This is a genomic window from Streptomyces sp. 11-1-2, from assembly GCF_003595545.1.
Lineage (GTDB): Bacteria > Actinomycetota > Actinomycetes > Streptomycetales > Streptomycetaceae > Streptomyces > Streptomyces hygroscopicus_B.
Genome location: NZ_CP022545.1, coordinates 1 through 230,686, shown reverse-complemented (window position 1 = coordinate 230,686; position 230,686 = coordinate 1). Strand labels below are relative to the sequence as shown.

The 230,686-nt window shown below is 68.9% G+C and carries 195 protein-coding genes and 31 pseudogenes; 127 read left to right on the top strand and 99 right to left on the bottom strand.

Translation table 11 applies throughout. The features are described from left to right. Window positions 1–41: 41 nt before the first annotated feature. Both CGL27_RS01095 and CGL27_RS01090 read left to right on the top strand, forming a co-directional pair. Entirely contained in the window at window positions 42–395 is a 354-nt protein-coding gene (locus CGL27_RS01095) for a nuclear transport factor 2 family protein (RefSeq protein WP_119983829.1), read from the top strand. 196 nt (window positions 396–591) lie between these two features. After that, window positions 592–1,497: a LysR family transcriptional regulator gene (locus tag CGL27_RS01090; protein ID WP_119983828.1), complete on the top strand. Its 906-nt coding sequence runs from the start codon at window positions 592–594 to the stop codon at window positions 1,495–1,497. Window positions 1,498–1,561: 64 nt separating this feature from the next. On the opposite strand, the gene CGL27_RS49745 is transcribed toward CGL27_RS01090, so the two are convergent. Then, window positions 1,562–1,732, bottom strand: a complete 171-nt coding sequence (locus CGL27_RS49745) for a hypothetical protein (protein ID WP_162952833.1) — start codon at window positions 1,730–1,732, stop codon at window positions 1,562–1,564. Window positions 1,733–2,116: 384 nt separating this feature from the next. Between CGL27_RS49745 and CGL27_RS01085 the strand changes: the two genes are divergently transcribed. From CGL27_RS01085 to CGL27_RS01075, 3 genes are read left to right on the top strand one after another with little or no spacing between them, the layout of a single operon-like run. After that, window positions 2,117–2,650, top strand: coding sequence for a hypothetical protein (locus CGL27_RS01085; RefSeq protein ID WP_119983827.1), 534 nt, complete (start codon window positions 2,117–2,119; stop codon window positions 2,648–2,650). A gap of 44 nt (window positions 2,651–2,694) precedes the next feature. Next, window positions 2,695–3,708: a hypothetical protein gene (locus tag CGL27_RS01080; protein WP_205587586.1), complete on the top strand. Its 1,014-nt coding sequence runs from the start codon at window positions 2,695–2,697 to the stop codon at window positions 3,706–3,708. Between the two features lie 19 nt (window positions 3,709–3,727). Then, window positions 3,728–5,062 carry a Dyp-type peroxidase gene (locus tag CGL27_RS01075; RefSeq protein ID WP_205587585.1) on the top strand — a complete coding sequence of 445 codons (1,335 nt, stop codon included), beginning with the start codon at window positions 3,728–3,730 and terminating at the stop codon, window positions 5,060–5,062. A gap of 290 nt (window positions 5,063–5,352) precedes the next feature. Here CGL27_RS01075 and CGL27_RS01065 read toward each other — a convergent pair. Next, window positions 5,353–5,666, bottom strand: a pseudogene (locus CGL27_RS01065) (chlorophyllase); the annotation flags it as partial. After that, window positions 5,663–6,628 carry a glycoside hydrolase family 6 protein gene (locus tag CGL27_RS01060; protein WP_119983825.1) on the bottom strand — a complete coding sequence of 322 codons (966 nt, stop codon included), beginning with the start codon at window positions 6,626–6,628 and terminating at the stop codon, window positions 5,663–5,665. The gene CGL27_RS01060 and the pseudogene CGL27_RS01065, both read right to left, overlap by 4 nt. A gap of 646 nt (window positions 6,629–7,274) precedes the next feature. Here CGL27_RS01060 and CGL27_RS01055 point away from each other — a divergent pair. From CGL27_RS01055 to CGL27_RS51335, 7 genes and pseudogenes are all read left to right on the top strand, one after another. Further along, on the top strand, window positions 7,275–8,291 hold the full coding sequence (locus tag CGL27_RS01055; protein ID WP_240450298.1) for a LacI family DNA-binding transcriptional regulator: 1,017 nt from the start codon (window positions 7,275–7,277) through the stop codon (window positions 8,289–8,291). 224 nt (window positions 8,292–8,515) lie between these two features. Beyond that, entirely contained in the window at window positions 8,516–8,848 is a 333-nt protein-coding gene (locus CGL27_RS51345; RefSeq protein ID WP_240450297.1) for a hypothetical protein, read from the top strand. 32 nt (window positions 8,849–8,880) lie between these two features. Then, window positions 8,881–9,789: an alpha/beta hydrolase gene (locus CGL27_RS01045; protein ID WP_119983824.1), complete on the top strand. Its 909-nt coding sequence runs from the start codon at window positions 8,881–8,883 to the stop codon at window positions 9,787–9,789. 66 nt (window positions 9,790–9,855) lie between these two features. After that, window positions 9,856–10,881, top strand: a complete 1,026-nt coding sequence (locus CGL27_RS01040) for an endo-1,4-beta-xylanase (protein ID WP_078638031.1) — start codon at window positions 9,856–9,858, stop codon at window positions 10,879–10,881. A 213-nt stretch (window positions 10,882–11,094) separates the two neighbouring features. Beyond that, window positions 11,095–12,513, top strand: a complete 1,419-nt coding sequence (locus CGL27_RS01035; RefSeq protein ID WP_119983823.1) for a non-reducing end alpha-L-arabinofuranosidase family hydrolase — start codon at window positions 11,095–11,097, stop codon at window positions 12,511–12,513. Window positions 12,514–12,999: 486 nt separating this feature from the next. Further along, window positions 13,000–13,650, top strand: a pseudogene (locus CGL27_RS51340) (NADP-dependent oxidoreductase); the annotation flags it as partial. Between the two features lie 98 nt (window positions 13,651–13,748). After that, on the top strand, window positions 13,749–14,027 hold the full coding sequence (locus tag CGL27_RS51335; protein WP_240451076.1) for a hypothetical protein: 279 nt from the start codon (window positions 13,749–13,751) through the stop codon (window positions 14,025–14,027). A 272-nt stretch (window positions 14,028–14,299) separates the two neighbouring features. On the opposite strand, the gene CGL27_RS01025 is transcribed toward CGL27_RS51335, so the two are convergent. Then, entirely contained in the window at window positions 14,300–14,653 is a 354-nt protein-coding gene (locus CGL27_RS01025) for a 2-oxoglutarate and iron-dependent oxygenase domain-containing protein (RefSeq protein ID WP_119983822.1), read from the bottom strand. A gap of 92 nt (window positions 14,654–14,745) precedes the next feature. On the opposite strand from CGL27_RS01025, the gene CGL27_RS01020 reads away from it, so the two are divergent. Both CGL27_RS01020 and CGL27_RS01015 read left to right on the top strand, forming a co-directional pair. Next, complete coding sequence (locus CGL27_RS01020) at window positions 14,746–15,261, top strand: helix-turn-helix domain-containing protein (RefSeq protein WP_119983821.1); 516 nt, start codon at window positions 14,746–14,748, stop codon at window positions 15,259–15,261. Beyond that, a complete protein-coding gene (locus CGL27_RS01015; RefSeq protein ID WP_346345720.1) occupies window positions 15,159–15,803 on the top strand; it encodes a transposase in 645 nt (214 codons plus the stop codon). Before CGL27_RS01020 ends, CGL27_RS01015 begins: the two co-directional genes overlap by 103 nt. 185 nt (window positions 15,804–15,988) lie before the next feature. On the opposite strand, the gene CGL27_RS01010 is transcribed toward CGL27_RS01015, so the two are convergent. Further along, the gene (locus CGL27_RS01010) at window positions 15,989–16,186 is read right to left on the bottom strand and encodes a hypothetical protein (RefSeq protein ID WP_119983820.1); all 198 of its coding nucleotides are present in this window, start codon (window positions 16,184–16,186) and stop codon (window positions 15,989–15,991) included. 1,178 nt (window positions 16,187–17,364) lie between these two features. Here CGL27_RS01010 and CGL27_RS01005 point away from each other — a divergent pair. After that, window positions 17,365–18,120, top strand: a pseudogene (locus CGL27_RS01005) (PP2C family protein-serine/threonine phosphatase); the annotation flags it as partial. 114 nt (window positions 18,121–18,234) lie between these two features. Here CGL27_RS01005 and CGL27_RS49740 read toward each other — a convergent pair. Further along, entirely contained in the window at window positions 18,235–18,408 is a 174-nt protein-coding gene (locus CGL27_RS49740) for a hypothetical protein (protein ID WP_205587584.1), read from the bottom strand. Between the two features lie 255 nt (window positions 18,409–18,663). Between CGL27_RS49740 and CGL27_RS01000 the strand changes: the two genes are divergently transcribed. The 9 genes and pseudogenes from CGL27_RS01000 to CGL27_RS51325 form a co-directional block, all read left to right on the top strand. Continuing rightward, window positions 18,664–19,521 (top strand): hypothetical protein, encoded by an 858-nt coding sequence (locus CGL27_RS01000; protein WP_162952832.1) that lies wholly within the window; start codon window positions 18,664–18,666, stop codon window positions 19,519–19,521. Window positions 19,522–19,547: 26 nt separating this feature from the next. Next, on the top strand, window positions 19,548–19,994 hold the full coding sequence (locus tag CGL27_RS53395; protein ID WP_346345718.1) for a hypothetical protein: 447 nt from the start codon (window positions 19,548–19,550) through the stop codon (window positions 19,992–19,994). Further along, window positions 19,991–21,007: an IS3 family transposase gene (locus CGL27_RS00995; RefSeq protein ID WP_346345717.1), complete on the top strand. Its 1,017-nt coding sequence runs from the start codon at window positions 19,991–19,993 to the stop codon at window positions 21,005–21,007. Before CGL27_RS53395 ends, CGL27_RS00995 begins: the two co-directional genes overlap by 4 nt. Window positions 21,008–21,261: 254 nt before the next feature. Then, window positions 21,262–21,423, top strand: a complete 162-nt coding sequence (locus tag CGL27_RS49735; protein ID WP_162952831.1) for a hypothetical protein — start codon at window positions 21,262–21,264, stop codon at window positions 21,421–21,423. 266 nt (window positions 21,424–21,689) lie between these two features. Further along, a complete protein-coding gene (locus CGL27_RS00990; protein WP_119983818.1) occupies window positions 21,690–22,061 on the top strand; it encodes a DUF6247 family protein in 372 nt (123 codons plus the stop codon). Window positions 22,062–22,108: 47 nt separating this feature from the next. Then, the gene (locus CGL27_RS00985) at window positions 22,109–22,342 is read left to right on the top strand and encodes a hypothetical protein (RefSeq protein WP_240450296.1); all 234 of its coding nucleotides are present in this window, start codon (window positions 22,109–22,111) and stop codon (window positions 22,340–22,342) included. Between the two features lie 313 nt (window positions 22,343–22,655). Further along, entirely contained in the window at window positions 22,656–23,096 is a 441-nt protein-coding gene (locus CGL27_RS51330; protein ID WP_240450295.1) for a transposase family protein, read from the top strand. Continuing rightward, window positions 23,054–24,277, top strand: a complete 1,224-nt coding sequence (locus CGL27_RS00980; protein ID WP_240450294.1) for an ISL3 family transposase — start codon at window positions 23,054–23,056, stop codon at window positions 24,275–24,277. The genes CGL27_RS51330 and CGL27_RS00980 overlap by 43 nt, the downstream gene beginning before the upstream one ends. Window positions 24,278–24,657: 380 nt before the next feature. After that, window positions 24,658–25,392, top strand: a pseudogene (locus CGL27_RS51325) (IS5 family transposase); the annotation flags it as partial. Between the two features lie 203 nt (window positions 25,393–25,595). Here CGL27_RS51325 and CGL27_RS00970 read toward each other — a convergent pair. From CGL27_RS00970 to CGL27_RS00955, 4 genes and pseudogenes are all read right to left on the bottom strand, one after another. Continuing rightward, window positions 25,596–26,147: a hypothetical protein gene (locus CGL27_RS00970; protein WP_119983816.1), complete on the bottom strand. Its 552-nt coding sequence runs from the start codon at window positions 26,145–26,147 to the stop codon at window positions 25,596–25,598. Window positions 26,148–26,260: 113 nt separating this feature from the next. Continuing rightward, a pseudogene (locus CGL27_RS51320) lies at window positions 26,261–26,395 on the bottom strand (HAD family hydrolase); the annotation flags it as partial. Window positions 26,396–26,522: 127 nt separating this feature from the next. Then, on the bottom strand, window positions 26,523–26,801 hold the full coding sequence (locus tag CGL27_RS00960) for an HPr family phosphocarrier protein (protein ID WP_119983815.1): 279 nt from the start codon (window positions 26,799–26,801) through the stop codon (window positions 26,523–26,525). Between the two features lie 107 nt (window positions 26,802–26,908). After that, the gene (locus CGL27_RS00955; protein WP_240450293.1) at window positions 26,909–29,005 is read right to left on the bottom strand and encodes a transketolase; all 2,097 of its coding nucleotides are present in this window, start codon (window positions 29,003–29,005) and stop codon (window positions 26,909–26,911) included. Between the two features lie 247 nt (window positions 29,006–29,252). On the opposite strand from CGL27_RS00955, the gene CGL27_RS00950 reads away from it, so the two are divergent. The 4 genes from CGL27_RS00950 (at window position 29,253) to CGL27_RS00935 (ending at window position 32,390) form a co-directional block, all read left to right on the top strand. Further along, window positions 29,253–29,981 carry a GntR family transcriptional regulator gene (locus tag CGL27_RS00950; protein ID WP_162952830.1) on the top strand — a complete coding sequence of 243 codons (729 nt, stop codon included), beginning with the start codon at window positions 29,253–29,255 and terminating at the stop codon, window positions 29,979–29,981. 39 nt (window positions 29,982–30,020) lie between these two features. Next, window positions 30,021–30,476 carry a PTS sugar transporter subunit IIA gene (locus CGL27_RS00945; RefSeq protein WP_119983813.1) on the top strand — a complete coding sequence of 152 codons (456 nt, stop codon included), beginning with the start codon at window positions 30,021–30,023 and terminating at the stop codon, window positions 30,474–30,476. Beyond that, on the top strand, window positions 30,473–30,754 hold the full coding sequence (locus CGL27_RS00940; protein ID WP_078638023.1) for a PTS sugar transporter subunit IIB: 282 nt from the start codon (window positions 30,473–30,475) through the stop codon (window positions 30,752–30,754). Before CGL27_RS00945 ends, CGL27_RS00940 begins: the two co-directional genes overlap by 4 nt. 241 nt (window positions 30,755–30,995) lie before the next feature. Beyond that, the gene (locus tag CGL27_RS00935) at window positions 30,996–32,390 is read left to right on the top strand and encodes a PTS ascorbate transporter subunit IIC (protein WP_119983812.1); all 1,395 of its coding nucleotides are present in this window, start codon (window positions 30,996–30,998) and stop codon (window positions 32,388–32,390) included. 932 nt (window positions 32,391–33,322) lie between these two features. Here the strand turns inward: CGL27_RS00935 and CGL27_RS00925 are convergent. The 5 genes from CGL27_RS00925 to CGL27_RS00905 form a co-directional block, all read right to left on the bottom strand. Then, window positions 33,323–33,814 (bottom strand): hypothetical protein, encoded by a 492-nt coding sequence (locus CGL27_RS00925; protein WP_119983811.1) that lies wholly within the window; start codon window positions 33,812–33,814, stop codon window positions 33,323–33,325. 196 nt (window positions 33,815–34,010) lie between these two features. Then, window positions 34,011–34,391 (bottom strand): AMP-binding protein, encoded by a 381-nt coding sequence (locus CGL27_RS00920; RefSeq protein WP_240450930.1) that lies wholly within the window; start codon window positions 34,389–34,391, stop codon window positions 34,011–34,013. 177 nt (window positions 34,392–34,568) lie between these two features. Then, window positions 34,569–35,150 (bottom strand): hypothetical protein, encoded by a 582-nt coding sequence (locus CGL27_RS00915; protein ID WP_119983809.1) that lies wholly within the window; start codon window positions 35,148–35,150, stop codon window positions 34,569–34,571. Between the two features lie 33 nt (window positions 35,151–35,183). Beyond that, window positions 35,184–36,710, bottom strand: coding sequence for an ISL3 family transposase (locus tag CGL27_RS00910; RefSeq protein ID WP_276147920.1), 1,527 nt, complete (start codon window positions 36,708–36,710; stop codon window positions 35,184–35,186). Between the two features lie 315 nt (window positions 36,711–37,025). Next, the gene (locus CGL27_RS00905) at window positions 37,026–37,421 is read right to left on the bottom strand and encodes a GNAT family N-acetyltransferase (RefSeq protein WP_078646715.1); all 396 of its coding nucleotides are present in this window, start codon (window positions 37,419–37,421) and stop codon (window positions 37,026–37,028) included. Between the two features lie 488 nt (window positions 37,422–37,909). On the opposite strand from CGL27_RS00905, the gene CGL27_RS53390 reads away from it, so the two are divergent. After that, window positions 37,910–38,077, top strand: a complete 168-nt coding sequence (locus CGL27_RS53390) for a hypothetical protein (RefSeq protein WP_162952793.1) — start codon at window positions 37,910–37,912, stop codon at window positions 38,075–38,077. A 94-nt stretch (window positions 38,078–38,171) separates the two neighbouring features. Here CGL27_RS53390 and CGL27_RS50635 read toward each other — a convergent pair. The 4 genes and pseudogenes from CGL27_RS50635 to CGL27_RS00880 form a co-directional block, all read right to left on the bottom strand. Further along, window positions 38,172–38,925, bottom strand: a pseudogene (locus CGL27_RS50635) (TnsA-like heteromeric transposase endonuclease subunit); the annotation flags it as partial. A gap of 150 nt (window positions 38,926–39,075) precedes the next feature. Next, the gene (locus CGL27_RS00890) at window positions 39,076–39,915 is read right to left on the bottom strand and encodes a helicase associated domain-containing protein (protein WP_119983808.1); all 840 of its coding nucleotides are present in this window, start codon (window positions 39,913–39,915) and stop codon (window positions 39,076–39,078) included. Between the two features lie 85 nt (window positions 39,916–40,000). Continuing rightward, on the bottom strand, window positions 40,001–40,210 hold the full coding sequence (locus tag CGL27_RS00885) for an integrase core domain-containing protein (protein ID WP_119983807.1): 210 nt from the start codon (window positions 40,208–40,210) through the stop codon (window positions 40,001–40,003). 153 nt (window positions 40,211–40,363) lie between these two features. Next, entirely contained in the window at window positions 40,364–42,517 is a 2,154-nt protein-coding gene (locus CGL27_RS00880) for a glycogen debranching N-terminal domain-containing protein (protein WP_205587582.1), read from the bottom strand. A gap of 133 nt (window positions 42,518–42,650) precedes the next feature. On the opposite strand from CGL27_RS00880, the gene CGL27_RS00875 reads away from it, so the two are divergent. The 4 genes from CGL27_RS00875 (at window position 42,651) to CGL27_RS00860 (ending at window position 47,221) form a co-directional block, all read left to right on the top strand. Beyond that, window positions 42,651–43,715: a LacI family DNA-binding transcriptional regulator gene (locus CGL27_RS00875; protein ID WP_119983805.1), complete on the top strand. Its 1,065-nt coding sequence runs from the start codon at window positions 42,651–42,653 to the stop codon at window positions 43,713–43,715. Between the two features lie 138 nt (window positions 43,716–43,853). Beyond that, entirely contained in the window at window positions 43,854–45,098 is a 1,245-nt protein-coding gene (locus tag CGL27_RS00870; protein ID WP_205587581.1) for an extracellular solute-binding protein, read from the top strand. 6 nt (window positions 45,099–45,104) lie between these two features. Beyond that, entirely contained in the window at window positions 45,105–46,322 is a 1,218-nt protein-coding gene (locus CGL27_RS00865) for a sugar ABC transporter permease (protein WP_240450292.1), read from the top strand. Then, window positions 46,319–47,221, top strand: coding sequence for a carbohydrate ABC transporter permease (locus tag CGL27_RS00860; RefSeq protein WP_119983803.1), 903 nt, complete (start codon window positions 46,319–46,321; stop codon window positions 47,219–47,221). The genes CGL27_RS00865 and CGL27_RS00860 overlap by 4 nt, the downstream gene beginning before the upstream one ends. A gap of 57 nt (window positions 47,222–47,278) precedes the next feature. Here the strand turns inward: CGL27_RS00860 and CGL27_RS53385 are convergent. Beyond that, window positions 47,279–47,404 (bottom strand): annotated as a pseudogene (locus CGL27_RS53385) (isomerase); the annotation flags it as partial. On the opposite strand from CGL27_RS53385, the gene CGL27_RS50630 reads away from it, so the two are divergent. Further along, window positions 47,391–47,765, top strand: a complete 375-nt coding sequence (locus CGL27_RS50630; protein ID WP_205587580.1) for a hypothetical protein — start codon at window positions 47,391–47,393, stop codon at window positions 47,763–47,765. The pseudogene CGL27_RS53385 and the gene CGL27_RS50630 sit on opposite strands and share 14 nt — an antisense overlap. A 612-nt stretch (window positions 47,766–48,377) precedes the next feature. Here the strand turns inward: CGL27_RS50630 and CGL27_RS51310 are convergent. Further along, window positions 48,378–48,563: pseudogene (locus tag CGL27_RS51310) on the bottom strand (translocation protein TolB); the annotation flags it as partial. Window positions 48,564–48,876: 313 nt separating this feature from the next. Here CGL27_RS51310 and CGL27_RS50620 point away from each other — a divergent pair. Next, on the top strand, window positions 48,877–49,311 hold the full coding sequence (locus CGL27_RS50620) for a hypothetical protein (RefSeq protein ID WP_205587578.1): 435 nt from the start codon (window positions 48,877–48,879) through the stop codon (window positions 49,309–49,311). Here the strand turns inward: CGL27_RS50620 and CGL27_RS00835 are convergent. Next, the gene (locus tag CGL27_RS00835) at window positions 49,300–50,559 is read right to left on the bottom strand and encodes a YncE family protein (protein ID WP_119983802.1); all 1,260 of its coding nucleotides are present in this window, start codon (window positions 50,557–50,559) and stop codon (window positions 49,300–49,302) included. The genes CGL27_RS50620 and CGL27_RS00835 overlap by 12 nt on opposite strands. 345 nt (window positions 50,560–50,904) lie before the next feature. On the opposite strand from CGL27_RS00835, the gene CGL27_RS53015 reads away from it, so the two are divergent. Then, window positions 50,905–51,039 (top strand): hypothetical protein, encoded by a 135-nt coding sequence (locus CGL27_RS53015; RefSeq protein WP_276147800.1) that lies wholly within the window; start codon window positions 50,905–50,907, stop codon window positions 51,037–51,039. Here the strand turns inward: CGL27_RS53015 and CGL27_RS00830 are convergent. The 5 genes and pseudogenes from CGL27_RS00830 to CGL27_RS00810 form a co-directional block, all read right to left on the bottom strand. Further along, complete coding sequence (locus CGL27_RS00830; protein ID WP_205587577.1) at window positions 51,036–52,229, bottom strand: right-handed parallel beta-helix repeat-containing protein; 1,194 nt, start codon at window positions 52,227–52,229, stop codon at window positions 51,036–51,038. The genes CGL27_RS53015 and CGL27_RS00830 overlap by 4 nt on opposite strands. Before the next feature lie 249 nt (window positions 52,230–52,478). Continuing rightward, window positions 52,479–53,189 (bottom strand): IPT/TIG domain-containing protein, encoded by a 711-nt coding sequence (locus CGL27_RS53380; protein WP_346345719.1) that lies wholly within the window; start codon window positions 53,187–53,189, stop codon window positions 52,479–52,481. Beyond that, window positions 53,104–53,365 (bottom strand): annotated as a pseudogene (locus tag CGL27_RS51305) (hypothetical protein); the annotation flags it as partial. The gene CGL27_RS53380 and the pseudogene CGL27_RS51305, both read right to left, overlap by 86 nt. 417 nt (window positions 53,366–53,782) lie before the next feature. Beyond that, window positions 53,783–53,935: pseudogene (locus CGL27_RS00815) on the bottom strand (IS5/IS1182 family transposase); the annotation flags it as partial. A 244-nt stretch (window positions 53,936–54,179) separates the two neighbouring features. Then, on the bottom strand, window positions 54,180–54,737 hold the full coding sequence (locus CGL27_RS00810; RefSeq protein WP_119983800.1) for a TetR/AcrR family transcriptional regulator: 558 nt from the start codon (window positions 54,735–54,737) through the stop codon (window positions 54,180–54,182). A gap of 167 nt (window positions 54,738–54,904) precedes the next feature. On the opposite strand from CGL27_RS00810, the gene CGL27_RS49720 reads away from it, so the two are divergent. Continuing rightward, complete coding sequence (locus tag CGL27_RS49720; protein ID WP_162952792.1) at window positions 54,905–55,324, top strand: hypothetical protein; 420 nt, start codon at window positions 54,905–54,907, stop codon at window positions 55,322–55,324. Window positions 55,325–55,498: 174 nt separating this feature from the next. Here the strand turns inward: CGL27_RS49720 and CGL27_RS00805 are convergent. Next, window positions 55,499–55,813: pseudogene (locus CGL27_RS00805) on the bottom strand (transposase); the annotation flags it as partial. A gap of 17 nt (window positions 55,814–55,830) precedes the next feature. After that, a complete protein-coding gene (locus CGL27_RS00800; RefSeq protein WP_119983799.1) occupies window positions 55,831–56,346 on the bottom strand; it encodes a helix-turn-helix domain-containing protein in 516 nt (171 codons plus the stop codon). A gap of 59 nt (window positions 56,347–56,405) precedes the next feature. On the opposite strand from CGL27_RS00800, the gene CGL27_RS00795 reads away from it, so the two are divergent. From CGL27_RS00795 to CGL27_RS00785, 3 genes and pseudogenes are all read left to right on the top strand, one after another. Next, a complete protein-coding gene (locus CGL27_RS00795) occupies window positions 56,406–56,798 on the top strand; it encodes an MFS transporter (RefSeq protein WP_162952828.1) in 393 nt (130 codons plus the stop codon). A gap of 292 nt (window positions 56,799–57,090) precedes the next feature. Beyond that, window positions 57,091–58,032: pseudogene (locus CGL27_RS00790) on the top strand (transposase); the annotation flags it as partial. Window positions 58,033–58,138: 106 nt separating this feature from the next. Beyond that, window positions 58,139–58,657, top strand: a pseudogene (locus CGL27_RS00785) (class I SAM-dependent methyltransferase); the annotation flags it as partial. Between the two features lie 54 nt (window positions 58,658–58,711). Here CGL27_RS00785 and CGL27_RS00780 read toward each other — a convergent pair. Next, the gene (locus tag CGL27_RS00780; RefSeq protein WP_119983798.1) at window positions 58,712–59,614 is read right to left on the bottom strand and encodes a LysR substrate-binding domain-containing protein; all 903 of its coding nucleotides are present in this window, start codon (window positions 59,612–59,614) and stop codon (window positions 58,712–58,714) included. 107 nt (window positions 59,615–59,721) lie between these two features. Between CGL27_RS00780 and kdgD the strand changes: the two genes are divergently transcribed. From kdgD to CGL27_RS00745, 7 genes are all read left to right on the top strand, one after another. Then, window positions 59,722–60,648 (top strand): 5-dehydro-4-deoxyglucarate dehydratase, encoded by a 927-nt coding sequence (gene kdgD / locus CGL27_RS00775; RefSeq protein ID WP_119983797.1) that lies wholly within the window; start codon window positions 59,722–59,724, stop codon window positions 60,646–60,648. A gap of 34 nt (window positions 60,649–60,682) precedes the next feature. Then, window positions 60,683–62,305, top strand: coding sequence for an aldehyde dehydrogenase (NADP(+)) (locus CGL27_RS00770; RefSeq protein ID WP_205587575.1), 1,623 nt, complete (start codon window positions 60,683–60,685; stop codon window positions 62,303–62,305). A gap of 256 nt (window positions 62,306–62,561) precedes the next feature. Then, window positions 62,562–63,422, top strand: a complete 861-nt coding sequence (locus tag CGL27_RS00765) for an ABC transporter permease (protein ID WP_205587574.1) — start codon at window positions 62,562–62,564, stop codon at window positions 63,420–63,422. A gap of 21 nt (window positions 63,423–63,443) precedes the next feature. Beyond that, on the top strand, window positions 63,444–64,469 hold the full coding sequence (locus CGL27_RS00760) for an ABC transporter substrate-binding protein (protein WP_119983794.1): 1,026 nt from the start codon (window positions 63,444–63,446) through the stop codon (window positions 64,467–64,469). Between the two features lie 19 nt (window positions 64,470–64,488). Continuing rightward, entirely contained in the window at window positions 64,489–65,268 is a 780-nt protein-coding gene (locus tag CGL27_RS00755) for an ABC transporter ATP-binding protein (RefSeq protein ID WP_119983793.1), read from the top strand. Window positions 65,269–65,322: 54 nt separating this feature from the next. After that, on the top strand, window positions 65,323–66,972 hold the full coding sequence (locus tag CGL27_RS00750) for a M24 family metallopeptidase (RefSeq protein ID WP_119983792.1): 1,650 nt from the start codon (window positions 65,323–65,325) through the stop codon (window positions 66,970–66,972). A 106-nt stretch (window positions 66,973–67,078) separates the two neighbouring features. Next, window positions 67,079–67,540: a RidA family protein gene (locus CGL27_RS00745; protein WP_119983791.1), complete on the top strand. Its 462-nt coding sequence runs from the start codon at window positions 67,079–67,081 to the stop codon at window positions 67,538–67,540. Window positions 67,541–67,591: 51 nt separating this feature from the next. Here the strand turns inward: CGL27_RS00745 and CGL27_RS00740 are convergent. From CGL27_RS00740 to CGL27_RS00720, 5 genes and pseudogenes are all read right to left on the bottom strand, one after another. After that, a pseudogene (locus CGL27_RS00740) lies at window positions 67,592–67,783 on the bottom strand (IS5/IS1182 family transposase); the annotation flags it as partial. Between the two features lie 94 nt (window positions 67,784–67,877). Further along, window positions 67,878–68,294, bottom strand: a complete 417-nt coding sequence (locus CGL27_RS00735; protein WP_119983790.1) for a nuclear transport factor 2 family protein — start codon at window positions 68,292–68,294, stop codon at window positions 67,878–67,880. Between the two features lie 109 nt (window positions 68,295–68,403). After that, window positions 68,404–68,700: pseudogene (locus tag CGL27_RS00730) on the bottom strand (FMN-binding glutamate synthase family protein); the annotation flags it as partial. A 46-nt stretch (window positions 68,701–68,746) separates the two neighbouring features. Further along, window positions 68,747–69,813: pseudogene (locus CGL27_RS00725) on the bottom strand (integrase core domain-containing protein). Window positions 69,814–69,893: 80 nt separating this feature from the next. Then, window positions 69,894–70,487: pseudogene (locus CGL27_RS00720) on the bottom strand (sigma factor-like helix-turn-helix DNA-binding protein); the annotation flags it as partial. Window positions 70,488–70,543: 56 nt separating this feature from the next. On the opposite strand from CGL27_RS00720, the gene CGL27_RS00715 reads away from it, so the two are divergent. Further along, window positions 70,544–71,209, top strand: coding sequence for a nitroreductase (locus CGL27_RS00715; RefSeq protein WP_119983789.1), 666 nt, complete (start codon window positions 70,544–70,546; stop codon window positions 71,207–71,209). A gap of 124 nt (window positions 71,210–71,333) precedes the next feature. Here CGL27_RS00715 and CGL27_RS00710 read toward each other — a convergent pair whose 3' ends face one another. The 8 genes from CGL27_RS00710 to CGL27_RS00675 all read right to left on the bottom strand — a co-directional run bounded on the left by CGL27_RS00710 (window position 71,334) and on the right by CGL27_RS00675 (window position 81,027). Next, the gene (locus CGL27_RS00710) at window positions 71,334–71,552 is read right to left on the bottom strand and encodes a hypothetical protein (protein WP_119983788.1); all 219 of its coding nucleotides are present in this window, start codon (window positions 71,550–71,552) and stop codon (window positions 71,334–71,336) included. A 77-nt stretch (window positions 71,553–71,629) separates the two neighbouring features. Further along, window positions 71,630–72,613: a hydroxymethylglutaryl-CoA lyase gene (locus tag CGL27_RS00705; protein WP_119983787.1), complete on the bottom strand. Its 984-nt coding sequence runs from the start codon at window positions 72,611–72,613 to the stop codon at window positions 71,630–71,632. Window positions 72,614–72,727: 114 nt separating this feature from the next. After that, window positions 72,728–73,525: an enoyl-CoA hydratase/isomerase family protein gene (locus CGL27_RS00700; RefSeq protein ID WP_119983786.1), complete on the bottom strand. Its 798-nt coding sequence runs from the start codon at window positions 73,523–73,525 to the stop codon at window positions 72,728–72,730. A gap of 1 nt (window position 73,526) precedes the next feature. Continuing rightward, window positions 73,527–74,789 carry a CoA transferase gene (locus CGL27_RS00695; RefSeq protein WP_205587573.1) on the bottom strand — a complete coding sequence of 421 codons (1,263 nt, stop codon included), beginning with the start codon at window positions 74,787–74,789 and terminating at the stop codon, window positions 73,527–73,529. Window positions 74,790–74,825: 36 nt separating this feature from the next. After that, a complete protein-coding gene (locus CGL27_RS00690; RefSeq protein WP_119983785.1) occupies window positions 74,826–76,982 on the bottom strand; it encodes a hydantoinase B/oxoprolinase family protein in 2,157 nt (718 codons plus the stop codon). Window positions 76,983–77,010: 28 nt separating this feature from the next. Further along, entirely contained in the window at window positions 77,011–79,071 is a 2,061-nt protein-coding gene (locus tag CGL27_RS00685) for a hydantoinase/oxoprolinase family protein (RefSeq protein WP_119983784.1), read from the bottom strand. A 50-nt stretch (window positions 79,072–79,121) separates the two neighbouring features. After that, window positions 79,122–80,396 carry a hydroxymethylglutaryl-CoA reductase, degradative gene (locus CGL27_RS00680; RefSeq protein ID WP_119983783.1) on the bottom strand — a complete coding sequence of 425 codons (1,275 nt, stop codon included), beginning with the start codon at window positions 80,394–80,396 and terminating at the stop codon, window positions 79,122–79,124. A 124-nt stretch (window positions 80,397–80,520) separates the two neighbouring features. After that, window positions 80,521–81,027, bottom strand: coding sequence for an ATP-binding protein (locus CGL27_RS00675; protein WP_159037638.1), 507 nt, complete (start codon window positions 81,025–81,027; stop codon window positions 80,521–80,523). A 236-nt stretch (window positions 81,028–81,263) separates the two neighbouring features. On the opposite strand from CGL27_RS00675, the gene CGL27_RS00670 reads away from it, so the two are divergent. Then, a complete protein-coding gene (locus CGL27_RS00670) occupies window positions 81,264–83,240 on the top strand; it encodes a helix-turn-helix domain-containing protein (RefSeq protein ID WP_119983782.1) in 1,977 nt (658 codons plus the stop codon). A 191-nt stretch (window positions 83,241–83,431) separates the two neighbouring features. On the opposite strand, the gene CGL27_RS00665 is transcribed toward CGL27_RS00670, so the two are convergent. After that, window positions 83,432–84,283, bottom strand: a complete 852-nt coding sequence (locus tag CGL27_RS00665; protein WP_240450291.1) for a transposase — start codon at window positions 84,281–84,283, stop codon at window positions 83,432–83,434. Here CGL27_RS00665 and CGL27_RS49715 point away from each other — a divergent pair. The 4 genes and pseudogenes from CGL27_RS49715 to CGL27_RS00650 form a co-directional block, all read left to right on the top strand. Then, window positions 84,275–84,607, top strand: coding sequence for a phosphate/phosphite/phosphonate ABC transporter substrate-binding protein (locus tag CGL27_RS49715; RefSeq protein WP_162952827.1), 333 nt, complete (start codon window positions 84,275–84,277; stop codon window positions 84,605–84,607). The two genes, CGL27_RS00665 and CGL27_RS49715, sit on opposite strands and share 9 nt — an antisense overlap. Window positions 84,608–84,727: 120 nt before the next feature. Continuing rightward, window positions 84,728–85,096, top strand: a complete 369-nt coding sequence (locus tag CGL27_RS00660) for a hypothetical protein (RefSeq protein ID WP_119983781.1) — start codon at window positions 84,728–84,730, stop codon at window positions 85,094–85,096. Next, the gene (locus CGL27_RS00655) at window positions 85,096–85,404 is read left to right on the top strand and encodes a hypothetical protein (RefSeq protein ID WP_162952826.1); all 309 of its coding nucleotides are present in this window, start codon (window positions 85,096–85,098) and stop codon (window positions 85,402–85,404) included. Before CGL27_RS00660 ends, CGL27_RS00655 begins: the two co-directional genes overlap by 1 nt. 531 nt (window positions 85,405–85,935) lie before the next feature. Beyond that, a pseudogene (locus CGL27_RS00650) lies at window positions 85,936–86,782 on the top strand (MFS transporter); the annotation flags it as partial. A 209-nt stretch (window positions 86,783–86,991) separates the two neighbouring features. Here CGL27_RS00650 and CGL27_RS00645 read toward each other — a convergent pair. Further along, on the bottom strand, window positions 86,992–88,350 hold the full coding sequence (locus CGL27_RS00645; RefSeq protein ID WP_119983779.1) for an MFS transporter: 1,359 nt from the start codon (window positions 88,348–88,350) through the stop codon (window positions 86,992–86,994). 46 nt (window positions 88,351–88,396) lie between these two features. Next, on the bottom strand, window positions 88,397–88,708 hold the full coding sequence (locus tag CGL27_RS00640) for a putative quinol monooxygenase (RefSeq protein ID WP_119983778.1): 312 nt from the start codon (window positions 88,706–88,708) through the stop codon (window positions 88,397–88,399). Between the two features lie 173 nt (window positions 88,709–88,881). Here CGL27_RS00640 and CGL27_RS00635 point away from each other — a divergent pair, with 173 nt between their 5' ends. The 5 genes from CGL27_RS00635 to npdG all read left to right on the top strand — a co-directional run bounded on the left by CGL27_RS00635 (window position 88,882) and on the right by npdG (window position 93,794). Next, window positions 88,882–89,700: a GntR family transcriptional regulator gene (locus CGL27_RS00635; RefSeq protein ID WP_119983777.1), complete on the top strand. Its 819-nt coding sequence runs from the start codon at window positions 88,882–88,884 to the stop codon at window positions 89,698–89,700. Then, a complete protein-coding gene (locus CGL27_RS00630) occupies window positions 89,697–90,758 on the top strand; it encodes an LLM class flavin-dependent oxidoreductase (protein ID WP_205587572.1) in 1,062 nt (353 codons plus the stop codon). Before CGL27_RS00635 ends, CGL27_RS00630 begins: the two co-directional genes overlap by 4 nt. A gap of 48 nt (window positions 90,759–90,806) precedes the next feature. After that, window positions 90,807–91,532, top strand: a complete 726-nt coding sequence (locus tag CGL27_RS00625; protein WP_119983776.1) for a transglutaminase family protein — start codon at window positions 90,807–90,809, stop codon at window positions 91,530–91,532. Between the two features lie 95 nt (window positions 91,533–91,627). Then, window positions 91,628–93,037 (top strand): NAD-dependent succinate-semialdehyde dehydrogenase, encoded by a 1,410-nt coding sequence (locus tag CGL27_RS00620; RefSeq protein ID WP_119983775.1) that lies wholly within the window; start codon window positions 91,628–91,630, stop codon window positions 93,035–93,037. Window positions 93,038–93,080: 43 nt separating this feature from the next. Continuing rightward, window positions 93,081–93,794, top strand: a complete 714-nt coding sequence (gene npdG, locus CGL27_RS00615; protein ID WP_119983774.1) for an NADPH-dependent F420 reductase — start codon at window positions 93,081–93,083, stop codon at window positions 93,792–93,794. Window positions 93,795–94,330: 536 nt separating this feature from the next. Here the strand turns inward: npdG and CGL27_RS00610 are convergent. Then, the gene (locus tag CGL27_RS00610) at window positions 94,331–95,731 is read right to left on the bottom strand and encodes an IS701 family transposase (protein ID WP_240450290.1); all 1,401 of its coding nucleotides are present in this window, start codon (window positions 95,729–95,731) and stop codon (window positions 94,331–94,333) included. Window positions 95,732–95,987: 256 nt separating this feature from the next. On the opposite strand from CGL27_RS00610, the gene CGL27_RS00605 reads away from it, so the two are divergent. Then, the gene (locus tag CGL27_RS00605; protein WP_162952825.1) at window positions 95,988–96,263 is read left to right on the top strand and encodes an MFS transporter; all 276 of its coding nucleotides are present in this window, start codon (window positions 95,988–95,990) and stop codon (window positions 96,261–96,263) included. A gap of 270 nt (window positions 96,264–96,533) precedes the next feature. Here CGL27_RS00605 and CGL27_RS00600 read toward each other — a convergent pair whose 3' ends face one another. Further along, complete coding sequence (locus CGL27_RS00600) at window positions 96,534–97,721, bottom strand: IS701 family transposase (RefSeq protein ID WP_119994180.1); 1,188 nt, start codon at window positions 97,719–97,721, stop codon at window positions 96,534–96,536. A 205-nt stretch (window positions 97,722–97,926) separates the two neighbouring features. Here CGL27_RS00600 and CGL27_RS51300 point away from each other — a divergent pair. The 3 genes and pseudogenes from CGL27_RS51300 to CGL27_RS00585 all read left to right on the top strand — a co-directional run. Further along, window positions 97,927–98,244: pseudogene (locus CGL27_RS51300) on the top strand (GNAT family N-acetyltransferase); the annotation flags it as partial. A gap of 319 nt (window positions 98,245–98,563) precedes the next feature. After that, entirely contained in the window at window positions 98,564–98,866 is a 303-nt protein-coding gene (locus CGL27_RS49710; protein WP_162952824.1) for a hypothetical protein, read from the top strand. Then, window positions 98,863–99,576 (top strand): hypothetical protein, encoded by a 714-nt coding sequence (locus tag CGL27_RS00585; RefSeq protein WP_119983770.1) that lies wholly within the window; start codon window positions 98,863–98,865, stop codon window positions 99,574–99,576. The genes CGL27_RS49710 and CGL27_RS00585 overlap by 4 nt, the downstream gene beginning before the upstream one ends. An 88-nt stretch (window positions 99,577–99,664) precedes the next feature. Here CGL27_RS00585 and CGL27_RS00580 read toward each other — a convergent pair whose 3' ends face one another. The 7 genes from CGL27_RS00580 to CGL27_RS00550 form a co-directional block, all read right to left on the bottom strand. Next, complete coding sequence (locus CGL27_RS00580; RefSeq protein WP_119983769.1) at window positions 99,665–100,333, bottom strand: VOC family protein; 669 nt, start codon at window positions 100,331–100,333, stop codon at window positions 99,665–99,667. 15 nt (window positions 100,334–100,348) lie between these two features. Beyond that, entirely contained in the window at window positions 100,349–101,707 is a 1,359-nt protein-coding gene (locus tag CGL27_RS00575; RefSeq protein WP_119983768.1) for an MFS transporter, read from the bottom strand. A 164-nt stretch (window positions 101,708–101,871) separates the two neighbouring features. Beyond that, window positions 101,872–102,747, bottom strand: a complete 876-nt coding sequence (locus tag CGL27_RS00570; RefSeq protein ID WP_240450289.1) for an amidohydrolase family protein — start codon at window positions 102,745–102,747, stop codon at window positions 101,872–101,874. A 94-nt stretch (window positions 102,748–102,841) separates the two neighbouring features. Continuing rightward, a complete protein-coding gene (locus CGL27_RS00565; protein WP_119983767.1) occupies window positions 102,842–103,312 on the bottom strand; it encodes a hypothetical protein in 471 nt (156 codons plus the stop codon). A 57-nt stretch (window positions 103,313–103,369) separates the two neighbouring features. After that, entirely contained in the window at window positions 103,370–104,560 is a 1,191-nt protein-coding gene (locus tag CGL27_RS00560; RefSeq protein ID WP_119983766.1) for an FAD binding domain-containing protein, read from the bottom strand. 2 nt (window positions 104,561–104,562) lie between these two features. After that, entirely contained in the window at window positions 104,563–105,957 is a 1,395-nt protein-coding gene (locus CGL27_RS00555) for an MFS transporter (RefSeq protein WP_240450288.1), read from the bottom strand. A gap of 110 nt (window positions 105,958–106,067) precedes the next feature. Next, window positions 106,068–107,570, bottom strand: coding sequence for an aldehyde dehydrogenase (locus tag CGL27_RS00550; RefSeq protein ID WP_240450287.1), 1,503 nt, complete (start codon window positions 107,568–107,570; stop codon window positions 106,068–106,070). Between the two features lie 318 nt (window positions 107,571–107,888). Here CGL27_RS00550 and CGL27_RS00545 point away from each other — a divergent pair, with 318 nt between their 5' ends. From CGL27_RS00545 to CGL27_RS00525, 5 genes and pseudogenes are all read left to right on the top strand, one after another. Then, window positions 107,889–109,655, top strand: a complete 1,767-nt coding sequence (locus CGL27_RS00545) for a GAF domain-containing protein (RefSeq protein ID WP_240450286.1) — start codon at window positions 107,889–107,891, stop codon at window positions 109,653–109,655. Between the two features lie 261 nt (window positions 109,656–109,916). Next, window positions 109,917–110,030 (top strand): annotated as a pseudogene (locus tag CGL27_RS51295) (bile acid:sodium symporter); the annotation flags it as partial. Between the two features lie 344 nt (window positions 110,031–110,374). Next, window positions 110,375–110,733 (top strand): annotated as a pseudogene (locus CGL27_RS00535) (hypothetical protein). After that, window positions 110,730–111,028, top strand: a pseudogene (locus CGL27_RS00530) (hypothetical protein); the annotation flags it as partial. The pseudogenes CGL27_RS00535 and CGL27_RS00530, both read left to right, overlap by 4 nt. Before the next feature lie 96 nt (window positions 111,029–111,124). Beyond that, a pseudogene (locus tag CGL27_RS00525) lies at window positions 111,125–112,231 on the top strand (IS630 family transposase). A 35-nt stretch (window positions 112,232–112,266) separates the two neighbouring features. On the opposite strand, the gene CGL27_RS00520 reads toward CGL27_RS00525, so the two are convergent. From CGL27_RS00520 to CGL27_RS00510, 3 genes are all read right to left on the bottom strand, one after another. Then, window positions 112,267–113,079 carry a DUF1868 domain-containing protein gene (locus CGL27_RS00520; protein WP_276147919.1) on the bottom strand — a complete coding sequence of 271 codons (813 nt, stop codon included), beginning with the start codon at window positions 113,077–113,079 and terminating at the stop codon, window positions 112,267–112,269. A 135-nt stretch (window positions 113,080–113,214) separates the two neighbouring features. Continuing rightward, a complete protein-coding gene (locus CGL27_RS00515; RefSeq protein WP_119983763.1) occupies window positions 113,215–113,625 on the bottom strand; it encodes a hypothetical protein in 411 nt (136 codons plus the stop codon). A 46-nt stretch (window positions 113,626–113,671) separates the two neighbouring features. Beyond that, on the bottom strand, window positions 113,672–113,851 hold the full coding sequence (locus CGL27_RS00510) for an acetolactate decarboxylase (protein ID WP_119983762.1): 180 nt from the start codon (window positions 113,849–113,851) through the stop codon (window positions 113,672–113,674). A 161-nt stretch (window positions 113,852–114,012) separates the two neighbouring features. Here CGL27_RS00510 and CGL27_RS00505 point away from each other — a divergent pair, with 161 nt between their 5' ends. From CGL27_RS00505 to CGL27_RS00485, 5 genes are all read left to right on the top strand, one after another. Further along, the gene (locus CGL27_RS00505) at window positions 114,013–116,325 is read left to right on the top strand and encodes a xanthine dehydrogenase family protein molybdopterin-binding subunit (protein WP_205587571.1); all 2,313 of its coding nucleotides are present in this window, start codon (window positions 114,013–114,015) and stop codon (window positions 116,323–116,325) included. Beyond that, window positions 116,322–117,254, top strand: a complete 933-nt coding sequence (locus tag CGL27_RS00500) for an FAD binding domain-containing protein (RefSeq protein WP_119983761.1) — start codon at window positions 116,322–116,324, stop codon at window positions 117,252–117,254. The genes CGL27_RS00505 and CGL27_RS00500 overlap by 4 nt, the downstream gene beginning before the upstream one ends. Then, window positions 117,251–117,733, top strand: a complete 483-nt coding sequence (locus CGL27_RS00495) for a (2Fe-2S)-binding protein (RefSeq protein ID WP_119983760.1) — start codon at window positions 117,251–117,253, stop codon at window positions 117,731–117,733. Before CGL27_RS00500 ends, CGL27_RS00495 begins: the two co-directional genes overlap by 4 nt. Window positions 117,734–117,781: 48 nt before the next feature. Continuing rightward, entirely contained in the window at window positions 117,782–118,771 is a 990-nt protein-coding gene (locus tag CGL27_RS00490) for an amidohydrolase family protein (RefSeq protein ID WP_119983759.1), read from the top strand. Window positions 118,772–118,857: 86 nt separating this feature from the next. After that, complete coding sequence (locus CGL27_RS00485) at window positions 118,858–120,027, top strand: FAD-dependent monooxygenase (protein WP_240450283.1); 1,170 nt, start codon at window positions 118,858–118,860, stop codon at window positions 120,025–120,027. Window positions 120,028–120,915: 888 nt separating this feature from the next. Here CGL27_RS00485 and CGL27_RS00475 read toward each other — a convergent pair. Continuing rightward, window positions 120,916–122,202, bottom strand: coding sequence for a 4-hydroxybenzoate 3-monooxygenase (locus CGL27_RS00475; protein ID WP_119983758.1), 1,287 nt, complete (start codon window positions 122,200–122,202; stop codon window positions 120,916–120,918). 782 nt (window positions 122,203–122,984) lie between these two features. On the opposite strand from CGL27_RS00475, the gene CGL27_RS00470 reads away from it, so the two are divergent. After that, window positions 122,985–124,721 carry a GAF domain-containing protein gene (locus CGL27_RS00470; RefSeq protein WP_240450928.1) on the top strand — a complete coding sequence of 579 codons (1,737 nt, stop codon included), beginning with the start codon at window positions 122,985–122,987 and terminating at the stop codon, window positions 124,719–124,721. 46 nt (window positions 124,722–124,767) lie between these two features. On the opposite strand, the gene CGL27_RS00465 is transcribed toward CGL27_RS00470, so the two are convergent. The 4 genes and pseudogenes from CGL27_RS00465 to CGL27_RS00450 all read right to left on the bottom strand — a co-directional run bounded on the left by CGL27_RS00465 (window position 124,768) and on the right by CGL27_RS00450 (window position 128,655). Beyond that, on the bottom strand, window positions 124,768–125,757 hold the full coding sequence (locus CGL27_RS00465; RefSeq protein ID WP_162952822.1) for a serine hydrolase: 990 nt from the start codon (window positions 125,755–125,757) through the stop codon (window positions 124,768–124,770). An 867-nt stretch (window positions 125,758–126,624) separates the two neighbouring features. Further along, a pseudogene (locus tag CGL27_RS00460) lies at window positions 126,625–126,743 on the bottom strand (leucine zipper domain-containing protein); the annotation flags it as partial. Between the two features lie 20 nt (window positions 126,744–126,763). Further along, on the bottom strand, window positions 126,764–127,660 hold the full coding sequence (gene murQ, locus CGL27_RS00455) for an N-acetylmuramic acid 6-phosphate etherase (RefSeq protein WP_119983756.1): 897 nt from the start codon (window positions 127,658–127,660) through the stop codon (window positions 126,764–126,766). A 47-nt stretch (window positions 127,661–127,707) separates the two neighbouring features. Next, complete coding sequence (locus CGL27_RS00450; protein ID WP_119983755.1) at window positions 127,708–128,655, bottom strand: MurR/RpiR family transcriptional regulator; 948 nt, start codon at window positions 128,653–128,655, stop codon at window positions 127,708–127,710. A 213-nt stretch (window positions 128,656–128,868) separates the two neighbouring features. Between CGL27_RS00450 and CGL27_RS00445 the strand changes: the two genes are divergently transcribed. The 5 genes from CGL27_RS00445 (at window position 128,869) to CGL27_RS00425 (ending at window position 136,915) form a co-directional block, all read left to right on the top strand. Continuing rightward, window positions 128,869–129,870 (top strand): BadF/BadG/BcrA/BcrD ATPase family protein, encoded by a 1,002-nt coding sequence (locus CGL27_RS00445; protein WP_119983754.1) that lies wholly within the window; start codon window positions 128,869–128,871, stop codon window positions 129,868–129,870. Between the two features lie 2 nt (window positions 129,871–129,872). Next, complete coding sequence (locus tag CGL27_RS00440; protein ID WP_119983753.1) at window positions 129,873–131,438, top strand: sodium:solute symporter; 1,566 nt, start codon at window positions 129,873–129,875, stop codon at window positions 131,436–131,438. Between the two features lie 136 nt (window positions 131,439–131,574). Continuing rightward, window positions 131,575–132,744 (top strand): anhydro-N-acetylmuramic acid kinase, encoded by a 1,170-nt coding sequence (locus CGL27_RS00435; RefSeq protein ID WP_119983752.1) that lies wholly within the window; start codon window positions 131,575–131,577, stop codon window positions 132,742–132,744. 24 nt (window positions 132,745–132,768) lie between these two features. After that, on the top strand, window positions 132,769–135,639 hold the full coding sequence (locus tag CGL27_RS00430; protein ID WP_119983751.1) for an FAD-binding and (Fe-S)-binding domain-containing protein: 2,871 nt from the start codon (window positions 132,769–132,771) through the stop codon (window positions 135,637–135,639). 19 nt (window positions 135,640–135,658) lie between these two features. After that, window positions 135,659–136,915 carry a DUF1343 domain-containing protein gene (locus tag CGL27_RS00425; protein WP_119983750.1) on the top strand — a complete coding sequence of 419 codons (1,257 nt, stop codon included), beginning with the start codon at window positions 135,659–135,661 and terminating at the stop codon, window positions 136,913–136,915. Between the two features lie 129 nt (window positions 136,916–137,044). Here CGL27_RS00425 and CGL27_RS00420 read toward each other — a convergent pair whose 3' ends face one another. The 6 genes from CGL27_RS00420 to CGL27_RS00395 form a co-directional block, all read right to left on the bottom strand. Beyond that, on the bottom strand, window positions 137,045–137,368 hold the full coding sequence (locus CGL27_RS00420; RefSeq protein WP_240450282.1) for a helix-turn-helix domain-containing protein: 324 nt from the start codon (window positions 137,366–137,368) through the stop codon (window positions 137,045–137,047). A 172-nt stretch (window positions 137,369–137,540) separates the two neighbouring features. Continuing rightward, the gene (locus CGL27_RS00415) at window positions 137,541–138,623 is read right to left on the bottom strand and encodes an alkaline phosphatase family protein (protein ID WP_162952821.1); all 1,083 of its coding nucleotides are present in this window, start codon (window positions 138,621–138,623) and stop codon (window positions 137,541–137,543) included. Window positions 138,624–138,708: 85 nt separating this feature from the next. Beyond that, on the bottom strand, window positions 138,709–139,677 hold the full coding sequence (locus CGL27_RS00410) for an ABC transporter substrate-binding protein (RefSeq protein ID WP_119983747.1): 969 nt from the start codon (window positions 139,675–139,677) through the stop codon (window positions 138,709–138,711). A 29-nt stretch (window positions 139,678–139,706) separates the two neighbouring features. Further along, entirely contained in the window at window positions 139,707–140,462 is a 756-nt protein-coding gene (locus CGL27_RS00405; RefSeq protein ID WP_119994174.1) for an amino acid ABC transporter ATP-binding protein, read from the bottom strand. 59 nt (window positions 140,463–140,521) lie between these two features. Beyond that, on the bottom strand, window positions 140,522–141,493 hold the full coding sequence (locus CGL27_RS00400) for an amino acid ABC transporter permease (protein WP_119983746.1): 972 nt from the start codon (window positions 141,491–141,493) through the stop codon (window positions 140,522–140,524). Between the two features lie 209 nt (window positions 141,494–141,702). After that, window positions 141,703–142,833, bottom strand: coding sequence for an aminotransferase class I/II-fold pyridoxal phosphate-dependent enzyme (locus CGL27_RS00395; protein WP_162952820.1), 1,131 nt, complete (start codon window positions 142,831–142,833; stop codon window positions 141,703–141,705). Between the two features lie 385 nt (window positions 142,834–143,218). Between CGL27_RS00395 and CGL27_RS00390 the strand changes: the two genes are divergently transcribed. After that, window positions 143,219–144,103 carry a MurR/RpiR family transcriptional regulator gene (locus CGL27_RS00390; RefSeq protein WP_119983744.1) on the top strand — a complete coding sequence of 295 codons (885 nt, stop codon included), beginning with the start codon at window positions 143,219–143,221 and terminating at the stop codon, window positions 144,101–144,103. A 39-nt stretch (window positions 144,104–144,142) separates the two neighbouring features. Next, window positions 144,143–144,790, top strand: coding sequence for an HAD family hydrolase (locus tag CGL27_RS00385; protein WP_119983743.1), 648 nt, complete (start codon window positions 144,143–144,145; stop codon window positions 144,788–144,790). A 186-nt stretch (window positions 144,791–144,976) separates the two neighbouring features. Here CGL27_RS00385 and CGL27_RS00380 read toward each other — a convergent pair whose 3' ends face one another. Then, complete coding sequence (locus tag CGL27_RS00380; protein ID WP_119983742.1) at window positions 144,977–145,228, bottom strand: hypothetical protein; 252 nt, start codon at window positions 145,226–145,228, stop codon at window positions 144,977–144,979. 133 nt (window positions 145,229–145,361) lie between these two features. Continuing rightward, window positions 145,362–146,027 (bottom strand): GntR family transcriptional regulator, encoded by a 666-nt coding sequence (locus CGL27_RS00375; protein WP_205587570.1) that lies wholly within the window; start codon window positions 146,025–146,027, stop codon window positions 145,362–145,364. A 586-nt stretch (window positions 146,028–146,613) separates the two neighbouring features. Between CGL27_RS00375 and CGL27_RS00370 the strand changes: the two genes are divergently transcribed. The 6 genes and pseudogenes from CGL27_RS00370 to ssuE all read left to right on the top strand — a co-directional run bounded on the left by CGL27_RS00370 (window position 146,614) and on the right by ssuE (window position 151,945). Next, window positions 146,614–147,435 (top strand): ABC transporter permease subunit, encoded by an 822-nt coding sequence (locus CGL27_RS00370; protein ID WP_205587569.1) that lies wholly within the window; start codon window positions 146,614–146,616, stop codon window positions 147,433–147,435. Between the two features lie 44 nt (window positions 147,436–147,479). Then, complete coding sequence (locus CGL27_RS00365) at window positions 147,480–148,181, top strand: ABC transporter ATP-binding protein (RefSeq protein ID WP_205587568.1); 702 nt, start codon at window positions 147,480–147,482, stop codon at window positions 148,179–148,181. Between the two features lie 91 nt (window positions 148,182–148,272). After that, window positions 148,273–149,397: an NrtA/SsuA/CpmA family ABC transporter substrate-binding protein gene (locus CGL27_RS00360; RefSeq protein WP_119983739.1), complete on the top strand. Its 1,125-nt coding sequence runs from the start codon at window positions 148,273–148,275 to the stop codon at window positions 149,395–149,397. 58 nt (window positions 149,398–149,455) lie between these two features. After that, a complete protein-coding gene (locus tag CGL27_RS00355) occupies window positions 149,456–150,820 on the top strand; it encodes an LLM class flavin-dependent oxidoreductase (RefSeq protein WP_205587567.1) in 1,365 nt (454 codons plus the stop codon). Between the two features lie 79 nt (window positions 150,821–150,899). Further along, the gene (locus CGL27_RS00350; protein WP_119983738.1) at window positions 150,900–151,361 is read left to right on the top strand and encodes an OsmC family protein; all 462 of its coding nucleotides are present in this window, start codon (window positions 150,900–150,902) and stop codon (window positions 151,359–151,361) included. Between the two features lie 28 nt (window positions 151,362–151,389). After that, a pseudogene (gene ssuE, locus CGL27_RS00345) lies at window positions 151,390–151,945 on the top strand (NADPH-dependent FMN reductase). A gap of 270 nt (window positions 151,946–152,215) precedes the next feature. Here ssuE and CGL27_RS00340 read toward each other — a convergent pair. Together CGL27_RS00340 and CGL27_RS00335 are read right to left on the bottom strand one after the other, a co-directional pair. Beyond that, window positions 152,216–152,512: pseudogene (locus CGL27_RS00340) on the bottom strand (integrase core domain-containing protein); the annotation flags it as partial. Between the two features lie 10 nt (window positions 152,513–152,522). After that, complete coding sequence (locus CGL27_RS00335; RefSeq protein ID WP_119983736.1) at window positions 152,523–153,917, bottom strand: IS30 family transposase; 1,395 nt, start codon at window positions 153,915–153,917, stop codon at window positions 152,523–152,525. A gap of 190 nt (window positions 153,918–154,107) precedes the next feature. Between CGL27_RS00335 and CGL27_RS00330 the strand changes: the two genes are divergently transcribed. Beyond that, a complete protein-coding gene (locus CGL27_RS00330) occupies window positions 154,108–155,292 on the top strand; it encodes an IS701 family transposase (RefSeq protein WP_119983735.1) in 1,185 nt (394 codons plus the stop codon). Between the two features lie 218 nt (window positions 155,293–155,510). Beyond that, window positions 155,511–156,442 (top strand): IS5 family transposase gene (locus CGL27_RS00325; protein ID WP_240450281.1). Its coding sequence is split into 2 segments (ribosomal slippage): window positions 155,511–155,927 and window positions 155,930–156,442, totalling 930 coding nucleotides; the frame shifts between segments, so codons are not numbered across the junction. Between the two features lie 44 nt (window positions 156,443–156,486). On the opposite strand, the gene CGL27_RS00320 is transcribed toward CGL27_RS00325, so the two are convergent. Both CGL27_RS00320 and CGL27_RS00315 read right to left on the bottom strand, forming a co-directional pair. Then, on the bottom strand, window positions 156,487–157,020 hold the full coding sequence (locus tag CGL27_RS00320) for a hypothetical protein (protein WP_119983734.1): 534 nt from the start codon (window positions 157,018–157,020) through the stop codon (window positions 156,487–156,489). Between the two features lie 361 nt (window positions 157,021–157,381). After that, entirely contained in the window at window positions 157,382–158,416 is a 1,035-nt protein-coding gene (locus CGL27_RS00315; RefSeq protein ID WP_162952819.1) for a hypothetical protein, read from the bottom strand. A gap of 323 nt (window positions 158,417–158,739) precedes the next feature. On the opposite strand from CGL27_RS00315, the pseudogene CGL27_RS00310 reads away from it, so the two are divergent. Beyond that, window positions 158,740–159,598: pseudogene (locus CGL27_RS00310) on the top strand (IS5 family transposase). A 186-nt stretch (window positions 159,599–159,784) separates the two neighbouring features. Here CGL27_RS00310 and CGL27_RS00305 read toward each other — a convergent pair. Beyond that, window positions 159,785–160,972, bottom strand: a complete 1,188-nt coding sequence (locus CGL27_RS00305) for an IS701 family transposase (protein ID WP_119994171.1) — start codon at window positions 160,970–160,972, stop codon at window positions 159,785–159,787. A 189-nt stretch (window positions 160,973–161,161) separates the two neighbouring features. Between CGL27_RS00305 and CGL27_RS00300 the strand changes: the two genes are divergently transcribed. The 8 genes from CGL27_RS00300 to CGL27_RS00265 all read left to right on the top strand — a co-directional run bounded on the left by CGL27_RS00300 (window position 161,162) and on the right by CGL27_RS00265 (window position 169,093). After that, window positions 161,162–161,668: a recombinase family protein gene (locus CGL27_RS00300; RefSeq protein WP_119983732.1), complete on the top strand. Its 507-nt coding sequence runs from the start codon at window positions 161,162–161,164 to the stop codon at window positions 161,666–161,668. A gap of 279 nt (window positions 161,669–161,947) precedes the next feature. Beyond that, window positions 161,948–162,286 (top strand): YciI family protein, encoded by a 339-nt coding sequence (locus tag CGL27_RS00295; protein ID WP_119994170.1) that lies wholly within the window; start codon window positions 161,948–161,950, stop codon window positions 162,284–162,286. Beyond that, window positions 162,283–163,500, top strand: coding sequence for a sigma-70 family RNA polymerase sigma factor (locus CGL27_RS00290; RefSeq protein ID WP_119983731.1), 1,218 nt, complete (start codon window positions 162,283–162,285; stop codon window positions 163,498–163,500). Before CGL27_RS00295 ends, CGL27_RS00290 begins: the two co-directional genes overlap by 4 nt. 115 nt (window positions 163,501–163,615) lie before the next feature. Beyond that, window positions 163,616–164,110 (top strand): SRPBCC domain-containing protein, encoded by a 495-nt coding sequence (locus CGL27_RS00285; protein WP_119983730.1) that lies wholly within the window; start codon window positions 163,616–163,618, stop codon window positions 164,108–164,110. A 29-nt stretch (window positions 164,111–164,139) separates the two neighbouring features. Next, complete coding sequence (locus CGL27_RS00280) at window positions 164,140–165,534, top strand: MFS transporter (RefSeq protein ID WP_205587566.1); 1,395 nt, start codon at window positions 164,140–164,142, stop codon at window positions 165,532–165,534. A gap of 4 nt (window positions 165,535–165,538) precedes the next feature. Beyond that, a complete protein-coding gene (locus CGL27_RS00275; RefSeq protein ID WP_162952818.1) occupies window positions 165,539–165,829 on the top strand; it encodes a hypothetical protein in 291 nt (96 codons plus the stop codon). 56 nt (window positions 165,830–165,885) lie between these two features. Continuing rightward, entirely contained in the window at window positions 165,886–167,775 is a 1,890-nt protein-coding gene (locus tag CGL27_RS00270) for a DUF4158 domain-containing protein (RefSeq protein ID WP_119983728.1), read from the top strand. After that, window positions 167,756–169,093: an NADH-quinone oxidoreductase subunit D gene (locus CGL27_RS00265; protein ID WP_119983727.1), complete on the top strand. Its 1,338-nt coding sequence runs from the start codon at window positions 167,756–167,758 to the stop codon at window positions 169,091–169,093. The genes CGL27_RS00270 and CGL27_RS00265 overlap by 20 nt, the downstream gene beginning before the upstream one ends. A gap of 371 nt (window positions 169,094–169,464) precedes the next feature. On the opposite strand, the pseudogene CGL27_RS00260 reads toward CGL27_RS00265, so the two are convergent. Then, window positions 169,465–169,876 (bottom strand): annotated as a pseudogene (locus tag CGL27_RS00260) ((2Fe-2S) ferredoxin domain-containing protein). Beyond that, a pseudogene (locus CGL27_RS00255) lies at window positions 169,873–170,241 on the bottom strand (heavy metal translocating P-type ATPase); the annotation flags it as partial. The pseudogenes CGL27_RS00255 and CGL27_RS00260, both read right to left, overlap by 4 nt. Between CGL27_RS00255 and CGL27_RS00250 the strand changes: the two are divergent. From CGL27_RS00250 to CGL27_RS00220, 6 genes are all read left to right on the top strand, one after another. Further along, window positions 170,216–170,632, top strand: coding sequence for a hypothetical protein (locus CGL27_RS00250; protein ID WP_162952791.1), 417 nt, complete (start codon window positions 170,216–170,218; stop codon window positions 170,630–170,632). The pseudogene CGL27_RS00255 and the gene CGL27_RS00250 overlap by 26 nt on opposite strands. A gap of 217 nt (window positions 170,633–170,849) precedes the next feature. After that, window positions 170,850–172,973, top strand: coding sequence for a helix-turn-helix domain-containing protein (locus CGL27_RS00245; RefSeq protein ID WP_119983725.1), 2,124 nt, complete (start codon window positions 170,850–170,852; stop codon window positions 172,971–172,973). 4 nt (window positions 172,974–172,977) lie between these two features. Next, a complete protein-coding gene (locus CGL27_RS00240; protein WP_119983724.1) occupies window positions 172,978–173,535 on the top strand; it encodes an XRE family transcriptional regulator in 558 nt (185 codons plus the stop codon). Window positions 173,536–173,549: 14 nt separating this feature from the next. After that, entirely contained in the window at window positions 173,550–174,056 is a 507-nt protein-coding gene (locus CGL27_RS00235) for a hypothetical protein (protein ID WP_119983723.1), read from the top strand. 1,538 nt (window positions 174,057–175,594) lie between these two features. Further along, window positions 175,595–175,849 (top strand): hypothetical protein, encoded by a 255-nt coding sequence (locus CGL27_RS00225; protein WP_119983721.1) that lies wholly within the window; start codon window positions 175,595–175,597, stop codon window positions 175,847–175,849. A 469-nt stretch (window positions 175,850–176,318) separates the two neighbouring features. Further along, the gene (locus CGL27_RS00220) at window positions 176,319–177,734 is read left to right on the top strand and encodes a hypothetical protein (protein ID WP_119983720.1); all 1,416 of its coding nucleotides are present in this window, start codon (window positions 176,319–176,321) and stop codon (window positions 177,732–177,734) included. A 117-nt stretch (window positions 177,735–177,851) separates the two neighbouring features. Here CGL27_RS00220 and aroA read toward each other — a convergent pair whose 3' ends face one another. Beyond that, window positions 177,852–179,168, bottom strand: coding sequence for a 3-phosphoshikimate 1-carboxyvinyltransferase (gene aroA / locus CGL27_RS00215; protein ID WP_119983719.1), 1,317 nt, complete (start codon window positions 179,166–179,168; stop codon window positions 177,852–177,854). A gap of 100 nt (window positions 179,169–179,268) precedes the next feature. Next, window positions 179,269–179,397: a hypothetical protein gene (locus CGL27_RS53010; protein ID WP_276147799.1), complete on the bottom strand. Its 129-nt coding sequence runs from the start codon at window positions 179,395–179,397 to the stop codon at window positions 179,269–179,271. 357 nt (window positions 179,398–179,754) lie between these two features. Here CGL27_RS53010 and CGL27_RS00210 point away from each other — a divergent pair, with 357 nt between their 5' ends. The 11 genes from CGL27_RS00210 (at window position 179,755) to CGL27_RS00165 (ending at window position 191,240) form a co-directional block, all read left to right on the top strand. Continuing rightward, entirely contained in the window at window positions 179,755–181,272 is a 1,518-nt protein-coding gene (locus tag CGL27_RS00210) for an alkaline phosphatase family protein (RefSeq protein ID WP_119983718.1), read from the top strand. Between the two features lie 337 nt (window positions 181,273–181,609). Next, window positions 181,610–182,788: a PLP-dependent aminotransferase family protein gene (locus CGL27_RS00205; RefSeq protein ID WP_119983717.1), complete on the top strand. Its 1,179-nt coding sequence runs from the start codon at window positions 181,610–181,612 to the stop codon at window positions 182,786–182,788. A gap of 20 nt (window positions 182,789–182,808) precedes the next feature. Continuing rightward, complete coding sequence (locus CGL27_RS00200; protein WP_119983716.1) at window positions 182,809–183,651, top strand: phytanoyl-CoA dioxygenase family protein; 843 nt, start codon at window positions 182,809–182,811, stop codon at window positions 183,649–183,651. Next, window positions 183,648–184,688 carry a succinylglutamate desuccinylase/aspartoacylase family protein gene (locus CGL27_RS00195; protein WP_119983715.1) on the top strand — a complete coding sequence of 347 codons (1,041 nt, stop codon included), beginning with the start codon at window positions 183,648–183,650 and terminating at the stop codon, window positions 184,686–184,688. The genes CGL27_RS00200 and CGL27_RS00195 overlap by 4 nt, the downstream gene beginning before the upstream one ends. Window position 184,689: 1 nt before the next feature. Further along, entirely contained in the window at window positions 184,690–185,790 is a 1,101-nt protein-coding gene (locus CGL27_RS00190) for an ABC transporter ATP-binding protein (RefSeq protein WP_119983714.1), read from the top strand. Next, window positions 185,787–186,701, top strand: coding sequence for a sugar ABC transporter permease (locus CGL27_RS00185; protein WP_119983713.1), 915 nt, complete (start codon window positions 185,787–185,789; stop codon window positions 186,699–186,701). Before CGL27_RS00190 ends, CGL27_RS00185 begins: the two co-directional genes overlap by 4 nt. Continuing rightward, window positions 186,698–187,513, top strand: coding sequence for a carbohydrate ABC transporter permease (locus CGL27_RS00180; RefSeq protein WP_162952817.1), 816 nt, complete (start codon window positions 186,698–186,700; stop codon window positions 187,511–187,513). Before CGL27_RS00185 ends, CGL27_RS00180 begins: the two co-directional genes overlap by 4 nt. A 41-nt stretch (window positions 187,514–187,554) precedes the next feature. Beyond that, window positions 187,555–188,820, top strand: coding sequence for an ABC transporter substrate-binding protein (locus tag CGL27_RS00175; RefSeq protein ID WP_162952816.1), 1,266 nt, complete (start codon window positions 187,555–187,557; stop codon window positions 188,818–188,820). A gap of 128 nt (window positions 188,821–188,948) precedes the next feature. After that, window positions 188,949–189,296, top strand: coding sequence for a hypothetical protein (locus tag CGL27_RS49705; protein WP_162952815.1), 348 nt, complete (start codon window positions 188,949–188,951; stop codon window positions 189,294–189,296). A 1-nt stretch (window position 189,297) separates the two neighbouring features. Further along, a complete protein-coding gene (locus tag CGL27_RS00170; protein WP_162952814.1) occupies window positions 189,298–189,915 on the top strand; it encodes a hypothetical protein in 618 nt (205 codons plus the stop codon). Window positions 189,916–190,385: 470 nt separating this feature from the next. Further along, window positions 190,386–191,240 carry an FAD-dependent oxidoreductase gene (locus CGL27_RS00165; RefSeq protein WP_205587565.1) on the top strand — a complete coding sequence of 285 codons (855 nt, stop codon included), beginning with the start codon at window positions 190,386–190,388 and terminating at the stop codon, window positions 191,238–191,240. Between the two features lie 170 nt (window positions 191,241–191,410). On the opposite strand, the gene CGL27_RS00160 is transcribed toward CGL27_RS00165, so the two are convergent. The 4 genes from CGL27_RS00160 to CGL27_RS00145 all read right to left on the bottom strand — a co-directional run bounded on the left by CGL27_RS00160 (window position 191,411) and on the right by CGL27_RS00145 (window position 197,111). Further along, entirely contained in the window at window positions 191,411–193,837 is a 2,427-nt protein-coding gene (locus CGL27_RS00160; RefSeq protein ID WP_240450280.1) for a glycoside hydrolase family 3 C-terminal domain-containing protein, read from the bottom strand. A 99-nt stretch (window positions 193,838–193,936) separates the two neighbouring features. Then, a complete protein-coding gene (locus CGL27_RS00155; protein WP_119983708.1) occupies window positions 193,937–194,749 on the bottom strand; it encodes a carbohydrate ABC transporter permease in 813 nt (270 codons plus the stop codon). After that, window positions 194,749–195,735 (bottom strand): sugar ABC transporter permease, encoded by a 987-nt coding sequence (locus CGL27_RS00150; RefSeq protein ID WP_119983707.1) that lies wholly within the window; start codon window positions 195,733–195,735, stop codon window positions 194,749–194,751. Before CGL27_RS00150 ends, CGL27_RS00155 begins: the two co-directional genes overlap by 1 nt. Window positions 195,736–195,737: 2 nt before the next feature. After that, window positions 195,738–197,111: an extracellular solute-binding protein gene (locus CGL27_RS00145; protein ID WP_162952813.1), complete on the bottom strand. Its 1,374-nt coding sequence runs from the start codon at window positions 197,109–197,111 to the stop codon at window positions 195,738–195,740. A 138-nt stretch (window positions 197,112–197,249) separates the two neighbouring features. Between CGL27_RS00145 and CGL27_RS00140 the strand changes: the two genes are divergently transcribed. Next, the gene (locus tag CGL27_RS00140; RefSeq protein ID WP_119983705.1) at window positions 197,250–197,993 is read left to right on the top strand and encodes a GntR family transcriptional regulator; all 744 of its coding nucleotides are present in this window, start codon (window positions 197,250–197,252) and stop codon (window positions 197,991–197,993) included. 30 nt (window positions 197,994–198,023) lie between these two features. Here CGL27_RS00140 and CGL27_RS00135 read toward each other — a convergent pair whose 3' ends face one another. From CGL27_RS00135 to CGL27_RS00120, 4 genes are all read right to left on the bottom strand, one after another. Continuing rightward, window positions 198,024–199,073, bottom strand: coding sequence for a BadF/BadG/BcrA/BcrD ATPase family protein (locus CGL27_RS00135; RefSeq protein WP_162952812.1), 1,050 nt, complete (start codon window positions 199,071–199,073; stop codon window positions 198,024–198,026). Then, window positions 199,070–200,371: a glycoside hydrolase gene (locus tag CGL27_RS00130; protein WP_119983704.1), complete on the bottom strand. Its 1,302-nt coding sequence runs from the start codon at window positions 200,369–200,371 to the stop codon at window positions 199,070–199,072. Before CGL27_RS00130 ends, CGL27_RS00135 begins: the two co-directional genes overlap by 4 nt. Window positions 200,372–200,427: 56 nt before the next feature. Next, complete coding sequence (locus CGL27_RS00125; RefSeq protein WP_119983703.1) at window positions 200,428–201,252, bottom strand: 6-phosphogluconolactonase; 825 nt, start codon at window positions 201,250–201,252, stop codon at window positions 200,428–200,430. A 384-nt stretch (window positions 201,253–201,636) separates the two neighbouring features. Beyond that, window positions 201,637–202,824 carry an IS701 family transposase gene (locus CGL27_RS00120; RefSeq protein WP_119994167.1) on the bottom strand — a complete coding sequence of 396 codons (1,188 nt, stop codon included), beginning with the start codon at window positions 202,822–202,824 and terminating at the stop codon, window positions 201,637–201,639. A gap of 184 nt (window positions 202,825–203,008) precedes the next feature. Here CGL27_RS00120 and CGL27_RS53375 point away from each other — a divergent pair, with 184 nt between their 5' ends. The 3 genes and pseudogenes from CGL27_RS53375 to CGL27_RS51290 all read left to right on the top strand — a co-directional run. Then, a complete protein-coding gene (locus tag CGL27_RS53375; protein WP_346345718.1) occupies window positions 203,009–203,455 on the top strand; it encodes a hypothetical protein in 447 nt (148 codons plus the stop codon). Beyond that, complete coding sequence (locus tag CGL27_RS00115) at window positions 203,452–204,468, top strand: IS3 family transposase (RefSeq protein ID WP_346345717.1); 1,017 nt, start codon at window positions 203,452–203,454, stop codon at window positions 204,466–204,468. Before CGL27_RS53375 ends, CGL27_RS00115 begins: the two co-directional genes overlap by 4 nt. Before the next feature lie 701 nt (window positions 204,469–205,169). Beyond that, window positions 205,170–205,337: pseudogene (locus CGL27_RS51290) on the top strand (ISL3 family transposase); the annotation flags it as partial. 11 nt (window positions 205,338–205,348) lie between these two features. Here the strand turns inward: CGL27_RS51290 and CGL27_RS00105 are convergent. The 9 genes and pseudogenes from CGL27_RS00105 to CGL27_RS00065 all read right to left on the bottom strand — a co-directional run bounded on the left by CGL27_RS00105 (window position 205,349) and on the right by CGL27_RS00065 (window position 218,898). After that, window positions 205,349–206,794 (bottom strand): annotated as a pseudogene (locus tag CGL27_RS00105) (NF041680 family putative transposase). A gap of 398 nt (window positions 206,795–207,192) precedes the next feature. After that, window positions 207,193–208,371, bottom strand: coding sequence for a Wadjet anti-phage system protein JetD domain-containing protein (locus CGL27_RS00100; protein ID WP_119983702.1), 1,179 nt, complete (start codon window positions 208,369–208,371; stop codon window positions 207,193–207,195). Next, window positions 208,368–211,802: an ATP-binding protein gene (locus CGL27_RS00095; protein WP_119983701.1), complete on the bottom strand. Its 3,435-nt coding sequence runs from the start codon at window positions 211,800–211,802 to the stop codon at window positions 208,368–208,370. The genes CGL27_RS00100 and CGL27_RS00095 overlap by 4 nt, the downstream gene beginning before the upstream one ends. Further along, a complete protein-coding gene (locus CGL27_RS00090) occupies window positions 211,799–212,389 on the bottom strand; it encodes a DUF4194 domain-containing protein (RefSeq protein ID WP_119983700.1) in 591 nt (196 codons plus the stop codon). Before CGL27_RS00090 ends, CGL27_RS00095 begins: the two co-directional genes overlap by 4 nt. Beyond that, the gene (locus tag CGL27_RS00085) at window positions 212,386–213,855 is read right to left on the bottom strand and encodes a DUF3375 domain-containing protein (protein ID WP_119983699.1); all 1,470 of its coding nucleotides are present in this window, start codon (window positions 213,853–213,855) and stop codon (window positions 212,386–212,388) included. The genes CGL27_RS00090 and CGL27_RS00085 overlap by 4 nt, the downstream gene beginning before the upstream one ends. A 153-nt stretch (window positions 213,856–214,008) precedes the next feature. Further along, window positions 214,009–215,370: an AAA family ATPase gene (locus CGL27_RS00080; RefSeq protein ID WP_119983698.1), complete on the bottom strand. Its 1,362-nt coding sequence runs from the start codon at window positions 215,368–215,370 to the stop codon at window positions 214,009–214,011. After that, window positions 215,360–216,868 carry a hypothetical protein gene (locus CGL27_RS00075; RefSeq protein ID WP_119983697.1) on the bottom strand — a complete coding sequence of 503 codons (1,509 nt, stop codon included), beginning with the start codon at window positions 216,866–216,868 and terminating at the stop codon, window positions 215,360–215,362. The genes CGL27_RS00080 and CGL27_RS00075 overlap by 11 nt, the downstream gene beginning before the upstream one ends. Further along, complete coding sequence (locus CGL27_RS00070; RefSeq protein WP_119983696.1) at window positions 216,865–218,004, bottom strand: hypothetical protein; 1,140 nt, start codon at window positions 218,002–218,004, stop codon at window positions 216,865–216,867. Before CGL27_RS00070 ends, CGL27_RS00075 begins: the two co-directional genes overlap by 4 nt. A gap of 48 nt (window positions 218,005–218,052) precedes the next feature. Further along, entirely contained in the window at window positions 218,053–218,898 is an 846-nt protein-coding gene (locus CGL27_RS00065; protein WP_119983695.1) for a hypothetical protein, read from the bottom strand. A gap of 133 nt (window positions 218,899–219,031) precedes the next feature. On the opposite strand from CGL27_RS00065, the gene CGL27_RS00060 reads away from it, so the two are divergent. The 6 genes from CGL27_RS00060 to CGL27_RS00035 all read left to right on the top strand — a co-directional run bounded on the left by CGL27_RS00060 (window position 219,032) and on the right by CGL27_RS00035 (window position 227,890). Continuing rightward, window positions 219,032–220,354, top strand: coding sequence for an exonuclease SbcCD subunit D (locus CGL27_RS00060; protein ID WP_119983694.1), 1,323 nt, complete (start codon window positions 219,032–219,034; stop codon window positions 220,352–220,354). Next, the gene (locus CGL27_RS00055; RefSeq protein ID WP_119983693.1) at window positions 220,351–223,527 is read left to right on the top strand and encodes an SMC family ATPase; all 3,177 of its coding nucleotides are present in this window, start codon (window positions 220,351–220,353) and stop codon (window positions 223,525–223,527) included. The genes CGL27_RS00060 and CGL27_RS00055 overlap by 4 nt, the downstream gene beginning before the upstream one ends. A gap of 152 nt (window positions 223,528–223,679) precedes the next feature. Continuing rightward, window positions 223,680–225,794: a helix-turn-helix transcriptional regulator gene (locus tag CGL27_RS00050; protein WP_119983692.1), complete on the top strand. Its 2,115-nt coding sequence runs from the start codon at window positions 223,680–223,682 to the stop codon at window positions 225,792–225,794. 51 nt (window positions 225,795–225,845) lie between these two features. Then, window positions 225,846–226,226, top strand: a complete 381-nt coding sequence (locus CGL27_RS00045; RefSeq protein ID WP_119983691.1) for a hypothetical protein — start codon at window positions 225,846–225,848, stop codon at window positions 226,224–226,226. Window positions 226,227–226,229: 3 nt separating this feature from the next. Continuing rightward, complete coding sequence (locus CGL27_RS00040; RefSeq protein WP_119983690.1) at window positions 226,230–226,787, top strand: XRE family transcriptional regulator; 558 nt, start codon at window positions 226,230–226,232, stop codon at window positions 226,785–226,787. 56 nt (window positions 226,788–226,843) lie between these two features. Continuing rightward, the gene (locus tag CGL27_RS00035) at window positions 226,844–227,890 is read left to right on the top strand and encodes a hypothetical protein (protein ID WP_162952811.1); all 1,047 of its coding nucleotides are present in this window, start codon (window positions 226,844–226,846) and stop codon (window positions 227,888–227,890) included. Window positions 227,891–228,422: 532 nt separating this feature from the next. Here the strand turns inward: CGL27_RS00035 and CGL27_RS49700 are convergent. Then, window positions 228,423–228,917 (bottom strand): hypothetical protein, encoded by a 495-nt coding sequence (locus CGL27_RS49700; RefSeq protein ID WP_162952809.1) that lies wholly within the window; start codon window positions 228,915–228,917, stop codon window positions 228,423–228,425. A 97-nt stretch (window positions 228,918–229,014) separates the two neighbouring features. On the opposite strand from CGL27_RS49700, the gene CGL27_RS00020 reads away from it, so the two are divergent. From CGL27_RS00020 to CGL27_RS00010, 3 genes are all read left to right on the top strand, one after another. After that, a complete protein-coding gene (locus tag CGL27_RS00020; protein WP_205587564.1) occupies window positions 229,015–229,212 on the top strand; it encodes a hypothetical protein in 198 nt (65 codons plus the stop codon). Between the two features lie 90 nt (window positions 229,213–229,302). Beyond that, window positions 229,303–229,917, top strand: coding sequence for a hypothetical protein (locus CGL27_RS00015; RefSeq protein WP_119983687.1), 615 nt, complete (start codon window positions 229,303–229,305; stop codon window positions 229,915–229,917). After that, entirely contained in the window at window positions 229,914–230,108 is a 195-nt protein-coding gene (locus CGL27_RS00010; RefSeq protein ID WP_119983686.1) for a hypothetical protein, read from the top strand. Before CGL27_RS00015 ends, CGL27_RS00010 begins: the two co-directional genes overlap by 4 nt. 96 nt (window positions 230,109–230,204) lie before the next feature. Here CGL27_RS00010 and CGL27_RS00005 read toward each other — a convergent pair. Then, the coding region (locus CGL27_RS00005; RefSeq protein WP_119983685.1) for a hypothetical protein at window positions 230,205–230,686 on the bottom strand (482 nt) is incomplete at its 5' end.

The window sequence follows — 230,686 nt, the reverse complement described above, 5'->3', positions numbered from 1 at the left end:
CCGTGTCACCTTTGTCCCGCCGATGAAAGGATTCGCACGAGATGGAACGCACCCCCGAAGAGACATTTGAGGCTCATGTCAACGCATTGAGCTCAGGGGACCTCGACGCCATCGCCGCCAATTTCGCCCCGGACGCCGTGTTCATCACTCCATCCGGGATCCTGCGTGGCCGCGACGGTGTGAAGCAGGGCATCGGGGCGGTCCTCACCGACCTCCCGAACGCCCAGTGGAACCCGAGGAACCCGAAGTTCGCCGATGACGTCCTGTTCGTGGAATGGGCCGCCACCGCCAACACCACCCATGTGGACGACGGCGTGGACACCTTCGTCTTCCGCGACGGCCTCATCCACGCCCAGACCGTGCGCTACACCCTGCTCACCAACACCGCCCCCTGACACACCTCCGGCACCGTCCGAGGGGAGCACGCGGTCCGTTCAGCGGGTGGCCGGTGACATCGGGACGGTCTCGGACGGTGGTCGGCTTGCGCAGTAAGGTGATCAGGAGACCTGTGGATTCTTCTCCACGGGTTCTTCCTCATCTCACGGGAGGGTCTTCCTCCCCCTGGTAACGCTCTCTGAGAAGTGCGGTCCCGTGCCGAACCTTGATCTGTTGTTGACGTTTCTGGAGATTTATCGGACCGGGTCGCTGTCCGCGGCGGCGCAACGTCTCGGTGTGACGCAACCAGCGGTCACCGGACAGCTCGCGCGCCTGGAGCAGCAGATCGGCGAGCCGCTGTTCGTGCGCTCCCGCAAGGGGGTCGCTCCCACCCAGCGGGCAGCCGCTCTGGCTTCCCGCGTCGGCCTTCACGTGGACGAGCTTCGCGACGCCCTCGACTCCACCGACGTTTCACCCGCGCTGCGGGGCACGGTGCGAGTCGGAGGGGCGGCCGAAGTGATGAGCTTGCGGGTCCTGCCCGCGCTGTGTCCACTGACCCGTCGGGGACTGTGCGTCCACGCGACGCTGGGGCTGGCCAACGATCTGTTGTCCCTGCTGGTCTCCGGGCGGCTCGACCTCGTCGTCTCGGCGGTGCGCCCCACCGATGAGGCGCTGCTGGCGGTGCCACTGATCGACGAGGAATTCGTGCTTGTCGCGCCGCCCGCAGTGGCTCACACGGTGGACCCGGAGCGGCTCAAGGCCGACCCGGCGGAGGCGCTGGCGCATATCCCCGTGATCGGATACGCCGAGGAGCTGCCCATCCTGCGCCGCTATTGGCGCACCGAGTTCGGTCGCCGACCGCCCAACCCTGTCACGATGATCGTGTCGGATCTGCGGGCCGTCCTGGCCGCGGTGGCCGCGGGAGCCGGGATCTCTGTTCTGCCGCGCTACATCGCCGCCCCGGCCCTCGCAGCGGGGGACGTGGTGCAACTGCACCAGCCCGAGATCGCGCCACTCAACACGCTTTATCTGGCCACCCGGCGCGGGGCCCCCGCCAATCCAGCCCTCACGGTGTTGCGCGACCACCTCCAGCGTGCCGCACAAGAGTGGAACGAACTGTGATTGTCGCTCGTACCGTCCGGATACGCCGAGGAGCCGGCCGGCCCGGGTTGGTGTCCGCACGCGATCAGCAGGGCCGGTTGAGGAAGCCCTCCACGTGCTTGAGTCGGTGTGGCAGAGTTCCGCGCAACTGCTCGGTGGCGCGGGGTAGGGTCGCGGAGGTGACGGCCATCTCGCTGACGAGCATCTGGTGGGACGCGTCCTGGACGATGGTGACTCGTTCGTAGCGGCGCTCCATGAAGGCGTTCAGCGAGGCATCGACCTGTCGGTCGGGTACGTCGAGTTCCTCGTGAAGGGAGTCTTTTAGTCGCCTTGTGGTCTTTCAGTCCCTTTTTAGTTGTATTTCGATGCTGTCGAACTTTCCCGATATGTCATCACCGGGAAGATGGCAGACATTCAGACCTTCTTCGCTCTCCAAGGCCCCTTGGTTGATTCAGCGTGCTTCCGAGGGTGACGCAAGCCAGGGTAGAGGGCTCCCCGGCACGGGGATGGCCACGAAGCAGCCGCCCGCGCCGGCCAGTCAAGGTGTTTCAGCTCCTTGCTGCTCACGAGGCAGATGGACGTGATACGTGGGACTATGAGGGGGATTGCCCCCGGTCGGCAGGTGGTGGGAGGAGCGGACATGGAGATCAAGCCACAGGCGGCCGTCATCCCCAAAGACACCGACCAACTCGAGCAGGGGAAATACGGCCCCGTTTATCCGAGAACACCGGCGTGTTACGGGTTCACCATCGTCGCGAAGGTCAAGCCGGGCCGGGCCGACGCGATACGTGAGCACGGCTATACCTTGGCCAAGGCTTTGGAGGAAGATCCATATCTTCTCGCACCGCTGAAGTTGCACTACCTGCGCTGGGTGCTCTTCGACGACGATACGCGCTTCATGTATCAGGGGATCTTCGACACGGATTTCGACAAGTACACCGAGGACGCCGTCGCGCTTTTCAGCGAGGCGGGGGTGAACACGGCCTTCGAGAACCTCGAAGGGTTCCCCGAGGACTGGCGGACCAACCCTGAGGCGTTCGTCAGGTTTGTGCGTGAACACCATTGTCCGAGCTTCATCGAGTACGGGGAGTACCCGTATGTGACCGCTGATGAGATCAAGAAGGCTCTGCGGATCAAGGATGCTCTGTCGGAGATGCTCGACCAGCTGCAGTGAGAGCGGGCTGCCGCGCGCTTGTCCCGCTGCGGATCGGAGACGAGATGAGCGACGCCAGGACCGCGCGCACCTACAACCAGAACCACGTCCCGCGCGAATACACTCCTGGTCGGCGACGGGTGAGCATCTACGTCTCGTGGAGCTATCCGGCCGAGGCGGGCAGAAATCCGGCCGGGCTGGACAACCGGTTCTCCACGATGACGGAGGTCAGGCGGGTGGCGTGGCCTGCCTACGAGGACCCGAAGTGGTCGGACCCGTTTCAGTTCCAGCAAGGCATCGCCGGATCATTGGAATTGTTCTTCTGGGCCTGGGTGCCGTTCCAGCAGTTCGTCGAGGAGGTCACCGGCCACCCCGTCCCGGTGTATCAGCGCATCGACCAGGCCGGTTTCCGGACCCCGCTCGACGAACGCGTGCTGGCCGACACCGACACCCTGTTCGTGTTCGGACTGGACCACATGGTCACCGGGCAGGCGGCCCAGCCAGAGGAGATCGAGGCACTGCGGGCTTTCCTCGGCCGAGAGGACGCCTGTCTGGTCCTGGGGCCTCACCATGACGTCGGGGCGTCGGACGATCTGGCCGTGCGGGACCTGGAGTACCACCATCACGGCGATCCCTTGGTCCCTCGCCAGCAGCGGTTCGCCACGTACGTGCGGGGCTTGATGCAGGGCCTCGGGGTGCCGGTCGAGAACCGCTACGGACTGCGGCCCGCGGTGCGGGAGAAGAACAAGATCGCCCCGCTGTCCACAGTCGGGGACCTGGACGCGAAAGGGTGGCTGGAAGGGGTGACGAACTTCAACTTCCATATGCACCTGCCGCATTACGCCGTGACGACGGACGAGCCGGATGTCATCCACGTGCTGGCCAGGCAGCCGATCGACACCTCCAGACCGCATCCGTTCACCGAGGCCGGAAACACCGAGTTCAACATGTTCCTGTGGATGCCTCCGAGCGGTGAGCGGGCCGGCGATGTGCTGCTGGCGGACTCCACGATCTTCAGTTCGCTGTTCGGCGGCGACGAGAGCCTGCGGAACTTCTGGCGGAACCTCGTCTCGAAGTAGTGGCGCAGGGAGGCGAACCGTGAGCGGACCTACGCAAGTCGCGTTGGAACTCGACGATATTCAGCGCGGGGTCCTCAGCCCCCGCCCGACCCCTTACGCGGCGACGTACCTTGTGTTCCGCCTCGATGACCGGACAGGCGGGCGGGAGTTGATGCGGCGCGCGAGCACGGTGGTGACCTCTGCCGCCGACTCGGTCAGCCCCCTGGGGGACACCTGGGTCAGCGTCGCGGTCACCTGCCACGGCCTGGAGGCGCTGGGTGTGCCGCGCGCATCACTGGACACGTTCGCCTGGGAGTTCCGGCAGGGGATGGCCGCCCGGGCCAAAGCGCTGAGCGATGTCGGCGAGAGCAGCCCCGGGAACTGGGAGGCCCCACTGGGCACGCCGGATGTCCACGTGGTGGTCGCGGCGGTCGCGCCTGACACCCCGCGGTTGGAGGCGGCCCTCGACCGGGCCCGCCCCGCGTACGACCGCCTCCGCGGTGTGACCGCGATCTGGCGGCAGGACTGTCACGCGCTGCCCACCGAGACCGAGCATTTCGGCTATCGCGACGGCGTCAGCCATCCGGCCGTCGAAGGAAGTGGCATCCCCGGGTCGAACCAGCTTGAGGTGCCGTTGAAGGCCGGGGAGTTCGTGCTCGGCTACCGGGACGAGATCGGCGGTATCCAGACCCCGCGGCCGCAGGTGCTGGGACGCAACGGCAGCTACGCGGTCTTCCGTAAACTCCACCAGGATGTCGCCGCGTTCCGACGCTACCTGCGGGAGAACACCACTGGTTGCGAAGACGAGGAACTGCTGGCGGCCAAGATCATGGGACGCTGGCGCAGCGGAGCTCCCCTGGCGCTCTGCCCGCAGCACGACGACCCCGCCCTCGGTGCCGACCCGCACCGCCGCAACACCTTCCTATACGGGCGAGACGATCCGGCGGGATTCATCACGCCCGGGGGCTGCCACATCCGCCGGGCCAACCCCCGCGATGCCTCGGTGGCGGGAGAGGTGCGACTGCACCGCATGATCAGACGAGGGGCCGTCTACGGTCCACCGCTGCCCGAGGGAGTTCTGGAGGACGACGGGGCCGACCGCGGCCTGATGTTCGCGTTCATCGGAGCCCACCTCGGGCGGCAGTTCGAGTTCGTCCAGTCGGAATGGATGAACGACGGCGTCTTCTTCGGCGCGGGCAACGCCAAAGACCCCGTCACCGGATCCCACGACGGCGACACGGGCTTCACCATTCCCCGGCGGCCGGTGCGACGGCGTCTTACCCCTCTGCCGCGGTTCGCCGTCACCCGCGGCGGCGAGTACTGCTTCCTGCCGGGCCTCAGCGCCCTGCGCTGGCTCGGCGATCTCCAGGACTGACAGAACGGCGACGCGCGCCATGACGGCCCTGTCGCTCCAGGAGAAGCGGGGTGGTGGTTGGGACCGCCGCGCGATCGCGAGTTGATGGCGGAGCATCAGGATCTCTGCGTCTTTCGCTGCACTCGAGCGAGCGAACAGGGCAAGCCATCGGAAGGTCCGGTAGGCGAGCAGGTAGATCAGCCGTATCACCACGACCGGCATGCTGCCTGAGAACGGCTTGCGGCCTGCTGAGCTTTGACAGATCCAAACCAGCAGGTCATCCCGGGTGACATGATTCCCGGCACCCACAGGGTCATGTCCTCGGCGCGCGAGCGCCAGAAGAAGGGCGCTCCGGGGCGTCGGCGACCAGGCGGCTCAGGGTCCTGGAGGGGAGGTGGGTGGGCTGGATGACGACGAATCCGTGGGCGGCCCAGAAGTTGACCAGCGGCGCGTAGCCGTTCAGCGAGGAGAGGTTGTTCGAGGGGCCTTGACCGTGGGAGAGCAGGATGACGGGCAGGCCAGTGCCGGTCTCGGGTGCGGAGACGCGTACTTGGAGGTCCACGGGACGTCCGGGTACGGGACAGCAAGCGGGCGCAATGGCATGAACCAGACCGTGGTGGATCAGTAGCCGTAGATCATCTTGTAGGCGGCCTCGGGGAGGAACTCGCCGGCCGAGGAGCCGGCTCCGACGCCGCAGTTGCCGTCGGACTCGCCCGGGGTCTTGATCCACAAGAGCATCTCGGCGCCTCCGCCCATCTGGGTGGGGGTGCCGATGCGGCGGCCCGAGGGGTTGCACCACTGGCCGTTGGAGCCGTTGCCGTTGCGGCTGGTGTCCACGACGAACGGCTTGGTGTAGCCGTAGCGGGCGTTGAGTTCGCTGTTGACGGCGTTGCCGTAGGCGGTGTTCTCGACCGTGGTGAAGTAGTTGGAAACGTTGAGGGAGAAGCCGTGGGCCTGTCGAAGACCGGCTTCGTGGAGGCGCCGGGCCATGGCCGCCGGGTCCGCCCAGCCCGGGTTGCCGGCGTCGAGGTAGACCCAGGTGTTGGGGGCCTGCCGGTTGAACTGGGCGAGGGCGCCGGTGAGCATGCCCTCGCGTTCGTCGATCTGAGCCTGGGTCATGCAACCGTAGTCCCCGAGAGAGTCCGGTTCGAGGATCACGACAGCCGGGCGGTTGGCGATCCCGCCGGCGAACTGGGCGATCCAGGTCGCGTAGGCGGACGGCGAAGCGGCCCCGCCCGCGGAGTGTCCGCCGCAGTAGTCGCGGTTGTATATGTTGTAGGCGACGAGGATGGGTAGTTTATCGCCATTGTTCGCGGCGCCCACGTATGCGCCGGTGGCGGTGCCGATGGTGCCGCTCCAGGAACCGAACCAGCGGGCCATCGGGGTATTGGCGATGAAGGCGTTGATCGCGGGCGCCCGGCCGTCGCCGGGGTTGGCGGCGGCCCACCTCTTCGCGCTGGAGTCGGGGTCCACGTAGAACCCGTTGGTCATGGTGGTCGGGTCGGCCGCGTGGGCGGACGGTGCGATGGCGAGCGCCAGCGGCAGAGCGAAGAACGCTGCCACCAGGGCGCGGAGTCTGTGGCGCATGACTGTACCTCGATTTCCTGACAGGGATGCGTCGCCCGCTCTCGGTCACGAGCGAGCGACGTGCTGAGGAAGTGCGGTGGTACGAGGCCCGCTTGTGCCGGCGACTCCCTGGTGCAGGCGACAGGGCCGAAGGTTGGCGGCGAGTATTGGGAGCACTCCTAATGGGAGCGCTCCCAATGGCGCTGAGAGTACTTGGGGCGTGGGAGGTATCGTGTTGTGGGCTGGTGAAACTGTCAAGGGTCGACGTAACAACTCGCCCTTCACGGGGCGAGGGCAAGGCTCTGCGGCCTCAAAATTGGAAGCGCTCCCAACCCTCCGGTCCCTGACGGACCCGTACTCGTCCTCCGTCGCCCGCCGGGCCGGTGGCAGCGGAATGAGCCAGGGTGAGACGCGTCCCGTCCGATCGAGAGGGAAGAGCACATGGCTCATGGCAGAAGACGCGACGCGATCTGGGGCCGCCATCGATTTCCCGACCTGGCTTGTTCGGCCGGCAGAAGGCGGTGCAACTTCACGAGGGGCCGCGAGTGTCAGAATGACGGCTCGCAGGCGGTGTTGAACGTGTGGGTGGCGTACGTGACCCGGCGGGCGGCGAGTCCGTCGGGAGCGGGGAAGAGTGGTCGTGGTGGACAGTCGTGGGGGAGCGTCGGTGGACAGCGGGAAGGCCGCGCGGAGTGGCGGGCCGACGTCGGTGAAGATCGCGCACATAGCCGAGTTGGCGGGTGTGTCGGTGCCCACGGTGTCGCGGGTGCTCAACGGCCGGCCAGGGGTGTCCGACGAGACCCGGGCCCGGGTCGAGGAACTGATCAACGAGTACGGATACCGCAAGTCCTCGGACAACAAGCAGAGGTTCGTGGAGCTGATCTTCCGCGAGCTGGAGAGCATGTGGGTGGGGGAGATCATCCGCGGTGTCGAGGAGGCGGCCCGCAGGAACCACGCGGGCGTCGTGGTCTCCAAGTTCGGCCTGCACGACGCCGACGCCTCGGTCGACGACACCGTGGGGCGACGCCCGCTGTGTGTCCTGTCCGTGTTCCAACTCCCTGAAGCGGAACGGGAGCGATTCAAGGCGAAAGGCATCCCTTACGTCGTCTTCGATCCGGTCGACGACGTTCCCGACGGCGTGCCCTATGTCGGTGCCACCAACTTCAAGGGGGGCCAGTCCGCGACGCGCCACGCGCTGTCCCTCGGGCACCGGCGCATCGCGATGATCGACGGTCCCGATCACGCGTTCTGCCTGGCCCGGGCGGCGGGCTACCGGTCCGCTCTCGAGGCGGCCGGACTGCCCGTGGACCCGGATCTGACGGTCCGTGCCCAACTCACGCGGGAGGGCGGCCAGATCGCGGCCCGCACCCTGCTCGGCAGGCCCCAACGGCCCACCGCGATCGTCACCGCGAACGACATGCAGGCGTTGGGCGTCTATCAGGCGGCCCGCGAGGCCGGGCTTCGTGTCCCGGAGGACCTGAGCGTGGTCGGTTTCGACGACATGCCGGTCGCTGTCTGGGCGGATCCGCCGTTGACGACGGTGCATCAGCCCTTGAGTGAAATGGGCGCTGCCGCAACGGAGTTGGCCCTCGCGCTGGGCCGCGGCGAGAGGGTTCCGCAGCTCGGTCTGGAGGTCGCCACGGAACTCGTGGTCCGCCAGAGCACGGCACCGCCGAGGAGCTGAGCGCGGCTCTGCCGACACGTCGGGTGCGGCATGCGGCGTGCGGCGAGAAATTTTCACGCAAGAGTTTCTGTTCCCAGGTTGAAAATCTTGCGCACACAGGATTGACCGAGCTCCGTCAAGCGCCTCATCATTCCTACGTCCGAAGGTCCGGTCGCCGTTCGAGATATCGACCAGACTTCGTGCTTCACCGCATGTGCACCAGATGAGCCGCTATGGAGTCGCCCATGCCCTTGTTACATCGCCATGCCTATGTGGCCCTGCTCATCGCCCCGTTGGCGGCGTGCTCGGCCGTGCCCGCGAAGGGAGCGACACCGGCGGGCACCCGCCAGCAGGACCTGCCGGGCAGTTTCCGCTGGTCGTCCACGGGATCGGTGATCTCACTCCAGCAGGACGGCAGCGCCATCGGCAGCGACGGCAACCGCAACGACCAGACCATGACCGTTGACCCCTGTCGGCTCCAACTCCTCTACCAGGGCCGCAACCCCAACTCCAGCGGCGAGTACTCGCAGTCGCCCTACCGGCTCGGCCTGGCCACCCAGACCAACCCCACCTGCTGAGACCTCCCTGTCCCCCACGCAAGGAGTTACACATGTCGACCAGTCGACGCACCTTCCTCGGCCTGACCGCGGCCGCGACAGCGGGCCTGAGCATTCCCCTGCTCGGCTCGGCACCGGCTTCCGCCTCAGGCGCCGAACCGGCCGCGCCCGCCGGACAGTTCGCCGTCGGTGTACGCCAGTTCAACTGGAGCCGCGGCGCCCGCTCGCTGTTCACCAAGGTCTTCTACCCCACCCCCGGAGCCCCCGGCGGCGCCCCCATACCGAACGCCCCTCTCGCCGACGGTGTCTTCCCCGTCGCCGAGTGGAGCCACGGCATGTACGGCAACTCCGACTCGTACGCCTCGCAGACCCACGCGATAGCCTCCGCCGGCTTTATCTGCCCCGCCCCCTCGTTCTCCGACAACACCAATCTCGGCTCCGTGTACGGAGGCGAATGGTCGAGGGACGTCTCCGAGGTCATCACCCGGACCCTGGCGCTCAACGGGAGCACGGGCGGCCCCTTCGCCGGGCACATCGACACCGCAGCCGGCGTCGGCGTCTCCGGGCACTCGATGGGCGGCATGACCACCCACGGCCTGGTGACCGCCTGGCCCGACGACCGCATCACCGCCGCGGTCCCGGTCGCCTGCGTGGACATGGGCACCCCCGCCGCCTCGGTCCGTGCGGGCGTGCTTTTCATCCACGGCGACAAGGACCCGACCTGCGACTACGCCCTGGCCCGGCGAGCGTATGAGGAACTGCCCGCACTCAAGGCATTTCTCACCCACCTCGGCGCGGACCACGCCGCATATCTGAACCCGGGGTTCCCCACCTTCGACCGGACCCAGAACACCCTCGTGGACTGGTTCCGGTGGCGGCTGTACCACGACACGGCTGCCCGCGACCGTCTCCCGGCCGATGCCACCGGCGCCGGTACCCGCTGGGAATCCGCCCTCTCCTGACGGCCGCGGGCCGGACGAATTCCAGGCCCTGCACCGCCACCCACCCCTATCAGAACGGGATCCGCAATGACCGACAGATCCTCCCGAAGGCGTACCCCGCGACGCGCCCGGACGGCGATCGGCGCCGCGGCGACCGGCGTCACGGCGGCAGCGGCCGTCCTGGCGTTCTCACCCACCGCTCATGCCGCCGACACCCTCGGCGGTGCGGCCGCCCAGAAGGGCCGGTACTTCGGCGCCGCGGTCGCACCCCACCTCGGTGAGACGGACTACGAGTCCACGCTCAACCGGGAGTTCTCCAGCGTCGTCGCCGAGAACGCGATGAAGTGGGACGCCACCGAGCCGAGCCCGAATCAGTTCAACTTCAGCGGCGGCGACCAACTCGTCAACTACGCCCAGCAGCGCGGCAAATGGGTACGCGGCCACACCCTGGTCTGGCACGCCCAACAGCCCGGCTGGGTACAGGGATTGGCCGGCGACTCCCTGCGCCAGGCCATGCGCAACCACATCAGCAAGGTCGCCGCCCACTACGCGGGCAAGATTGACTCCTGGGACGTGGTCAACGAGGCGTTCGAATGGGACGGCGGCCGCCGCCAGTCCAACCTCCAGCAGCAGCTCGGCAACGGCTGGATAGAGGACGCCTTCCGCACCGCGAAGTCAGCCGACCCCAAGGCCAAGCTCTGCTACAACGATTACGGCACCGACGGCATCAACGCCAAGAGCGACGCCATCTACCGGATGGTCCAGGACTTCCGCGCCCGCGGCGTCCCGATCGATTGTGTCGGCTTCCAGAGCCACCTGGCCTCGAACTCCGACCTCGGCACCTATCGGCAGAACCTCCAGCGCTTCGCCGACCTCGGCGTGAACGTGCAGATCACCGAGCTCGACGTCGGCGGCTCCGGATCGGCGCAGGCCAATGTGTACCGGCAGGTCGCCCAGGCGTGCGTGGCCGTCGCCCGCTGCAACGGCATCACCGTGTGGGGCGTCACCGACAAGTACTCCTGGCGCGCCCAGGAAACCCCGCTGCTCTTCAACGGCAGCTACCAGAAGAAGGAGGCGTACGGCGCGGTCCTCGCGGTACTGAACAGCGCCTGAATTCGGCCGGGGCCCGGCGGTCGTTTCGCCGGGCCCCGCATCGGGACTGTCATGATCCTGGGCCCTTCGAGATCCAGGCCGGTGGCGAAGGCCCTTCACGGGCAGGGGTCGTCCGGTCCCCAGGCACCACTATGAACCGCGCACCACATCGGCAGTCCGGGCAGCCTCTGACGGGCCATCCGGAACCGCGTACTCAAGGATGACGAGGTACCCATGCGCAGACGAAGTATCAGCCCCAGACATCTGTCCGGGGTGTTCGCCGCTGCGGTTGCGACCCTCCTCTTGTTGGCGTCGACGCTCGTCGCCAACCCGGCTCAGGCTGCCACCAGCGGTGCCCTGCGCGGTGGGGGTTCCGGCCGGTGTCTCGACGTACCGAACGCCAACCAGACCGACGGCACGTCCCTACAGCTCTGGGACTGCTCGAGCGGGACCAACCAACAGTGGACACGCACGGATAGCAGTCAGTTGACCGTGTTCGGCAACAAGTGTCTGGATGTCCCGGGCCACGCCACGACGGCCGGTACCCGGGTGCAGATCTGGACCTGTAGCGGCGGTGCCAACCAGGAGTGGCGAGTCAACTCCGACGGCACGATCGTCGGCGTGGAGTCCGGGCTCTGCCTGGACGTCTCGGGTGCCGGCCCGGTCAACGGCACGGCGGTGCAGATCCGGACGTGCAATGGCGGCAGCAACCAGAAGTGGACCGGCCTGTCCGGGACTCCGGGCGACACGTGCGCTCTTCCCTCCGCGTACCGGTGGACGTCGACAGGTGTGCTGGCGCAGCCGGCGAACGGGTGGGTCTCACTGAAGGACTTCACCAACGTCGTGTACAACGGCAAGCACCTGGTCTACGCCTCGAACGTTTCGGGATCTTCGTACGGCTCGATGGCGTTCGGCCCCTTCACGAACTGGTCGGACATGGCGTCGGCCGGCCAGACCGGCATGAGCCAGTCCGCGGTGGCGCCCACGCTGTTCTACTTCGCGCCCAAGAACATCTGGGTACTGGCGTATCAGTGGGGCGCCTGGCCCTTCATCTACCGCACGTCGAGCGACCCCACCAACCCCAACGGGTGGTCCTCGCCGCAGCCGCTGTTCACCGGCAGCATCCCCGACTCCGGCACCGGCCCGATCGACCAGACCCTGATCGCCGACGGCCAGAACATGTACCTGTTCTTCGCCGGTGACAACGGCAAGATCTACCGGGCGAGCATGCCGATCGGGAACTTCCCGGGCAACTTCGGCTCCTCCTACACGACGGTCATGAGCGACACGCAGAACAACCTGTTCGAGGCGCCGCAGGTCTACAAGGTCAAGGACCAGAACCAGTACCTGATGATCGTTGAGGCGATCGGTGCGAATGGGCGCTACTTCCGCTCGTTCACGGCCTCCAGCCTGAGCGGTTCGTGGACCCCGCAGGCCAGCAGCGAAAGCAACCCCTTCGCGGGCAAGGCCAACAGCGGTGCCACCTGGACCAACGACATCAGCCACGGTGACCTGGTCCGCAACAACCCCGACCAGACCATGACCATCGACCCCTGCAACCTACAGTTCCTCTACCAGGGCAAGTCCCCCAACGCGGGCGGCCCCTACGACCAACTGCCCTGGCGGCCGGGCATCCTTACTTTGCAGCGCTGACCTGCCTGATCCACGATGATCGCGATCTGGTGCGGTCCACCGGTGCTCAGAGGCACGGTTGCCGGGGGTCGGTTGTTCTTCTGTGCTGGTCGAGGTCAAGTGGCACCCCGGCCCTGCAAGGGCCGGGGTCGGAAGGGTGGTGGCCAAAACGCCGACGGTGCCGCTGAGACCCGCACGCCGCTCTTCGGCCGGACGTGACGACCGGTGAGAGTCGACGTGGCGCAGCAGCCGTCATACCCCGGCCACCGGCGGACTGCTGCGGAACCTGTGCGCGATCATCGCTTGGACGGGGGCCTGCGCCGACCATAAAGGCACGCTGTCCTATTGCGCGCGATCAAACCAAACTGATATTGGTTCAGTGTTGAGCGGCGACAGCGAGAAGACCGTGAATCCCGGAGTGGTGTTGATGAACCAAGGCTCCTGCCATCTCAGCGGCATCGCACAACCTGGACTACGCCTCATGCTGCCCGTCACGGTGGTACCGGCATGATGCGGACTGGACGGGAGATCCGGGTCAGGGCATACCCGGCCGGCAGCGTCAGCCCGGATGACTTCGAGTTGGTCGAGGTCCCCGTGCCCCGGCCCGGGCCGGGGCAGGTGCTCGTACGCAACACGTGGACATCGGTGGATCCAGGCCTTCGGCTGCGGCTACGTCCCGACGCCCCCTCCGGCTATTTCGCCGCCTTCCCACTCGGACGCCCCATGGACGGCATCATGACCGTGGGGGAGGTGGTGGAGTCCCGGGCCGAGGGCTTCGCCCCGGGTGACATCGTGTGGCACGCCCAGGGCTGGCGCGACTATGCGGTGGTGGACGCGGGTGCCGAGCAGCTCAGCGGCCTCGGCACCCTGACACACCTGGATGTCGACGAGTGCGAGCCGCAGTGGTATCTCGGCCCGCTGGGCGGTATGGGATTGACGGCCTACGCGGGCCTGCACGTCGTTGACGCGCTACGAGGTGGGGAGACGGTCTGGGTCTCGGCCGCCGCGGGGGCAGTGGGCAGCTTGGCCGTGCAGATCGCACGGCTCATGGGTAATCGGGTAGTGGCCAGCGCGGGCACCGATGACAAGGTCGACTGGCTGCGGGACCGCCTGGGCGCGGACGCCTTCAACTACCGGGTGGAAAGCATCGAGGCGAGGCTGGGCGACATCGCGCCCGACGGAATCGACGTCTATTTCGACTCGGTCGGGGGACCCACCTCGAGGCTGCCCTGTCACACCTGCGGAGGGGTGGGCGCGTGGCGATGTGTGGCTCGATCTCGGAGTACGAGTCCGGCTCGGCCGGGCCACGGAATCTGTTCCTCGCGGTGTCCAAGGACCTGCCCCTTCGCGGGTTCCGCGGGAGCAGCAACCTGCATCTCATGGGGCAGATGCAGCGCCAGATGGCCGGGTGGCTCCGCGACGGCGAGATGGAGCATCGCGAGACGGTGTTCGCGGGCTTGGAGTCGGCTCCGCAAGCGCTGACGGAACTGATCGCCGGCCGAACGACCGGAAAGACACTCGTCCGCCTCAGCTGACCCGATCCCCCTCGGCGATGCACAGGCGAGCCGCTGTGGACGCACTTCCGGGACCACCCGCATTACGCCGACGTCATCGACGCCTTCCGCACCGGGAGTGCTGGAGTCGGCGCTGAACGCGCCGGAATTCTCAGGGACTTCGGACGCGGTCAGCAGCGCGCCGATCGCGGCGGTGACGCTGGTGCGCGTCACGGTCACGCCTTGCCCCGGCCGAGCGCGCCGAGCGTCGCCACATCCGCTTTTGAGCCGCACACGAGCGGACTCATCCGCGCTCACGGTCCGGTGGCGGCCGACACGGGGGTCTGTTCGCGCAGGCACCAGGCGAGTGCGGCCGGCCATGGGCCGTAGCCGTCTTCGGGGGTGATGTGGCCGGCGGCGGGGAGGACGTCGCAGTCCAGGTTGAGCGCGGCGCTCCACGCGCGTGGGTTGGCGGGCGCGTATGGATCGGTCGCCGAGACGACCACATGCGGTCCATGACCGACGATGACGAAGAACCCGGAATTCACGCGTGCCTGGTCGATTGCCTCGGCGATCGCGACGCGTCCCTGATCCGTGCCCTTTGAAGACAAGTCGATGACGGGTACGAAACCACAAGCAGCGGTGGCGGCTACCTGGTTACCTTGCATGACCAATCTCTCCTCTTCGGTTGCTTCTCGACCTACTGAGTTTTTCGTTAGTTCTGTGGGTGCAGGGGCTTCGGCGGTGTGAGCATGTTGGTGTGTCTTCCGAGTCGCAGGCCGTTGTTTCCGACGTCTCCGTTCTGCCGCTGACGCGGCCGCAGTTGGCCGAGGCCCGGCGCATGCGCGCGGTCGAGTTGTTCGAGCAAGGACGTTCTTCATCCGTGGTTGCACGGATGGTGGGGATCCACCCCGAGAGCGTGCGCCGGTGGAAACGCCTGTGGGAGCAGGGTGGGGTTGAGGCACTGCGGCGGCGTCCGGCCACCGGGCGGCCGCCCAAGCTGGATGACGCGCAAGTGGAGCTGTTTCGGACCGCGTTGGAGCAGGGCGCTCAGGCGCACGGGTTCGAGGCGGATCTGTGGACCTTGGAACGGGTCGGCGTGGTGGTTGAGCGGGTGACCGGGGTGAAGCTGGCCCGGGCATCCGTGTGGCGCCTGCTTACCGGGCGGCTGGGGTGGAGTCTGCGGCGGCCCATGCGTCAGGCCGTCGAGCGGGACGAGTCCGAGATCGCCCGGTGGGTCGCCCAGGAGTGGCCACGCATCAAAAGGGGGTGGTGAAGAAACGTGCCTGGATTGTGTTCTTCGATGAATCGGGTGTATCGCTGCTGCCCCGGGTTCGCCGCACCTGCGCACCCCGCGGGCGCACTCCCACGCTGCGGCACCGGCTGAACTGGAAACGAGCCGGGATGGCCGCCGCGCTGGGCTACCACGCCGCTGACCTTGGACGTGGCCCGCGGCTGTGCTTCCACCTCAAGCCGGGCAGCTATGACACCACTTTCTTGATCGAAGTGTTGGAACACGTCAAGACCTTCTACGCCGGCGAGTCGGTGGTGTTGGTGTGGGACGGACTGTCGGCCCGCTGGAGTCGGAGCATGCGGGCCTGGGCGGCCGAGCAGGACTGGCTGAGCTTGAGCGGCTGCCGGCCTACGCACCCGAACTCAACCCAGTGGAACTGCTGTGGTCGGCCATCAGGGCCCGCGAGCTGGCCAACCTCGCCGGCGACCACCTCGCCGATGTCGCCGACGCGGCCGAACGCGGCATCCACCGGATCTGCTCCAACGAACAACTCCCGTGGTCCTTCCTCACTCACACCGGATTGACAATTCATCCTGAACCACCACGGAACTAACGAAAACCTCAGTAGTTCGACGTTTCGAGAGTGCTGGCAGTGGGCCGGGGTGGAGGCGCGGCGGGCGTATGCGACCGAGCAGAACCGCCGCTGTTTCCGCGCGAACCTGAACGGCGCGGACGCGGTTGCCGCCGTGACGAAGGCCGCTCCACAGCCTCACCGGTTGATCGCAGAGAGAGCTGCAAGGCACAGGGTGAGGCAGGCTGCGAAGGTGACGCCGCCGCGGGTGAAGGCTGCTGGGATCGTCGCACCGTCCCAGCGGGCCAGGACGAAGGATATGGCCGCGGTGATGGTGGAGAACAAGGCTGCCACGGCCAGGACGAGGAGTAAGAAGGCTGGGGATGTGTGGTCCATGAGTGCACCGCCTGGATCGTGTTGTCGGTGAGGATGACCACGATTCCTGGGCAGAGCTTGCGGGCGGTCCGGTTGGATGGTTCTTCGGTGACAACGAGGGGTTGTCCGCCGAACAACTGAAGGGGGAAGGCACGTGGGTGGCGGGAGGAACCGACACGGGGCGACCGTGGGCACCGCCGCGGGGGTCGTGCACCGAGATCAATCAGCTCGTTGAGCTGGTGCGGTCCTGGATCGACGAGTCATCGGTTCCGGTGAGCCAGCTGCACCAGCGGCTCACACCGGAGCATTTCGTTGCCCGGGCTGTGCCCGAGCTGCGTCGGCTGCGTGACCTGCTGGCCGGTGACGGGCTGGAGTGGGACGTGGTCGAGGCCGTGGCCGACGTGTGCTTTCCGGACGACTCCAGCGACCGGTGTACGCCGCGCCTGGAGGCGGCAAGAGCGTTATGGGACCGGGCACAGACCAGTCCCACACCGCTCGCCGGGGCGCAGGAGCTGGCGCTCGCCAGGGAGCTGCTGGCGGCCAAGGACCGCACGATCGAGATCTACCAGGAGATGCAGCGGCTCCAGACGGCCTACGAGGCGAGCGAACGGGGCCGGTACCAGGTGCTGCAGATCGCCACCCTGCTCTTCGCCATGGCCGGCCAGGCCCAGGCACAGGTCACGGAACTGAAGCGCCGGGCCGACGCTCTGAAGCCGCTGTCGGACCGGCATCCGCAGGAGCACACGGCACTGGAACTGCGTCTTTCCCGGGCGCAGCGGCAGCAGGCGGAACTGAGCGAGCAGCTGTCCCGTGCCGAACAAGAACGGGAGACCGCCCAGCGGGTTGCCGACCATGCCGCCCGCCGCATCCAGATCCTGGAAGACGAGCTTGCCGAACTGCGCTTCCGGATGGGGCATGATGACCCGGCTCCGCCGGAGAATCCGGCCCAGCAGTCACCTCAGCCCAGCCTCGGTGCCACCGGCCACGACGATGCGGTCCTCGATGAGGAACACGCGGCCGTTCAGCAAGCGGCTGACGACCTGGGTTACCAGGTGCCTTCCCCTCCAGCCGCTGGCACTTTCGGGATGAGGACCGTCCCCGGACAAATACACCGTGCGGCCGAACCACGCGCTTCCTCCCGGGCGGAGCAGCCCCAGAGCGCCGCGCGATTGTCCGGGACAATCGCGAACAACTGGCGGCAGTTGCGCAGCCGCATCAGCCGACCGTGGCGGCGCGGCGGCTGGATGCGCGTCGATATACGTGAACCCATCCGGAGGCATAGCAAGCTGCCCAATCTGCCGGGCGGCTGGCACCGTGAGATGTCGTTCCGCCCGGCGCCCGGCCAGTCCTACTCCGGTGACTTCGTCGTCGCCGCTCGCACGAACCATGGCCGCATGTTTGAAGTGGCGCTGACGGACGTCTCCGGCAAGGGCATAGAAGCGGGCTCCCGCGCCCTCCTTCTGTCCGGCGCTTTCGGCGGCTTGCTGGGCTCCCTTGAACCTCCCGCGTTCCTTCCCGCGGCGAACAGTTATTGCCTGCGACAGGACTGGGACGAGGGCTTCGCGACCTCGATCCATCTCGCCCTGGACCTGGTTTCGGGCGACTACGAACTCTTCTCCGCCGGCCATCTGCCCGGCCTCCAGTACAGCGCGGGCAGGGACCGCTGGGAGGAGAAGGCCGCAGACGGCCCTCTCCTCGGGGTCTACGACGGTGCCCAGTTCAACCCGGTCCAGGGCTCGCTCCGCCCCGGTGATGTTCTGATGCTCTACACAAACGGCCTGGTCGAGACTCCGGGGCGCGACATCACCGAGGGCATCGACCGTCTCACCGGTGAGGCTGACCGCTACATAGCCGACAACGGGATTCACGGCGCATCCTGGCACCTCATCGAGGCGGTGGCGCAGGACGTCAACGACGACAGGGCCCACCTTCTGATCAGCCGCGACAGGGAGTGAACCACGTCGCCGGGAGACAGCGCGCGTTCCGGCACTGTGCCGGGCCCGTGCCGAACGCACCCAGCTGGCCAGCAGGCTGGATGCGGAGCTTTCGAGGAGGGACTGGGGCTTCGGTCAGAAAGGCACAATCCGGGTGAGGACCACGTCGTGGGTGTCCCGGTTGATGCGGTACTCGGCGATGCCGCGCCCGCCGGGGATCAGGACTTCTCGCCAGCCATCATCGCCCTCCAGCGGTGTGCTGCCCTTCAGCCACGGGCCCTCGGCGGTGGACACCGTCAGGGCGACCACACATGCTCGACACCTACGCCTTAGGAACCTCCCGGCGCGCTGAGCCCTTGGCGTGCCGGGAGCACGCCACCGCGTAGACCAGGCCGAGGTCGGCGGAGGGGACGGGGAGGCGGCCGCTCGTATCGGTCGCAAGCGCTTCGGCGCGATCCAGTCTCCCGGGCGGGCGGTACGGAGTAGGTTCATCGCTCCGGGCTCGGACTGGGAGGGGACAGGGTGGGGTTGCTGCGTTTTCCTGATCTGGAGGATCTTGGGCGGTTGAGCGGGGTGGAGTGGGAGACGCTGCGTTCGTTGAACCGAGCGTGTGTGGATCTGGAGCAGGAGTGGGAGGCGGCTCGCGTCCAGGCCGGCCGTGCCATGACGCGGTTGGAGGTTGCCGAGGGTTACACGGCGGACCGCGAGTTTCGGTACCACGTGGCGGCCGTGGACGCGGCGTGCGAGCCCGCTGCCCAGTACGAGCGGCGGATCAGCGAGATCACCTGGCGGTACGCGAGCGCGAGTGTGCTGCTCGGTATCACGGTTCTGGACCGGCTCGTTTCCGGCCGGCCCCCACTGAACCGGAGCGTGGTGAAGCAGCTCGCATCCACCGAGCCCACCCTCGGCCAGTTGCGGGAGGCGTTCTCCATCCCATCGAGTCGGCTGCGTGCGGCCCGCGATGCCAAGGAGCAGCAGTACGGCGAGGAGCAGCGCGAACTGCTGCTGGCGGGCTTGGAGGGGGCCTACTACAACGTCATGCACCAGGAAGTCGACGGCCGGCGCAGAAGCAGGGAGGAAGCCGACGGGTGTCGGCTGACCGTGGTCTCCGAAGAGGGCATGGACCCGTTCTGGGACCACCTGTTGCAGCCCGTCCTGCATCTGGCCGAGTCGTTGCCGTACGAGATCTCCTGCTCGCTTCCGTACCTGGGTGCCTACCGGCACGTTGTCCCTCGGGAGTCCGACGCGCCGGTAGGCCATCGGCCGGGCGCAGGAAGAGAGGTCACCGGACTACGGACCGTGCTGGAGTGCTCCACATCCGCCACGGCGCTGCGTCAGGGACCCGACGCTGGTGCGGGCCCGGCGTGCCCTCCCTGTCAGACTCTCGTGAGACATGAGGACAATCGAGTCTTCTGTTGTTAGTAGGGCGAGAACAGGATCTTTCGAGCGTGACGCTGAGCAATGCCGATCTCCTGGCCGGTGTGGCCGATGATGAGGTCGTGGGCAAGAAGAAGCGCGGTCCCCGCGCGGGCGGGCCGAAGCGGCGGACCTTCACCGCGGAGTACAAGCTGCGGATCGTGGAGGAGTACGAGCGGCTGACCGAGCCGGGCGCGAAGGGCGCGCTTCTGCGCCGTGAGGGGTTGTACCACTCGCACATCATCGACTGGAGGACCGCCCGGGACGCGGGCGCACTGGATGCGCTGGCCGCCAGGCCGTCCGGACCGACGGGCAAGAGCGCGGCCGAGAAGGAAGCCGAGCGGCTGCGGGGGGAGAACGAGAAGCTGGCCGCAGAGCTGGCCAAGTCCCAGAAGGCGCTGGCCATCCTGGGAAAAGCACACGAGCTCTTGGAACTGCTCTCCGAGAGCGAGGACTCCGAGCCCAAGCGGAGGAAGTGATCACCGAGGCGTTCGCCGCCCTGGAGTCGGTCGTCGGGATCAAGCCGGCCTGCGAGCTGACCGGCCGCTCGCGGGCCACCGTCTACCGGCAGCGCCACCCCAAGCCCCGCGTGGCCGGGCCGCGCCGGCCGCCGGCAACGCACCCGGCGGCCCTGTCCGAGCTGGAACAGGCACGGGTACTGAGCGTGCTGCGCTCGCAGCGGTTCGTGGACAAGTCCCCCGCGCAGATCTGGGCCACCCTGCTGGACGAGGGCACCTACCTGTGCTCGGTGTCCACGATGTACCGGCTGCTGCGTGAGCACGGTGAGGTCCGCGAGCGCCGCGCGCAGGCCGCCCACCCGCCCAGGACCAAGCCCGAGCTGGTGGCCACCGGCCCGAGCCAGGTGTGGACCTGGGACGCCACCAAGCTCAAGGGCCCCGACCGCGGGATGTACTACGACCTGTTCGTGATGCTCGACATCTACTCCCGCAAAGCGGTCCACTGGCTCGTCGTGCCGCGCGAATCGGCCGCACTGGCCAAGGAGTTCATCGAAGACGCCTTCCGCGCCAACGGCGGGGTCGTCCCGGACGTGGTCCACGCCGACCGGGGCACCTCGATGACCTCCAAGCCAGTCGCCCAGCTGCTCGTCGATCTGAACATCGTCCGCTCGCACTCACGGCCACGCGTGTCCAATGACAATCCGTACTCGGAAGCAAACTTCAAGACCCTGAAGTACTGCCCGGTCTTCCCCGACCGGTTCGGCTCACTGGCCGACGCCCGCGCCTTCTGCCAGCGGTTTTTCACCTACTACAACACCGTCCACCGGCACTCCGGCATCGGACTGCACACCCCCGCATCCGTCCACGACGGCACCGCAGTCACGATCCGAGCCCGGCGGGCCGACGTCCTGGCCGACGCCTACGCCACCAACCCGCACCGGTTCCGCCGAAGACCGACGCCACCCCGCCTCCCGAAGGCGGCCTGGATCAACCAACCCGCCAAGGAGAAGCATCAGGAAGAACCCGCAGCCTGACGTGTCTCACCGAAATTGACAGGCACCGGTGGATCCTCCATCTGTGCCCCGCTCATACCGAGGGGCTTGCCTCGTGGCCCGGTGCATGCACGGACGCCCCTGAGCTCGCACTGGAATGCGGAACGGTCATCGAATACCGCACCACCGAACAGCTTCTGCAATCCCACGCTGACCTGTGGCTCACCAGATTGACGGGCCTGCGGCCCGGAATCCCCAAGAGAACCTGGGCTGATCTTCTTGCGCACGCGCACCAGGTGCTGAGCGCCCGTCTCGAAGGTTCTGACACCGGCGAAGACAGCCCACTGGCGAGCGTGGTGACGATGGTGGACATGGCGCGCCGGAATGCGACCGAAGGCAACCTCCAGCAGGCCACAGTCCCCCTCAGCTACGCCGAGACGCTCGCCCTCCGGCTGTGACGCCTGAACGGCGCGATGCTCGACACCTTCCAGCGCGCCACCTGCGTCTGGGCCCCCTCCATCCGTGTCGGACCTTGGTGCGCCGGAAGCCCTCCGGCGCGGGCCCGCCGGGTTCGACGCCTGGCGAGCGCGATATCGTGGAGGGCCTGATGTCTGCTCGTATCCCTGGCCTGACAGGGAGGGGCGCCCCGCGTGCCCAAGGGCCCCATAGCTACCAAGCCGCGGATGGTCGCGGCTCCAGTGAGCACGACACGGAGCGAGGCAGCATGAGCGAGGCAGTAGCCGACGGAAACGGCGCCCTGATCCCGCAGCCCAAGGCGACCGCGGAGGAGCTGCGTGCCGCGTTGGTGCGGATCGCGCCGAGCCAGGCGGCCGCATTCGACGCCAACCGGACGAAGGCGATGACGGCCGCTCGTGAGCATGTGGACGCGGCGCCGATGCGGCGGTTCCTGCGACAGTGGGCGTTGACCGTGGCGATCGAGCGCCACCCCGCCCGCGCAGCACGCCTGCGCGAGCTGGAGGCACGCGCCGCGCAAGTGGAGGACCTGACGGAGGCCCGCGCCATCGCCACCGAGGTGTCCGCCATCCAGACCGAGGCGGCAGACGAGGCGGGTATCGACCGGCGGGCTGGCGGGTGACCGGCGAGAGTGGATGGCGGTGGGAGTACGAGCCCGGCTTCGAGCACGTGGCGAAGGGACTGCCTGAACGCGTCGTCGCTGAAGTGGAGAGGCTCGCCGGACAGCTCGTCGACCTGGCCGAGATGGGGATCGACGTCACGGACATCGGAGAAGGCCCGCGTCCAGGGGTCGCCGACGGCGTGCGGCGCCTTCCCCTCCTCGAGGACGGTTTCATGCTGGCGCTGCCCCGCTTACAGCTGATCGCCATCACGTACAGCTGCCCGCCGTTCGCAGACCTGTAGCTCCCTCCAAGCGCCGTAACTCATCGGTCCGGCTCAACGAGGTGAAGGGGCTGCGTCCGCCGGACAGTGGCGGACGCGACACCGACGCAGAATGCGTCCGGTTCCTATTTTCCCACGTCCAGGATGGGCCGGTGATGGCGGAACGGGTGTTCCGCCCCGGTAATTCTCCCCTGGCTAGGGCGGCTTCTATCGGGGTCTGGCACAAGTTCTGCGCGCTGGCTACGCCTTGTAGTTGTTGATCTCTCTCTGGACAGTGCGGAACTCGCCTTGAAATCGCTCCTCGTGCGGGTGGTGCGGCTGACATTCGGTGGCCGTGAACGAGGTGTTGTACCGGCTGCAGGAGTTGCTGTTCCCGTCGATCCCGGGTGTGGCGGTCGTGGCGATGCGCACGGACGGCGAGGCACTACTCATAGAGGCCCGGTGCACGCCGTCCGGGGCTGCCTGCCCGGACTGCACCCAGTGGACGGAGCGGGTTCACAGCTCCTACCTTCGGTTTCCGGCAGACCTGCCCACTTCCGGTCGGAGAGTCCAACTCGCGTTGAGGGTTCGGCGGTTCCTCTGCACGGCCGAAGCATGCAGGCGCCGGACGTTCGCCGAGCAGGTCCCGGGACTGACCCGCCGCCATGGCCGGGTCACCGAGCGGCTGCGGCAGGCCATGGGCGCGATCGGTCTGGCCCTCGCCGGCCGGGCCGGCGCCCGCCTCGCCCACTCATGGGAATTGCCACCAGCCGCACCACGCTGCTGCGTCGCGTGATGGACCTGCCCGACCCGACCACCCCAGAGCCGCGAGCCGTCGGCGTGGACGACTTCGCCCTGCTGCGCGGCCACGTCTACGGAACCGTCGTGATCGACGCCGAGACCCACCAGGTCCTCGACCTGCTGCCCGACCGCGACGCAGCCACCCTGGCCCCTTGGCTCCAGGCCCATCCCGGCATCCAGGTCATCTGCCGCGACCGCTCCGGCGCCTACGCTGAGGCAGCCGCCACCGCCGCACCCCAGGCCCTCCAGGTCGCCGACCGCTTTCACCTTTGGCAGAACCTCGCCGCCGCGGTCGAAAAGACCGTCGCCGCCCACCGCACCTGCCTGCGCGATCTGCCCCCGGCCAGCCCAGAACCGGAGCCCGCCTGGGAGACGCCCGCCGAAGCGACATCCGATCAGGACAACGAAAAGGCGGATCCGACCGGCAGATTCGCCGAGCGGGCCCGCGCCCACCACGCCCTCGTCCATGAACTCCTCGACCAGGGCATGGGCATCCGCCACATCGCCCGCCACCTGAGCTGGGGACGCCACACCGTCCAGCGGTACGCCCGCGCCGCCCGCTGGCAGGACATGGTCAAGGGCCGCAAGCGCCAACTCCCCAGCAAACTCGACCCGTTCAAGCCCTACCTGGCCCAACGCTGGGCCGAAGCCGACGGAAAGGTGACGATCCTCGACCTCTACCGCGAAATCACAGGCCGCGGCTTCCGCGGCCACTACTCCACCGTCCGCGACTGGGCCCGGCGCGACCTGCCCCGGCCAGAAGGCGTCACGCTCGCTCCGCCACCACCGTCGGTGCGGCAGGTGACCGGCTGGCTCACCCGGCACCCGGCCACCCTCACCGAGGAGGAGAAACTGCACCGCAAAGTCATCCTCGATCGCTGCCCCGAGCTTGCGTCCGCGGCTGAGCTGACCAGCTCGTTCGCAGAGATGCTCACCACACTCAGCGGTACCCGCCTGCCCGAGTGGATCAACGAGGCCGCGGCGGCCAACCTTGCTGGCATCAGCAGCTTCGCCGTCGGCCTGCACAGCGACTTCGACGCGGTAACCGCCGGGCTGACCACCGACTGGAACTCCGGCCCAGTCGAAGGAACAGTCAATCGGATCAAGATGCTCAAACGGCAGATGTTCGGCCGTGCCTGCTTCCCGCTACTTCGGAAACGCGTCCTCCTTGCGTGACGCTGTGTGGTCGGCTGCGGCCTTGCGTCAAGGCTCAGCGCAAGGCGTGACGGCCGGTGGGCTGTTCACGCCACGTGTTCTCCAGACGGAGTCCGTAGAGGCGGCAAGCACAGGTGCAGCACGGACGTCTCCTCCCCAGTCTCCATGTCGGGGCTCGCAGGCTGGCATTATGAGGGCCTCAGTCGGGAGAGGGGGACCCGGTGCGGGTAAGGCTTTCCATAGGCGGAGCCACGACAGAGGAGGAACTCCGCTCGCTGCACGCATGGCTGCTGGCCGACTCCCGGGCGCGACGATACGCTGAGAAGCTGTTCTCTTTTCGATCTTGAGCGGTGGCAGTCGAACGCGGGTTCTCGGTCGGGTGATCCTGCCGTGGCCAGAGCATGAGGAAGGGGCCTCCTGAACAGCTCGTGGGTGTCGAATCCATAGAGCATCAGGAGGCCCCGGTGCCGCAGTCTTCCGTGTCGATGGCCAGGCAGTCCAACTCGGCCGCTCCAACGTGTGATTGCCTCGCGCACGTGTACGGCAACGCGGCTGACCGGCCCGAGCGGCAGCGCCGGTACCCGTCGGACATGACGGACGTGGAGTGGGCTGAGGTCCGGCCGCTGCTGCCGACGCCGGGCTGGATGCGCGGGCGGGGCGGCCGGCCGGAGGGATACTGCCACCGCGCGGTGCTGGACGCGATCCGCTATCTCGTGGACAACGGCGTCAAGTGGCGGGCGATGCCCGCCGACTTCCCGCCGTGGGACCGGGTATACGCATTCTTCCGCCGCTGGCGCGACCACGCCCTGGTCAAGGAGTTCCATGACCGCCTGCGCGGCCAGGTCCGCGAGCGGCTGGGCCGGGACGCGGAGCCGACGGCCGGCGTGATCGACTCGCAGTCCATCAAGGCGGACGCCGTCGTCGGCGCCGACAGCCGCGGCTTTGACGGCGGCAAACAGATCAACGGCCGTAAGCGGCACGTCGTGGTCGACACCCTCGGCCTGCTGCTGGGCGTCATGGTCACCAGCGCGGATGTCGGCGACCGCGCCGCCGCCCAGGTCCTGCTGCACCACGTCACCGACGCGCACCACCTGCTGGCTCTGGTCTGGGCCGACGGCGGCTACACCGGAAGCCTCGTCGAATACTGCCTGGCCACGCTCGCCCTGGTTCCTGGCGATCGTCAAACGCAGCGACGACATGCGCGGCTTCGTGGTGCTGCCCAAGCGGTGGACCGTCGAGTGCCTCTTCGCCCACCTGATGCGCACCTGCCGTCTGGCGCGCGACTTCGAACGCCGCGCCACCAGCGCCGAGGCGATGATCTACTGGTCGATGACCCTGCTCATGATTCGCCGCCTGGCCCGCTCACGCCGCGGGCGAGCGTGAACCGGCCCGATGCCGGCTCGGCCAGCCAGCCGCGCGCGACCAGGCGTTTCGCCTTCGACCGCAGCGCCTCCACCCGCGCCGGCACCACGTCCATGCCGAACAGAGCGGCCATCTCCTGGCAGGTCATCGGCCCCTGCCCGAGCCGGGCCCGGTCCGCGAGCGTCTTGAGGATGCGCTGGTAGTTCGCCGACAACGCCGACCACGCAAGCCCTTCACGCCACACCGGCACCTGCGCCTTCACCTTCGCCGCTTCCGGCGTTGACGATGCCTCCTCGGCCTGCCCGTCGGCGGTCGGTGCTGTCCGGTCGGCCTGGTCGTGGCCATGCTCGGTCTCGTCTGCCGGGGCAAGCACCTCGCCCACCCGCGAGCGAGCGATGGCCCATTCCTTCCAGTCCCGCTCGGCCAAGGCCAGTTCAGCCTGGACGCGGTCGGCCTCCTCCCGCAGTTCGTCCACGCGACGGCGAGCGACGAGCTCGCGCTGTTCCAGCAGCCCCACGACCGACGGCATCCATGGCCTCCACAGCAACGGCGACACGACAGACCACCACTCCCACAGAACCACCGCCCCTATGCCCGACCAGCGAAAACGTCATCCTCAAGCCCGGAAAGACAACAGCTTCTAAGGGGCCAGCCGACTTCTGCGGCCATCTCCGCCACGACCGCGGGACCTATGCGTTCGGTGTCCACCAGTACTCCGTCGCAATCAAAGATGACGAGTCGGGTGTCGCGCAGGGCACGGCGCGGGCGCGTGTTCACGATGACCTCACTTCGCAGAGGGATGCCGGGGCGCCGCGATGGCGGCGCCCCGCTCTGCCGCTGGCAGCGGCAGAGCGGGTACTGGGGCATGAGCCCGGGCGGCCGTCGCCGGTGTCGGTTCCGGGTGTCATCCCTCTTCCCGGGCGTCGTGGTCGAGGGTGAGCAGGACCGCCAGCTCCTCCAGGGCCGCCTCCGCGCCGTCTCCCTCGGCAGCCAGTATCACCGAGTCGCCGTTGCCGGCTCCCAGCGCCAGTACGGACAGGAGACTGCGCGCGTCGACGGGGTTCCGGCCGTCGCGGGCGATGGTCACCTGGACCGGCTGCCTGGCGGCGGTTTGGGCGAACACGGTCGCTGGCCGGGCGTGCAGCCCGCTGCGGGAACCGATGGTGAGGACACGCTGGGGCATCGTGGGTGCTCCTTTGTCTGAGAGCTGGAGGGAGTCGGACTGTCGGGCGTGGCCGCGGGCGCCGCGCGGGCCGCCCCTGCCGTTCGGGTCTGGAGGGCCGGCGGTGTTCAGGACCGTGCGGCCGCGAGAGAAGCCAAGGCAGCGGCCACGACGCCGCGTTCCGTCATGCCGACCGATGCCATCGCCTGCGCCGGGGGCGCGGAGGTGCCGAAGCCGTCGACGGTCACGGTGCGGCCGTGCTCGCCCAGCAGGTCGTGCCAGCCGAACGCACACCCGGCCTCGACGACGACGCGAGCACGGATGGATGGCGGGAGCACTGCGTCACGGTAGGCAGTGTTCTGTTCGCTGAACCATTCCTTGCACGGAACGGAGACGACCCTCGCCGCCACGTCCCGCTGCGCGAGCGCTTCCGCGGCCTTCAGGGCGAGTGGTACCTCACTGCCGCTGGCCATGAGTACCACGTCTGCGGCGCCGTCGGTGTCAGCCACCACATAGGCACCGCGGGCCACACCCTCTCGCACTTGGTCAACCGGCGTCTGCAGCACGGGCAGCGCCTGACGAGCCAGCGCCAGCCCGACGGGCCCCGGGCGGCCAAGTGCGCTCAGCCAGGCGGCCGCGGTTTCCGTGGCATCGGCCGGGCGGACCACCGACAGCCCCGGCATGGCCCGCAGTGCGGCGAGGTGTTCCACCGGCTGATGGGTGGGGCCATCCGCGCCGAGGGCCACGGAGTCATGCGTCCAGACATGGAGCACCTGGAGGTTCATGAGGGCGGCCAGTCGCAGGGAGGGCCGCTGGTAGTCGCTGAAGACCAGGAAGGTGCCGGCGAACGGGGTGTCGTAGCCGACGAGGGAGATGCCGTTCATGGCGGCGGCCATCGCGTGTTCGCGCACGCCCCAGTGGACGTTGCGGCCGCTCAGGCCCCGTCCGCCGTCCTCGTCGGCCGGAAGGAACGAACCACCGGACGCGATGGTCGTGCGGTTGCTGTCGCCGAGGTCGGCCGAGCCACCCCACAGCCGCGGCAGCGTCTCGGCCAGCGACTGGATGACCTTCCCTGAGGCGTCCCGCGGTGCGACCGGGGTACCGGGCTCGAACGTCGGGAGCGCATCGGCGACGGCGGCGGTGTCGACGGGCCGTATGGCATGTGCGCGGGCCTGCGCACGCTCAGGGTGGGCCGCCGTCCATTTCGCGAGTGCCGTGTCCCAGGCGCGGTGCAGTTCAGCTCCCCGGTCGACGGCACGCCTGGTGTGCCGCACAACCCCCGCCGGCACGGTGAATGGCTCGTCGGTGACGCCCAATTGGGCCTTGACCGCGGCGGCTTCAACCGGTCCCAGTGGAGCGCCGTGCGCGGCGGCGGTGTTGACCGCGTTCGGGGCGGGGAAGGCTATCTGCGACTTCAGTGCGATGAGGCTGGGCTGACCGGTGTGTGCGCGGGCGCTGCTCAGGGCCGTGTCGAGCGCGTCGGTGTCGATGTCACCGTCGGCGGCCAGGCCCACGGTCTGCACGAACCAGCCTTGGGCGGCGAAGCGGCCGACCGTGTCCTCACGGGTCGTCAGGTCGGTTGAACCCTCGATCTGGATGCTGTTGTCGTCCCAGATCACCACCAGGTTGTCCAGACGGTGGCGCCCGGCCAGGGCCCCGGCTTCGTAGGAGATTCCCTCCTGGAGGTCGCCGTCGGAGCACAGCACCCATACGGTGCGGGCGGGAACCCCGTCTGCGGCCGCATCTGCCCCGGTCAGCCGCCCCCGGTCCCGTTTCAGGGCCATGGCCATGCCGACCGCGGTGGCGACGCCCTGGCCCAGCGGTCCGGTCGTGGTTTCCACACCGGTGGTGTGCCCGTACTCGGGGTGTCCCGGGGTCAGGGATCCGAACTGCCGGAAGCGCCGCAGGTCCTCCAGTTCGACCCCGTAGCCGGTGAGGTGGAGCTGCGTGTACTGCAGGATGCTCGCGTGCCCGCACGAGAGCACGAACCGGTCGCGTCCCTCCCATGAGGCGTCCGCGGGATCGTGCCGTATGTGGCGCTGGAACAGCAGGTGAGCCACGGGAGCCAGCGCCAGCGCCGTGCCCGGATGGCCGGAGCCGGCCGACTCGACCGCGTCCACGGCCAGGGCTCGCGCCACGGCGATGGCCCGCTCGTCCGCCTCGTCGAGCACCTTCCTGGCCCGGCTGGGGGAGGGCGTGGCCGTCTGCTCTGTTGCGAAGGTCACAGAGACTCCTTGGATAGATCATGACGTCATGATGACTTCGGAAACGTAGCCGATCTCTCCGTGTAAGCACCAGGGATGCTTTGGGGGCGGAACCTCACAGCTCAGCCAAAGGGCACGGGGAGGGGATCCGCCCCATGGCTGCCGACCAGTCCACGTATTTCGCTTCGGTTGCGGCTATTGACGCGTTCAGCAGCCTGTAGTCATCATGACGTCTCGACGACGCATGAACTCGATGAGGAGATCACAGATGGCGGGGCACAAGTACGCGCAAGTGCGCGACCACCTCCTGCGCCGCATCCGCGACCTCCCCGTAGGCGGACAGCTGCCCGCCGAGAGCGTGCTGTGCGCGGAGTACGAAGTGAGCCGCATCACGCTGCGTCGTGCCGTGGACGAGCTGGTCCAGGACGGATATCTCGTGCGCGAGCACGGCCGTGGCACCTTCGTGACCCACCCGCGCTACAACCTGAAGCACCGCGAGCGGTTCGTGAACGAGGTGACCGGCTTCCACACCCAGCTGGCCCGCCAGGGTCACACCGTCACCTCCGAGGTGGTCGCCCAGGAGCGCATGCGGGCCGGGGCGCGGCTGGCGGACGCGCTCGACATCAGCCGGGCCGCATCGGTCATCCGGCTGGAGCGAGTGCGACGGGTCAGCGGAGTGGTGCACCATCTGGCCGAGTCATATGTGGAGGAGGAGCGGTTCCCGGATGTCCTGACCACCGACTTCACCTCCACGTCGCTCTACGTCTATCTCCGCGCGCACCACGATGTGCTGCTCGCGCGCAACGAGATCGTCGTCGGCCTGCACATGTGCAACGAGCGCGAGGCGGCCCTGCTGGGCGTGGCCGATGGGTCTCCGCTGCTGCTGGCCACCTCATCTGTCTTCGAACCGGGCGGGAAACCGGTCATCCACGGCACATCGAAATTCCTCCCCGAGACCGCGGAACTCTCCTTCGACATCGTCGCCGACGTCGAGTAGCGATTCCGGGCGGCCTTGAGAACAACCCTGTAGGTGCACATGCTGAGTGATCTTTTGACCTATGAGAAGATACGTTTCTCCACAGACAAGCTGAGCTGGCGGGAAGCCGTGACCCAGGTCGCCCGGCCACTCCTCGACGCGGGTGACATCACCCCCGGCTACGTCCAGGCCATGCTGGAGTCGATCGCGTCCGGCGGAACGTACATCGATCTGGGCCACGGCATCGCCCTGGCCCACGCCCGGCCCGAGAACGGGGCCGTGCGCACCGCCATCTCGATGCTGCGGCTGGCGGAGCCCGCCCCGCTGCTCGACCAGGCGGAGCACGCGGTCGATCTCTACTTCTGCTTCGCGGCCGTCGACGCCGACGCTCACATGAGTGCCATGGCCTCCCTCGCCCGCATCCTGTCGGACGCCCAGACCCGTCAAGCGCTGCGCGACGCGGCCTCAGCCCCCGATGTCATCACGTTGATCACTCAGTTCGAGGAGTCCCGATGAAGTTCCTGGCCATGTGCAGCACCGGCCTCGGCAGCAGTTTCATGGTGCGCATGAACATCGAGACCATCGTCGGTGAGCTGGGGCTCTCGGCCGTCACGGTCGAGCACTCCGACATCAGCTCCGCCGGACCGGACAGCGCCGACGTGTTCTTCGTGGCGAAGGACCTGGAGGACGCCGCTCAGGGACTGGGCGACGTGGTCGTCCTGAACAGCATCATCGACATGGACGAACTGCGCGAAGCGGTGAAGGCCGCCGCCGCCCGGCACGGGCTCCTCTGACCCGGGCCCCACCCGTTCGTCCCGGGGCGGCGCGGCCCGACGCGGCGGCAGCGCCCGCCACACCACCCGTCGGGCAGCCGCCGCCCCGTGCGCCCTTGGCCCGCCGCCCTCGACGCCCCCACCCCACTGTCGATCCGGGTACGCCACCAGTCAGTCCGGCCGTGCGTCCTCCCGCCGCCCAGCCCGGCACCCACCATCTCCGCAGCCACGGCCTCGTCGTGCCCGAAGAGAGGCGTTGTCAGTGAACAGCGTTCTGCAGAACCTTCTCGATGTCTTCCGTGAACCATCCGTCATCGTCGGCTTGATCGCTCTCCTGGGCCTCCTGCTGCAACGCAAGTCCCTCTCCGACACCGTCAAGGGGACGACCAAGGCGTTCGTCGGCTTCCTCGTCCTCGCGGCGGGCGCCGGAGTGGTTTCAGATGCCCTCACTCCCTTCGGCGAGATGTTCCAGCACGCCTTCGGTGTCCAGGGCGTCGTGCCCAACAACGAGGCCATCGTCGGCAAGGTGCTCACCCACTACGGCTCCCAGGCCGCGCTGATCTTCTTCTTCGGCATGGTGGTGAACGTGCTCCTGGCGCGGTTCACCAGGTTCAAGTTCATCTACATGTCCGGGCATGTGGCCCTGTACCTGGCGGCCATGATCGCCGTGATTCTCATCGCCAACGGCTTCAGCTCGTGGCAGGCCGTCCTCTGGGGCGCCCTCGCCCAGGGGTTGATCACCACTCTCTCGCCCGCGCTCGTCCAGCCCTGGATGCGCAAGGCCACCAAGAATGACAATGTCGCGCTCGGCCACACCGGCAACTTCGGCATCGCCACCAGTGGTCTGGTCGGCAAGCTCTTTGGCAACCCCGAGAAGTCCACGGAAGACCTGAAGATTCCCAAAGGGCTTGGCTTCCTGCGGGACACCACCGTTGTCATCGCCAGTTCCATGGGCGTGATCTATCTGCTCGTCACCCTGGTGGCCGGGTCCGGCTATGTCGAGGACAAGCTGAGCAATGGCCAGTGGTATCTGCTGTGGGCCGTGATGCAGGCCGGTAAGTTCGCCGCCGGCGTGTTCATCATCCTGGCCGGTGTCCGCGTGGTCCTGGCCGAGATCATTCCCGCCTTCAAGGGCATCTCTGAGAAGCTGGTTCCCAACGCCCGGCCCGCGCTCGACGTCCCGATCGTCTTCACCTTCGCCCCGAACGCCGTGCTGATCGGCTTCCTGTCCAGCTTCGTCGGTGGACTCATCGGCATGGGAATCCTCGTCGCAGTTGGGGGGACGATCATCATCCCCGGCATCGTGGCCCACTTCATGACCGGCGCCGCGTCCGGTGTCCTCGGCAACGCGACGGGCGGACGACGTGGCGCGGTGCTCGGCGCCATGGTCAACGGACTCATGATTACATTCCTTCCGCTTCTGGTCCTGCCCTTCCTCGGTGACGTCGGGCTGCAGAACTCCACCTTTTCCGATGCCGACTTCGGAGTCGCCGGCCTCCTCCTCGGCAGCGCCGTCCATATCAGCCACGTGGCCGTCATCGGACTGATCGTCTGCGCGCTGGCTGCCGTTTTCGCCGGTAGCGCCCTTATCACCCGCCGACAGGCCGCCAAGGAACCCATCACGACCGCCGAGCCCGAGCGGCGACCCACTGCCTGAACTCCCCGCCTCGACGCGGCCCGGTACACCACCGGGCCGCGCTATCGCGCCCGCGGATGGTGGGTGCCAGCCTGGCCAGGGCCTGTCAGCGACTCGGCTTTGGCACGAAAGCGGTGGCGATGCTGCGTGGTCGTCTAGCAGAGCAGGATCCGCTGGCGGAAGAGGGAGAGGTCTGCCAGATACACGGCCCGCACGCTCGACCGCACCCACACCCCTTTGCAGTCCTGACCCCGACGCCACCATCAGAACCAGCTCTTCAACGCCGCGGTCAGGCCCGAAGACAGCGAGACTCGGGTTGTTAAAAGCCGGACAGTGGCGTGAGCCGACGGCGCCGTTCAGGCCCGCTCTGCCTCTGGCCCGTGTCAGCGCGCTCTGCATGCCGACGATGTAAACGAGCGCGTGAGCTCAGCGATCCCGGTAGTCGTGCTTGATTCGCCAGCGGACCTTGGCCAAAGGGCCCCGATCAATGAGCGGAGTGTCGGCCGGCAGGTTGGACATCCAGTAATCGGTCGGTGCCTCGGCGTCGGCAGGCCATTCGATCAGCAGTTAGCAGTCAGGCAGGATCCCGTCCCACCGGCCCTGTTCGGCTGAGGCGGCTGACCGGATAGGGCGCTCGACGGCTGTGCCGGCGGGCCACGCCTGGATGCACCGACGAGGACGATCGTGGTGACCAGGCCAGGCGCAGCCGCCATCTCGTGGCCCGGTCGACTCGACGACTGACTCCAACTCGAGCTGATCCGAAAGAGGCGCCGGGCAACGGCGTGTGACGCCCACGCCCTTGTGATCGCCCAAACTTGACGGCGGCGACTGAAAATCGTGGTTCTGGATCACTTTCAGTTGAGCCAGAACCACGACTCGTGAAGAAGGACGGCCTGCTCGAGGACGATTTTTCGCCGGCGCGGCCCGGTTGAGTCCCGGTGTCTCCCTGCCCGTCAGTCGAAGACGAACGGGCCCGGCGACTGCTTGGTGATCGCGGTGCACCGCACGTTGAACACGGAGAAGGTAAAGCTCAGCGAATCCCCTCCCATGTAGGAGTCCAGGCTGTCGCCCGGGGCCACGATGCCGGTGAGCGCGCCGAACCTGACTGGGGAACCCGCCGGAATGGACGGGTTGGATCCTCCCCTGAAGACAGTCGTTTCCGGTCCGCCGTTCTCCTCCAGCCGCAGTGTGACGTCCATGGTATTCGCAGGGATTGCGACAGATGTGATCATGTCCGGCGCGCCCAGCGTGATCGTCGCCGTCGTCCCGTTCTGGGCTGCGGTGAGGGTCAGGGTTGTGCTGCCCCAGGTACCGCAACTGTAGGCGGCCGTGGCGGTAGTTGGTGACACGGCGGTTGCCGCCGGTGCCGGGGCCGCGGCACCGGCGAGCAGCGCCGCCGAGGCGGCGGTCGTGGCGGCGCGTAATTTCGCCCTCGTACGTCTCATGGGTCGTCCTGTCCGGTGGAGGTCGCTTGGCCTGACGGGGCGTCATGCCGGAACGTAGCTGCCTTATTGACGCGCAGGGATCTCAGGAAGGCAAGCGGCACACCGCCTCTGGACGGGGCGAACTGGACGTCGAAGTAGCGGACGCCGGCCCCGCGGCCGCATCCCGCTCCGCGGGCGGGCTCTCATGGCAGTTCTCCTACCCGTCCCGTGGCGCCCCGTGAGTGTCCAGGACGCCGCGCACGGTGAGCGTGTGAAAAGGCTGGTCGAACCGCTCTGTTTCCGCCTCCAGAGCGAGCATCGCGTCGGCTTCGGAGTCGCCGAGGATGAACTCGATCCGGGATGCGGGGTCCGCGGCCTTGACGGGAACGTAGGCGCAGCCTGCCTTGAGTGTGCCCAGTATCGCCGGGTAGGCGTGTTCGCTCCGGGCGCCGGTCACCGCGACTGTGCCTCCCGAGCTCACGCCGCGCGCGGTGAGGAAGTCCCGTACAGCGTCGGCGTGTTCGTCGAGCTCTCGGTGTGAGTTCGACGAATGCCGCGTCCACCTGGAGTTCCAGCTGAAGAGGGCCGTCCTGAACACCCGCGAGCCCGGCCTGCTGGGCCGAGGCACGATGGTTGTCACCAGGATCGCCAGACAAGGCGCGCCGCGGCGGCCGCCGGTGGCTTTATCGGCAGCAGTAGTGGTTCTGGCTCGCTTTCCGTGACGCGTGCACGTTGGGTGATCTTCGCGGGGAGACCAGTGGGACCGAAGGGGGCCTCAGGTGCAGACGATGGGGCAGCTGCGTCGGATTGAGTGCTGTGCAGCGCGCAGGAACAGTGCGACGTAGAAGGCTGTGTCCAGGTCCTTGGTCCACGGTCCTGTTCGAGTAGTGGCCAGTTCCTTTGCTTGGTGCCTGAACCACGTGCTGAGGTCGAGGTTGTCGCATGTTGCCGGGGTTTCGGCTGGCAGACCGATGGCTGCCGCCAGCTTCTCGGCGAGTGGTAGTACCTGAGGAGCGCCGGCGACCATGGAGTCGTGGTCGTCGGACTCGATGGGCAACCAGATCTCCTCATCGAGCGAGAAGGGCACGAGTACGGTCCAGCCGCAGAGGATCTCCGATTCCTCTCGTGACAGGTGCGTCTGACACAAGGCGAGGAACCCGGTCATGTCGGGGGTCAGCTTTTCCTCGAAAGCTTGTCCTGAGCCAGGTGCGAAGGCCGTCTCTGCGGGGACGTCCTCGTAGGGCGGCAGGCCCCGCCGCCTGAGTTCAGCATCGAGTGCCGAAGCAACTTCACCCCATCCGTTCTCCTCGTCACCGAACCATTCCTCCACGCCGACGCTCACCAGGTAAACACCCATGTGGGGGAAGCTACCGCGCGCATCTGACATCGATCACTGAGCCAACAGGACTCGCTTGCGGAGCAGTGCGAAGCCGGCCCGGCCGAACATCTGGCGCTTGAACATCTTGATCCGGTTGACGTGTCCCTCAACGACGCCGGAGCTCCAGGGCAGGGTGAGACCGGCGATGACCGCGTCGCGGTCTCGGTCGATACCGGCCGCGAGAGTGTGGAGGCTGGGCAGGTCGTCCTGACGGACGGCCTCGAGCCACTGCGGCAGCCGTTCGCCCTGGCGCTCGGTGAGCATCTGGGCGAAAGACCGGACGTGACCGGTCAGGGCATCGAGTTCCGGGCAGTTGGCCAGGACGGCCTTCAGCCGGAGCTGTTCGATCTGAGTCAGCGTCTCGGGCCGGCTGAGGATCCATCTCGTCACCGCACGGGGTGCCGGCGGTTGCGCGGTGACCGGCCGTGGCGAGGTGCGCTTCTCTCGCAGGTAGGCGCTGACCCGGCCGTAGCTGCCTCGATAGCCCAAGGGGACGATCTCTTCCCAGAGCTTCCAGGCGTTGGTGCAGCCCTCGTCCCAGCGTTCGTCCAGGTAGGGCTTGTACTCGTCGAGGACGGAGGTCCTGCTGTGCTGCCACTGGCCTCGAAAGAGGTCTTCTGGCTTCGCAGCGTCGGCGAGGCTTTTGACAGTGCGGTGGGTCATCTGAAGCTGACGCCCGATGGAACGGCGGCTGTGGCCGGCTTCCAGCAGCGCGTGGACCGTGGCGTGCCTGGCTCGGACGCGGTTGGCGAACCGCTCGCTCCGCCATGGAGAGTCCTCCTTCTCCTCGGGCGGCGCCGGTTCATCGGCCTTCCCCTCGGGATCGGGGACCAGGGCGCGAAGGCACTGGCGGTGTTGGGCGACAGCCCGCTTAGCGGCCTCCCCGAGGTTGTGCCACAGATGCCAGCGGTCGGCGACCTGCGTCGCCTGGGGTGCCCCGGCTGTGGCTCCTTCCGCGAAGAACGGTGCGCGGTCCCGGCAAACGATCTCGATGCCGGGTCGCTTCGCGAGCCATGCGGCCAGGCTGGACGCCTTCCGGTCAGGCAGCAGATCCACCGGCCGGCGGGACTCGACGTCGACGAGCGCCGTGCCGTAGACCCGTCCTTTGCGTGTGGCGTACTCATCGACACCAACCACCCGCGGGGTCGGGACATCCGGTTCGGGCAAAGCTTCCAGCAGCCGCAACACCGCGCTGCGGCTGATGGGCACCCCGAAGGCCCGTGCCATCCGGGCGCCGGCCCGGCCGGCGAGGGCGAGACCCACCGCGGCGAGAGTCGACCGCAACCGCTCCGTCCACCGGCTGTGCCGCCGGGTCAGTCCCGGCAGTTGCTCAGCGAACGTCTGCCGAGCACAGGACGACTCTGGACAGAAGAACCGCCGGACTCGCAGTCGGAGGACCACCAGACGTCCGCCACTCGGTACGTCCGCAGGAAACCGCAGGTAAGAGCTGTGCACCTGGGTCGACTCGCTCCCACAGTCCGGGCATGCCGCCCCGGCCGCCGTACTGCAAAGGTCGATGCGTATCGCCTCGTGACTCACGTCCAGCGACAGCACCGACACGTCCGCGATGGACGGTAACAGCAGGCCCTCCAGGCGGGGCGACGTCTCTTCCACGACGCCGCACTGTCGACCACACCAAGATCAGCCCTGGCCATTTTCAGGCAACTTCCCGGAGCCTGATCAGAGCACCAGTCGTCACTCAGCGTGCGCACATCACGGAAAGCGAGTCAGAACCCGTTCTCGGGCTCTGGCTCAAATTGTGTGGTGAAGTCACAATCGGTGACGACCGAGCTGGGTCTGGGGACTGGCGGGGCTTACTGATAGCGCCCCTGGGTGAGGGTTTGGCCCACGGCGTTATAAAGCGATCAGACCGGCTGGCGTCTCCTGGAAGCCGCATGCATCGAAATAGAAAGAGCGCAGGTGTTCCTCGAAGTCGACGTGCAGCCATTCGCACTTCGCGGCGCGGGCTTCGTGGGCCGCGGTCGCGACCAGCGCGGCGCCGACCCCTCTCGACCGGCGATGCTGTGCGACCACCGTGTCCAGGATGAAGGCGTGGACTCCGCCGTCCCAGGCAACGTTGACGAAGCCGATCAACGAGCCGTCTTCACGCGCGCAGACCCAGCCGAGACTGTAGCGCTCAAGTCGCTCTCGCCAGTCAGTCTGAGCGACCGGGTAGCCGAAGCCGTCAGCGTGCAGCGCGTTGAGGGCAGGGTTGTCGAAGTCGCCCCGCCACTCGCACTTGAACGTCACTCCTCGATCATAGTATCCGTCCCTAATCCAGGGACTGGATTAGGGAGCGAGGAGATCCAGCTGCGGCGGTAGTTCGTTCACGGCGCAGCACTGTCGACCACACCGCGTTCCGGCCAGGCGATTTTCGGGCGACGTCAACTCTCGTAGCAGGAAGATCGAAAGTCACGCTGCGTATAGGACCACAGGAAGTGGACCAGAGCCCGTTCTCGCGTACAAAGCCACTGCTACGACCCGCTCGTCGGCATACCCCGTCGGACGACGGCCACATGTCGGCACCGTGCGTTTGTCGACCAGCCCCCACAACCCCTGCTTGCGATACATGCACCGCATCCGCTGCACCGTCGTACGCGTCACCCGGTTGAAGCCGAGCGACGTCATCTCACGTGCCTTCGCGGCCTCCCGCTGCGCAAGCGTCCACCGCTCGGGGTCGTACTCCGGCCGCATCGCCTGCCCTCAGGATGCGGCCACCCGGTCTCGACCTCCCGGATGTGGGGCAGCCACGCCAGCGCGCGCTGCTGGGCCGCCAGCGGAACGGTCTCGAACAGCCCCCACTGCGGCACTGCGTCCGGTGCCCGCGCGCCCACCACTTCAAAGCCCGGATCGGCGAACAACCGCCCCAGCAGCACAGCTTCTTCGGCGCCGCCCTCCTGCAGTAGGTAGCCCTGCTGGCCCTGCAGGGCAACGACCTGCCAGGTCTGCCCTCGGTAGACGATGTGCGCGCCGACCTCTATCACCGGCCGCCGACTCCCGCCGTGAGTGCCGCCCACCGCGCTCAGCCCCTTGCCCGTCCGCAGGCACCGATCGGCAACCCGTCCTCCTCGCCGCCCTCTCCCGCGTTCGCACAGACCAGCGTCCCCTCGTGCAGGGCTCATCAAGCCGCGTCACAAGCTGCCCGGACCACAGCGCGTGACAGACGGTCGGCAGTACCTGCAGGAGATCGCCCACCGACGCTGCACCGTCGGCCAGCGGCCGGGGCTCGGCGAACGCTTCAGCAAGTGCCGCCCACAGCCCGGGCGGGCCCTGATTACGGGGATGGCGGTAGCCGGCCAGCCACCGCAGGTTCGCCGCCATCACCGCCGGGGCGGCTCCAGCCGCCGGTACGACCAGCCCACGCGCGCGCACGCCGCGTCCAGGACCATCCGTGCCCGCTGCGCCCTGTCTCCGCCGGCAGCCGGGCTTGAGGGGCAGTCGGCGAGCAGCCCGGCGCCGTCCGTGTACCGAGCGAAGAGCTGGGGCAGCCATGAGCGCACCCGCCCATCGGCTGGGTCCCGCCACAGCAGGCGTACCGGACGTGCGGACAGACCGGTCACGTCCGGGTGCCGGTCCAGCACCATCAGCTGAGTAAGCATCGCGGCGGACCCGTGCACTACGGTCGTCCAGTGGTCGCCGACCACCACCAACCAGGCCCCCACCGGCGGCCCGGCACCACCGGGAACGCCGACACCGGCGCCAGATCCTCGAACCGCACCGATGCGATCGCCTGCTCCCACGACAGGTGCGCCACGTGCCCATCGACGCTGGCGAAGGCTGCTTCCACGCCTGAACTGTCCTTCCGTACCAACGCTGCCTCAAAGCACGGGCGACGCACACACCGTGCGATAGCCCAACAGCCAATTACGTAGGGGACCCTGTGCGGCGAGCGAACGGTTTCTTCTCACTCGAACGGATGGTTCTCGGCGGCATCGCGATGCCACCTTGAGGCGCGGGCACGCGGCGCCACCCGGGCCCAGGCTGCCTCGGCGGTGATGCCGATAGCGGCGAGCAGGCGCTGCTGGTCGGGATGAAGGGTGTCGTAGAGCGTGCACTGCCGTTTGACCCATTTACCCAATGCGTTCTTCCCCACCGGAAGATCGCCTGCCGCGTCGGTTCGGCGGACGGCGCGCATGCGGTCGCGGGCGCGGTAGTAGTTGCGCTGCCAGTGCAGGTCCCACGGCGGGTTCCACCACGGATCGATCGCGACTAACTCCTGAAGGTGGGGCGAGGGCGGCTCGCCCTGCCTGGCACGCTGCTTGGCACGATTACGCTGGCCGAACAGCCACGCGCCTAACGGGAACCCGTCCTGCTGCACCTCCCGCGGAACGGCCAGGTGCCCGTGAACGGCTGCCCAGACCCGGGCATGCACCAGCACGCGTTCTAACCGGACACGCTGGTCGGGACGCTGCCCAAGCCGTGACCGCCGCACTCCCAACAACCCCAGCGCTGCGACCACAGGAAGGCGTTCAGGCACCACCTCCCCGTCTCCCTGGCTATCGTGCCCCTGGATACGGTGGCGCTGTCCCAGAGCGGTTGCGGCAGCATCCGGACGGCTGGACCGGCTGCCCGGACGTGGTGCGCGTGCACGAACAACAGAGGCGCTAGCCATGTCGGCCGGCACTTCAGCAACGGCTGCCTCAAGCTTCAGAGCCAGTTCGGCAAGGAGATCCTGTTGTGCTGCCCCGAGTGAGTTGTACCGGCGCTGCTGGGTGAGCAGCCACTCCCGCGCCGCCTTGTCCACCCGGGGAAAACACGTCGCGAGCTCCCCACCGCCTATGGCCTGAAGCTGAGCTGCCCCGAGTTTCGTAGAGTCCGGTGATCTTGTTTCAGGCGGACTGCGGGGTTTGCTCCTGGCTCCGCCAGAAGGCTTCCTCGTACTCGGCGGGTGGTACGTAGTCGAGTGCGGAGTGGAGGCGTTCTTCGTTGTACCAGGTGATCCACTGGAAGATCGCCCGCTCGACCTGGTCGACGTCCTTCCAGGGGCCCTGTATCTCGATCAGCTCGGCCTTGAACGTGCCGTTCAGCGCCTCCGTCATCGCGTTGTCAACTGAGCGCAGGCAATCGTGGCACGTGCACCAGCGCCTGCTCCGGCGGCAGCGGCGTTGCCGTGTTTCGCCACGTTGTCCGGGCGACCCGCTTCGGTGCTTCGCCGCCGCGCGAGGTCGTCGCCGAAGCACCGGGACGCCGCGTCAGGCCGAGACCACCGTCAACCCCTCCGGCGCCGTCACGTTCACCGCTCCGTCCGCCGCCAGCGTGATGTCCAGTTGGGCTCCGCCGACCTGGAGCCCCGTCACCGTCAGCGGGGCGTACGCCCCGGCGAAGGCGGGGGCCACCGTGACCGTGCCGCCCGGGACGTCCGCGTCCAGGCCGAGGGCCGAGCGCAGCACCAGGACCGAGGCAGCGGCCGCCCAGGCCTGGGGGCGACACGACGCGGGGTAGGGGGCGGGGTGCGGGCCCGCCGCGGCGCCGTGGCCGGCGAAGAGCTCGGGCAGGCGTCCGGCGAAGCCCGCCGACGCCGTCAGCAGGCCCGCCGCCAGCGGCGCCGCCGCGTCCGGGAAGCCGGCTCTGACCAGGCCGTGCACGGCGATCGCGGTGTCGTGCGGCCAGATGGAACCAATGTGGTAGCCGTACGGGTTGAAGCCCACCGAGTCGCTGCTCAGGGTGCGCAGACCGTGGCCCGAGTCGAGGTCTGGGCCGGTCAACCGGGCCGCCAGCGCCGCGCTCTCCTCCTGGTTCAGCAGGCCCGTCCCGAGAAGGTGGCCGAAGCCGGAGGTGACCGAGTCCACCGGCCGGCCGTCGCGGTCCAGCGCGACCGCCGGGTACGGGCCCTGTGCGTCCTCCACCCAGAAGCGCTTCCGGAAGCGGGTGGCGAGCCCTTCCGCCCATTCCTCCCACGCGTCCGCACCCGGCCGCCCGAAGGCGCGCAGCAGCGCCGCTCCGCCCCGCGCCGCCTCGTACGCGTACGCCTGCACCTCGCACAGCGCGATCGGCGGGTCGGCGAGCCGGCCGTCGCGATGGCGGATGGCGTCGCCGGAGTCCTTCCAGCCCTGGTTGGCCAGGCCCCGTCCGGTCCGGTCGACGTACCTGAGGAAGCCGTCGTCGGCCGCTGCCGCCTGGTCGCGGATCCACGCGAGCGCCGACTCGGTGTGCGGCAGCAGCTGTTCCACCTGCTCGGGGGCCAGGCCCCAGCGCCAGGCGTCATGGAGCAGGGTGATCCACAGGGGGGTCGCGTCGACCGTGCCGTAGTACACCGGCGGGACGGCGAACGTGTCGGTGAAGTTCTGGGTGCCGCGCCGCACTTCGTGCAGGATCTTCCCCGGCTGCTCCTCCGTGGCGGGGTCGGCCACCGCCCCCTGGCGGCGGGCGAGTGTGCGCAGCGTACCGGCCGCGAGTTCGGTGCCGAGCGGGAGCAGCATGCGGGCGGCCCACAACGAGTCGCGGCCGAAGAGGGTCAGAAACCACGGAGCTCCGGCGGCCAGGAACTGATCCGGGCCGTTCGCGCCGTCCGGGTGCCCCTCCGGGGACCGGGGGTCCATCAGGCGCAGCCGGTCCGCGTCGGCGACCGACTGGTCCAGCCACTGGTCGAAGCGCCGGTCCGCGCTGCGCAGGGCCGGGCAGCGCCACGGTACGGCGTCCGCCGGGGCGGCCGGGAACTGGTCGCCGTCCGCGTACGCCGCCGTGCAGCGCAGCGTCGCCGTCCATGAAGCGCCGGGGTCCAGTTCTACGTCGTACGACAGCCGGCCCTCCGGCGCCTCCAGGGCGTCCGGCGCGGGCTCGCCGACCAGGCGTACCGCGAACCCGTCGCGGGACCACACCAGACCGCCGCCCTCGGCGCCTTCCGCGCCTTCGGCCCGCGCCCGCACCGGGTCCAGGAGGTGGCCCGACTTCACCCGCTCCATCGGGGCGAGGTCCGTGCCGGCCGTGACCGTGAGTCGGAAACTGACCCGCTGGGTGGCCGCGTTGGTGACCTCGAAGCTCTCCTCCAACCGCCCGGAGGCGACGGTACGACGGCGGTTCAGGGCGACCGCCGGGTCGGGCGTCACCTCGCCGAGCCCCCGCAGGATCGCCCGGAAGTCCGCCCGGTCGGCTCCCCTGAGCCCGCCGCCGACCGGCGCCAGGGCGATGGACTCCGCCGTGACGGTCAGGTGGGACAGCGCCCTGCCGTCGCCGTGGTAGAAGCCGTCCGCACCCCCGTCGAGCTGTCCGTCCGCGCGCGAGATCACAAAGCTCGGCGCGCACAGCGTGACGACCGCGTCGTGCAGGAACGGCTGCAGTTCCGTGGCCACCGAAGTGGGGGTCGTGACGGGTTCGTTGGTGTCCTGGGCCTTGACAGTGGTGTCCAAAGGAGTAGAACCTCTCAGCATTAGATCGATCCAAAGACACTAATGGCCTCCTCAGAGCGCTGGCAATGCCTTTGGAACGCTCAAATCAAGCTCGTAGAACCATGCTCAGAACCCTCGTACGCCGGAGACCCGTATGCCCCGCTCCACCAGCAGTCCCTCGCCCAAGGGCGGCCCGGTGACCCTCGCCATGGTCGCCCGCCGGGCCGGTGTCTCCCCGCAGACCGTGTCCAACGCGATCAACTCGCCGGACCTGCTGCGCCCCGAGACCCTCGAGCGGGTCCGCGGGGTGATCGATGAGATGGGCTACCGCCCGAGCCGTGCCGCGCAGGCGCTGCGCACCCGTTCCAGCAAGCTGATCGGCTACGGCATCCAGCCCGTTCCGGGTGGCGACACGGCCCCCGTCATGGACCGCTTTCTGCACGCCCTGTCGCAGGCCGCCGACGAGGCGGGCTACCGGATGCTGCTGTTCGCCTGCCCGCCCGGCGGCCCGAGCCTGGAAGGGTACGAGGAACTGCTCGGCCAGCACGACGTCGACGGCTTCGTGCTCAGCAACACCGCCCGCCAGGATCCGCGCCAGGCGTGGCTGGCCAAGCGGGGCGTACCGTTCGTCGGCTTCGGCCGGATGTGGTCGGGGCGGCAGATCGGTGACTGGGCCGACGTCGACGGTGCCTCGGGCACGGACGCCGCCGTGGAGCATCTGGTCGCACTCGGGCACCGCAGGATCGCCTTCCTGGGCTGGCCGCGCGGCTCCGGCGTCGGTGACGACCGTGCCGCGGGCTGGCAGCGGGCCATGCGCCGGCACGGGCTCCCGGCGCGCGGACGGCGCGCGGAGAGCGCGGGGGAAGTCGAGGCCGCCCGCATCGCCGTGAAGCCCTTACTGGACGCGGGTGCCACGGCCGTGGTCGCGGCCAGCGACATGCTGGCGCTCGGCTGCTACCACGCGCTGCGCGAACGGGGCACCACCCCGGGCCGGGACGTCGCCGTGGTCGGCTTCGACGACTCGCCGATCGCCGGGATCCTCTCGCCCTCCCTGTCCACGGTCGCCCAGCCGCTGGAGGCGGTCGGCAGGGAGTGCGTCCGGCTGTTGCTGGCCCGGATGGCCAACCCGGCGGCGCCACCGGAGCGCGTCCTGCTGGAGCCGTCCCTCGTCATCCGCGACAGCACCCCGGCGCCGGGCTCCGACGCACCGGCGTTCTGACGCACCGGCGCCCTGCCACGTTGGCGCCCTGACGCACCGGCGCCGTCGCGTTGGCGCCGTGAGGCGCAGCGCCCCGAACCTCACCTCTCCTCCACTCCCCTCGAGCCGCACGTACCATCCCGAATCCACGGAGGAATCATGGCCCCCCGCACGGCCACCGCCGCCCTCGTCACCTGCGCGGCGCTCCTGGCCGCCACCGGCTGCTCGTCGAGCTTCGGCGGCGACAAGGAAACGCAGCAGGACACCAGCACCACACAGCACCTGAAGGTCCTCATAGCCACCTCGGGCGACGCCGAGACCAAGGCGGTCAAGGAGGCCGCGGCCGCGTACGAGAAGCAGTCCGGCAACAAGGTGACCATCGAAGCCGCCAAGGACATGAACCAGCAGCTGGCTCAGTCCTTCGCCGGGCACAGGCCGCCGGACGTCTTCTACGTCAACTCCGACCAGTTCGCGAACTACGCCAAGGGCGGCTCTCTGTACGCGTACGGCGACAAGATCAAGGACGCGGCCGACTTCGCCGAGCCCCTGCGCACCGCCTTCACCTACGACGGGAAGCTGGTGTGCCTGCCCAAGGACACCTCCACCCTCGCCCTCGCCATCAACACCGACCTGTGGAAGAAGGCGGGGCTGACCGAGAAGGACTACCCCACCTCCTGGGACGAGCTGAGGAAGGTCGCCGGCAAACTCACCGGCGACGGGGTCACCGGCCTGGTCACCAGCGACGAGTACCAGCGACTCGGCGTCTTCATGAAGCAGGCGGGCGGCTGGATCACCGACGCGAAGCAGACGAAGATGACCGCCGACAGCGTGAAGAACGCCGAGGGGCTCGGGTTCGTGCGGTCGCTGCTGCGGTCCGGCTCGCTGAAGTACGCCAAGCAGGTCGACACCAGTTGGGGCGGCGAGGCCCTGGGCAAGGGCAAGGCCGCCATGACCATCGAGGGCAACTGGCTGACCGGCGCCATGAAGCTCGACTACCCGAAGGTGGCTTACAAGGTGGTCCCGCTGCCCGCGGGCCCGGCCGGGAAGGCCACGCTGGCCTTCAGCAACTGCTGGGGCGTGGCCGCCGAGAGCGCCCACCGGTCGGCGGCCGTGGACCTGGTGAAGTACCTCAGCTCCGGTGAGCGGCAGCTGAAGTTCGCCGACGGATTCGGGGTGATGCCCTCGCGCACCAGCGCCCTGGCCGAGTACGCGAAGCGGGAGCCGGACGCCAAGGCCTGGGTCGACGCCAACGCCTACGCGCAGGGCCCGGTGACCGTCGCCGGGTTCGACAAGGTGCTCAGCCAGTTCAACACCGAACTCCAGTCGCTGCGCACCACGGACCCGAAGAAGATCCTCGCCGACCTGCAGCGCAACGGCGAACAGACCCTCGCGAAGAGCGACTGAGCCGCCATGCCCTTCCGCACCACCCACCGCACGGCGCGCCGCATCCCCCGCGGCGCGTCGTCCGATCCCCGCCCGGCCCCCGGGGCCACCGGCGGGGATCCCCGTACGGCCGGCTCGCCGGGCGCACCTGACGCGCCCGGCGGGTCCGGCCCCAAGGTGGCGCCCCGCACCCCGAACACCCCGCCCGCGGGGCGCCGCCGCGGCGAAGGCGCCTGGGGCTGGCTGTTCGTCAGCCCCATGGTGCTGATCCTCGGCCTGTTCCTGGTGCTGCCGATCCTGATGGCCCTGTGGGTCAGCCTGCTGCACTGGGACGGGCAGTCCAACCCGTTCAGCGGGCAGGCGAAGTTCGTGGGCCTGGACAACTACCGGGCGCTGCTCACCGAGGACGGCCTCGACCGCACCCTCTTCGCGACCTCGCTGCGCAACAACGTCTACTACGTGGCGCTGACCGTGCCGCTGCAGACCGGGCTGGCGCTGGTGCTGGCGCTGATCGTCAACCAGCGGCTGCTGCGCGCGCGGGGCGCCCTGCGCACCACGTTCTTCTTCCCGTCGGTCACCAGCTCGATCGCGGTCTCCACCGTCTTCCTCTTCCTCTTCCAGGGCAGTGGCGCCGTCAACACACTGCTGTCCTGGATCGGAGTGAAGGGCCCGAACTGGTTCGCCGACTCGCGTGGGGTGCTCTCGACGCTGCTCGGCGGTCTGGGGATCGTCGACCCCGACCACCCCACGGGTGTGCTGGCCGATCACTCCTTCATGGGGCTTTCCTGGTATGAGTGGCTGTCCGGTCCGTCCGTCGCGATGTGCACGATCATTCTGCTGGCCGTGTGGACGACCTCCGGCACCTTCATGCTGATCTTCCTCGCGGCCCTTCAGGACATCCCGCGCGAGCTGGAGGAGGCGGCCGCCATCGAGGGCGTGAACCGCCGCCAGATGCTGCGCCACGTCACGCTGCCCGCGCTGCGGCCGGTGCTCTTCCTCGTCCTCACCCTGGGCACGATCGCCACCTGGCAGGTCTTCGACCAGGTGTATGTGATGGGCCAGGGCGCTCCGGGCAACACGACGCTGACGCCGGCCTTCCTGTCGTACTCGACGGCCTTCGACGACGCCGACTTCGGGCAGGGCGCGGCCATCGCCTTCATCCTGCTCACGCTGATCCTGATCATCACCGCCCTGCAGCGCTGGGCGCTGCGGGAGCGCGGCCCCCGCCCCGGGAGGAATCGATGAACGCCCAGGCCAAGGCCGCCGCCCCGGCGCGGGGGCGCCCGGTGCTCGGCCGGTTCCCACTGCCGCTGCGGGCGCTGGGATACGCACTGGTGGTGGGGGCCGGACTGGTGTACCTGCTGCCGTTCGCGCTCCAGCTGGTGTCCGGGTTCAAGACTGACCCGGACGCCGCGGCGCATCCCCTCGGACTGGTGCCCACCACCCCGACGACCGCCGCCTACCAGCGGCTGTTCGGGCTGAGCCAGGCCGGGGACGGGGTGCCGTTCCTGCGCTGGCTGGGCAACTCGACCCTGGTCGCGGTCCTGGTCACCGCCGGGCGGGTGCTGTTCGACTCGATGGCGGGGTACGCGCTGGCGCGGCTGCGCTTCCCGGGCCGCTCGCTGCTGTTCGGCTTCGTCCTCGGGGTGATGGCGGTGCCCGGGGTGGCGCTGCTGATCCCGAAGTTCCTGGTGCTGAACACGTTCGGGCTGTTCGACACCTACACCGGCATGGTCCTTCCGCTGATGGTGGACGCGGCCGGGATCTTCATCATGAAGCAGTTCTTCGAGTCGGTCCCCCGGGAGGTCGAGGAGGCCGCGCGGGTGGACGGCGCCGGGGTGATCCGGACCTTCTGGTCGGTGGTGCTGCCGATGGCCCGGCCCGCGCTGATCACCCTGACGATCCTGTCGTTCCAGGGCTCGTGGAACGAGTTCACCCACTTCCTGGTGGCCACGCAGTCCGGCGAGTACGAGACGCTGACGACCGGGCTCGCGCGGTTCGCCTCGGGCGGACTGGGCGGCGGTACGCAGTACCCGCTGAAGCTGGCGGCGGCCCTGCTGGCGACCCTGCCGGTCGCGGCGCTGTTCTTCTGCTTCCAGCGCTACTTCGTGCAGGGGGCGAACTCGGGGGCGGTCAAGGAATAGCTTCCCCTGCTCGCGACCTGCCCGATCCCGTGCCTGGCGTTCGGCCCGGCGGAGACGTCATCCCGTCAGATCGCCCTCCCGCTCGTTCACCGCCGAGTAGTGCCGCAGCTTCTCCTCGTCGACGCGCACCGCCAGGCCCGGGCCCCGCGGGACGGCGAGGCGGCCGTCGATGAGCGGGATCGGGCTGGCCGCTACGGCGCTGGCCGCCAGCCGCGAGCTGCGGCTGGCCCGCCCGGTCCTGGACGACCTGCGGCCGCGCACCGGCCACGTGGCCCACTTCTCGGTACCCGACGGCGCCGTGGCGGTTCACGTGACGCAGTCGGAGCCGTCGTCCGCGTACCATATGCCGCCGACCGCGGGCGGCGACGTCCCGCTGTACCGCTCGGCGGTGGGGTGGGCGATGTTGTCGGCCCTGCCGTCGCCGGCGGCGGAGCTCCTGGGCAGCGAGCCGCTCCCGGCCCGTACGTCACGGACGGTGCGGGACCCGGGGGCCGTGCTCGCGGCTCTGCCCCGCCGTGCGCGAGCGCGGCTATGGGGCCGATGACGCATGCGCGGAGCAGGACGTCCGCGCCATCGCGGCCCCGGTGCTGGGGCCGGGCGGCCGGGCCGCCGGTGCGGTCGGCATCGTCGGGCTGACGTTCAGGCTGGACGAGGGGGGCGTGGCGGTGCTGGGGCCGATGGTGCCAGCCGCCGCCGGTACGGGCCCCTACCCCGACCTGATCCTCACCGCGGTCATCAGCCTCGGGATCGACGCGGTGCAGCGTGTGCTCGTCGCCGGCGACACGGCCAACGACCTGCTCGCCGGCACGCGCTCCGGAGCCGGACACGTCAGACGAGCCGGTCACCGTGACCGACACCTGGTGACCCCGCCGAGCGGCGGCCGGACGGCCTGCCGCCCGTCATCACCGGCCGGCCGGCGGACGAGGCCGATACCGGCGCCGCGCTGGTGTCCCAGCCTCTCCCCGCCACTGGGCCAGCTTGTGCTGGGTCCACCGGGTGCCACGGTGGTCCTCGCCGAGTACCCGCACCGTGCCGGCCAGCAGCTGCTCGTACGCTTCCATGGCCCCGGCCACATCACCGGCCTCCGCCCGTATGTCGGCCAGGGTGAGCCGGGTGACCAGCGCGACGTCGTGGTCGGCGCCCCACACCCGCACCCGCTCCGCCGCGAACGGGCGATCACCCGGCTGGTGAACCCGGCGGGCAGCCGTACGCCGTTGGCGTCCGGCGAACCGAGCGCCCCGTACGGGCCGGCGCCCGGCTGCGCCGGTGCGGCGTACGCGGCGCCGCGCCACAGGGTTCCGCCGAAAGCTGCCGAGGAGCCGCCGATGACGACGGCGCGCAGGAGGGTGCGACGTTTTACGCCGGCTCCAAGGAGTGCAGTGACCGTTTCCCGCCGCCGGCCGACGGCGGGGTCCCACGGCCCTGAACCTAAAGAGGTATCCCATAGGCGGAATTGACAGGGCCTGGACACCACATGACGCGGGTGTGGATCCTCGCGCTCCGACCGGACGCCGCCCCTTGGGGCTGTCCATCGCCGTCGTCGGCCTGCTCGCTCTCTGGTGGTCCACCGCACACTGGGGCGACGCCATCACGGTGTGGAAGCTGACGCCGTCCCTGCTCGTGACCGGAGTCGGCTCCGGACTGCGGTTCGCCCCTTGTCCGACGTCATCCTCGGCGACGCCACCAGCGAAGAGACCGGCACCGGAGCGGGCGTGCTCAACGCCGCCCAGCAGTTCGCCAACGCCGTCGGCGCCGCCGCGCTCGGCACCGTGTTCTTCGCCCACGTCGGACAGCCCTCCACCCCGTCCTACTTCGCCGCCGCCCAACTGGTGTTCTGTGTCTGCCGCGGGTCCACGTCCTGGCGCTGTCGCTGGTCCGGCTCCTGCCCAAGCACTCCCAGCAAGCCCGCTCACCAACTCCTGTCGGGCGTCCTGATCGGCCTGGTCCGGCACCCCCTGCCCTCGACGGCCGAACGGCGAGTGGAATGCGGCGCCCAGGAGCCGCACGGCCCGGCGGGGGCCGTATTGCGCATCGGCCCCCGCCGGGCCACGGGCGCGCCGCGCCGCTCCGACGAACCGCTAGGAGGCTGACGGTCCGGTCCAGCCGGCCGCCACATGGCCGATGCGCACCCGCTGCGGGTGGTCGCCGACCGACACGGACGCGGTCTTCTCGCCCGTCGTGAAGTCGATGGCGGTGACGCGGTCGGCACCGCTCTCGGAGACGATGCAGGAGGTGCCGTCGCCGCTCACCGTCGCCCAGTACGGCTTCGAGGTCGGTACCAGGGGGCCTTCCTGGAGCGATTCGCGGTCGACGACGGTCGCGTAGTCGTCCATCGTCCCGGCCACACACAGTTTCTCGCCGTCGGGGCTCATCGACAGGCCGTGGTGGCGGGAGTCGTTGACCCAGGTGGTGCGGTCCTCGCTGGTCGCCGGGTTCTTCGGGAGGGTTTTCGCGCGGGTGATCTTGTCTTTGGCCACGTCGTACTCCAGGAACCCGTTGAAGAAGGAGACCTGGAAGTAGAGCTTGGACTCATCCGGGGTGAAGGCGACGGGCCGGACGGCTTCGGACAGGTCCTTGCGGCCGAAGGCGTCGAGCCGTTCGCGCATGTCGATGACCTTGATCTGCCGATAGGTGTTCGCGTCGACCACGGTGATGTGCCGGTCGCCCTTCGTCCAGTCCATCGACGGATCGTCCAGGTCGGTGTTGACCTCGCCGATCGACATGTTCCAGAGGTACTTGCCGCCGTCGGTGAAGACGTTCTCGTGGGGCTTGTCACCGGCGGAGAACGAGCCGAGCTGCTTCCCCGTCTCGATGTCGAGGACATGCACCGTGTTCGACGTCGAAGCCGACACCGCGACGCGTGCGCCGTCGGGGGAGACGGCCATGTGGTCCGCGCGGAATCCCGACACGGGGAAGCGCCACTCGATTTTGCCGGTCGCGACGTCGATGGAGACCACGTCGGCGAAGCTGGGCCGGGAGACGACGATGGCGGAGCCGTCCGGGGTCGAGTACATGTCGTCCACGAACTGGTCGTGCCCTTCACCTGGCCCCAGCCGGATCCCCAGGAAGAAGGCGAGCTTGATGGGGTTGAGGTAGATCTCGGTGAGCCGCTGGTCCTTGTCCGGTATGACGTTGATGCGGCCGATCCTGGACAGGTCGCCAGTGGATTTGATGACGTCGGCGGTGCCGTCCCAGTTGTTGCCCACGAACATCACTTCCCGCAGGCCGGCCGCCTTTGACTGTGCGGAGCTCACCGCCGTGGAGCCGGTCAGGGCCAGCGTCACGGCGGCGGTCAGGGAGAGGAGCATTCGGGTGGAGCCACGGTGCTCGGGGGCCATGATTACTCCATGGGAGGTGGGGGTCTGTCATCGTCGGGGCGCCACCTACCGGAAAGTAATGAAGGCGGATACCTCTCACAAGAGTTCCGACGGCAAAAAATGACAGGCCCTCAACTTCACGGCCGACACGGACGGTTCGGACCCAGGGGAGCGCGATACCGGTGATCCCGTCCGCCCGTCCGCCCGTCCGCCCGTCCGCCCGTCCGCCCGTCCGCCCGTCCGCCCGTCCGCCCGTCCGCCCGTCCGCCCGTCCGCCCGTCCGCCCGTCCGCCCGTCCGCCCGTCCGCCCGTCCGCCCGTCCGCCACCCGGCCCGGTGGCACGGCGCCGGGGCCCGCCCCGGCGCCGTGCCCGCCACGCTGTCCCCCGCCGCCCGCCGCGCCTTCGCCCTGTACCGGGGCTTCATACGCGCGGGCAGCGGCATGATCCGCCATGACCTCCCGCGGGCCATCGCGAAGAAGGTGGCCATCGCTGGGGGCTAGCCGCCGAAGCTTACGCGGAGGCTGCCGTCCGTGGCGAAGGACCACTTCAGTGCGCCGGTGTAGGACGAGCACCGGGGCCCGTTCGTCCCGGACCAGAACTGGTTCGAACTGTCCGCGTCACCGATGATGCGGTCCTTCGTCCCGCTGCTGCCGCCGCGGCAGGACACATTGTCCCGGAACACCGACGTGCCGCCGTCGAACGAGAAGTTGCGCTCCCCGTTGTCGATGCCGACGTTGCCCGACACCGACATATGGCCGGGGTTGCTGTTGTAGGTGAACCCGTGCTTGCCGTTGTGGTAGGCGATGCTGCGGCGGATGACGTGGTCGACGGCGATGTCCGAGCCGCCCAGCTTGTAGCCGTTGCGGTCGCCGTTGGAGTTCTGGGTGCCGTCCGAGAGGGTGCCGTTGCCGTAGGAGAGAGAGTCCTCGATGGTCACCGGGCCGATGGGGCCGGTGTCCTTCTTGGTGTAGAGGTCCCAGCCGTCGTCGATGTTGTTGTGGGACACGTCGTAGCGGAACACGTTTCCGGAGCCGACCGTGAGCTTCGCGGCGAACCCATCGGCGTCCTCGCCGTCGGAATCGGCGTTGTCGTGTGACTCCGAGCTCACCACGAGGTTGTTCGACGGCCACTGGTTCTGCGGGGTGCTGGAGGCGATGCGGGAGATCTGGAGCCCGGAGTCACGGTTGAAGCGGGTCACGGTGCGCTCGATGACGTTGTTGCTGCCGCCGACGAAGATCCCGTTGTCACCGGCGCGTTCGACGGTGATGTCGGCCAGGTGCCAGAACGATCCGTTGAGGGCGAGCCCGCGGTTCGCCGTATCCTCGCTCATGGCCGAGAAGTTCAGCACCGGGGTCTCCCCGGGGTAGGCGACCAGTTCCTTGCGGGCGCTCGACGTGCCGTTGTTGCCCGGCGCGATGGTGACCGTCTGCGAGAGGTTGTAGGTTCCGCCGCGCACGTAGATCGTGCCGCCCGCGGTGACGCGGGTGATCGCCGAGGCGAGTGTGGTCGGAGAGGACTCCGTCCCGGGGGCGTCGGCACTGCCCTTGGGCGACACGAACAAGTCGTCCGCGTCGAAGGACGCGGACTGTGCCCGCGAGACGGGCGGATGGACGGCGAGCAGGCCCGTCGACGCGACAACGGCCGCCGCCGCGACGGCGAGGGCGCGGGGGAGTGTCCGAGAGTGCTTCATGGCGCTGAAACCTCCTGATGTGGGGGGCTGCCGTGGAGACAACAGGCAGCGCATGAGAGCGATTGCTGAAGCCTCCGCATCATCAAAGACCTGGGCTAGGCGGCTCCGATGAGTGACGATGCGTCATGCGAGTCGGGAAGCTAGCAAGCGCTTGCGGTGGTGTCAACGCCCCGCGTTCCCCCGCCCGCGCCTTCCATGGCTCCTGCGCGCAAGGTGGTGACGGGCCCTTCCTGGTTTGTCATGTACGGATTACAGTACGGGCAGTGGGAGCGCTCCCAGGCGCGCTCCGATCCTCATCACCGGCCGAAGGATCGCCATGACCCCCACGCCACACCGCGCCCTGGCCGCCGCCGCGGTGGCCGTGGCGGTGGCGGTGGCGCTGTCGGTGAAGGTGACGGTGTCGACGTTGACGAGGCCGGTTCCGTTGATGGTGATCTCGTCTTCTGCCGTGCCCGAGGTCGGAGCCGTCGAGGTGATGGTCGGTGCGAGGTAGTAGTCGATCGACGTGGTGCCCGAGCGGCTGGTTCCGCCGGCGGTGGTGATGGTCACCGGCTGGGCGGACACGGTGCCGACCTGGCCCGGGTTGGCCGGTGCGGTGAAGGTGACCTGGCTGGGCCGGCTGGGGGTGACCGCGACGTTGCCCACCCTGACCTGGGTTCCCGTCAGGAAGTTGGCGCCGAGCAGCGTCACCGGGCCGCCGGTGGCGGCCGGGAGGCAGGTGAGGCTCAGGCCCGTGGTCGTCGGTGGGGCGATGACGAAGAACGGCAGGGCGTTGCTGGTGGCGCCGGTGGCCCGTGCTGCTGGGCTGGTTCGCCGACTCCGCCGACTCCGCCGACCCGGACGCCGGGCTGCTGGGCTTCCGCAAAGTTTCGGACAGCAACGTACGCTGGACAGCCGCCTTCCGGGCCACACCGGACGCGAGGACCTCCAGATGTCGCAGCGCGCCGGACGGGTCGGCATGCCCCAGGGCTTCCAGCCGCCGGCCCGCCGCCTGCGAGGTCAACCGGGCCGCTCCGGTCTCCAGCCGTGCCACCGCGTCCAGCAGGGGCCGGTAGAACAGCTTCTCGTGCATCCGCCGCACCGGGTCTACTACGTCTTCCCCACGAATACCTCACCTCAGGTAGTGGTTCTGCCCTCGCAGCAGAGAACCTGGCAGATCGCCGGAGCGGCCCTGGGGGCCCTGCTGGTGCTCTTCCTTCTTGTGCGGCTCGTGTCGTAGCAGGCCATATCCGAGGACGCGGTCGGCCACGAGTCCAAGCAGCCAGGACGCCCCAGGTGACCACGTTGGTGTCCTGGGGCCGACGAGTCAGAACGATGGTCGTGAACAGGGCGCGAAGGTCGTCGGCACCGTCCAGTCGTGCCGCTTCCCGGATTTCGGTGGGGACGGCCGCGACCGGGGCAGGATGACCTGGATCTCCTGCCCGCTACGTGATGGAAGGAACACCCCAACTTCCCTCTCAAATAAAAGTGTTGGCCGCTTCCGCCCAGCAGTGCCACTTCACCCCGAGCACTGGCGTAACCACACCGTCGTCGGCGACGCGGACCGCCTGGGGGCCGTCCATGATGCGGCGCAGGTCGTGCTCGGGTGGACGGCCGATGTCCAGTCCTCTTCCTCTCCGTTCGGCTCGCCAGGCCGACAAAGCGGGTTCCAGCAGTTCCCAGCGGGCATCGGAGAGATCACTGGGATATCGGCGGTCTCGCGTCATGTTTCGGTAGTACCGGCAGGCGCGGTCCGTCTCCAGGGCGCAAAGGTAGTTATGCGGGGGCGCCTTGGGATCAGACAGGGGCGAACCGGCTGAAACGGGCCGACGCATAACCTCACCTGTCACATGAACCACGGAAAGCACCTCCTGTCCCTGCACTCCCAAACCAACTCGGCCATCAAAGTGCCACCAAACAACCTCGCCGGGACAAAATGCTCTTTTAGAGGCTGTTTCTCAACCTCCGCGGTCAGTGTGCGGTCTCCAACACGGCCTGCGCCGCCTGGCGGGCGTGAAGCGCGGCGTCAGTGTTCCCCGTGAACGTGGCGATTGCCATTGCTCCGTCGAACAGCACCGCCAGCTGCGCGCCGACTTGGTCGGGGTGAGTGGCGCCAGCCTGCCGGGACAGGTCGGTGAAGAGTTCCAGCAGCCGCTGCTTGTGGTTTTGGACTACGTCCACCACCGCGGGTGCTGCGGCGCCCGCTTCGCCGAAGGCGCCGGCGAAGACACACCCGTGGAACCCGGGCTGATGGAACCAATCGTGGAGGAAGTCGAAGATGGCAAGGACATTTTCGGCCGGGTCGGTGTTCCGTTGTGCGTAGGAGTGGATGGCCTCGCGGGCGATCTTGTCGCGCTGCTTGAGACAGGCTGCCAGCAGGTCGTCCTTGGAGCGGAACATGCGGTAGAGCTGTCGCAGCGGCACCCCCGAGACGTCCCGGATGTGCTCCATCGTCACCGCGTGGACGCCATGGCTGTAGAACAGCTCATCGGCCACATTGATCACGTGTGAGAATCCGTCTTCTCGCATGGCTGGTTCCCCCCTTCGGAATGCCTGGCTCACAGCCTATTCTCAACCGAGAAGCATGCTTCTCACGGGAGAATCACGATTCTCCTGAAAGATCAGAGGACAAGAAGGTCATTCGCAGGCTGGACGGGGGAGAAGATCACATGAGATTTCGATGGGGAGTCCTGGCCGTGGCAGCGGTATCCCTGGTGGGGTTCGCGGCCGGGCCGGCGAGCGCGGCCGAACACGTAATCGGCTGCACCAAGGACTACGACAACTGGCAATGCGAGGGCAGCTACCACCAGGTCGACAATGGCCCCAACTATCTGTGGACCTCGGGCTGGAGGGGCAACCTTGACGGACCGAGCGTGTCAGCGACCTTCCAGCCATCCGGCGAGATCCTGGAGGTGTTCGACCGGTTCAACAACGATCACAAGGCCGTGGCGTACCTGTGGATAGACGGCGAAAAACAGAAGCCGTACTTCAGCAACGACCCCAACGGCAAGACGTGGAACTTGCACTTCGCCGAAGGTCTCGAGGTGATGCTGCAGGTCTGCACCTCGAAATATGACAACGCTGTATGCACCAAGCGGGTCACCCGAACGACATAGGGCGCGCCTTCGCTCGGCAGAGCGCCCCCACCCCGGCCCCGAGTTCTCAGTGGTGGGGGCCAATGATCGAGCCGGAGAGCCGCAGCAGGACGCATGTGGCGCCGCAAGGCTGCGCACTGGGTTGAGTTCGGGTGCGTAGGCCGGCAGCCGCTCCAGCGTCAGCCAGTCCTGCTCGGCCGCCCAGGCCCGCATGCTCCGACTCCTGTGGGCCGACAGTCCGTCCCACACCAACACCACCGACTCGCCGGCGTAGAAGGTCTTGACGTGTTCCAACACTTCGATCAAGGAAGTGGTGTCATAGCTGCCCGGCTTGAGGTGGAAGCACAGCCGCGGGCCACGTTCAACGTCAGCGGCGTGGTAGCCCAGCGCGGCGGCCATCCCGGCTCGTTTCCAGTTCAGCCGGTGCCGCAGCGTGGGAGTGCGCCCGCGGGGTGCGCAGGTGCGGCGAACCCGGGGCAGCAGCGATACACCCGATTCATCGAAGAACACAATCCAGGCACGTTTCTTCACCGCCCCCTTTTGATGCGTGGCCACTCCTGGGCGACCCACCGGGCGATCTCGGACTCGTCCCGCTCGACGGCCTGACGCATGGGCCGCCGCAGACTCCACCCCAGCCGCCCGGTAAGCAGGCGCCACACGGATGCCCGGGCCAGCTTCACCCCGGTCACCCGCTCAACCACCACGCCGACCCGTTCCAAGGTCCACAGATCCGCCTCGAACCCGTGCGCCTGAGCGCCCTGCTCCAACGCGGTCCGAACCAGCTCCACTTGGGCGTCATCCAGCTTGGGCGGCCGCCCGGTGGCCGGACGCCGCCGCAGTGCCTCAACCCCACCCTGCTCCCACAGGCGTTTCCACCGGCGCACGCTCTCGGGGTGGATCCCCACCATCCGTGCAACCACGGATGAAGAACGTCCTTGCTCGAACAACTCGACCGCGCGCATGCGCCGGGCCTCGGCCAACTGCGGCCGCGTCAGCGGCAGAACGGAGACGTCGGAAACAACGGCCTGCGACTCGGAAGACACACCAACATGCTCACACCGCCGAAGCCCCTGCACCCACAGAACTAACGAAAAACTCAGTAGTGACGCGTTCCGTAGGAAGCCCACAAGTCGACACCTATGGCCCGGTATTGCTGGCCCGACTGTCGGTCGGGGTGGAAGCGGTCGGGTTGCTCCTGGTCGCGACGGAGCCAGGAACGGTGCCAGTGCTCGCCGGAGTGGCGATCACCGGTGTCGGCCTCGGAACGATCTATCCCGCGACCAGCGCGCTCACGCTTCAACGCGCCAACGCTCGACTGCCCGGGACCGCGATGGGGTCGATGACCTCGCTGTGGGACCTGGGGATCCTCGTCGCCGGTCCGGTCAGCGGGCTGCTCGCGGGTCGGCTCGGGTATCCGACAGCGTTTGCTGTCGCCGCCGGTATCTCCGCTACGGCCTTGCTGCTCACTACGAGCTTGCAGCCGTCTCCACAATAATCACGACCTACGGCATCGCCACCACCCACACCAACAGCACCCCAGACGCCATGTTGGACGCCCACCACACCGCACACCCCATACGGGACAACCTCTAGTACTCCAGTCGCAGATCGCTATTCCCGCTGGTCAGGAGCGTGTCTGTGAGTGTACTCGCCTGACGTGCTGTCAGACGCTGCGAGTTCGTGACTTCGGGTGCGGCGGCGGTAGTGGCAGCGGCGGGCGATGGCCTGGTGCCGGCGTCGCCAGCAGGACAAGCTCATCGCGTGGCCGGTGTGCTGAAGGTCCGCCGGCTGCGGCCACCGGCGCACAGCTGCTGGTGCGGCTCAAGGGAACCCGGACACCCGCCCGCTGGGCGCTACTGCCGGACGGGTCGTTCCTGACCAGGATCAACGGGACCCGGCTGAGGGTCATCGACGCGCACATCGGGGTGACGACTGCCAAAGGGCTGCGGCTGGAAGGCCACTACCGGCTGGCCACCACGCTGACCGATCACCGCCGCTACCCCGCCGCCGAGCTGGTGGAGCTCTACCACGAGCGATGGGAGATCGAATCGGCGTTCTACTCGCTCCGCCACACTTTGCAGTGCGGCCTGGTACTGCGCTCCCAGGACGCGGCCGGGATCCAGCAGGAGCTATGGGCTCATCTGACCGTCTACCAGGCACTGCGCCGGGCGATGGTCGAGGCCGTCGAGACGCTTCCCGGCACGGATCCGGACCGGGCTTCCTTCACCGTCGCCCTGGAGACCGCCAAGGAACAGCTCATCACCGCGGCCGATGTGCTGCCAGACGTCGGACCAGGGCGCATCACATCGGCCCTGCTGCAGGATCTACTCCCACCCCGCCAGGCCCGCGTCAACCCGCGCCGCGTCAAGTGCCCAATCTCCCGCTACGCCGCCCCGCCCGACCAGGCCCAAGTCCTCGGGGCCTCCAGGATCACCAGCATCGCCGTCACCGTGCACTCGGCCGCCGACAGCGGCTCTGACGGGCGTCGCGACCGCACGCTGCAACTCCTGCGCGCCAACCCTCTCCGCACCTGGCGCGCATGCGAAATCGCCCTCGGTATCGGGCTGGACGACGCTCGAGGACTACGCGCGGAACTGGGGCGCTGGGTCCGCGAAGGAATCCTTCGCCGCACCGGGCGAGGCATCTACACCCTCGAACCCGAGTGGATCACACCCGACCTCCGCCACCCCTCGGTCCCGCCCCATTTGACAACCGCGGATCGGCCTTAACTCCGTGGTCTTGGGGTATTTACGGGGTGCTGCCATGGTGCTGGTGGTTCTCCTTCGCCAGGACCGTAACCCCTGGCACGAGGGACTCCACAAATCTCGGTACAGCTCAATTGCCTTCGCGCAGCGTGGGGCGCGGGCCGTCGGCCTCGATTTCTCCGCGGCATCTGTGACGACGGCGACTGGCATCGCGGCGCGTGCGGGCTTTGACGTGAGGTATGTACAGGCCAATGCGTACGACGCCGTGGAGGCTCTCGGCGGGCGGCGGTTCGACGTCGTCTACACCGGCAAGGGCGCCCTGTGCTACCTCCCCGACCTGGACCGCTGGGCTGGTGTCGTCGCCGAACTGCTGCGTCCCGGCGGCCGTTTGTACGTTGTGGAGTTCCACCCGCTCCTGAACTCGATGGGCCCCAAGCCCGCCCCCGGAGAGGGACCCGAACCCCTGCTGAGGCATGACTACTTGGGTGGCAGCGGCCCCGTACACCGCGACGCGACACGCACCTACACCGATGGCCCGGCCGTCGAGGGAGCCACCGACAGCTTTGAGTGGATGCACGGGCTGGGTGAGGTCGTCAATGCCCTGATCAGAGCCGGTCTGGACATCCGACGGCTGCGCGAAAGTCCTGACAGAGCCCGGTATGCCCCACCACCGGCGTCGATCGCTGCCCAGCGAACGCAGCTGTCAGGAGAAGCCTCGGCCGGCCAGGTCGATCACCAGATCCCGGACGGCGTGCAGGGCTGGGCTGTCGTCGTTCGCCCGCCAGGCGGCGACGAGTTCGACTGGTTCGCCCTCGACCCCGGTTACCGGGCGCAGCACGACGCCGTCCAGCCCGAGTGTCTCGGCTGCCCGGGGAACTAGCGCGAGCCCCAACCCGGCTCGCACCAGCGCCAGGATCGTGTGCACCTGGCTGAGGTGGTGTACGTACCGGGGAGCGATCCCGGCACCGCGGAAGACGCCGACCAGCACCTCGTAGAAGTAGCGGGCCTCGGCCGGTGAGTACATGACGAACGGCTCGCCGTCGAGGTCGCGCACGTGCGGCACCCGGTCCGGCGCGGCCAGCGGGTGCCCGGCCGGGATCGCGGCCAGCAAGGCCTCCCGGTGCAGCGGGCGGTGCTCGAGCCCGGTGCCGGGGACCGGGGGACGGACGAGGCCCAGGTCCAGTTCCCCGGAGTGCAGCTCCTCCATCTGTGTTGCGGACACCCGTTCGCGCAGCACCAGATCGACGCTCGGCAGTCGGGTGTGAATGCGGCCGACGATGGCGTCGAGCACCGAGTGCGCCGACGACGCGGTGAAACCCAGTGCCACTGTCCCTATCTCGCCTGCAGGTACCCGGCGCACCGACAGCGCCGCCTGCTCGGACAGCCCGACAATGCGCCGGGCGTCGCTCAGGAACGCTCGTCCGGCCGCGGTGAGCTGGACGGAGCGACCGATCCGGTCGAACAGTTCGACGTCCAGCTCTCGCTCCAGTAGCTGGATCCGCCGGGACAGCGGGGGCTGGGTCATCGACAGCCGTTCCGCCGCGCGGCCGTAGTGCAGTGTCTCGGCGACCGCGACGAAGCTTTCAAGCTGGCTCAGCGTAAACATCGATCCATTATAGGTATCGGTTGATCCCAAAGAAGTGTTGGACGTGCATCGTTTTGGTTCCTATGGTTCTCGCAGTCGCCGTCCTGCACCCCCGAGAGGAAACGTTAATGCGCGCCTTTACCCCGACCGAGCTTGCCGAGCGCCTCGGCTCCGGGCTGCTGTCGTTTCCCGTCACCCACTTCTCCCGTGACCTGGCGTTCGACGAGCCTGCCTACCGGGAGAACATCGTCCGCCTGGGCCAGTACGAGATCGCCGGTCTGTTCGCTGCCGGCGGGACGGGGGAGTTCTTCTCCTTGACCCCGCAGGAAGTCGGCACCGTGGTCCGAGCCGCTGTCGGCAGCGCGCCCAAGGGCACCCCGATCCTCGCCCCGGCCGGACACGGCACCGCGCAAGCGGTCGAGATGGCCCGCGATGCCGAGGCGGCGGGCGCCGACGGCCTGCTGCTGTTCCCGCCCTACCTCACCGAGGCATCCGCGGACGGCCTCACCGCTCATGTGCGCGCGGTCTGCGAATCCACTTCTCTGGGCGTGGTGCTCTACAGTCGCGCGAATGCCGTGTACACATCGGACACCGTGGCCACCCTCGCTGACACCTGCCCGAATCTGATCGGATTCAAGGATGGTGTCGGTGATCTGGAGGCGATCACGCGGATCCACTCGCGTCTCGGCGACCGCTTGGTCTACATCGGCGGGCTGCCGACGGCGGAGACGTTCGCGCTGCCATACCTGGAGTTGGGTGTCACGACCTACAGTTCGGCGATCTTCAACTTCCTGCCCGAGTTCGCCCTGACCTTCTACAGCGCGGTGCGAGCAGAGGACCGGGCGAAGGTGCGCCGGCTGCTCGACGATGTCGTGCTGCCTTACACCGCGATACGTGACCGTAAGGCGGGCTACGCGGTGAGCATCGTCAAGGCTGGCCTGGATCTGGTCGAACATCCGGCCGGTCCGGTGCGGCCGCCGCTGACCGATCTGGATGATTCCGAACGTGAACTGCTGGCCGATGTCATCGAGGCGTCGCGTACTGCCATCGTCTGACGCCACCGATCCGATGAAGCGCAAGGAGCCACTCGTGTCCCCTCTTCCCCAGACCGGCCCTACCGGCGTCATGGTCATCGGAGGCGAAACCGTCATCGGCACGGGTGAGGAGATTCGGTCCGTCGATCCCCGTACCGGCGCGACTCTCGATCCTGGCTACCGGGCGGCGTCGGTCGAGCACGTTGAGCGGGCTTGCGCTCTGGCGAAGCGGGTATTTCCGACTTTTCGGGCGACCGATGCTGGGCGGCGTGCCGAGTTCCTCGAGCGCATCGCCGATCTGCTCGACGAGCGTCGGGATTCGCTGGTTGAGTGCGCCCACACGGAGACCGCGCTGCCTCGTCCGCGCCTCACCGGCGAAGTCGGTCGCACCAGCGGTCAGCTGCGCCTGTTCGCCGCGGAGCTGCGAGCCGGCACCTGGCAGGGTGCTCGCATCGATCCGGCACGGCTCGACCGCGAACCGCTCCCGCGCGCCGATATCCGGCAGCGCCGGATCGCGCTCGGTCCGGTCGCGGTGTTCGGCGCGAGCAACTTCCCACTGGCCTTCTCCACCGCCGGGGGCGACACGGCAGCGGCGCTGGCCGCCGGCTGCCCGGTGGTTGTCAAGGCGCATCAGGCGCATCTGGGTACCGCGGAGCTGGTGGCGCGGACGATCGCCGAGGCAGCGGCTGACGCGGGTATGCCCGAGGGGGTGTTTTCCCAGCTCGTCGGCGGTGGGACCGAGGTAGGTGCCCGACTCGTCAGAGATCCGAGGATTCGTGCCGTGGGTTTCACCGGGTCCCGCGAAGGCGGGCTGGCGATCGCGGCCATGGCAGCGGATCGGCCGGTGCCGATCCCGGTGTACGCGGAGATGAGCAGCATCAATCCAGTGCTGCTGCTACCCGCCGTGCTCGAATCCCGCGGCGCCGAGCTGGGCGCCGCGTTCGCCGGATCGCTGACGCTCGGCGCGGGCCAGTTCTGCACCAACCCTGGTCTGGTGCTTGCCATCGAAGGACCGGGCCTCGACGCGTTCACGAGGGCCGCGGCCGACGCCGTCGCCGCCGACGCCGGAGCCACCATGCTCACCACGGGCATCGCCGACCACTACGCCGCCGCCGGTGACGCCCTCGAGGCCCGGGACGGCGTCGATGAGTTCGCCCGCGGCAGCCAGCCCGACAGTGCGGCTTGTGGCCGCGCCCGGCTGCTGACCGTCGACGGTGCTCGGTTCGCCGCCGATCCGTCGCTACAGTCCGAGGTCTTCGGTGCGACATCGTTGCTCGTCCGATGCGTGGACACCGCCGAGCTGACCGCTGCGGTGGAGACGTTGGAAGGTCAGCTCACCGCGACCGTGCACGCGGATGAGGCCGATCATCTACTCGCCGCGAAGCTGCTGCCGCTCTTGGAGGAGCGAGCGGGCCGTATCCTGTTCGACGGCTGGCCCACCGGGGTCGAGGTCGGACATGCGATGGTGCACGGTGGACCGTTCCCGGCCACGACAGACCCTCGAAGTACTTCCGTCGGAACGCTCGCGATCGAGCGTTTCCTGCGGCCCGTAGCCTATCAGGACGTGCCGACCGCGCTGTTGCCTGCTGAGGTTCGTGACGAAAATCCGCTTGGTGTGTGGCGCCGACTCGACGGTGAACCCAGTCGAGACGCGCTCGCCGTCGACAGCGCCGATTGACCGGTCGGCCGGGTGAGGCGATATCCACCTGGCCAAGGTCCGGCCCCGCCGGCCATGCCCGCGACTGCCCAGTGGCAACCCTTCCAATGTTGTGAGGACGTAATGACACCGCGATGGCTCTCGCCGCCCCTCTCGTCGCGCCGGATCCCGGCTGCGTCGCCGCTCCCCGCCACAGGCTCCTGTTGGCGCCCGTACCCCCACCCGGTAGCCGCGGCCCTGTCCGCACACGGCGCGCCCTTCGACGGGGGGTTCCGCCATGGCCTCTCCTGAAGTCAGTGAAGTCAGCTCGGACGGCCTGCGTCAGTCCCCGCCCGAGGCAGCGCTCGGTGGACCGGCGACACCCAAGTCGAAAATGTTCCGCCGTGACTCGATTGCGGTTGGTGCGAAGGCGGCCGCGGGAATCGTCGGGCTCTTCGTCGTGTGGCAGCTGGTGGTGACCATCTTCACCCCGCCGGAATACCTGGCCGTCGGGCCGATCTCGGCCTTCGCCGAGCTGATCAAGCGCCCCGACTACTTCGCGAGCAACACCTGGGTCACGTTGCAGGAGGCGCTTGCCGGGTTCGCGCTCGGCACCGCGCTCGGGATTCTGTGTGGCGCTGTGCTGCATTACTCGCCGACCGTGCGCAGTTTCCTCTACCCCGCGCTCATCGCGATCGACACCATCCCCAAGGTGGCGCTCGCGCCGTTGTTCATCGTGTGGTTCGGGTTCGGCTTCGAGTCGAAGGCGTTCGTCGCGATGGCCATCGCGTTCTTCCCCCTGGTGATCAACACCTATGACGGCCTGAGTTCGGTACCCCACGAACTGCAAGAACTCGCGCGGATCAATAAGGCGTCGCCGTGGAAGAAGATGACGAAGATCGATTTCATCTACGCGATCCCATCGATCTTCTCCGGAGCGAAGATCTCCATCTCGCTCGCTGTGGGTGGGGCGGTCGTCGGTGAGTTCATCGCCGGCTCGAAGGGGTTGGGGTATGTCATCCTCCTCGCCAACAGCCAGGTCGACCTCCCGTCGATGTTCGCGGCCTTCATCGTGCTCGCCGCCATCGCCCTGGCGTTGTTCTTCATCGTCGACTTCGCGGGACGAAAGTTGGTCCCGTGGAAGAACCACGCAAAGTGACCGCGGGGATCGGAGACTCGAATGCGTAACTCGATCCGCAGGATCGCCGCGATCGTCGGGGCGGTGCTCCTCATGTCCGTGTCGGGCTGCGCGAGCAGCGGCGGGAAGAATTCGATGACCCTCATGCTCGACGTGGGGTACCTGCCGAAGCACGCTCTGTTCATCTCGGCTGTCGAGCGGGGCTTCTTCAAGGCGGAAGGTCTCGACCTCACGGTCATGCCGGGGTCTGGTTCGACCAACACGGTCACCTCCGTCGTCACCGGCAAGGTCGACGCCGGCTGGGCGGACTTCGGCGCCACGGTCACCGCCCAGGGCAGGGGCGTCAAGGTCAAGCAGGTCAACCTCCTCCAGGCCAGGTCCGCCTACGCGGTCGTCGGGCTCGCGGGCACCGGAATCAAGGGGTGGTCCGACCTCCGGGGCAAGACGGTCGCCACCGAGGGCGGTGGTGCGATGGCCGCGATGTGGCCGTTCGCGATGCACAAGCTGGGGCTCAAGGAGGGCGATGTCAACGTCGTCTCCGCCGCGAGCGCATCGAAGATCCCCGGCCTGCTGGCCGGTCAGTGGGACGCCAACCTCGCCCTGTACGTCTCCGACCAGCCGGCCATTGACGCACTCGGCCGGAAGGCATTCGTGCTGAAGTGGTCCGACCTCGGCATCGACCTCTACGGCAACGGGATCGTCGTCTCCGACGAGAAGCTCAAAAACGATCCCGAGCAGGTGCGGCGGTTCAACCGGGCGATGCAGAAGGGCTACCTGTGGGCGTGCCAGCACCCGGCCAACGCCGCGAAGGATTTCCAGAAAGAGGTCTCGGGCTACGAGGCCAAGACCATCACCCTCGCGATCCGTGCGCAGTGCGGACTCAACTGGGGCACCGGTAAGTCGGCGAACCAGTTCGGTGTCATGGACGACGCCGGCGCCCAGAAGACAATCGACGTCGCCCGCCGGTTCCTCGGCCTGAACCCGGGGAGCAACCTCACGCCCAAGGACGTGTACAGCAACTCCTATCTCGAGCCGCTGCACTCCAACCAGACCATCAAGGCGCCGTGACGGCCGGACGGAGAGTCACATGAACAACGAGTACGCCATCTCGGTCAACAACGTGGGAAAGACCTACCGATCCCGGGACGGCCAAGGCAACACGGTGCTCAAGGGGCTGGACTTCCATGTAAAGCCGGGACAGTTCGTCTCGATCGTCGGACAGTCCGGCAGCGGGAAGACCACACTACTCAAGACGATCTCCGGCCTCCAGGAGCCCACCGAGGGCGAAATCCTGGTCAAGGGGCGGCCGATCCGCGACGGGATCGAGGACATCGCGATGGTGTTCCAGAGCCCCGTGCTCTTGCCGTGGCGCAACAACATCGACAACGTGCTCCTGCCCCTGGAGTTCCGCGGCACCCGCACCGACGAGTCCCGCCGCTATGCCCAGGAACTGCTCGAGATGGTGGGGCTGGGCGGCAAGGCCAAGCACTACTCCTACGAGCTCAGCGGCGGGATGCAGCAACGGGTGGCCATCTGCCGTGCGCTGGTCTCCCGCCCCGAGCTGCTGCTCATGGACGAGCCCTTCGGTGCGCTCGACGCCATGACCCGCGATTCGATGAACTTCGAGATCCAGCGCATCTGGCAGACCACGGGGTGCAGCGTCCTGTTCGTGACCCACAGCATCTCCGAGGCGGTCTGGCTCGGCGACCGGGTGGTCGTCGTCGGTGACCGCCCCGGCCGGATCGTCGCCGACATCGCGATCGACTTCCCGCGGCCGAGGGGCAAGGAGCACCGGTTCTCCCCGGCTTTCTCCGACTATACAACGGAAATCGAATCCCACATCGGAGTCGTGACCGGAATCAGCTGACCGCCGCCGGCCCGGACGCGACACCGAAATCGACATCATAGGAGCACCGCACCCATGCTGAGCCTCACCGCAGACGCCTCGCAGGTCGAAGCAACCTACGGACTCAACGCACGCAAGAGCCTCCTGTTCTCCGCGATCCGCCTCGATTCCTACCCGCTCGTCGCACCGTTGATCGCACAGACCGACAAGGGCCAGTACCTGCTCGTGCGCCAACAGGAGCAGGGCAACGCCCTCTCCGCCGGGGTCCCGAAGGACCAGATCAAGTTCTACGCTCCCTGGGTCACGATCGACCCCCGAATCGTCGCCGACACTCCCGCCTCGGCGTCCCTGACGAGTCTGGTGCAGGAACTCGCCGACGGCGCTGCGGTGAGCCTCGCCGCCGACGTCGTCTACAACCACTACCGCGCGCTGTCCGGCTCCGTCGAACTCGTCGTCGCCGACCAGGACCCCACCCCCGTCACCGCTTACGAGCTCGACATCGAGGAGGTCTTGACGAGGTTCGCGGCGTGGCGCGAGACGGGCGTCCGCACCGCGCGGCGGCTCATCGAGAACGTCGAACACCTCTCCGGCCTGGCGGAGGAGTTCACCGCCGATGAGGACAGCCGGTTCTCGGCGCTGAAAACGCTCGCCGGGGACCGCTCTCTCGACGCGCTGCTCCTCGCCGCGCCCCCCAACTTCACCGAGGCGACCGGGTTCGCGCAGCCGGATGGCGCGGTCGGTCTGTGGCTGGCCGGTGCGGACAAGCTGATCGTGCTGGCGCCCGAGGGAGCCTCCGGGGTCTCCGGGGCGGCCGTCGGCCAGTTCCCGTCCATCGGCGCCGCCGTCGGGGCTCTGGCCGGCGGCGTACGGACCGGGGTCGAGGACGAGTGGATCACCGTCGGCCTGGCCCGCGAACTCGAGCGCGAGGGAGCGGAACTGGTTCCGGTCTCGGCGGACCTCGGCCACTGGCGGGACATCCGCGACCACGAGGACCTCGCCTTCCAGGTCGTCGCCGCCCGGGCGAGCGTGTTCGCCATCGAGGAGGCGCTGGCCTGGGCGGAGGCGGGCCTCGGCGCCGGCCGCTCGTTCACCGAACTCGACATCAACGCGGTGTACCTCCAGAAGATCGCCGAGTTCCGCACGGTGAACGAGATCCCCTTCGGCATCGAGCCCTACTTCACCAACCTCCACTCGTCCAACCGGATGCTCTTCCCCGGCCCACCGGTCGACTACCCGATCAACGACGAGACGACGTGCATCCAGCTCGACGCCGGAGTGCGCATCGTGTTCGACGGGGTCAACGTCGCCACCTCCGACATGGCCCGCTCGCTGCCCCGCACCGCGGCCGCGAAGGAGGCGTACACCTTCTTCTTCGACGTGGTGCGTGAGGGCATCATCGGGCAGCTCAAGCCCGGTGTGGTGTGCGAGGACGTACATGAGGGGACCTTGCGCTACCTGGCGCCGCACCTGGACCGAATGGTCCAGATCGGGATGCTCGGGACGGACGTCGACTTCAATACGGAGTACCGCAAGCGCAACGTCGGCCATCTCATGGGTAAGCAGGAGTCATTCGCCAACGAGCTCCGGCCCGGCTACAAGCACGTCCTCGAGGCCGGCTCGTACGGCGCCGCCGAGATCCCCTGGCGCTATGAGAACGCGGCGATCGGCACCGAGGATCTCTGGTACATCGGACGCGACCGTACCTACATCCTGAGCAAGCGATGACGGCTGAACGGCCCAAGAGCCACATCGTTCGCAGAGAGCCGGTCCAGCGTGCCGCACAGAACGCGCGATCGTGTCGCTTGTCCGACTTCTTGAACTGGGATGCAACATGACTGATGTGCAGGAGCGCCTCAAGGCGCTGTCCATCGAGCTTCCGGTGCTCGGTGCGCCCCGCTACGCGTACGAGGCGACCGTCCGGTGGGGCGAACTGCTTTACGTGTCCGGCCAAATCTCACGGACCGCCTCAGGCGAGACCCTACAGGGCTGCTTGGGAGACAACGCCACCTTGGCCGACGGAGTGACCGCCGCGAGAACCGCCGCGCTCAACCTCCTGGCGCGCATAAACGACGCGGTCGGCCTCGACAATGTGCAGCAGATACTGAAGCTCAATGCCTGGGCCACGAGTTCAGCCACCTTCGTGGACCAGCCGTCGGTGATCGACGGGGCTTCGCGGCTGTTGCTCGACGTCCTGGGCGACGCGGGTCGTCACACTCGAACCGCCTTGCCGGCCCATGTGCTGCCGCAAGGCGCGCTGGTGGAACTCGACGCCACGATCGCCATCCGCGGCTAGGAAACGCATTTGGTTGTGATCAAGGACCGGCCCGTGGGAGGTCCTTGATCCGATCATCGAGGCGCGGAGATGGAGGCCGGCCAGGTAGCTCCCCGGGTCTTGCCGTAGCGGGTGGCGATGCCTCGCCCGGTGTTCCGTTCCTTGTAGAGCTCGGTGTCGTGGCTCATGGGCCTGCCGCCCCCTGCTGCCCTTCTTCTTCCGGCTGGTGACCTGCTCCTTCTTCTCCGGGATGACCGCCTTGACGCGGTGTTTCGGGTGTCCAGAGGGCGCGTTTACCGGCGGGTGCGGGCAGGTCCATGGTGAAGGGCCGAGGAGGTCCTCACCCATCACCTGAGCTTCAGCTCGTGAGTGCCTCGTGAGGGAAGGATGAGGTGATAACGCGGCTGGCGAACTTCCAGCTGCCTGCGACTCGGACGTAGAGATCGTTGTATTTGACGTGGGCACGGGCATAACTGCCGTCGGTCTTGACGATCTCAACGAGACAGTGGACGCTGCCTTCACCGTGGTCGCCGTCGATGCTGGTGATCAGGTGGTTGAACATCATATGGACGACATTTGTGGAGTTGGCCATGAGGTTGTCACGGAAGAAGGTACGGATCGCCTCGCGGCCTTCGAACAAGCCGAAGCCGGTCTCAGTCTCGTCCAGGATGCCGTCCTCGGCCCAGCAGCCGACAGACTCGTCGAGGCGCCCGCTGTCGAAAGCGACCGCGTAGCGACTGTTGAGGTCCTGGATCTCGGCACGGTCATCACTCATGCATGAATCGTACGTTGGCGATCATCAGGGCGGTCCAGCAGCGCCCGGCGCAGCTTCGCCCACACCGGCGCTACCGACCAGTGGGACCCGGCTACCTACCGGCAATTCGTCACGCGTCAGCCGGCTGGCTTGTGGAGAGGAGAGGGGTTGGTTTGGAGGTGAGCAGTGCGGTGATCTCCTGGGCGAGCTCTGGGCCGAGTTCTCCCCAGCCGTCCTTGTAGCCGTAGAAGCTCGCCAAGGTGCGGGCGTCGTAGTCGCCGTTCATGATCTCGATGTCGGTGGTGGTGATGAGCGACGGGTGGGCGACGCCGACGGCTCCCGAGACCTTCAGCAGCTCCTTACGCAGGGTGCGCAGGTAGACAGCGGCTCGGGTGGCCTTCGAGGGCGGGTCGATGCCGCGCGCCAGCCTGTGCCGCTCGAAAAGTCATCGCTGCACGTCATGCCGTATATCTCTACTCGTTGATGAGGCCGCCGAGGATCCGGATGCGCTCGACTCTGTGGGTGTGGAGGTCATCCGCCGCGGCGGGTTGTTTGTGAGCGTTGGGTGGTGGCTGGTTGCGGGCCTGGTGGGGTCGGTGTTCGTGGTAGTGCCGTTCGTAGGCCGCGAGGACATGGCGGGCGTGGGCGTCGTTCATGATGAGGATGTGGTCGAGGGCTTCGCGTCGGATGCTGCCGATGATGCGTTCGCAGTGCGCGTTCATGCGGGGAGCCTGTGGCGCACTTGTGAGGATCTCCATCTCCTCGGCCTGGAAGACGGCGTCGAAGGCCTCGCCGTACTTGCCATCGCGGTCGCGCAGCAAGAAGCGCCGGGATTCGATGCGTATTGCCAGGTCGGCGGTGAGATTCCGCGCTTGCTGCACCGCCCAGTCGTGTGTCGGGTGGGCGGTGACCCCGGTGATGTGCAGTCGCTGGGTGCCGTGTTCGGGGAACACCAGCGCGTACAACCGTCTGCCGGGGGCGGTGTCGATGTGGAAGAAGTCTGCCGCGATGATGCCCTCGGCTTGCGTGGTCAGGAACTCGCGCCAGGTGGGGCCTGAGCGACGTGGCGCGGGGTCGATGCCGGCCGCGTGGAGGATCTCCCAGACCGTCGAGGCGGCGATTTGGTGTCCGAGTCGGGTCAACTCCCCTTGGATCCGTCGGTGTCCCCACCGCGGATTCTCCCGGGCCAGCCGCATAACGAGCGTCCTGATCGCTACCGGGGTGGGTGGTCGTCCCGCGCGTCGGCGCGTGGTGTAGTCCCACTTCGCGGCGACGAACCTGCGGTGCCAGGCAAGCAAGGTGCCGGGGTGACAGGGAAGATCTCGCGCCAGTGGCGCCGGGGTATCAGCCCGGACAGCGCTGCGAACCAGAACCGGTCGGTGGGCTCATAGCGGACCGGTCCGGCCAACTGGCGGCGCAGGAGCGCGTTCTCGTGTAGCAGCACCAGCAGCTCCGCCTCCTTCGCCGTCCCGCGACGCAGGAGCACCGATGGAACAGTCAGCAGCTTCCGGGTCACCTTGTACAGCAAGGACACGATCACGGAGGACATGATCCCAGCGGACTGACCGCATCCCGTTCTCCCTGCGGCGATGATTTTTCGAGCGGCAACTCGGCGGCTGATTAGCCGCCGAGAGTTATGACTTCGTCGAGGACGGCCAGATCAAGTTGCTGAAGTCGGCTCGGGTCGGCGATGAGTTCGTACCCGGTGATCCTCTCGCGGGCGGTCGTGACGGTAAGGGCGAGCCGCAGTCGTCCGTACGGCGCGACCGCGATCCCCACGGCGCCGTCGATAAGTACCACCTCCGCGACGTGCGAGTTCCGTCCGAAGACGACGATCTCCTCCGCCACGGCCTGGGCACCACGCACCTCGACCGGCCTGCCCTCTGGAAGGGCCGCGCGGTCCGCACGCCGTACGACGTCGGGCGCCAGTACCGCGAGGACCGCGTCGATGTCGCCCGCTCGCGCCGCTGCCAGGAACGCCTCGATCACGAGCCGCTGCCGGGCGAGCTCCGCGCCGGGGACGGCGGGGGCGCCCCGTACCTTGCGCCGGGCCCGGCTCGCGAGCTGCTTCGCAGCGGCGAGGGAGCGGTCCACGACGGGGGCGATCTCGTAGAACGGCACGGCAAACATGTCGTGCAGCACGAACGCGACACGCTCGGCGGGGCCCAGCCTGTCCAGCACGACCAGAAGGGCGCGGCCCACCGAGTCGGCCAGAGGGTCCCGACATCAGGTGGCTGGCGGGGCCAGAGTCGATATGCAGGGAGCTTGTCTTGGACGTCTACGAAGCGGTTGCGAGCCGACGGGCGGTGCGCCGGTTCAGCGGGGAGCCCATCCCCCGGGAAACGTTGGAACGTGTGTTGTCCGCCGCAGCCCGATCACCGTCCGGGGCGAACCTCCAGCCCTGGCACGTCTACGTGCTGACTGGCGCGCCGCTGGCGGAGCTGAAGAAACGCACCGCCGAGCGGGTGGCCGCAGGCGACCCCGGGGACGAGCGGGAGTACCGGATGTACCCGCCCGAACTGAAGTCTCCGTACCGGGAGCGCCGATCCGCCGCCGCGGAGCAGCGCTACGCCGCGCTTGGAATCGCACGCGAGGACCGACGGTCGCGTGAGGCGGCCGTTGCCGCGAACTGGGACTGCTTCGGTGCGCCCGCGGCCTTGTTCTGCTACATCGACCGCGACATGGGACCGGCCCAATGGGCTGACCTCGGCATGTACCTGCAGACCATGCTGCTGCTGCTGCGTGCCGAGGGGCTGCACAGCTGCCCTCAGATGGCGTGGTCGGTGTACTGCCGGACCGTCGCGGAGACCGTGTTGCCCCCATCGGGACTGATCCTTTTCTGCGGCGTGTCCATCGGGTTCGAGGCCCCGGTCGCGTGTCACGACCGCATCGACCGGGCCCCGCTCGCCGAGACGGTCACTTTCGTCGAGGGTTAGGGCGTTCCTGCCGTCAGCTCCGGTAGCGGGGCGGGATCGCCGCTCTTCCCGCCCCGCTACCGGTCCGCCGCCTGGGGTCGACCCGCCTGAAGCCCCGGACCTGCGAGCCACGCGTTCCAGCGGCTCATGATGCCGATCCCGCCATGTCTGAGGTGCTGTCGACCGCGTGGCGGGGGCCGGGCATGGTGGCTGGCAGCAGGTCGAGTTGCTTGTCTATGTCGAGGCGGGGAGTGCCGTACGGGTTGATGTTCGACCAGGACAGTGTGGTCAGGCCGCGTCGGTCCTCCTTGGTCCAGGTCGGTTCGGCGGGGACCTGGTGAAGCAGGAGCGTGTTGACGTGCATGAGCGCGGACTGGTGCTGGTGCAGGGCGGGTATCGAGGTCTCGGCGTGCTCTTTGTCCGGGCCGGTGTGCGCTCTGATCAGCGCGGATGAGGATTCTGGTACCTATAGTGTCGGGCGAGGGCGGTGACGACGCGGGAGGGGCTCGGGCGGCCGAGGTGATGGGCCATCCACCGGCTCGTGGCCGCCAGCGCGTTCAGATCGACCCCGGTGTGGATGCCGAGTCCCCGCAACATCCACACCAGGTCCTCCGTGGCGAGGTTGCCGGTGGCGCTGCGGGCGTAGGGGCAGCCTCCGATACCGCCGGCAGAGCTGTCGAACTCGGTGACGCCCGCTGTCAGCGCGGCGTGCACATTGGCGAGGGCCTGGCCGTAGGTGTCGTGGAAGTGAAGGGCGGTCCGCTCCAGGGGGATGCCCAGTCCCCGTACGGTGTCGAGGAGTTCCAGGACATGGCCGGGGGTGCCGGTACCGATGGTGTCTCCCAGGGACAGGGACGTGCAGCCCATGTCGAGGAGCCTGCGGGCGACCGAGGCGACCTTGCGGGGCTCCACATCGCCCTCCCAGGGGTCGCCGAAGCACATCGATACATAGCCGCGTACCGGCAGACCCGCGGCACGGGCCCGGCGCGTGACGGGTTCGAGCATCGCCAGCACTCCCTCCACGTCCCGGGCCAGGTTGTTCTTCGCGAAGGACTCCGTCGCGCTGGCGAAGACGGCGATCTCCCGGGCACCGGCGGCCAGTGCCCGCTCCAGACCCTGGTCGTTGGGAACGAGCACCGGGAGGCGGATGCCATCGAGGGGGCCCACGGCGGTGAGCACCTCGTGTGCGTCGTCGAGTTGGGGTATCCACCGGGGGGAGACGAAGCTGGTGACCTCGATGGTGGTCAGCCCCGCGTCGACGAGCCGCCGGACGAACTCGGCCTTGACGGCGGTGGGGACGCGGACGGCTTCGGCCTGGAGGCCGTCGCGCGGGCCGACCTCGTAGATGCGGACCTGTTCGGGCATGCCCTGCTGAGGAGCGATGCGGGGCAGTGTGTCGGTGGACGAGGTGGTTTCGGATGTCATGGCGTCCCCGTCAGGCGGTGGGAAGGGCGAAGGGGGCGGGCCACGCGGAACGCCGCGGGCGGCGACGGACGTCCGGCGAAGGCGGACGGCGGGCGACGTTCCTGCGTGGAGCCGTTATGCGGGGGGCTTGTTCACGTTCCGGCGGGAGGGGAAGTCGGGCGGACGGCGTTCGGCGAACGCGGCCAGTCCCTCATGGGCGTCCGGGGAGGTGAACGCCCGCTGCCCGTACAGCGCCTCGCTGTGGAATGCCTGGTCCTGCGGGAGGCCCCCGAGACGCAGCACCGACTCCTTGATCGTCTCCAGGGCGGTGCCGCTGCGGGCGGTGAGCCGGTGTGCCCGGTCCATCGCCGCCTCGAGCAACCGTTCGGCCGGTACCACGGCGTTGAGCAGGCCGTACCGCAGGGCGGTGGCCGCGGTGATCCGGTCGCCGAGCAGCATCAGCTCCATGGCCCAGACGTAGGGGATCTGCCGGGTCAGCCGCGTCAGGGTGCCGCCGGCCGGGACGACTCCGACACCGCTTTCGGGGAGCCCGAACTCGGCCGTGTCGGCGGCGATCCGCAGGTCCGTGGAGAGCATGATCTCGAATCCGCCGCCGAGGCAGAGCCCGTTGACCGCCGCGATGACCGGCTTGAACAAGGTGGTGTGTTTCTGGTGGGCCCCGTCCCATCGGGAGATGTCGAACCGCCCTTCGGCGAGCGCGGGGATCGATTCGGTGAGATCGGCGCCGACGCAGAAGGCACGGTGCCCCGCGCCCGTGAGGACCGCGACGCCGATCGACTCGTCGTCGCGGACCTCGTCGAAGGCCGCTCCCAGCTCCTCGTACATCGCCAGGGTCAGTGAGTTCAGTTTCTCCGGCCGGTCGAACCGGATGAGCGCGACCGGTCCGTCACGGTCGAGGGTGATGCCGCTCATCTCAGACCACCCCCGACTCGCGCAGGGCGCGGATGTGTTCCTCGGAGAGGTCCGCGAAGGCGCGCAGCATCTGGTCGGTGTGTTCGCCGACCTGGGGAGCCAGTCCCCGGGGCCGGGCCGGGGTGACGTCGAGTTTGACCGGTGTGCCGACCATGCGCAGTGGTCCGAAGTCCGGGTACTCGACGTCGACGATCATGTCCCGGGCCTGGATCTGGGGATCCGCGATGACCTCCCCGATGTCCTTGATGGCGCTCAGCGGCACGAGGTCGCCGGCGAGTTCCTCCAGTTCGAGCTTGGCGCGATCGGCGAACCACCTGTGCAGCAGCGGCCGTACCCGGCGCTGGTAGACCTCCGGGGTGAACCGCTTGGCCATCGTGTTGATCTCAGGGTCGGCCGCCAGTTCGGGTTCGCCGAACATCTCGCACGTCAACCGCCAGAACTTGTCGGTGTAGCCGCCGAAGAAGACGAAGCCGTCCTTGCACGGATAGAGCTCATAGGGTTTGACGAATGGATGCTCATTGCCGAGGGGAGCCGGTACCTTGCCCTCGACGGTGTGGGAGACGACCGCGTTCTCGGTCAGGCTGAGCACCGAGTCCTGCTGGGAGATGTCCACCAACTGCCCTTCACCGGTGCGCTCGGCGTGCCGCAGCGCGGCGAGCGTGCCGATCACGGCGTAGAGCGTGGCCGACAGGTCGCCGATGATGGTGCCGACCCGGACCGGCGGGCGGTCGGGGAAGCCGTTCATCGACCACAGACCGCCCGTGGCCTGCGCGCTGTTGTCGTACGCGGGCTTGCGCCGGTACGGGCCGGTCTGGCCGTAGCCGGAGATCGCGGTGTAGACCAGCCGCGGATTGACCTTCCGCAGCTCGCGGTAGCCGACGCCCAGCTTGTCCATGGTCCCGCCACGGAAGTTCTCGACCAGGACGTCCGCGCGGCTGACGAGCGTGCGCAGCAGTTCCTTGCCCTCGGGCCGGGACAGGTCCAGGGTCATGCCGAGCTTGTTCCGGTTGTACTGGGCGAAGAACGCGCTGAACGCCTCGCCCTCGGGCGAGGTCAGCAGCGGGGGGAACTCGCGCGCATAGTCCGGGTCTTTCGGATTCTCGATCTTGATGACCGTCGCTCCGAGATCCGCGAGCATCATCGAGCAGAACGGCCCGGCGACCACCCGTGTGATGTCGAGGACCACGACCCCGCGAAGCGCCCCGTGTGCGGGACCGCCCGGCAGGACGGCACCGAGGTCGAACCTGGTGTTGAACTCCGTCACGCGACCACACCTCCTTTTTCGAATACCGCTGTGGAATCAGCCGGTGGTGGCGGCTTCGACCCGGATGCGTGCGTCGAGCAGGGTGCCGCAGCGCGGGCTGTAGAACTCATCGAGGAGCACTCGCTGCCCGTTGTCCCGGGGGCGTACGCGGACGCCGTACTCGCCCAGCCGGTCGGCGGCCACCCGCGTGGTGACGATGGCGTCCTGCCGCCAGTCGTCCTTGGTGCTGATCAGGGCACCGCTGGCCGGGCAGTACCAGCCGTCCGCGGCATGGCGGGGCGCGGATGCCCCGGCGGCGGCGTCGGCGGCGACCGGCGCGGTCGGGTCCCCGCCGATCCGGGCGGCGCGCATCGCCTCGCGTGCGCGCGTCGTCGCGGCGGCGTCCACGGCACCGTCGGCGAGCACCACCCCGTAGACGGCGGATGCCGTGTGGTCGGTGATGTACGCGTCCCGGACGTCCTCGGCGACGCGCCGCGGGTCACGCAGGAGGGGGTCTCCGTACCCGCCGCCACCGGCGATCCACTGGACGAAGACATCGGCGGCCGAGATCCTTACCGAGGACTGGTTGATGGCCAGCAGGTCCCGCACATCGCAGGCGAGGCTGTCGTCGGTGGGCACGGTGCCCGCGGCGAGCAGACCGGCGATGTTGGACCGGCGCAGGATCTCGTGCCCGCTGCCCCCGCCGGGAAGCCCGCCGCCGTATCCGTCGGCGACCACTTGGGCGCTGGGGGCGAACACGGTCTGCGTGGCGGAGGGCGCACCGTGCAGGGTCCAGGCGAACTCCAGTCCCAGACCGCCGCGGTGGGCCCCGTGCCCGGCGCTGGCGATGTTGAGCCGTTTCCACAAGTAGAGGACGGGATAGAGCATCTCGTTCATCTCGACGTCCGGGAGCATGTTGTTGACCTGCGTCATCATCCCGGCGCAGTCCAGACCGTCGGTGTCCGGCTGGGCTCCCGCCCCCATGCCGCCGCCGTCCATGTTGAACAGCACGAAGTACTCGCCGTCGTCCGAGGTGCCGGCCGAGATGCCGCCGGTCCACGAGTCGGCCCACACACCCTGGGTGCGGCCGCGGACGGTCTCGTCCGCGCTGCCCCGGCAGGCGTCGTTCATCAGCTTGGTGACCAGCCGGCTGACGCGGGCGCCGGTCGTCAGATGCCCGTTGCTGATCGGGGCCGGGGGAGTGGGGTTGACGATGGAGCCCGGCTCGGCGATGACCTCGAAGGCGGTCATGACGCCCTCGTTGAACGGCACGTCCCAGGCGAGGATGGGCACGACCGCCGTGGCGACGCTTCCGACGAGGGCTCCGTAACTACAGTTGACGAAGCCGTCGGTCTGCTCGCTGGATCCGGTGAAGTCGAATGTGATCTGCTCGCCCCGCTTGGTCATGGCGCAGGCGACGCGGTACAGCTCGTCGGCATGGCCGTTGTGCTCGGTCCACTCCTCGGCCGTGTACGTTCCGTCGGGGATCTTCGCGACACGGTCACGGACCACCTGCTCCGCCAGCTCGAAGCTGAGCCGGGTGTACTCGCGGAAGTCGTCGAGCCCGAATTCCCCGATCGTGGCGAGAAGCCGCTGGATACCGGTGTTGTTGCTGGCCACCAGGGAGCGCACATCGTTCCAGAACAGCGCGGGCACCCGGACGTTGTTGAGCAGGATGCGCCGCACCCATTCGACGGGCTCGCCCTTTTCGAAGATCTTCACGCCCGGCGGGAGCCGGAGCGCCTCGCTGTAGCAGTCATAGGCCCCGGGGGCGAAGCCGCCCGGCGTCATACCGCCGACGTCGACGAGATGGGCCTGGGACTGCGCCCAGCCGATCAGCTCGTCACCGTGGAAGATCGGTGAGATCACATTCGTGTCCGGCGGGTGGCTCGCACCGGCGGTGTGCGGATCGTTGCAGATGAAGGCGTCACCGGGGGCGAGTGGCTCACCGGCGATCTCCCGGACCAGATTCTGCACGGCGACGCTGCCGGAGCCGATGTGGAACTGGACGTAGTCGGAGTAGGCGTAGATGCGGCCGGTCGGGTCGAACAGCGCGGTGTTGAAGTCGCCGGCCTCGGTGATCACCGGCGAGCCGGACGAGCGGATCATCGCGATGCCCATCTCCTCGACGATGGAGTCCAGACGCATACGGATGACCTCGAGCGTGACGGGGTCGAACCCGGCGGGAAGCCGGCCGGTGGCGGATTCGGTCATGTGGGTCTCCTGGATCGGGCCGTGGCGTTCAGACGGACGGCTGGAGCCGGATGAGGAAGTGGCCGGCGTCGGTCAGCTCCACCGTGGCTCCGGTGGGCACATAGACGGTGGTGTCGGGCTCCTCCAGCAGACACGGGCCCTTCGCCCGCGCCAGCGCGGCGAAGCCGCGGTGCACCTCCACCTCGGTCCGTGCTCCGGTCGCCGGTTCGAGGATGGTGCGGCGCAGCAGCGTATGGGTCTCCCCGTCGGCTTCCACGATCTGCCGGACCTGCTGGACGTCACTGCGGCCGACCGCGCGCACCCGGGAGTTGACCAGCAGGATATCGGTCTCGGTCCAGGCCGTGCCGGCCCCGAACTCGGTCTCGTAGTCGGCGATGAACCGCGCGCGCAGTTCGTCCTTGTCCGCCTCGGTGAAGGTCCCGCCCTTCAGCCGAGTGGTGACCTCGAAGATCTGGCCGACGAACTTCATGTCGGCCTCGCGGAACAGCTCCCGCCGGTCCTCGGGGATGCCCTCGGCGTCGAACCACGCCCGCGCGCGCCGCTCCAGGGCCTGGAACTCGCGGTCCAGGTCGGCGGCCGGCTGCCGCATCGTCCAGGGGCTGGTCCGCACGGCGGAGAAGACGGAATCGGCGTGCATGAGTCCGTAGGCCGAGAACACCGCGGCGTTGCGGGGGATGACGAGTTCGCTCACCCCGATCTCGGCGGCGATGCTCGCGGCGAACAGGCCGCAGGCGCCGCCGAAACCGACGAGGGTGAACTCCCGCGGGTCATGGCCGCGGTTGACGGTGATCTTGCGCAGCGCGTTCGCCATCTGGGAGGTGGCGAGGCGGTACACGCCCTCGGCCGCGGCGTCCTCGGTCAGTCCGAGGGGCTCGGCGACATGTGCGCGCAGTGCCTCGCACGCCAGGTCCTCGTACAGCTCGACGGTCCCGCCGAGGTAGTAGCCGGGGTTGATCAGGCCGAGTACGAGTGCGGCGTCGGTGACCGCCGGGCGGGTTCCGCCCTTGCCGTAGCAGGCGGGACCGGGAGTGGAGCCCGTGCTGTGCGGACCGACCCGGAGCAGGCCACGGCCGTCCACCCAGGCGGCGCTGCCGCCGCCGGCGCCGATCGTCTCGATGTCGACGACGGTCAGACTCGTCGGCAGACCGCCGATCTCGGCCCGCGGGAGCAGCCGGAACTCATCATCCATGATCGCGGCGGCATCCAGGCTGGTGCCGCCCATGTCGGCGGTCAGCACCCGGCGCCTGCCCAGTTGCTGCCCGAGCAGACGGGCGCCGGTGACGCCGCCGACCGGCCCGGAGTTGAACATGGAGATCGGCGCCTTGCTGGTCTCCTCGACCGACAGGAACCCGCCGTGGACCTGCATGATCTGCACACGGGCACGCAGGCCGCGGGCGCGCAGCTCCTCGGCGAGGTGGTCGAAGTGCGAGGCGACGAGCGGTTTGACCGCGGCGTCGAGCGCCGTGGTGACCATGCGTTCGTACTCACGGTAGACCGGCGTCAGGCTGCTGGAGAGGGTGAACGGGACGTCCGGGTGGTTCTCCCGCAGATACCGGCCGATGGCCTGCTCATGGGCGGGGTTGCGGAACGACCACAGCAGACATACGGCGATGGCTTCCGCGCCCGTGGCGAGCGCGGTGTCCACCGCTGCGGCGATGGCCTCCGGCCGCAGCGGCACAAGGACCTCGCCGTGGGCGTCGACGCGTTCGGCGACCTCGATGACGCGGCCGCGCTCGACGATGGTGGGCGGTGGCAGCATTTTATGCGGGTCGCGCTCGTCGGTCCGCGCCGACCGGGCGATCCGCATCGTGTCGCGGAACCCCTGCGTCGTGAGGAGCGCCACCGTGGCGTACTTCTGCTCGTCGACCGCGTTGGTGACGATCGTGTTGCCGAGCACGAACCGGTCGACGGCCGGGTAGAACTCCTCCTCGGACATGCCCGCGCGCTCCTGGAGCACGGCCAGCGCGCCCAGGATGCCGGTGGTGACGTCCTTCGTCGAGAACGCCTTCCCGCGGACCGCGCGGCCGTCGAGGACCGCGACCGCGTCGGTGAATGTGCCACCGACGTCGATACCAACCTGTAGTGCCATGTCTCAGCGTCTCCCTTGGCTCAGATTCGTGCAGGCGGTGAGGCGAGGCATCAGCCCTCGCCGCGCAGCTCGGCGAGGACTTTCTCGGCATGGTCGGCACGCACGGCCCGGTCGGTGATCAGCCGGGCGACCACGAGCGGCAGTTCCTCGGGGGTGGCGCCGGCGGTGACGGCGACATTGCGGGCGTGCAGCGACATATGGCCGCGCTGGATGCCCTCGGTCGCCAGAGCCCGGACCGCGGCGAGATTCTGTGCCAGGCCGACGGCGGTGATGACTTCGCCCAGCTCGCGGGCCGTGGTGACGCCGAGCAGGGCCACAGCGGCCTGCGCGACCGGGTGCACCTTGGTGGCCCCGCCGACCAGGCCGACCGCCATCGGCAGTTCCAGCGCGCCGACCAGGTTGCCGTCGGAGTCCTTCTCGAAGTGCGACAGGGACGTGTACCCACGGTACCGGCCGATCGCGTGCGAGTGGGCGCCGGCTTCGACGGCGCGGGTGTCATTGCCGGTGGCCAGCACGACCGCGATGACGCCGTTCATGATCCCCTTGTTGTGGGTGGCGGCGCGGTACGGGTCCGCCTCGGCCAGAGCGGTGGCGTGCACGATGTCGTCGACCACCCCAGGCCCTCCGAGCGCGTCGGCGTCGAACACCGCACGCGCCCGGCACAGCCGCAGGTCTGCCTTGTTGCTGAGGATCCGCAGCAGCGTGCGCCCCCGGGCGATCTCCCCGACCCGCCCGGCGATCGCCTCGGCCATGGTGTTGACGGCGTTGGCGCCCATCGCGTCGCGTACGTCCACGATCAGGTGCAGCACCACATAGGTGCATCCGGGAGCGTCGACCAGATGCACATCCACATCCCGGACGCCGCCGCCGAACCGGAGGAGCTGAGGGTCCTGTGCGTCGGCCAGCGCGATGAGCTCCTCACGCGCCTCGAGCAGGCGTAGCCGGGCGGTGTGCGGATCGGCGACATCGAGGACCTGGATCTGCGCCCGCATGAGCGCTTCCGTGGTCGAGGTGGTGAATCCCCCGGTGACGCGGGCGATACGGGCGGCGTTGCTGGCCGCGGCGATCACCGATGGCTCCTCGGTGGCCATGGGGATCAGATAGTCGCGGCCGTTGACGGTGAAATTGGTGGCCACGCCCAGCGGGACGCCGAGGACACCTATGGCGTTCTCGACCATGTGGTCGGCCTGCTCAAGGGTGAGGCCGTACTCGGGATCGAGCACCTCCAGACTCTCCGGCTCGACCGCGGCACCGCGCGCGATACGGGCGCGGCGCTCACTGATCGACAGGTCCTTCACACCGGAAAGCCTGCTGTTGACTGCCATGGATCCTCCTGCTTTCGGTGACGAGCTCAAGGGGAGACAGGCCCGGCGGAGCGGGGGGGGAGCAGCGGCATGGCTCCCGGGGGCGTGACGGTCAGGGCGGCGTCGGGCGCCGCGACCGCCCGTTTCACCACCCGGCCGGCGACCGGCGACCGGGCAGGTCCCGCGGATGTCCTCGCTGAGCGGGAAGCGGAATCAGCAGCTCGGCGCGGACGGCCGTGCCCTGCGAGTCCCGCTGAACCCGGCATGTTGTGGCGTAGGCGTGGACCAGGCCCAGCCCCCGCCCATCCACCATCTGGTCGGGCACCCCGGTGCCAGGGCACCGTTCCCGCCAGGTGCCGGCGTCCCTGACCTCGACGGAGGCCGTGGAGCCGTCGACCGTCAGCAGCAGGCTCACCTCGGAGCTTCCGCTGTGCAGCACGCTATTGGTGACCAACTCCGTGGCGATCACGCGCAGTGCGTCGATGGTCTCCTCGGGTGCCCCCCACCGTGTCGCCACGTCGCGGGTGAAGGCCCGCAGAGCGGGAACCGCCCGGGGCTCCACGCCCATGGAGCACATGGCGGACCGCTGCCGGGGCGCGGCCCCGCCGCACCGGCGGCGGTAGGTGGGTTGGAGTAGCTGTTCATCGATCATGATCATGTCCTGCGGTGAAGAGTCCGTCGTCACGCCGGAGAGTCACACTGTGGTCGAGGTGGGCACCGGGCCCTGCGGTACGGCCTGTGAACAGCAGATGTTCATGGGATGACGCCGCTGTCACACCTCAGACTTTAGATACGCCGGGTAACAGCGACCATGTACCATGAGTACACGGTGCAAAGTTTTCAATGGGTGATTCACACAGGGTGGGCAGGGCGGACAGGGTGGTGGACATGGGAGCGCCCCGGGAAACCGAACGGGCGGCACGGCAGGCCGACGTCCCGGTGACCGCTGTCCTGGCCCTGCTCGATCTCGCCGCGAAAGGCCCCCCGGACGAGCCCGACGCCGTGACCGACCTGCTGCTCACCGAGCATCTCGACACCGCCACGGCCACCCAGGTGGGCCGCCGGGTTCGCGAGCTCCAGGGCGCGATGGCCCGGTCGCACCGGCGCGGACAGGAACTGGCCGCTCTGTTCTCCAGCGCACGGGAACTCGCCGAACTGCACGACGTGGATCTGCTGATCACCCGGCTGGTACGGCGCGCCCACGACCTGGCCGGAACCGATGTCACCTATCTGTCCGAGTTCGACGAGACCACCCGTGAGCTGAGGGTCCGCTCCACCGCCGGGGCGGTCGCCCCGTCCTTCCAGAAGCTGAGGGTGCCGCCCCATATCGGTCTGGCCAGCAAGATCGTCGAGTCCCGCGCTCCGCAGTGGACCTCACGCTATGAACAGCTGCGCGATGTGCCCCATGACGACAGCATCGACAACGCCGTCCGCGCGGAGGGCCTCGTCTCCATCGTGGGCGTCCCGCTGATCGCCGGCGGCCGGGTCCTGGGAGTGCTGTTCGCCGCCAATCGCACCGAGCACGCCTTCTCCCCGGAAGAGGTCTCGCTGTTGTCGGCTTTCGCCGACAACGTCGCCGTCGTACTGCAATCGGCCCGTCTGCTCACCCAGGCCCGCGACGCTGCCGCCGAGACACAGCGCGCCTATGACGCGCTGGCCGACCACGTCGAGGCGATGGAACGCGCCGGCCGGGTGCACGAGGAGCTGACCGCCGCGGTTCTGCGCGGAGGCGGCGCCGCGGATGTCGCGCGGACTCTGGGAGCGGCACTGGAGCGGCCCGTGGTCATCCTCGACGAGACCTATGCCGTGCTCGCCGCGTCCGACGACCGGAGCACCGCCTCGGTGATCGACCCGCCCGCCGTCCGGTCGGCGATCACCGACAGCCTGCGCTCCGGACGCTGCACTCCGCTGGACCCGCCGACCGGCGAGTTCCACACCGCGGTCGCCGTGCTGGCCGGAGAAATGATGCTCGGCGGCCTCCTCATCGGTGACGGCACGGTCGAACTCGGAGCGGTGGAACAGCGGACCATCGAGCGCGCCGCACAGATCACCGCGCTCCTCACCCTGAAACAGGACGCGGTCCTCCACGCCGAAGACCATGTGCGCGGTGAGCTTCTCGGTGACCTCGTCAGTCCCGACGCCCGGCGCCGCGCGAGCCTGCCCGCCCGGCTGCGCGCCCGCAGACTGCGCCCGGACGACCTGCGCACCGTCGTCATCACCGTGGTGGCGCCCGAACAGCGCCGTGCCGCGCTGCGGGCCACCCAGACGGCGGCCGCGCCGTCCGGCCTGGCGGGCGAAGTGGACGGCGTCGTCACACTCGTCGTACCGGAAAGCGACCCCCAACGCGCGGCGACCGCCGTCCGCGACCGCCTGTGTGCCGCGACGGGGGTCGGCGAGGTGCTGACCGTGGCCGCGCCCCCCGCGGAGAGCCTCGACGAACTGAGCGCCCGTTTCACGACGGCCCGGGATTGCAGCCGGGTGCTGACCGCCCTCGGCATCGAGGCGGCCGCGGTCGCGGCCGACGCCTACCTGCCGTACACGACCCTGTTCGCCCACGACCCCACCAGCGTGCGGCAGTTCATCGATCGCACCATCGCCCCCGTCCGGCGCTGGGACGCCGAACGGGGGACCGATCTGCTCGCCACCCTCCACCACTTCGTGGACTGCAACGCCAGCCCCGCCCGCACCGCGCGGATGATGGGCGTGCACAGCAACACCGTGCTACAGCGGCTCGACAGGATCACCCAACTGCTCGGCAGCACATGGCGGGACGCGGAGTCGTTCTTCCGCATCTCGGTGGCGGTGCGCCTGCACACCCTGTCGGAAACTCTTCGAAGCTCCTCACATCCGCTCCGGCGTCCCTGACAGGAGCCCATCCAGGCGAGTGGAGCGGAGCGGCGTCAGGAGTAGAAGCGCACGTAGTCGAAGCGTGCGGTCACTCCCTCACCGGCCAGGGAGACGAGACCGATGGAGGGGTCGGAGCCGGCGGGCAGATGCCAGACCTGTGCCGTTCAGAAACTCGTCGTTCCTGGTCAGACACCCCATGACGTTTGAGGTCAAGCGGCATGGGGGTGTGTGTGGTGCGCCCAAGCGGTCACTTCGTCGTAGTGGCTGCGGGTCTTGAGGCATCCGTGGAGGATGCCGACAAACCGGTTTCCGACCTGGCGGAGGGCGGAGTTGTAGCCGGCTCCGCGGGCTCGCTGCTTGTCGTAGTAGCGGCGGGCACCAGGTGAGACCCGCAGGGCTGAGAACGCCTGGCGCTGGAGGGCCTCGGCGAGCCGGTTGTTGCGCACGTAGCGGGCCTGGACGGTGCGGCTCTTGCCGGAGGCCCGGGTGACCGGACTGGTTCCGGCGTAGTTCTTGCGGGCCTTGGCGGATGTGTAGCGGGTGGGGTCGTCTCCGAACTCGGCGAGCACCCGGGCGCCGGTGATCTCTCCGATACCGGGCATGGAGAGGTAGATCTCAGCGTCCGGGTGCGCGAGAAAATGTGCCTTCACCTGATCTTCCATCGCGGCTATCTGCTCGTTGAGGGCGACCAGGAGACGGGCGTGAGCGGTCGTGGTGGCCCCGTAGGCAGCGGCCACCGGCTCGGGCAGCTGCAAGTGCTTCTCGCGCAGCGCGGCCTGGATTGCCCCGGCCTTCTGGTCCCGGTTGTGGCGTCGCGCGCGGGCCAGGACAGCGGTGATCTGGGTGCGGGTCAGTCTTGCCGCCGCCTGCGGGGTGGGCGCCTTGATCAGCAGTTCCAGCGCGTCGGTGCTGGTCAGCTCCAGGCTCGCGTAGGCGTTCAGGGCGGCGGGAAAGTACTCGCGCAGCGTGTTGCGCAGCCGCTGGAAAGTACGGGTGCGCTCCCAGATCAGGGTCGGTCTGGAACTGGAGCTGATCCAGTTCGGGTGTCCCCGGTGGGCCAAGGGCCCACCGGGCAGGACTGGGGCGAACTCCTCCTCGCCGGGGAAGTCGACGTCATCGGGGAGAACTACTGGGGACTGCAGAGCTACCGCGCCATCGGCCAGCCACTGCTCTGCCTCGCCTCAAACACCCACACCTGGAATGAGAAGCTCCTTGTCGCCCCCGGCATCGAGTCGCTCGACGACCTGCGCGCCAAGCGCTTCGCGCTGCGCTCGCCCGGCCCGCAGGCTCTGCTGCCGAAAGTGTGGCTGGCCGACATCGGGCTCGCCCCTTCGGCCGAGGTGCACACCTACTCCGACCAGGAAGTGGGCCGTTGGAGCCACTGAACAAAGGTCGCCGACGGCACCTGTCAGGCGTGCTTCGTCACCAACCTCTATGCCGACTCCGCGCTCGCAGCCGGACTGACCGAACTGCCTTATCCGGAGATCCCGTTCGAAGGTGGGAACGTGACCCTCACCGTCACCGAGCTCCTGGCCTCCACCAGACCTGCGGTGGTCCAGGCGCTTGTGGATGCCACGTTCGACGCCACGGAGACCTTCCGGTCCCAACCATCCACCGTCCTCGACATCATGCGGACCGAGTCCGCTGAACTCCTCGCCACCAACCTCGGCGAACTGGACGACAACCGGCTCGAGGACATCTACCACGTGCTGGCGAGCGAACTCGCGGACAGCCCGATCCCCACACCCGAGGGCATCGGCAACGCCCGGCGCATCCGCCTGGGAACCGCGCCCGAACTGGACGACTACAACCCGGTGATCATGTGGGACCTCAGCTTCGCACGACGCACCCTGGCCCGGAGGGCGAGCGACTGATGCGAGCAGTGGTGATGAGGGAACTCGGCGGGCCCGAAGTGCTGTGCATCGAGGACCGCCCCGCTCCTGCCCCGGCTGACGACGAGGTCGTCGTGGAACTGCGCCACGCCGCTCTCAACTACCACGACATCCTGCTCCGAGAGTCGGGGCTGGGCACGGAACTGCCGCTGGTCATCGGAGTGGACGGTGCGGGCGTGGTCCGTGGCACAGTTGAACCGGGTCCCTCAGCAGCCTCCGCTCCACGACGCCTGCCTACCCGCCGGGGTCGCTACACCGCCGCGGACGGCATCGGCTCCTGCCGCCGGTGAACCCTGCATGGCGCCGGTGCCAGCAGATAGGTAACTCCCGCTCGCGGAGGCAAGGTTGTCCGTCCTGCTGGCCCAATCCCTGCATCCCCGCCCGTCAGCAGTGGCCTCTATACTGCGCCGCCAGGCCGACTCCATTCCCGTGACAGCATCGGCCTGGCGGCGCTCACACGGTGACGCGTCAGACCGGCGCGCGCCCGCGCGCCACCCACTTCCGCCCCGGTCACCGGGTCGGCCAACAAGAACTGGCGCGGTCCCAGTCGGCCATCTTGCGGCGAACCGCCGCGCGCTGCGGACCCGCGACCCTGGATACCCCCTGCGCGGCATGGCGCGGTCTGCATCCCTTGCACGACGGTGCGTCCCGTGGCGCAGCCACACGTGAACATACTCTGAAGGTATCTGGGAAGACTTTTTCGATCTTCGACAATACCGCCGCCGGAATCGACTATGCACGCTGTGCACCCTCCCCAGGCATCCTCCACCGCCCTGACCCACACTCTCCAGCAACGTCGGCTTATCCTGGCGATCTGCTGCATGAGCCTGCTGATCGTCAGCTTGGACAACACCGTGCTGCAGATCGCACTGCCGGCTCTGCAGAAGGACCTTGACACCTCTTTGTCGGGTCTGCAGTGGACCATCGACGCTTACACCCTGGTGCTTGCCTCGCTGTTCATACTGGCCGGGTCCACAGCGGACCGGTTCGGACGACGGCGCGTGTTCATGATCGGCCTGGTTGTCTTCACCGTCGGTTCCGCACTGTGTTCGCCCGCCCCGACACTGGAGATGCTGGTCGTCTTCCGCATGGTGCAGGCCGTCGGCGGGTCAATGCTCATCCCGGTTGCCATGTCGATCATCACCAGCCCCTTCACCGACCGGCGTGAGCGTGCCCGCGCCATCGGTGTCTGGAGTGCGGTCGTGGGCCTGTCCATGGCGGCTGGCCCGCTCGTCGGTGGCCTCCTCGTGGACAGCGCGGGCTGGCACTCGATTTTATGGCTGAACCTGCCCGTGGGCCTGGCGGCACTCGTCCTGACCCGCCGGTTCGTGCCCGAATCACGCGCTTCCGCAGCCCGTCGTCCCGACCCGGCCGGCCAGATCCTGGTCATCGCCCTGCTGGGTGTCCTCACGTACGCGATCATCCAGGCACCCGGCCACGGCTGGACCTCCGCCCCGACTGTGGCCATGACCGGCCTCGCCCTGGCACTTGGTGCCGTGCTGTCCCGCTACGAACTGCGGCGCAGCGATCCGCTCGTCGAGTTGAGGCTCTTTCCGGTCCGCTCCCTTCACCGGCGGCGCCGTGAACGTCCTGAGCGGCTTCGGTGCTCTGAGCGGTTTTCTCTTCCTCACCACCCTCTACCTGCAGACTGTTCGCGGCCTCAGCGCACGCGGTCCGCAGCGACGGCCCGGGCGTGATCCGCGCAGCCCTCGCCGCTCACCAGAGGGCCTTGCTGGAGCATGCGGGTCGGGGCGGCTGCGGGCCTGATGCAGCCCGGCACCAGGGCGAATTGGGTGGGGCTGGCCGGCGGGAGATCTCCGGCTGGCCCCACCGGCTGCCGTTGTGCGGTCGTGGCCGGTGGGGCCCTGGTGGTTGGTTCAGCGGGGGAGTGGTTGTCCCTTGGTCTCCGGCCCGACGAACCAGGTGGTGCCGATGGCGATGAGGTACGGCACGACTCCGACGATGGTGGCCGCGGTGGTGATCCCGCCGAGCAGGCTGATGAGCATTCCGGTGCCGAGGACGACCAGTGCGCCGGCGAGTCGGGCGGAGTTGAACACCGACGAGATCGCAGTGGCCCGTCCTGAGGTGGGGAACAGCTCCGGCATGTAGATGGGCATCCAGGCGAACTGGCCCAGGATGAAGAATCCCGCGGCTGCGGCCACGACCAGTGCCATCTGCGGGGTGTGGACGGCGAAGAAGAAGACCGGGACGATTGCCGCGGAGCCGATGTAGTAGAGGAGCATGGTGGGTTTTCGGCCCCAGCGGTCGGCCAGGTAGCCGAGCAGGAGGTATCCGGGCACGGACGCTGCGTTGAACACCAGGCCGGCGTTGGCGCCCCAGCGGGTGCCCGTCTCGCCTGCCTCCCTGGCGAGTTGGATGGTGTATTGGGGGATCCAGGCCGATACGGCGTACAGGCCGATGACCGATACCACGGTCAGTACCAGCAGCCGCAGCCCGCGGCGGCGCAGGTGGGGTTCGCTGAAGACAGCGGTGAAGGGGGAGCGCAGGAGTTCCCTGTCGGCGGCTGTGGCGGTGCCGGCGTCGTAGGCGGCCTTGGCCTTGAGCCGGCGATCGCGGACGGAGATCCACAGCTCCGGGTCACGGACAGCCCGCCGGACGTAGAGAACGATGAGCGCCGGGAGCGTGCCGACGAGGAAGAGATAGCGCCAGGCGTTGTCGCCGACGGGCTGCAGCAGGAACCAGGCCAGCGCGGCGATGACCGCGCCGACGCCGAAACCCGACTGGAGGAACGCGGCGGCCCGTCCGCGTGAGCGGTTCGGCCAGAGCTCGCCGATCAGGGCGGTGGCGCTGCCCCATTCCGCTCCCAGTCCCATGCCGGTGATGAACCGCAGGACGAGCAGCCACCAGTAGTCGGGCGCGAGAGCGGTCAGGCCTGTGAAGAGCGCGTACCAGAAGATGGAGATGATGAGTGTGCGCCGGCGGCCAAGCCGGTCTGCTGCGAATCCGGCGAGGATCCCGCCGAGCGCCCAGCCGGCGAGGGTCGCCGCGACCAGGCCGCTGACGTAGGCGGGGAGGTCTGCCAGCTGGACGTCGGTGCCCACTGCCGTGACGGCCGCAGGGCCGACCAGGACAAGGGCGTAGGTCTCGAAGCCGTCGAAGGTCCATCCCAGCCAGGACGCGAACAGCGCCCGGCGGCTGCTCTTGTCGATACGGCGCACGGTGGGGGACGGGTCCAGATTTGTGGGGGGCGGCACGTCGTGCTGCAGGTCGGACATGGTGCTCTCCTTTGAGCGGTCGCGCGACGTCATGACGTGCCCGTCATCAGCCGATCACGTTGACCGGGGTGAGGACGGATACGTCGACCGGCTTGGCGAGCAGGTCGGGCAGCTGGGCGCGGTAGGCCTTGTAGTGCGGTGTCGCGCGGTGAGCCTCCAGGGCTGCGGTGTCCTCGTAGCGCTCCAGGAGGACGAAGTCCGAGACCTCTGCCTGGGTGGTGTAGAGATCGTAGGAACGGCAGCCCGGCTCCGACCGGGTCGGGGCGATCATCCCTTCCAGCAGGGTCCGCAGCTGCGGAGCGCGGTCTGCGACCGGGGTGAAGCGGGCGATCACGGTTACATGGTTCTGGTCTGGCACCGGAGGCTCCTTTGGTCCTGGGTGGGGCCACTTGCATCCACCCGTGGTAAGACGTTATAAAACGTCTTATGAAGCGAGTCAAGGGTTCGGCGACCCCGCCGGCCGTGACACCCGAAGGCGGTGGTATCCGCCGGAGTGCGCGGCCAGGTTCAATACGACTTATGACATCTGACATGGGGAACGAACCCCGCTTCGACCTCCCGGCCGACGGAATCCGGATCGAGCGGGGCCGGACATCGGCGACGACGCAGCTGGCCGAGCAGATCAAGGCACTGATCCTCAAGCAGCAACTGCCGCCGGGGACGCGCCTGCCCACGGAACGGGAGCTGATGGCGGAGACCGGCCTGAGCCGTATCACGGTGCGTGCTGCAGTGGGCGCGCTGGAGTCACAGGGCTGGGTGGTGCGCAAGCAGGGGCTGGGCACCTTCGTCTCGGAACCGGTCGACCAAGAGCTGTCCTCCGGCGTGCACACCATCACCGAGGTGCTGCTCGGGCAGGGCGTCACCCCGCACATCGATGTCCTGAGCTTCGGGACCGAACCCGCTCCGCCCCAGGTCGCGCAGCTCCTCGGTGAACCCGAGGTGCTGACGATCCGGCGCCGGTACGGAGACGGAGAGAAACCGGTCGCGCTCGTCACGATCCACCTCCCGACACGGGTGCTGGAGGCGGCCGAGCCGCTGCGCTTCGATAAACCGGTCACCGAGACCACGTACACGATGTGGGAGCAGCGCCTGGGCGTGCGTATCGCAGAGGCCCGGCACCAGATCCATGCAGCCGGCGCCTCCCCGGACGTCGCCGCGGCACTGGAGATCGACGAGTCCGCGCCCGTGCTCGTCCTGGAGCGGGTCAGCTACGGCCACGACGACCGCCCGCTGGAAGTCGTGGTCTTCCACTACCGCCCGGAACGCTACGGATTCACCGTAACGCTTCCCCGCGCCGTCTCGGGCGCCCCGGTCGGCATGACCGACATGACAGAAAGGCGACGTCCATGATCAACGACGATCTCTCCGGCGCAGGCCCCGCCCAGGAGACCGGGCCCCATGTCGGGCTGATCCTGGCCCTGACCATCCGCGGCCTCGCCGTGGGCAACTATCCCGACATGGTCCGCGCCGCGCAGGCGGCCGAGTCCTACGGATTCGACTCCGTGTGGCTGTGCGACCACTTCCTGACCCTCAGCCCTGACGACTACGTCCGCGACGCGGGCATCGCAGCCGGACCCGAGACGGACACCGAAGACCAGCAGAGCAGGCCGTCGTCCGTTCCGCTGCTCGAATGCTGGACCGCCCTGTCGGCCCTGTCCCGCGACACCACCACCGTGCGCCTGGGCACCAGTGTGCTGTGCAACTCCTACCGCTACCCTGCCGTGCTCGCCAAGATGGCCGCCACCCTCGATGTCATCTCCGGCGGCCGACTGGACCTGGGCATGGGAGCGGGCTGGTTCCAGCAGGAGTACGAGGCATACGGCATCCCCTTCCCCTCGACCGGGGACCGGGTCACCGCGCTCGGCGAGTCGCTCCAGGTGATGCGCCAGGTGTGGACCGACCCGCACCCGGCCTTCCACGGCGACTTCTACAGCATCGACGGGGCGGTCTGCGATCCGCCCCCGCTCCAGCAGCCGCATCCGCCCCTGTGGGTGGGCGGCGAGGGGCTGCGGGTCCACCGCATCGCCGCCCGGCACGCCAACGGCGTCAACGTCCGATGGTGGCCCGCCGAGAAGTGCGCGGAGCGCCGCGCGCTCCTGGACCGTGAGTGCGAGGCGATCGGCCGCGACCCCGCATCACTGCAGCTGTCGATCACCACTCTGCTCGCACCGACCGACTCCGCCGCGCAACAGGACGAACTGCGGGTCCGGTTCAAGTCGATCCCGGAGACCGGGCTCATCACCGGAACACCGCAGGAATGCATCGAGCGGATCCGCACCTACCAGGACGCGGGTATCGGCCACTTCCTGTTCACCATCCCCGACGTCGCGGACTCCACCTACCTCGACATCGTCGGGGAACAGATCCTGCCCCACATCAAGCCCGCACGGCACGCACAACCCGCCTGATCCAGCCGCACGACCCGAAACACCAGCGACTCAACGAAGGGCTGATCCGTGACCTCCGAGACCACCACTGCCGACAAGGCGTACCTGCAGCCGACCGCCTACATCGACTCCGACCACCCGATCGTCGTGTCCACCGCACGCGAGCTGACCGACGGCGCCACCACCGACACGGACCGGCTGGGCCGCATTTACCACTACGTCCGTGACATGCCCTACGACATCCTTGCCTCCTTCCGCTATCTCGCCCAGGGCGAATCGGCGGCCAGCGATGTCCTCGCCCACGGCATCGCGTTCTGCATGGGCAAGGCCAGCTCCTTCGTCGCTCTGTCCAGGGCCGCCGGCATCCCCGCCCGCATCGCGTTCCAGGCGCTCGACGCCCCGAAGATGGAATTCCTCTCACCGGAGGTCCGCACCCTGTGGGGTGGACCGGTCGGACGCCCGCTGCCCTGGCACTCGCTCGGCGAAGCCTTCCTCGACGGCCGGTGGATCAAGCTGGACGCGACCATCGACGCGCCCACCGCGACCCGCCTGGGCAAGCCCTACACCGTGACCTACGACGGCCGCACGGACATCCCGACCGTCGAGGGGCCCGTACTGCGGGACAACGGCAGCTACGCCGACTACCCCGCCGCAGTGGCCCAGTGGTACGAGCAGGTCGCCCACGAAGTCCTCGAAGCACTGGACTCGGAAGCCGCACATGCGCGGGTCGCCGGCGACGACGTCCTGTGGAGCGGCCCAGACCCGGAACTGGTCCGCCGAAGTGCCGCTGCCTGAGCCGGCCACACCACGGGCACCCCGGGAGAACGACCGCCGGACCTGCCTGCCCCCCTCGCGGCACCATCACGTCTACCCAGGAAGCGAGACCGACCATGGCCGTCCGCCAGATCAACTCCGTCAACCCGGCCACCGGGGACGTCGTCGCCCGGTTCGACCCACACTCACCGGCAGGCATCGACGCGGCACTTGAGCATGCATCCGTCGCGGCCGGGCAGTGGCGGTCGATGCCGGTGCCAGCGCGCGCCGGACACCTCAAGCGGGCCGCCGCACTGCTGCGCGCCGAACGGGACCGGCTCGCCGCGCTCATCACCGAGGAGATGGGCAAGCCCATCGCCGAAGCGGAAGCCGAGATCGACAAGTCCGCATGGTGCTGCGAGTACTACGCCACACAGGGCCCGGAACAGCTGCTCCACCAGCCCGTGGCGACCGGGGCCGCCCGCAGCCACATCGCGTTCGATCCGCTGGGCCTGGTCCTCGCGGTCATGCCCTGGAACTACCCGCTCTGGCAGGTGTTCCGATTCGCGCCGCCCGCACTGCTGTCAGGCAACGGGATCGTGCTCAAGCATGCCTCGAACGTCCCGCGCTGCGCCCTGGCGATCGCGGACATCTGGAACCGGGCCGGCTGCCCGGCCGGGCTGTTCACCACACTGCTCGTCGGCCCTGACGCGGTACCGGACCTCATCGCCGACCCGCGCATCCACGCCCTGACCCTCACAGGCTCGACCGAAGTGGGCTCCACCGTCGCCGCGATGGCCGCCCGACACCTCAAGCCTCAGGTCCTCGAACTCGGTGGCTCCGACCCCTTCATCGTCCTCGCGGACGCGGACATCCCGGCCGCCGCGGCGGCAGCGGTCAGCGCGCGCATGCTCAACACCGGGCAGAGCTGCATCTCCGCCAAGAGGTTCATCGTCGAGGAAGCAGTCGCCGAGGAGTTCACCGACGCCTTCGCTGCCGGCGTCGCCGCACTGACCGTGGGCGACCCCTTCCGCCGCGACGTGCGGATCGGCCCTCTCGCCCGGTCCAGTCTCCGCGACGACCTCGTTGACCAGGTCCAGCGCAGTACTGCAGCGGGCGCCCGTATCGTCACCGGCGGCACGGTCCTCGACGGCCCTGGCTACTTCTACGTGCCCGCTGTCCTGGACCAGGTCACCCCCACGATGGCCGTCGCGGCGGAGGAGACGTTCGGACCGGTGGCAGCCGTCGTCTCCGCGAAGGACTGCACGCAGGCCGTCGAGATCGCCAACACCACCGAATTCGGGCTCGGCGCCGCGCTCTGGACAACCGACCTCGAACGCGCCGACCGCCTGATCCCCGGTATCGAGGCCGGCGCGGTGTTCGTCAACGGGATCGTCGCCTCCGACCCCCGCCTGCCGTTCGGCGGCATCAAGCGCAGCGGCTACGGGCGCGAGCTGGGCGTCTTCGGACTCCGTCAGTTCACCAACGTCAAGAGTGTGTGGATCGGACCCGCACGCAACGAGCAGCCCTACCCTCTCAGCGAATGACCGGCCCCGCCCCGGTCCGTAAACAGCGAACGAAGGCGATCCCATGACAGGCACTCAACTGGACCTGCCCACCGACGCGAGTACAGACCACGCCAGCACCGTCGCCATCGTCGGCGGCACGGGCGCCCTCGGTCTCGGACTCGCCACCCGGTGGGCCCGCACAGGCATCAGCGTCCGCATCGGGTCCCGGCGCGCAGACGCGGCGAAGACCTGCGCGGACGGACTCCCCGGCGCACTCGGCGGAGACAACACCGCAATGATTGAAGGCGCCGAAGTGGTGGTTGTCACCGTGCCTTTCAGCGCCCACGTCGAAACGATGCGCTCCATCGCGAAAGTCATCCAACCGGGACAACTGCTCATCGACACCACAGCACCCCTCCTGCCCGTCGGCCCCCGAGGCCTGCGCCCGATCGTCCCCTGGGCGGGTTCGGCCGCTGAGCAGGCACAGGCCCTGCTGCCGGACGACGTAGGAGTGGTATCGGCCCTCCAGACGGTCAGTGCCGCCACTCTGCAGGACACCGAACGCCGACTCGACGAGGACGTACTGCTCTGCGGCGACCACAAGGCCGACAAAGCCGTGGCCGCAGCCCTCATCGACCGCATTCCCGGTCTGCGCGCCGTCGACTGCGGCCCGTTGGACATGAGCGGCGTCTGTGAGCGGATCACGGCCCTGTTGATCGGAGTCAACAGGCGCTATAAAACCCACACCGGCATCCGGCTGACCGGACTCCCCGCAACTGCCGCCCCCTCGGCATGAACCGGCCAGAGCCGCGCCCTCCGCACGCTTGCGCACGACGCGACGCGGATACACGCACTCGGCCCCGGCGATGCACGGCCCACGAGACCCGCGCACACGGGCAGGACACCGGCCCTGTACCTCCCATCGGCACCTCGGGCAGGCCGCCCCGCAACCGCACATGAGCCCGATGGCCGCACGTAGCCGGTGCCTCGCCGCGCGGCTCGCTGACCGGCAAACCCTGCTTCTCCACGACCGGAGCCCTTCGCCGGGCTCCGGTCACACCCATGCCCCGCTGCCTGCGTGCGGTCTCGTGCCCTACGGCCACCCAGCGGCAGGGCGGGCCGGTGCGGTGCCCAGCACACATGCATGATCGCGCGGACCACACGGGCAGCGAGCAGATGCATCCAGCACAGCGACCAGGTACGGAAATTCTGGGCCACCTGGTGCGGATTTCCGTTCCTCACCGGCCTGCGGGCGGCGAGGAACGACGCACCGCCTCGCCGTTCCGGCCCCTGTGACGGCCCTCATGACTCACTCACCTTGACCTGATGGTCCTACCGGTAGTTCGTTAAATCCGGCGGTAGAGGTCGATGCCGTGTCCTGTGGTGACCGCGTTGATCAGGGCCTGGAGGTCGGGGGGTGGGTCCTTGTCCGTCCAGGCTTGCCACCATCGGGTGAGGACGATGGCGGGGGTGAGCCAGGAGCGGATGGCGCGTAAGGCCCTGGGCCAACAAGGTTGTTGGGGCTGGTGGGACGGAGCGGGTCCCCCTCTCTGGCCCTTCGTCGGGGCAGGGGTCCGGGGCGGTGGAGTCCAGGGGCCCTGGTGGGGTAAACCATTGGTCCCAGCAGAAGGAGAAGGCGCAGTTGACCAGGGTCTGGTGGCGGCGCATGGCGCGGTCGGAGCGGACTTGGAAGTCGGCCCAGCCGAGTTCGTCCTTGACCTGCTTGTAACTCTGCTCGATCCAGGGCCGCAGGCTGTAGAGGCGGACGATCTCGGCAAGGTCGGCCGGCGGGTGCGGGCTGGCGGCGTGGGGTGCGTCGGGGTGGGGCAGGTTGGTGGCCAGGTACCAGGTGGCCTTCTCCGGCAGGCCGGCTGGGTCGGTGGTGGCCACGACCAGTCGGCAGGGTGAGTCGGGTCCGTAGCCGCCCAGGCGGGCATCGGCGGCCCACCAGGTCTCGGTGTGCCCGTCGCGGAAGTGACGCTCCACGGGCGTCCAGTCGCTGGGACGCCTGGCATCGCGCCAGGTCAGGGCATGGGCGGCTTCGATGGGAGTGTGCGGCTGGTCTGCCGGAGCCCAGGTGCCGCGGTGCGGCTTGAGGGCCACCACGTAGGCCAGGCCGGCCTGGCGCAGTGCGAGGTACCAGGTGTCGCTGACGGAGTAGGCGCAGTCGGCGACCACCGCGCGGCAGCCGAAGCCCGCCTCCTTCCCGCGGGCCGCGAGGGCGGCGGCCAGCTGCGGTTTGGTGCGGAAGGCCGGGTCGGCGCGGCCGCGGGCGAAGTGGTGGGCGGGGGTGTAGGGGGTCGCGTGCAGCGGGTAGTACACACGGCCGTCGGTCCACACCGTGGTCACCGTGACGACACCGTTGTCCGTCTTGCCCAGCCGGCCCAGCCACTGCCTGCCCACGTGTGCGGTGGCTGTGCCGTCCTTACGGTCCCCGGAGTCGTCGATCACGATGACCCCGCCATCGTGCGGAGCCGTCGCCGGCTCCTCGCGCAGCAGCTCAAGCCGTCGGTCGTTGACCTGCTCGGCCTCCCAGGGCGACTCGGACAGGAAGAACTGCAGCCGCTGTACCGCCGGCATCCCCGCACCGGCCACCGGCTCCGCCTCTGCCAGACAGGTGATCGTCTTGTTCCGCTCCCGTGGCGCCAGCAATCCGGTCAGATACTCGCGAAAGCCCCGCCGCTGGGCCAGGCTGAAGAAGAGATCGTCGAACCGAGCCGCGTAGTCCTCCAACGGACCCGGCGCAGGCGGACACGGACGGCGAGCGGTCATCTTCAGCCCCCCAGCAAGACAGTTCACTCCTACCACCGGCCTACGACCAACCCGACCTGCCGTCAACCCACACCACCGCCGGATTTAACGAACTACCGGTAGTGACGCGTTCCGCAGGAAGCCCACAAGTCGACACCTATGGCCCGGTATTGCTGGCCCGACTGTCGGTCGGGGTGGAAGCGGTCGGGTTGCTCCTGGTCGCGACGGAGCCAGGACGGTGCCAGTGCTCGCCGGAGTGGCGATCACCGGTGTCGGCCTCGGAACGATCTATCCCGCGACCAGCGCGCTCACGCTTCAACGCGCCAACGCTCGACTGCCCGGGACCGCGATGGGGTCGATGACCTCGCTGTGGGACCTGGGGATCCTCGTCGCCGGTCCGGTCAGCGGGCTGCTCGCGGGTCGGCTCGGGTATCCGACAGCGTTTGCTGTCGCCGCCGGTATCTCCGCTACGGCCTTGCTGCTCACTACGAGCTTGCAGCCGTCTCCACAATAATCACGACCTACGGCATCGCCACCACCCACACCAACAGCACCCCAGACGCCATGTTGGACGCCCACCACACCGCACACCCCATACGGGACAACCTCTAGTACTCCAGCAGCGTTTCGCTATCTGGCCTGGTCAGGGGTGTCGTCCGGAGTGTAGTGGGCTGGTGGTGTGTCAGGGGCGGTCTTGCCGGAGTGCCCCTCCAACGAGTGGAGTCGTCGCCGGTAGTGGCAGTGGCGGGCGACGAGCTGGCGCCTGCGGCGCCAGCGTGACCAGTTAGCATGTGCGCGCGAAGCGACCGGTCGGGTCGGCGGTTGCCGGTGAGGCGAGGCGCCAGGAGCCGCTGGACTTCTGCCACGGTGAGCGGAGCCAGGGGGCCGGAAGCGTTTCTGCACCCCCCTTTGCTCCCGCGTCGGCCGCCATGACCGCGAGGTAGGCATGGGCAAGCATGGCCAGGGTGATGTGCCGGTACCAGCCGATGTAACGGCGGACCTCGTACTGGTCCAGGCCGCACTCGTTCTTCGCGGCCTGGAAGCACTCCTCGATCTGCCAGCGCATCCCGGCGATCCGCACCAGGTCGGCCACCGCGGCCTCCCGTGGGGCGTAGGCGAGGAAATACGCGATCTGCTCGGGCTTGCTGGGACTGCGGCGGGCCAGTGCCCACCGCCGACGGACGGGAACATCGCCCTGGTAGTCGAACTCGGCCACCGTGGGCAATTCCAGTGCCGCCCAGTGGTAGAGCCGCGGCCCCTTGGCCCCGTCGCCGCACGAGATCGGCTCCCATGCCTCCACGGGAGCCTGAGCGAAGAGGTGGTCGATGCGCGGGCCGAAGACCTGCTGGGACTTGGGCACTGCGAGCACATAGCCGAGACCGGACTGCTCCAGCAGACGGCGGAAGCGTCCCTCTTGCCCGTAGGCGGCGTCCGCGGCCACCCAGGCGAGGGGGAGATCGGAGGCCAGGGCACGCAGTACGAGGCGCTTGGCCAGCTCTCCCTTGGTGGCGAAGCCGCGTTCGTCGGGGACTTTCGCCGCCCGGCAGCGCTCGCGGTCGTCCGTCCACGACCTGGGCAAGTACAGCTCCCGGTCCACCAACGCCCGTCCGGTGCTGGTGGCGTAGGCGGCGAAGACACCGATCTGGCAGTTCTCGGTGCGGCCGGCGGTGCCGGAGTATTGGCGCTGCACTCCGGCCGAGGTGGTGCCCTTCTTGATGAAGCCGGTGTCATCGATGACGAGCACCCCGCCGTCATCGCCGAGGTGCCTGGCGACATATGACTGCAGGTCGTCGCGGACGTCGGCGGCGTTCCAGGTTGCTCCATTCAGCAACCGCTGGAGGCCATCGGGGGTGCGATGCCCGGCGAACTGGGCCAGTTGCCAGCCGTTCTTGCGGCCGACAGGGGCGAGCAGGCCCCGCACATAGTCCCGCATCCGGCGCCGCAGGTCGGCACGGCCAAACCGGTGGCCGATGCAGAGGAAGAGGTCGTCGAGTTCTCGTTCCCAGGCCGCGTCCGCATGTTCGTCGATCACGTTGGGAGGCTGTCCGTATCACAGCCCGGCCATTTCCCCGATCCACTCGTTGGAGGAGCGGTCCGGCAAGACCGCCCCTGACACACCACCAGCCCACTACACTCCGGACGACACTCCTGACCAGGCCAGATAGCGAAACGCTGCTGGAGTACTAGTCGTTAACCGCCGCGATGTGGGTGACTTCATCGGGTATTGCGGGCTCACCGTGGGGCGAGCTTCCGTCGATGAGCCTGAGATCGCGTACGAGTTGTTCCGGCGTGTGCACGGACAGGGCTATGCGACTGAGGCGGCCTCCGCAGTGCTTGACGCCGCGATCACGACTGGGCGGAAGCGACTCTGGGCGACGGTGTGTTCCTGGAATGCGCCGTCGTTTCGCGTCCTCGAAAAGCTTGGCTTCGAGCGTGACCATGTCTCGGCAGATGGCCGTGGCGAACTCGTGTGGCTCACACGCTCCCTGCCGTAAGGGGCACGTTTCAGTCGCTTGAATGCGACCGGACGAGCAGCTCCGGCGGACCGGATCACTGGGAACGAGAAGCGAATCGGACCAGATCAGCTGAGACCGAGACCAGGCCGACCGAGACGGGACAGGGGTGCTGGTTTTCGGTGGTTTCTTCCTGGTGAGTGGCCAGGGCGTCGTTCAGCGGCCCCACCAAGGCGACTTCAACTGGCCCTATCCGGAGGGCGAGTCGGAGGTTCTGAGGGGCGGCGGCGAGGCGAAGTGGCCCCACTTCGGGCCTTGCGGTGGGACAGTGGTTGTGGTCCGCCGAGGGTGGGTGCTGTGGATGTATTTATCCAAGCAGGAGCTGTTTGTCCGTATCCGCCGGGGCAGCTGGCAGATGAAGCTGTCGATCCGGGCGTTGTCGAGGAAGTACATCGTCCACCGGCGTCTGGTGCGCGAGGCGTTGGCCTCGCCGGTGGCGCAGCCGCGTAAGCGGCCGGTGCGGGTCTCGCCGCGGATGGAGCCGTACAAGAAGACGGCCGACGAGTGGCTCCGCGCGGATCTGGAGGCGCCGCGTAAGCAGCGGCACACGGCCAAGCGGCCGTTCGACGGGCCGGGCCAGATGCTCCATGATCCGCAGTCGTGACGACGCCGAAGCAGTTCCTGGTCCGGGCTGCCGCCCGCAACAACGCCGAGTGGTGCGCAGCGATGAGCCGATCGCACGGCTTTACGGGCGAGTTCGGACCACAAGCCTGGGCCGCTCCGGCTCGCACGCCGTTCTACTACCCCGACGCGGTGACGCTGGTGCCGGGCGCCGACCGGGCCGCGCTGGCGGCCCGGATCGACACCGCCGCCCCCGGCGCCTCCGTCAAGGACAGCTTCGCCGACCTCGACCTGACAGAGGCCGGTTTCCAGGTGCTGTTCGAGGCACAGTGGATCCACCGCCCGGCGAGTCCGCCCGCCGCCTCGTCGGATCTTGCCTGGGACGTGGCAGATGACCCGGACACGCTGCGCGCGTGGGCGCTCGCCTGGGACAACGGAGACGGCAACGCGGACCTCTTCCGACCCGAACTGCTCCACGACCCAGCCACCTCCGTGCTCGCCGGACAGTCCGCCGATGGCCGAGTCGTCGCCGGAGCGGTGGCGAGTCGCAGCGACCACGTGATCGGAATCTCCAATGTCTTCGCTCTGGACGGCGGCCCTGACGCAGCCTGGCCGGGCGTACTGGACGCGGTGAACCGGCTGTTCCCCACCCTGCCGGTGGTCGGCTACGAGCAGGGCGACGACCTGGTGGCCGCCATCCGTCATGGCTTCGTCCCCGTGGGTACGCTGCGGATCTGGCTGCACGGCTCGTAGGCGGACCGGCTCAGGGACCGCCCGCCCCCTTCGCGATCCCCATGGGGAAATTGCGGGCGCGGTGTGGGATCCAGTGGACTCACGCACGTCACCGAGGCTCGGTAACCGCCGTGCGGCGGACCACCACCTCACCCTCGTCCGTGGCGACGGCGACCGCGTACAGACCGGGCCGCCCGCCGTTGTACCTCAAGGGAAGGTCGGCGGCGCCATCGCCCAGCCACGCACGCATGTCCGCCTCGGTGCCGCCGACCTCCATCCACATGATTCCCTGGGGCGTGTTCCGCTGCCCGCTGCACGGCTGTGCCGCCGGGTGCTCGGCGAGGTCCTCGATCAGGAACACGTTGGGCACCCCCCGCTGCCAGCAGGGGATCGTCTCGGGAACACGGATAGCGTTGCGCTGCACGCCGTCCGTCCGCTTGCGCAGCGGCTTGTCGATGGTGCTGGTGCCGAAGTGCTCGGCCAGCTTCTCCAGTTCGTCGCGTGAGTCGACCCGCAGGCACCAGCCGATGAACACGTCGCCGCCTTCGATCTGGTCGTAGAACCAGCGGGCGTTGGGGTTGGTCTGCGGCGAGTAGGCGTCGATGACGCTCTCCACCTCGATGTACTGGTCCGGTCCGAGTGGGACGATGCGGTTGGCGATGCCGAGGTGGGGGAACCAGCCCCCTTCGTACTGTCCGAACCCGGTTTCCGCGCAGAGCTGTTCGGTGCCGGCGTAGATGTTGCGGGACCCCAGCGAGATGTGGTCGATCGTGAGCATGGTGTTCGTCCTTCTTCAGTGGGTGGTGACTTTTTCGGCGTCGCCGTGGTGCGGGGTGGGCGTGCGGGAGGTGGTGGTGCGCGGCCGTATCCGGTTGCCGGCCACGGTGACGACGGCACAGCCGATGAGCGAGGCGGCGATGAAGTACAGGCCGCTGTTGTAGTTTCCGGTAGCGTCGCGGAGCCATCCCACGATGTAGGGCGCCAGGAAGCTTCCGATGTTGCCGAGCATCGTGGTGAGGGCGATGCCGACAGACATGGCGACGGGTCCGCGCAGGTGTCCGACCGGGATCTGCCACATAAGGAAGAGAGCGGCGTAGATACCGGACGTGAGCAGGACCGTACCGAGCAGGGTCAGCCACAGGTCGGTGGCGTTGGCGGCCAGCACGGTGCCGGCGGCGGCCAGCAGCGCACCCCAGGCCACGTGCCATACTCGCTCGTTGCGCCGGTCCGAGCTGGACACCCAGAAGATGGCGACGAGTGTCGCGGGGATGTAGACGGCCCCGGAGAGCAGACCCGTCTGGACCACGTTCAGCTTCGTGTGGGCCTGCTGGGCGAAGCCGGCGATGATCAGCGGAAGGAACGCGGTGATGGCGGCGAATCCGACCCATAGGAGGCTGACGCCCGCGGAAAGGGTGATCAGGCGGAGGTCGCGCAGCCGCTGCAGAACGTCGCTGAAACGAATCTTCTGCTTCTCCATGGCGGTCTCGGCCGCGGTGACCTCCAGCAGGGCCGCCCGTTCCGGCTCCGTGAGCCAGGTGGCGGTCGCTGGAGAGTCGGTCAGGAAACGCAGCAGCACCAGACCGATGATGATCGTCGGCGCTCCCTCAAGAAGGAACATCCACCGCCATCCCGCCACGCCCAGTACGCCGTTGGCGTACTGGATGATGGCCGCGGACAGCGGGGTTCCCAGGATCGCGTAGAACGGCAGGCAGACCAGAGCGGTCACCCGGCCGCGCATCCGCGGTGGGAACCAGATCGTCAGATACATCAGCATGCCGGGGAGCATGCCTGCCTCGACGGCGCCCAAGGCGATTCTGATCGCGATGAGGCTGCTCTCGCCCTGGACCAGGCTGGTCAGCACGGCGACGACGCCCCAGCAGATCGTGAGCAGACCGAGCCAGCGCCGTGGCCCCAGCCGGTTGAGTGCCAGGTTGCTGGGGACCTGCAGAGCGATGTATCCGGCCGAGAAGATCCCGGTGGCGAAACCGAAGGCGGAGGCGCTGATGCCGAGGTCGGCATTCATGGTCAGCGCGGCGGTCCCGAGGTTGACCCGGTCGAGGTAACCGGCCGTGTAGAGGAGCAGGACCAGTGGGCCCAGGCGTCTCAGGGCTTTTCTGACGGCCTGGCGTTCGGCCAGGGAGGAGTCTGACATGTGGGTTCCCTTCTCGGAACGGCTGTCTGCCTGTCTCGGCGGGGGAGGGAACGGCGTCGCGTCGTGCCCGTCCCCGCCCGGCGAACGCCGTTCGCCGGGCGGGCACGTATGGGCCGGTCACGGTGGGGAGCCGCAGGTGAGTGAGGTGGGGTGCAGTGGACCCGTCACAGGCCGAGGAACGCCCGCGCGTTGGCGGTGAGCGTTCCGGCATCCGGTCCGTGGTCGGTGGCGAAGCGGACGGGGTCCGGCTGGGCCATGTCGAATGGGTAGTCGCTCCCGCAGACGACACCGCCCTCGGAGGCGTGCGCGGTCAGCAGCCCCATCAGTGCGGGATCGTGGGTGACGCTGTCGAAGAACAGCTCGCCGAAGACCTCGTCCGGCGGCCGGGTCGAGTGGCGGCGCACATCGGCCCGGGTGTGCCAGCCGTGGGTCCACCGGCCGAGCAGCCCCGGTGCGCAACCGCCGCCGTGCACGAAGCAGATCCGCAGCCCCGGCAGCTCTTCCTTGATGCCGCCCAGCAGCAGCGCGGCGACGGCGGTGGCGCTCTCGACGGGGTTACCTATGAGGTTGGGGAGGTAGTGCTCCGACCATTCCGGCCGGGGCAGTTGCATCGGGTGGACGAGCACGGCGAGGTCGAGATCCACGGCGTCGGTGAGGATGTGGCGCAACATGCCCCGGTCCAGGGAGCGGCCGGCGAGCAGCGGCGGTATCGCGATCCCGGCGATGCCGTCGGTCCCGGCCAGCCGCTCCATCTGGGCGCGAGCCTCATCGGAGTCGTCGAGACTCACCATGCCGAGCCCCATGAGCCTGCCGTCGGCATCGGAGACCACGACGGAGAGCGCGTCGTTGAAGGCGGAGACATACGCACCGGCCCCCGGCACACCTCCCACGGGGAACGCGAACGGCGGCGCGGACAGGACCCGCACACCCACCCCCGCGGCGCGCATGTCCTCGAGGATGGCGGGGACGTCACTCATCGCCCGGGTCGGGATGGACAGCGGCATGTCGCCGAGGTGGAGTTGGCCGTCGCGGTCGTGCATGTGCCCGTACGGGGCCCCCGGGGGAGGCCGAACAACTCGGTGGGCAGCCAGTGGGCGTGGACGTCGATGACGCCCTGGGCGAGCGGGGTGCTGATCACGGTCGCGGCTCCTGCCGGGCGTCCGGCCCGTGGCCGTGGATGTCCAGCGGCGCGTTGGCGCTGTCGAGGTGTTCGACGGTGGTGAAGACGAGCTCGGTGCCGCCGACGTTCTCGATGTCGTGTAGGAGGTACTCGCCCGGGCCGAAGGTGAAGTGGCGGGTCTCCCCGGCGTCGTAGGAGACCTCCCGGGTCGTGCCGTCGTGCGTGTGCTGGCGGCTGCGGCCCGCGTTCACCGCGGTCCAGAAGTAGTCCAGGACGTGCCGATGGGCGTGCCAGCGCTCGCCGGGGGCGAGCCGGATCTCCCAGACCCGCACCCGCGGTGTCTGGCTCAGCAGCCGGGAGCCGACCCGGCCGTCGTGGGAGTGCGCCTCGAACTCGGTACGCAGCTCCCGGGTCCATCCGTCGAACCCGGTGGCGACGAGGTCGCCGGCCAGTGGCAGGTCCGCGAGAAAGTTCTCGCTGGTCATTGTGGCTCCTTGTGTGTGGTCGGTGGTGGGTCGGGGGCGCCCGGGTCCGCGGTGGGGTCAGTGCCCGGGACCGTAGAGACCGAACCGCAGGCTCGGATCGCCGGGCGTCCAGGTGTTCGCGAACTGGGACCGCTCGCCCATGGCGACGACCCGCTCCAGCAGCCGGGCACTGAGTTCGAGCTGGACCGGCTCCCACTTGCGCAGGGCGGCGCTGACGTCGCCCTCCGCCTCCCGCAGCGCGGCGACCAGGGCCCAGGCGTCGGCCGCCGCCTTCGCGGTGCCGGCCGCGGCGTGCGGCCGGGCCGCACACGCCGCGTCACCGATCAGTGCCACCCGGCCGTCGGTCATCCGGGACGCGCGCGCATCGGAGACGACCTGGACGTACGGCGCGGCGGTCGAGGTCACGACCTCGGCCGCGGCGGGGGACAGCATCCGCCGCGCGGCGTCCCGCATCTCGTCCACGTAGCGGTCCTGGACCTGGGAGGGGTGGATCGACACCGTGCCGGGAAAGCCGCGCTTGTCGATCAGCATCTCGGACAGCTCGGGGCCCTCGGGCACGTTCCGGTACCAGACGTAGTTCATGAGCCGGTCCTGTGGCCCGGTACCGCCTTCGCCGGGGATCGGGTAAAGCGTGATGTGGGAGTGGGGCACCACGGTGTAGGTGATGGAGTCCTTCAGCAGCTCGCGGGTGCCCTCGGACAGGTCCTTCTCCGGGACCGTTCCGCGCCATCCGATGTAGCCGGAGTAGGTGAGATCCGCGGCCGGATCGAGGCGCCGGCGCCCGATGGAGGTGATTCCGTCGGCGAAGACCACCAGATCCGCCGTCACTTCACGCCCGCTCACGAACCGCACGGTGACGGACCGGTCGTCCTGGTCGAATCCGCAGGCGTACTCGCCCAGATGGTAGTGGTCGGTTCCAAAGTCGCCGAGTAGGGCGCGGTAGAACGTGCCCCATGATGTGTAGCTCCAGGTCCGCCGCTCGCGGTGCACGATCCGGTTGTCGGTGTCCAGGTACTGGACCCAGTCCGTGGAGGTGCTGAGGTTCTCCGGATGCTGGTCACTGCGCTCGGTGAACCAGCGCAGGGTGTCCGGCTGTAGCACGATGCCGCTGCCGCGGCCGTCGAGGGCGGTGGGGGTCCGCTCGAAGACGTCGACCGTGAAGCCCAGGTCGCGCAGGAGGAGGGCGGTGGTCAACCCGCCGATCGACCCGCCGATGACCGCCGCGGTGGCGCCGTCGTACGCGTTCATGTCTACATCTCCTTGCTGGTGATCGGCCTGGTCCGCGGCTGCGCCTGGACCGGGCCGGGGGCAATGGGGTCGCTGGGGAGTTCGGCTCCGCGTGTCTCCGGTGCGAAGGCGAGACCGGCCGCGGCGATCAGTCCGACCGCGGCGACACATGTGGTCGCCAGGCCCAGGTCTCCGTCGAACCACGAGGCGGCGATGACGCTGGCCACCAGCGGGCCGGCCGCGGTGATGATCCGCCCGATGCTGTTGCACAGGGCCATGCCGGTGGCTCGCACACTGGGCGGGAAGAGTTCGGGGCCGTAGACGAAGGTGCCTGACAGGGCCCCGAACAGGCCGAATCCGACGACCGGCAGGGCGAGCAGGAACTCGCCGTAGCCGTGCTGGAAGGGGAAGAGATAGCAGACGCTCACGGCGGAGACGGCGAAGCTGATGGCGAAGGCCTTGCGCCGGCCGAACGCGTCGGCGAGGAATCCCCACGAGGCGTAGCCGAGGATGCCGCCCGCGTTGAACAGCATCGAGGCGACCGCGACATGGCTGTTGGCCGTGTCCGGGGACAGCGCGTCGTCGGCGGCGACCTGGCGGATGATCTGGGGATACCAGGTCGACACGCTCCAGAAGGCGATCAGCGAGCCGGTGGCCAGCGCCGTGCAGATCGCCGTCCGGTTCAGCAGCGGCGCGGCGAGCAGCCGGCGCAGGACGAACCGGTCCGCCTCGGTGACCTGGCCCTGCGACTTCCGTATCCGGCGTGCGGCGATGGCGCCCCGGATCTCCGGGGGCTCGGGAACGTAGCGGCGGATGAACCACACGAGGAGGGCGGGCGCCACCGCGATGCCCATCATCAGCCGCCAGCCGTGGTCGCCGAGCAGCTGGTAGGCGAGCGCGGCGATGAAGAAGCCGGCCGCGTAGCCGGACATCATCACGCCGCAGGCCCGCGCCCGGTAGCGGTTGCGCCATACCTCGGCCACCAGCGCGGCCCCGACCGGGGCCTCGACGCCCGAGCCGAGCCCGGCGACGAACCGGAGGGCGCCGAGTTGCCACCAGGTGTCGGCGAACGCCGCCAGCGCGGTGAACACCGCGTAGGTGACGATGCCGACGGACAGCACTCGGACCCGCCCGAAGTAGTCGGCGAGCATGCCGAACAGGAGCCCGCCGACCGCCCAGCCGGTGAGGAACAGGGCCACGGTCAGGCCGCCGTAGAACCCGATACCGTCGGGGCTCACCCCGATGCCGCTGTGCGGCAGCAGCTCGGTCATGGCCGGGCCGAGGACCAGCGCGTAGAGGCTTCCGGCGAAGCCGTCCAGGGCCCAGCCCATCGTCGTCCCCAGCAGGACGAGCCATTGCATTCGGGTGATCTCCGCGCGCCAGCCGCGAGCGGGCCGGGCGACCTGTGTATTCGACATGGGCGGGTCCTTCGTTGGACGTTGCCGGACGGAAGTCGTCGTGGGAATGAGGGGGAGCCTCTGGAGGTGGGAGAGGGGAGGGGAGGGGGAAAGCGCCGTGGGACAGTCGGTCAGTTGAGACGGCCGGGCTCGGTGCTGCCGTACCAGTCGACGTCGTCGGCGGAGGTGCGCACCACGACGGTCTTGACCCAGGTGAAGTCGTCGAAGGACTCCTGGCCGGCATCCCGTCCGGTGCCGGACTCCTTGATCCCGCCCCACGGGAGCGACGGCTCCAGCCGATGGTGATCGTTGACCCACACCATTCCGGCGGTGATGCGGTCCGCGACGCGGTGACCACGGCCGATGTCACGGGTCCAGACGCCGGCCCCGAGACCGAAGCGGTTGTCGTTGGCCATCGCGACCGCGTCGTCCTCCCCGTCGAAGGGCACGACGACCGCGACCGGTCCGAAGATCTCCTCGCGTGTGACGGTCATGGACATCGTGGCGTCGGCCAGTACGGTGGGCTGCACGTAGTAGCCGGAGCCGAGCTCGGCCGGCAGGTCGGGTATGGCCCCGCCGGCGGTGATCCGGGCGCCCTCCTGTGCACCGGTCGTGATCAGACGCAGGACCTTGTCCCGCTGGACCCTGCTGATCAGCGGTCCCAGCTGGGTCCCCGGCTGCGCCGGGTCGCCGATCCGGATCGCCGACGCCCGTGCGCTCAGCGCCTCGACGAAGGCGTCGTAGCTGCCGCGCTGGACGAGGAACCGCGAACCGGCGACACAGGACTGGCCCGCCGCCACGAAGGCCGCGAACGCCGCCCCCTCGGCGGCGACCAGCGGGTCGATGTCGTCGAAGACGACGATCGGGGTCTTGCCACCGAGCTCCGCGGTGACGCGGGCGAAGCGGGCCGCCGTGGCGACAGCCGCGGCCCGTCCGGCCTCGGTGCCACCGGTCAGCGTGATCTTGGCGATGTCGGGATGCCCGGTCAGCCGTTCGCCCACCTCGCGCCCACCGGTGACGACCATGACGACGTCCTCGGGCAGTCCGGCATCGCGCAGGATGCCGAGCAGAGCCAGTGTGGTCAGCGGCGTCATTTCGGAGGGCTTGATCACTACGGTGTTTCCGGTGGCCAGCGCGGCGGACAGACTGCGCGCGAGGATCAGCAGCGGGTGGTTGAACGGGGTGATGATGCCGCACACGCCGAGCGGTGACCGGCGCTGGTAGGTGAGGTAAGGGCCGTCGCCCGGCAGGACCGCGTCCCGCTGGGCGGCCAGCAGGCCCGCGTTGTAGCGGAACCACTCCGGGACGCGGGCGAGCTGTGCCCTGGTCTCGGTGATGGGACGGCCATTGTTCCGCGTCTCCAGCTGGAACAGCGTCTCGGTGTGTGCCTCGATCGCGTCGGCGAAGCGCAGCAGGTGCCTGGCTCGCTCACTGCGCGGCATGCGTGGCCACGGACCGGAATCGAAGGCCGTCCTCGCCGCCTCCACCGCCTTGTCCACCTCGGCGACCGTGCTGTCCGGGACGGTGCGTATCACCTCGCCGGTGGCCGGGTTGATGATCGCCCTATCGCGGCGAGCGACGCCGTCGGCCGGCGGCGCGGCGGTGTCAGGGCGCTGGGTGTTGGTCTGGTTCATGGGCTGTCCTTATGACGGGCACAGGGCTGCATGACGGGCACAGGGCTGCATGTTTCGGCGCGGCAGGGAAGGGGAGCCGTGTCCGCGCCCCGATGCGGTGGCGTGCGGTCGAGTATGGGGACACGGTTCACGTATCTCTATGTCCGGGGAGATATATTCGAGCTTGATGTATGTCTTCATCGACACTCTCGTCCGTGCCATGCTGAGTACATGTCGACGCCGTCACGGAAAGGTGCGGGCCCTGCCCGGTCGAGCGGAAGCGAGTCGCACGCCGAGCTGCGGCGCTGGCTCGAGGCCGTGCAGGCATTGAGCACCGCGGTGAGTTCCGGACGAAGCCTGCGCGAGGTCCTCGACCTCGTCGCGGACACGGCGCGGTCCTTGCTGGGGTTCGACTTCTGCGGAGTGTTGATCCCCGACGGCTCCGGGCGGAATCTCGTGATCGAGGGATGGAGCGGACTGTCGGCCGAGTACGTGGCGCGCGTCAACTCCGACCGCCCGGTGCGGTTGCTCGGGAACGGTCTTCACCACGCACCGTCGAGTCAGGCATTTCGGTCGGGTGAGGCCGTTGCGGTACGGGACATCGCCCGGGAGCCGCAGTTCACGCCATGGGGCGGGGTCGCGAAGGAGCAGGGTTACCGGTCGATGCTCTCGGTGCCTCTGGTCGCCGGCAGCGAAGTGGTCGGCACGCTCAACAGCTACCACTCTGTCGCCCACGACTTCACCGATCACGAGATCGAGCGGCTCACCTTGCTGGCCAATCACGCCGCGATCGCGCTCACCTCGGCACGGATGGTCGAGGAACTCCAGCAGCTGACCACCTCGCTTCGCGGCCAGCGCGACCTGCTGACGAAATCAGAACGCATCCACGAACGCCTCCTGTCGGTCGCGCTCCGGGCCGGCGGGCTCGACGGCATCGTCATGACGCTGGCGGAACTCGTGTCGCGGCCCGTACTCGTCGAGGACGCGCGGGGCACCGTGCTCGCCCTCACCGGCCCTCTCGCGGAGTTGCCGGGCGCCGACGTCCGAGCGGCGCTGCCACTGGAGGAGGATATGTCCGAGCCGCACATGCTCGGCACCGGCCTGGTCCGCGAGCATGGCGGCCATGTCGCTGCCACCGTTCGGCTGGCTGGTGAGGTGGTCGCCCGGCTGTGGCTGCCGCGCGGTGCTGAGGAGTTCTCAACACTTGACGAACGCGCCCTCGAACACGCCTCGATCGTGGTATCGCTCGAGCTGTTCCGGTTGCGCACCGGAACCGAGGTCGAGCACCGGCTGCGCGGCGAACTGCTCGCCGACATCCTGAGCGGTGCGGTTGCCGAATCCCGCCCGCTGCGGGAGCGCGCCGACCGACTGGGGCACGACTTGTCCCGGCCCCACGCCGCCCTCGTCGGCCAACTCGAGGTGGCGACCGAATCCCGGCGTCCCCGTGCCTACCAGCGAGCGCTGACTCTGGTGTCCGAGCTGGCTGCCACGTACAGACCGAGACCCCTCGTCGCGATGCACCAGGGAGCGATGGTCGCGCTCTGGCCCCTGGACGGGGTCCGTACGGGAGCGGCAGCGGGCGCGACCGGAAAGGCGGAGCCCATGGGCGCCGTCGCCTCCTCGATACGCCGCGCGATGGCTTCGGTTCCGGGCGCCGAGGGAGCAACCGTGGCGGTGTCCGCCACCGAGCGACAGACCGTCCGGCAGGCGTACCGGACTGCCCGCGGAGCACTCAACGTGGCGCTGCGCACGGGGCGTTCCGACATCGTTGTGACGCCGGACGACCTCGGCGTCGCGGGTCTGCTCCTGCAACTCAACGACGCCCGGCAGCTGGTGGCCTTCGCCGACCGTACCTTGGCGGGGGTTCGGGAGCACGATCTGCGGCGTGGCACTCATCTACTGCGGACGCTCCGCGTCTACCTGGACAGTGATCTCAGCAGGACCGAGGCCGCACAGAGGCTCAACGTCCATCCCAATACGGTGAGCCAGCGCCTGCGGCGGATCGAAGTGGTGGCCGACATCGACCTCTCCGCTCCGACAACCATCGTGGAGGTCAGTGCGGCCCTCCTGCTCCTGGATGTCGCCGAGGGCGGACAGCTGGCCTGACCGGGTGCGAAGTAGCCGCATGGTGGAATCGGCTGTCGTCTCCCTGTGTCGTTGCGACACGAATCTCGCTTCGACCAGCAGTGCCCCGTACGTGTGCGTGCCCAGACCTGTTGCCGGACCTGGTGGCCGTCGACGCTCAGGAGCCTCACGGTCGATTGAGCTCCCCAAGCGATGGTTGTGATAAGGAAAAATTCCTTTACTGTGCCGCCACTGCACTGAACAGCACAGGCCGGGCGCCCCTTCCGACGAAGGGCGCCCGGCCTGCCTGGTGCGGAACACGCCCCGTCGGCCGCGCTGGAGGGCGTACGGCACTGGCGGCTGCATCTGCCCGTCCTGGCCCTGACGTTCGTGGCCTTCCCGCTGGTCGCGCTGGCCATGTGGAGAAGGCCGCCACCTTAGACCCCAATGAGCCTGGTCCGGAGGACTGGCCCGCCCACCTGGCTCTGTGGGCGCGGTCGCACCAGCGGCAGGACGGCACCCGGCCGCCGGACGGGGACGTTCTCAAGGACCGGTCTCGCGTACGCCCCCCAGGAAGAGGGGAAGAGGGCCCCGCCTCCATCGTGGACCGCGGCGAGCTCGAAAATCTCAGTCGCATCGCGGGGATGGACAAGGCCCTCCCCAGGTGGAGGACCACCCCAGGCGGAAGACCAACCGATGGGCGTCCTGGCCGGGTGTGGGCCCGGGGCGGCCTGCATCATTCATAATGGCCGCATTCCGCTATGTCTGCCGCCGAGCCGTCACCGTCTGCTGCCGAGGTGCTGCGGCAGCGCTATGCGCGAAGGCTTCCCGAGACGCTCGGCGAGCTGGCCGGGCCGGCGCACGGCTCCGTCCAGTTGCCGCCGCACGCGGCGTGGCCGGGTCTGACGCGATTCGATCTGGACCGCCCGCGGTCGTGGATGAGCATGTACCGCACGGTGTCGGCCGAAGGGCAGTACGATGACCTGATCGCCCTGCTGAACCGGGCCTCCTGATCGACCAGTGGCCCGTCCTGCGCACGCTGATCAGCCGCGCCGTCCGTGACGTATGGGAGGAGGCCTTCCCCGAGCTGGCTTCGGCTTGCCCGGGAGCCGCGGCGTGAACCTCAGCAATCTACACCGTCGGCTCCTCTCCGACGTCCTGGCCATCGGCACCCCCTACCCCCTGGTCATCACCGGCGGGTACGCCGTCCAGGCGCACGGCCTGGTCGACCGGCTCAGCCAGGACCTCGACGTCACCACGGAGAACCCCGCGCCCATGGCGGAGATCACCCGCACTCTCACCGCCGGGCCGGCCGAGCGCGGCTGGCACGTGAGAGAGGTGGGCGTGGACCCGCTCTCGGCCGTCTCGTGGTCACGAATCCCGCCGGCGGTGAGCAGTGCGAGGTCGCCGACCTTTGAAAGTCTCTAGTGCTGTGACCGCATAGGTTCGCCGGGTTGGTGGTCGTGGCGGTTGGATGTGCGGTGACGTCCGATCCGACTGCTGGAGGCGCGGTGGCCGAGTCTGTCCGTGTGCGCAGACTGACCGACCAGGAGGGACAGCGGCTGCAGCAGCTCGTGCGCCGGGGTAGCACCAACTCGGTGCGCTATCGGCGCGCGATGATGCTGCTGGCCTCGGCCGGCGGGAACCGTGTGCCGGTGATCGCCCAGCTGGTGCAGGCGGACGAGGACACCGTGCGCGATGTGATCCACCGGTTCAACGAGATCGGCCTGGCCTGTCTGGACCCTCGGTGGGCGGGAGGCCGTCCCCGCCTGCTCAGTCGTGACGACGAGGACTTCGTCGTCCAGACGGCCACCACCCGCCCCACCAAGCTCGGCCAGCCTTTCACCCACTGGTCGCTGCGCAAACTCGTCGCCTACCTCCGGAAAGTCCACGGCCGGGTGATCCGTATCGGCCGCGAGGCGTTACGCGGCCTGCTCGCCCGCCGGGGTGTCACCTTCCAGCGCACCAAGACATGGAAGGAATCCCCCGACCCCGACCGTGAGACGAAGCTGGAGCGGATCGAGGAGGTCCTTGACCGCTTCCCGGACCGGGTGTTCGCCTTCGACGAGTTCGGCCCGCTCGGGATCCGGCCCACCGCAGGCTCGGGCTGGGCCGAACGGAAGCATCCCTCCCGGGTGCCGGCCACCTATCACCGCACCCACGGGGTGCGCTACTTCCACGGCTGCCACTCGGTCGGCGACGACCGCCTGTGGGGCGTCAACCGCCGCAAGAAAGGTGCCGCGAACACGCTGGCCGCGCTGAAGTCGATCCGCGCCGCCCGGCCCGACGGCGCACCGATCTACGTGATCATGGACAACCTGTCCGCCCACAAGGGCACCGACATCGGTCGCTGGGCGAAGAAGAACAAGGTCGAGTTGTGCTTCACCCCGACCTACGCCTCGTAGGCGAACCCGATCGAGGCGCACTTCGGGCTGAGGCAGTTCACCATCGCCAATTCCAACCACCCCAACCACCCCGTGCAGACCCGGGCCCTGCATGCCTACCTGCGGTGGCGCAATGCCAACGCCCGCCACCGCGACGTCCTGGCCGCCGAACGCCGAGAACGCGCCCGGATCCGCAGCGAGAAGGGCATCCGCTGGGGTGGACGCCCTCTCTGACCCAACCCGGGGAGCCTATGCGGTTACAGCACTAACTAGCTGTCCAGATACATCAACGGGGAGTAAGCGAGCATGTCGTTGAAGACCACGAATTCGAGCCGTCCAAGTTCCACCTGAGGGGCCTGGTCCCGGATGTGTGCCGACCACTCCAGACGCCTGCTCTCGGCGTACGTCGCCAGCCCTTCGCTGTACCTCCGCCACGGATACCCCAGGCTGATGTGGAATTCGAAGGTGTCGAAGTCCGGACGCCGGATCTGCAGCAGCGCTGAGAGCCGCTCGCGGACCGACTTCAGAGCAGCGGCCGTCGCTTCGTCGGCGGGCACCATGGTCAGGCTCAGCCCCTGCTTTTCGAAGGGCCCGGCCAGTTCGGTCGGGCGCATCAGCAGCGGCTGGGGCAGGCCGGTGGAGAAACCCTGGAGCTTGTCGAGGAAGTGCTGGTGCACTTCTTCGATGGTCTGGCCGAGTCGCATGTCCCGGGGCCAGTAGCCGTACTTGCGCTGCGCCGGGTTCTCGTTCGTCCCGTTCAGACACGTCATATGCAGGCTGTTCTTGGGCAGGAGGCAGTGCTGCTTGCCGACGGGGCTGTGGACGATGTCCTGGCGGACCTGGAGCAGCGCCTGATGGAAGCGCGAGTCCTGTGGCACGTGGAACACGGTGGAGTTCCCCGGGTAGCGAAGGGCTTCCCCGTCGAAGTCGAACTTGTTCCCCGGGCCCACGTCAGGGACGAATTCCGACGCCTTGGTGGATTGGGTGGCGGGCGTCGATGCGGCCGCATGCCCGGGAGCGATGAGGGGAAGAGCTGCTGCCGCAGCGGCGCCACCTGACGCAAGGAGCGCCCGGCGAGTCATATGTGAGGACATGTGGAGGACACTGACAGGCCCCGGAATATATATGCCGAATTGTGTATGAAATCTGCGGGACAAATGCTTGGGGGGGGCATTACATTTGCTCCAATGGAGAGGGCAGGATGCCCTATGTGCCCGTTATGCCGTGTTCACTCTTCCCGTCGGGCGGCACCGGGTAGGGGTGCGCGTCGGCTGTCGTGCAGGTGGCGCCGGCTTCCACGAGGCCGGGGACTGCGGTGGCCTCCGCTCGGTGCTGTCGGGGCGGTTTGCCACGGTCAGGTGAGGTGGGGCAGGGCCATCAGGCAGCGGAACGCGGTAACGATCCCGTCCGCCCAGGGCCAGGTTCGGGGGATCGCCCGCGTGCCCGAGGGTGTCCAGTACCCGGCGGCCCCCGCTGACCGCCTCGAACTCCAGGGTGCCGACCAGCTCGAGCATCGGCGCCCGGTCCCGCTTGTAGAAGTGGGCGACGAGCACTTCGTGGTTGTTGCCGTGGTGGGCGGAGACCGCCTCGATGTCGGCGACCTCGTGGGAAGCCCCCTCTTCGCCCATCCCACCTATCCAATCGCCAACCCGGCGAACCTATGCGGTCACAGCACTAGTGGTAACAGGAACCGCCGAGAATCACCATCTCCCCGTCGAGATGGCTGAATGTGCCCACGCCGAAATCACCGTGCCGGAGCAGCTCGCCGATTGTCACGACGCCTTCGCATACGCCGTCGATCAAGGCCCGCGTCGTCGAGGTCTGACAGATCTCGACGGGCGCGCTGCGCGTCATGCATGCGCTTTGTCGTGAATCGTGGCTAAATTTGGGTGTTATCGGGTCTTTGGGCTGTCGCACCTCGCGCTGTGCGGCAGACGCCGCATAAGAACGCCCACATCCTCAGGGGTGACCGCCGGTTGGCCCCGCAGCAATTCGAGCCAGCTAGAGGTGCAGCTGTGTATCAATGGACGCGGCGCGAGGACGAAAGACTGCTCACAGGGAAGGGCCGCTATGTCGCCGATATCGAAGTGCCGGACTGTCTCGACGCTGTGTTCGTGAGAAGTAAGGTCGGCCACGGTGCGCTGCGCGCGGTGGACTGCGGCGCGGCTCGTGAAGTGCCCGGCGTGGTGGGCGCCTGGTCCGCCGCCGACCTCACGGACATGCCCCCGTGCGCCCACTCGGCAGCTACCCTGCAGGACCTGCCTCCGGTTCCGCATACCGTGCTGGCCAAACTGTCCTCGGATGAGGCGGTCGTCGGCCGCGAGTGGCCGGCGCTGGTGAAGGAACGCGTGCGCTATGCGGGCGAGGCGGTCGCGGTGGTCCTGGGGGAGGATCGGTACCGGGCCGAGGACGGGGCCGCCGAGGTCACCTTCCAGGTCGACCCGCTGCCCGCAATGGTGACGCCGTCTGCCGCTGCCGCGGATTCGACCCTGCTCTTCGAGGGACTGAGCAACATCGCCCTGCGGGGAGAGACTGGCAAGCCCATCGAGGACAAGGTGTGGCAGGACGCGGCCGCGGTGGTGGAGGCCCGGTACCGCCAGAACCTCCTGATGCCCACCCCGATGGAATGCAGGACGATCCTCGCCGTCCCGGAGGGCGACCGGCTGACGGTCTGGTCGGGGCACCAGATGCCCCACCGGCTCCGGCGCGAGCTGGCGGCACTGCTGGGCTGGTCGCAAGAGCAGGTACGTGTAGTGGTCCCGGACACCGGCGGCGCGTTCGGGTCGAAGAGCGCGTCCTTCCCGGAGTTCGTCACGGTCGCCTTCCTGGCGGTCAAGCTGCAGCGGCCTGTCCGGTGGATCGAGGACCGCCTGGAATCCATGCTGGTCGCCACGCGAGGCCGCGGCCAGGACCAGCATGCGCGGCTGGCCGCCGACGCTGACGGTCGGCTTCTCGCCTACGAGCTCCATATCGACGCCGATGTCGGTGCCTACCCTCACCTAGGGGTCGGGCTGCCGATGCAGACCGCCTGGATGGCGACCGGCGCCTACCGCACCCCGCAGGTCCATGCGACCGTCCGCTCGATCCTCACCAACACCATGCTCACCTACCCCTACCGGGGTGCCGGGCGGCCGGAGGCGGTGATCGCGCTGGAGCGGTCCATGGACACGATGGCCCGTCGGCTGGGTATTGACCCGGCGGAGCTGCGGCGCCGGAACTTCATTCCGCCCGAGAGCTTCCCGTACACGACCCCCACCGGCCGGACCTACGACAGCGGCGAATACGCACGCGCGCTCGATCTGGCGCTGGAGACTGTCGAGTACGACATGTGGCGGGCCGAACAGGCCCGGCGCCGGACGGACCCGACCGCCAAGCCTCTGGGAATCGGCTTGTCCTGCTATGTCGAGCGCTCCGGCGGTGAACCGGGTGGCCTCCACGAGTTCGGCAGCATCGAGGTCGGCACGGACGGCACGATCACCGCGCGGTGCGGCGCCGCTTCCAGCGGCCAGAGCCACGAGACGGTGTTCCCCGCGCTGGTCGCCAAGACCTTGGGCGTGGATGAACAGCGCGTCCGGCTGATTGAGGGCGACACCGACGAACAGCCCCAGGGCCTGGGCTCCTTCGCCAGCCGAACCGCGCAGGTCGCGGGCGCGATGCTGCAGCATGCCTCCCAACTGGTCATCGAGGAGGCCAAGCAGAGGGCCGCGAACCTGTGGGATCTGCCCCTGGAGCAGGTGGAGTGGTCCGACGGCACGGTACACGCGGCCCAAGACGGTTCGGCCGCCATGGACATCAGCGAGCTGGTCAAGGCCACCGGGCCCCTGCGTGTGGAGGACCGCTTCGAGACGGGGATGGAGTTCCCCTTCGGTACCCACGTGGCGGTGGCCGAGGTCGACCCGGAACTCGGCACCGTGCAACTGCTGAAGGTGGTGACGGTCGACGACTGCGGTGTGGTGCTCAACCCCGACATCGTCCACGCGCAGGCATTCGGGTCCGCTCTGCAGGGCATCGGCCAGGCACTGTACGAGGCCATCCCCTACGGCGACAACGGAGTTCCCCTGCTGGCCAACGGCCTGCTGGACTACCTGCTGCCGACCTATACCGAGTTGCCACCCATCGAGGTCAAGGACACCTGCACGCCGAGCCCGAGCTCTCCGCTGGGCGCCAAGGGCGCCGGCGAGTCGGGCTGCATCGGCCTGCCGGCCGCGGTCGTCAACGCCGTGGTCGACGCACTCCAGCCAGCCGACTGCGACCTGCTGCAGATGCCCCTCACCCCGGATGTGGTGTGGCGAGCGGCCCGAGCCCCGAAGCTGGAGGAGGCCCGGTGAAGCCCGCCGCCTTCGATTACGTCCTACCCCGCACCGTGGCCGAGGCCGTCGACGCTCTGGGGAACGGGGGCCGCAAGACCCAGGTCCTGGCCGGCGGCCAGAGCCTGCTTCTAGAGATGCACCTGGAGCGCATCCGTCCCGACCTGGTCGTCGACATCAACCGCATCCCGGAACTCGACGACATGCAGATCACTGACAACGCCCTGCAGGTCGGCGCCCTCATCAGGCACCACGCCTTCGAGTCCGCGCAGGCCGTGCCAGGTCCGCTCGGCTCGTTGTTCTCCCTCGCTGTCGTCAACATCGCCCACCCGCCCATCCGGTCCCGGGGAACCATGGTGGGCAGCTTCGGCTGGGGACATCCCGCGTCCGAGTGGTGCGCCATCGCCATGGCCCTGGACGCCGACATCCGGCTGCAAGGACCCGAAGGCGCCCGTACCGTCGCGGCACGCGACTACTTCCACGGCCCCCTCAAGACCGCCCGCCGCCCCGGAGAGCTGATCACCTCCGTGCGGTACCCGCTGCTCGCCGAGCACACCGGCGTCGGCTTCATCGAGCACCGACGTACGCACTTCTGTTTTGCCCAGGTAGCCGTGGCGGCCGTCCTCACCGTGCACGACGGAGTGATCAGCGAGGCATGCATCGGACTGGTCAACTGCGCCGACCGGCCGCTGAGGGCGCACGCCGCCGAGCAGGCCCTGACCGGCGTCGGGATCGGACCGCCGACGGACGGGTACCGGCTGCCCGAGGACCATCCGTTCACCCGGGCGGGTCGGATTGCCGCGGAGCAGGACGCCGCACCTCTGGCGGAGCCGTACGCGGACCTCGAATACCGGCGGCATGCCATCGCCGTCGTGGCTGCCAGGACACTGTGCCAGGCGGCGAACGACCACCGGTCTCGCGTCGGCAAGACCAAGGGAGACAGTCAATGAAGATCACCCTCACCGTGAACGGGGAGGAGTTCCCGCTCGACGTGGAACCTCGGCGCATCCTGGCGGACGTGCTGCGGGAGGACTGCCAACTCACCGGTACCCACCTGGGCTGCGAGCACGGTGTGTGTGGCGCCTGCACCGTGCTCGTGGACGGTGAGGCAGCACGCTCCTGCCTGATGCTCGCCGTGCAGTGCGACGGCGGGTCGGTCCGGACCGTGGAGGGACTCACCGGTCCGGACGGCGAGCCCAGCGCGCTGCAGCGTGCCTTTTCCGCCGAACACGCGTTGCAGTGCGGCTTCTGCACACCCGGATTCCTGATGGTGGCCGCCGGGGCGCTGGAGGCCGACTCCACCCTTGCCGATCACCCCGAGCGCGTGGACCATATCGTCGGATCCAACATCTGCCGATGCACCGGCTACGAACCCATCCGTCGCGCGATCATGCGGGCAGCGCAAGAACAACAGCAGGCCACGACCTGACCCCGCCGCACGACGACCCCGCCGTCAGGCGTCGGTTGAGGAGTAGACATGGCTGTAACGGGAAGCGTCCGCGCCGGAATCATCGACGTCCACGCGCACTGGCTGCCTTGGGAATTGCTCTCCCTCCCACCGGGCTCTCCCCTGGGCGGCATGAACGACCGTGACGGAGAGCTGTACCTGGGCGACAACCCGCTGTTCTTCCCCACCGCGGCGATGACCGACATCGACGCGGTCATCACCGACACGCTGAAGGTCGGCCTGGGCGCCCGCGCCGTCTCAGCGCCACCCTTCGCCTTCCCCGTCCACGCGCCGTCAGAGGCGGACGACTACGTCTCGGCCTACAACGACCGGCTCGCGGAAGCTGTCTCATCCTCGGCCGGCACCCTGGTCGGACTCGGACTGACCCGCGTGGACAACGTGGACGCCGCCCGTCGCGAGATGACCCGCTTGACCGCTATGGAGGGCATCGCAGGTGTCGCCGTCCCGCCCTTGATCCAGGGGCAGTCCTACGGCGACGGTGTCATGCGGGAGGTACTGGCTGTCGCCGCCGAAGCGGACCTGGCCGTCCTCGTCCACCCGATGCAGCTGCCACGGCCGGAGTGGAAGGATCACTACCTGGCCAACCTGATCGGCAACCCGGTGGAAACCACGACCGCCGTGGCATCGGTGATCCTCAGCGGAGTCATGGAGGAACTACCGAACCTGCGCATCTGCTTCGTCCACGGCGGGGGCTGCGCACCGTCATTGCTCGGGCGATGGGAACACGGATGGCGGTCACGGGAAGACGTACGCCAGGGGAGCGGCCGCCCGCCGACTGACTCGTTCGCCAAGCTGTACTTCGACACGGTCACCCACGACCCCCAGGTACTGCGGCTGCTGACAGCCCATGCCACACCGGATCGAATCCTGTGCGGGAGCGACTATCCCTTCGACATGGCGCAGCCGGACCCAGTCCGCTTCCTTCTGGATCACGGCCTCGACGCCAGGACGCTCGAAGCGAACGGTCGCGCTTTCCTCGGCATCCACAACCCTGCCTGAGGGCTCTCCCGCTCTCTCCTCGGGCACTCGGTTGCTCGAGGGGAATCCGATTCCGAAGGCCCGCACTCGCGAGGCGGCGGAGGTGTGTGATTCCCGAGATGAATGCCTTCACAGCGCTGGTCATCGGCGGATCCGTCGGCGGCCTGGCGGCGGCGCATGAGCTGCGAGCCGTTGGCGCGGAGGTCGCTGTGTACGAGCGGTCGGTGGGCAAGACGTCCGCCCGCGGCGCCGGCATCGTCATGCAACCGGAGACCGAGGCGCTGCTGAGTCGCCTGGGCGTACCAGCGCGGTCGGTGAGCGTCGAACTGCACGAGCGCCAGCAACTGCGCACGCGTGGCAAAGCCGCGCGCTACGAGGCTCCACAACTCATGACCGCATGGGACACTCTCTACCGTGCGCTGCGAGAACCCCTCGCCGGAATGTGCTACCGCCTGGATAGCACACTCACTCGCGTACACGTGGACGGACACGACGTCACCGCCGAGTTCTCCGACGGGTATACCGCGCGTGGCAACTTCCTGGTGGGCGCCGACGGAATCGGGTCGGCCGCCCGCAAACTGCTCGACTCCGCCACCCGCCCTATGTACGCCGGCTACGTAGCCTGGCGTGGTCTGGAACCCGAATCCGCGCTGCCGGGTGATCTGCTGGACCTTCTCTCGGGCCGCTTCACGTTCTTCACGTCGAGCGGAATGCAAATGCTCTGCTACCTGGTTCCCGGCGACAATGGCGAGCGGGAAGAGGGCTCACGGCGCGTCAACTGGGTCTGGTACGTGAACGTCGCCGAGCCGAACGTGCCGAAACTCCTCACCGGCCGCTCCGGAAGACGCTTCGCACACTTCCTGCCGCCGGGCGAGTTGCTACCGGAAACCGTCGAGCAGGTCGCGCACCAGGCAGACGCCTCGCTTCCACGGGCCTTCGCCGAACTGATTCGCCTGTCGGACGTCTTCATGCAACCGGTGCTCGACCTCCCCTCTCGGCGCATGGTGGCCGACCACGCGGCATTGATCGGCGATGCGGCGGGCACGGTCCGGCCCCACACCGCCTCGGGGACATCCAAGGCGTTCGGTGACGCCGCAGGGCTGGCAACAGCCCTGCGAGGGTGGACCCTGACGCAGCCGCTTCCCGCCGCCGAACTGGAAAACTGGGAGGCGCGGCGCCTCGACCGCCTGCTCAGGTTGTCCGAGATCGGGCTCGAGCTGGCAGAGAGATCCACGTTGGGCGCACGCGCGGGCAGCCAGTTCTTCACATCGGATTGACCCCGAAGACCGCGTCCCGGGAAACAACCTGTTCCAGCGTCCGTGGTTGTTGTCGTTCCGATCTTGAGGGGTGCGCGTCGAACGGGAGTCTCGATCGGGTGATCGCAGCCGGACGCGGGCATGAAGGCAGGGCCTCTTGGTAGCTCGGGGTCGCGAAGCCAATCGAGATCCAGGAGACCCTGTTGCCGCAGTTCTCCGTGCTCGCGCCGGGGGAGTTCAACTCGGCCTCTCCGTCGTGTGAATGCGTCGCCCATCGGTTCGGAAACGCAGCCGATCACCCGGAACGTGTTCGGCGGTATCCACCGGGCATGACGGGCACGGAGTGGGAGACGGCCCGGCCGCTGTGCCGGTGCCGGCCTGGCTGTGCGGCCGGGGCGGACAGCCGGAGGGGTACTGCCACCGCTGCCCGCTGCGTCGTGCGTTGGTCAGATACGTCAACACACCTCCCACAGCCACACCGACCATCGGAATCACGGGGGTCCGCAGCTCTCCTGCCATGCCCGACTACCACCAGCACCTGCTCACCGACCGCTGCCGAGCTTGCGAGGCAGGCGTTCGCCCCAGATGCCAAGCCGATCCAAGATCCACTTTCGGCACACGCCCTAGCACCGCGAGCCGTAGCGAGGAGGATCTGTATGACTCTGTGCGGTCCTTTTGTCTGCTCTATCGCTCTCCGGCGCCCCAGCGGGGAGCTGACAGGCGAAGACACCCGGCGCGCGCAGGGTTGTGCTGCTCGGTCACCCCGGAAGGTGACCGCCACCCTGCTGCACGAGCCGGACGATGTTTTCGATCACGGGTTGCGATCCTCTGCCGCCACGGCCCGCTGCACGCTCATATAGACTGGCACCGACTCCTACCGCTGCCAGCCCACGGAAGGCGAACGCTCGGTCACCAATCGCTGGCCGACGCTTTGCCGCGCGCCGCAGCGGCTCCCGGGCCCGGGCCGTTCTGGGCCCCGGCGTCCGGGACGGGGTTCAGCCCCGTCATGAGTTCCGCGAAGGTGCGGGCGGCGTTGCGGGAGGTGAAGAGGCGGTCGAGTCTGGCGCGGGCCAGTCCTCGCTGGAACGGGCCGGAGTGAGTGTCGTCACCGGCGTCGTGGAGGGTCCGGGTCAGCCAGTGGGAGAACTCCTGGTCGTTCCAGACCCGGCGGAGGCAGCGCTGTGAGTAGGTGTGCAGGCCGGTGTCGTCGTGGTCGTGGACGGAGTCCCGGACGGCGCGGGCGAAGAGATCTGCGTCGTAGAGCGCGAGGTTCATGCCCTTGCCTCCCAAGGGGGAGACGATGTGGGCAGCGTCGCCGACGAGGAAGAGGCGGCCGTACTGCATGGGGTCGTGGACGAGGCTGCGGAGCCGGAAGATCTCGCGGTCGGTGATCGGGCCGGGGACGAGGGCGGGGTCGGCGAGCCGGGTGCGCAGGGCGTCCCAGATGCGGCTGTCGGGCCAGGCGTCGGGATGGTCGTCGGGCGGGCACTGGAGGTAGTAGCGGCTGGCGTGCGGGCCGCGGGCGAAATGGGCGGCGAAGCCGTGCGGACTGACGGCGAGGAGGGGGCGGGCCGGGGGCGGGGCGTCGGCGAGGATGGTGAGCCAGCCGATGCCGTGCTCGAAGGTGTGGGCGGTGAGAGCTCCGTTGGGGACGGCGGCGCGGCTGATGCCATGGTCACCGTCGCAGCCGGCGACGAAGGTGCACGTGATGGCACGGAGAGTGCCGTCGGCGGTGCGGTAGTGGACGGTCGGGCGGTCGCCGGTCAGGTCGTGCAAGGAGATGTCGGCGGCCTCGAAGCGCAGGTCGCCGCCATCGGCGAGGTACACGGCGGTGAGCTTCTGGACCAGCACCTGCTGAGGACAGAGGCGGGCTCGGGGGCCTTCGGAGTCGTCGTCATCGGACACCAAGTGGCTCTCACCATCCACCCGGAATTCCATCAGGCCATCGGACGGGGCGCCACCGAGGACTTGGTCGGCCAGCCCCCAGGAGTCGAACATCCGGACGGCGCGAGTTTCGACAATGCCGGCCCGCTGGCGCTGTGCCACGCGCTCGCGGGTCCGGCGTTCCAGGACCACGCAGTCGATACCGCTGCGCCGCAGAAGGTTTCCGACGGTCAGGCCGGCCGGGCCCGCACCGATCACCACAACGGCCGTGGACTCGGGCGACTCCCGCAACTCCGCAAGCTTTTGTGCCACTTGGCCACCTCCTATGCCAGCCTAGCCAAGTATCCGACATCCGAGCTGCTGAACCGGCAGGCGGTCAGCGCACGCCGCGGTCTGATCGTCTACTGGGGGAGCGGCGAGGTCAGTCTCAGCGGCAGGGCCCGGTCCTCGGTCTCCTGGGGCGACAGACGCGACGGACGACGGACCGCGGCGCGCAAACGGGCGCGCACCATGGCGGGCACGGTGGCGGGCAGTCCTCGGGAATCCCGGACTCCCGTGCGCCGCCGTGAGGGGCGCGCAGTCTTGTCCTTTTCCATGGGCACGAACGCTAGATGCCGGCCCCGCTTCGAGCCCGGGGCCGAACGTCCCTGTCCGGGAGACCGCTGAGGCTCTCTCCGGAGCCGTGATCAGGGCCGAGTGGGCGGTGCCCGAGGGCCGTTCGACCCGGGCGCCGACCGCCGCGGAACGGTGAGGCTTGCCTCTGACCGCCCGGGAGCGCCACGGACCGATGGGTCAGACCGTCCGGCCATGTGTTCCCGTGTCCACAGGCCGTGGCAGGCGCGAGGCACTTCTGGGTCGGTCACCGTCCGGCCGCTCGCCACGTCTGCCCTGACTCCCGGGCGGTCGGACGCACACCGCGCGCCAATCTCGTACGGGGCCCGCTCGGCCAGGTGGCCGCGTTCGAGCCCCTCCGGGACTCCAGGGCTCATCCCCGACCGTCCGCGGAACGTACACGAGGCGGGTGCCGTCGATCCGTGTCCGTGTGTCGGGCATCCTGGTGTCGGTCGGCGCGAGGGAAAAGGGGAGCAGCTGTGGTGGACGAGTGCGGCCAAAAGCCCCGCGAAACCCCGGTGTCCGGGGCCTTGCCCCAGTTGCGGCTGGATGAGCTGCTGGAGGGCCTGCAGCAGCAGGTGGCGCGGGTTCGATCGGCACGCGACCGCATTCACACGCTGCTGGACGCGGTGCTCGCGATCGGCTCCGACTTGGAGCTGGAGGTGGTGCTGCAGCGTATCGTGGAGTCGGCCGTCAGCCTGGTCGACGCGGAGTACGGGGCACTCGGCGTGCTGGGTGAGGAAGGCACGATCAAGCAGTTCCTCACTGTCGGCATCGACGAGGAGACCATCGCGGAAATGGGTCACTACCCGCGCGGTGAGGGCATCCTGGGGCTGCTGATCCGCCACCCGGAGCCGCTGCGCCTGGCCAACCTGGCGCGCCATCCCTCTTCCGTGGGTTTCCCGTCCGGGCACCCGCCGATGACCAGCTTCCTCGGCACCCCGATCAAGGTGCGCGAGCAGGTCTTCGGCAACCTGTACTTGACCGACAAGCAGGGCGCCGCGGAGTTCGACGCCGACGACGAGGCGGTGCTGCGCACCCTGGCCGCGGCGGCCGGTGTGGCGATCGACAACGCTCGGCTGTACGACGACGCCCGCCGTCGGCAGCGGTGGCTGGCGGCGAGCAATGAGCTGACCCGAAGTCTGCTGTCCGGCACCGAACCCGCCGCGGTGCTGGAATCCTTCACCGCCACCCTGCGGGAGATGGCCGGCGCGGACCTGGTCACCCTGGCCATCCCGGTCGGCGAGAGCGGCGAGTTGGTCATCGAGGCCGCCTCCGGAACTCGCACGGAGGACGCGCGCGGTCTGGTACTGGGCGCCGCGACGCTGGCGGCGAAGGTCTTCGCCTCCGGGGAGACCATCACCAGCGACGCGGTCAGCGCCGATCCGCGCGCCACCCGTGGCAGTGCCGCGATCGTGGAGCTGGGCCCCGAGTTCCTCGTCCCCCTCGGTACCCGCGACCATGTGCGGGGCGTGCTGCAGGTGGCCAACGTGCCGGGCGGCCCGGTCTTCGCCGACGCCGTCATCGACATGGTGATCGGGTACGGCAACCAGGCGGCGCTGGCGCTCGAGGTCGCCGAGCACCGGCAGGACGCCGATCGCATGCTGGTCCTCAACGACCGTGACCGGATCGCCCGTGATCTGCACGACCTCGTCATCCAGCGGTTATTCGCCGGGGCGCTGACCTTGCAGTCGACGCTCGGCCACCTCGCCGACCGGCCGCAGGTGGGCGCGCGGGTGCAGCGGGTGGTGGACGACCTGGACGACACCATCAAGGTCATCCGCTCCACCATCTACTCGCTCGGCGAGCAGGATCGGGCCCGGAGCGAAGGGCTGCGAGCCCGGCTGGTGGCGGCCATGGAGAGGGCCGCCGAAGCCCTGGGCTTCGCGCCAGCGCTGCGCATGACCGGCCTGCTGGACACCAACGTCCCCGCCGGTCACGCCGAGCACATGCTGGCCGTGGCCGGCGAGGCACTGTCCAACGCGGCCCGGCACGCCCATGCCACCGCCGTCGACGTCAGCGTGGAGGTCACCGACACGGCGCTGCGGCTGAAAGTGGCGGACGACGGCCACGGCGTCGCCCCGGCCGTCACCCGCCGAAGCGGCCTGGCCAACCTCCGGCAACGCGCCGAGGAGCTGGGCGGCTCGTTCACCCTCCGCCCGAACGAGCCGACCGGCACCGTCGTGGAATGGGCCGCGCCGCTGCACGCCACCCCATGACATCCCGGCCACTTTTCGGGCCGGCCGGGGCCTGCGCCCTTCGGGCTCAGCGCAGTGCGTGGACCACGGAGTCGAGTAGTGCGAAGAGCTCCGGATCTACGTCGACCCCGGGCCGCAGAGCGCTCCACACCACGGTGACGACGCCTTCCGCGGGGTTGATGTAGAGCTTCTGCCCGCCGTGCCTGAGCCCTACGAAGGTCGGGACGGGGCCGCGCGCACCGGCGATCCCGGGCGGGATGGCCCACCACAGGTAGCCGTAGCCGTACGGGGATCCCTCGTACAGGCGGCCGTAGTCGGTGATCCTCGACTCGGGCCGGCCGGCCCGGTCGCGCCATCCCCTCGGCAGGACTCCGTCGCCGCCGGTCAGGATGGACTGCCCGAAACGGCCGTAGTCGCGCAGTGTCGCCTGGATGCAGCTTCCGCCCATCTCCCGGCCCCCGGGCGCGTCGAGTATCCAGTACGCGTCGGCTTCCATTCCGAGGGGGCGCCAGATCTTTTCCGACAGGTAGTGGCTCGCCGTCTTCCCCGTCGCGTTGGCGACGACGGCCGAGAGCACGTAGGCCTCGCCGGTGGAGTAGTTGAATCCGCTGCCCGGTGCCGCCGCCCGCGGGCGGGTCCGCATGAGTTCCATGACCGCGCCCGGCTGCTTGCCGTATATCCCTGTGAACATGCGCGCGATGTCGTTGTCGCCGTAGGGGTCGTTCGCGCCGGCTTCGATCCATGTGACGCCCGAGGTCATCTGGAGCAGCTGCCGGATCGTGTTGTCCTGGTAGGCGCTGCCCTTCAGCTCGGGGACGTACCGCAGGACCGGATCGTCGAGTCCGCCGATCACGCCGTCGGCCAGGGCCGCGCCGATCAAGGTAGAGGTGACGGACTTGGCAATGGACATCGACGTCCACCGCGTCGTTTCGGTGTTGCCCATCGCGTACTGCTCGTGGGCGATGGCGCCGTCCTTGAGCACCAGGAGACCGGCTATCCGGTTCTCGGAGACGAAGCGCTGGACGGTGCGCCTGGTCCCCTGGTAGGTGTAGCGCACGTCGCCCAGCGAAGTCCCGTTGCGCGGGAGCGGGGTGGTTCGGGCCGGGTCCGTGTGGATGGCGCGGGTCGCGAGTCGTTGGCGGTCGACGTGTCGATAGGTCGCGGCCTGGTTCTCCGGGGTGGTGTCGAGGAGGTTCTCGGCGATCGGCTCGGCGTCCGGTGCGAGGCGCGAGCGGCTGGACGTACTCGGGTGCCTCGACCGCGCCTCGCGCCATCCACGCCGAGAGCGCTCACGGCTGCGATCCCCGCCGCGGTGAGCGTGGATCGGCGGCTCAGGACGTGGTGACTGTCGATGGGCCTGAAGGTCATCGCGGCTCTCCCCTCATGATCGAGCCGCATGGCCTCGTCTGTGATGCGGCTCGCGGAACGTCGGAGGCAAGTGTTCATACACATCGCGGATGGGGCCAATGTGCCGTACACACACCGGAACGGTTGAGGTTGTGGCCGCATGGCCTATGGCTGGTGGGGTTGCCGTGCTCCCACGGTCAGCTGCGTGACCGGCGCGATACCGCACGATAGACCCCGAGCGCCGCGGGCGGCCGTGCAACCTCCCACCCATGTCTTGACACCCGCCTCTCCGACACGGCCGATGGCGGAGCACCTGCGCCGACCCGCTCGTGCGCCAGACGGCCCGGGTCGCACTGAGCACCCTGTACCGCAGGTGTCCGACTGGAACAACAACCTCGGCTTCCACGGCTTGACGTCGCGCTGGGGCACCGGCGGCGATTGAGCACCGGACCGGCCCGTACACCGCGCACCGCCGACTCCCGGCCTGGTCCAGGGCGAGCGCCAGTCGGCGCTGCTGGAGCTGGCCGATGTGGTGTTCACGGCGCCTGCGCAGCACCCGTTCCTCCACGCGGGCGGATGTCCGGCGTGGTGAGTGGTGGGGGCGGCTGGAGCGGTGGCTCATGCCCGCTGCCCCGTGGTGGCGGTAGCGGTGGGCCCAGTGGGCGGCGGTGGTGTAGGTGCCGACGTCTGGAACCGGCCACGTTTTTCACCTCAGGTCATGGGCGGCCGATGGCAGTGCGCGTGTCGCCGTGCGCCAGGTTCAGGCGCCGGGCGGCCTCCTCGGCGGTGCAGCGGGCGAGCAGCATGACGATGGCCGTCTTGGCATGTCCGTCGGCAGCTCGCAGCGCCCCGGCGGCGGTGTCGGCATCGGTCCCAGTGGCTTCGACGACGATGCGTCGGGCCCGGTCGACGAGCTTTTCGTTACTGGCCCGGACATCGACCATGAGGTTCCCGTAAACCTTGCCGACCTGCACCATCGACGCGGTCGAGAGCATGTTGCAGACCATCTTCTCGGCGGTGCCGCCTTTGAGTCGGGTCGATCCGGTGAGAACCTCGGGGCCGGTGGGGACCTCGATGGGGATATCGGCGTAGCGGCTGACCACCGTGTCGCGGTTGCAGGCGACCGATACGGTGACGGCGCCCTGGGCGGCGGCGTGCTTCAGGCCACCGACGACGTAGGGAGTACGGCCGCTGGCGGCGAGCCCGACGACCGTGTCGCAGTCGTTCACACCGATCTCCTTGAGGTCGTCGACCGCCCTTGCGGGTTGGTCCTCGGCCCCCTCGACCGCCACGACGAAGGCGCCCGGGCCGCCGGAGAGCAGGCCCACGACCTGCTCAGGGGAGGTGCCGAAGGTCGGGGGGCACTCGACGGCGTCGAGCAGCCCGATGCGGCCGCTGGTGCCGGCGCCAAGGTAGATGAGCCGTCCGCCCCGCCGCAGGGACTCGGAGACCGCCTCGACGGCGGCCCCGATCTGCGGGAGGGCGTCGCGGACGGCGAGGGCGACGCTCTGGTCCTCGGCGTTCATGACCGAGAGCAGTTCGGAGACCGGCATGCGGTCCAGTTCGGTGGTCCGCTCGTTGCGAGCCTCGGTGCCGAGTGTGCTCAGGTCCACGGCGCAGGCGTCCTTTCAAGGGGCGGTGTCGGCTGGGGGAAGGGGGTTCAGCCGTCGGCGGGGGTGTGGCGCTGCGCCTTCGGGCGACGGCGACGCTGGACGGCCCCGTAGGTCTTCTCCAGGGCCGCGGTCGTGGCGTCGAAGGAGCGCTGGGCGACGCCGACGAACAGGCAGTCGATGAGTGCGAGTTGGGCGATGCGGCTGACGGTGGCCCCGGAGCGGAAGGGTGTCTCCCGGGCGCAGGTCGTCAGCACGACCTCCGCGCTCTGCGCGAGGGTGGAGCGCGGAACGTTGGTGAGGGCGATGGTGGTGGCGCCACGTTCGGCGGCGGCCCGGAGGGGCTCGACCGTGTCCTCGGTCTCCCCGGAGTGGGAGATGGCCAGGGCGACGTCGCCGGGCCCGAGGAGGGCCGTAGCGGTCAGGGCGGCGTGCCGGTCGGTCCAGACGAAGGCCAGGTGACCGATGCGGTGTAGTTTCTGGTGCAGGTCCTGGCCGACGAATGCGCTGGCGCCGATACCGAATATGTCGATGCGGCGGGCCCCGGCCACAGCGGTGACCGCGCGGCCCAGCGCCTCGGTGTCGAGCCCGGCCCCGGTGTCCTCCAGAGCACGCACCTCGTTGTAGACGATCTTGCGGACGATGTCGCCGAGTGTGTCTGTGGCGCTGATGTCGGTGCCCGGTACGGGGCGTTGGCCGACGAGCGCGTGCTCGCGGGCCGCGGCGGCGGCCAGGGCGAGGCGCAGTTGCGGGTAGTTGGGGATCCCTATGGCCCGGCAGAAGCGCATCACGGTGGCCATCGATGTGTCGGCCTGCTTGCCGAGCGTGCTGATGGACAGCTCCGACGCCTGAGCCGGGTCGGTCAGGACGATGTCGGCGACCCGCCGTTCCGAAGGGGCCAGGGACGGGAGTGCCGCGCGGATGCGCGCCAGGGTCTCGGCGGGGGAGGTGTCCTCCGCGGGCTGGGCGGCAGTGCGGGGTGTTTCCCGGCGGGCCATGGGTCATTCCCTCCTGAGTGGCTGGGCCACACGCTAACCGCGTGCAGCAGGAACGTCAAAAATTTACGGAATGAAACTCGCAAGGTTAGTTATTGACATGTGGAGGTCGGCCTTCTGATACTCGCTGGACCACGATCCGCGCCGGTCACCGATGCCCCGCCTACCCCGTGACCGCCCGATGCGACGGATCCCCACCGACCGAAGGCACGTCGTATGACAGCAGCAATAGCGGTAGACCTGGGCAAGACCGGCTGCCGTGCCGTTGTATGGGCCGACGGTGCCGGTCCCGCCCGTACCGTCCAGGAGGTGCCAGGAGCTCCTGGGCTCGCCGCCGAGAACGGAGTGGCGACGGCCCGTGCCGCCGTGCGCGCCGCCGTCCTGCCGCTCCTGGACCGGGAGCTCTCGCTCCGGCCTGCCACGGTCTGCGTCGGTGCGGCGGGGGCCGCCGCCGCACCGGAGGCGGCCCGCGCCCTGGCCGTCGCACTTCTGGAGGATCTGCCCGTGAACGAGGTGGCCGTCACCAGCGACGCGGTCACCGCCCACGCGGGCGCCCTGGGCGGTCGCACCGGCGTGGTGCTCGCGATCGGCACCGGTTCCGTCGCCGTCGGCATCGGGGACGACGGGTCGTACGCCCGTGTAGACGGGTGGGGCCCCTGGCTCGGTGACGAGGGCGGCGGCGCCTGGATCGGTGCCGCCGGTCTGCGGGGAGCGCTGCGTGCCCACGACGGACGTGGACCGGACACCGCGTTGCTGGCCGCCGCCGTCGAGCGCTTCGGCGACCCGGACCGGCTGCCCTCGGCCGTCAGCCGGGACGGCAACCAGGCCCGCACCATCGCGTCCTTCGCCCCGGACGTGGCACGGGTGGCCGCCGCGGGTGACACGACGGCGTCCGTGATCGTCCGGGACGCCGCCGGAGCGCTCGCCGAGGCCGTACTCGCCGCCGCCCGCCGAACCGGTGGCGGGGCCCTCGCCGTCACCATCACCGGTGGGCTCACCGGCCTCGGCGAACCGCTCCTCGGTCCGCTGCGGTCGGCCCTCACCGACTCCCCGCGCCCCCTCGAGTTGCGGTCCCCGCTCGGGGATCCGCTGGATGGCGCGGGCCTGCTGGCGCTGAACGCGTCGGCACCCCACGAACCCCACGTCGCCCGTGTGAGGCGGGCGACGCCTATCGTCCCCGCCCTGCCGCCGACATCGTCGGCCGCTGTTGAGGAGTGAGCGTGCGCCAACTCGACCTGGTGGTGGTCGTCGTCTATCTGGTCGCCATCGCGGTGATCGGACTGCGGCTGGCCGGCCGGCAGAAGACGTCGAAGGACTATTTCGTCGGTGAGGGCCACATGCCGTGGTGGACGGTCTCGTTCTCCGTGGTGGCGACCGAGACCAGCGTGCTCACGGTCATCAGCGTGCCCGGCGGTGCTTACAGTGGCCAGGCCTTCGGCAACGTCGAACTTGCCCTGGGCTACGTCATCGGCCGCGTCGTCGTGGCCACCGTGCTCATCCCCCTCTACAAGCGCGGCGGGTTCGTCAGCGCCTACCAGTACCTGGGTGACAGGTTCGGGCTCAAGATGCAGGGGCTCGCCTCGGTGACCTTCGTCTTCACGCGGCTCCTGGCCGAGGGGGTGAGGCTGTTCGCGTCCGCGATCCCGATCAAGCTCCTGCTCGACGAGTTCGGAGTGCACGCCGGCTACCGGGTCATCATCGTCGTCCTCACACTGATCACCGTCGTCTACACCTACCTCGGCGGCATCAAGGCGGTCATCTGGACCGACGCCATCCAGATGGGTCTGTACCTGGGCGGTGCGATCCTCGCCATCGCGGTGCTGTCCAGCCACGTCGGCGGTGCCGGCTTCGCGGACGCCCTGCACACCGGCCGGTTCGATCTGTTCGACACCGACTTCGGGCTCGCCCACATCCTCACCAGCCCGTTCGCCCTGCCGACCGCGATCATCGGCGGTGCCATCTTCGCGATGGCCAGCCACGGCTCCGACCAGCTGATCGTCCAGCGCATCCTGGCCACCCGGACCCTGCGAGACGGCCAGAAGGCCATGATCGCCTCCGGTGTCTTCGTCACCGTCCAGTTCGCCGCGTTCTCCTTGGTCGGCGCCCTACTGTGGTCGTACAACCAGGGCAGGAGCTTCAAGGAGCTGGGCCTGGCCAGCTCCGACAACCTGTACCCGGACTTCATCCTCCACGGCCTGCCCGTGGTGGTCTCCGGCCTGCTCGTGGCCGGAATCCTCGGCGCGGCGATGGGCTCGCTGTCCTCGGCGCTGAACTCGATGTCGAACTCGACGGTCGCCGACATCATCCACAGCTTCTTCCGCAGCGCGCCGTCCGAGGAGTTCCTGCTCAGGCTCGCCCGGGTGATGACACTGGTGTGGGCAGTGCTGATGGCCGTGTTCGCCTGCGCCTTCAGCGCCAGTACCGGCAACGTCTACCTCACGGGCCTGACCATCGCGGGCTACACCTACGGCGCGCTCCTCGGCGCGTTCCTCCTCGGACGGCTCGTCAGACGCGCCAACGAGGTCGACGCCGTCGTGGCCTTCGTGGTGACGGTCGCGGTCATGACCTACATCGTGCGCGAGGTGAAGATCGACGTCACGGTGGCCGGGGCCACCGTGCCCACGGCGATCGCCGCCCAGTGGCTGGTCCCGATCGGTGTGGTGGTCACCCTGGTCGTCGGCGGCCTGATGAGCCTGTTCCACCGCGCCCCCGAGACCGCCGAGGCCCTTGAGGGCGACGGCGGGCCCGGATCCGGCCGTGCGGCGGTGCCCGTCGGCTCGGAGTGATGAGGCACGCAGCCGACCCGGTGCGGGGGCATCGCGGCCCCCGCCCCCTGTACAGCGACAGCCCCTTGGAAGGAGAAGCCATGCAGCAACCGCAGTCGACCCCGCCCGCGCGGCGGAACGTGGGCCAGGAGGCACCGTGCGCGTGATCGGCCTCATGTCGGGCACCTCCTACGACGCCATCGAAGCCGCCGCAGCCGACCTCACCCTGGACGGCGACGTTCTGTGCCTGCGGCCTCTCGGTCATCTCTCCCGGCCCTACCCCGGCGACCTGCGCGACCTGATCGCCGACACCCTCCCGCCGGCGGCGACCACCATCCGGGCCGTCTGCGCACTGGACACCGGCATCGGCCAGGCCTTCGCCGACGCCGCCCGACACGCCCTGCACGAACTGTGCGACGGCACCGCGGACCTGGTGGTCTCGCACGGTCAGACCATGCACCACTGGGTGGAGAACGGCACCGTCCGCGGCACCCTCCAACTCGGCCAGCCGGCCTGGATCGCCGAAGCGACCGGCCTTCCCGTCGTCTGCGACCTGCGCAGCCGGGACGTCGCCGCCGGCGGTCAGGGTGCCCCACTGGTCGCCATGACCGACACACTGCTCCTACGTGCCCTGCCCGGCACCCCCGCCGCACTCAACCTGGGCGGTATCGCCAACATCACCGTCGTCGCCCCCGGCACCGACCCTCTGGCCTTCGACACGGGACCGGCGAACGCCCTTCTGGACTCCGCCGTACGGCACTTCACCGCGGGCGCCGCCGCCTACGACGAGGACGGCCGCAGGGCCGCCGTGGGCCGAGCCGATCCCGACCTGCTCGCCTTCCTGCTGAACGACCCCTACTACCGCAGGCCCGCGCCCAAGAGCACCGGCAAGGAGCACTTCCACCTGCCCTATCTACAAAGGGCCCTCGACGCCGTGCCCACGCCTCGCCCCGAGGACGTCCTGGCCACCCTGACCCGGCTCACCGCCGTCACCGTCGCGGACGCCTGCCGCGCTCACGGGGTCACCGAACTCGTCGTCTCCGGCGGCGGCGCCCGCAACCCGGTGCTGATGCGCATGACCGCCGAGGAACTACCGGGCGTGCCGGTCCGCCCCAGCGACGCACTGGGCCTGCCCGCCGACGCCAAGGAGGCCCTGGCCTTCGCCGTGCTGGGCTTCCTCACCGTCAACGGCCTGCCCGGTACGTTTCCCTCGGGCACCGGAGCCCGCTGCCCAACGCTCCTCGGCAGCATCACGCCCGGCCTGCTGCCGTTGCGCCTGTGCGAACCCGCCGCACAGCCGCCACGCCTGCTGCGCATCACGCACTGACCCCCATCCCGGCATCGAGGACCCATGACCCCCTCCACCACGACCGTCCCCGCGCCGCCTGTCCCGGAAGGGGACGCCCGCCTGGCCCGACTCCTGGCCGCGTGCGTCAGCGACCCGTCCAGGGTGACGACCGATGTGCCGCGCAGGGTCGCGGCTGCCCACGACGCCTCGCCGTACCTGTTCACGCCGCGCGCCGTCGTGCGCGCCGCGTCGGCGGCCGAGGTGGGCGCCCTGATGGCCGGGGCCGGCGCCGCCGGGCTGCCGCTCACACTGCGCTCGGGCGGCACCAGCCTGGCCGGGCAGGCGAGCGGCGACGGCATCCTCGTGGACGTCCGCAGCCACTGGCGCAGCGCGGAGGTCCTCGACGAGGGACTGCGCATCCGGCTGCAACCGGGCCTGACGGTGCGCCAGGCCAATGCGCGGCTCGCCCGGTACGGGCGTCGGCTCGGCCCCGACCCGGCAAGCGAGTCCGCCTGCACCATCGGCGGCCTGGTCGCCAACAACTCCAGCGGCATGAACTGCGGCACGCAGGACAACGCCTACCGCACCATGGAGTCCCTGCGGTTCGTGCTGCCGTCCGGGACCGTGATCGACACCGCGGCCCCCGACGCCGACGAGGCACTGCGCGCCCGCGAGCCCGAACTGCACGCGGGACTCCTGCGGCTGCGCGACCGCATTCGCGCCTCCGCCGTCTCCCGCGCCGTCATCGAGCGGCTGTTCTCGATGAAGAACACCCTGGGCTACGGGCTCAACTCGTTCTTGGACCACAGTAATCCGGCCGACATCCTCGCCCACCTCATGATCGGCAGCGAGGGCACCCTCGCCTTCGTAGGGGAGGCGGTCTTCCGTACCGTCCCCCTGCTGCCGCACACCGCCACCGGCCTGCTGGTACTGCCCGGCCTCGCCGAGGCCACCGACGCCCTGCCGGCGCTGCTGGCCGCCGGCGTCCGCACCGCCGAACTCCTCGACGCCGCATCACTGCGTGTGGCGCAGCGGTCCCCGAATCCGGTCGACGCACTGCACGGTTTGCGCGTGGAGCGGCAGGCGGCCCTGCTGGTCGAGTTCGCCGAGGACAGCGCCGAACTGCTTCAGGAGACGGTGGCGGCCGCGCGGCCGGTCCTGGAGCGCCTGCCCGCCGTCACCGGTACCTCGCTCGTCCGCGACCCGCGCGTCAGAGCCCGGCTCTGGCACCTGCGCAAGGGTCTGTACACCGCGGTCGCGGGTGCGCGCCGTCCCGGAACCACAGCGCTCCTGGAGGACATCGCGGTGCCGATGGAACGGCTGACCCGCACCTGTGAGGGACTTATCGGACTCTTCGACCGGCACGGCTACCAGGACGCGGTGACCTTCGGCCACGCTCGCGACGGCAACCTTCACTTCATGCTCACCCAGGACTTCGACTCCGCCCGGGAGATCGAGCGCTACGCCCGGTTCACCGACAATATGGTCGACCTCGTCCTGGACGCCGGGGGCACGCTGAAGGCCGAGCACGGCACCGGCCGCGCCATGGCCCCCTTCGTCCGCCGCCAGTACGGCGACGAACTGTATGCCATCATGCGTGAGCTGAAGCGGCTGTGCGACCCGCACGGCGTGCTCAACCCGGGCGTGATCCTGGAGGACGATCCGGCCGCCCACCTGCGCAACCTCAAGAGTGTCCCGCAGGTCGATCCCGCACTCGACTCCTGCGTCGAGTGCGGCTACTGCGAGCCCGTCTGCCCCACAGCGGATGCCACCACGACGCCTCGTCAGCGCATCGCCCTCCAGCGGGAGATCGCGCTGGCCACTGTTGCCGGCGACGAGGAACGCCGCCGCGCCCTGGAAACCGACTACACCTACGCGGCTGTCGACAGCTGCGCGGCTGATGGCCTGTGCGTCACAGCCTGCCCGGTCGCCATCGACACCGGCGCGGTCATGAAACGCCTGCGCGCCGAACGCCACGGCGCCGCCGCACAACGCGCCGGGAACGCCGCCGCCCGGCACTGGGCGACCGCGGTCAAGGGCGTACGCGCCGCGCTGAACACCGCCCACGCTCTGCCCGCCCCCGCACTGCGCGCCGCCACCGGTGCGGCCCGCCGGCTCGGGGCGGGGGAACTGGTCCCCGCCTGGGCGGACGACATCCCCCGCGGTGGCCCGGCCCGTCCTGCTCCGCGGCGCCCGGCAGAGCCACGTGCGGTGTTCTTCGCCGCATGCATCGGCAGCGTCTTCGCTCCCGAGGCAGCTCCCGGTGGGGCGGCGGGCTCGGCTGCCGCCTTCCTGCGGTTGTGCGAGCGGGCGGGCGTTCCCATCACCGTGCCCGGTGAGCTGGCCGGACTGTGCTGCGGCACTCCCTGGCAGTCCAAGGGCTACACCACCGGATACCGGACCATGGCCTCCCGCACCCTGGAGGCGCTGTGGGAGGCGAGTGGCCACGGCATGCTCCCCGTGGTCTGCGATGCTTCCTCCTGCACCCACGGCCTGGAGCAACTGCCCGACGCACTCCCGGAATCCGACCGCGCCCGTTTCGCCTCGCTGAAGTTCGTCGACAGCGTCGTCTTCACCGCCGACCACCTGCTCCCCGCCCTGCCCGAACCCCGCCGCCTGCGCACCCTCGCCCTGCACCCCACCTGCTCCACCGTGCACCTGGGCATCGAGAGCGCCTTGCGCACCCTGGCGGCGGCGGTCGGCGACGAGGTCACCGTCCCCGACAACTGGGGCTGCTGTGCCTTCGCCGGGGACCGTGGTCTGCTCCACCCGGAGGTCACAGCGGCCGCCACCGCGGCCCAGGCCGCCGAGATCACAGCCGGAACATACGACGCGTACGCCTCCTGCAACCGCACCTGTGAGATGGGCATGACCCGCGCCACAGGCCACCCCTACCGGCATGTGCTGGAACTCCTCGACGAAGCCACCGCCTGATCCCCACGGAGGTCACACCATGAACTTGTCCCGACGGAATCTGCTGGCCGCCGGCTCCGCCGCGGGGGCCCTGACGGTCACGGGCGCGGCCGCCGCCGCACCGGCCGCCGCGGCTCGGGGCAACGGCCACCGGCTGCGTACCGGCTTCGAACGCCTGGCCGAGGGCGGATACGCACCGCTCCACGGCCAACGTGTCGGCATCGTCACCAACCCGACGGGCGTGACCCGCGACGTACGCCACATCGTCGACGTGATGCATGCGGACGACCACGTGAACCTGGTCGCCGTCTTCGGACCCGAGCACGGTTTCCGCGGAACCGCGCAGGCGGGCGGCTCGGAGGGCCGCTACGACGACCCGGCGACGGGCCTGCCGGTGTACGACACCTATCTCAAAAACGGCCGGCCGCTGGCCGACATCTTCACCGCCTCCGGCGTCGACACCGTGGTGTTCGACATCCAGGACGTGGGCGCGCGCTTCTACACGTACATCTGGACGCTCTACGACTGCATGGAGGCCGCACAGCTCGCGGGCAAGCGCGTCGTGGTCCTGGACCGGCCCAACCCGATGACGGGACGCGGCGCGCTCGGCCCCGTGCTGCACAAGGAGTTCGCGTCGTTCGTCGGCCGGCAGCCCATCGCCCAGGCACACGGCATGACGGTCGCGGAGCTGGCACGGCTCTTCAACGGCGAGTTCCTGCGGACCCCGGTGCACTTGGAGACGGTGCCCATGACCGGATGGCGGCGCTCGGATTTCCATGACGTCTCCGGTCTGCCCTGGGTGCCTCCGAGCCCGAACATGCCGACTCCCGACACCGCCCTCGTCTACTCCGGGACGTGCCTCTTCGAGGGCACCAACCTGTCGGAGGGGCGCGGCACGACCCGTCCCTTCGAACTGCTCGGGGCCGAGGGCATCGACGCCCGGTGGGCCGAGGCCGCGAACGCCCTCGACCTGCCCGGGGTGGAGTTCCGTGAGGCGTACTTCGCCCCCACCTTCTCGAAGTTCCAGGGAACGACGGTGGGCGGCGTGCAGATCCACGTCCACGACCGCGACGTGTACGACCCCATACACACGGGAGTGGCGCTACTGGTGACCGCGAAGCGCGTATGGAGCGACTTCGCCTGGCGGCCCGACTACAGCATCGACCGGCTGACGGGCAGCACGCGGGTCCGCACGATGATCGACGGGGGAGCTGGGGCGGACGAGGTGGCGGCGGCCTGGGGGAGTGAGCTGGCGGCGTTCCGCCGCGTCCGCCGCCACTACCTCCTCTACCGCTGACAGCCCGGCCGACCCGGTCCAGGATCTGGCTGGGCCCCCGAGAAGGGCGCGGCGCAGACGCCGTCGTTGATATGTACTCCTTCACCGTGAGGCTCTGCGCGGCCAGGGCCGGGCGTGCCTCGTCGCCGGTCAAGGATGCGTGCGATGCTCGTCGGGCGGCCAGTGCAGGGCGAACCAGAGTTCCCTGCGGACGCCCGGGTCCCGCAGGTCGACGTCGAGGAGTTCGGCGACCCGAGCGAGGCGGTGGCGCACGGTGTTGCGGTGCACCCGCAGGGCTGCCGCGGCGCGGTCCCAGCTGCCGCGCAGGTTCAGCCAGGTTCGCAGGGTGTCCAGGAGGACCGTGGCGCCCGGTGAGCCGGCCTGGTCCAGCGGGGCGAAGCGGGTCCGGGCGAGCTCTTGGGCGTCGGCGGGCGCGACGATCGCATCAAGGCTGAACGGGTCGGGGGAGTGCACGACGGCGGGGTATCGGCGGCGATCGCGCGCTGCCGGGCGCGCTCGGCCTGGCGGTCGGCTCGTGGCAGGTCGGGGGCGGCCGCGGGCGCGCTGAAGCCGAGGATCCACCCCAGGTCGGCGGCCTGTGCGGGGGCGCTGGGCCGGGTGTCCGGTGCGCTGGGGATCAGCGCTCTCAGACTGAGGCCGTCGATGTACAGGTACGGCGTGCCAAGGGCGGTGCCCAGTGTCGCGAGCTGGGCCGGATCGTCACCGGTCGGCGGTGCCGGTGTGGAGCGTCTGAGGATGTGCCGTCCGTGGACCACGATCCAGTGCTCGCCGCTCGTTCGGCCGGCGGGGCCAGGGCGGGTGCTACCTGGGCGGGGGTGGCCCCGAGCATCAGCCGTACCAGCGCGCCGACGCTGTGGGTGTCGGTGCCCGGGGCGTTGTCGACCAGTTGCACGGCATCGGTGAGCGACGGCGGAATCAGTGACTCGATGTCGGCCACGTCGACCGTGTGCGTCGCGTTCGAGAAGCCGTGGTCGGCCGTCACGATGACGTCGGTGTGCGGTGTCTGCTCACGGACCCGGTCGATCAGCCGACGCAGTCGGCGGTCGATCTCGGAGAGGGCATCGTCCCCGGCCGGGCCATCGACGCCGTTGGCGTGTTGCACGTCGTCCAGCTCGCCCGACCACAGGACGAGGACATCCGGCGCCAGCTCCGGAATGACGTAGTCGACGATCAGGTCGGTTGCCCAGTCCAATTCGGGGAACGGACCGTCCGCGGCCTGGGGGAGACTGCCCGCGAGACGGCGCCGGACACTCTCGGGCCGCGCGTAGAAGGCATCATGACCGAACGGACGCGCGCCTATCGCGGCCCCGTGCCCGTCGACCGCTCCCGGATTGAGCAGCAGTGTGCAGCCGTTCGAACCCGTTCCGACGGCGACGAGCTTGTGCCCGTGGTCGGCGAGGTGTTCACCCAGAGCCGGCACGGGTAGCAGCCGATCACCCCGCAGGGAGCGGAGCAGCTCCACCAGGTGGTCGGGGCGGCCGGTGTCGATGAGGTGTCCGTCGGCCCAGAGGCGGTTGCCCGGAATTCCGGTGACGCCGGGGGGCGCTCCGCTGGCGAGGGACGCCGCGGCGGGGCGGGTCAGCGACGGTGCGACCGAGCGTGCTTGCCGGTACGACACGCCGCGGTGTGCAAGTTGCGTGAGGAACGGCATCTTCCGCACATCGGTCGCCCGTAGTCCGTCGACGACGACGAGGAGCGTGCTCACCATTCCGCGTTCTCCGATCGAGGCTCTGTCCATGAGGGCTGACCCGGGCCTGGGAGGGGTCCGGGTCCGACGTTCCGTGTTCGGGCGCTCACTTTTTCTCGATCGGCAGGCCGGGCGGGTTGAGCCGCGAGGTGCTCACCGCGTCGCTGGTGAGATCCCAGCGCGCCAGGATCTTCCTGTAGACGCCCTTCTTGATCAGGTAGTTGATCGCGTCGTTGAGCGGCTTGCCGAGGCCGTTGTCCTTCTTGGTGGTCGCGGCGATCAGGCCCTCCAGGTTCTTCCCGGCTCCGATGATGTCGCCGACGACCTGGGTCTGGCCGGACGTCCTGGCGTGGTACTGGGCCTCGGGGTTGGGATGGAGATAGGCGTCGATCTGGCCGGACTGGAGGGCCAGGTAGCAAGCCGATTCGTCCTGGTAGTACTTCACGTCGACGGCCTTGCGGCCCGCCTTGACGTTCTGGGCGCTCCAGTCCAGCAGGGCCTTCTCCTCACTGGTCCCGGTGGGCACGGCGATGGTCCTGCCCGCCACGTCCTTGGGGCCGGTGACGTGCCACGTCGCGCCCTTCTTGGCCTCGAACGCCTGCGCGTCCTTGCGGTAGGTGGCCATGTCGTACTTCTGCTTGCGCAGTTCGGTGACGGTGATGTTGGTGACGCCGACGTCGTACTTGCCGCTGTCCAGACCGACGAAGACCTGCTCGAAGGAGACCGGGGTGTAGTGCGCCTTGAGGCCGAACACCGAGGCGATCGCGTACGCCATGTCCGTTTCCACGCCGATGAGGGTCTTGTTGTCCGTGGCGAAGAAGGTGAGCGGTGCGGTGCTCCCCTTGGAGTTGCCGATTTCGAGGGTGCCCCGGGACCGGATGGCCGCGGGCACTTCAGCGGCGATGGAGGCGACCTTGGGTGCCGAGTAGCGGTTCTGGTCGGGGCCGGTGTTGAAGCGCTCCTTGGACGCCGGTCCGGACGCGTCCTTGGTGGGGCCGCCGCAGGCGCTCAGGGTGAGCGCGGCGGCGATGGCCAGGGTGAGAGCGGCGAGCTTGGGGCGGGGGAGTACGGACATGGTGGTCCTGTCTTTCGGAAGAAGTGGGGTCAGAGGACCTTGGAGAGGAAGGTGCGGGTGCGCTCGTGCCGGGGGGAGTCGAGCACGTCGGCCGGTGTCCCCTGCTCGACGATCCGGCCGTCGTCCATGAAGACCACGGTGTCGGCGACCTCACGGGCGAAGCCGATCTCATGGGTGACGACGATCATGGTGGTGCCGGCGCGTGCCAGATCCTTGATCACATCCAGCACCTCGCCGACCAGCTCAGGGTCGAGGGCGGAGGTGGGCTCGTCGAAGAGCAGCACCTTGGGTTCCAGGGCGAGCGCGCGAGCGATGGCGATGCGCTGCTGCTGGCCGCCGGACAGCTGCCCGGGGTAAGCGGTCGCCTTGTCGCGCAGGCCGACCCGCTCCAGCAGCCGCTCGGCGCGCTCCTGGGCCCGGGCACGCGGCACCCCCAGGGCGGAGACGGGTGCCTCGACCAGGTTGTCCTCCACTGTGAGATGCGGGAAGAGATTGAAGTTCTGGAAGACGAAGCCGATGTGGGTGCGCTGACGCAGCACCTCGCGCTCGCGCAGCTCGTGCAGCCTGTCGCCGACCCGCCGGTAGCCGATCAGTTCGCCGTCGATGGAGACGGTGCCGCGCTTGACCTTCTCCAGGTGGTTGATGCAGCGCAGCAGGGTGGACTTGCCGGATCCGGATGGGCCCAGCACAACGGTCACCTCGCCGACGCGGACCTGGAGGTCGACGCCCTTGAGTACCTCGACCAGGCCGTAGTTCTTATGGACGCCGCGTAGGTCGACGACCACCCGGGCGGTTTCGGCCGCGGCCTCGCGGGAACGGCGGCCGGCGGAAGGCGATGTCGTGGTCACCGCGGGGTCCCTTCATCCGCGGCAGCCGCGCGGAGGTTGCGGATGGCGAGGCGCACCCGCTCGACGGGGGTCGGTGGCAGCGCCCGCGTCGTGCCCTTGGCGAAGCGCCGCTCGACGTAGTACTGGAAGATCGAGAGGAGGGTGGTCAGCAGGACGTACCAGGTGGTGGCGACGAGCAGCATGGGCACGATGCGGGAAGTGCGTCCGTAGATGACCTGGACGGTGTAGAAGAGCTCCATGATCGCCATCACGGAGACGATCGAGGTGTTCTTGAACAGCGAGATCAACTGGTTGGCCGCGTTCGGCGCGATGGTCCGCATGGCTTGCGGCAGTACGATGCGCATGAGCTGACGGCGCTTGGGGATCCCCAGCGCGGCGGCGGCCTCCAGCTGACCGTGGCTGACGGACAGCACCCCCGCACGGACGATCTCCGAGGCGAAGGCGGCCTCGTTGACCGAGAGCGCGATGACGGCCGCACTCACCGAGCTGACCAGATTGGTGGTGCTGAAGGAGAAGAACTCCGGACCGAACGGCACCCCGATGCTCAGACGCGAGTACAGGTAGGAGATGTTGAACCAGAAGAGCACCTGCACCAGCAGCGGCACGGAGCGCACGATCCAGACGTAGCCGTAGGCGGTCACCCGCAGCAGGGGGTTGGGGGAGAGCCGCATGAAGGCCAGCACCATGCCGCCCACGAAGCCCGCCAACGCGGCGTAGAAGGTGAGCTCGATGGTCAGCCATACGCCGTGCAGAACGCTCGGGTCGAAGAAGTACTGCCGGAAAGTCGTCCATTCCAGGCCGGGGTTGGTGGCCAGGGCGTGCGCCAACTGCGCCACCAGGACGAGGGCGACGGCCACGGCCACCCATCGGCCGGGGTGCCGGACGGGGACGATCTTGGGGGGTCTGGACTGCCCGGCACCGCTGCCTGGTGGTGCGAGCGCCGCTTTGCCGTCAGTGGCAGCGGTCATGATGACGTCTCCGATTCAGCGGTGAGTTCGGGGAGCTCGCAGGCAGAGGGAGTGGTGGAACACGGTGTGGGCGACCATCGCCTGCTGCCGGCCCAAGCTGCTTGAGGCGGGGGAAGAGCACGTCGAAGCGGCCCTGCCGGTTTCCCGACGCCATGCTGCGGGCCCGTGGCGCTGACGGGATCGGCTCAGTGGATGGTCGGGCGAGCACATCAACCGGCCCAGCCGTCCAGGAGTTCGGCCATGGTCGACAGCCCGCAGCGCAGGTGTTCCTCCGCGATGGCGAAGCTCAGCCGCAGATGCCCGGGAGCCCCGAATGAAGCACCGGGCACCGTGATGACGCCGGAGTCCAGGAGGCGGTCTGCCACGGTGACGTCGTCCGGAGCGAACCCGCGGATGTCGGGGAAGACGTAGAACGCGCCGTCGGGAGGCGTCCGAAACAGCCCGAGAGGTTCCAGCACGACTTGGCACGCCTTCAGCCGGTCGCCGAGGATCGCCCGGAATCCGGCCGTCACATCCGGTCCGGTGAGGGCGGCCAGAGCGGCCGTCTGCGCGATGCGGCTGACGTTCGAGGTGGTGTGGGACTGGACGGCGGCAGCCGCGTCGATGACCTGCTTCGGGCCCGACATCCAGCCCACCCGCCAGCCCGTCATGGCGTAGGACTTGGACACACTGCCGACCGTGATGAGTCGGTCACTCACCCCGGGCTCGACCTGGCCCGGTGCGGGGATGGGCCGGAAGCCGAGATCGACGTAGGTCTCGTCCGAGACGATCCAGACGCCGTGCTTCGCCGCCCACGTGAGGAGTGCGCGCAGCTCCGACGCGTCGTAGACCAGTCCCGTCGGGTTGTTCGGCGAGCACAGCACCATCGCGCGGGTGGACGGGGTCCGAGCCGCCTCCAGGTTGTCCGGGGTGATCTTCAGCTCGCCGGCGGCCGGCTGGACGATCACCGGACTGCCGCCCGCCAGCTGGACCGAGGACGGGAAGGTCACCCAGTACGGCGCTGGTATCAGGACCTCGTCTCCGGGCTCGAGCAGCGCCGTGAACGTGTTGAACAACGCCTGTTTCGCACCATGGGTGACCAGTACGTTGGAGTCGTCGAGGGGTGTCGTGGTCCTTGGGATGAGCCGGTCGGCGATCGCCTGACGCAGGCGGGTTTCGCCGCCGGTCGGCCCGTAGTGATGGTTCTCCGGCCTGCGCGCGGCGTCGATGGCCGCGGTGACGATGTGGGCGGGGGTCGGCAGATCGAGTTCGCCTGCCGAGAAGTCGAAGACTTGGACGCCCTCACGGCGCAGTCTCGCGGCGCGTTGGCGCAAGGCGGCGGTCGGCGACAGGGTGATCACGGGGTTGTTCCTCGTTTCCGGAGTTGATCGGCCGCCTGGAGGCGGCGGACGCAAGGCCCCTGGTGTGCGGGGTCTGAGTGCTGCGCCGATGTCGATGGGCCCGACGGGCCACCTGGAAGCTGTGTGACTCTCCGTGCCCTTGGGGTCACTTCGGGTCGGTGTCGCCGTCCCGTGCGGCTGCTCGGCGCAGGGGCGTTCGAACACCTGCCGACCCGCGTCGGTGGTGTCAGGCTCGGAGTCGGGGGTGGCGCGCGAACCAAGCTGGGGTTACCGAAGGATGAACTATCCAGATACGGTTTGGAAGCCAGGATGGATGATCCATCCTGTGCTAGGGTCCTGCTCGCATCAACAGTCGATCCGTGCATGGCGAGCGAAGTGAGGTTCCGTGGTTGCGGCCAAGTCGTCCCTGGTGAGCGGCGAATTCGTCACGCGTGCCCAAGCCGCGCTGCCCGGCCTGGGCGCGACGGACAAGCGGTTCATCGAGCTGATTCTCAGCGATCCCGAAGCGGTAGTGCGCGGCTCGGTGACCGAGCTCGCCCAGAGGGCCGGCGTCGCACAGTCCTCGGCGGTCCGTGCCTGCCAGCGCATCGGGTACCGGGGCTACCAGGACGTCAAGCTCGCCATCACACGCGACCTCGCCCAGCAGGACGAGCAGGAGCAGGAACTCGCCCACGAAGAGGGAATCGACGGCCGGACACCGGCCGGCGACATCCTCGACCGCGTCCTGCGTCGCAGCGGCAGGGCCCTGGTCGACGCTGCACAGACCGTCGACCCCCAGTCGCTGTCACTCACCATCGACCGCATCGCCGCGGCCGGCCGCGTCCTCGTCGTCGGCAACGGCACCTCCGCGGCGCCGGCCCACGACGCCGCCTACCGGCTCTCCGCACTCGGCCTCGTCGCGATGTTTCCCACCGACGTCATGGCCCAGCACCTGGCCGCACGGCACCTCGACGAGTCCTGTGTATGCCTTGTCGTCAGCCACACCGGTGCAAGCCGCGAGTCGCTGCAGGCCGCGGAGGCGGCGCGGGCGGCAGGCGCCTTCACCGTCGCCATCACCAGCTTCACCAACTCCCCCCTGACCCGCGTCGTGGACGCCGCGCTGATCGCGGGAGGACCCGAATACGGCTTCCGCCTCGAAGCGATGGCCAGCCGTCTCGCCCACCTGGGGATCGTCGACGCACTCTTCGTCGGCATCGCGGTCCGCCGTCCCCAAGCATCGACCAAAGCACTCGACGTGATGGCCGACACCACGATCGAACACTCCCTGTAAAAGGAACACACACAAGTGCCCCACCACGACCACTCCCCAGTGATCGACCTGGCCGTTCTCGACATGGCCGGCACCACCATCGCCGACAACGGCATCGTCGAACGGGCGGTGGACAAAGCCCTGTCGCTCGCAGGTCTCGACGCGATCACCCCGGAAACGCTCCGGCCCTTGCGCGGCATGGCGAAGACAGACATGTTCAACCGTTTGGCCCCCGATCCGTACAAGGCTGCCCAAGCCCACCAGAACTTCGTGGACCTCATGCTCAAGGCCGTGCTGGCCGGTGAGCTGCCCGCCAGAGACGGCGCCGAGGAAGTCCTCGTCGCCTTGCGAGAACGCGGAGTCAAGACCTGTCTCATGACCGGCTTCGACGCCGCGGTCCAGGACGCGCTCCTCGACACGCTCGGTTGGCGCGACCTTGTCGACCTCACCGTTGCCCAGTCCGGAACACTCCGTGGCCGCCCCTACCCCGACCTGATCCTCGCCGCGGTCATCGGCCTCGGGATCGACGCGGTGCAGCGCGTCCTCGTCGCCGGCGACACAGCCAACGACCTGCTCGCCGGCACGCGCTCCGGAGCCGGACACGTCATTGGAGTCCTCGGCGGAGCACACGAGAGGGAGCAGCTCGAGGCCGCACCGCACACCGCCATCGCCGACAACCTGGGAGAAGTGCTTGTGAACTTCGACTGAAGCGTGTCGCAGAAGCCGATCGGGCGGCCCGAGCGAGGCTGAATTCTGCATCCGGACGACAACATGTTCCACGCGGGCGCGGGCCTTGCGGCGCTCAGTGCTGATCCGTAACCGCTCGATGGCGTCCTGCGGGGCCCGGACCGCTGCCCTGATGGCGTCAGCCTGTGCTCCCACGCGGCATCGGCCTCACGCCGCCGCCGAACCCGCGGGACGCTGTTCCAGGGCCCCTCCGTGCTCCGAGCGAACCCGCCGTGCCGTCACCAGCCCGCCGAAGCTGGACGAACCGCCTGCGCCGCCCGGGGAGTTGCCGTTGCCCGCCGCGCCGCCCGTGCCGACGGTGACGGACTCCACCGAGCCGAGGGCGGAGACCTCGAGCAGGCTTTCCGAGTAGCCGCCGCCGCGCCCCGGGCCTGACGATGCACTGGTTGTCCCCAGCATCCGCACCCGCGGAGCCGCCGCTTGCGTCCTGCCCGAGGCCCGCCCACCCGGCCGGCCAGGGGTAATCGCGGGCATGGTCCACTCCCATCGGCGGAGAACGTTCAAACAGCAGGGGCGACAGTCACCGCCTTCACTATGACGTGCCTCGCGCCGACCGGGCCAGCGCGCCGAGGCGCAGGTCACGGGTGCGGCTCTGGTGCGCGATCATGAGGTCGCGCGCGGCGGACGCGTCGCGGTGTCGTACCGCCTCCAGGATCCCGGCGTGCTCCGTGAGGATCTGCTCGAGGTTGTCGGGCAGATCGGTGGCTGAAGAGGTGTGTGCGTCGTACGTCTTCAACTGGGCGTCCAGACGGTCCATCAGTTCGGCGATGGTGGGGTTGTGCCCGGCCTCGCGCAGCGCCACGTGCCACTCGCTGTTGAGGTCCCGCAGTTCGGCGGGATCGGTGGTGTCCGCCGTGCTTTCGTGGACGTGGACGAGCCGGGCGAGGTCGAGCTCCGTCCGTCGCATGGCGGCGGCTTGGGCGATCGTCGACTCAAGGGCGATGCGTGCCTCGCAGATCTGCAGGATCTCCTCCGGGGTACGGGTGCGGACCACGTAGCCGCGAGTCGCCTGTTCGACCAGCCCGTCCTGCTCAAGCCTGATCAGGGCCTCCCGCACCGGGGTGCGCGACACGTTGTACTCGGCGCTCAGAGCCGATGGGATCAGTACGGTCCCCGGTCCCGACTGCCCGTTGACGATGCTCTGCCGGATGCGGGCGTAGTGGCTCATGGTGTGTCCATCGTCCTGTGAAGCGGTCACGTCCTCTTCCCTGTCATCTAGTCCACCACTCGATACAAGTGTATACAGATGTTTGCACGTAAATGCAGCGGCCGTTATGATCCCCACAAGTGCTCCGCAAGGCTCGGAGCGCACGGCAGACGGCCGTCCTCCATGTTCAGGGGAGTTCCAGATGCATCGCGATGCCCAGTCACGGCGGCGTCCTGCCCGCCTGGCCGTCGTGATCGCCTTCCCGTGGCGGACCGAGTTGACGTGCCGTCGGCACATCGACCTCATGCGCAGCTCCAGCGCGCGCTGTCGCTGATCTTGATCACTTCGTAGCTTCACGTCTGGCGAGCCCGGCTCTCACACGTGAGCGTTTCCCCCAGCACGTCGCCTTTGGCTCAGCCCGGGCAATGTGTCCTTCACGCCACCCGCCGCGCGCGGGAACCCTCCCACGGCCTCACGCTCTTTCGGCTCCTGTGTCGACTTCCTGTGCGGGTGAGGACCGAGGCGATCACTCCTGGAAGGGAGACCCATGCCCGAGCGGCAACTGTTCGCAAAAGAAGGGGGTCCGCTCCCTTCCGAGCCGGTGGAGAGTACCGGGTCCGAAGCGGGGCGCGGGCCGGTGCCACCCTCGTCCCGATCCCCTGTCCTGCGCCGGATCGTCAGCCGACTACCTGCCGTCGGTCGTGCGGTCGGCCCCTGGGCCGTACCGCTGCTGGCTCTCGTGATCTGGCAGGTCACGGCTCGGATCGGCGTCCTCTCGCCCTCCGTCCTGCCCGCTCCCGAGGTGGTGGTACAGGCAGGTTCCGATCTCGCCGCCACCGGCGAACTCCAGCGGCACATCCTCGCCAGCCTGTGTCGCATCGCGCAGGGGTTCGGGCTCGGAGCGGTCACCGGCCTCGTGCTCGGGTTTCTGGTGGGCATGTCCAAAATTGCGGACATACTTCTGGACCGCTCACTGCAGATGGTCCGCACCATCCCGCACCTGGCCCTGGTGCCGCTGATGATCGCGTGGTTCGGCATCGGCGAGGAGCCCAAGATTCTTCTCGTGGCGCTGGGCACGTTCTTTCCCATCTACCTGAACACCGTCACCGGTATCCGCGGAGTGGACCCCAAACTGCTCCAGCTCGGCCGCTCATACGGACTGGGGCGATGGGCCCTGGTGCGGGAGATCGCGGTTCCCGGCGCGATGCCCACCATTCTGGCCGGCATCCGCTACTCCCTGGGCGTCGCCTGGATCACGCTCGTGATCGCCGAGACCATCTCGGCCGATGAGGGAATCGGCTACCTCGCCCAGGACGCGCGCCAGATGCTCCGCACCGACCAGATCGTGCTCGCCATCGTGCTGTACGCCTGCGCCGGCCTGCTCGCCGATCTCCTCACCCGGCTCATCGAACGAAGGGTCCTGCGATGGCACCCCAACTACCGCCGCCCGTCCCCGTGACGCGTCCTCAAGCTTCGGCGGGTGCCAGGCTTTCGCTTGACTCAGTGGGTCGGCAGTACGGCGACCGGTGGATTCTGCGGAACCTCGACCTGGAGATCGAGTCCGGCTCCTTCGTCTCCTTCCTCGGCCCCAGCGGCGTGGGCAAGAGCACACTGCTGCGGATCATCGCCGGCCTCGAGCAGCCGAGCACAGGCAGTGTCACCCTCCACGGAAGCGGACCGGGGCCCGTCACAGCCCGCATGATGTTCCAGGAGGACCGCCTGCTGCCCTGGCGCAGCGTCGAGGACAACGTCCGACTGGGCGTCAACGGCCGCAGGCACGAGGCACGTTCGCTGCTGCGGGCCGTGGGCCTGGACGGCCGAGGACGCGCCTGGCCGACCGAACTGTCCGGAGGACAGAAGCAGCGAGTCGCCCTCGCCCGTGCCTTGCTGCACCACCCCGAACTCCTGCTTCTGGACGAGCCGTTCGGTGCCCTGGACGCCATCACCCGGATCAAAATGCAGCAACTCGTGGAACGGCTCTGGCTGGACCAGCCGCGCACCGTCCTGCTCGTCACCCATGACGTGGAGGAAGCGCTCGTGCTCTCCGACCGCGTACTGGTCCTGGCGGCCGGCTCGATCGGACGAGACCTGAGGGTCGACCTTCCCCGCGGGGATCGGCGCGGGCACCCGCGCCTCGTGGCCTGGAAGGAGGAGATCCTCCAGGACCTGCTCGAACCCGCGTCCGCCGGCACCGAAGCCGCCTGAATCAGCCCGGACACCGGCTGCGGACCGACCGTCCCCGGCCCACCCCCGTACCCCTTTATCCGCGTCCCCGCGGAATGCCAAGGACCTCACCATGCCCAGACTCCGCCGTATCACCTCCCGCTCTGCCGCCCCCACGACTCCTGCCGACGGGCTTTCACGCCGTGGACTCCTCGCCCTTGGCGGTCTCGCCGCCCTCACCCCCGCCCTCGCGGCCTGCGGTGCGGACAAGACAGGCGCACCGGAGATCAAGCCGCTCGCGGACGGAGTGCCCCAAAAGCTCCGCTTCGCGGTCATCGGAAGCGGCAAGACCGGCATACCCGCGACCCTCCGCTACAAGATGAACGGCGTGAACCTCGGAAAGGCTCTCGGCGGCACGACCGTCTCCTGGCCGTCGGGGTTCACCGCCTCCCTGCCCGTCATGGAGGCATTCAAGGCCGGAAGCGTCGACTTCTCCTTCGCCACCGCCACCGCCGTCGCCTACGCGGTCGGCGGCGACGTCCCCATCGTGCCGCTCGCCGCCTACCCGCTGCCCGGCACCGAGGTCGAGATCCTCGTGCCGCGCGGATCAGCCGTCCGCGGCGCCGCAGACCTCAAGGGCAAGCGGATCGCCGACCAGAAGGGCACGACCGGCACCTACAGCCTCATCAAGTACCTGGAGACCGCCGGATTGCGGCTGGACGATATCGACTACGTCAACCTGCCCGCCGCGGACGCGGAGTCCGCGTTCGCCAACGGCAAGGTCGACGCCTGGATCAGCTGGCAGCCCGCGATCGGCCTGGCCAAGGCCCGGCACAAGGCGCGCAGCCTGCCCGGCGTCAAGACGTACGACTACAGCTTCTACGTGGCCGGCGAGTCGTTTGTGAAGGACTATCCCGAAGCGGTGGCGAAGACCGTGCGCGCCGTCCGTGACGCGCAGCGCAGCATCAACCGGTCACCCGAGAAGAGCGTCGAGTTCTTCGACCGCATCGGCGGCTTCGGCTCGACGGATGTGGAGCGCGACGTCTACCTGGAGCTGACCCGCAAGAAGCTCCTGTCCGACTCGAACGCCGATGCCCTCGCGGCGGTCGACGGCGAGGCGATCGAGAGCACCCAGGATCTCGCCGACAACTTCCACGCCCTGGGCGTCTACCCGTCCAAGATCGATGTGGCCGGGTTCCTGCGGGACACCCGCTTCGATTCCATCAGGAAGACGGTCGCCGCCGAACTGGGGAAGTGACCTCAGCACCGATCTCGGACAGTCCACGGCCGCGTAACTCTCAGGCAGAAAGACCCCGATGAACAGCTCCCGGAACCACACGAACCACATGCATCTGGCCGCCTTCGTGACCGCGGGGCCCGGTCGGCCCGGCGGCTGGCGCCACCCGGGCGCCGACCGGAACTGGCTGTCCGCGTCCCATTACCAACACATCGGCAGGGTGCTCGAAGAGGGCAAGTTCGACCTGATGTTCTTCGCGGACATCCTGTCCGTACCGGACCGCCTCGGCAACAGCATGGACAGCCAGCTCCGGTACGGATCGCTCGGGTCCCTGCGCCTGGACCCCACCCCCATCCTGGCATCGATCGCGGCCGTCACCGACCACATCGGCCTGGCCGCCACCGTCTCCACCAGTTATCTGGAACCCTTCCCAGTGGCACGTTCGTTCGCCACGACCGATCACATCAGCGGCGGCCGGGCTGCTTGGAACGTGGTCACTTCCTTCCAGGACTCCGAAGCGCGCAACTTCGGCAACGGTCGTCACATCGACCGGGACAAGCGCTACGAGCGGGCCGATGAGTTCCTCGAAGTGGCCTGCAAGCTCTGGGACAGCTGGGAGGACGACGCTCTCGTCCTCGACCCGGACACCCCGCTGTTCGCCGAACCCGAGCGCGTTCGCCACATCGACCATGAGGGGGAGTGGTTCAGTGTCCGGGGCCCGCTCAACGTGGCGCGTCCGCCACAAGGTTACCCGGTGATCATCCAGGCCGGCGCCTCGCCCAAGGGGCGTGACTTCGCGGCCCGTTGGTCGGACGTCATCTTCTGCAGCCACGCCTCGCTCGAGTCGGCCCGTGAGTTCTACGATGACATCAAGGGCCGTGCCGAGCGCCATGGCCGTCGCCCCGAGGACGTCAAGATCCTGCCGATGGCGACCCCCGTCATCGGCCCCACCACCGAGGCGGCACAGCGGTCCGCGGATGAACTGGCCGACCTGGTACCGCCGCTGGCGGGGCTGTCGACTCTGTCCTACCACCTGGACGTCGACCTCTCGGGTCTCCCGCTCGACGAGCCGCTGCCCGATGTGGATGTTCCCGGTGTCCAGGGCCACTACAAGGAGGTCGTGGAGATGACTCGGCGCGAGGGCCTGACGCTGCGGGAACTGGGCAAGCGCTACGGCGGCCGCGTCGAGGGCAGTTTCGTCGGCACCGCTGCCGAGGTCGCCGACGGCATGGAGCGATGGTTCACCGAAGGCGCCTGCGACGGGTTCACCCTGGGTGCCGTCCACACGCCGGGCGCCTTCGAGGACTTCGTTCGTCAGGTGGTGCCGGAACTCCAGCGGCGGGGTGTGTTCCGGACCGAGTACGAAGGCAGGACGCTGCGCGACAACCTGGGCCTGGAGCGCCCTGCGGCCGGAGCGTGGCGCGGCCGCCGGCACGGCGTATGACCCGCTACCGGTGGGGGCGCGATCCCCGAGTCGCGCCCGCCCTGCCTCTCTTCGACGACCAAAGGGAAGACCACGGACGATGACGACAGCAGGCCAGACCACGAGCATCAGCGGCCGAAGCACGGACACCCCGGGCCGGTTCCTGGTGACCGCACGCGGCAACCACTTCGTCTCCGACGCGCGAACCGGGCCGGGGGAGGCGGTCCAGGCGGGGGAGCTGTTGCTGGCATCGCTCGCGTCCTGCTCCCTGAGCAACATCCAACTCCACGCGCAGGAACGGGAATCGGGTCTGACCGGCGGGCAGGCTCAGGTCAGCTACGAACGCGATCCCGAGGACCCCACCCGCTATGCCTGCATCCGCCTCGAACTGCGGCTGAGCGGAGTCACCCAGGAGGAGGCCGAGGCCTTGACCGGGCTCTTCACCGACAGCTGTCCCATCTACAACACGCTGCGGCGGGGCGGGAACGTCCAGATCGCCGTCCGCACCGAAGCGCCTGCCCCCGCCTCCTCCGTTCCCACGGGACGAGCACGGGCGGTGTGACCTCGCGCGCCAACCTGGAGGGTCCTTCATGGCCGCCATTCTGTCCGTCTCGGGAAGCCCGTCCGCCGTCTCACGCACGGCTCATCTGCTTCGCCATGTGACGAGTCGACTCACGCGCCACGGCCACGAGGTGGCCACCTTGGACGTCCGGACGCTGCCGGCCAGCGCGCTTTCTCGGCGCCGACTTCCACCACCCGGCGATCGTCGAGGCGGCGGCCCGGTTCGAGCACGCGGACGGGGTCGTGATCGGCACTCCCGTCTACCAGGCTGCCTACAGCGGTCTGCTGAAGGCCCTGCTCGATCTCCTCCCGCAGTACGCACTCGTCGGCAAGACCGTGTTGCCCCTTGCCACGGGCGGCAGCACCGCCCACGTCCTGGCCATCGACTATGCGTTGCGCCCCGTCCTGAGCTCCATGGGGGCCGCGCACATCGTGCAGGGGCGGTTCACTCTGGACAGGGACATCGCAGTCGGTGACGAGCGCGCCGATATCGATCCGGCGGCGGCCAATGCGCTGGACCGGGTCACCGACGCTTTCTCAATCGCGCTGCCCGGCCCCGCGAACATCCTGGCATCCACGGCATGACGCCCGCGCAGGTCATGGCCTGGGTTATGGTGCCGCGACCATGCTCGACTGCGACGACCAGGGTGACCCGGGGGCCGGTATCCGCGGGGACCTTCTTACCCGACCTTGGAGGTACCACAGCGATGACGCCGGCCGACCCCACAGCTCAGAGCTCCGAAGCGCTCGCCCCGCCACCCGGCTGTCCCGCACATCGAAGCGGCGAGCTCCCACACGGCGGGGACCATGTCAGCCCTCTCAACCGGGGCCCTGACCTCGGATCCTGGACACGGGCTATGCGGCTGGTGTCAGCGTAGTTGGTGTGGGATGGAGGGCGTTCTCGAAAGCGATCGGTGATTGTTGTCCGAGGTGGGAATGTCGGCGTCGGGTATTGTAGTGGTGGAGCCATCGGAACGCGTCGAGCCTGGCCTCGCGCTCATTGGGCCAGCTCTTTCGTCCTTGCAGGGTCTCGCGTTTGAAGGTTGCGTTGAAGGACTCGGCGAGGACGTTGTCCGCGCTGGACCCCACCGCGCTCATGCTCTGCTGGACCCCGGCCGACCTGCAGTTTTCAGCGAAGGCTCTACTTGTATATTGCTCAGATTCAACTGGTCGATGCAACACCGTCTTGTTGGAGCAACTGTAGGTACTTGTTGAATGCTTCGGCGGGTGTCTTCCAGCCGAGTGTCTTTCGTGGTCGGGTGTTCAAGGCGTGAGCGACTGCCTCGATCTCCTCGGCGCTCCAGCGGGACAGGTCGGTGCCCTTGGGGAAGTACTGACGCAGCAGGCCGTTAGTGTTCTCGTTCGTGCCGCGCTGCCAGGGGCTTTGCGGGTCGGCGAAGAAGACGGGGATTCCGGTCTCGACCTTGAACTGGGTATGGGCCGACATCTCCTTGCCGCGGTCCCAGGTCAGCGATCGAGCGAGCTGCGCGGGCAGGGTCGACATCGTTGTGGCCAGCGCGTTCTTCATCGATACTGCGCCGTAGCCGGCCAACGCAGGACCGTTCTTCGTCCGTTGGATCTCGCCGTACCCCTCTTCCCGGGGCAGGTGGACCAGCATGGTGAACCTGGTCGTTCGCTCCACGACGGTGCCGACCGCTGAACGTTCCAGCCCGATGATCAAGTCGCCTTCCCAGTGGCCAGGAACAGCGCGGTCCTCAGCTTCAGCGGGCCGCTCACTCAGGAGCGCTTCGGGCGTGACGTGTGCCCAGGTCTTGCGACGTGAGCGGGCTCGGGGTGCGCGTAGTGCGCGACCGGTGCGTAGACACAAGATGAGCTCGCGCTTGAGCGCGCCCCGACTCTCGATATAGAGCGCCTGGTAGATCGCCTCGTGGCTGATGCGCATGGACTCATCATCGGGGAAGTCGAGCTTGATCCGGTTCGCGATCTGCTCCGGGCTCCACGCCTGCACCCAGGCGCGGTCCTTGCGGTGCGGCTTGTTCCGGCCGGTCCACTTCCCCGTCGTTGGTCCCTCGATGGGGGTCCCGTCGGGGCGGCTGATCTGCCCGGACAACCGTTCTTGGACATAGGCATGCAACCGAGGGTTCGTGACCAGCTTTGCCGTCTTCGGCCGCCGCGCGACCAGGTCGGCCTTCCACTGAGCGACCGACGCCCGGTACTCAACCTTTCCGCTGCGGGTCGCGGCATTGCGTCGCAGCTCGCGCGAGATTGTCCCAGGATGGCGACCGATGGTCCGAGCGATCTCGCGTACGCCTTTGCCCTGGACCTTGAGTAGCGCGATCTCCTCACGTTCACGAAACGACAGGTATCTGCCCGTAGGCGGCGTCGGGTCGAACGGGCGCATCCCGCCACCGTGGCGGAACCACCGGCCGCCAACAGGCTGTGACGCGCTGACAGCAGCCGCGGCCTCCTCGGGCAACAGCCCCTTGGCGATCTCGTCCCAGAACGCCACCTCGACCTCGCGATGAAACGTCGGATGCCCCGGCGACCTCATCGCCGGACGAATCGCGCGATCTGCTGCTTGCTGTCGACGAACCATCCAACACCTCCACGATCACGAGGTGTTGCGACGACCGGTTGAATCCGCCAGAACGCTGTCACCACCCGCAAACGGCGAGGCTAAGGCCGTGCATATACGTGAGGGCCGGCGGTGCAACCGCCGGCCCTCCCAGCTAGTACTGCAACGGTGCTTGCCGTGACTGCTGGCCAGCTCAGTCGTTGGTCCGGTTATGGGTGGGGACCTTGCTGATGTCAGGTTGTGGGCCGGGGAACTGAGTGCGGTGCACGAGCGGTTCGTGCACCGGTTCAACCGGGAGGAGCCACGTCAGTCGGCGCTGGCTTATATGCGGGGGCTGATTGCTCCGCTGGAGCGGAAGAACGGCTGGACGCTCGCGGAAGAAGCCGGGCACACGGGGCCCGACCGCATCCACCGGCTGCTGAACCGGATCGACTGGGACGCCGACGAGGTCCTGGACGACGTACGTGACTACGTCGTCGAACAGCTCGGAGACCGGGAAGCCGTTCTGATCGTCGATGACACCGGCTTCCTCAAGAAGGGCATCCGCTCGGCCGGCGTGCAAAGGCAGTACTCCGGCACCGCCGGACGCACCGAGAACAGCCAGATCGGTGTGTTCCTCGCCTACGCAACGAATCGTGGACGCACGCTGATCGACCGCCGCTTGTATCTGCCCACGTCATGGACGGACGACCGGGAAAGGTGCCGACGGGCCGGCATCGACGACAGCGTCGCCTTCGAGACGAAGGTGACCATGGCCAAGGCGATGATCCGCCGGGCGATCAGGGACAAGATCCCGTTCGGATGGGTGACGGCGGACGCCGCCTACGGCTTCAGCAAGGGCTGGCGCTCCGAGCTGGAACAGGCCGATGTCTTCCACGTCATGGCCACCACCCGGCACGACACCGTCGTCACCCGCTGGTCCATCGACCACCCCGTCCACGACCTGTTCCCCGGCCTCCCACACCAGAAGTGGAAGCGCCGCTCGTGCGGCAAGGGGGCACATGGCCCGCGGATCTATGACTGGGCCCGCGTCGAGGTCCGGCCCTGGCACCGCGATGACCGCCGGCACTGGGTCCTCGCCCGCCGCAGCGTCAGCAGGCCCGAGGAGATCTCCTACTACATCGCCTACTGCCCGGCCGGTACCACTCTGGACGAGCTCATCCGCATCGCGGGCAGCCGATGGGCCGTTGAGGAATGCTTCCAGACCGCGAAGCAGGAATGCGGCCTGGACGACTACCAAGTCCGCCGCTACCCCGGCTGGCACCGCCACATGACCCTGGCCATGGCCGCCCACGCCTGCCTCACCATCCTGCGCGCCCGCGAACTCGACGCCGACAAAGCAGAAACGGATCCTCCCAGCTCATCCACCTCAGCCTCGCCGAGATCCGACGCCTGATCACCCGACTCACAAACCGCCACCCCACCCCGGTCGACCACATCCTGCACTGGTCGACATGGCGCCGCCGACGCCAGCACCAGGCCCGAATCAGTCACCACAAACGACGCGGACACAGCCCCTGAAACTGGCCAGCAGTCACAGCAAGCACCGTTGCAGTACTAGGACTTGTCCGGTCGATCATGTGACTACTCGCCGTCCGGGTCGTTGATGTGGACATGGGGCGGGGTGACTTGAGCGATGCTGAGTGGGAACGGCTGCGGCCGTTCCTGCCGGTCAGCAATAGGCGTTGTGGCCGGTGGAGGGATCACAGGCAGGTGATCGACGGGATTCTGCACCGGGTGCGGACTGGTGTGCAGTGGCGTGACCTGCCGGAACGGTTCGGGCCGTGGAAGACGGTCTATGAACGGCACCGGCTGTGGTCGGCGGACGGGACGTGGGAACGTCTGCTGCAGCAGGTCCAGGCTGCGGCTGACGCGGCGGGTGAGATCGACTGGGACATCTCGGTGGACTCCACCATTGTTCGCGCTCATCAGCACGCGGCCGGCGCCCGGACCGATCCGCCGCCGATCCCGGCATCAAAGGGGGCCGAGCAAGCAGAACACCAGGGCGAAACAGCGTGGCAGAGCCTGCATGCCCGCCTGGTGGAGGTGGTGCAGGAAGTGAGGGCCTGGGCCGCTCGCGGGGCGGGTTCACCAGCAAACTCCACCTGAGCGCCGACGGCCGGTGCCGCCCGCTGTCCCTCATCGTCACACCAGGCCAGCGGGCGGACTGCACCCAGTTCACGAAGGTGCTGGACAAGATCCGCGTTCCTAAGCTCGGCCCGGGCAGGCCCCGCAAGGGGCCTGACAGCCTCGCCGCGGACAAGGCCTATAGCAACGGACCCATCCGCAAGTACCTGCGACGCCGGGGAATCCGGCACACCATCCCGGAGAAGGCTGACACCCAGACCGCCCGCCTGCGCAAAGGCTCACGCGGCGGACGGCCACCCGGCTTCGATGAAGAGCGGTACAAGAAACGCAACACCATCGAACGAGCCATCAACCGACTCAAGCAGCACCGGGCCGTGGCCACCAGATACGACAAGCGCGGCTACGTCTTCCTCGGCACAGCCACCGCAGCAGCACTCGCCATCTGGCTCAGAACATGATCGACCGGACAAGCCCTAGGAACCGCCGAGGGATGCCGTTCAGCTCAGCACATGGTGACAGTGGCCGTCGCATCCGCGATGTGAGCGGTCTGGAACCCGGGCCTCGCTTCGAGTTGCCCGTCCCTGCCTACCCGCACGAGTGTTGCTTGGACACCGCTGGTGCGGAAGGTGTACTCACCGGGGCCCTGGCAGTAGAAGCGGAAGGGCACGGAAGTCACCGCACCGTTCATGGAGACGTCAAGGCCGAACTGCTCCGACTTGATGACTTCATCCCCCTTGCGAATCTCGAACTGACCGGAGATCAGGCACCGGCTCGCGTTCCAGCCGATTGTCTGACCGGCGTAGCACTTCACGTCGGCGGAGCCGTTGGCCCCGCCGTAATCGCCGAGGCAGATCTTCCAGTCCGCAGCAGTCCAATTGTCGGAACTGCGGTTGTCGGTCTTGCTGGAGCATCCCTCGACTGAGAGACGGGAACCGGCGGCCTGGGCGGCAGCGGCGCCTGTCGCGGGTACGAAGAGACCTGCCAGCAGAACGCCGGCCGCAGCGGTCGAAAGCCGCTTTCCTGCGAGGAGTTTCATGCCTCATAGGTAGTGGCTGACGTCGCCTCAACGGGACCCCCGCCGGGACGACGTCACTCGTACGAGCCGCCCACACCACCTCCGGGAATGAAGCCGCAGCTCACCGCGAAGAGACGCGCGCTGGCGCGCGCCGCAAGGGCTCACCCTCGAAGATCACTACCGTTTGCGGATGGTGACAGCGTTCTTACCGGCACCCCGCGTACCGGCGGTCCGCTCTGGCTCTACTGGGCCGTACGGCGGCCGCGCAGGCCGCCGAGCGGGCCCGGCCTCGGGCTGCGGAGCAGCTGCTGGCCGTGTTCAGGGGCGAGGACGTCGTCAATGCGGGATGTGTCGGCGACCCAGGCTGCGGCGGTTGGTCAGGTCAGTGGCATTCGGAGGGAGTACTGGTGCCGTCGTCGAAGACGACAGTCAGGGGCACGGTGCCGCTACGGATGGTGGTCGTGAGATCGTGCGCCAGCCGCCTGTACACGGCGCCCGAGAGGGCCCAGGTGCTGTCATCCTTCCCGTACTTCGCATTCTTGGTCTGGGTGTCACGCATGGCGATCAGCACGCCGATGACGGAACGGCCGGACAGAGTGATCCGCAGCCGCTCGTCTCCTTGCTCGGAAGGGGCGGCCGGGGCACGGAAGTGAGGAATGTCCGCAGCATGTTCCTGGATGAAGTCCCACATGTCGCGGTGGCAGATCAGGTGCACGCTGCCGACGGTGGCCGCGGTGCCGAGCACGTTGTCGTGTTTGGCGAGCGAGCCGCGAACGTTGTCGTTGTCGCTCGACGGGGCGGCATCTGCATCCGGCGCAGGGGATCCGGCGGCAGGTTGTGTATGTGCGTCTGGGTGCGCATCAGCGACTGCGTCGGCGGCGGCCCGTCGCTGAACAGCGTCTTCGGGCCCGGCCTTGGCCTGATGGGGGTCGGGCGGTGGTGCCGCTTCGGTGTTGCCGGTCTCAGCGGTCTCGTTCGTGGAAGTGGTGGTGTCCGGCTCCTGCGGGAAGCTGGTGCCAGAGTGTTCATCTGGGTCTGGCTGCTCCGGCGTCCGGTCATGGGCCGGGCTGTCGACGCTACGAGCAGGCGGGGCGGTGGAGGCGCCAGGCAGACGGGCGAAGAGGTTGTCCACCGTGGTGCGCAGGTCATGGACGACACGCGACAGGTCGGTCACTTCCTGACGCAGTCCAGGAAGCGACTTGTTGATCTCCGAGAGCGAAGTGGAGGCGCTGTTGACGCGGTTGCGTGTTTCCCGATTGTCGGCGTGGAGATCGGATACGGCCCTCCGCTCCCGAACATGTCCCCAGCCGCCAGGTAGGTCTTGATCGCGCTCGGGGATCTTCGCTGAGATGTCGGAATTAGAAGGTTTGGCGACACCCACGCGAAGAACGCCGAGACGGCCAGAAGAACCGGACATCAGGGAATGAAACACCCCGCCGGGCGGTCCGGTCCGGGTGTTGATTGACGACAGGAATTCCCGACAGATAGAACAGGGCTCCGTACAACGAGGAGCGCCCGGTGCGGATCGTCTACTCCCGCTCGTCCACCGCGACCCAGTCACTGCTCCGGCAGCGGCACATCCTCACCGAGGCCGGCCTGCTGGTCCGGACCGAAGGAGTCGCCGAGGGATTCCACCCGGCCGAGGGAGTACTGCTGTTCGAAGACCCGGCGACCACCTCCAAGATCCCCGCACTAGGGTCCGTCTTCAAAGATCATCGGATAGTGGATCATGGCTGGGTGATACGCCGCCATGAACTCACCGATCAGGAGTGGGAGTTACTCGCTCCGCTCATACCGCGGGCCGTGACGGGACGGCCACGTGTCTCGGACCGGCAGGTCATCAACGGGATGGTCTACAAGATCCGGACCGGGATCTCCTGGCGTGACCTGCCGGAGCGCTATGGACCGTGGAAGACGGTGTACACCCGCTTCCGCCGCTACGCCCTGGACGGCGTGTTCACCCGGGCACTGCAGCAGATCCAGGCCCGCGCGGACGCGGCCGGCGACATCGACTGGCTCGTCCAGGTCGACTCCACCATCGTGCGCGCCCACCAGCACGCCGCCGCCACCGGCCGAAAAGGGGGATCCACCGGCCGGACGAACCAGACGATCACGCCCTCGGTCGATCCCGAGGAGGGCTGACTACCAAAATCCACCTCTCCTGTGACGGCAAAGGGCGCCCGCTCGCCATCCTGCTGACACCCGGGCAACGCCACGACAGCATCTGTGCACGGACCCTCCTGGAACGCATCCGCGTCCCGCGCACCGGCTTGGCCGACCCCGCCGCCGGCCCGACCAAGTCATCGCCGACAAGGCCTACAGCTCCCGCGGCTTCCGCGCTTACCTGCGCAAACGCGGAATCGCCCACACCATCCCGGAGAAGACCGACCAACGGCGACACCGCTGTAACCGAGGTAACCGCGGAGGTCGCCCACCGGCGTTCGACCGGCAGATCTACCGACAACGCAACGTGGTCGAGCGCTGCTTCAACCGGCTCAAAGGCTTCCGCGGAATCGCCACCAGATACGACAAGACCGCCACCTCCTACGAAGCAGCGGTCAGCCTCGCGTCATTCCTGCTCTGGGCAAGATCCGTTTGAAGACGGACCCTAGTACTGCAGCAGCGTTTCGCTATCTGGCCTGGTCAGAGGTGTCGTCCGGAGTGTAGTGGGCTGGTGGTGTGTCAGGGGCGGTCTTGCCGGAGTGCCCCTCCAACGAGTGGAGTCGTCGCCGGTAGTGGCAGTGGCGGGCGACGAGCTGGCGCCTGCGGCGCCAGCGTGACCAGTTCAGCATGTGCGCGCGAAGCGACCGGTCGGGTCGGCGGTTGCCGGTGAGGCGAGGCGCCAGGAGCCGCCGGACTTCTGCCACGGTGAGCGGAGCCAGGGGGCCGGAAGCGTTTCTGCACCCCCCTTTGCTCCCGCGTCGGCCGCCATGACCGCGAGGTAGGCATGGGCAAGCATGGCCAGGGTGATGTGCCGGTACCAGCCGATGTAACGGCGGACCTCGTACTGGTCCAGGCCGCACTCGTTCTTCGCGGCCTGGAAGCACTCCTCGATCTGCCGGCGCATCCCGGCGATCCGCACCAGGTCGGCCACCGCGGCCTCCCGTGGGGCGTAGGCGAGGAAATACGCGATCTGCTCGGGCTTGCTGGGATTGCGGCGGGCCAGTGCCCACCGCCGACGGACGGGAACATCGCCCTGGTAGTCGAACTCGGCCACCGTGGGCAATTCCAGTGCCGCCCAGTGGTAGAGCCGCGGCCCCTTGGCCCCGTCGCCGCACGAGATCGGCTCCCATGCCTCCACGGGGGCCTGAGCGAAGAGGTGGTCGATGCGCGGGCCGAAGACCTGCTGGGACTTGGGCACTGCGAGCACATAGCCGAGACCGGACTGCTCCAGCAGACGGCGGAAGCGTCCCTCTTGCCCGTAGGCGGCGTCCGCGGCCACCCAGGCGAGGGGGAGATCGGAGGCCAGGGCACGCAGTACGAGGCGCTTGGCCAGCTCTCCCTTGGTGGCGAAGCCGCGTTCGTCGGGGACTTTCGCCGCCCGGCAGCGCTCGCGGTCGTCCGTCCACGACCTGGGCAAGTACAGCTCCCGGTCCGCCAAAGCCCGTCCGGTGCTGGTGGCGTAGGCGGCGAAGACACCGATCTGGCAGTTCTCGGTGCGGCCGGCGGTGCCGGAGTATTGGCGCTGCACTCCGGCCGAGGTGGTGCCCTTCTTGATGAAGCCGGTGTCATCGATGACGAGCACCCCGCCGTCATCGCCGAGGTGCCTGGCGACATATGACTGCAGGTCGTCGCGGACGTCGGCGGCGTTCCAGGTTGCTCCATTCAGCAACCGCTGGAGGCCATCGGGGGTGCGATGCCCGGCGAACTCGGCCAGTTGCCAGCCGTTCTTGCGGCCGACAGGGGCGAGCAGGCCCCGCACATAGTCCCGCATCCGGCGCCGCAGGTCGGCACGGCCAAACCGGTGGCCGATGCAGAGGAAGAGGTCGTCGAGTTCTCGTTCCCAGGCCGCGTCCGCATGTTCGTCGATCACGTTGGGAGGCTGTCCGTATCACAGCCCGGCCATTTCCCCGATCCACTCGTTGGAGGAGCGGTCCGGCAAGACCGCCCCTGACACACCACCAGCCCACTACACTCCGGACGACACCCCTGACCAGGCCAGATAGCGAAACGCTGCTGGAGTCTAGAACGGCCCGCGTTCGCCAAGGTCGCCTCCGCCGCCCACCCCGGCGACACCCTCACAGTCTCAGAGCTGTTCCGGCTCTGCCGCGACCTGATGGACATCCACGCCGTCCGGGACTGGTGCCAGGCCCGCGGCGTCGTGCTACGAGTCCTGTCCGGGCCGCTGTCCAACTTCCACGACCTGGCCGCCGACGACGCCACCACCGCCCTGATCATCAACGTGATCACCGCCGTCGGGCAGTTCCAGCGCGACCTGCAAAACGAACTAACCGCCGAAGGGATCGCCGCGGCCGAAGCCGAAGGCCGCTACCGCGGCCGGCCACCCGCACTCACCGGAGACCAGCTCGAGGAAGTGCGGGCGGCGTTCCGTGACCAGGGCGCCTCGATCGCGAGTCTCGCGCGCGAGCATGGGGTGAGCCGAGTCGCCGTGCGCACCGCACTGGCCGACCTGCTGCCCGGCCCAAGGACCCCGCCCCCTCAGTCCTGATCGCAGATGGGCCACCCGCATCCGAACGGTGGACGGCGGTAACTCCGCCCGAACCGGCTCGCTATCGTCGTTGGCCGTTCGGTTGCTGCTCACGGGCCTCGACCCTTGGGATCTGGCTCAAAGTCCGTGAAGCGGTCACGGAGCGTGGTCTCATCGCGAGTACTCGGATCAGCCCGGCGCGGGTCTATACGATCAACCGTGATCCCGGTGGGGCGGAGGCCGATCGTTGGCAGAGGTGTGGCGTTCGAGCGGATCAGGCGGGTCGGGCATAGTGGCCTCATGAAGTATGTGTTCCTGATCTGTGACGATGAGAAGGTGTCGCCGACCATGGAGGAGATTGCGGCGGACCCGGCGCATCAGGCGTATGGGGCGGAGGCAGATCGGCGGGGAGCCAGTTTCGTCGGTGGTGCGCGGCTGCGTCCGGTGGCGGATGCGACGACGGTCCGTGTCCGTGATGGGGAGACGCTGGTGTCCGATGGTCCGTTCGCGGAGACGAAGGACTTTATCGGCGGTATTGACATCATCGAGTGCGTCGATCTGGATGAGGCGATCGCGATCGCGGCACGGCACCCCTACGCGAGCCGGGGTTGTGTCGAGGTCCGCCCCGTCTGGGAATGACCGCGCCGGAGGCGGTTCGTGTCGCGGTCGATGCGGCGTATCGGAACGAGTGGGGCCAAGTGGTCGCCACGCTGATCGGGCTGACCGGGAACTGGGACCTGGCGGAGGACTGCGCGCAGGACGCGTTCGCCGCCGCGTTGGCGACGTGGGGGCGTGATGGGATTCCGGATCGTCCGGGGGCGTGGCTGACGACGACGGCACGTCACCGAGCGACCGATCGGCTGCGGCGGGACGCAACGGGGGCGGCGAAGTTGCGGCAGCTTGCTGTGCTGGAGCGGGATCCCGTCGAGCCGACGGCGCAGGAGATTCCGGACGAGCGGTTGCGGCTGATCTTCACGTGCTGCCATCCCGCGCTGCCGTTCCCTGCCCGGGTCGCCCTGACGCTACGGACACTGGCGGGGCTGAGCACGGGTGAGATCGCCAAGGCGTTCCTGACCGCCGAACCGACGATGGCGCAACGCTTGGTCCGCGCCAAGCGCAAGATCGTCGAGGCCGGGATCCCGTACCGGGTTCCACCGGCGGAGCTCCTGCCGCACCGGCTGACCGCCGTCCTCGCGGTGCTGTACCTGATCTTCAACGAGGGCTACGACGAAGAAGACGGGCGCAGGGCGCTGGCCGCTGAGGGCGTCTACCTCGCCCGGACGCTGGTCCGTCTGATGCCGGCCGAGCCTGAGGCGCGCGGCCTGCTGGCGTTGATGTTGCTGCTCGAGGCCCGCCGCGCGAGTCGCACTGACGACGGCGTGCTGGTCACGTTGGAGAACCAGGACCGATCCCAGTGGGATCGCGCGCTGATCGCCGAAGGCCTTACGACGCTCGACGAAGCGCTGGCCATGCGGCGCTCCGGGCCGTACCAGGTGCAGGCCGCGATCGCCGCCTGTCACGCCACGGCGCCCGACGCCGCGGCCACCGACTGGCCGCAGATCGCCGCCCTCTACGCGGAGCTCACGCGGATGGCGCCATCTCCCGTGGTGGAGCTCAACCGCGCCGTGGCGGTCGCGATGGCCGACGGCATCCCCGCCGGACTCGCCCTCGTCGACGAGCTCGCCGAGTCCGGCGAGCTCGATGGCTACTACCTGCTGCCCGCGACACGGGCCGATCTCCTGCGCCGGGACGGCCGCCGCGCCGAGGCCGCGACGTCGTATGAGGAGGCGCTGCGACTGGCGCCGACCGACGCCGAGCGCCGCTATCTGGCGGGTCGTCTTTCCGAGCTCTGACCAGCACAAAGGCCATCGCGGCCGAATTTTTCGAAAGTTCTTCCCGGTCGATGTCGATCCCGGGCGGCCTCCTTCGTCGGTGGGGCGAAACCCACCGAACAGAGGGGCACCAGCAATGTCGGACACCGAGTACCTGACCGCCACCATGACCATCGACCGGACGCCGGAGCAGGTCTTCGAGGCCATCACCAACGTCCGCGGCTGGTGGAGCGAGAACCTCATCGGCCACTCGGCCGCCCTGTACGACGAGTTCGTCTTCACCGACGACAGCGAGTACGCCGGTGAGACCGCCCGAGCCAAGAAGGGCCTCCGTTTCGCAAGGTTCGAAATCACCGAGGTCGTGCCCGGTCAACGGATGGTCTGGCACGTCGTGGACTCCGACAACACCGGCCTCGACGACCGCGGCGAGTGGACCGACACCAGCGTCATCTTCGACATCACCACCGGCGCGCAGGGCACGACGTTGCATTTCACGCACGAAGGCCTCACCGCGGCCGAATCCGCCTGCTTCGAAGCGTGCTCGCGGGCCTGGGCCTTCTTCATCACCGAGAGCCTGCCGCAGCTGATCACCACCGGTGCGGGCCGGCCCATCGCGGGCTACCGCCGGTGAACCGCCACGAGGTGAAGGACACCGAACCCATGTCCGCCATGCAGAGCACCGTGGAGACCACGCGCCAGACGAAGGCGGGCCCGCACCAACGGCTCGTGCTGGTCCTGGCGTGCACCGCCCAGGCGATGGTGGGCCTCGACATCGGCATCGTGAACGTGGCCCTGCCCTCGATCCAGCGAGACCTCGGCGTCAGCCAAGGCAGTCTGCAGTGGGTCGTCGTCGCGTACGGTCTCCTGCTCGGCGGATTCCTCCTCGTCGGTGGCCGGATGACCGACCTGCTGGGGCGGCGTCGCATCCTGCTCGCCGGCCTCGGCTTGTTCACCGCCGCGTCGCTGACGGCGGGCTTGGCACAGCACATCGGCGTGCTGATCGCGGCCCGTGGGCTCCAGGGGCTGGGCGGCGCGCTCATCGCACCGGCGGTCCTGTCGCTGCTGGCCGTCACCTTCCGCGAAGGGCGGGAACGCAACCGGGCTCTCGGCATCGCCGGAGCCGTCGCCGGAGTAGGCGGAACGGTAGGCGTTGTCGCGAGCGGTCTCATCGCCGGCGGCCCGGGCTGGCGGTGGGCGTTCTTCATCAACGTTCCCACCGGCCTCGCGCTCATCGCACTCGCCATCGCCTGCCTCGCGGCCGACGAGCCCCGCGGCCGTTCCGGGCGGCTCAACGTCGCAGGTGCCAGCACGGTGACCGGCGGACTGCTGACATTCGTCTACGCACTCCACCATGCCTCCATCCACGGATGGACCTCCGCCGGCACCCTGGCGTGGTTCATCGCGGCCGCCGTGGTGATGGCCGTGTACGTGTGGTCGGAGAAGCGTTCACCGGCCCCGCTCGTGCCGGCCAGGGCGCTGCGGAACCGCACGCTCGTCGCGGCGAACCTCACCGCGCTGCTCGCGTTCGGCGCGTTCTTCTCGTTCATCTTCCTCGGATCGCTGCTGATGCAGCAGGAACTCGGCTTCTCGCCGACGCGTACTGGTCTGGCGTGGCTGGCCACGACAGCGACCGGGTTCGGGGTCTCGTGGGCTGCCGGCCGCCTCGCGGCCGCCGTGGGTGTCCGCCGCCTGCTGGTCACCGGCCTGATGCTGTTGACCGTCGGAGTGGTGTGGCTCACTCGGGTCCCCGCCGGCGCGGACTACCTCACCGACCTGCTTCCGACGTTCCTGATCGCCGGAGTCGCCGTCGGGATCCTGGGGCCCTCGCTCCAGATCGGCGCGCTGTCCGGTGTCACCGAATCCGAGTCAGGACTCGCATCGGGCTTGATCGAGACAATGCGCGAGATCGGCGCCGCGGCAGGCGTCGCCGCGGTATCAACGGTCCTCGTAGCCGGAACCGGCCTCGACGGTTTCCACACCGCATTCGCCGCTATCGGTATGCTCGCCGGTCTCGGAGCCATCACCGCGGCAACTGGCTTCCGGCGCGGTACCTAACCGGTTGCCGCCCCGGCCTGCGCCCGCACACGCTGGACGCGCGCTCGCCTTCGACCGCCTCGCCTGGGCCACGGCCCGGGCGGGCGACAGCCAGGCCAGCATGCGCGCGCTCGGCGAGGCCGCGGCCGCGCTCGATGTGGCCACCGCCGACGAACCCGCGCTCTTCTACTGGGTCGACTCCGGCGAGCTGCAGGTCATGGAGGCGCGGGTGTACACCGAACTGCGGCGGCCGCTGCGGGCTATCGGCCCTCGGGGAGTATCCGAACGGAAATTAGCGGTAGCGGAGCGATCTTGATTCCGGTTCGGTGACGTGCCTGTTTTGCCTGGTCAGCGGGCTCTACGGTCCTCGGCATGCCTGTTGAGTACCTGTCTGCTGACCAAGAGGCCCGCTACGGCCGATTCGCCACGGAACCCTCTCCCGGGGAGCTGGAACAGTTCTTCCGACTGGACACGAAGGCCCTCGGTCTGGCGCGGGTGAAGCGCCGTCCGGCGACGAGGTTGGGGTGGGCGGTGCAGTGGGGGACGGTGCGGATGCTCGGCACCTTCCTGACCGAGGACCCCACGGCGGTGCCGGCCGCCGCGGTGCGGTTCGTCGCCGAGCAGCTTGGCATCGCCAACGAGCACTTCGCCGAGTACGGGACGCGCGCGCAGACCGCGTACGAGCACGCGTGGGAGATCCGTGACGAGTACGGCTACCGGGACTTCGCCGCGGGCGAGGCGGAGCTGCGGGGGTTCCTGGCGGCGCGGGTGTGGTCGTCGCTGGAGGGGCCGCGCGCTCTGTTCGACCGGGCGGTGGTGTGGCTGGTGAACAACCGGGTGCTGCTGCCCGGCATCACGACGCTGGTCCGGATGGTGGCCGCGGTCCGCCAGGAGGAGAACGACCGGTTGCACGCCGTGCTGTACGAGGCGGTCCTGTCCGACTTGCGCACCGGGATGGTCCGGCTGCTGGAGGTGCCGGAGAGGAAGCGGATCTCGGAGCTGGAGCGGCTGCGGCTGGGCCCGATGCGGGTGTCGGGCAAGGCCATGGAACTGGCTTTGGAACGTGCCCGCGAGGTACACGGCCTGGGCGCCGGCGCGGTCGACGTCGGGCGGGTCCCGGCCGCGCGGATGACCGGGCTGGCCCGGTACGGGCTGTCCTCGAAGGCGCCGACGCTGAAGAAGCTGGAGGTCACGAGGCAGACCGCGACGCTTCTGGCGGCTGTGCGGCACCTGGAGAGTGCGACGGTGGATGACGCGCTCGATCTGCTGCACGCTCTGATGGCCACCAAGCTGCTGGCGAAGGCCGAGCGGATGGGCAACGACGCCAAGCTCAAGGCGCTGCCGCAGCTGAGGAAGGCGGCGAAGAAGGTCGCCGCGGCGGTCGACGTGCTGATGACGACGCCGCCTGCGACCGAGGCGGGCGAGGTGGTCTCCGTGGCGGACGCGTGGTCGGCGATCGAGGCGGTCGTTCCGCGCGAGCAGTTGGCCGCGGCGCTCGCCACGATCGCCGCGGTGGTCCCGGATGGCGACGCGGAGTGGCGGGCCGAACTGGTGGCCCGCTACGGCACGGTGCGCGGGTTCATCCGCCTTCTGGTCGAGGTCATCGACTTCGGCGCGGTCGAGGCCGGCGCCCCGGTGGTGAAGGCGCTTAAGCAGTTGCCGGACCTGATCGGCCGCAAGAAGGTCGGCGCCGAGGAGGTCTCCACGGAGCTGGTGACCGGCTCGTGGCGGCGGCTGGTGTTCGCCGGCCCCAATCTGCCTCACGGCCTGGTGGACAAGGCGGCGTACTCGTTCTGCGTCCTGGAGCACCTGCACCGCTCCCTGCGTCGTCGGGACGTGTTCGCCACCGGGGGCGACCGCTGGGGCGACCCCCGGGCGAAGCTGCTGGCCGGGGAGAAGTGGAGGGCGGCTGAGCCGAGGGTGCTCACCGCGCTCGGGCTGGAGAGCGAGCCAGCCGGGCATCTCGCCGAACTCGCCTCCGCGCTGCACGCCGCGTATGTTCAGGTCGCCGCCGGGCTGCCGGGCAACAGCGCGCTTCAGGTGGTAGGCGGGAAGGAGAGCAGCAGCAGCGCGGTGAGGAGCTGGAAGATCGCGTACAGGGTGCCGGGGGCGGCGTTGTGGGCCAGGTCCAGGACGGGTGGGCATTCCTGCCGAAGATGCGCAATTCTGGATGATGTGTCTGGTCGCGCGCAGCCCGCACACGCGGACGCGATCGGCGACCACAGCGGAGGTTCTACAGCCGATGAGCAGCCCCGAGCATGAACCGGCAGGCGCCCGCGACACCACCGAGGGTCACACCTACACGATCACCGGCGGCGACTGGGACGAGATCTTCTCCGCGGCGGAGAAGGCGGACGACGAGCGGATCATCGTCAACATGGGTCCGCAGCACCCGTCCACGCACGGTGTGCTGCGGCTGATCCTGGAGATCGACGGCGAGACGGTGAAGGAGGCCCGCTGCGGCATCGGCTACCTGCACACCGGCATCGAGAAGAACATGGAGTTCCGCAACTGGGTCCAGGGCACGACGTTCGTGACCCGCATGGACTACCTGATGCCGCTGTTCAACGAGACGGCCTACTGCCTGGCGGTGGAGAAGCTGCTGGGCATCACCGACCACATCCCGGAGCGGGCGAGCGTCATCCGCGTGATGATGATGGAGCTCAACCGGATCTCCTCCCATCTGGTCGCCGTGGCCGCAGGCGGGATGGAGATCGGCTCCACCACGCTGATGGTCTACGGCTTCCGTGACCGCGAGGTCATCCTCGACATCTTCGAGCTGGTCACCGGCCTGCGCATGAACCACGGCTACGTGCGGCCCGGCGGGCTGGCGCAGGACCTGCCGCCCGGCGCGCTGGACGATATCCGTGAGGGCGTGAGGCTGCTGCGCTCGCGGCTGCCCGAGTACGACAAGCTCGCCACCAACAACCCGGTCTTCAAGGCCCGGCTGATGGACGTCGGCTATCTGAACCTGGCGGGCTGCATGGCGCTGGGCGCGACCGGCCCGATCCTGCGGGCCACCGGCCTGCCGCATGACCTGCGCAAGTCGCAGCCGTACTGTGGCTACGAGGGCTACGACTTCGAGGTCGAGACCGCCGACACCTGCGACTCCTACGGGCGGTTCCTGATCCGGCTGCACGAGATGGAGCAGTCGCTGCGGATCGTCGAGCAGTGCCTGGAACAGCTCACGGGCGGCGGCGGCGAGGTAATGGTCGCGGACAAGAAGATCGCGTGGCCGGCCCAGCTGGCGCTCGGCGCGGACGGGCTCGGCAACTCGCTGGACCACATTCGCAAGATCATGGGCGAGTCCATGGAGGCGCTGATCTACCACTTCAAGCTGGTGACGGAGGGCTTCCGCGTCCCGCCGGGGCAGACCTACACGGCGGTCGAGTCCCCCAGGGGCGAGCTGGGCGTGCACGTAGTCTCCGACGGCGGCACGCGCCCCTACCGGGTGCACTTCCGCGACCCGAGCTTCACCAACCTGCAGACGATGGCCGCGATGTGCGAGGGCGGGCAGGTCGCGGACGTCATCGTCGCCGTGGCCGGCATCGACCCGGTGATGGGAGGCGTGGACCGGTGAGAGCCATCGCGTGACCGTGGTTGACTCGTCCGCCCGTTCCCCGACTCCGGCGACGGCTGCGGCGACCCTTGGGCACCCGACCGGCATCACCGGACCTGTGGCCCTCGGCCCCTTCGGGGTGCCTTTAACGAGCGGCGAACCAGGTGACAAGTAACCCGCCAGTAGCCTTCAGATCGAAGGGGCGGGCTTTTGTCCTGTCTGGGGCCGGGGCCCGGGGAACGGAACGGGAAACCGGTGTTGCTGTCAGGAGTTTTGACGGCGGGTCTTTCTGTGCTGGCCAGGACCGTTTCGACCGCCTCTGAGGGGCACGGCCGTGATACGAGAGGGTGCCGACCATCAGAGATGGGCGGCACCCTCGTGAGCGGTTCGGTTCAGTTGTCGAGTGCCTGCCGGATACGGCGGGAGGGGCTGAAGGTGTAGAGGTCGAGGATGTCGGGCGCCTGCGTGAGGCCGGGGCCGCCCGCTTCGATCCAGGCGGTAATGTCCCGCGACGCGTCCGGGTCGTTCACCAGGCCGAGCCAGACAGGGCGTCCACCGGCTTTGCGGCCCTCGGCGGAGGGCTGGATGACGATCACGTTGGCCTGCTCGCAGGCGTCCAGGCAGTCGGTGGGCCGGACGTTGGCCACTCCGGTCAAGGACTTAGCGCAGGTCGGTCAGCTGGGCACGGTGGTTCAGGCCGCGGACTTTGGGGGTGCCGCAGCAGCAGCCCCGGCAGACCGTGACGGTGCAGCGGGACGCCGCCCCCTGTGCGGGGGCGACGGTTTTGGGAGTGCGGCGGCTCACTTGCCGTCCTCGGCTCCGGCTCGCTTCCACGCGGCCTCGCGCAGCAGCCGCAGACCGTTGAGGCCCACGATGACCGTGGAGCCTTCGTGCCCGAGGACACCGAGCGGCAGCGGCAGCGTGAACGCCAGGTCCCAGATGACCAGGCCGGTAATGAACGCTGAGGCGATCACCAGGTTCTGTACGACGAAGCTGCGGGCTCGGCGGGAGAGGGCGACGACGGTGGGGACGGTGGCGAGTTCGTCGCGCATGATCACCGCGTCGGCGGTCTCCAGGGCGAGGTCGGAGCCGGCGCGGCCCATCGCGATGCCGGTGTGGGCGGCGGCCAGCGCGGGGGCGTCGTTGACGCCGTCGCCGATCACCAGGACCGCCTCGACCCACCCCGACCTCGGCGGCCCGTATGCCCTCCGCCGGGCGGCTCCCCACCGCTTCACCCTCACCCCGCGCGCGGACGTGCTCACCGACCAGCAGATGAACTGGCTCCACCCCGCCAAGCACGACGACCGATGGCGCGGGCCGCACAGGCCCCTGCAACGCGACGTCCTCAGCGACCTATACGCCAAGATTTTGTTCCGTGCGTTCTACGACGGGTGCGTCTCCGCGGAGGACCAGGGCTCGACGGAGCGGGCCGCCGCCATCGCCGGGCTGATCGACACCGGACTGCTGATCCTCATCGAGGACGGCAGCGCCGTCCTGTCCGACGACGTCCGGTACGGCCTCCGCGACCTCGACGCCAACGAGACTCCGTCTACCTACTGATAAGGCTCATGGCAGAACCACTGACATCCAGTGGCAGAACCCACTGACGTCCTCGCGGCAGACGACAGCCGACCAGCCATCCGCAAAGTAGAAATCCCGGTCACACGCCGCCTGGCGCCGTCCACACTCCACCATCCAAGCCATCTTGACGGGTTAAAGAAATAGGTTAAACAACAGGGTAAATACTGCTAGGGTTGGGGTGCGAAAGGAGATCGACATGGCAACCGAGGAAGAGCTGTTCGCGTCGGTCGACGCGCTGCTGGAGGAGGAGCCGCAGCTCCCGCCCCCGGCGGAGCGCGCCCGGCTGCGCGAGGCCGCCGGCATCACCCAGGCCCGTCTCGCGACCGCGTTGAAGACGTCGACGCAGACGGTGAAGAACTACGAGAACGGCCGCAGCGAGCCGAAGTCGCCGCGCCTGGAGGCATATCAGCGGCTGCTGCGCGGCTGGGCGGCGAAGTACCCCGCCCACAGCGCCCCCACCGCCCCTGCCCCGGCCGCCGCGCCCCAGCCGGAGGTGCCGGAGACGTTCACCGGCCCGGCCGCCCCCGAGGCCACCGAGCCGGAGACCGCCGCGCCCGTGAAGACCCCGGCCGTCCAGACCACGCACGAGCGTCCCGCCAGCCCGGCCGCAACGTCGCGCCGCCCGGCGGCGAAGAAGACTGTCAAGCCCGCGGCCGACCCGCGGTTCCCGCACGGTCCGCTGGCCGTGCTGGACGGTGACGGCTCCGCGTACGGTGTGGGCGGCATCGTCCTCGATTGCCCGGCGACCACGATCGTGGAGCTGGTGGAGTGGACGCTACGTGAGTCCGGCCTCGGTGCGCCGAAGCTCAACCGGTACGGCAAGGACTCCGATCCGCTGATCGTGCTCACCGCCGCGGCCGCCGTGAAGCTGGGGCTGCCGGAGCGCCTGGAGGGCCACGAGCAGCGCCGTTCCCTGCGCCTCCCGGAGGACCACCCGGTCGTCAAGCAGGTAGCGAAGGCGAAGTGGCAGCTCACACAGCGCGGGTTCGGTCCGTGGGCGCGCATCTACCGCAAGGCCCAGGGCCGCGAGCGGCACTGCGTGCAGCTGGCGATCCTGTCCTGGGACGCCCTCGATGAGCGGTCCTGGCCGGGCGTCTCCGAGATGGAGCCGGCCGACATCGCCCGCGTCCTCGGTGTCTACGCGACCCGGGTCATCACCCCGCGCGGCTCCACGGCCGTCTCCGGGCTGGAGCTGATGACGGCGCTGCGCCCGCCCACGAAGGCCGTGCAGGACCCGGCCACCGGAAACTGGGTGTCCGGCTACAACTCCGGCTCGCTGGGGACTCAGCCGATGGACCCGGCGCCGCCGGAGGCCACCGCCGAACACCCCGTCGTCGTCCAGTCCGGCTGGACCGGCGGCTTCCTCAACGAAGAGGCGTACCAGTGGGTGCGGCCGGTGGACCTGCTCACCGATGAGGAGTGCCTGCTGCCCTTCGCGGTCGGCCTGGACCTCAACACCGCATTCCTCGCTGCCGCAGCCCGCCTGGTCGTCGGCCTGTCCGCCCCGGACCACTTCCACACCCCACAGTTCAACCCGAAGATCCCCGGCTCCTGGCTGGTCGACCTGAGCCACATCGAGCTGGACCCGCGCCTGCCGTCGCCCTTCACACCGACCGGCGAGCGCCCGACCGGTCCGGCCTGGTACCAGACCCACACCGTCGCCTACGCCCAGGAGCTCGGCTACGACGTCCACCCGATCGAGGCGTACCTGCGGCGGGACACCGGCGCGTACCTGGACCCGTGGCACGACCGCCTCAAGAACGCGTACGTCGACACCCTCGCCGACCTCGGCGTCACCCGGGACCTGGACGACCGGCACTTCCTCTCCGCCATGGAGCGCCACAAGGACGTCGACCCTGCCCTGGCGGCCGTCCTCTCCGCCATCAAGGCCACGGTCAAGGGCGGCGTCGGCAAGCTGCGGGAGCGCCCCCAGGGCAAGCACTACAAGGAGGGCGAGCGGTGGCCGGCCCTTCAGCGGCCGACCTGGCGCCCGGACATCCGCGCCGCCGTCATCAGCAAGGCGCGGGTCAACATGCACCGCAAGCTGCTGAACATGTCAAAGATGACGGGCCTGTACCCGCTCGCCGTGCTGTCCGACTGCGTCGTCTACCCAAGCCCTGGCGACAGCCCGCTCGACTTCCTTCCCTATGCCGCCTCGGGCAAGCCGCAGCCCGGCGGCTTCCGCCTCGGACCCACCCCGGGCCTGGCAAAGCTGGAAGGTGTCCAGGAGATGGCCTGGGCGGTCGACCTGATGGAGCAGGGCTACAACCCGGCCCGCCACATCAAGGGCGGCGACGCCGTCCTGGACGAAGGAGAGTAGAGCCATGGGGGAGATCGAGGACGCCCTCGAGCGCGCCGACCGAGAGTCGTTCACCCGGGAGCCGCCCAAGACCCTCCAGGGCCGCATCAACTTCCTGATGAAGCAGCTCAAGAGCGCGAAGGCCGTTGCGACCGAGCTCGGCGTCACCGCCGACTCGGTCAACCGCTACCGGCGCGGCGCACGAAAGAACCCGCCCAAGGACATCGCCGACAAGATCGACGCGGCCGTACGCTCCCGCTGGCAGCCCCAGGTCCGCAAGCGCCGCCGGAAACAGGCCGCCGCCACAACCGGGATCACCGTGGAGACCCGGGCCCGGTTCGGCTACACCGCACCCATCGGCACGACCGACGACGGACGGTTCCGGCGACTGACCGTGCACCTCCCTCCGGAGTACGCGCAGCGCCTGTTCGACGCGCGCGACACCGGGGCCAGCGACCAGGAGATGCGTGGAATCATCGCCGAAGGCTTTAAGGACGTGTATTTCCAGGACGGCGGGGCCCGCGCTATGGGACTCTCGGACGTCGCCATCAACGACATCGACTATTTGGACCTGGACTTCTGAAAGCAGGGAAAGGCGTGAACACGGAATTCCCGGCCATTGACGCCGTCCGCGAGTCCGACCAGCGTCACGAGGCCCGCCCTGCTGATCGCGTACGAGCCTGCATCACCGCGCCGGAGACTGCCCCCACCGACGCCCACGCTGGTGTGTGGCTGGAGGAGGACGGCGGCGTATGGGCCGACTATCCCACCGTGCCGCCGGACGACCACGTACTGCCGCTGGTGTGGGCTGACGATCGTCCCGTCTCCCGAGGTGAGTTGAGAGCACGCGGGTATGTCCTGTCCCGGATCGCTGTCTGCCGCACCGAGCTGGTCTCCAGCTTCGGAACGCCGCAGGTAGACAGGTCCGCGCAGTACGCCTGCGTGTGGCTGATCAACGACGGAGACGTCTGGGCCGACTATCCGACAGCCGACCCCAAGGAGGACCTGGTCCTCCCACTGGTGTGGGCGCGGGAACAGACCGACTCCCGAAACGAACTGGCAGAGCGGGGCTATGTCTTCACCCGCATCGGATGGAGCCTCTGAGCCCCGCAGCCCCCGCCACGCTGGACGTCGTCTGGCTCGGATAGCCACCTGGTGACAACGCCCCGACCCCGGCATTGCAGCTGCCGGGGTCGGGGCGTTTCGCATCGTGCCACGGCCGTATCCACCAAACGCTGCCGGGCAGTCCCTTTCGCCGGGCGGTTGTGCCCGGCAGCAGTTTTCCCCAGCCTGCTTGCCGCTCCATGTCCCCCAGCCCCTTTCAGGAGTCGGCAGCACCGCCCCAGGCAACTTCGAGACAGTTGTTCGATCAGCCCTCGGTGCTTCACTTCCTCTGGCACTGACCCATTACGGCTTGTATGGACCGGCGTGAACCGCGTTTAACTTTAAGAGCTAGCTGGCTGAATGGCACACGCTGCCCGGCCTACCCGAGCCTCAGGCGTGGTCATCGTTGTGGACCCTCCTCAACCACCTGGGCTCTTCTTGGTCTGCAAGCCACTTATGCTAACTACAGCCACCCCGCCAACTGGCTCAAAAGCTCTGGTCCGAGAATGGCCATCGACTGAGCCGTCAATCAATGAAACATTGACGGCTTTCCGGGTGGAATTGTGCTCAACTTGACCAGAAGTAATTTGTAGGCGCAATGTGTCGGCAAGCAGTCTCCCTCGCGGAGAGTCCGCAGTCCAGAGCGCCACCAAATGCACGAGTGGCAACAACACGTGCCAAGTCATCAAGGGCCGCGGGCTGAAGATCGACTCCTGGACCTCGCACGCCTATCAGTTCCCACAGAACGGCCGGACGTGCGACATCGTGGTGACATTCAAGTACAACGTCACCATTGCACATCCGGGTGTGTGGCAGGTTGCCACGTTCAGGGGCTGCAAGGTCGCTCCTTCCCGCGGCTACATCAGATGGGACGCGCACAATGTGGGCCCGGTTACCTTCAGCGGCAGGACCTTCGTGAACGTCTCGTGGACGGATGGTTTCGGAACGACACCCAAGGCAGAGATCAAGAAGTAGGCTTGCGCTGAGGATTCCCGCCTGTCACCGATGAGAGGGCAGAGACATGACCGACCACCAGCGCCTTACTCCAACGGTCGGCTATCCGTCCCGTTGGCGGGTGTACCTACGTCGGTTCGTGCAACTGCCTGGGATCTTTCAACTGACAACTTGGGCCGAGGCCAGCCTGCCTCTCGTCAGAGGGCGTCTGGGGTGGATCTTCGACAGCCCGTCAAAGTGCTCCTGACGCAGCTCTAAGCTGGCGTTTTTGGTACCACAGGCATGATTCCTCAGCTGCGGACCGATGGTGTCTTCTGTCTCCCTTCATCGTGGGGACAGGAGGCGCCATTGCCTCGTTGGGACGCAAAGCGGCCCACCAGGCTGGTTCCCCAGTCGCCGCCGGCACCGAGCCGTCTCGCGTGCGAGATACCGACCCGGCCGCGGCCGCGCTCGACTACGGCCTGTCCCAGCGCGCCCTAATCGCCGTCTCCGGCCGTACAACGACGTCGAGGAGCTAAACCCGCCGACTCGCCGCACTCGCCCACAGCGGCCTCCAGGCCCTCGATGAACCGACGGTACGCGCGGTGGTCCGCCAGGCCGTCCGCGACGTCCGCACCGCCCCGCCTCCGCCGCCCGCCGATCCGCTGGCGGACCCCGCGCTCGCCGCGATGCGCCCCGTCGTCGACGACCTCGCCGCCAGCACGCACCAGCTCGGGGAGCTGATGCTCGAAGTGATGGTCTGCATGGGATTGACAGTTCCTGATCATCACCGAGGTGTCAGTGGAAAATCCGCCTTGAACAGGGGGAAGACGCTGACATCCTCTGCCGACTGGTCGTGACACGAGTGACGAAGGCCGATGTCAACTTCGTGCAGACTGGTATGCACCCCGCTCCGTTCTCGCAGGCCACGAGCCGGGCCCGCACAGGGTGCTGAGCGTGCGCCTGCGCCAAACTCCGCATGATCCCTGTGTCTGCCTGCGCCGGGCCGAGTGCAAACCTTGCAAGGCGATGTCCATGCAGTGAGCCCCGCAGGCGAAGCCCCGGGAGCGTCGCCGGACTGATGTTCAACATGCCGTCACAGGCCGCGTGACCGTCAGCAGTTTGTCTCCGGGCGTGCCGTCGGCCCCGCGCGGCGACGAGCAGACCTGTCGGCCTCGGCGAGCGACGGCTGAGGCGCTGCGCCTGCTGACCCGGCCGGCCGTGAGGGAAAGGCGTCCCGGGCCCGGCCACCCGGCTCTACGGTGTGCCGGGTGAGGGAACAGGGGGATACCGGCGGCTGGCCAGGAGCTGCTGCCAAAGGTCGATGATGTGCTCGCCTCGGCTCTTGAGGCTCAGGGCGAGCCGGGTGTGCGGGCGTTGGCGTTGCTGCAGGATGCGCGCCAGGTGCTCGTCGGTGCGGGCCTTGTGCGGCCGGCGGAGGTCGCGGAGTCGTGTCTGCGAGGCGCGGCGGACGCGCTGCTGAGCCTGCCTGGTGCCCCGGTGGTGGTGGGCCTGAAGTCCGCGGTCTCAGGCCTGCTGGACGCGGTGGATGCTGCCGGCCGCGCCGCGGCTACCCCGCCCCGGGAACCGGCCGGCCCGCCCGCCCCTACGTCCGCTGGCACCCCGGATGCAGTGGCGTGGGAACGGGTGTGCTCGGCGGCGGCAGCGCTGCGCGGGCAGATGGACCGGCCGGGCCAATACCACCGGGGCCGAGCCGCGGGCATCGCCGAGCGGCTGATGGGGGTGAAGCTCGGCGCCGCGCAGGAGGAGGCTCTGGGTGTGTGGGGTGAGGTGTACGGGAAGACGTCGGGCACCCTGCACGGCGCCACCGTCGAGGCCGGTCGCGCGGCCCGGCTGTACGCCGAGGTGCTGGCCGCGGCGCGGGAGTTGTTGGTGCCGCTGCCCGGCCGCGCCGCGAGGGTCCTTAAGCTCACCGCCCTTCACCGTCCGGGCCCGGAGCAGGTGCGGGAGCTCGCCCGGTGGGCCGACCCGCGCGCCACCGCGTTCTTCTTCCGCTCCCGCCCCGCGCCCGCCTGGCTTCCGCTCCTTCAGGAGCACGCGCCGCATCTGCTGCTGCCCGATGGCCCGGCTGGCGGTGTATGGCCGGCCGCGGCGTTCTTCGAGCACCTCGCCGGTACCGACCCGCAGGCGGCCGGTGCGTGGATCGCCGAGTACGCCGAGACCGTCGCGGCCGCGGGCAGGCCGGCGCTGGATGCGGTGCTGCGCCTGGCCGGCCGCGACGCTGCCCTGGTGACGCCGGCGCTGGTGCGTGCCGTGCTCGCCCGGCAGGCCGCCGACCGGCCGGCGGGAAAACCGGTGACTCCGGAGGAGGGGTGGACGCTGCGCCGGGCGGCCGAGTGGGCGTTGGCGGTGCCCCTGCCGGCCCGGGATCGTGACTGGATCCTCACGGTCGAACTCCTGCTCGCCGCCACGGTCGACGCCGAGCACGCCGCCGCCCGCTACCGCCGCGCCGCACCGGCCGAGCACGCCCGCGCCGCCGCGCACCGGTTCGCGACCGCCGTCGCAGCCCGGGAACTCGCCGGCGGCGTCGCGCAGCGCGGTTGCCGGACCGATTCTTCAGGCGCGACCAGGAAGAACAGCGACGGCAGACGCTGCCCGAACACGTCGCTGACACCGTGGCGCAGCCCTCGCGCGACCGTACTTCCCATCTGGGATCTCCTCCATCAACGCTGTTCGGCGATTGTTCATGGAGTGGATCACGCGCATTCTCCAGAGGCCCAATAGATGGAATTGCGCTCGCGATAACCGTTGCTTATCGGGGGGCGTGGAGCCGACTCCTCTCGATCTGCGCGGAAAAGGTAAACGCGAAAGTGGAAAGTGGTGCCCGGTTGACGCCGGATCTCAGGACAGCCATGTGGTGCGAAGGCTTTTCAGTGTGTGGTGGAAGCCGGGAAAGGTCTTCTTCACGCATCCGGGATCGTCCAGGGTGATGCCAGGAGTGCGCAGGCCGGTGATGCTGAAGGCCATGGCGATGCGGTGGTCGCCGCGACAGGCGATGTGTGCCGGGCGGGGCCGCGAGGGGTGGATCTCGATCCAGTCCCGCCCGACCAGGACCGGGATCCCGAGGGCGCGCAGGTTCTCGGCGCAGGCCTCGAGCCGGTCGCATTCCTTGATCCGGGTGTTGTAGACGTCCTCGATGCGGACCGGGCCATCGGCGAAGGGCGCGATGGCGGCCAGCGTGGGCATGGTGTCGGAGATGTCGCGCATGTTCACGGTGATGCCGGCCAGCCGTCCGCCGTCGGCACCGGCGAGGGTCACGTGGTCCTCGGCCAGCGTGACGTGTGCTCCCATCCGGGAGAGCACCTGGGCGAAGCGCAGGTCGCCCTGCAGGCTGTCCGAGCCGAGCCCGGGGATGGTGACGCGGCGCCCGGTGAGCGCGGCCGCCGCCAGGAAGTAGCTGGCGGTGGAGGCGTCCGGCTCGATCGGGTAGCCGGTGGCCAGGTAGGGCTGAGCGGGCACCGTGAAGGTGTCCGCGTCGCGGTGCACACGCACCCCGAAGCGCTCCATCATCGCCATGGTGATGTCCACGTACGGTACGGAGACCAGGTCGCTCACGGTGATGGTGAGCCCTTGCTCGGTGAGCGGCCCGACCAGTAGCAGCGCGGTGAGGAACTGGGAGGACAGTCCGGCGTCCAGGGTGACGTGCCCGCCCCTGATCCCGTCGGCATGGACGGTCAACGGGTGGTGGCCCTCCCGCTCCCGGTGGACGAAGGTGACGCCGAGGTCGCGCAGGGCCCGGGTGAGCGGGCCGAGAGGGCGGCGGCGCATCTGGGCGGACGCGTCGAAGTGGAAGACGCCGTGGCCGGCGGCGGCCAGCACCGGAAGGAACCGCGCGGTGGTGGCGCCGTCGCGGCAGAATACCGACGCCTCCTCGGCCGCCGGTCCCCGCACGCGGCCCTCGACCGTCCACCGGTCCGGCTCGCGGTTCAGCCGGTAGCCGAGCGCGGCGAGGCCCTCCGCGAACCCCATCGAGTCATCCGAGACCAGGGGCCTGTGCAGCACCGTGGTGCCTTGCGCCGCGGCCGCCAGGAACAGCGCGCGGGCGGTGACAGACTTCGAGCCCGGGACGTCCTGGCACGGGAAGCGACCCTCCGCGAGGTGTTCGGCGCTCCCACGCGGTCGATCCTCGCTCAGCGGAATGGAGAGTTCGTCATTCATGCCTTGGGCTGGTCCTTCGCACGGTCGTGGTCTCACTGGCCGACATCGTCTCGCAGGGCGACGAGGCCTTCCTCGGCGCCGTCCCTGGCGGGCAGCTCTTCTACAGGGAGTGTTCGACGGTGGTGTCGGCCATCAGGTCGAGTGCTTTGGTGGATGCTGTGGGGCGGCGGAGCGCGATGCCGATGGAGAGTGCGTCGATGGTCCCCAGGTGGGCGAGGCGGCTCGCCATCGAGTTCGGTGACCGAGCCGCGCACGACCGCTTCGGGGTCTTTGAGGATCAGATGGATGAACACCTTGTCCGTCGCGCCCAGGCCGGGCAGCGAGGCTTGGGCGCGGGTGACGAATTCGCCGCTCACCGGGGACGACTTGGGTGCGACCACCAGACCTCACTTCGCTCGCGATGCATGGGATCGGCTCCCGATACGAGCAGGACGCTAGCACGAGCTGGATAAGTCATCTCGATACTCATGGATAGCTTGGATAGTTCATCCTCCGATAATCCGGACGTGGTTCGCGCGCAATCTTCGCCTCTGAGCCTGGCACCGCCAGTGCGGGCCGGCAGCAGTGCGACCGGCCCCCGAGCTGGATGGCCGCTCGGGACGGCAACGTCCGTCCCGAGCAGGCCCCATCGGTTCCGACGAAGACGAAGGAGAGGACGATTCCCGCCACGCCGCTCACCCTGATCGCGGTCATCGACGGCCTCCGGCCGGCCGCTCTCAGCGCCTCGAACACCCCGTTCCTGTCACGATTGGCCGACGAGGGCTGTTCCTACGACTGCGCGGTCGCCACCTTCCCGGCGTTGACCCGCGCGAACGCCGCCACGCTGGCGACGGGGTGCCACCCCGGCCGCACCGGGATCTTCGGAAACCGGGTGTGGCATCACGCATTGGGACACATCGACACGGCGGACGCCGCAGACGTGCGGCGGTTCCGCGGCGTCGGGGCGATGCCGCAGGCGACCATCGCCGAAAAGCTCGGCAGGTTGGGCCGCGGCGCCACCATCATCGGCAACGGCTCGGCCGGCTGTACCTATCTGCTCAACCCCGGCAGCGATGGCGGGCACGGAGCCAGGATCGCCTCGGTCGGCCCCGAGAGCGAGGTCTACCGCTCCGTTCCCTCCAGCGCCATGGCCGCCCTGGAAGACCTGGGACCGCGACCCGCCTCCGACGACGAGGCGCTGGAATGGGCAGTCGCCGCGGGCGTGGTCTCGATCACGACAGAGGCTCCTGACCTGGTGATCTTCTGGTCCGGGCAACCCGATACCGCCCACCACTACACAGGGCTGACGTCGGCGACCAGCGCCGAGGCGATCCGACGGGTTGACCAGGCCGTACGCACACTCCACGGCGCCGCGCTCGACACGGGGCGGGAGTGCAATCTGATCCTCACAGCCGACCACGGTTTCTGCGAGACGCTCGAGTCAGTGGAGCTGACCGAGACCCTGAACCAGATCGCCGACCGCACCGGTCTGCCATCGAACGGATTCGTGCCCACGTTCAACTGTGGCGCCGTCTTCGGCTACTTCGAGCCGGACACCCCGCTGCCCCTCCGCGCGAGCGTCGCGAGCCAGATCGCCCAAGAGCCGTGGGCGGGCCCGGTGTTCTGCGCGGACGCCTATTGCCCCGATGCCGCATTCCCGCTGTCGCTGGCCGCCGGCGGCGACTCACCGTTCACACCAGACCTGATCATCACCATGCGAACGGACCCGGCTGACCAGGCCGGGCCAACAGACCCGCCGGCTCGTGCCCTGCATGCGCGGGCCTCAGGAACCCGGGCCCTCAGCGGCGTACACGGCACCGTCCACCCAGCCGATATGCGCATCCCGCTGATCCTGCACGGCCCGGCCTTCGCGCCACGCACCCGCCGCGCCCTCCCCGCAGGGCCGGCCGACATCGCTGCCACCGCGTACACGCTCGTCACAGGAGAACTGCTCGACGATGCCGACGGCCGCGTGTTGACCGAGTCGCTGCGCGACGGGGGGCCGGCACCCTCCGCGGTCGAAGAGACCATCCAGCGAGGCGACGCGTGCGTCACCCTGAGCCGGGTCGACGGTCGTTCCTACCTCCTGGGGGGTGTGACGGGCCAACAGAACTGGACGGGTTAACGGAGCTGGACCCGGCGCGAGGGTCCCGCCGATCAGGGCCCTGCCACGCCCCCTGGCCCCGGGCGGTCCGCTGGGCCCGCGCCGGTCGATCCTGGAACCTCTCGCACTGTTCCAGACGCCTCCTGACGGCGCGTTCTCTGTCTTCCCCGACGTCTGACACTTCGACCCCGACCACGTCACGGTGGCGGACTGCCTCCTGGCCTCAGGGGTCATCGCCGTTGCCCGGTGCGTCGTTCGGCGCCCTCGGACATCCGCGGATGAGCTTCGCCGCCGACGACGCACAGCTCCGTCGGGGACTTACGGCCATGGCCACCATCCTCAACGACTGGGACAACTGATGCACTCGAAGCCACAGCCCACGACACCCCCGACGGCCGCCGCGACACGGACTCACGACCACAACCCCGACGACCTGCGCCGCCGTGAGAGCCCCGTCTTCATGAGCGGCAACCTGCCGCCCGACGTTCCGGAGGTGTTCGACGCACGGTACGGGGCCGCCCTCGACGCCGTCCTCACACGGCGCTCGCCATCGCTCCTGATCGGCGCCCACCAGTACCGCGGCTCCGACCGTGATCGGGCCGCCGGTGCCGCGTTCACCGCGCGGCGCCTGGGGACCACGCCGGCCCCGGAGCGGGTCGTCGTCGCCAACGGAACCCAGAGCATCCTCACCCAGTTGCTCTCGGGGCTGGTTCCCCGAGGTGGGGTGCTCGCCGTCGAGGAACTGACCTACCCGACGATCCGCACGTTCGTCTCGATGCTCGGCATCGACCTCGCTCCCGTGGCGATGGACGGCGAGGGGATCGATCCGGAGGCGTTCGAGCACGTCTGCCGGACCCGACGGCCCGCCGCCCTGTACACCATGCCGACGCTGCAGAATCCCACCACCGTCACCATGGGCGCCGACCGCCGCCGCGCGGTCGCCGATGTGTGCCGCCGGCACGGTGTGTCCGTGATCGAGGACGACATCTACAGCCTCCTCCCCGCGGACGCGCCCCGGCCACTGTCGGCGTATCTGCCGGAGCTGTCCTGGTACGTGCTCGGCACCGCCAAGAGCATCGCGGCCGGGCTGAAGGTCGCCTACGTCGTCGCGCCGGACGAGGAGTCCGCCAAGGCCCAATTCTGGCCCGGCGTCCGCAGCACCTACTGGATGGTCGCGCCGATCAACGCGGCTGTGACGACCCGCCTCGTCGAGGACGACGGAGCCACCGCGATCATCGACGCGGTCCGGGCCGAGACCCGCGCTCGCCACGAGCTGGTGACGGCCGCGCTGGACGGGATCGGCCACCGTACGACCCCCGAGTCGCTGCACGTCTGGCTGCCCGTGCCCCCGGGCCGCACCGCCGCGGACCTCGCGGCCGCAGCGCTCGCCGCGGGCGCGTCCATCGGCACCAGCGCCACCTTCTACGTCGGCGCCGACACCGCCCCCGAGGCGGTCCGGTTCGGTGTCGGCGCACCACCCGACCGCGCCGCCCTGCAGCGGGGCCTCAGCGCCATCCGCCATGCCTATCACCGATGATCAGCGAGGAGACCCGGAAGATGCCCAAGATACTCACCGACGCACAGGTCCAGGGGTACCGGACCGACGGCTACGTGTGTCCGATCCGCGCGTTCGACGCCGACGTGGCGGCCGGCTACCGCGACCGGATGGATCGGCTCGAGGCCGACCGCCCCGGCCTGTGGGCGCGCGCCAAGGTCAAGCCCCACCTCCTCATGACGTGGCTCAACGAGCTCATGCGCGAGCCGCGGATTCTCGATGCCGTCGAGGATGTGCTCGGCCCCGACATCCTGGCCTGGGCGACCGGACACTTCGACAAGAAGCCGTACGATCCGGGCTTCCTCGCCTGGCACCAGGACGCCAGCTACTGGGGACTGTCAGAGCCCAGTGTGGTCACCGCGTGGGTGGCACTGACCCCGAGCACCCGGCAGAACGGCTGCATGCGTGTCGTCCCCGGAACCCACACCGAGGGCCAGTTGCGGCACACCGACACCTTCGCCGCCGACAACATGGCCAGCCGTGGCCAGGAGATCCAGGTCGAGGTCGACGAGGCGGCCGCGGTCGATCTCGAACTGCAGCCGGGCGAGTTCTCGCTGCATCACACGATGCTGGTGCACGGCTCCCTGCCGAACACATCGGATGTGCGGCGTTGCGGGATCACCATCCGATACGTCGCCGCCCATGTCCGGCAGACCACCGGCTACCAGGACAGCGCCACGTTGGTCCGCGGCACCGACCGCCACGGGCACTTCCGTCCGGAACCACGGCCGGCGGGTGACTTCGACCCGGCCGCGTCCGCCTTCTACGACGAGGTCGTCGGCGAGGCCCGGCGGCGCAAGGCGGCCATCGCCGCGCAGGCCGGTCCGGCGGGGAGCGAGCGATGACCACCGCGCACACCCGGATCTTTACCGACGTCGACCTGGACGCCGAGGGCGAGTCGCGTGGCTATCTGCGGCTTCCGCTCGCCGTGCACACCACGTCCGACGGCGACGCCGGCTACGGCTACACGGGGATCCCGATCGTGTCGCTGCGCAACGGCGACGGCCCGACCGTGCTGCTCATGGCCGGTAACCACGGCAACGAGTACGAGGGGCAGGTGGTGGTGATGCGGCTGCTGCAGCGGCTGCGGGCCGCCGACCTCACCGGCCGGCTCATCGTCCTGCCTGCCGCCAACGCGCCCGCCGTGGCGGCGGACCAGCGGACCTCCCCGCTCGACGGTGGCAACCTCAACCGCAACTTCCCGGGCCGCCCCGACGGCCAGCCCACGCAGATGATCGCTCACTTCATCGAAAGCCAGATCCTGCCCCGTGTGAGTTACGCCTTCGACCTGCACTCGGGCGGCAAATCGATCGAGTACCTCCCCGTCGCCGTGGTCGCGCGGTCGGACGACCCCGACCGGTTCGCCGCCTCGCTGGACATGTTGAAGGCGTTCGGCATGCCCACATCAATGATCATCGACCATTCCACGGGCGGTGACGCCGCGCTGATCGGCGCCTGCCGGCGCACGGGGGTATTCCACCTGTCCACGGAGCTGGGCGGCGGCGCCTCGGTCGGCCGCGAGCAGGTCCGGCTCGCCGAACACGGCCTGCTGCGGCTGCTGCACCACGTCGGCCTGTTGCGTGCGCCGCTCACCACCGAACCGCCGACCACGACGACGATGCTGCACCGAACATCGGCACACGAGTACATCTACGCCGGTTCCACCGAACGCGGGCTGTTCGAACCGCTGGTGTCCCTGGGGGATTCGGTGCGCCGCGGCCAGGTCGTCGGGCTGATCCGCTTCACCACCGCGCCGTGGAGGGAGCCGGAGCCGGTGGTGTCCACCTGCGACGGCGTCGTCCTCGCACGGCGCGTCCCCGCCCGCACTGGCCTGGGGGACTGCGTGTTCGTGCTGGGCCGACCGTGGGAAGGCGGGGCATGACATGCGGCTGAAGCCACCGGTCGGGACCACCTGCCGGACCGAGCCCACGGCGCACTCGGCGGTCGCCGGGGAAACCGCGGCGCCGACACCGTCGGCGGTGCGGGTGGCCGCGGCCACCAAGCGGTTCGACCGCTCCGAGAACCCCGCCCTCGACGACGTCGACCTCACCGTACCCGCCGGATCCATCACGGTGCTGCTCGGCCCGAGCGGCTGTGGCAAGACCACCCTGCTGCGCTGCATCACCGGTCTCGAGACGCTCACATCGGGCCGGATCGAGATCGGCGACGCCGACGTCACCGATGTCACCGCGGAGGACCGCGGCGTGGCGATGGTCTTCCAGAACTACGCCCTGTACCCGAACAAGACCGTTCTCGACAATATCGAGTTCCCGCTGCGGATGCGGCGGGTGGACCGGGCGACCCGCCGTGAACGCGCCCTGCGGATTGTCCAGTTGATGCGCCTCGACGAGCTACTCGACCGCAAGCCGAGCGAGCTGTCCGGCGGGCAGCGGCAGCGGGTCGGCATCGGTCGTGCCCTGGTCCGCGATCCCGCGGTGCTGGTCATGGACGAGCCCTTTTCGAACCTCGACGCGGCCCTAAGGGATTCCATGCGCAGCGAGCTTGTCACGCTGCAGCGACGCCTCGGCATGACCGTCGTGTTCGTCACCCACGACCAGGTCGAGGCCCTCGCCCTCGCGGACCAGCTTGTCGTCATGCGCGCGGGGCGCATCGAACAGGCGGGACCGCCCGAGGAGGTCTACCGCACCCCGGCGACGACCTTCGTGGCCACCTTCCTCGACGGGATGAACACCTTCGCCGCGGAAGGCCCGTTCGCGGCCTGCTCGACGCCCGGGGCCGCCACTGTCGGCTGCCGGCCGGACCACCTGAGGGTCGGCACGGGCGACGCGGCCGATATCACCTTGCGTGGTCAGGTCCTGATGACCGAGCTGCGCGGGCGCGACCGGCTCATCCACCTCGACATCGGCGGCCAGCGCGCCCGGATGCGGGTACCGGCGGACACCCGGCCGAGCGGGGAGATCACGCTGCATGTGCGGCGATCCGATCTGCACCACTTCACAGCCGACGGGATGCGCCGGTCATGACACCACTGCTCGATGCCTCGGCCCGGCCGCGCCTGCGGACGCCGCGTCGGTATGTGCCGGCGCTGCTGGTGACACCGGCCGCGACCTTCCTCGTGGTCTTCTTCATCGTGCCACTGAGCATGGTGGCGGTACTGACCCTGTTCGACTACCAGCCGCTCACCCGCTCGGTCAGCTTTGTCGGACTGCGGAACTGGCACCGCATCCTGACCTCCCCCGAACTGCGGCAGGCCACCGTCAACACCCTGTTGTACGCCGTGATGACGGTACCGGTGATGGTCGGCGTGAGCCTGCTCGCGGCGCTCGGCATCCACGCCCTGCCACGCTGGGGGGCGCTGTGGCGCACGGTATACTTTCTCCCGACGATCGCGACGATGTCGGCGATGTCGGTGGTGTGGCGCTGGCTGTTCTACCCCGACACAGGTCTGGTCGACGCCACGATCGGACGGCTGGTCGGCGGCACCGACTGGCTGCACTCCACCACGCTCGCGCTGCCGGCCATCGCCATGATCGGTAGCTGGGCGGGCATCGGCTCGTCGATGGTGATGTTCCTCGCCGGCCTGTCCAGTGTGCCGCGGCACCTGCACGAGGCCGGCCGACTGGACGGTGCCGGTCCCTGGCACAGGTTCTGGCACATCACCTGGCCGGCGCTCGGGCCGTCGACCATGTTCGCCCTGATCATCGCCACCCGCGACGCGCTCCGTGTCTTCGACCAGGTACGCGTGATGACCGACGGGGGACCGTTGGGGTCGACCGAGACCCTGGCACATCTGCAATGGCGGTACGGCGTCAGCTATCTCGACATCGGCAGCGGTTCGATCGTCAACACCGTCCTCCTCGGTCTCGTCCTCGTCACCGTTGCCGCGCAGTACCTCGCGGGCGGGCGCCGACTCGAGCGGGCGGGTGCGCGATGAGCGCGACGAAGCGGCGCGGCCGTGGTGTCCACGCGGCGGTAGCGGCCGGTGGTGTGATCATGCTCGGGCCCTTTGTGCTGATGCTGGCGGGCGCGTTCCTCGCGGGCAACCCACTCGGCGGGAATCTGAGCCCGCGATTCACGCTGGACCATTTCCGAGACGCCTGGGCCGCGCTGGACTGGCCGCGGGTGTACGGCACCAGCGTGTTGGTGACCGGGGCGATCTTCATCGGCCAAGTACTCACATCGCTGCCGATCGCGTATGCCTTGGCGCGCTGGGAGTTCCGTGGCCGGAGGCTGACGTTCAAGGGGGTGCTGATCTGCCTGGTCATCCCGCCGCAGGTGACGGCGATCCCGATCTACTTCCTGATGTCGGGCCTCGGTCTGCTCGACAGCTACCTGTCGTTGATCTTGCCGAGCGTCGGCAGCGGGTTCTGCGTCTATCTGTTCCGCCAGTTCATCCTCGCCATCCCGCCGAGTATGTTCGACGCCGCCCGGCTGGACGGGGTCGGGCCGGTAGCGATGCTGTGGCGGGTGGTGTTCCCGCACGTCCGTCCGGCCCTGGTCGCCGCCGGAGTGTTCAGCGTCGTCTCGCACTGGAACGACCTGTACTGGCCGTCGGTCATGCTGACCACCGACCACGTCGCGACCGTCCCGTACGCGGTGGCCGGGGTCTCCGGGCCGGACAGCACAGTGCCGCTGAGCGTGCAACTGGCGGTCGCCGCGCTGGCGGCGCTGCCCCTGTTGGTCTGCTTCGTCCTGGTCCAGAGGCACCTCGTCCGCGGACTCGTCCTCACCGCCGACGGCGAATAGCCATGGCCCACTTTCCGTACCCACGCAAGGACAGCACAGCCATGACCAGCATCGTCTCCCGACGGACACTGCTGCTGGCCGCGAGCGCCGCCGCGGTCACGGCCGGCTGCGGCCGCGAGACACCCGCCACCCTGAGGTTCCTCGCCCCGAGCGGCACCCGCGCGCAGGCCATCGCCGCCACTCTCGGAAAGGACTTCACCCAGCGCACCGGCATCCATCTCGACATCCAACTCAGCGGCGGCGGCGGGAATTGGCAGGACATCGACGGCCGACTCGCCACCGCGTTCGCCGCCGGCACTCCGCCGGCCATGGCGTTGGTGGGGGCGAACGCCGTCCTCACCTATGCCGCGGCAGGCCTGCTGCAACCTTTGGAGCCGCTGATGGCGGAGGGCGGTTTCCGACCGGATGACTACATCGAGCCGTTCCGGCGGATCAATCGCTATGACGGGCGTACCGTCGCCGCCCTCTACAGCCTCGGCGTGATGGTGTTCTCGTACAACGCGGACGCCTTCCGCAAGGCCGGACTCGACCCGGATCGGCCGCCGGCCACCTGGAGCGAGATGCGGTCCGCCGCCACCGCCGTCGTCGGCGAGCGGGCCGCGCGCTACGGGGTGCTGCACTCCTACGACGCCGATTCCAACTGGACGTTCGAGAATTTCATAGGCTGGGCGAGGGGCTCCATGATGGACGGGCGGCGGCAGCGCGTCACCTTCGCCGACCAGCCCGGCGTCGATGTGCTGGCCTACTGGCGCGGTCTGATCGCCGACAAGCTCAGCACACCGACCACCACCCTGGAGATGGACGACGCCTTCCTTCGCGGAGACGCCGCCATGGTCTTCGGCCCGTCGACCAAACCGGTGCGTTATGCCAAGGAGGCGACGTTCGACTGCCGGACGGCCGTGGTCCCCATCCCCGACGGTGGCACCCGGCGGCTGCCACCGGGCGGGGGATCGCTGGTGATCTTCACTAAGGACGAGAGGGAACAGCGGGCCGCCTGGCACGTCATCCAGGCACTCACCAGCGCCGCCGGACAAACCGAGTTGTGCACAAGCACCGGCGAGATACCCGTGAACGTGCGGGCCACCGGCGCGCGGTACCTCGGCCCTGCCATCGACAAGCAACGCTACCGCCGACCTGCCCTCGACTCCGTCCCGGACCTCGCGCAACGCTTCCAGTTTCCCGGCCTGCGGGCCGTACAGATCAACGACCTGCTGAAGGAGAACATCTACGCCGCCCTCACGGGCGCGAAGGAACCACGGCAAGCGCTCAGCGATGCCGCGAGCCGGGCCAAGACCCTCCTCGCCTGAACCGATTCCTGTCCACTCCCCCAGCAAGGAGAGTCCGAACCATGTTGATGGTTCCCTCTGCGGGAAAGCCGCCGACACCCGAGGATGCCGCTTGGACACGACCGGGCAGCGACGCACAGCCTGCCCCGGTGAGAGCCCAAGCCACCCCGGCAACCGCCGTCGTCCACCACGGTGGATGCGAACAGGCCGACACCGTGTCCGATCTCATGGGGCGAGCCGACGACCTCGAACCCAGCGGTGACCACCTGACACCCGCCGATTGTCCCAGCTCCCGGGCGCCCGGACGGGCGGAACACCAACGAGTGCTCACCCCGCTGGCGTGCACCTCACGGCTCGTGTCGCCAGACCGGGCCATCGTGGGCACGGACTGCGGCTGTCGACTCCGGGACGGCGCGCGCATCGCCGGGGCCGGGCGCCGACGTCTGGCCGCAACGGCCCATCCGATGGCCGAGGCCCCGGCCGCGGCGGGGGCGTGATATGCCCGATCGACGCGATATCGACTGGAAGGCAGTGCCGTTCCGGGGACTCACCGATGGGCTGCGGCCCGAACCGGTAGACCTGGCGACGATCGTGGCCGACCTCCCTGACGGGCTGCTGGACCGGCTCGCCGAGCGGGTGGGCCGGCTCGGCTACATCAATGGGTTCCTCGCGGTCGGCTTGCACCATCCCGGCGCGGTCTTGGCGCTGCTGCACATGACAGAGCAGCTCAAGGCCGCGCTGGACCCCGCGTGTGTGCTGGTGGTAGCCCTCGCCACGCACCATGCGCTCGGCAACGAGTACGAGCGTGTCCAGTACCTGGACGCCGCCCGCGAGTCCGGCATGAGCGAGGCGTGGATCGACGCGGCACAGGGCCGCGCCGCCGGTGGCCTCAACCCCACAGAGGAGGCGGTGCGAAGGCTGACACTCGCCGTGGTATTCGCATCACCGCCGGGGCCGGCCCTGGTAATGGCCGGAGAGCACCTCGACGACCGCGCTCTGGTCGCGATCATCCACTTGGCCGCGCGGTTCGTCGCGACCTCGCGGATCAGCCACGCGCTGAGTCTGCAACCCATGACCGGGCACGCCGACGCCGCGAAGGAGACGAGAGCCCAATGACCAATGAGATGGTCTTTGAGAGATGATCTCTGGGGCAAGCTGCTTGGCGACCCGTGGGTTGAGCACGAACTGTCGCGCCAGAAGCACCCGCAGAGCGGCGGCGATCCGGTGGCATGTACACAGGAATGGTGGCATGTACCCAGGAATGCAGACGTCCAGGAGGATCATCTCTGGACACGTGTCGAGAGCGAGAGCCATTGCCGCGTCGTCGGCTTCAAGGTGGTGACCCACTCGGTCCGAGCTTGGCGACCACCCGCATGGCGTCTAGCCCACCGGACAAGTGCAGAACCTCGTCCACCTCCACCACCAGCCAGTCGACAAGCGAGCCGTCATCGTCGGCGGCGAACTGGTCAGCTGGTCCGCAGCCCTTACCCTGCGCGAGGCAGGCTGCACCCCCGCGCTCATGGTCAGCCAGTACCCGAAGGCCGAGTCCTACGGCGCCTTCTACGCCGCAGGCCGCACTGTGCTGCGTGTCCGTCGCCACCCGCAGCCGTGTCACCCAGGTCATCGGCAAGGGCCACTGCCAGGCCGCCGAGATCGCGCACCTCGACACCGGTATGCGACGCACTGTCGAATGCGACACCGTCGTCTTCACCGGCGACTGGATCCCCGACCACGAACTTGTCCGCACCGGCGGCATCACACTCGACGAGGGCGCCCTTGGCCCTCTCGTCGACACCGCACTGCGCACCAGCCGGACCGGTGTCTTCGCCGTCGGCAACCTGCTGCACCCGGTCGACACGGCCGACGTCGCCGCGCTCGACGGAAAGCACGTCGCCCAGCAGGCCATCAACCACCTGCACGGCCAACCGCGGCCGATTCGTCCGTCTCCCCAAGGCGACCGTCAGTCAGGAAGGAGGCGTCATCGCCCTGCCGTACCCTCGCCTGGCCCGCAGCCCCCGGCCGCGCATTCCGCGTTCCCTCGCCCTCCTCGAAGGAATCTCACACACCGGGGCCCCGGCCCGCATCAGTCTGTAGCTGGGGCACCGCGAAGGGCAGGCCGACGGCCGCCGGCAACCGCGCAGGGGCCGGGGTACCACGACGAGATCCGGCGGCAGATCTGGGGCGACCGGCCCCAGCGGGTGGTCCTGGAACAGCCTGACGCCGAGCACATCCTGCGTGAGGTCACAGGCCGTGTCGGCATTGCCGTACTGGACGAGCACCGGGCGCGGAAGCTCTGCCCGCCCGGGGTGCGGGTGCGACGGTTCGTCGAGCCCGTCCCGACTACCACGCTGGTGGTGGCATGGCGGCCGCGGGCGGGGAACGCACCGGTGGACCGGTTCATCGAGCTGTGCCGGGAGCATCTGGGCCCCGCCGGTCGGTGACAGGATGCGGCGGCGACGGTGTGCGGCCCGGGGTGCGGCCATGCGGCCGGTTCCGGGCCTGAGGGGACGCCGTCGCGGTGACAACGGAAGCGGGTCCCCGCCGTCCTTAACAGGTGCCCCGGCCCGGGGGTCAGGTCCCGGGCCGGGGCACGTATGTGGGATGTCCCGGGTCAGACGTTGATCGTCGTCGCCAGGCGGCGGTCCGTGATCGAGCGGCCCACCTCGATCTCGTACGAACCCTTCACCAGAGACCACGTGCTGGTCTTCTCGTCCCATATTTCGAAGGCGCGCCGCGGGAGGCCGATGGTGACCTCGGCGTTCTCGCCGGGCCCGGCCTCGACACCGGCGAAGCCGGCCAGCCAGCGGGCGGGGCGCTCGGCGTCCGGCTCGCTGGGGGAGAGGTAGACCTGGACGACCTCGCGGCCCGCGCGCTCACCGGAGTTGTGGAGGCGGACGGTCACCGTGGTGCCGTTTGACTCGACGGACTCGTAGGCCCAGTCGGTGTAGCCGAGCCCGTGTCCGAAGGCGTAGGCCGGGGTGCGGCCCTCCTTCTCCCAGGCGCGGTAGCCGATGAACACGCCCTCGGAGTAGGGGAGTTCACCGCCCTCCGGGGCCACTTGGACGACCGGGGCATCGTCGAGGGAGCCCCAGGTGGTGGGGAGCCGGCCGCCGGGCTCCTGGGCGCCGGTGAGTACCTCGGCGAGGGCCGAGCCGGCCTCCTGGCCGGGGAACCAGCTCAGCAGCACGGCGGCCGGCTCCTCCCGCCACGGAAGCTCCACCGGGGAGCCGGAGTTGATGATCACGACGGTGCGGGGATTGGCGGCGGCCACGGCGCGGACCAGGTCGTCCTGCCGGCCGGGGAGACGCAGATCGGTGCGGTCGAAGCCCTCCGACTCGACCCGCTCGGTGGTGGCGACGACGACCACGGCGGTGTCGGCGGCGCGGGCGGCCTCGACCGCCTCGGCGATCAGCTCATCGGGGTCGCGCCGCGGCCCCTGGTGGGCGAGGGCGAAGGTGATGTCCTTCATGAGGGCCTCGTCCTCGGACACCGCGACGTCGTGGATGAGGGACACTTCGACGGCTTCCCCGGCGGTGAGCCCGGCCTCGGCGCGCGGTACGGGGGCATCGAAGATCCCCGAGAAGGGGTCGCCGTTGTCGAGGCGCTGGACGTCGTCGTAGTGCGTGGTGCCGTCGACGCTGAGCCGGAACGCGCCGAGCCCCTTGATGCCGAAGGTGTGCGGCCCGGTCTCGCGCGGGGTGAACGTGCCGGTGAGCTCGACGGTGTGGAGGCGCTGGATGGTGACGCCCTTGGGGAGGTCCACACCGGACCAGTGGATCTGTCCGTCGGGGACGCGGCAGGTGCCGATGACGGTGCCGTCGATGTCCCGGCACACGGCGCTGAGCTCGAAGTCCTGGCCGGCGACGGTGAGTTCGGTACCGGGGTCGGCGCCGACGGCGTAGCTGAGGGTGCCCTCGGGGAGAGCGGCGGTAAGGCCGTCGAGCGGGGAGACGATCCTGGAGGGGAAGACCGTGGCGGAGCCGCCACCGAGGACGCGGGCGTCGCGGGCGGCGGCGCCGATCAGTGCCACCGTCCCGGGCTTCAGCGGCAGGGCTTCGCGCTCGTTGCGGAGCAGGACGAAGGAGCGGCGGGCGATCTCGCGTGCCAGGTCCTCGCCGTCGATGAGGTCCGGCAGGTCGGTGACGACGGGGTTGGCGCCCTCCAGGATGCCGACGCGGGCGGCCAGCCGCAGCACATTGCGTACGGCGTCGTCGACCGTGGTCTCCTCGACCCGGCCGTCCCGCACCGCCTGGGCGAGGGCGTCGCCGTAGACCGTCGTCGGGCCGGGCATGGCCACGTCGAGGCCGCCCTCGATGGCGCCCTTCGTCGACCGGGCGGCCGTCCAGTCCGAGACGTTGAAGCCGTCGAAGCCCCACTCGGCGCGCAGGATCTCGTTCACCAGGCGGCGGTGCTCGGTCATCGTCGTGCCGTTGACCGCGTTGTAGGCGGTCATGATGCCCCAGGGGCGGGCTTTCCCGACGATGATCTCGAAGGGAGCCAGGTACAGCTCGCGCAGGGCGCGCTCGGAAATCAGGTTGTTCACGGTGAAGCGGTCGGTCTCGGCGTCGTTGGCGACGAAGTGCTTGACCGTGGTGCCCACGCCGCCGGACTGGACGCCGTTCACATAGCCGGCGCCGATGATGCCGGTCAGGTACGGGTCCTCGCTGTATGCCTCGAAGTGACGGCCGCCGAGCGGGGAGCGGTGCAGGTTGACGGTCGGGGCGAGCAGGACGTGCACGCCCTTGCGGCGGGCCTCCTGGGCGAGCAGGGTGCCTGCGCGGTGGGCCAGGTCCTGGTCCCAGGTCGCGGCGAGCGCGGTCGGGGACGGCAGGGCGATCGACGGGTCGTCGGCGGTCCAGCGCACACCGCGCACCCCGATCGGGCCGTCGGACATGACCAGGGACTTCAGACCGATCTCGGGGAGCGCCGGCAGGGACCACCTGTCCTGCCCGGCCAGGAGCCGGGCCTTCGCGCTCAGATCGAGCCTGGCGAGGGCCGCATCGACGACCGCCTCGCGGGCCCGTTCCGCCTGTGCCACGAGGGCACCTCCTTGTTGAAAACCATTCATCAAGTAACCATTCGCGGTAAAGGGGTAAATTCCTTGGTGTTTCATTACGTTTCGTGGCAGACCGGTGTCTCAGCCCTTGACCGCGCCGGAGAGCATGCCGCGGATGAACTGCCGCTGGCAGAACACGTACAGGCCCACGACCGGGACGGAGAACAGCACCGCCGCCGCCGCAAGCAGGTTGACGTGCACCAGGTAGCGGCCGGAGAAGGCGCCCAGGCCCAGCGTCATCGGTTGGTGAGCCGGATCGGAGACCAGGATCAGGGAGAGGAAGTAGTCGTTCCAGGTCCACATGAAGTTGAGCAGCACAAAGGTGACGATCGCGGGCCGGGAGATCGGCAGATAGATCCGCCACAGCGCGCTCCAGGTGCCGGCGCCGTCCACCTGAGCCGACTCGCCGATGCTGGACGGCACCGTGCGGAAGGCCGCGCGCATCCAGAACGCGCCGAAGCTCACGCCGGTGCCCACATGCGCGAGGATGATGCCCTGGTAGGTGTCGGTCAGTCCCTGCGACTGGAAGTCGTAGTACAGCGGGACGACGATCGCCTCCAGGGGGATCATGATCCCGAAGAGCATCAGCGGAAAGAGCAGCTTTTCCCCCACCACCCCCAGTACTCCGAAGGCATAGCCGCTGAGGATCGCCAGCACGGTCGAGACGGCCACCGCCGTACCGGTGATGATCAGGCTGGACTTCAGATATTGCGTGAGGCCGGCCTGCTGCCAGGCATCGGTGAAGTTGGACCACTGCATATGACCGAAGTCCAGTGTCCCGGTGATCTCGGGGCTCACCGCGACGCCCAGGGTCCAGATCACCGGGAAGAGGACCGCGGCGGCGAGCAGGGTCAGAAAGGCGTAGTTGAAAACCTTTTCCCGCGTGGAGATCATCAGTCGTCACTTTCGGAGAGCTTGACCACGGCCAGCGACACGATCAGCGCGACCACCGCCAGCACCACGCCGATGGCGCAGGCCGCGCCGACGTCCGGATTGCTGAAGGCCCTCTTGTAGAGCACCACGGTGGGGGTGATGGTGGAGGTTCCCGGGCCTCCCTTGGTGGTGAGCCAGACGATGTCGAAGACCCTGATCGCACCGAGCAGGGTGAGGGTCAGCGCCACGGCGAGCTGTCCACGCAGGCCCGGCAGGGTCACCGTGAAGAACTCCCGTACCGGACCCGCCCCGTCCATGCGCGCGGCGTCGTAGAGCTCGTTCGGGATGTTCTGCGCTCCGGCCGCGAACAGCACCATGCACAGCCCGAACGCCCCCCAGGTTCCGGCCAGGCCGAGGGCGGGCAGCGCCCAGGTGAAGTCGCCCAGCCAGCCACGGGTCAGCCCGTCCAGGCCGAAGGCGGTGAGCACGCTGTTGAGGGGCCCGTCCGGGGCGTAGATCTGCTTCCACACCACCGCGACGACGGCCGGGGTGAGCACCTGGGGAAGGAAGATGATCCACCGGTAGACCCCGGCACCGCGCGTGTCCTTGCGTGCGGTCAGTGCCGCACTCGCCATCCCCAGGGTGACCGGCAGGAGGGAGAAGAAGACGATGAAGAACAGGGTGTGGCCGACCGCCTGACGCAGCGTCGGATCCGAGAAGAAGTCGGTGTAGTTCTCCACTCCCGCCCAGGTGGCCGCCGTGATTCCATCCCAGTGGTAGAAGGACAGCCGCACCCCCTGCCCGGCCGGCAGCAGCACCACGCAGGCGTAGATCAGCAGTGCGGGGGCGAGATACATAAGCCCCAGCCAGCGGCGGCGCCGGCGCGAGGACGACCGAGCGCGGTTCGTGCGCCGCGGGGGATGGACGGCTTCGCCGCCCGCGGTCGCGGTGGCGGGCGCGGTCACGGCGACGGCCTCGGAGGCGCGGCTTTCGTTGAGTGTGGCCATGGCTACCTCGCCAGGCCCTTCACAAAGGCGGTGGCATCCTCGTCGGCGGCGGTGACCACTGCTTTCGGCGTGGACTTTCCGGCCAGCGTGTTCTGCATGGCGCGGTTGATGGTGTCCAGCATCGTCGGTGTGGTCCAGTCCAGATAGGGCACGGATGTGCCCTCCGTCGATATCTGCCGGGCAATGGCCACATCATCGCTGAACAGCGGGTCCCCGGCGGGGGCCTTCACATCCGGGTGCAGCAGTGGCATCGTGCCGTGCCGGACGGCGAGTTCGGCCGCCTGCTCACTGGCCGCGAACTGGAGGAAGGCCGCGGCGGCGTCGGCGTGCTTGGACTTCGAGGCGATGGAGAAGTTGGTCGCGGAGGAGGCCGTGGCCACCGGCTTGCCGCCGTCCGCGCGGGGCAGAACGAACGAACCGAAGCCCTTGGATTGCCCCGGTTTGAACGGGAGCGAACCCGAGTAGTTGAAGTGGAACAAGCCCTTTCCATTCACGAAGGACTGGGCAGCGTCGTCCGAGGCGGTCCCGGCGTAGTCCTTGACCAGGTAGCCCTTGTCGGCCCACTGCTTGAAGGCGGACACCGCGTGCGAGAAGCCGGTCTGGGCGATCTTCGCATCGTCGTGCGAGTAGACGAAGTCGGAGATCTTGCTCTGCGCGCCCAAGGCGTCCATCAGTGAGAAGAGCGGCATGGTGATGCCGACCTGGTCCGAGGTGCCCACCGTGACGGGGGCGATGCCGCCCGCCTTGGCCTTGGCGAGAGTGGCCTGGAATTCGGCGTAGCTGTGCGGGACCCTGGCGCCGATCTTCTTGAGCAGGGCCCGGTTGTAGTAGACCTCGATCAGTGAGGCACGGGCGACCGGGGCGCCGAACAGCGAACCGGTGCCCATCTGCTTGCCGTCGGGGCTGAACTCGTGCTCACTCAGGATGGACTGCGGAAACGCCTGCTTCCATCCGTAGGCCTTGGCGTAGTTGTCCAGGTTGAGCACCAGCCCGCCGCGAACGAGGGTTCCCAGCGACTGCCAGCCGTTGTTTGCCGGGACGATGTCCGGGGGGTTGGCGGACTTCAGCTTGAGCGGCAGGGCGGCCATCACCTGGTCCCAGGGCAGCGAGTTCCGCTCGATGGTGATGTTGGGGTACTTCTTCTCGAATGCCTTGACGACGTCCTTCATCCAGGCGTTGTCAGGGTCGCCGGTGAAGTAGTCCAGTACGTGCAACGTGACCTTGCCCATCGCGGCTGGATCGGTGGCGACCGCGCCTGGTTTCGCGGAGTTGTCCGCGCTGTTTCCATTGGTGCCCGGCATACAGCCGGCGAGCAGGCCGGCCGCCAATGGCGCCAGTGCGCCGGCGATCCGTCGAGTTCTGCGGTGCGAGACCACGGTGTCTCCTGTCCTCGATGGGATGTCCCGAAAGCCCGGATGCGGGCGAGCCTAAAACGCAGCAGACCACTTAGTCCAGATGTAGGAACCTGGTTTGTTTACTCCACTCGGCAGACCAGTCTTGGTAACGTAATGGGCATGACGAGCGTGGAGGACACCAAGGCGGGGGCCGCCGTTGCGCAGACCTACCGCCGACTCAGCGACGCGTTGCGCCGCGGGGTCTATGCAGCGGGAAGCCGGTTGCCGGGGGAGCGGGACCTCGCCGCGGATCTCGGAGTCAGCCGCTCCACCCTGCGCCTGGCGCTGGGCCGGCTGGCCGAGGAGAACAGGCTGGAACGCTCCTCGCAGCGCGGCTGGTTCGTCCGCCGTAACGTCGTCGGCGAACCGCCGAGCACCTTGCAGAGCTTCTCCGAGATGGCGCGCGCCCGCGGGCTGCGCCCGCAGTCCGAGGTGCTGCGCCGCCGCGCCCGCCCGGCCACCTTCGAAGAGGCCGAGCAACTCTCCGTCGCTCCCGCCTCCCAGGTCCTCGAACTACGGAGGCTGCGCCGCATGGACGGAGTGCCGGTGTGCGTGGACTCCAGCGTGGTGGTCCTGGCCCTCGCACCCCGGCTGGCCGAGATCGACCTCACCGACCGTTCCCTGTACGAGACTTTGGAGCGGGATTGCGGGCTGCGTATCGCCCGCAGCTCCTACACGGTCCACGCGGCGGCGGCCGACCGGGCCACCGCCGAACTGCTGGACATCGAGCCGGGCGACCCGGTGCTGATCGGCGAGGAGCTGACCTACTCCGACGACGGCTCGCTGGTGCTGACCGGCCGGATGGTCTACCGCAGCGATGCCTACCGCTTCCAGGCCGACCTGTTCCGCCCGGTGCGCCCCTGACACCGACGGCGAGCGCCGGGGCGCCGCGTCTCACGTGGCCAGGAACTCCCGGGGCGGCAGGCTCCCCGTCACCTTCTCCAGCACGGCGTCGGCCACCACCGGGTCCGCCAACGCCACCCCGCCCTCGGCGAGGGCGTCCAGCAGCGCCCCTGCCACCGGTGGCAGGGAGCCGCGGTGCAGCACCGCTCCGGGGATGTGCTCGGGCAGTTCCGCGAACAGCGCATCGGCGACCGGAGAGCCCTCCGCCATCAGGACCGAGCCCGACAGCACGACACTCACCGGCCCTCCCGCCTGCGCCAGTCCGGTGCGCCGCGCGGCCACCCCGGCGTACTGGGCCAGATGGCGTCCTTGCGCCCGGACGATCTCCACGGCCGCCGGATCACCCGCCGCGGCGACCGTCGCGACCACCCGCGCACAACTGGTCCGTTCGCGGCCCGAGGCACGCGCCTCACGGCGGGTCAGCCAGTGGTTGAGGGCCGCCACGGTGGGCTTGCCGTAGTGCGCGAGCAGGGCTTCGGTCAGGGCGGTCGGCCGGCCGAGCCCCAACTCGGCCAGGAACACCGCCCGGAACGCCTCGTTCGCCAGCCCCGTGGCGCCCATGCCGTACTGGCCCCACCAGCCCATGTCCCACAGCTCACCGCCTGGCCCGCGGGCGGCGATCGCCCCCGACGTCCCGCCGGTCACCGAGATGCCGACGCCGCGGGCATCGCCGCACCGGATGGCGGCATAGCCGTCGTTGAGGATGCTGCGCCCGGTCAGGACGCCGGGACAATGACGCGTCAGAGCCGCGTCCCAGTAGCCCTGGTCCTCGGGCCAGTCGACCCCGGCCAGCCGGAAGGCCACACTCCGGACGGCCCGGAGCTCCGCCCCGGCCTGGGCCAGGGCCGCCCGCACCGCCGCCAGCACTTCGGACACGGCCGCCTCGGGGGTCGGCGCCCCGTAGATGTCCCCACACCCCGAACGCCCGGCGCCCACCACCTCACCGGAGGCGGTGGACACCAGGGCCGCGGTCTTGCTGTTGCCCGCGTCCACGCCCAGGTAGAGCGCGGACGCGGGACGTGCCGTCTGAGCCCGCGTCACGGCAGCAGACGCTCCGGCAGCCAGGCCCGCTGCGCCGTGGCCAGCTCGGCGTACAGCGCCTCGGCCACCGGCAGCGAGGGCACCAGCGGATTGGCCGTCATGGCTCGGACGGCGTCCGCGGCGGTGCCCTCCCAGGCCGCCTTGGCGGTGAGGATCTGGTACTCGGCCAACTGCTGGACGATGCCGCGCACCGAGTGCGGCAGCGGCTTCTGCTCCTCGGGGTGGAAGCCCGTGCCGTCCACGGTGCCCCACAGCTCCACGACGGTCGACTCTTCGAATCCGGGCAGCCAGCCGCCGGTGTTGGTGATGTTGAAGGGCAGACGCGCCGGGGCGTCGTTGTAGAACGCGCTGATCGCCTCGATGGCCAGCTCCAGCTCGTGGATCCCGCCGCGCGAGCGGTCCTTCTCCAACTGCGGGGCGTCGGAGGCGGCCTGCTCCCGGTAGTGCTCCCAGTAGTCGGGCAGCGAGTCCAGGATGACCTCGGAGCGGGTCTTGGCGGCCAGCTGCCGCTCGCGCAGGATCTCGTCCTTGAAGTAGTAGTAGTTGAAGTAGTCGGAAGGAATGGACTCCATCGCCACCGCCAGGTGCAGCGCACGCATGCCGTTGCGGTCCTCGGTGGGCTTGTCCTTCAGCGCCTCGTAGCGCTCGCGCAGGATCGGGAAGGCGTCCTGTCCGTCGTAGGTCGCCTCGTTCGACCAGCAGTTGTGGTTGACGCCGGCGAGGTTGGCCTTGAGCTTGTCCGGGTCGAGCCCGGCGGCCTTGGCGACGACCGGCGGGAAGACGATCGGGCCCTCGCAGAAGGAGACGATCGGGATGTCGGTGTAGTCGGAGACCGCCTGGGAGACGATGTTGACCGGATTGGTGTAGTTGAAGATCCGGGCGCGGGGTGCGACGTCGGCCAGATTGGCGCAGACCTCCTTGATGATGTTGATCGAACGCAACGCCATCATCATGCCGCCCGGCCCCTGCGTCTCCTGGCCGATGACCCCGTACTTGAGCGGGATCCGCTCGTCCAGCGCACGGGCCTCGAAGCCGCCGGGACGGTAGCTGCTGAGCACGGCGTCGACGTCGCGCAGGCCCTCGCGCTGGTCGGTCGCGGTGCTGATGGTGATGTCGAGGCCCGCGTTGCGGGCCATCTTCTCGGTGATGGTCCGGACCACATCGAGCCGGTCCTGATCGAGGTCGATCAACACGAACTCGGAGCCGTCGAACTCCTTGCCGTGGTGCATGAAGGAGGCCATGGTCCCCGCTCCACGCGAGGAGCCACCACCGAGGTAGGCAATCTTGACGCGAGCCATCGATCCTCCAGGATCTCTTGGTGATTCAGCTTGGGATTCCGATGTGCGCTGCGGCTTCAGAGCGAGGTGAGTGCCGCTGAGGCGGCCACTGCCGCCTGGTCGAGGTAGAGCCGCGGGCGCGCGCAGTCGGCGAAGACGGTGGCGGGCCAGTCGGCCTCGTACCCTTCCGCCTGGGCGAGCCGCGCCGCCGCCTTGCCCTTGTCGCTGCCGTGGGCCACCATCACCACCCGCTTGGACTGGGTGCGGATGGTGCCGATGCCGACCGTGACCCCGTGGCGGGGAACGTCGTCCAGTCCGCCGAATGTCGGGAAGGTCGCCAGGTTGTCGGTCCTGGTCTGTTCGCCCAGCGGGACCACCCTGGTCCGCGAGTCCGCCGGGCTGCCCGCCGGGTTGAAAGCGATGTGCCCATCGCCCGCCCCGGAGGCCAGCAGGAACAGATCGATCCCGCCGAGCTCCGCGATCCGCCGGTCATAGGCTTCGGGATCGGCCGGATCCGGCCCCCACAGCCGCTCCGGCGCGATCCCCCGCCCAGGCCCCGCCGCGGCGTTCATCCGTCCCACGATCTCCTCTCGCCCGAAGCGAAGGCAGCTGTGGGGCAGTCCGGAGTCGATCGCGCGGTACTCCCGGCCGTGCGAACCCGGTGGCGTGGCCTCGACGTACTCGTCCATCATCACGATGACGACGTGCCCCAGGTCCAGCCGCCGCGCGGCCACCTCGTCCGCCAGCCCCCGGTAGGTGCTGGTGGCACTGCGCCCGCCCGGACACCCGAGCACATACGGCCGCCCGGCTCGCGCGGCATCCTCGATTTCCACGGCGATCTCCGCGGCCAGCTTGCGCCCCAGGGCCTCTGGGCCCGGGAAGACGATCGGCGACACCCGCACAGGAGGAACTCCCTCTCGGTCAACTCTTTCGCAGACCAGTTACGCCACAGACCATACTGTGGTCTGACTGGTATAGGCAATGCTCAAAAGGTGACGACCTGCGGAGCGGCGCAGCGGGAGTCCAGCCCGGTACCCGTCCATGGCCAGGCCGTCTTCTACGACAAGCTCGCCACCCGGGCTGGCACCGGTGATCTGTGACGATGGCCCCTAGTACTGCAGCAGCGTTTCGCTATCTGGCCTGGTCAGGGGTGTCGTCCGGAGTGTAGTGGGCTGGTGGTGTGTCAGGGGCGGTCTTGCCGGAGTGCCCCTCCAACGAGTGGAGTCGTCGCCGGTAGTGGCAGTGGCGGGCGACGAGCTGGCGCCTGCGGCGCCAGCGTGACCAGTTCAGCATGTGCGCGCGAAGCGACCGGTCGGGTCGGCGGTTGCCGGTGAGGCGAGGCGCCAGGAGCCGCCGGACTTCTGCCACGGTGAGCGGAGCCAGGGGGCCGGAAGCGTTTCTGCACCCCCCTTTGCTCCCGCGTCGGCCGCCATGACCGCGAGGTAGGCATGGGCAAGCATGGCCAGGGTGATGTGCCGGTACCAGCCGATGTAACGGCGGACCTCGTACTGGTCCAGGCCGCACTCGTTCTTCGCGGCCTGGAAGCACTCCTCGATCTGCCGGCGCATCCCGGCGATCCGCACCAGGTCGGCCACCGCGGCCTCCCGTGGGGCGTAGGCGAGGAAATACGCGATCTCCTCGGGCTTGCTGGGATTGCGGCGGGCCAGTGCCCACCGCCGACGGACGGGAACCTCGCCCTGGTAGTCGAACTCGGCCACCGTGGGCAATTCCAGTGCCGCCCAGTGGTAGAGCCGCGGCCCCTTGGCCCCGTCGCCGCACGAGATCGGCTCCCATGCCTCCACGGGGGCCTGAGCGAAGAGGTGGTCGATGCGCGGGCCGAAGACCTGCTGGGACTTGGGCACTGCGAGCACATAGCCGAGACCGGACTGCTCCAGCAGACGGCGGAAGCGTCCCTCTTGCCCGTAGGCGGCGTCCGCGGCCACCCAGGCGAGGGGGAGATCGGAGGCCAGGGCACGCAGTACGAGGCGCTTGGCCAGCTCTCCCTTGGTGGCGAAGCCGCGTTCGTCGGGGACTTTCGCCGCCCGGCAGCGCTCGCGGTCGTCCGTCCACGACCTGGGCAAGTACAGCTCCCGGTCCACCAACGCCCGTCCGGTGCTGGTGGCGTAGGCGGCGAAGACACCGATCTGGCAGTTCTCGGTGCGGCCGGCGGTGCCGGAGTATTGGCGCTGCACTCCGGCCGAGGTGGTGCCCTTCTTGATGAAGCCGGTGTCATCGATGACGAGCACCCCGCCGTCATCGCCGAGGTGCCTGGCGACATATGACTGCAGGTCGTCGCGGACGTCGGCGGCGTTCCAGGTTGCTCCATTCAGCAACCGCTGGAGGCCATCGGGGGTGCGATGCCCGGCGAACTCGGCCAGTTGCCAGCCGTTCTTGCGGCCGACAGGGGCGAGCAGGCCCCGCACATAGTCCCGCATCCGGCGCCGCAGGTCGGCACGGCCAAACCGGTGGCCGATGCAGAGGAAGAGGTCGTCGAGTTCTCGTTCCCAGGCCGCGTCCGCATGTTCGTCGATCACGTTGGGAGGCTGTCCGTATCACAGCCCGGCCATTTCCCCGATCCACTCCCTGTCAGACTCTCGTGAGACATGAGGACAATCGAGTCTTCTGTTGTTAGTAGGGCGAGAACAGGATCTTTCGAGCGTGACGCTGAGCAATGCCGATCTCCTGGCCGGTGTGGCCGATGATGAGGTCGTGGGCAAGAAGAAGCGCGGTCCCCGCGCGGGCGGGCCGAAGCGGCGGACCTTCACCGCGGAGTACAAGCTGCGGATCGTGGAGGAGTACGAGCGGCTGACCGAGCCGGGCGCGAAGGGCGCGCTTCTGCGCCGTGAGGGGTTGTACCACTCGCACATCATCGACTGGAGGACCGCCCGGGACGCGGGCGCACTGGATGCGCTGGCCGCCAGGCCGTCCGGACCGACGGGCAAGAGCGCGGCCGAGAAGGAAGCCGAGCGGCTGCGGGGGGAGAACGAGAAGCTGGCCGCAGAGCTGGCCAAGTCCCAGAAGGCGCTGGCCATCCTGGGAAAAGCACACGAGCTCTTGGAACTGCTCTCCGAGAGCGAGGACTCCGAGCCCAAGCGGAGGAAGTGATCACCGAGGCGTTCGCCGCCCTGGAGTCGGTCGTCGGGATCAAGCCGGCCTGCGAGCTGACCGGCCGCTCGCGGGCCACCGTCTACCGGCAGCGCCACCCCAAGCCCCGCGTGGCCGGGCCGCGCCGGCCGCCGGCAACGCACCCGGCGGCCCTGTCCGAGCTGGAACAGGCACGGGTACTGAGCGTGCTGCGCTCGCAGCGGTTCGTGGACAAGTCCCCCGCGCAGATCTGGGCCACCCTGCTGGACGAGGGCACCTACCTGTGCTCGGTGTCCACGATGTACCGGCTGCTGCGTGAGCACGGTGAGGTCCGCGAGCGCCGCGCGCAGGCCGCCCACCCGCCCAGGACCAAGCCCGAGCTGGTGGCCACCGGCCCGAGCCAGGTGTGGACCTGGGACGCCACCAAGCTCAAGGGCCCCGACCGCGGGATGTACTACGACCTGTTCGTGATGCTCGACATCTACTCCCGCAAAGCGGTCCACTGGCTCGTCGTGCCGCGCGAATCGGCCGCACTGGCCAAGGAGTTCATCGAAGACGCCTTCCGCGCCAACGGCGGGGTCGTCCCGGACGTGGTCCACGCCGACCGGGGCACCTCGATGACCTCCAAGCCAGTCGCCCAGCTGCTCGTCGATCTGAACATCGTCCGCTCGCACTCACGGCCACGCGTGTCCAATGACAATCCGTACTCGGAAGCAAACTTCAAGACCCTGAAGTACTGCCCGGTCTTCCCCGACCGGTTCGGCTCACTGGCCGACGCCCGCGCCTTCTGCCAGCGGTTTTTCACCTACTACAACACCGTCCACCGGCACTCCGGCATCGGACTGCACACCCCCGCATCCGTCCACGACGGCACCGCAGTCACGATCCGAGCCCGGCGGGCCGACGTCCTGGCCGACGCCTACGCCACCAACCCGCACCGGTTCCGCCGAAGACCGACGCCACCCCGCCTCCCGAAGGCGGCCTGGATCAACCAACCCGCCAAGGAGAAGCATCAGGAAGAACCCGCAGCCTGACGTGTCTCACCGAAATTGACAGGCACCGACCCGGCCACGCTGCCGCCGAACGCCACCTGGCACTTGTCGACCAACCTGCCCCATCCTGACGTACCGCACACCGCCACCAGCCTCCATCCGCCCAGAGCTACAAACAGTTCAAGGACGAACTGGGCTGCGCCGACTTCCGAGTACGCTCCGATACCGCCATCCGCACCACCAAGCCTTGGTGCATGCACTGCGCTTTCTCCCTCTGCTGGGACCAGTGGTTCGCCTTACCCGGCCCCTTGGACCCTTCTGCGTCGGACCCACGCCCCGACGACCGGCCACCAGAGAGGGGGACCAATCGAACCCCACCTGCCCCAACTGCCCTGTTGGCCCCGGGCCTTACGCTCGGTCCGCTCCCGGCTCACCCCGGCCACCACCCTCAACCGCTGGTGGCGAGCCTGGACGGACAAGGACCCACCCGCCGAGCTCCAGACCCTGATCGACACGGTCACCACCGGACACGGCATCTCTCCACCGCCGTGTCTAACGAACTACCGGTGACTGCTGACGCCTCGAACATGGTCAGTTCGTACTCGATGGGCGTCAACCGGCGGACTGCTGCAGGGACAGGTGACACCTGACCTTGCTTGCTGAGAGGAGGCGGATCTGTAGAGTTAACGGCTCTGTCTTACATTCGGTGGTGACGGAGGGTTGTGGGGGTCGTTGGCCATCGTGTGCGCGATGACAACTCCTTTGTGAGGACGGTGTTTTCGGGTTTGACTCCCCTGACTGTCGAGGAAGTGGTCGACGAAGGAGAGCGGATCTTGGTGCGGGCCCGGACACCGGATGATCCGGTGCCGTGCCCGGACTGTGGGGTGCCGTCCGGCCGCGTCCACGGGTATTAGCTTGGCGTTTATCCTCGGCGGGCTTGGTGTTCCTTGATTGACTCGGCGCGTTTAAGCGTCTTGCCGACGTCGTGGTGCCTGGCCCGGTGTTTGTTCTTCGAGCCTGCAGGCCGTCCCGGGCCCGGCCGGGACGGTTTTGGTGCGGCCGCCGGGCGGGCCGTGGTCGCGCGGACGTTGCGAAACCCCCGGCGCACCCGGGCGGGGGTGAGTCGGCGGGGCTCGGCCGGTCGTTCCCAGGGGCGGCGGAGGTCCTCGGCGAGGGGCCGCGCGAGGCGGAGCTGGGTGTGGGCGGCGAGGATGAGCCAGGTCCACAGGTCGGCGGTGTCCGCGTGGCGGACCTTCGGGGCCGTCCAGCCGAGGGTCTGTTTCATGAGCCGGAAGGTGTGCTCAAGATCGAACCTGCGCAGGAAGGACTGCCACCAGCGCTCCACGTCCGCCGGTGTGGCGGCGGTGGCCGAGCACCACAGCCAGACCGGTTTCGGGTCGCGGTCGCCCGGCAGGCGCTCGATCTGCAGCCGCACCAATGTGCCGTGCAGGATGGGCAGTTACTCTTTCGCGTGGTTCAGCCAGGGGCCCCTGTGGGTGAGCCGGGGATGCATCCGGTCCCAGGCCATCGCCTCGGCCTTGCCGTAGCGGATGGTGTCCGTGACCGTGGTGACCTCGGGTTCGTGCCAGCTGTCGGGCTTGGCGAAGGTCAGGACGCCGCCGTGCCGACGCGGCCGTCCACCCTTCGGCCTAGAGCGGGCAGGGCCGGGGTCACGGAACATAACGCGGTCCGAGCGCAGGCGTCCGACCAGGACTACGGGAAGGTCCGCCAGAGCATGGGAGAGGTAGGCGACGTCGTAGCCGGAGTCCATGACGATCCAGATCTCCGGATCACCCGCCCGCCACTGCTGGGTGTGGACCAACCGGTCGACGACATCGCGTAGTTGGGCAGCGGTGACGGCGGTCGCGTCGTCCGCCGGCCCCAGGCGCACGGCGTCCAGCAACGCGACCCAGGAGGTCCGGCCGGTCTCCAGAGCGGCGACGAAGGAATACGGCCAGCCCGGCACGAACTGATCCCTGCTGCGGGCACCGCGTCCGTAGACGTGGCAGAACAGCCGGTCCGCGCTGGTCGGGGCATCTGGGCGGAGCCAGTTGCTCACGTCCACGGCCAGCACGATCCGCCCGTCGGCCGCCCTCGGCAGCGGCAGGCCCGCCAGCGCGCGCCGCAACCGCGCCGGCTCCAGCCAGCCCCGGTCCAACGCCGCGTACATCGCCCCGTGCCCGCGCCGGTGCTCAACCGCCAGCGACAACTCGACCAGCGTCTTCACCGGCCCGTCCGCACACAGCACTGCGTCCGTGAGCTCGAAGAGCGCATCCGCGCGGGCGTAAAGGCACTCGTAGAACTCGACCCGAAAGCGGGACAAGACGTCGAACGCCTCGCCCGCGGGCGCGTGGACCGGGAGACTCATGGCAGCGGCCGTTCTCTTGTACTTCGTGACTCGACATCTCGAAGCGTGGAGGACGGCCGCCTCCGCTGTCCCGGGAAGAACCGCAGATCAGCAGGTCGGGTGACCTACGAGGTTAAACGCCAAGATTAGAACCCGTTTCAGAACTTGCGACAGGAGCGTTGGCCCGCGCCCGCCGCGCTGACTCTTCCGTCCCGGGCAGGGTGGCCGGGTCCGTCTTCCCGGCACCTGCGCCCTGGGGAGCCGTCGGCACTGGTCCCGGGCGAGCCATTACGCTGGCCGGAACGGTCGTTTCCGGCGTTTTCGCGGAACCGCGGACCGCCCGGCTGGGCGCGGGAGTGGCCTCGCCCTCGACCACGTTCCTGGCCCGCGGCGGTCCGGTGTCCGCAGCCCTCCGGGTGTCACTCCCGGTGCCGCGTCAGAGCCTTTCGCACGGCGGTGATGGCGATGCGCTCCTGTTCCAGGCGCAGGTGCGGGTGGTAGGTGCCGGTGCGCAGGTCGTGGTCGAGGTGGGCTTCTTCGGGGGTGAGGTGTGTCAGGTCGCCGTGGGCTTGTGTCTTTTCCTGGCCCCAGTGGGACTCGTGGGAGAGGAGGGTGTCGCGGTCCATTAGCAGTGACGTGGTGTGCGGGAAGCGTCCTCGGACCTGGTCGAGGATGGCGAAGCCATGGGTGTCAATGTCGCCCCAGTAATAGAGGTCGACGTCGTCGAGCCAGGGCAGGTGACGCAGCAGGGCAGCGGCGTATCCAGAGCCGAGGATGGCGATGGCGTCGGGGACCGGCGGCAGCGAGAGATAGGTGATCTCGTTCTCGAGGACGAAGACGGTGCGCACCCCGGGGGACCAGTCGGCCAGTTCCTTGGCGCGGACGGTGAGTTCGCTGAAGGGCAGGGGAGAGGCGCCGAGGTAGCGCAGGCGGATGTAGATGGGCTTGGTGCGGAAGCCGTAGCGGGAGGCGAGATCATTCTTCGGGGCACCGGCGTTGATGCGGCCCTCGGGGAGGGCGTGGTCGAGGAGACCGGCGAGGATCGCCTTGTGGGTCTCGACGAATTTGGTGTCCACGCCGGGCACGTCGATCTCGCGCAGGTAGACCTGTTCGGCGCTGTGGTCGCGGATCCAGCAGACGGTGCGCACGAGCTGGTGCCAGACCGCGGTGTGCAGGAGGACCTTCATGGGGTGGTCGGCCATCCACCGGGCGAGGCCGGGGTCATGGAGTGCGGTGTGCTCATACAGGGTGTGAAAGCAGTCGACCTGGCCGGTGACGCCCAGCAGTGCCCACAGGGCGGGGCGGGTATCGATCCAGGCCCGGACCGGCACGGTTTGGAAGGGAAGGCCGTTGCGGCCTCCGATGGATCTGGTCTGGAGGCGCAGCTGGGGGTGAAGGCCGGGGGCCCAGGACTGCGCCCAGGCGAGTGCCTGCTCGTAGTGGTGCAGGATATCGCCCGCGGTCGGGCCCTTGAGCGGCACCGCGATGGGTTCGAAGGGGTGTCCGCCTGCGGAGGCAGCGAGGTAGCGGCCGCTGGTCCACTTGCGACGCAGGGTCTCGAGAACGTCCTCGGGGCGGCTCCACGCGGCCGGTGTCATGGCTGCTCCTCCGGCCGCTGGTGGGCCTGCCGGGCCGCTTGCTTGTGGGCGCGGAACTCCTCGATGGTGAGGTTGACCAGGCGGGAGCGGGTCTCGTCGGGCTTGTCGACGTAGCCGACGCGGGTGACGTGGGGCTCAATGACGTGCAGCTTCTGGAGCGGGGTGATGACAAGGAGCTGCAGGCCCAGACGCTGGAACAGGTCGAGGGCGAAGTGGGCGGAGGAGTCGTCTCCGCGTCCGAAGGCCTCGTCGATGGTGACGAAGTGGAAGGTCTTGGCCTTGGCGGTGCTGGGATCGATGCGGAACTGGTAGGCGAGGGAAGCCGCGAGAACGGTGTAGGCGAGCTTTTCCTTCTGGCCGCCTGACTTGCCGCCGGAATCCGGGTGGACCTCGTGCTCGTTGTCGGTGCCGCGGTCGAGCTCGCTGGCGGAGAAGACGAACCAGCGCCGCACGTCGGTGACCCGGGCGGTCCACCCGGCGTCAACCCGGGTGTGGTCGGCGCGGCCCTTGAACCGATCGAGGAGCGCTTTGACCTGGAGGAACTTCTCCTCGGTGTAGGAGTCGCCGGTGTCGTTGGAGAGCGCTTCGCTGCTGCAGGCCCGCAGGTCGTGCTGGAACTCGCGGATCTCCCTGTTCAGCGTGGGGGCGGCGTTCAGCCGAATGTAGCGGCCCGGGTTGTAGTCGATGCCGGCCAGCGAGTCGTTGATCACGTCGATGCGTTCGCGGATCTGCTGCTCCTGGGCGCTGAGCCGGCCCTGGAAGGAGGCGATGTCGCGGATGACATTGGTACGCAGGTAGAGGAGGAACTGCTGCTCGAAGCGGGGCAGGTCCTCGTCGGTGAGATGGTGGTGGAGGGATCTGTAGCCGGCGACGGACTCCATGGAGTTGTCCAGTTCGGTGGTATGGGCCGGGTATTTGCCGCGGAAGGCGGTCATCAGCCCGATCGCCTGGTTGCTTGCCTGGCGCAGGGTGTCGTTGCGTCTGCCGATCGTGCGCTGCAGTTGTGCTTCGGCGTCGCGCTCGGCGCTGTCCAGGTTCTCCAGACGGCTGTCGTTGCTGCCGGCCGCGGGCAGGAACCTGCCCAGGGCCGTCTCGTGCTCCGCCACGGCGTCGAGGTCGCACTTCGCCAGCAGGTTCGTGGTCTTCTGCAGCAGTGTGGTGGTGCCCTCGGTGTCGTGGCGCAGTGCGCCCAGTTCTTCCTGGCCCAGGCCGAAGGTCTCCTCGCTCTGCTTGATGTCGTTCTTGGTCTGCTGGAGCTGCGCGGTGAGCGTGTCCAGGCCTGCCTCGGCCTCCAGTGTGCGTTTTTGCCGCTCGAGCTGTTCGATGTCGGCGACGGTGGCTGGCCAGTCGAGTTCCGCGTAGGCGGTGACGCTGGCCAGGAGGGTGAGGGCGCCGTTGGTTCCGGCGCGGGCCTTTTGCCGCTTCTCGAGTTCGCGGGTGGCGGCGGTGAGGGCGGCGCTCTCGCGGGTGAGGTGGGCGGCGTCGGCGAGGAGGGCGTCGAGCTTGGTCTGGTTGCTCCAGCCCAGCACCCAGTTGCGCCGGTCGTCGATGCGGTGGGTGTCATTCTTCTCGTGGCGGCCTCCGCCGGCCTTGACCAGGCCTTGCCGGGTGACGGCGGGCCGGGTGGCGAGGGTGAAGGTGTCCAGGTCTTCGGCGCACAGGTAGTCGGCGCGCGAGCGCAGCCGTGCGGCGAGCCAGTCGCGGGCCCAGCTGTCAGACTTGAGGTCGAGTTTGCCGGTCAGCAGGGTGCGGTCGTCGGGCAGCGTGGCGCTCGGTGTGTGGGCGGGGACCTGGTAGTAGACGAGCTTGAGTCCCAGGTGACGGCCGTTGACCCAGGACGAGACCGCGTCGTAGTGAGTGTGCGGGACCAGCAGGGACAGGGCGAATCCGCGCAGGACGCGTTCGGCGGCACCGGCCCAATCGGCCTCGTCGTCGCGGACCTGGATCAGCTCGCCGGCGAACGGCAGGATGTCGACGCCAACGCCAATGGCGCCGGCGAGTTCGCGGCGCAGCTCCAGCACCTGGGCGGGGATGCTGGAGCGCTGCTGCTGCAGGCTGGTGATCTCGCGCCGCATCTCGTCAGTCGCGGCGGTGTTGTCGCGGCGCCTGACGGCGAGGCCGTCGAGTTCCTCGCGGTCCTGCCGTTCCTGCTCCCCGGCCCGGGTGCGGGCGGCAGAGACCTGCTCCGTGCGTTCATGGAAGGAGGCGGAGTCGGTGACCGTCTCCATACCTGCTTGCGCGAGCCAGCCGTTGTACTCGGTGGCGCGGTCGCGGCGCCGCTTGCGTTCGCGGCCCAACTCATCGATCCGGCCGGTCAGCAGGATGAGCTTCTCCCCGCCGGCGCCGTCGATGCGGCGCTGCAGGCCGTCGGCCGCGCCGCGCAGCTGTTCCAGCTGCCGCGCGCGGGTGGACTGCAGTACCTCCAGTTCTGTCGTGCGGGCATGCAGCGCCGCGTGGCGCGCGGCGAGGAGACTGTGGCGGTGCTGGGCGAAGAACGCGGGAACGGCGCTGCGGCGCCGTTCCAGGATGCTGAGGTCTTCCTGGAGGGTGTCGTACCGGGTGCACACCTCCACGATCGGCGCCAGGCCTTCGATCATCTGGCGGGCCCGTACCACTTCGCTGTGGCTGGCGGTGAGCGCGTCGAAGTGAGCGACGATCTTGTCGACGGCCGCCTGGGCGTCGAACGGCTCCAGCATTCGCTCGCGGACGAACTCGTCCAGGCTGCCCACGGCCTTCATCGACACCGTCTGGTGGAACAGCTCCAGGGCCTGCTCACCGGGGATGCCCAGACCGCGGCGCAGCGCCTTGCCGTACTGCGTGTATGCGCTGCCGTGGAGGGTGGCACCGCGCTGTTTCAGTTGCCGACGCAGGTCGGTGATGTCGGTGCCGAAGCCGGTGAAGTCGGTGTCAATGGACAGCGGATGCTCGGCGGTGAGGTAGAACCGCTCCGGCTGTCCGGTACTGGTAGGGGAGGTCCAGTAGAAGACCTGCGCGAGTGTGAGATGGGTATCGAGGGCGTAGTTGGTGAAGACGCCCAGGATCACGCTGTAGGAGGTGTGGTCGCGCAGTCCCACAGGGCGGGTACTGCCCGTTGCTTCGACACGTTCGTTCCGGTAGTGGCCCAGGACGTAGGAGCGCAGGTCGCGTTCCTTGGCGTCGGCACCTGCCGCCTTGTTGTAGTCGATCTTGTGAGCGGGCAGGAGCAGTGTCGTGATCGCGTCCACCAGGGTGGACTTGCCCGAGCCCACACCGCCGGTGAGTAGCGCGCTGTGCCCGTCGACGGTGAACGTGCGGGTGGTGCGGTGGAAGGTGCCCCAGTTCAGCACCTCCAGGCGGGCGAGCCGGAATCCTGGGCCGGCGTCGTAGGTGTGTGCCGGGCTGGGCGCCGTCTGGCGGGGGATGAGCGCCGCCGGGCCGGTGGTGAGAGTCATGCGTCGTCCTTGACTGTGGTGGAGACAGCGCTGCGGTAGGTGGCGAGGAGGTCGTTGAAATCGCCCAGAACTTGGGCGTCGACCAGGGCTTTGAGGTGCCGCCGTACCTCGTAGGCCGCGGTCTGCTTCGTCGGGCGCAGCACCTTGAGGTCGACGAGCTTCCTTATGTGGGCGTCGATCTGGTCGACGAGTTGGGCTTCGTTGCCGCGTGGGGGCAGGAAGCCGCGGACCATCTCGACCAGGTCCTCACGGGTCAGCACCAGGCGCGGATCGTCGGAACTGGCGTCGCTGTCCGCCAGCCGCCCGCGCAGCAGGACGAGCATCAGGCTGACGGGGAAGGAGAGCCGGTGGCGGGTGACCAGCCTCGGCACGGCGGTCCCGTCGTCCCGGGCCTCGCTGTCCTGCTGCCGCACATAGGCGTAGCCCTCGGCGCGGTCGACGACGACATCGAGGCCGATCACGGCGAGGTAGTCGCCGATCGCCGCCTGCTGGGCGAGGATCTGCTCCCATACCAGTGGGGCGTCGCCCTGGTAGAGCACACCCGCTTTCAGCAGGTGGACAACGGGGGCGGTGAGGGCATCGCTCATCGCGGGTCGGCCTTTCCGGCGGCCGTGCCGCCCTCATTGCGTACGAACGTCACATGCGGCACCTCGGCCCGGGCGTGGCCCGGTGCCGCCACACGCGGGTAGACCAGGACATCGGTGTTCTCCGGGTCCACGCTCACGTCCAGAGCGGGGTGCTGGATGCGGAAGTAGCCGAGCAGTTCGGCGAGTCCCAGGGTCAGCGGGTGGTTGTCGACGACGGTGGCCAGGGCCGCCTGGCCGTTCGGGCTCGCGGCGACCGCATCCAGGACGTGGCCGGCCAGTTCCACGGTGTCGACGTGGATGCCGACGAACAGCTCCGTGAGGTCCGCCTCGGTGTCGTCGGGCGGCGGGACCGCGGAGGTGTCCAGCTCGACGCGTTCGACCGGCATATACAGCCGCCGCTCCATCGGCAGCGCGATGCCCGCCTGAGGCATTTCCAGCTCCATGCCGGGCAGATCCGCCGTGTCGCCCAGGGCGGTGACGTGACGCTGAACGGAGCGGACCAGCGCCAGCACGCGCTGGTCCTCCGCCCGGCTGCGGTCGGCCAGGAACCGGCGCAGTTGTTCAGTCAGCTGCCGGACGGTGTCCTGGGTGTTCTCGGCCGCCTCCAGCCAGGCGAACGGGATTTTCAGCAGTCTCCGGTCGGTTCTGCCTTCCAGCTGCGGCAACTGGGTTACCTGCTGCAGCAGTTCCCGCAGTTCCTGCTGACGGCGTGGGGAGAGGAGGTAGTCGAAGAACGCCTGGAAGCTCTGCCCCTGGTCGGACTGGGCGATCTCGTCGCGCTCCAGCAGGAAGGCGGCCAGCTGCTCACCCTTGCCGCCTTCCGCGGTGGCCACTTGCCGACGCAGCCGCCGGTCCAGTTCCCGCAGATTCGCCTCCACCTCACGGAAATCCCGCAGGAGTTCGACCGCGGTGCTCTCCACCTGCTGGTAGCGGTCCAGCAGAGCGAGCGGAGAGAGGAGCTCCACCTCTCCGGTGAGCAGCCGGGCGATCTGGGCGTCGAGCGCGTCACGTTCCCGGCGCAGTTCGTCGATGCGCGCCTGCGGGTCGGTCTGCGCCCCGAAGGCCATCTGCCGAAGAAGTGTGACGACGGTGTTCAGGCGGGACTCGGTGCCGATGAACGAGCGTGCCGGCAAATCCCGCACCCAGGCCACGGCCTTCTCCAGGGCCGTGGTCGCATCGAAGTGTGCCTCGTCCTCGCCGGGCGGGTAGTACTTGCGCAGCCAGCCGCTCTTCGTCCACTCCGCCAGGTAGGCGGCGGCGGACCGGGGAAAGGAGCCGGGCTCGCGCTCGTTGAGGAGGTAGAGCTGGTCGTCCAGCCGGGACTCCAGCACACTCTCGGGCACCCCGCGCGCGTTCTCCTCGACGAATACCGTGCCGCAGAAGGACAGCACCAAAGCGGCGTTGTCCGCGCGCAGCAGCACCCATGCCGGATGGCTCGCGAGAGCCGTGACCTGATCGAATTGCATGCAACCCCCCGATCGCACACGTGCGGTTTCCTTATCCGCCCGGGTGGAGCGGATGCGGAAACCTTAAAGATGGGCACTGACAAAAGCCGGAAAATAGAACAATTCTGCGAATTCAGTGGTGCCCGGGCGTCGGGCGGCCGCGCCCGTGCGGGATCAGGCGGCGACGCGGTGCTGGGAGAGCTTGTCCAGCATGATCTGGTTGGCTTCCCAGCCGTCTGGGAACTTGGCGCGCACGGACAGATGCACCGGGTCGGTCGAGGGGTGGCTGTCCAGGAGGTCGGCGATGCCCTCGCGGGCGACGACGATGCACGCCTGCCGGTGGCGGGAGGCGAGCACGCACAGCCGCCCGGCCTCCAGATGGAAGGCCGTGGCGTCCCGGCGGCCGGACAACGGGTGCACGACGATGACGACTTCGAACTCACGGCCCTGCAGCCGGTTCGCGGTGTCCACCGCCACGCCCCGCGCGCCGGGGCTGCCGGTCCGGCCGAGCGCGGCCCGGACCAGGTCAGCTTGGTCGCGGTGGGCGACGCCGATGGCGATGTCACCGGCGTCCAGGCGCCGGCCGCCCGGGTCGCGCTCACAGGTGGCGACCGCTCCGCGCTCCAGCAGCCGGCCGGCGAGGTCGGCGGCGGTCTGGAGGGTCTCGGTGTCGGTTCGCGGGACATGGCGACGGGGCAGTTCGTGCAGGGCCCAGCCGGTGGTGAACGCCTGCACGAGGGTCTCGTCCAGATCCGCGCGGGCGAGCCCGGCGGTGCGGAACTCCAGGGCGCGTGTGTCTTCACCAGTCCCGGCGGTGAAGTGGGTGAACGGGTAGAACGCCCGGGCGATGGTCGGTGCGGCCGAGAGCGGCAGGCGCCAGGACACCGGAAGCCGGTGCACAGGGATGTGCGGGTTGTGCTCCAGCATCACGCTGACACCGTTCTGCGTGGGGTCGTGCGGCAGCCCGATCCAGCGTTCGGTGCCGACGATCGTGAACGGGTCCAGCTGCCCGGGGTCGCCGACGAACAGGCCCCGCTCGAAGCGTTCGACGATCTGCAGCAGCATGTCCGAACGCATCTGGTAGGCCTCGTCCAGGACCGCCCAGCCGAACGTGGCGTCGCGGACGGTGGCCCACTTGGCAGCGGTGGCGACGATGATCCAGCAGCCGGCCAGGTCGGCCAGGGTGCGGCCGACGGTGGTGTTCATCAGGGTGCCCAGGGCCGGAGACGGGGTGTAGCTGGTGGCACTCAACCGTCCGACGGCGATGCCGGGATGCTCCCTGGCCAGGCGCACGACTAGGTCGTCGACCTGGTTGTTGGTCTGGGCGACGATGATCGGGCGCTCGCCGCTGTCGGTGAGTTCCTGGGCGGCGCGGACCACCAGGGTGCTCTTGCCGGCGCCCGGCGGGGAGTCGACGACCACGGCCCTGTGACGCCCGTCGGCCATGTTCGCGAGGATCGCCTCGGTGGCAGCGGCAGCGGCCGTTGCAGGGTCGGACACGGCTGGTACGGGCGTCGTGCTGGTGTCAGTCCTCATTGCCCCACTCCTCTGCGGCGGCGTCCTCGGGTACGGCGGGGTCGGTGCCGACCCCGTCGGCGGCACTGTGTGTCCACGGGGTGGCATCGGAGGCAGGGAACTGCGGTGCCGGGCGCCACCCCGGGTCGGGCAGGTAGGCGATGCACTGGCCCGGCTCCGGGACGGTGCCCTGCTTCGGGACGCGGCCGCGTCCCATGCCGCCAGTGACCTCCACCGTGACCCGTGTGGTGTCGCCGTCGGGGAAAACGGAGACGATCATGGCCTTGTGCCCGGCCGGCATGGACGGGCTGATCAGCTTGGTGTCGGCGGCCAGCCGCACGGGATCCAGGGTGCGGACGGTGACGCGCGGCCGCGGCACCCGCTTGTTCTTGTCCGTGGTGACCGTCCGGCCGGGTTCGGCCTCCACGACCGTCCCGGCGAACGCCTCACCGGCGCTGCGCCGGTCGGCCAGCACGAAACGATCGTCGAACGCCATGTCGGACTCGAATTCGGCCAGCGCGCGCTCCAGCCAGCCCAGCCGCCGGGCCGCGCCGATCGCGGTGTCCCGCTTGCGCTGTGGAAGGCCGCCGGAGTCCCGGTAGTCGGAGTAGTCCGTGAAGGCCTTGCAGTCGCCCTCGAAGCGCTTGCCGGTCCGCGGTGCCTCGGGCACAGAGCGCAGCAGCGATATGGCCTGCCACACCATGCGCCAGGTGGGCTGAATCTGTCCCGCGATCAGTTCCCGTAGTTCGGTCTCGGCGGTGGCCAGCGCGTGCGGGTCGCCGAGCGTGCGGGCCGTGTCGAACTTTCTGATTGCCGGGGCCAGGTCGCGGTTGTCGAACTCGGGGGAGGTCGACGGGCCCGCCGGCGGGCACACGTCCGGGTTCTCCGCATCGGCCATGGCCTGCTCGACGCTCAAGCCCGACGGGGGAGCGATCCAGGCCATCAGGGAGGCGAGGTTCTGGTCCTCGAGCGTGCTCTGGCCGGTCGCCCAGTGCTCGGCGAGCATTGTGGTGACGGGCAGCAGCACGGAGGTGCCGGCCTGTTCGGCCCTGTCGACCAGGAACGTCAGCCACATGCCGAACTCCGGTACGACGTCCGGCACCGCATAGGGACCGGACGTCGCGCGGAAGCGGCACATGCGTCCCAGATCGGCCAGGGCTTTGACGCCGCCGGGGGTGGGCACTAGGATCTGCGGCGCCTCGGTGTACCGGGAACGCTTGCCTTCCCCGCGGCGGTCCTGGCGGAAAGAGTCGATGTAGTCCATCACGATCCGGCCGAGGTCGGCGGCGAACGCGAACCGCTGGTCGCGGTTGCGGGGCTGGGCCACGACCAGCAGGGTCCCGTTCCTCTTGGCGGAGCCGACCATCGCGGCCAGGGGAGCCCCGGCCTCTCCGGCCATGGCCAGCGGGACGATCACCAGCGGCCGGCCCGACAGGTGCCGGTGCCGGAACTCGGTCAGGGGCACCGCCTGCATCGACTCCATCGCCTGCACGTGCGCCAGCGCCGACAGCGTGCTCATGCCGCACCCCCGAGGTCTTCCAGTTCTGCGCGCAGCCGTGCGGCGTGCCGCAGGGCCGCGGCCATCTCCACCTGGTCATCGCTCGGCGTCAGTTCTCCGCGAGCCAGTCCCATGACCATGGTCGTGGTGTCGATGCCGCCGAACTGCTCGCGCACCACCGGCCCGAGGACATCCAGCGAGGCTTCCGCGCGGGCGCGGGAGCGGCAGTAGAACGCCATCTCGCAGTGGTTCAGGCAGTCCGGGCGGTACGTCACGAGGACCTGATCCAGCGCCGCGGTCAGCTCCTCGGCCGGGCGCCGGGGCCGATCTTCCGCGTCCGGGGCGAGGTCGAAGGTGAGGTCATCGGGCAGCAGGTCCACCAGGTCCCCGATGCGCTCGATGCGGGACAGCTGACGGGTCAGAGCGGCCACCTGCTTGCTGGCGTCGACGAACGCCCCGGTCGGCCGGTTGGTAAAGTCCTTCGGCGCGACTAGCACGATCGTATCGGAGACGGCCTCCTCGCCGATGCCGGCCCGCCCGAGCAGGTCGCGCAGCGCGATGATGTACGCGCACGCCTGCGTGGTCGCCGCCCGCACCTGTGCGGAGTTTGCCTGCTCGTCGATGATCGGGAAGCTCTTGATCTCCACGACGTGAAAGCGTCCGTCGATGCGGAGGGCGACCAGGTCCGGCTCCAGGTACGCCTTGTGCCCGCCGATCTGCAGGCACAGCATCGGGTGGTCGAACAAGGTACCGTCGCCCTCGCCCCGGGCGGCCCGCAGCAGCACTTCCTCGGTGCGCTCATGGCGCTCCTTGGAACGGCCGTCGCCGCCGACGTCGTTCAGGTCCTCGTACCCCACCTCCGGCAGCGTCAGCTCCAGGGTCTCGCGCAGGACGCGCAGGAGCTCCGCGCAGCCGTTGTCCTTCACCATCGCCTCGAAGGCGTTGCCGCGGGTGATGGCGAAGGAGGACTGGCCGAAGGACGGGGGATGGCCGACGTGTGTGGCGATCGCGGCCTTGTCGGAGCCGGAGGCGTCCAGCAGGGCCCGCAGTGTGCAGCGCGGATTGTTCTCCAGGGCCGCCAGCGACCTAGCGTTGTAGTCCAGGCGCTTCGCGGATCCGCGCAGTGCGGCGAGGCGGTCGTCGACTGGTGCTTTCACGGTCTCATAGGTCCTTGCGGGGGAGAAAAGGATGCGGGGAGATGGAAATCAGGCACGGGCGGACCGCAGATGCGTGACGCCCCGCAGGGGCGCGCCGAACAACTGCTCGTCGTCCCCGAGGGACTTACGGGCCCGCCGCGCGGCCGCCGCCCGGGTGGCACGGTCGGCGTCCGTATGCACGTCCAGCTCGGCCTGGGCGGCGCCGATCACCTGCTGGGGATCCAGCGCCCCCTCGTGACCGGAGGCGTTCCTCGGCATGGCGTCGGGGATGTTGACGGCAAAGCGCCACAGCAGCCGCAGGGCCTCCGGACTGGGCCCCTCCGCAGCGGACTCGGCGGAGGTATGCACCGCTTCGGCGATGCGGATCGCGCCGGTGAGGTAGTCCACGCGCGGTGACAGCGGGCCGATGACGCGCTGCTCCAGCGTCCAGGTACTGATGGTGATCAGTGCCCGCACCGGTGTCAGCAGGTCGTGTGCCAGTGCCGGGCACAGGTAGTACGGCCGGGCTCCCGGACTGGAACGGTAGGAACGCTCCTCGTCCCGGCGCAGGCTGGAGAGCTTGGACGCGGAGAGCTCTCCCGGGAAGAACGCCTCGTGCACGCCGACGATCAGCTTGGGGGCTGCCGGGGCCCCGAGGAGCATCAGGGCACGGTGGACGTGTTCGCGTGCCGGGAGCTGTGATCCCCGGGCGGCCGGAGCAGCTTCCGGCGCTGGGCGGGGCGGGGCAGCCGCCGGTTCATCGGCGTCGAGGAGGGCGTCCCAGGCCCGCTCGGCGCGGCGCAGCTGCATGCGCAGCTCGCCGGCCCGTTCGGTGTCACCGGCGGCGGCGGCGTCGCGGATCGCGCGGCGCAGGTTGCCGATGCTCTTCTCCAGGGCGTCCAGCGGATCACTCATGCACCAGACGCTACCAGAGTTCCAGAGTTTTCCAGACTTGTTCCTGTGATTCGAGGTACAGTCGGGACACCGAACCTCCGGCCGCGGCAGCGCAACCCGCGCCGCCCCGCAGGCCGTTCCTCTGGAGGCACCCGTGACGGGACGCGTATTCCACACCTCCGACTGGCACCTGGGCCGCCAGATCGGCCGCCATCGACGTGACAGCGAGGTCGACGCCGTCCTGGACGAAATCATCGCCATCGCCGAGGACTACACCCCCGACCTGATCGTGCACAGCGGCGACCTCTTCGACAGCCCCCGGCCCAGCCTGGACGACATGCGCCGCGCGGCCCAGGCACTGCGCCGCCTCGGCACGATCGCGCCCGTGGTCGTCGTCGCCGGCAACCACGACACCACTCACGTCCTGACGTTCCTGGAGTACGTCCTCAACGACATGGGCGCCCGCGACGGAGACCAGACCCGGGTCCGCTTCGCCACCGACGCTCACCCCGACAGACTGCTCCTCGCCGAGTACCCGACCAGGAACGGGGATCTCACCCTGCGCATCGGCGCACTGCCCTACCTGCACCCCAACCGCTTCACCTACGACTTCGCCGACCCCGCCCTGGCCACCGCGACCTACGCCGAACGGATGCGCACCGTCCAAGCCGAGGTCTACCGCCGTCTGACCGCCGACCGAGGCCCCCGGGACGTCCTCGTCTACGCCGCCCACCTGTTCATCGAAGGAGCCCTCCCGTCCTACTCGGAGCGGCGGATCTCCCTGAGCACCGAGTACGCGGCCGCAGCCGCGGACCTGCCCGATGTCGCCTACGGCGCCCTCGGCCACATCCACAAACCCCAACCCGTCGGCCGTTCCGGCTTCCCCGCCTACTACGCCGGCAGCCCCCTGCAGATGGACTTCGGCGAGACCGGCGACACCAAGAGCGTCGTACTCGCCGAGATCGGCCCGGACACCAACCCCCGCATCGAACTCGAACCGCTTACCGCAGGCCGCCGTCTGGTCCGCCTCGAAGGAACCCTGGAACAGATCGCCCACCGCGCCGCCCGCGTGGGGGACGCCTGGGTGAAAGCGGTGGTGAACGTCGACGCCTTCGACCCGTCCCTGCCGGACACCCTCGCCAAGATGCTGCCGCAGGCGACGCTCGTCGACATCGACGAGCGCCGTACCGGCACAGCACACCGCGTGCTGGACCGGCAGACCTCCGCCACCGAACTGCCCGACATCGACGACCTGCTGCACGACTACCTCGCCGACCGCGGCACAGGCGGCCCGGCCCTGGACCGCGCCATGGCCGCCTTCGCCCACCTGCGAGCCGAACCCGACCCCGAGGACCCCGCACCGTGCTGCGAGGAGACGCTGCTGACCGCGGCCATCGCCGGCCAACCCCTCGACACCCTTGACCGCTCCAGCCTGCTGACCGGCATCGACACCACCGACGCGGAGACCACGCGATGAAACCGATGACACTCACCCTCACCGGATTCCGCAGCTACCCCGCCCAGACCACCATCGACTTCACCGGCAAGAGCCTGGTCGCGGTCCTCGGCGACACAGGCGCCGGCAAGAGCAGCCTGCTCGACGCCATCACCTTCGCCCTGTTCCGCAAAAGCTCCTGGGACGCCAAGGAACCCCGGCAGCTCATCGCCGACGGCGCACAGGCCATGAGCGCCGAACTCACCTTCCTGCACGACGGGCAGAACTGGCGTGTCCACCGCACCATGCACGCCACCAACCCGAACGCGGGCCGGCACCACCTGAAAAACCTGGACTCCGGCGAGGAGACCGACGGCGCCACAGCCGTCGACAACCGCATCAAGACGGTGCTGCAGATGAGCTACGACACCTTCCTGCGGGTCGGGCTCCTCCCGCAGGGCAAGTTCGACCAGCTCCTCACCGCCGCTCCCAAGGAGCGCAGCGAACGACTCCGCGAACTGTTCGGTGCCGAATCACTGGAAACAGTCCGCAACCTGGCCGCCCGCCACGGCCGCACCCTCCAGCAACTCCTGGGCGACGCGAACGCCAAACGGGCCCCCATGCCGGACAACCCGAGGGAGACGGCCGCCGCAGCCGGAGCGGCCGCCGACGCGGCCACAGCCCAGGCCGAACGCCTGAACACCGCCGTCGTCCGCATCACCGCACTGCAGGAAGAAGCCTCGCAAGCTCGGGACGCCGCGGCGGCAGCCACCAGCGCCTCCCAGGCCCTGGCAACACGCAAGGTGACCGACGCCGCCACCGTCCTCGACACGCTCGACTCCGAGGCCACCGACCTCGCCGCACGGCGTGACACCCTCAACCGGCGTGCCGAGCAGGCTGCGGCCAGGGAAGAGGAACTCACCGGAGCGATCACCGCGGCAGAGACGCAAGGAGAAGGCCGCGACGTCCTCGCCCAGGCCGCGATGCTCCTGAAGACCCTCGCGGAAACCGCCGAGGAACACCGCGGCGAACGCGACCGGCTGGGTTCCCTCACCACACAACTCGACGACGAACGCGACGCCATCGCCACGGCCGAAACGGAACTGGTCGAACGCGCCGCACACACTCAAGCGACGGCGGAGGCAGCCCGCACCGCCGCCGAGAACAGCAAGCAGACCCGCACGTGCGCCACCGCAGCCCGTACCGCGTGGGACGCGGCACTCTTGGCGGCCCGACACATCGCCGACACCGCGCGCGCCCACGCCACCGCGGTGGGTCGGCAGAAATCCGCCTACGAAGACCTCGGCCCGGCAGAGGTCAAGGCAACCGCGGTCTACGAAGACCTCACCGCGGCCGAGACACACCTTGAGGCGCTCCGGCTGCGGAAGAAGGCCGCTGCGATCGCCACCGAACTGCACCCCGACGACGACTGTCCCGTATGCCGTCGGCAGCTCCCGGCTGACTTCCACCCCGAGCAGGCCGACGCGCATGAGCTGACCGAGGCGAACACGCAACGAGAGCAGGCGAAGACCGCACACGACATAGCCGTCGACCTGCGCGCCGAAGCCCGCGCCGCCGTGGCCATCGCTGACGAAGCGGTACTCGAGCGTGACGACGAGCACAAAAGCGCACAGCAGATGGCGCAGGAGAACACCGAGAAGGCGGTACGAGCCTTCCGGAGCCTCGCGGCCCAGGCCGCCGAAGCAGGCACGGACTTCGACGCCACATCAGCCTCAGCAAGGCTGACCGCAGCCACTACGGCCCTGGCCACCCTCGGCGCCGCACATCCTGAGCAGGACACAGCGGCGATCATCGACGCCATCTCCGCGTGCGAACACACGGCCACCGCACACGCCGAACAGCTGAAGGACGAAGAGCACCGTCGCACCGCCGGGATCGAAGCAGACCGCAAAACACTGGCAGAACGCACGAAAGCACACCACCGCGACACCAAAGACGCATCCGCAGCTCACGTGCGTCACACCCGGGCCGTGGCAAGGACCGCCGCCGACATCGGCATGCTTCCCGCGCGCATCCGGGCGATGCTGCCGCAGGACCCGATCGACGTCGCCACCGCACAGACGGACGCCGCAACCATAGCCGTCACCGCCCGGCAGACCGAACTCCAAGAGCTGCTCGACCAGAGGGAAGTAACCCGAGCGGAGAAGAACGCGGTACTCGCCGACCGGCGCACCCTCGACCACGACACCCGAGCTCACTTTGAACGCCCCCTGGAGAAACTGCGTGACAACCTGGACGCGTGGGCTCAGGCCGCCGTCCAGGCCAGCGCACATCTCGATGAGGCTGACCGGCTAGCGCTGCCAGCAGCTCCCACTCAGCCGACGATCGCCGAGGTCCGCCACTACGCCGCCGCCCTCTCGGCGACGACCTCGGCACTCGGCGACAAACTCACCGAGCGAGCCGCCGCGGCGACAGAAGGCGCAGCCGCCGCCGAAAGCCGTCTCGGCGAGCACGCGGCCGCACTCGCCGACATCGACGGCTTCGACGCGTCGGCCGACCTGACCGCACCCCAGTCACTTCACCCCCTCGTCGCCGCAGCCGGACAGGCAACCAAGGAGGCCGAGGACCAGCGCGGCAAACAGCGAGACGCACAGGACCTGATCAAGCCAGCCGCTGACCTGGACTTCGCCATCACCGCAGGCGAAGCCCGCTACGAAGCCCTCGAGGTACTGCGCCGCGAACTGGTCGACGCCAAGTTTCTGGGCCACCTCACCACGCTGCGAACCCGCGCATTGCTCGGTGTCGCCAGCGACCTGCTCGGACAGATGTCTGACGGCCGATTCGGTTTCGCAGACGACTTCGACATCATCAGCCGCAGCTCCGGGGTCGCCCACCACCCGAATCGCTTGTCAGGAGGGGAGAAGTTCATGGCGTCCCTCGCCTTGGCCCTGGCACTTGCCGAACTGCACTCCCGCAGCGGGCCGACTCTCGGCTCCCTCTTCCTCGACGAGGGCTTCGCCGCCCTCGACACCACCGCCTTGGACCTGGCACTCGAGGTACTGCGCGCCCAGGCCGGCGGTGACCGCCTGGTAACGGTGATCAGCCACCTGCACGCCGTCGCCGAGGCCGTCGACGACGTGCTGTGGGTGGAGCGGACCACCGCCGGCTCATCCGCCCGGTGGCTCACACCGGCTGAGCGAGACGACATGGCCCAGGACAACCTCGCCAGCGGACTGCACTCCCAGGCGCGATAACCACTACAGGGCACACTATCCATCGCCGTCCCCGGGGCCGGGCTTCCTCCTCCCGCTCGATTTCATCCCACACGCATCGATCCGGGTGGGTTAAAAAATGAGTTAAATATCAGGGCAAGCCTGCTAGTGTTTCGAGGCGGAGGTGGAGCCGTATGGCGACCGAGGAAGAGTTGTTCGCGAACATTGACGCACTGCTGGAGGAGGAGCCGCAGCTCCCGCCCCCGGCGGAGCGCGCCCGGCTGCGGGAGGCCGCCGGCATCACCCAGGCCCGTCTCGCGCTTGCGCTCAAGACGTCGACGCAGACGGTGAAGAACTACGAGAACGGCCGCTCCGAGCCCAAGTCACCACGCCTGGAGGCGTACCAGCGGCTGCTGAACGGCTGGGCAGCGAAGTACCCCGCCCACGGCGCCCCCGCCGCCTCGGCTCCGGCCACCGCGCCGCAGCCGAAGGTGCTGGACATGTTCACCAGTTCTGCCGCCCCCGAGACCACCGAGACGAAGACCGCCGCGCCGGTTCAGGCCCCGGCCGTCCAGGCCGCTCCTGATCGTCCGGCCGCGACGTCACGCCGCCCGGCGGCGAAGAAGGCGGCGAAGCCTGCGACCGACCCGAGCTTCCCGCACGGCCCGCTCGCGGTGCTGGACGGCGACGGCTCCGCGTACGGCGTCGACGGGATCGTGCTCGACTGCCCGGCCACCACCGTGCCGCAGCTGGTGGAGTGGACCCTCAAGGAGTCCGGCCTCGGTGCCGCCAAGCTCAACCGGTACGGCAAGGACTCCGATCCGCTGATCGTGCTCACGGCGGCGGCCGCGGTGAAGCTCGGGCTGCCGGAGCGCCTGGAGGGCCACGAGCAGCGCCGCTCCCTGCGCCTGCCGGAGGACCACCCGGTCGTCAAGCAGGTGGGACGCGCGAAGTGGCAGCTCACGCAGCGCGGGTTCGGCCCCTGGGCGCGGATCTACCGCAAGGCGCAGGGACGCGAGCGGCAGTGCGTGCAGTTGGCGATCCTGCCGTGGGACGCCCTCGATGAGCGATCCTGGCCCGGCGCCTCCGAGATGGAGCCGGCCGACATCGCTCGCGTCCTGGGCGTGTACGCCCTGCGGGTCATCACCCCACGCGGCTCCACCGCCGTCTCGGGCCTGGAGCTGATGACGGCGCTGTGCCCGCCGACGAAGCCGGAGCGCGACGCGGAGACCGGCAACTGGATCTCGGGCTACAACCCGGGCTCGCTGGGGACGGAGCCGATGGACCCGGCGCCGCCGGAGGCCACCGCAGAGCACCCCGTCGTGGTGAACTCCGGCTGGACCGGCGGGTTCCTGAACGAGGAGGCGTACCAGTGGGTGCGGTCGGTGGACTCGCTCAGCGATGAGGAGTGCATGCTGCCCTTCGCGGTCGGCCTGGACCTCAACACGGCGTTCCTCGCGGCCGCGGCCCGCCTGGTCGTCGGCCTGTCCGCGCCCGACCACTTCCACGCCCCGAAGTTCAACCCGAAGATCCCCGGGGCCTGGCTGGTCGACCTGAGCGGCATCGAGCTGGACTCGCGCCTGCCCTCGCCGTTCACGCCGGACGGAACCCGTCCGACGGGCCCGGCCTGGTACCAGACGCACACCGTCGCCTACGCCCAGGAGCTCGGCTACGACGTGCACCCGATCGAGGCGTACCTGCGCCGCGAGACCGGCGCGTACCTGGACCCGTGGCACGACCGCCTCAAGACCGCGTACGTCGACACCCTCGCCGACCTCGGCGTCACCCGGGACCTGGACGACCGCCAGTTCCTTGCCGCGATGGAGCAGCACGAGCAGGTCGACCCGGCCCTGGCCGCTGTCCTGTCTGCCATCAAGGCCACGGTGAAGGGCGGCGTCGGCAAGCTCCGTGAGCGTCCGCAGGGTCGCCACTACAAGGAGGGGGAGCGGTGGCCGGCCCTGGAGCGGCCGACCTGGCGCCCCGACATCCGGGCCGCTGTCATCAGCAAGGCCCGGGTCAACATGCACCGCAAGCTGCTGAACATGGCGAAGATGACGGGCCTGTACCCGCTCGCCGTGCTCTCCGACTGCGTCGTCTACCCCAGCCCCGGCGACAGCCCGCTCGCCTTCCTGCCGTACGCGGCCTCGGGCAAGCCGCAGCCCGGCGGCTTCCGCCTCGGGCCCACGCCCGGCCTGGCGAAGCTGGAAGGCGTCCAGTCGATGATGTGGGCAGTCGACCTGATGGAGAAGGGCCTCAATCCTGCCCGACACATCAAGGGCGGCGACGCCGTCCTTGATGACGGCGAGTAAGCCCTGCCACGGCCGCCCAAGCCGCATAACACACCGAAGGAGCCGTACCCGATGACCACCACCGCCTCCCCGAAGTGGCCGCTTCCCTCCACCCCGCCCACGCACGATCCGGTCCTGTTCGCGCGGGCGATGCGAGACATGCGCCTGACCTGGCGCGCCCGCGGTGTCCTCGCCGAACTCGCCACCGGCTACGACCCCGGACAGGAACCCACGATCAACGAACTGACCTCTCTCAGCCGCATCGAGCGCCAGGCCGCCGAGGGTCGTGAGGCCTTCCGCCGGGCGGTCAGCGAGCTGCGCAGTCTCGGCTATCTGAAGCCCGACGTCTCCACGGCCTCCGGTGTGGGCGAGCGCCTGGTAGTGGACTTCGCCCCGGCTGCACATGCCCACCTGATCCCGGACCCGCACGGCGCGCTGATGGATGGGAGCTGACCGGTGGGGGAGATCGAGGACGCCATTGAGCGGGCCGACCGCGAGGCGTTCACCAAGGATCCACCGAAGACCCTCAAGGGCCAGATCGGCTACCTGCTCAAGCAGTTCGGCAGCGCGAAGGCCGTCGCGGCGGAGCTCGGGGTCACTGCCGACTCCGTCAACCGCTACCGGCGCGGCGCCCGCAAGCACGCCCGCGCCGACATCGCCGCGAAGATCGACGACACGGTGAAAGCCCGCTGGCAGCCGCTGGTGCGCAAGCGCCGGCAGCGCCAGGCCGCCGCCTCCGGCGGGATCACCGTGGAGACCCGGGCCCGGTTCGGCTACACCGCGCCGGTCGGCACGACCGACGACGGACGGTTCCGGCGACTCACCGTGCACCTCCCCCCGGAGTACGCGCAGCGTCTGTTCGACGCCCGCGGCGCCGGAGCCAGCGACCAGCAGATGCGCGGAATCATCGCCGAAGGGTTTAAGGACGTCTATTTTCAGGACGGCGGTTCCCGCGCTATGGGACTGTCGGACGTCGAAATCAATGACATTGACTACCTGGATATCGACTACTAATCCGAAGCTATTCCGTGGTGAACTTCAATTACGTGGACGGGAGGGGGAGGGGTGAGGTGCTGAACGTCTGCCGTTCTTACTTCCGGGCCACACAAAACCTTCAGGTGGATCTTTCCCGCAGCTGGATCGCGCCCCCGGCCGAGTCGCTCGACGCCCCGATGCCTCTCGCCGTGGCCACAGTGGAGGCCGGCGTCCTGAATCTCCGCAACCAACTCCGGGAGCTGCAGATGCTTGCTGCCCCTCGAGTGATCTCGGCGGCCGAGGGCCTATACGAGGCCATACGGGCAGCAGCGGACGCACAGTTCGAGCTGCACATGCGGAGTCCCGGCAATGGCGGCCGCCTGTGCGACCTCGACGTCGAAGCGTTCGCTCACCACAGCAGGCGGGTGGACTCGGCTCTTGAGGAGTTCAGCCGGGCTGTTGGAAGACAGACGGTCTCAGCGGGGGGACCTGACAGGGACAAGATGACACGGATCACACGTGCCATCCCGCCGGATGCTTCCTGGATGACCTTCTTGCTGTCGAGACAGCCGCTGCACCGCGTTCCTGCCTGGGCCTCGGCAGGCGTGGATGACGCTCAGGAAGCCCTGCGGCGCGACATCATCGACTTCACCGACCCCGGTCTCGCAAGGCTCCACCAGGATCTTGTCGATGCACTCGACCGCCTGGCCGACGAGTTCGGCGGTACCTTCCCCCCTGAAGACTCGGACACCCTCTCGTACACCGAAGTTCCACCCGAGTGGAAACATACCGACCCCACCCGCTATTACGAGACCCTGCAAGCCCTCTCCCGCGCGCGCGAGAATGTCCTCGACGCCTACAAGAAACTGATGAACGCCATGAGCAGCCAGCCTCCGGAGCCGGACCCGCAGTCGTCGGCAGGGCAGTCCTTCAATATCACTGCCGGCGACAACTCGCCGATCACCATGAACGCGCCCTACGCACAGGCCGCACACGGTGCTACCGCAAACGCTGGCGCGGTCCCGGCCTCGTCTGACACCCCCGGTGGCCCCTGGTTCCGCAGCAACGTGTTCTGGACCGCCGTCTCCGCCATCGGTGCCGTGGCCGCCGCCATGATCGCGTACTTCGCGCTGATCAAGTGATGGGGTGGCTCCGCCGCGGCCACCAGCCGCTGGACCAGTTGGAGAAGGGCGTCCTGGATGACACGGCACCCCTCGCTGGGTTGCTGTGCCATGCGCTCATCATCGGCGGCCACGCATCGTCTCATCCACTACGGCAGTGGGCGCTCGGCGAGCTGAACGGTTACGCCCATACCAACGCGGAGATCCCGGATTACCGGCGCGTGCCTGCTCCGATCCAAGTGGACTCCATATCTCCGGCTTGGCAGAGGAAAGGGGAACGGATCAGTGTCCTCCACCTGCCCGAAATGGCCAGAGACGTGATCAAAGAGGAGGTGCCCATTCCCTGGGGGGCGGGTACCTAGAGAACCTGATCGCACGGACGCCTCCTGACGAACATGTGAAGGTCGACCTGCACGGCGGTGCGGAACTCCGGGTGCTCATGAACGCGAAGTACCGTGAGCGCGGTATCAGCATCGAGGCGTTGTACTGGTCCATCTCCGTGGCTGCTGATCCTCCTGGAAGAGGTCAACGCCACCATGCGGCAACTGGCCCGCTACTGGGACAAGATCCGCGAGTCCGGCGACCCGAAGACCTCCCCGGCGATCGACGCGCTCATGGAGATCCTCTTCATGGCCGCCAGGTCCGCATGCACGTCCTGCTCGTTGCCCAGTCCGCGACCGCCCGCGCCCTCGGTGGCCCGGAGGTCCGCGAACAGTTCGCCATCCGCATCCTGGCCCGCTACAGCATGAACGCCTGGCGCATGCTCGCCCCCGAGATCCACCCCGCCCCAAAGAGCACCAAGCACCCAGGCCGCGCCCAGGTCGTCATCGGCGGCACCGCGCGCGAGACGCAGGTGCTGTTCTTCACCGACGCCGAAGCCCGCGAGTGGGCCACCACCGGCAAGTCGGCAACACCAGCCGGGAAGCGCCCCGCCGTCCCCGCCCAGCCCGCCCCCGCAGAGCTCCAGAAGGCCGCTGACGGCACGCAGACCGCCGCCCCGGACGACCACGCCGACCCCGCCCACCGAACCGGAGACGCCCGCACACACCGCTCTCCCCGCCCTGCAGGACGACGACGCCGACCCGCCCGGCACCAGCGCGGCGACATCGCCGGCGAACCCGGCCCCGGTCGACGACGACCAGGCGGTGGGGCTGCGCGAGGCCCACCAGCACCACCTGCCGGACATCACCATCGCTGCGCTGCGCTACGCCCGCGCCAACGACCGCACCTTCCCCGGCCCGGTCGACAAACGCGGCGCCGAACTCCTCTACCGCGTCGGCGACCTCAAGAAGTGGGCCCGCAACCGGCCTCGCGCCGCCACCGGCACCACAGACCTCGACTGACCGGACCCTGTCCGGTCCGGCCGACACGATCCCCCTCGCCTGGAGAACACCCGGTTCACCAGGCACAGCACAGAAACGGAACACCGCACCATGACGAACACGACCGCGCTCCCGCAGGTGCTGCACTTCACCGACCCCGGCCTGCGCGAGCAGCTGGAGGCGCTGCCCGCCTCGACGGCACTCATCGGCATCGGCACCGACGGAACGGCGATCGCCGTCGACATCGACCACGCGCCGCACATCCTGGTCTGCACTGGCACCGGCGGCGGCACCACGATCCTGCGCACCCTCACCGCCCAGTTCCTCCACCAGGGCGCCCACGCTCTGGTCCTCGACGCCACGCGGATCTCCCACCTGTGGGCGAAGGAGCTGCCGACGGTGACGCACCGCGGCAACGTCGCGGGCATCCACGACGCCTTGGTCGGCCTCGACATCGAGCTGAAGCGCCGCATCGACCTCGACGGCGACCTCGATGACGCGCCGCGCCTGATGGTCGTCTTCGACGAGGCCGACGACACCCTGCGGCACCTCGCCCGCTACTGGGAGACCTTCCGGCAGAAGGACGACCCGAAGAAGTCCCCGGCCATCACCGCGCTCGAGGACGTCCTGCACGAAGGACGCCAGGCCCGCATCCACGTCCTCTACAACGGCCGGGCCTCCGACGGCCGTCTTTCCCCCTCCGCCGCGAGCAGTTCGCCACCGTGATCCTCTCCCGGGTCAGCGCGGGCACCTGGCAGCAGCTCGCCCCGATAGCCGGCCCCGCCCCGAAGCACAGCGCACACCCGGGCCGCGTCCACGTCGTCCAGGACGGCACCGCCCACCAGACGCAGGCGCTGCTCCTGACCGACGCCGAAGCCGCCGACTGGCTCGCCGCCACGGCGGCCGGAGAGATCTGACCCGCGTCCGGACACACCACGGGCCCCCGGAGGAGAAGACGTCCCCGGGGCCCGGTGTATGGAGTCGTGCTGTTCAACGACGCCGCGGCCACACCGTCACGCGGGTGCCGGCTGCGGCACTTCCAGCACCCCGGCGACCTTCCGCGCCAGCTCCGCGACGTGCGGCGGCAGATAGCCGTCCAGCGCGGCCACGTCATCACAGAGCCGAGCCCGCAGCCCGTGCAGACACGCCTCAGTGAACAACCGCTGCTCATCGGCCTCGGCCATCAGCCCTCCTTCCGCATACCCCTGGCCGCACGAAAACTGCCTTCGCGCGTCCTGGTCGTCCTCGGGAGGAAGTGGCGCCCCGAGCATCCCGGCGACTTCGTACCGGTCCGAATCCCTCGGACCGGCCGCCCGGCTGCGCTGCTGCCGGATCTGCAGGTGCGACGCGAGGGTGTCCATGGCCATACCGGTGCGCTGGCAGTAGGCAGCGATCAGCATGGAGGCCATGTCCATCGTGTCGGAGGCGTCCGTGCCACGGATCAGCGTCATCCGCTTCCAGTCGCGTGCGATATCCGGCTCGGTGTAGCGCAGCA

Coding starts and splice junctions, on each gene's coding strand:
- CGL27_RS00210 (WP_119983718.1), top strand. CDS start 179,755: ATGGCCGCTCGGGACGGCAACGTCCGTCCCGAGCAGGCCCCATCGGTT.
- CGL27_RS00350 (WP_119983738.1), top strand. CDS start 150,900: ATGACGACAGCAGGCCAGACCACGAGCATCAGCGGCCGAAGCACGGAC.
- CGL27_RS00315 (WP_162952819.1), bottom strand. CDS start 158,416: ATGTCCGGTTCTTCTGGCCGTCTCGGCGTTCTTCGCGTGGGTGTCGCC.
- CGL27_RS00360 (WP_119983739.1), top strand. CDS start 148,273: ATGCCCAGACTCCGCCGTATCACCTCCCGCTCTGCCGCCCCCACGACT.
- CGL27_RS00865 (WP_240450292.1), top strand. CDS start 45,105: ATGCCCTTCCGCACCACCCACCGCACGGCGCGCCGCATCCCCCGCGGC.
- CGL27_RS00980 (WP_240450294.1), top strand. CDS start 23,054: ATGGGAATTGCCACCAGCCGCACCACGCTGCTGCGTCGCGTGATGGAC.
- CGL27_RS00280 (WP_205587566.1), top strand. CDS start 164,140: ATGTCCGCCATGCAGAGCACCGTGGAGACCACGCGCCAGACGAAGGCG.
- CGL27_RS00075 (WP_119983697.1), bottom strand. CDS start 216,868: ATGAGCACGCTGTCGGCGCTGGCGCACGTGCAGGCGATGGAGTCGATG.
- CGL27_RS00450 (WP_119983755.1), bottom strand. CDS start 128,655: ATGGCCCGCCGGGAAACACCCCGCACTGCCGCCCAGCCCGCGGAGGAC.
- CGL27_RS00205 (WP_119983717.1), top strand. CDS start 181,610: ATGCACTCGAAGCCACAGCCCACGACACCCCCGACGGCCGCCGCGACA.
- CGL27_RS00560 (WP_119983766.1), bottom strand. CDS start 104,560: ATGAACGCGTACGACGGCGCCACCGCGGCGGTCATCGGCGGGTCGATC.
- CGL27_RS00620 (WP_119983775.1), top strand. CDS start 91,628: ATGGCCGTCCGCCAGATCAACTCCGTCAACCCGGCCACCGGGGACGTC.
- CGL27_RS00050 (WP_119983692.1), top strand. CDS start 223,680: ATGGCGACCGAGGAAGAGTTGTTCGCGAACATTGACGCACTGCTGGAG.
- CGL27_RS01060 (WP_119983825.1), bottom strand. CDS start 6,628: ATGCGCCACAGACTCCGCGCCCTGGTGGCAGCGTTCTTCGCTCTGCCG.
- CGL27_RS00155 (WP_119983708.1), bottom strand. CDS start 194,749: ATGATCTCCACGCGGGAAAAGGTTTTCAACTACGCCTTTCTGACCCTG.
- CGL27_RS00065 (WP_119983695.1), bottom strand. CDS start 218,898: ATGAGTGATCCGCTGGACGCCCTGGAGAAGAGCATCGGCAACCTGCGC.
- CGL27_RS50630 (WP_205587580.1), top strand. CDS start 47,391: ATGAGCGGGATCGGGCTGGCCGCTACGGCGCTGGCCGCCAGCCGCGAG.
- CGL27_RS00195 (WP_119983715.1), top strand. CDS start 183,648: ATGACCACCGCGCACACCCGGATCTTTACCGACGTCGACCTGGACGCC.
- CGL27_RS00970 (WP_119983816.1), bottom strand. CDS start 26,147: ATGCCGTCGGTCGTGGGGCTGCTGGAACAGCGCGAGCTCGTCGCTCGC.
- CGL27_RS00810 (WP_119983800.1), bottom strand. CDS start 54,737: ATGCGAGAAGACGGATTCTCACACGTGATCAATGTGGCCGATGAGCTG.
- CGL27_RS00925 (WP_119983811.1), bottom strand. CDS start 33,814: ATGAGACGTACGAGGGCGAAATTACGCGCCGCCACGACCGCCGCCTCG.
- CGL27_RS00090 (WP_119983700.1), bottom strand. CDS start 212,389: ATGAGCGATGCCCTCACCGCCCCCGTTGTCCACCTGCTGAAAGCGGGT.
- CGL27_RS00285 (WP_119983730.1), top strand. CDS start 163,616: ATGTCGGACACCGAGTACCTGACCGCCACCATGACCATCGACCGGACG.
- CGL27_RS00175 (WP_162952816.1), top strand. CDS start 187,555: ATGACCAGCATCGTCTCCCGACGGACACTGCTGCTGGCCGCGAGCGCC.
- CGL27_RS00705 (WP_119983787.1), bottom strand. CDS start 72,613: ATGACATCCGAAACCACCTCGTCCACCGACACACTGCCCCGCATCGCT.
- CGL27_RS00635 (WP_119983777.1), top strand. CDS start 88,882: ATGGGGAACGAACCCCGCTTCGACCTCCCGGCCGACGGAATCCGGATC.
- CGL27_RS51345 (WP_240450297.1), top strand. CDS start 8,516: ATGCCCTTGTTACATCGCCATGCCTATGTGGCCCTGCTCATCGCCCCG.
- CGL27_RS00515 (WP_119983763.1), bottom strand. CDS start 113,625: ATGGGCGAAGAGGGGGCTTCCCACGAGGTCGCCGACATCGAGGCGGTC.
- CGL27_RS00240 (WP_119983724.1), top strand. CDS start 172,978: ATGGGGGAGATCGAGGACGCCCTCGAGCGCGCCGACCGAGAGTCGTTC.
- CGL27_RS00295 (WP_119994170.1), top strand. CDS start 161,948: ATGAAGTATGTGTTCCTGATCTGTGACGATGAGAAGGTGTCGCCGACC.
- CGL27_RS53010 (WP_276147799.1), bottom strand. CDS start 179,397: ATGGCGAGCCGCCTCGCCCACCTGGGGACCATCGACGCACTCTCCATC.
- CGL27_RS00095 (WP_119983701.1), bottom strand. CDS start 211,802: ATGACTCTCACCACCGGCCCGGCGGCGCTCATCCCCCGCCAGACGGCG.
- CGL27_RS00765 (WP_205587574.1), top strand. CDS start 62,562: ATGGCCTCTCCTGAAGTCAGTGAAGTCAGCTCGGACGGCCTGCGTCAG.
- CGL27_RS00685 (WP_119983784.1), bottom strand. CDS start 79,071: ATGGCACTACAGGTTGGTATCGACGTCGGTGGCACATTCACCGACGCG.
- CGL27_RS00015 (WP_119983687.1), top strand. CDS start 229,303: ATGACGAACACGACCGCGCTCCCGCAGGTGCTGCACTTCACCGACCCC.
- CGL27_RS00745 (WP_119983791.1), top strand. CDS start 67,079: ATGACTGATGTGCAGGAGCGCCTCAAGGCGCTGTCCATCGAGCTTCCG.
- CGL27_RS00580 (WP_119983769.1), bottom strand. CDS start 100,333: ATGCTCACGATCGACCACATCTCGCTGGGGTCCCGCAACATCTACGCC.
- CGL27_RS00565 (WP_119983767.1), bottom strand. CDS start 103,312: ATGACCAGCGAGAACTTTCTCGCGGACCTGCCACTGGCCGGCGACCTC.
- CGL27_RS00875 (WP_119983805.1), top strand. CDS start 42,651: ATGCCCCGCTCCACCAGCAGTCCCTCGCCCAAGGGCGGCCCGGTGACC.
- CGL27_RS00330 (WP_119983735.1), top strand. CDS start 154,108: ATGGGTGGGGACCTTGCTGATGTCAGGTTGTGGGCCGGGGAACTGAGT.
- CGL27_RS00780 (WP_119983798.1), bottom strand. CDS start 59,614: ATGTTTACGCTGAGCCAGCTTGAAAGCTTCGTCGCGGTCGCCGAGACA.
- CGL27_RS01010 (WP_119983820.1), bottom strand. CDS start 16,186: ATGGACCACACATCCCCAGCCTTCTTACTCCTCGTCCTGGCCGTGGCA.
- CGL27_RS00960 (WP_119983815.1), bottom strand. CDS start 26,801: ATGCCCCAGCGTGTCCTCACCATCGGTTCCCGCAGCGGGCTGCACGCC.
- CGL27_RS00710 (WP_119983788.1), bottom strand. CDS start 71,552: ATGCACGTCAACACGCTCCTGCTTCACCAGGTCCCCGCCGAACCGACC.
- CGL27_RS00265 (WP_119983727.1), top strand. CDS start 167,756: ATGAGCAGCCCCGAGCATGAACCGGCAGGCGCCCGCGACACCACCGAG.
- CGL27_RS00870 (WP_205587581.1), top strand. CDS start 43,854: ATGGCCCCCCGCACGGCCACCGCCGCCCTCGTCACCTGCGCGGCGCTC.
- npdG (WP_119983774.1), top strand. CDS start 93,081: ATGACAGGCACTCAACTGGACCTGCCCACCGACGCGAGTACAGACCAC.
- CGL27_RS00335 (WP_119983736.1), bottom strand. CDS start 153,917: ATGGTTCGTCGACAGCAAGCAGCAGATCGCGCGATTCGTCCGGCGATG.
- CGL27_RS00415 (WP_162952821.1), bottom strand. CDS start 138,623: ATGGTGAGCACGCTCCTCGTCGTCGTCGACGGACTACGGGCGACCGAT.
- CGL27_RS00380 (WP_119983742.1), bottom strand. CDS start 145,228: ATGCTGGGGACAACCAGTGCATCGTCAGGCCCGGGGCGCGGCGGCGGC.
- CGL27_RS00830 (WP_205587577.1), bottom strand. CDS start 52,229: ATGAAGCACTCTCGGACACTCCCCCGCGCCCTCGCCGTCGCGGCGGCG.
- CGL27_RS00750 (WP_119983792.1), top strand. CDS start 65,323: ATGCTGAGCCTCACCGCAGACGCCTCGCAGGTCGAAGCAACCTACGGA.
- CGL27_RS00185 (WP_119983713.1), top strand. CDS start 185,787: ATGACACCACTGCTCGATGCCTCGGCCCGGCCGCGCCTGCGGACGCCG.
- CGL27_RS00290 (WP_119983731.1), top strand. CDS start 162,283: ATGACCGCGCCGGAGGCGGTTCGTGTCGCGGTCGATGCGGCGTATCGG.
- CGL27_RS00055 (WP_119983693.1), top strand. CDS start 220,351: ATGAAACCGATGACACTCACCCTCACCGGATTCCGCAGCTACCCCGCC.
- CGL27_RS00355 (WP_205587567.1), top strand. CDS start 149,456: ATGAACAGCTCCCGGAACCACACGAACCACATGCATCTGGCCGCCTTC.
- CGL27_RS01025 (WP_119983822.1), bottom strand. CDS start 14,653: ATGCAAGGTAACCAGGTAGCCGCCACCGCTGCTTGTGGTTTCGTACCC.
- CGL27_RS00760 (WP_119983794.1), top strand. CDS start 63,444: ATGCGTAACTCGATCCGCAGGATCGCCGCGATCGTCGGGGCGGTGCTC.
- CGL27_RS00700 (WP_119983786.1), bottom strand. CDS start 73,525: ATGAGCGGCATCACCCTCGACCGTGACGGACCGGTCGCGCTCATCCGG.
- CGL27_RS00430 (WP_119983751.1), top strand. CDS start 132,769: ATGACCCCCTCCACCACGACCGTCCCCGCGCCGCCTGTCCCGGAAGGG.
- CGL27_RS00320 (WP_119983734.1), bottom strand. CDS start 157,020: ATGAAACTCCTCGCAGGAAAGCGGCTTTCGACCGCTGCGGCCGGCGTT.
- CGL27_RS49745 (WP_162952833.1), bottom strand. CDS start 1,732: ATGGAGCGCCGCTACGAACGAGTCACCATCGTCCAGGACGCGTCCCAC.
- CGL27_RS00945 (WP_119983813.1), top strand. CDS start 30,021: ATGCTGAGTGATCTTTTGACCTATGAGAAGATACGTTTCTCCACAGAC.
- CGL27_RS00170 (WP_162952814.1), top strand. CDS start 189,298: ATGCCCGATCGACGCGATATCGACTGGAAGGCAGTGCCGTTCCGGGGA.
- CGL27_RS00180 (WP_162952817.1), top strand. CDS start 186,698: ATGAGCGCGACGAAGCGGCGCGGCCGTGGTGTCCACGCGGCGGTAGCG.
- CGL27_RS00915 (WP_119983809.1), bottom strand. CDS start 35,150: ATGGGTGTTTACCTGGTGAGCGTCGGCGTGGAGGAATGGTTCGGTGAC.
- CGL27_RS00690 (WP_119983785.1), bottom strand. CDS start 76,982: ATGACCGAATCCGCCACCGGCCGGCTTCCCGCCGGGTTCGACCCCGTC.
- CGL27_RS00130 (WP_119983704.1), bottom strand. CDS start 200,371: ATGGCTCGCGTCAAGATTGCCTACCTCGGTGGTGGCTCCTCGCGTGGA.
- aroA (WP_119983719.1), bottom strand. CDS start 179,168: ATGAATGACGAACTCTCCATTCCGCTGAGCGAGGATCGACCGCGTGGG.
- CGL27_RS00200 (WP_119983716.1), top strand. CDS start 182,809: ATGCCCAAGATACTCACCGACGCACAGGTCCAGGGGTACCGGACCGAC.
- CGL27_RS53380 (WP_346345719.1), bottom strand. CDS start 53,189: ATGCCGACCCGTCCGGCGCGCTGCGACATCTGGAGGTCCTCGCGTCCG.
- CGL27_RS00150 (WP_119983707.1), bottom strand. CDS start 195,735: ATGGCCACACTCAACGAAAGCCGCGCCTCCGAGGCCGTCGCCGTGACC.
- CGL27_RS00100 (WP_119983702.1), bottom strand. CDS start 208,371: ATGACACCGGCCGCGTGGAGCCGCCCCGAGGACGTTCTCGAGACCCTG.
- CGL27_RS00575 (WP_119983768.1), bottom strand. CDS start 101,707: ATGTCAGACTCCTCCCTGGCCGAACGCCAGGCCGTCAGAAAAGCCCTG.
- CGL27_RS00510 (WP_119983762.1), bottom strand. CDS start 113,851: ATGACGCGCAGCGCGCCCGTCGAGATCTGTCAGACCTCGACGACGCGG.
- CGL27_RS00735 (WP_119983790.1), bottom strand. CDS start 68,294: ATGAGTGATGACCGTGCCGAGATCCAGGACCTCAACAGTCGCTACGCG.
- CGL27_RS00490 (WP_119983759.1), top strand. CDS start 117,782: ATGGCTGTAACGGGAAGCGTCCGCGCCGGAATCATCGACGTCCACGCG.
- CGL27_RS00140 (WP_119983705.1), top strand. CDS start 197,250: ATGACGAGCGTGGAGGACACCAAGGCGGGGGCCGCCGTTGCGCAGACC.
- CGL27_RS00080 (WP_119983698.1), bottom strand. CDS start 215,370: ATGAGGACTGACACCAGCACGACGCCCGTACCAGCCGTGTCCGACCCT.
- CGL27_RS49710 (WP_162952824.1), top strand. CDS start 98,564: ATGTATTTATCCAAGCAGGAGCTGTTTGTCCGTATCCGCCGGGGCAGC.
- CGL27_RS00860 (WP_119983803.1), top strand. CDS start 46,319: ATGAACGCCCAGGCCAAGGCCGCCGCCCCGGCGCGGGGGCGCCCGGTG.
- CGL27_RS00675 (WP_159037638.1), bottom strand. CDS start 81,027: ATGATCGATGAACAGCTACTCCAACCCACCTACCGCCGCCGGTGCGGC.
- CGL27_RS00950 (WP_162952830.1), top strand. CDS start 29,253: ATGGCGGGGCACAAGTACGCGCAAGTGCGCGACCACCTCCTGCGCCGC.
- CGL27_RS00520 (WP_276147919.1), bottom strand. CDS start 113,079: ATGACTCGCCGGGCGCTCCTTGCGTCAGGTGGCGCCGCTGCGGCAGCA.
- CGL27_RS00835 (WP_119983802.1), bottom strand. CDS start 50,559: ATGGCCCCCGAGCACCGTGGCTCCACCCGAATGCTCCTCTCCCTGACC.
- CGL27_RS00655 (WP_162952826.1), top strand. CDS start 85,096: ATGCGAGCAGTGGTGATGAGGGAACTCGGCGGGCCCGAAGTGCTGTGC.
- CGL27_RS00190 (WP_119983714.1), top strand. CDS start 184,690: ATGCGGCTGAAGCCACCGGTCGGGACCACCTGCCGGACCGAGCCCACG.
- CGL27_RS00400 (WP_119983746.1), bottom strand. CDS start 141,493: ATGACCGCTGCCACTGACGGCAAAGCGGCGCTCGCACCACCAGGCAGC.
- CGL27_RS00085 (WP_119983699.1), bottom strand. CDS start 213,855: ATGCAATTCGATCAGGTCACGGCTCTCGCGAGCCATCCGGCATGGGTG.
- CGL27_RS01040 (WP_078638031.1), top strand. CDS start 9,856: ATGACCGACAGATCCTCCCGAAGGCGTACCCCGCGACGCGCCCGGACG.
- CGL27_RS00885 (WP_119983807.1), bottom strand. CDS start 40,210: ATGACGGAGGCGCTGAACGGCACGTTCAAGGCCGAGCTGATCGAGATA.
- CGL27_RS00425 (WP_119983750.1), top strand. CDS start 135,659: ATGAACTTGTCCCGACGGAATCTGCTGGCCGCCGGCTCCGCCGCGGGG.
- CGL27_RS01080 (WP_205587586.1), top strand. CDS start 2,695: ATGAGCGACGCCAGGACCGCGCGCACCTACAACCAGAACCACGTCCCG.
- CGL27_RS00670 (WP_119983782.1), top strand. CDS start 81,264: ATGGGAGCGCCCCGGGAAACCGAACGGGCGGCACGGCAGGCCGACGTC.
- CGL27_RS00045 (WP_119983691.1), top strand. CDS start 225,846: ATGACCACCACCGCCTCCCCGAAGTGGCCGCTTCCCTCCACCCCGCCC.
- CGL27_RS01085 (WP_119983827.1), top strand. CDS start 2,117: ATGGAGATCAAGCCACAGGCGGCCGTCATCCCCAAAGACACCGACCAA.
- CGL27_RS01045 (WP_119983824.1), top strand. CDS start 8,881: ATGTCGACCAGTCGACGCACCTTCCTCGGCCTGACCGCGGCCGCGACA.
- kdgD (WP_119983797.1), top strand. CDS start 59,722: ATGCGCGCCTTTACCCCGACCGAGCTTGCCGAGCGCCTCGGCTCCGGG.
- CGL27_RS00755 (WP_119983793.1), top strand. CDS start 64,489: ATGAACAACGAGTACGCCATCTCGGTCAACAACGTGGGAAAGACCTAC.
- CGL27_RS00570 (WP_240450289.1), bottom strand. CDS start 102,747: ATGCACGACCGCGACGGCCAACTCCACCTCGGCGACATGCCGCTGTCC.
- CGL27_RS00680 (WP_119983783.1), bottom strand. CDS start 80,396: ATGGCAGTCAACAGCAGGCTTTCCGGTGTGAAGGACCTGTCGATCAGT.
- CGL27_RS01095 (WP_119983829.1), top strand. CDS start 42: ATGGAACGCACCCCCGAAGAGACATTTGAGGCTCATGTCAACGCATTG.
- CGL27_RS00245 (WP_119983725.1), top strand. CDS start 170,850: ATGGCAACCGAGGAAGAGCTGTTCGCGTCGGTCGACGCGCTGCTGGAG.
- CGL27_RS00495 (WP_119983760.1), top strand. CDS start 117,251: ATGAAGATCACCCTCACCGTGAACGGGGAGGAGTTCCCGCTCGACGTG.
- CGL27_RS00550 (WP_240450287.1), bottom strand. CDS start 107,570: ATGAACCAGACCAACACCCAGCGCCCTGACACCGCCGCGCCGCCGGCC.
- CGL27_RS00410 (WP_119983747.1), bottom strand. CDS start 139,677: ATGTCCGTACTCCCCCGCCCCAAGCTCGCCGCTCTCACCCTGGCCATC.
- CGL27_RS00555 (WP_240450288.1), bottom strand. CDS start 105,957: ATGTCGAATACACAGGTCGCCCGGCCCGCTCGCGGCTGGCGCGCGGAG.
- CGL27_RS01035 (WP_119983823.1), top strand. CDS start 11,095: ATGCGCAGACGAAGTATCAGCCCCAGACATCTGTCCGGGGTGTTCGCC.
- CGL27_RS00990 (WP_119983818.1), top strand. CDS start 21,690: ATGAGCGAGGCAGTAGCCGACGGAAACGGCGCCCTGATCCCGCAGCCC.
- CGL27_RS00940 (WP_078638023.1), top strand. CDS start 30,473: ATGAAGTTCCTGGCCATGTGCAGCACCGGCCTCGGCAGCAGTTTCATG.
- CGL27_RS00445 (WP_119983754.1), top strand. CDS start 128,869: ATGACAGCAGCAATAGCGGTAGACCTGGGCAAGACCGGCTGCCGTGCC.
- CGL27_RS00645 (WP_119983779.1), bottom strand. CDS start 88,350: ATGTCCGACCTGCAGCACGACGTGCCGCCCCCCACAAATCTGGACCCG.
- CGL27_RS00270 (WP_119983728.1), top strand. CDS start 165,886: ATGCCTGTTGAGTACCTGTCTGCTGACCAAGAGGCCCGCTACGGCCGA.
- CGL27_RS00630 (WP_205587572.1), top strand. CDS start 89,697: ATGATCAACGACGATCTCTCCGGCGCAGGCCCCGCCCAGGAGACCGGG.